Here is a 224,686-nt window from a genome sequence, read left to right as displayed (position 1 = left end):
CACAAAATTCAAAGGTCGCGGCAAACGCACGGCTTTCAGCCAGTCAAAAGCATGCGCTGCCGTGATGCAGGCGGAGGCCGACCCACACTCGGCTTCCGCTTATGCTCTATTTTGAGCGTCAGTCGATAACCGGGCAGCCGCGTCGATTACCGAAAACCATGCGGTCTGGGCCGCCATCGTTCCAGCCGCGAACGACGATGCGCCGTCCGTTGCTGTCGATCGAATCGATGCGACGGAAGCCTTCCGCCCGCGCGGCGCGCATGAGATCGCGTCTGTCACAGCCGCGATCACGATCCCAGCCCCTGTCGCGGTCACGGTCACGATCCCAGCCACGCGGCGGACCTCTCCAGTCCCGACCCTGATCACGCTGCCAGGGCGGCGGTGCATAACCGTCATCGCCGCCATAATATTGCGCCGAAGCGACAGACGTCATCAGTTGCAACGCGGCCAATCCGACCACGGCGACACGCGAAATCCGTACCAAACCTTCAAGCATTTCCCTTACCCCCATTTCCTGTCTTGTGGACGAGGATAGAGATACGCCGATTCGCATGAACTCTGCCTGAACGCAGCCAGAGCCGAATTATGTGCCGCGCTGCCGCGCGATCGCAATGTTTTGCGCGACATGTCTCAGCTGAAGGGAAAGGCGCGAAACTCTTCGCTCTCCTCGGCACGTACTGACAGCACGTGAAGGCGTGGGCAAGCCTTCACATCGAGGGCATCGGGCAGCATCTCGCGCGTGAAGCGAAGCGCGACAGCACTGGTGATATCCGCCTGGAGCGGCCGTACACCAAAAAGCCAGGGATCGGCGGCCTGCGGCATCTCCACCTCCAGCAGATGATATGCCGCCGCGAGCTGACCATGAACCCGATCGAGCCAGGGTTGATGCTGCTTTTCCATAGGGCGCAGCTTATGCTCGTAGACAATCTGCACCGTCTTTTCACACGCCGCCAGTGCAAGACCGATGATGCGCAGAGACCGGGCATGAGCCTGCGGATCTAGGGGTATGAGGCTGCGCCCTGGTGCTGCGATGCGTTCGGCATGCTCGAGTATCAGGCTCGAATCCATCAAGACGGTTCCATCATCCGTGACGAGCGACGGCGCTTTCACGACGGGGTTGATATCGGCGAAAGCTTCGAAAGCACTGAAAACAGAAAGCGGCTCATGCACGAACGCTATATCGAGTGCGCGCAGCGAGATCGCCACGCGCCTGACAAACGGCGAATCCAGCATTCCGATCAGTCTCATATCCACCACCATCTCTTTCCCTGGGCAGGCGCAAGAACCGCGCCGCGATCCGATGAGGAATAGTAGTCGCGGGCGGACGGCTATTGCCAGTGGCCGAAAAAGCCATTACCGCAAGGATCATGCCAAAGAACGCCAATCCGCTTGTCGTCATCGCCGCCTATGACCAGCTCTGCACGTTCGAATTCGGATGCGCCTTCGAAGTGTTCGGATTATCGCGACCGGAAATGGGGCCGGGCTGGTATCGCTGCATGACCGCGGCAGTAGAGCCCGGACCCATTCGAGGTGCCGGCGGCCTTACCGTCAATTCGGACGGCTGCCTTGAACTGTTCGATCAGGCGGATACGATCGTCATACCGGGTTGGCGGGGGCCGGACGCCGCGGCGCCCGAGCCACTTCTCGAAGCGCTGCGGAAAGCTCACGCCAGAGGTGTCAGGCTGGTGTCGATCTGCGGAGGCGCCTTCGTGCTGGCTCAAACCGGCCTGTTATCTGGCAGACGCGCCACGACCCACTGGCATCATGCCGGAAGGCTTGCTGTCGCCTATCCGGAAATCGATGTCGAGCCGCATTCCCTCTATGTCGACGAAGGCGACATATTGACATCGGCCGGCAGTGCGGCCGGGCTCGACCTTTGCATTCATGTCGTACGCAAGGATTTCGGCGCCAAGGCTGCCAACAGCGTGGCCCGGCGCCTTGTCGTCGCCGCCCATCGCGAAGGCGGCCAAATGCAGTTCATCGAGCGCCCGGTCGCAGGACGTGGTGCCACACGGCTATCTGCTCTGCTGGATGTGATCCGGAGAGACCTCGCACAACAATGGAGCGTCCAGCGCATGGCGGAGGAAGCCTGCGTAAGCGTGCGAAGCCTGCACCGCCACATTCGCGAGGCGATAGGGATCGCACCGGGGGAATGGCTTCAAAACGAGCGCCTCGCCCGATCGCGCGAGCTTCTGGAAGAAACAAGCCTTCCCGTTTCGGTCATTGCGATGCATGTCGGCCTGGGGAGCGCTGCGAACTTCCGTCATCATTTTCGCGCAAGCGTCGGATTGTCACCGACGGCCTATCGATCGCGATTCCGCAGTGCCGATAGCCAGCAACAATCCCGTGCGTCCGACTGAACAAATCCTATCGCGATTTGGAGCCTTTGGAGATGTAGGATCTGCCCCCGGCTGTACGGCGAGGACGCGGCGTCGCCCGCGAAAGCCGGTCTCCGCGGTGCCAATCCGTGATTGCCGAATGGACGGATTGGGATAGAAGCATCGCCCCCGCCAGGCAATAGAGCAGGACGATGATGGCTGCCTCGACGATCAGAGGCAGAAATGCAAAGCGAGCGCCCGGACTTTCTTCCTCTTCAGGAAGCAGATCGGGCAGTCCGAGGATCATCGCCGTCAACGGCGAGGCAAGGATAGCGACGAAAGCGACACCATGAATCCAGAGGCGAAACCGAGGCAATTTCCCCGCCACCCAAAAGGCCAGAAGCGGAGCGCCGATATTGCATATCAAACCAAGTAAAACAGCGATCTCTGTCGGCAGGATCGAATCGTCGTGCATGAATTCCCAATCCCTCAATGCTACTCAGATTAGTGCCATGCATCCTAAAAAACAACTTGCTCGCCTGTGCCATCGCCCGGCAGAGACGAGGCTTTCACTGCCGCAAACGATCGGAAATCATTGCCACCACGGCTCGCGGCGATGCCATTTGAGATCGCGCCGACGGCTCCTTCCGTCAGCCTTCCTGTCGCCCTTCAAATGATCCAGATAGCCGCCCAAGACGCTGTTGATGAAGACATGGGTTTTCGTCAGGCTCGAGCCGAGCCGCCTGAATCTGGCCTCCCTGTCCCGTTCCATCTGCTGGAGTACTTTCCAGAAGACGAAGCTGTCATGGCTTTCCTTCATCGTCAGGAAATAGCCGGAGGAATAAGCCCCTTCGAAACGGTCGGTGAAGGTCAATATCGCCGGATGACGCAGATTGTATCCCACCCATCCGCATTCGGGATAGATTCTTCTGTTCAGATAGGCGGCAAGCTGATTTCCACGCGGCGCGATCCCATCGAGAAAGCTCTTCGGAATGGGCCGATGGGTCACTGTATCGGCATCAAGCCATATCAGCTGATCGACCGTGTTATGATAGCGCCTGACGGCATCGGCGACAGCAAAGACCTTGTTGGAAAAGCGCACGGCGTCCCACCGGAAATCACGCACCAGCCCGTTGCGTGACGAGATATATCCATTTGCCTGCGGCTTGCTGCCATAAGCATCGCGAAAGCCGCGCAGCCGGGGCAATGTCTCGCAATGGTCGAACACCAGAAGACGGCGATCCTTCTCCTCGATTTCGACATCCTCGGCATAGACGACCAAACACACTTCCTTCGGCCAGCAGGCAAGGAAGGTCTCGATACATTTCTTGCCGTAGTCACGATAACCCTTTTCATGAAAGGTGGTGACAACGATATGGCTCAACTCTCCCCGTTGCCACGGATTGGTCAGGAACATCGGCAATCGGACTCCGCAATAGGGTAACTCCCTATGCGTCTATCCGATCGTCTCGGCCTGGCGGTTTCCCAATATTTCCGAACTGTGGATTTTCCAGGAAATCTTGTTGCAAAGCTTAGGCTTATAAAGGCCGGAACCCACATGCAGGCATCACGGCTCATATGGTTGAAACGGACCCGTCGCTGACATCAACCCGGGCATGCGGTCTACTTGACGGTGAAATCGGTCGTTTCCATCACTTTGCCGTTGACGGAAAATTCGATCTCGTAGCTCCCGACGGGCCAACCATTGTTTGGTTTCGTCATCGCGGATTTCACGTGATTGGTCAGGGAGCCGATATGCAGATCGACACTGTCGATCTTGTAATTCGGCGGTGCCGCGCCGCCGGTGTCGACGGCAATCCATGCAATGTTGACATCACTCCCCGATGGTACCTCCTTCGTCAGATGGGCTGAAACAAAAATCTTCGGCGTATCGGGAGCAAAGCTGCTTTGAGCAGCATCTGAATCCTCCTTGGTCGAAACGACGATATCTTTAAAGCCGGCAGCCCATGCTCCCGCAGAAATCGCGGATATGGCACTGGCGGCAAAAGCGAAAATCACAGCCTGGGGGAATCGCATTCTCGAAGATCCTTTGCTTGAGAAGAGCACATCGTGCCGGACGAAAGAGACGGTCACAGCGCGCCGCTGTGACCGAATTCAAGCAATCAACGAAAGGGATATTGGCCTCCATCGCGCGCTGGCAAGGCTTGGACTTTCATCGCGCCGTCGGAAGGGAGGAATTATGAAGAGATATCAGGAAGCGCCGTCAGCCGCTCCATAGCCATCGATTCCCACGATTGTCGGTTTGAACACTATGGTTTTCCGCATCGCATCCCCGTTGGTCACGACCGCGTGGCGCACCAATTGCGCCGCAGCCTCGCCAATAGCGCGCCGGGGCGAGCGGGATGTTGCGATCGGCGCGGGCAGCGAACCGACCAGATCCAGCCCATTGAAGCCGGCAATCAGGATCTTCTCAGGAACCGCAATGCCCAGCTCCATGCAGGAAAACAGCCCGCCACTCGCCATGTCGTCATTGGAGTAATAAATGCAATCGAGATCCGGCACCGCCGCAAGCATGGCCGTCGTCAGCTGTTTTCCAAGCGCGATCGAGGAAAAGGCATCATCGATCCGCTGCTCGGCAAACCCTAGACCATGGGCATGCAGGACGCGTTCGAAGCCGGCCTTGCGCTTGGCGGCGCGCAGATCCCTTGTCAGAGCGCTACCGACATAACCGAACCGTCTTCGCCCCGACGCAATCAGCGCTTCGGCCATATCCTCTCCCGCCGCGCCATGGGATAACCCGACATTGAAATCGATTGGCGTGCCGTCGAGATCCATAAGCTGGATGACCGGAATATTGGCGTGGCGGAGCAGGTCCACCGTCTCTTCCGGCTGATCGAGCCCGGTGACGATGATGGCGCAGGGCTGCCAGGAGAGCATGTCGCGGATGATCTCACGCTCCTTGGCGATATCATAATCGGATATGCCAAAGACGGCTTGCATACCGGAACCGTCAAGCCCGGCGGAAATGCCGGCAAGCACTTCCGGAAAGACGATGTTCGACATACTGGGAACGACGACGGCTACCAGATTGGTGCGCTGCGTGGACAAGGACAGCGCCAGCCTGTTGCCGACATAGTTCATCCGCGTCGCTGCTTCGATCACCCTGTCACGCGTCTCGCTGGAAACGTCGGCAACGCCGCGAAGCGCACGCGATGCCGTCATCTTGCTGACGCCCGCTTCGATCGCGACTTCTTCCAGAGTGGGTTTGCGCATCCCCAAGCAACCCTCGATGAACCATGGCGGCAGGCACGATGCCGCCCCTCTTCATAGAATGTTTCCTGGAAAAGGCAAACATCCAGCTATTGACAAATACCGGGAAAATGAGGCTTGTTATCGATACCGGTACCGGTAACATAGCCAAAGATCACAGAGGTAACGCCGTGCAGAACACGAAGAAGGCCGCCGTCATCGGCCTGGGGTCCATGGGTTGGGGTGCTGCCCTATCGCTTCTGAAAGCGGGTTTTGCCGTCTGCGGCTGCGATGTCCGCAGCGAGGTCCTCGCCCGTTTCGCCGAAAGCGGCGGCACTCCCTGCACGACGCCTGCATCTGCCGCCAAAGACGCTGACGTGATCCTTGTCTATGTCGTCAACAGCAAGCAGGTAGAAGACGTGCTTTTCGGGCAGAACGGTGCGCTTAAAACCGCTCGTCCCTCGACCACATTCCTGCTCTGCACCACCATGGCGCCGAGTGCGACGACAGCCATTGCCGAAAGGCTTGAGGCGGCAGGCATGTTCGTCATCGACGCCCCCGTTTCCGGCGGTCACGTGCGCGCCCTTGCGGGCGAAATCACCGTCATGGCGTCCGGCACGCCCGAGGCCTTCGATAAGGCATCCGCCGCGCTCGATGCCATCTCGGCCAAGGTATTCCGGCTGGGGGATCGCCCTGGCGTCGGCTCGCAGGTCAAGATGATCAACCAGCTTCTCGCCGGTGTGCATATCGCCGCGACAGCCGAAGCCATGACGCTTGCTGCCAAGGCAGGCATCGATTTGAAGACACTGTATGATGTGATCTGCGTTTCCGCCGGCTCATCCTGGATGTTCGAAAATCGCGGCGAGCATATTGTATCCGGCGATTATACGCCGCGCTCTGCGGTCAACATCTTCGTCAAAGATCTTGGGATCGTGACATCCGAGGCCGATAAAGCCGGCGCCGTCACCCCGCTCGCCGCAACCGCGCTTGATCTATTCGTTGAAGCATCGCAAGCGGGTCTCGGCCTTGAGGATGACGCAGCCGTCGCAAAAATCCTGGCCGCCAAGAGCGGCGCCAGCCTGCCGGGCGTAGGGGACTAGGTCATGACGCTCCTGCTTGGCTGCATCGCGGATGACTTTACGGGGGCGACCGATCTTGCCGCGCTGCTGGCACGCAGCGGACTGCCCGTTTCGCTGCGGATCGGCATTCCGCAAGACAAACGCGACCCGAACGAGACGGCGGCCTTCGAAGTCATCGCCCTCAAATGCCGGACATCGCCCGTCGATATCGCGGTTAAGCAGGCACGTCAGGCGCTGGCATGGCTGAAGGAGGCTGGAGCGAGCCGCTTCTTCTGGAAATATTGCTCGACATTCGACAGCACCGCCGAAGGCAATATCGGTCCGATCGCGGATATGCTGATGGCCGAGACCGGCGCAGCGCAGACGATCTATTGCCCCGCCTTTCCGGAGAACGGGCGCAGTGTCTTCATGGGTCATCTTTTCGTCGGCGAGCAGCTTCTGTCGGAAAGTCCGATGAAGGACCATCCGCTGACGCCGATGCGCGATTCCAGCCTCGTGCGGCTTCTGACGCCGCAGGTGAATGGAGCTGTCGGCCTCGCCCACCGCAATATCGTCTCAAAGGGTGCGGCAGCGCTGAAAGCGCGGCTGGAGCAATTGAGCAGCGATGGCATTCGACATGTGATCGTCGATGCTGTGTCCGACGATGATCTCCATACGATCGCCGCGGCATCCTTCGACATGCCGCTGTTGACGGGTGGCAGCGCGATTGCCGGCCAGCTTCCGCGATTTTACATGGAACAGGGTCTCGTCAGCCTCTCCCAACATCGGCAGCCGCTACCAAGGGTCGCCGGCGGTTCGATCGTCCTATCCGGCAGCTGCTCCGCCATGACGCGCCGGCAGGTCGCCAATTATGCCGGCAAAGCTGCCAGCCTGCGGCTCGATCCGATCGCGCTTGCACAGGAGGGCGCCGGCACCGCTCTGGAGTGGCTGCGTCAGCAATCTCCCGACGCGCCGAAGCTTATCTATGCCACCGCCGATCCTGACGAGGTACGGCAAGCTCAGGAGCGGCTAGGCAGGGACAAAGCGGGGCAGGTCGTCGAGGATGCTCTTTCGGAGATCGCCCGCGCCGCCTTCGATTGCGGAACGCGCCGCTTCGTCGTTGCCGGTGGAGAAACCTCCGGCGCGATCACGCAGGCGCTCGGCGTCAAGCATCTGGCAATCGGCCCAGAGATAGCGCCGGGCGTTCCCTGGACATTCGCGATTGCGGACGGCGAAGCGATCGCGCTTGCGCTGAAATCTGGCAATTTCGGCAGCGAAACCTTCTTCACCGATGCCTTCGCCCGGTTGGAGGCCGCATGAGCGAAGAAGCCACACTGCGCGAACAGATCTGCATGATGGCCAAATCGCTTTACGATCGCGGCCTGACCGCCGGCTCCTCCGGCAATATTTCCGCACGCCTCAGCGATGGTAGACTTTTGGTGACGCCGACGGGCAGTTCCTTCGGGCGCCTCGATCCCGCACGCCTCTCGCTCTTCGACGGCGGCGGGCGCCTGATCGGTGGCGACAAGCCGACCAAGGAGATGCCGCTGCATGCGGCCTTTTATGAGACGCGGCCGAAAAAGACCGGCGCCGTGGTACATCTTCATTCCAGCCATTCGGTTGCGCTCTCGATCCTGCCCGGCGTCGATGCCGACAACATGCTGCCGCCATTGACGGCCTATTCGATCATGAAGCTCGGCAAAGTAAAACTCCTGCCCTATTTCATGCCTGGCGATCCGGCCATGGGCGATGCCATTCGCGGTCTTGCCGGCAAGCGCAGCGCCGTGATGCTGGCAGCCCACGGACCTGTCGTCTCGGCGAAAGATCTGGAAGCGGCGGTTTATGCGATAGAAGAGTTGGAAGAGACTGCAAAGCTTGCCATGCTGACGCGAGGAGCCAATCCCTCGCTGCTGACGAATGCGCAGATCGCCGAACTCGTTCGCACCTATGACGTGGAGTGGGACTGAACATGACGCGCTTTTCCGCCAATCTGGGATTCCTGTGGCAGGAGCTTTCCCTTCCCGATGCGATTCGTGCCGCCAAGGCTGCCGGTTTCGATGCGGTGGAATGCCATTATCCCTACGACACGCCCGCTGAAGCTGCGCGTCAGGCATTGAAGGAAACCGGCCTTCCCATGCTCGGCCTCAATACGGCCCGCGGCAATGTCGCGGCTGGCGACAACGGCCTCGCGGCCATTCCAGGGCGTGAGGAAGAAGCTCTCCTGCTCATCAACCAGGCGATCGACTATGCAGCCGCCATCGGAGCGCAAAATGTGCATGTGATGGCTGGCAAGGCTGGTGGCGCCGAGGCGCGTGCCACCTTCATCGCCAATTTGCGCTATGCCTGCGAAAACGCCGATAAGGTCGGCGTGACCGTGCTGATCGAACCGCTGAACCATCGTGATGCACCAAGCTATTTCCTGCAGACGGCCGATCAGGCGCTCGACATCATAGCTGCGGTCGGCGACGCGAACCTCAAACTGATGTTCGACTGCTATCACATCCAGATCATGCAGGGTGACCTCACGCACAGGCTGCAGGCCCACTTGCCTGCAATCGGCCATATCCAGATCGCCGCCGTTCCGGACCGGCGCGAGCCGGATCACGGAGAGATCGACTACCGCCACATTCTCCGCTTTCTGGAAAGCCTCGGCTATGACAAGCCGATCGGCGCGGAATATCGGCCGGCGACTACGACGGACGCAGGGCTTGCCTGGCTGCAGGCATACAGATGAAAAGGTGACCGGCATCCCCGATGCCGGACGGCCATCGAAGACATTCGCTCGGGAATGATCCCGAAGACCGATATCAGCCTGGAGCGGTTCAGCTTTTCACTGAATCCGTGAACCGCCTCGTCTGTTTGTTTCTCGCAATTCCGGACGGAAAACCGCTACGCACTTTTCCTGGAATTGCTCTATTGGGAGGAAAATCCGATATGCATGTTTTGATCCTGGGTGCTGCGGGCATGGTCGGCCGCAAGCTTGTCAACCGCATCGCCGCCGAGCCGAAAGTTTTCGGCAAGACCATCGATCGCCTGACGCTGGTCGATGCCTTCCAGCCGTCGGCACCGGAGGCGCTGGCATCCATATCGAACACCCTGACGGTCGACCTTGCGACATCAGGCGCTGCCGAGAAGCTCATCGAAGACCGGCCGGATATGATCTTTCATCTCGCGGCCATCGTCTCCGGCGAAGCCGAGGCCGATTTCGACAAGGGGTATTCCGTCAATCTCGACGGCACGCGGGCGCTCTTCGAGGCCATTCGCCAGCAAGGCCTGAAATCCGCTTATACCCCACGCGTCATCTTCGCCTCCTCCATCGCCGTGTTCGGCACTCCCTTTCCCGAGGTCATCGGCGACGAATTCCTGACCGCGCCGCTGACGAGCTACGGCACGCAGAAGGCGATTGCAGAACTCCTGCTTGCCGATTATTCGCGTCGCGGCATTTTCGATGGCATCGGCATCAGATTGCCGACCATCTGCGTGCGCCCCGGCGCCCCGAACAAAGCGGCTTCCGGCTTCTTCTCCAACATCCTGCGCGAACCGCTTGTCGGCAGGCAAGCCATCCTGCCCGTTAGCGATACGGTGCGTCACTGGTTTGCGAGTCCGCGCTCGGCGGTTGGCTTCTTCGTGCATGCTGCAACGCTCGATACGGCGAAGGTCGGGCCGCGACGCAATCTCACCATGCCCGGGCTCTCGGCACTCGTTTCCGATGAGATCGATGCACTCCGCCGCGTCGGCGGCGACAAGGCAGTTGCGCTGATCCGCCGCGAACCCGATCCGGTGATCGAGGGCATCGTTTCCGGTTGGGCGACGCAATTCGACGCCAAGCGGGCGAGCGATCTCGGCTTCAAGGCAGAACAGAGCTTCGACGAAATCCTGCAAGCACATATCGAAGACGAACTTGACGGGAGGGTTGCATGACGGAGGTGTCATCGAACGCACAAGACGCAATCGCGCTGGTGACCGGCGGCGGCACGGGCATCGGCCGCGCCATCGCCAAGGCGCTCGGCTCGGCGGGCTTCAAGGTCGTCATCTCGGGGCGCAGGGTTGACGTTCTCGAAAAAGCTGCCCGTGAGCTTTCGGAGGAGACCGGGGCGGAATTTCTTGCGGCTGCGGCCGATGTCAGCGATCCCATTTCGGTTCGCAGCCTCTTCGATGCCATCGCCGGTCGATATGGCCGCCTCGACCTTCTGGTCAACAATGCCGGCATGGGCCTGCCGGCCGTGCCGATGGAGGAGTTGAGCTTCGAGCAATGGAACGCCATTCTCGGTGCGAACCTGACGGGCGCGTTCCTCTGCACGCAGCAGGCCTTCCGCCTGATGAAATCCCAGGTGCCGCAAGGCGGCCGCATCATCAATAACGGCTCGATCTCGGCAACGACGCCGCGACCGCATTCCGCACCCTATACGGCCACGAAGCACGCCATTACAGGCCTGACGAAATCGACGGCGCTCGACGGCCGTCCCTTCGATATCGCCTGCGGCCAGATCGATATCGGCAATGCCGCCACCGATATGACGGCGCGGATGAGCGCCGGCGTGCTGCAGGCGAATGGTGAGACCGCCGCCGAACCGACGATCTCGGCCGAGCATGTCGCCCGCGCCGTCGTCTACATGGCGACGCTGCCGCTCGATGCCAATGTGCTCTCAATGACCGTCATGGCAACGAAGATGCCGCTCGTCGGCAGGGGGTAAACAAACAATCGGCAGCGTCGTGAATACGGCGCTGCCGACATTATACGTTCGCGTCTTCGCTTAGATGGCCGGCCGTGCCGACGGTTTCACCTGCCTGCGCTCGATCAGACCACCGACACTGAAGATCAAGACCTCGATCTCGGTGTCGATCTTGTCGCCATCGAGCAGACGGACGACGTCGTCTATGCCGGATACGGCATGGCCGTCGATGGCAAGCAGATAGTCACCCTCCTGCAGCCCGCCCTTTTCGGCGGGACTATCCTTTTCGACACGACGCAAACGCACCGCCGTCGAATGGGTGACGCCAGCTTCCAGCGCGATCCGCCGATGCAGCTCAACCGTATCGGCGGCGATGCCGATATAGGCGCGCCTGACATGGCCGAAACGCAAGATTTCGGACACCACATGCTTGGCCGTGTTGGAGGCGACCGAGAATGCGATGCTCTGCGCGCCCTGGATGACGGCGGTATTGACGCCGATCACCTCGCCCGCGGACGAAACCAGCGGACCGCCGGAATTTCCGGGGTTGAGCGCCGCATCCGTCTGGATGATGTCCTCCATCAGCCGCCCGCTCGCTGCACGCATGGAGCGGCCAAGCGCCGAGACGATGCCGGCGGTGACGGTCCATTCGAAACCAAGCGGATTGCCGATGGCGATCGCGATGTGACCGCGCTTCAGCGATTTGGAATCCCCGAGTCTCGCCCAATTGCCCGGCCAGTCATTGGCGCGAATGAGCGCAAGATCAGTATCCGGATCGCGTCCGAGCACCCTTCCCTCGACGGTCGCCCCTTCCGGGGTCTTGATGCGCACGGCCTTGGCGTCGTCGACAACGTGATTGTTTGTCACGACCAGGCCATCCGGCGAAATGGCGAAGCCGGAACCATGTCCGGCGCGGCCGCCCAAACGCTCGATCCGGCTGACGGCCGGCCCGACGAGATCGACGGCACTCGATACCGATTGAGAATAGGCATCCAGCAGCCCGGCATCGGATGACGGCTGGATGTCACGATCAATGAAGCCCATGAAAACTCCTAGGACGCAAACGCGTCACATAGAGGAACGGCAGCAACTGTTGGAAGGCAGGAGGCTGTCAGTTCGACAGATTGAAGTGGTGACTATTCAAATGAGATGTCACCCTATCGAGTTCAAGAGCCGACCGAACACCCACCTTTCGTCGACCGAAATCAGCTTTTGTCTTGCCGCAGCAGCCGCTCGAGTTCCCGCTCCTGCATCTCGATGGCTTGCGTGACGAAGCGCAAGACCACCTGCTTTTCCGCCTCGGAAAACTGTTTGAGCATCTGCGCGCCGGCCTGCGCGATTGGGCCATAGGCTTCGCGTCCCAGCCTGATCGCCTTCTCGGAGGGCGCCACCAGCACGCGACGCCGGTCATTCGGATCGGGAACGCGGTGGAGAAGGTCGCGCGCCGAAAGGCGATCGATCAAGGCCGTAACCGACGGAGGCGCAAGGCCGATAGCTTTGGCGACGGCGTTCGCAGGTTGCGGCGCGCGCATGATCACGCTGAGGCAGCGCCGCTCGGCGCTATTGAGCCCATGCAGCTTGCCGAAGGTTTCGTCGAAACTCTCTGTCGCCTCCTGCCAGCGCATGCAGGCATGGCTGATGGCTTCCACGAGACGATGCTCATCTTCATTTGACTTTTCTTCGATCATCGAATAATTCATTTATTAAACTATTAGAAGGAAGAAACAATGTGCCCCATTGAAGACCGCGCTGCAACCATTAAACGAGCAGCAAACCCAGAGGTGACGATCGGCATATGCGGCGCCGGCATTGGTGGACTTGTGCTTGCGCTGCGGCTGGCAAGGCTCGGCTTTCGTCCGATACTGTTCGAAGCCCGCTCCAGAGAGGCCGCCTTGTCCGAAGGAGAATTTCTGACGCTCGCTTCCAACGGCATGAACGGGCTGCGAGCAGTGGACTGCTACGAAGAAGTATTGCGCCAGGGATTGGAGACCCGCGCCATCGAGCTCTGCAATGCGCGCGGCAAAAGGCTTGCACTCGTCGACCAGAGCGACCATTTGGCGACATTCGGCACGCCCGCCGTTACCATCAAGCGCGGCGTTCTCACAGGCATCCTGATCGAGAAGTGCCAGGCTGAGGGCATCGTCGTGCAATTTGGCCGGCGCTTGACCAAGGTCGACAATCATGCGCATGCGGTAACGCTCAACTTCTCCGAAGGGACCGGTCTTGCTGTTGACCTGCTCGTCGCCGCCGACGGACTGCGATCCTTCGTCCGCACGCAAATATTTCCGGATTATCCCCTGCCGCAATTTACCGGCCTGATCGGCACAGGCGGCATTATTGACGCCGATATACCGGATACGGATGGCGTGATGCGCATGACATTCGGCGAGCAAGCCTTCTTCGGCTATATCAAAACCGCATCGCATCCCGTCTACTGGTTCGATTCCTTCCCCGCCGATACGCCCGATGCGGTACGCGCACTGGAACCGACAGCACTGGCCGCTCATGTTCGCCAGATGCATGCCGACGATCCCGAACCCAACAGATCGATCCTTCAGGCGATCGGTCAGATCGAACGCAGCTATCCCATCTTCGACATGCCGCAGCTTCCGGTCTGGTCGAGCGGACGGGTGGTGTTGCTCGGCGACGCCGCGCATGCCATCGGCCCGCATGCCGGCCAGGGTGCCTCGATGGCCATAGAGGATGCCGTGGTCCTTTCATCCTGTCTGGCGGATACGCTCGACTACGGCGCTGCCTTTGCCCGTTATGAGACCTTGCGGCGCCCACGCATTGCCCGCGTGGTGAAGCTCACCCGGCAAAATGCTTCCAGGAAACGAAAAAACAGTCGGCTCAGCCTGTTTCTGAGAGATCTGCTTCTGCCTCTGTTCATTCCAATGAGTGTCAGAGCCAACCGCAAATTGTTCGCATATCGGGTCGATCTCGATCCGTTGGAGGCAAATCACTCGGTCGAAGGCGGTCGCAGGCAAGCCGCCTGACGCATGGTTCGGCCCGGCGGAGACCAAAGACCGACCGCGGAAGAGCTGGGTTGGCCGGGTGGGAAATGCCGCTTAATCCCGCGACCTGCCGGGGGAACGGGGCTATTTGCGCGGCCAAGCCAGCCTGCTCCGGTTCGCAATGTAGAACACCACCGCGATGAACATTCCCGATCCGATCAGATCGAGCCGGTGACGCCCGAAGAGGAAGAGGCCGAGAAGTGCGAGCCCGATCGAGGACAGGATCAAGAAAAGCGAGGGCGCGACGCTCGTGATGCGCGTTCTCGTCTCGCCTTCGGCCTCGACGCCATCGCCGGTAATGTGACCGCTGGAGCCGGCCAGCTTGTTGCCGAGACTGATCGTCACCTGCCCCCTCCTCGTACCGACCTTGCCTTTGGTGGTGTTTCTCGAGGTCAGCAGCACGAGTGCCATCGATATGACCATGCTGGCGAACGCCCAGGAGAAAACCGTGCATGCCGCCATGGCGGTCGCATTGGCATAGATTCGGTAGAGGTAAAGGGCCAAAGCTCCCATCCCGATAGCGATGGCAAGAAACAAGGAACCGACAATCAGGAATGTGATCCTGCCGGACAGTTGCGTTTCGCCTTCCACGTGGCCTCCCCATCGACATCCATCTGCTCAGACTGTGCAAATTAGGAGGATACCCACGATCTTCAAATGCCGGCGCGATATTCGGCCCAGTTTGGCTGCACGCCGGCATGATCTTTACGAAGCCGCGAGCAGCCATAGTTAGCTGATGTGTCGTGTGATGGAGGTACTCATGAAGATAGCAATATCCGTTTCGGCGATGATCATCATCGGCCTTTCTGCCATACCTGTCGAAGCTGCAGGGATCGATTGCGCAAAGCCGGGCTCGCCAAGCGACCATATGATCTGTCAGGATAAATCGCTGCTTGCCCGCGATGCGATTGTGGGGGATCTCTATGCCGCCGCACTGAAACGCGATGATGCCGACAAGATCCGGGAACGGCAACGGCGCTGGATTACCAAAGTGCAGTCCTGCGGCGATGCGGCATGCGCCCGGCAGGCTTATGACGACCAGATTGCGTCTCTCTTGAGGACCAAGGGCGGGCAAAGCGCTTCGACGGATTTCCAGTCGAACAGCGCCGACGGCAATGAGGGCCACCTTGCCATCTTCGGACCGGTCGATGGTCTCCTCGCAGTTTCACTCTCCTCGACCTTCGTCGGCCCTGGCGGAGCAGATGCCGGCGATGTCAATGCCGACGGTCTCGACGGTGTCGTACCCCTGGCGAAAGAACATGCTGAACTCTCCAGAGACGCGTGCAAGATCGACCTCGATCGCCTCAACACAAAGACCTGGCACGTGTCGCAGGCGGGTGTGTGCGATTTCGCCGCCGGTGTAACCCTGCAGGGTACCTATCGCAAACAGTGACATGGTTGATGCGAAGCGAGGATGCGCTATCCTCGCCCGCAATTATAGGCCTCACTAGTCCTGAGCATTTCCTCTTATATCGCTGACATCGCCCGCACTGACGGGGGCTGCCGCATTGCCCCAGCTGTTGCGGACATAGGTCAGCACGTCGCTAACCTGCTGATCATTGAGTCTCCAGGCAAAGGACGGCATGGCCGGGGTTGTTTGCTTGGACGAGGTATGAACAGCCTGGCTTCCCGCCAGAACGACATGGGCAAGCGTTTCCGCACTTGACTGCAGGACAAGACTGTTGCCAGCCAGCGCCGGAAACAGCGGCATGGCACCCTTTCCATCCATGCCGTGGCACGCGGAACAGGTGTCGTGATAGATTGCGGCGCCCGCCACCATGCGTCCGTCATCCGCCTTCAGCGGCGCGGGCTTATCCGAGGAACCCGCTGAAAGGCTCTTCAGATAGACCGCAATCGCCTTCAGGTCGGCATCCTTCATCTGCGAGGTCGACTGCGCGATGGCCTCCGCCATCGGCCCCGAGGCAATGGTCTTATCCGTCGAGCCCGTTTTCAGATAGGTGACGATGTCGTCCTCGCTCCAGGCGCCAATGCCGATATGCGGGTCGCCGGTGATGTTCGGAGCATACCAGCCCTGCAGCGAAGCGCCCTGCAGGAATTGAGAGTCCTTGTCGGCCCCGAGGAAGGATTTGGGCGAATGGCACGTCGCGCAATGCCCTGGCCCCTGGACGAGATAGGCACCCCTATTCCATTCGGCCGTCTGCGTCTCGTCCGGCACGAAAGGCGCGGGATCGAAATTGAGGAGATTCCATCCCCACATGGATAGCCGGATATTGAGCGGAAACGGCAGTTGATTGGCGACGACCTTGTTCTTCACCGGTTGCAGCGTGGTCAGATAGGCCCACATCTCGGAGAGATCTTTGTCCGACATCTTGCTATAGGCCGGATAGGGCATGGCCGGATAGAGCCGGATGCCATCATGGCCGGTACCGGTCTTCATCATGCGGATGAAATCGGCCTCACTCCAGTTGCCGATGCCGGTTTCCCTGTCCGGTGTGATGTTCGGCGGCACCAGGGCGCCGAATGGCGTCTGCAAGGGCTCGCCGCCGGCAAAAGGCTGTCCGCCCTGCTTCGTGTGACAGGCCGAACAGTCGCCGAGAACGGCCTGATAGCGGCCATTGATAACGCGATCCGCGAGATCCGTGGAATCTGCAAAAGCGGTACTGGCGGATGCCGAGAGGGCACCGAATGCGATCAGAATGGAGAGCTTCTTCATCATGCTGACACCAGGGGAGCACCGGGGTTGCGGAGATATTTGTTGCGGATCGCATCGGCTGCGACAAAGGCCAGGGCACCGACCGTTCCCGTCGGGTTCTTGCCGGCATTGTGCGCAAAGGCGGAGGCACCGATGACGAACAGGTTCGGCACATCCCAGTTCTGCAGGTAACGGTTGACCGCACTGGTTTTCGGATCGCCCCCCATGATCGCGCCGCCGGTATTGTGCGTGCTCTGATAGGGCACCGAATCCCAGCCCTTCTTGCGCCGGGCGGCGTTGTACTGGCGCGCACCCAGCGTCCTGGCGATATCCTCCATCCGATCGGAAACATAATTGGACATCTTCAGATCATTGTCTGGAAAATCGAAGGTGATGCGCAGCAATGGCCGTCCAAAACGATCCTTATAGGTCGGATCGAGATCGAGATAATTGCCCTGCGTCGGATAGCTCGAACCCTGTGAGCTGTAGGTCATGGTGCTCTTGTAGGCTTGGGTGGTCGCAGCTTTCCATTTCGATCCCCAACGCGGCGTACCGGGAGGCACAGGGCGCATGGCGATCGGCCTGCCGTTTGTGGGAATGCAGTTGATCCCGGCCCCGCCGACGAAATCGACAGACCCATGATCGAAGGCATCGCCATTGAAATCATCGACGGTCTGGCCGAGCGCGCCGGAAGCGATGAAGGGATTGAAATTCTTGTCGTCGAAGAAAACCTGCATGCCTGCATTGGTCTGGTAACAGTAATTGCGCCCCACCACGCCCTCGCCGCTATTCGGATCATAGGGCTTGCCGATGCCCGACAGCAGCATCAGACGCACATTGTGAAGACCGTAGGCGCATAGCAGCACCAAATCGGCGGGCTGGAAGAACTCTTCGTCGGACGTATCGACATAGGTGACACCCTTGGCCATCTTGCCTGAGCCGTCGAGATCGATGCGCAACACTTCGCTGTCCGTACGCAGCTCGAAATTCCTCTTCTTCATCAAGACGGGCAGGATCGTCGTCTGCGCGCTGGCCTTGGAATAGTTGGCGCAGCCGAAGCGTTCGCAGAAGCCGCAGAGGGTACATTCGCCCATCGCGATTCCAAGTGGATTGATGTAGGCCTTCGACAAGTTCGCCGACGGGGTCGGGAACGGGTGATAACCGAGCTTGCGCGCTGCGTCGGCAAAAAGGCTTGGCGCATAACTCATCTGCATCGGCGGCAACGGATAATCCCGTGCACGCGGATCCTCGAAGGGATTGCCGCCCTCCTGAATTTGTCCCTTGATGTTCCCGGCCTTGCCCGAAATACCGGCCAGATATTCGAACTTGTCGTAGTAGGGCTCCATCTCCTCGCCCGTTACGCCCCAATCCTGAAGCTGAAGGCCGTCGGACTTCGACGCACCATAACGCTCGGTCAGGTGGGATTTGATGCGAAAATCGCTGTCCCAGAAGCGCCAGGTATGGCCGTTCCAATGAACACCCGCCCCGCCGACGCCATTGCCGGGCAGAAAGGAGCCGTAGTCGCGCATCGGCAAGGCCGTCTGCGAGAGATTGTTGCGCATCGTCATCGCCTCGACGCGCGGCTGCAGGAAAAGGTCGCGCCGGATGCCGTAGCGCAGCTCGTCCTGCACATAGCCGATGTTGAAATCCGTTGCCGTGTCTCGCCAGGGACCACGCTCGATCGCGAGAACATCCAGTCCCTGTTCGGTCAACTCATGCGCGAGAATGGCACCGGTCCAGCCGAGACCGACGATAACGACATCTTTACGGGGAAGAATTTTTGTCATGGTTGGCCTCCTATTTTTCCGCCCAGAACGGCTGGCTTGCAATGGAAATCGGCGGATGCGGATAGGGCTCGTTGAACTTGCTGACATGGTCGCGATAATCGTATCGAGCGCCGGGAAAGCCCAGCATCTTCCACGAGGCCATATCCTTGTTGCCGCCATAGACCGGATCGGCGAAAAATCCCTCCATGACATTGCCGAGGATAACATTGAACAGGGCCTTGCCGTCGACATTGCCGTCGAGCTTGACCTTGCCTGCCTCCAGTTCCGTCAGGAAACCGTCCTGCTCTTCCGGGGGGAGGTCGGCGAAGGCCTTGCCGCCCTTGTTCTGCTTCAAATAGGCATCGACCGCCGCCAGACCCTTTCGATAGATCTGCGCCGGGTTATCCGCACCTTGATAGCCTTGCGTTGGCAAGCCGGGCAGGAACGGCCCCTGCGTATAGAGCCGGCTGGAATTGCCATAAGCCCCCGCCAACTGACGATCGAGATAAACGGCGCAGCCCGCTTCCTTGCCGCCGATGCTGAGATTGTCGGCAGGGATCATGCGATCCGCGATTGCCTCGATGGTGCGCCCCTCCTGTTCGCTAAAGAATTTCCAGCCACCCGGCATCACCTGCCTTGGCGGATCGGCTGCATAGGAGGTCCAGGGAAGATTGCCGCCCTGATATGATCGCGCCAATACCGGGCCGGCGCTTCCGGCAAGGACGGTCAAGGCAACAGACGAAAGGAAATGGCGCCGCGACAGGCGCTTTGGACAGAGTTCAGACACTGGGGGCCCCGATTGGCAAGATGATGCAAGCTATCTTCGATCGAACATCGCAAACGTCACCGGCCGCCATCGCAGTCATCCAGCGCGGGGCGTCCGGCAGGAATGCACGGCATCGGCAGAGCGCCGATTCCACCCTCAGTATACATCCCTACGTGACGAATCCCATACATAATATGAATCAAAATTCGACAAAACGACCCTCAAAACTTGAGATTACCCATTGATTTTTCAAGGAAAACAGGTTGACGTCGACATCCCCAGCGCCGCCTTGCCGACGCTGGAAAGATCAACGATGGTTAACCGGGCTTTACTTATCCGTTGGTTGCGACCAACGGCGCTGTCGGCTCAGCGCAGCGTAAGTTTGAAATGACGATCAGGAAAAATCAGCCGGGCCGATCGGGTCATGCAAATGACGGGAAGGCGGACTTCACAGCATCGCAATACAGTTGCATGCCAGGTCATCGCAGTGATGACCAACCTGTTCGATCCGGCCGCCAGCGACGGCCGGACTGCTTTGAGAAATCCTGAAATCGGGCGATCAGCCGCCGACCGCGTCGGAGGTGCACTTCTTGACGAAGCTCGTCTTGGCGGCACCGGCAAGCTTCTTCGATGCGGCCTGAGTATCGCAGGCGCTTGCGGCATCCTTCTCGCATTTCTTGGTAAAACTCGTCAAAGCGGCGCCTGCCAGCTTCTTGTCGGCGGCCTGTGCTTTACATGTCGCATCCGCTGCCATCGCACCGCCGGCGATGCAGGTCGAGACAATGGCTATTCCGAGCAGTCTGATCATCGAATTCCTCCGCGCTATCCCGGCAAAAGACCGGGTTAGCGGAGTCTAACGGAATGCCCGCCGGAGTAAAGATATGCGCCAATCATCCACGCAAAAGAAAAAGCGTTCTGTATTATCCCTCAAACGGCGCGGACCTGGCCCGCCCCGTCTTGAATCGATCGACAAAAGAATAGAAACTGCGCACAAAGGGGCAAGCAATGTCATGCGGCCACCCTCACCTCACGCACTGGCGAAGCGCGACAAGCAGCAACACGAACTGAGTGCTCCACTATCCTCTCATGAAGACTATTTCAGGCACGAATCTCGAACAGGCCAAATCTCACAACCGGCGCGTCGTGATCGAAGCCATTCGCACCAATGGCCCGATGTCGCGGGCCGCCATTGCCCGCGTGACGGCGCTGACCACGCAGACGGTTTCGAATATCGTGGAGGAACTCGCGCGTTCACATCTCCTGATCGCGACGGAGGCGCAGAAGATCGCCCGCGGTCAGCCGATTACGCCCTATATGATCAATCCGGCTGGCGCCTACTCCATCGGTTTGGAACTCGGGCGTCAGCGTGCGGCCGGCGTACTCACCGATCTGTCCGGCACGGTCTGCGCCCGCGTCGAATGCCATGTCGACAGGCCGGGACCGACCGAGGCAATGCCGGTCCTTGCCGAGATCGTCAGGGATCTGCAGGAAGCCTTCTCCTTTGATCGCGACCGGCTGCTCGGCGTCGGTATCGCCTTGCCCGGACGCTACGCCGATGGCGGCGTAACCTCGCTCAGCCCGCTCAACCTGCCGGGCTGGCAGGATTTCCCCGTTGCCAGCGAACTCGAACGCCTGATCGGCCTGCCCGTACTTGTCGAAAACGACGCCACGGCAGCAGCGATCGGCGAGCGGCTCTATGGCGTTGCCCGCGGCCTTGGCAGCTTCGTCTATCTCTTTCTTGCCGGTGACGGCGGCATTGGCGCCGGGATGTTTCTGGACGGCCATCTCTACAAGGGCAGCCGCGCCAATGCCGGCGAAATCGGCCATATCATCGTCGAACCGCATGGTAGGCTTTGCACCTGCGGCAAGCGCGGCTGCCTCGATCGCTATGTCTCGCCATCCGTCGCCTACGAGTGCCTGGGCATCGAGAATGCGCAGGAGCTCGACCCCGACGATCTGGATGCGCTGATCGCGGCAAACGGCCATGGCCTGACGACGTGGCTGGAACAAGCGGTACAGCCGCTGCGCCAGACGATCGACTTTCTCGAGCTTGCCTTCGATCCGCAGACGATCGTGCTTGGAGGCAGCGCGCCCACGTCCCTGATGACAGGGCTGGCCGAAAGCGTCGAACCGCTCCACATCCCAGTCAACCCAACGGAAGAGCGCACCATTCCGCGTCTGATGATCGGCGCCAGCGGCAAGGACACCGCTATTTTAGGTGCGGCCGCTCTACCCATCTTTTCAGAAACCAATCCGCAGTTCGATGTCCTGCAGAAGCCATTGACGCATCGCGCCGTTACTCAGTCTTGAAAGACCGAGGAACGGTCTGCCGTGCGGTTCCACTTGCTTCACTCAGGCGCGACCACAAGGGTCGCGCCTGAGGGCCATGCATCAAGCTGTCAGAATTGATGCAGGCCGTATAGCAGCGGCATCGTGCCGACAAGCGCCTTGAACCGCTCCCAGGACTTTGCGGAGGGCTTCGTCCAGCCGGTTTCCGCCAGTGCCGAAAGACGCGGGAAGACCAGACGGTCGAAGATGGCGCGGTCGGTCATCGACTCCGACCAGATGCAGGCCTGAATACCGCGAAGCTTTTCTTTCTGGACATCCGTCCAGCCACCGATGGGATCGAAGTTGTAGAGCTTCTCCGGATCGGAATGGCCTGCCCAGCTTGCGCCAGGCTCGTCCCAATCCGGGCGCATCGCCATGTCGAGATAATAGACCTGGCCCGGGCAGACGACGATCTCATATCCGCGACCGGCAAGTTCCGCCGCCACTTCGACATTGCGCCAGCTGCAGAGATAGCTCTTGTCCTTGTTGATCCGGTCACCATGGGCAGCCTCTTCCCAGCCGCCCGTCACACAGCCCTTCGAGGCAAGAAATGTCTGGACGCGCTCCAGGAATTCCGCCTGCAGGAAGGCCGCGCCCGAGCCGTGAATATCGTCAGCTCCATGCGTATTGGTAATAACGTTCAGGCGCTTGGCATGGGCATCAGCAACGTCATCACCAGCGAGTTCTCGCAGCCGTGCCAGTGCCTCCGGCGAACCAGACCAGGCACCGAGTGGCACCTCGTCGGCGCCGATATGGATCGTTTTGAACGGGAAAAGCTCGATCAGCTCCGAGAGGATCGTCTCGATGACCTCATAGGTCTTTTCACGCGCCGGGTTGATACAGTTATCCGGGAAACCTTGAACCGAATAATAGCTGCCCGCCTCATTCGGATCGCGAAGCTCGGGGATTGCCTGCAGCATGGCGTAGCAATGACCGGGTATGTCGATCTCCGGCAGAACCTCGATGCCGAGACCCTTGGCATAGGAGACGATATCGCGCACGACGGCCTTGGTATAATAGCCGCCGGTGCGGGTTGGGCTGGAGCCGAGAAGCGGCGGCACCGGCAAGCCATGGCCGCGCCATGCGCCAATCTCGGTCAAAGCTGGATAGGCATCGATCTCGACACGCCAGGCTTCGTCATCCGACAGATGCCAATGGAAGCGGTTTAGCTTGTTCCAAGCCAGCACCGCCATCAGCTTCTTGATTTCAGCCGAACCGTAGAATTGCCGTGCGACATCGAGGTGCAGGCCGCGCCAGCCCATGGCAGGCTCGTCGACGATCTCGCCGGCCGCGGGGAAATGGAATGCCTGCGGATGCAGACGCGCACCGCGCCAGATCTGGCCGATGGTGACGAGGCCATAGACGAAGCCGGTCTGCGCGCTCGCTTCGACCGCTATGGTTTCGGGCGAAAAGGCAATCCTATAGGCCTCGGCACCCAAGCCCTCGACATGGAGCAACTCCACCGGCACGGCACCTTCCGCCTCGGAACGGATCAGCCCTTCGGCTGAAAAGAGATGCTCGACAAGGGCCGTGAAGCTCTGAGCGGCAGCCTGTGCCTCCGGCCCCGCAACTTTCAAGACAAAGCCTGCGGGGAGCGGGCGCCGGGCGGAGACAGCGACGTGGTTCGGCCAGGGAATGATCGACAACGGTACCGGCGGATTGGACGGCACCGGGTACACCTCCGCGCCGCGCTTCAGCGGCGCATTGCTTGACGACGTGCGCGTCGGCTCCGTGCCGAGTGAAACCGTGGTGCCATCGGCAAATGCGAGATAGGCGCTGTTGGCGCCATCGTTCCAGTGGCGGAACTGCCAGCTCAGCGCACGAACGGTGATGGTCCACGTCTCGCCACCGGCGAGCACGAAACCTTCCGGCGGTTGAAATTCCGTGAAGTTGGAAAGCCGCTTGGTAACGGTAGCCCCTTCGACAATGCCGGCGGGATCGACACGGCCGGGGCCGCTAACGCAGAGCGTAAAGCCCGAAAGCGGCTCCGTCGACAGGTTCTTCAGCCGCAGCACATAGGAAAAATCCTTGTCGCCGACGGGTGGGTTCCAGGTGGTTTCAAGCCGCAGAGCCAGGGATCGCGGTGTGGACATGAGCATTCTTTCTTCCTGAAGATATCGTTCAAAGCTTGAGCATGCCGGCATAGATACCGGGTGCGGAATTGGGGATCTGGATCGCCCCGACCGTCTTCTCATAGAATTCCGAAGGGCCGACATCGCCGATGACGGTGTAGCCATAGCCTATGGCCTTTGCGTCATTGAGGCAGGCAAAGAGCAGCGCGCGGCCGATGCCGAGGCCGCGAACGCTTTCGTCGACGCCGGTCGGGCCGAAGAAGCCGCGCGCCGTCGCCTCATGGCAGGCAAAGCCGACAAGCTCGCGATTGCGTGTGGCGATGAAGCATGTCGGCGGCTGGCGGGTCATCGCGACCGTCGTCTCGCTCGCCCAGCCCTCGCTGAAATGCTTGCCGACCCAGCCGGTGATAACACGCAGTTCCGGCGGCAGAGCGCGCCGGATGGTGACATCAGCCTTCGCCATGCGCTCGGGCGACTGCGTGTCGACCGGTAAGGTCGATAGATTGACCAGATAATCCACAATGAGATCCTTTTAGTTCGATGCGACGAGCGCACGTATGAAATGATTGGGGCCGATCTGTTCGACGGCAGTCGAGATCGGCCGGCTGAGCGCGCGGATCTTTTCCGCCTGCTCGAGAAAGCGGGCGCTGCCACCGGTCACGAACCTGCGGCCGCCATCCGGCACAGCCGAAAGCAGAAGCTGCGTATAAGGGTGCCTGGGATTGGCGAGGACGGCATTGCTTTCGCCCCATTCCACCATCTGGCCGGCAAACATCACCACGACTTCTTCGGCGACATGGGCCGCCGTTGCGATATCGTGGGTGATGTAGAGCATGGCGAGATCGTTCTCCCGCTTTACCCGCGCCAGCAGGTCGAGGATGTCCTTACGGATCGAGACGTCGAGCATCGACGTCGGCTCGTCCGCGACAAGCACGCTCGGCGCGACCGCGAGCGCACGGGCGATGTTGACGCGCTGGCGTTGACCGCCGGACAGTTCGTGCGGAAACTTCTGGCGCGTGATCGAGGGATCGAGCCCGACGCTTTCCAGCAGCTTCGCTATATCCTGGTCCCGCTCGGCCTTCGGCTTGTCCCCGCCATGCAGCTGCAACGGTCTTGCAATGTGATGATTGATGGTGAAGGCCGGATTGAGCGAGGAGAATGGGTCCTGAAAGACCATCTGGACGTCCTTGCGGTACATCCGCTCGTCCTTGCCGGAACCCCGTGCGGTGCGGTCCTGGCCACGGAAGAGCAGCCTTCCGGCGGTCGGTTTGTCGAGCCGGGCGATGATGCGGGCGCATGTCGTCTTGCCGCAGCCGGATTCGCCGACCAGTGCCAGCGCCTTTCCGGCAAACAGCGAGAAGGAGACGCTCTTCAAGGCATGGACGGAGCCGAAATGGCGCTGGATATCATCGAGCCGGATGACGGGTTCTGCAGTTACGGCCTGTATCTGCGGTTTCATGCGAAAACTCCGGAAGAGTGAGCGCTGACTGGAAGCTGCGGAATGGCGTTCCAGAGCTTGCGCGTGTAGTCGTGAACGGGCGCCTGGCTGACCTGCGCGACATCGCCGACCTCGACCAGCTCGCCCTTCAGCATGACGCCGATACGGTGACAAAGCTGCGCCATCAGGTGCAGGTCGTGGGTGATGAACAGCACCGAGAAGCCATAGGTCTGCTGCAGGTCGAGAACCTGCTCCAGAATTTCCCTCTGCACGACAACATCGAGAGCCGTCGTCGGTTCGTCCATGATGATGAGTTCGGGACGCAGCGCCAGGCAGATGGCGATGACGATGCGCTGGCGCATGCCGCCGGAAAACTGGTGCGGGTAATCGCTGACGCGATGCGGGGGAATACCGACCAGCTTGAACATCTCTTCGGCACGCGCACGCGATTTCTGCCGTGAGCAACCGGTATGGCGATGCAGGACGTCATGGAACTGCGCCTCCACCCGCATCAGCGGATTGAGCGAATTCATGGCGCTCTGAAACACCATGCCGATACGCTTCCAGCGAATCCTCTGCAGCTCGCCTTCCGGCATTTTCAGCAGATCCTGACCATCAAGGCGGATGCTGCCGCCGCTGATCCAGGCCGGCGCCTTCGATAGCCTTGTGATCGCATAGGCGATCGTGCTCTTGCCGCAGCCGGATTCGCCGGCAAGGCCGAAGATCTCGCCGCGGCCGATGTTGAAGGATACATCCTTCACCGCTCGGAAATCGCCCTTGTCGAGCAGATAGTCGATGTTGAGGTGCTCGATTTCAAGCAGGTTGTCGCTCATTGCTCGCTCCTCATCATGCGATTGCGGGCACGCGTCAGGCGGAACCAGCGGGTCAGGGCCGGGCCGGAACGCAATTGCGGATTGGCGATTTCATCGAAGGTGAAGTTGATCAGCGCGAGACCGAGACCCGTGAGCGCGATGCCGATGGCCGGCACGCCGATATCCCACCAGGCGCCGACCATGATGGCCGAGGCATTCTGGGCGTTGTAGAGCATAGTGCCCCAAGTGACCTTCAGCGGATCGCCGAAGCCGAGATATTCGAGCGTCGTCTGCGCGACGATTGCATAGATGATGCTGCCGACCAGGTTGATGCCGATGAGCGGCGTCAGATTGGGCAGGATCTCGACGAAGATGATGCGCCAGGCCGGCTCGCCGATCATCTTGGCGGCGATGACGAAATCGCGATTGCGCAATGCCATCGTCTGCGAGCGGGTCATGCGCGCACCCCATGGCCAGGACGTCATGGCGATGATGATCATGATCGTCATCGGGCCGACCGTGCCCGCGAAGGAGGCAAGCAGGATGAGGAGCGGCATGTTCGGGATGACCAGCACGGCATTGGTGGCGAGGTCGAGTGCGGCGTCGGTCTTGCCGCCGGTATAGCCGGCGATGAGGCCGATGGCCGTGCCGATTATCGTAATGGCGATACCGGTAGCGAAGCCGACGGATAGCGAACTTCTGGCCCCCCAGACGAATTGCTTGTAGACGTCGCGGCCCATCTTGGTGGTGCCGAAGACGTGCTCGACGGATGGCGGCTGATGCGAGCGGCCGACGCGAGCGCCCGGCTCGCCGGGTGCGATGATCGGCGCAAAAATCGCCATCAGGCATAGTGCGGCGACGATGACGAAGCCGACAAGCGCCTTCTTCTGGCTGAAGATGGCTCGGAAGGAAAAGCTCATCGGCTGCCCTCCCGCAAACGCGGATCGACAAGACCGTAGAGGATGTCGACCAGGAAATTGGCGCCGAGGGTCGCGAGCGTCATCAGCAGCAATTGCCCCTGAATGACGGGATAGTCTCGCGCCACGCTAGCGGTAAACAATGTCAGGCCGAGACCGGGATAGTTGAAGACGATCTCGGTGACGATCGAACCGCCGAAGACGGCGCCGAGTATCAGCGCAAGATTGGTGAGGACAGGCAGCAGCGCATTGCGCGCACCATAGCCGAACATGACGGCGAGATTGCTGAGGCCCTTGGCCCGCCCCATCGTCACGTAATCCTCGCCAAGCACGACGATCATCGCCGAGCGCATGGTGGTCTGGAACTCGCCGATCAGGAATGGCGACAGCGTCAGCACCGGCAGGATGGCATGCACGAAAACGCTGCCGAAGAAGGTGAAATTGAAACCCGGATCGAGATTGGGATCATAGGCATATCCCACCGGGAACCAGCGCAGCGACACGGCAAAGACGAACAGCGTCGTGAGCGCAACAATGACGGGCGGTATCGAGAACAGGATCACGGCGAAGGGCGATACGACCGTATCGAACCGCCCGCCGCGCCTCCAGGCGGCCACAGCGCCGAGAATGACGCCAACGCACAGCGAAAAGATGATCGCCGTTACTACCAGGAAGATGGTCCACAGAGTGGCCCGGCTCAGCACCTGGACCACCGTCTGCGGGTAATATTTGACCGAAACGCCAAGGTCGAAGGTGGCAAGGCCTTTGAGATAGTCGAGGAACTGCATCATGATCGGCTGATCGATCTCGCCGAAACGGGCCTTGATCGCCTCCACGGCCGCGGGTGTGGCCCGCGGCCCGAGCTGGGCAACCATGGCGTCGACGGGACTCCCCGGCATAAGCCGGGGAAGAATGAAGTTCACGACGATCGCGAAGGCCAAGGCCACCGCATAGACGCCGAGGCGCCGGCTTGAAACACGCATGTCTGCTTCCTTCGCTGTGGTCTTATTGGACCGGCTTGAGACGCAGCAGATGCATGAGACGCATGCGGTTGTTGTCGTGATTTTCCGGGTTCATCACCGGCTCCTTGTCGGTGACCCAACCGGTGAAACGCTTGCTGGAATACTGATACCAGGTCGGGCCGTTGAAGACGGGAACGACCGGGAAATCATCGGCGATCAGAACCTGAATGTCGTTGAAGATCTTCTTATGATCACCATCGGAAGACGACTTCAGATATTGATCGAAGAGTGCATCGAGCTTCGGGTTGGAATAGCGCGGCGCGGAGACCGTGAGCTTGCCGGCATAGGCCGTCGACAGGCTCTGGTAATAGCCCTGGAACGGGGTGGCGCTATCGGCGCGCGAGTTCATGACGACATCGAAGCTGCCATCAAGAAGCTGCTTGCGCCACTGCTCGTATTCGGGCGTGGCGACGGAGGCATTGATGCCTGCCGCACGCAAGCCTTCGACGGCGATCTGCACGGCATCGATCCAGTCGGTCCAGCCGTTCGGCACGATGATCGGGAAGGTGATCGGCTTGCCACTCGGCGTGGTGCGGAAGCCATCGGCGCCCTTCTTGTAGCCGGCATCGTCGAGGATCTTGTTCGCCTTGTCGGTGTCGAAGCCCATGAAGGCGTCCTTGTCGCCTTCAGCAGCCTTGTTGCGCCAGCTTTCGAAGCGCGGTGGCAGGCCACTCGCATGCAGGTTGACGACCGGATAGCCGAAGCCGGCAATATCGACCATCGACTTGCGGTCCATCGCCAGGCTGAAGGCGTGGCGGAAATTGATATCCTTGAAGGCCTCGAGATTGCCGGCATTGCTCGACTTGAAGTTCATCTGGAAGGCGACGGTTTCCGCCGGCGGCTGCCAGTAGCCATTGTGCTGCGGGTCGAGCGCGACGAAAGTCTTGTCGATCTGCGGCAGGAATGAGCCGATCCAGTCGACAGTGCCTTCCGGAAGCAGCGCCAGCATCTGGTCGTTACCCGAAATCTGCGGCAGACGCAGGCAATCCACATGAAGCGACGCAGCATCCCAGTAGTTCGGGTTGCGGCACTGTTCGTAGACCTGCGGCGTGAAGCGGCGAACTTCGGTCATCGGGCCGGAGCCGACGGGCTTTTCATTCTTGAAGGCGACGGGATCGGCAACGCCCTTCCAGATATGCTCGGGCACGACCGCGAGATCGGCAAGCGATTCCGGGAATTCCGAATTCACGGCCTTGAGCTTGATCGTCACCTCTGTCGGCGACGGTGCTTCGACGGAGGCGACGGTCTGGCCAACGCCGACGGTATCGACGGCCGAGTTCTTCAGCATCAGGTCGATCGTGTACTTCACGTCGGCCGAGGTCAGCGGCTGGCCATCCGACCATTTCACGCCGGGGCGCAGCTCATAGGTGATCGACAGCAGATCATCGGAGAATTTGTAGCTGGTCGCCAGCCGCCAGACCGGCTTGCCGCCGTCATTGGCGTTGAAGATGACCAGTGGCTCGTAGATGAAATCCATCGTGCTCTGGCGGCGACCGGCCAGATCGAAGGGATTGAAGTTGCTGACCCAGCTGGTCTGCTCTTCGATGTGCATCGTCAACACGGATTCAGCCGCAGACACGATGCCAGCGCCGAATGCCAGCGAAGCGCCAAACGCCACTGCTGCCAATGATGTCCGTTGAAATAGATTGCGCAATGACTTTTTCCTCATTCCCATTTTCAGCCCCTCTTGCTGTTTTGGAGTAGTCAATCAAATTGATTTAATCGTGAGTTTTGAGACTCGTCAATCGCTGATTGGAAATCAACAGGCATTGATTTGGAGCTTCACGGGAATGTCTGAGACGTGCGAGAAGCGACCTCTCGCCACCGGTAATTGCGTGGAGATATCGAGGCTATGGCCTAGTGGCAGCAGAAAGCGAGCCGCGGTCACGCGGATCTGCGGCGTAGCGAAAAGTCGAGAAAATGGGATAGGATCCGGCGATGCCGAAACAGACATGCCGGCGGCATCGGGATTTGTAACTCAGATGCTCGGGAGAGAAATCATCCCATCTGCCGCGCGACGGATCGAGCAGAATGATGGGAATCGGGATTGCGATGCAGCAAGGGCCGCACCGCAATCAAAACCGTAAACTGTGCTCGCTCAGTCCAGCGGCTTGTAGGCGATGACGTCCATTTCGACCTTCACGTCGACCATCATCGGCGATTGCACGGTCGAGCGTGCGGGCGGATGATCGATGAAATGCTTCTCGAAGACGGCGTTGAAGCTCGAGAAATCGCGAGCATCATCCAGCCACACGTTGACCTTTACCACGTGCTCGAGCGTGCAATCGGCAAGAGCAAGAACATCCTTGATATTGGCGATGACCTGCTCGGTCTGCGTGACGATGTTGCCCGTGATGATTTCACCGTTGATCGTCGGAACCTGGCCCGAGACATAGACGAAGTCACCTGCCCTGACGGCCTTTGCGAAGGGGCGACGCTGGCCGCCGGCCTGGCTGTCGGCGACATCGAAACGGATCAGCTTGTTCTTGCTCATGATATGTTCGGTCTCTCTCTGTTGTCGAAAGCCGCGTCGCCATCGCCCCATCGTGAAGGGGCACAAACGCCGGCTTTCCTTGCGTCCTCCTTATCTGCCGCAACGCTGCCACGCTAGATCGTTTCGTGTCATTCCTCGCGTAGTTTCGTACACGGCAGATACGGCTCACCCGAAACAAGAGGTTTAGCTTCCCGGGAAGTGACGCTGATTCAAGGTGTTATGGCAGAATCTTCCAACAAGCTTAAACCGACCATTGAGATGCGGCGACTGGAAGGTCTCGCTTATGCCGGCAGCTAAGCAACGGCTTTCAGCTCAGCTTTCCCTCTCATCCGATAGTGGAAGCCAGTGATACAAGGCTGCCGTCGTCATCGCTGCGGTTGAAACCGCATCTCGATATTTCTGCTTCGCAATATCTCGGACATGAAGGGGTCGGCTTCTCAAGCATTCGCCAGCAAGAGCTATAATTCCCGCCCGGCAATTCCCGGGCGCCCTTCCGCTATCTGCCGTGTAAGGCTGCTGTCAGCTGTATTGGTCATGTTCGCTTCCGGAAAGTGGCGCTGCTGCTTCGATCTTGAAGTGGATGAAGGCATGAATGATGCAAGACTGACCGCGGATTCGCTGAGAGTATTTTTGATCAACCTGGACCGCGCGGATGATCGTTTGACCGCTATGCGTGCAAAGCTGGAGCAAGTCGGCCTTCGGTTCGAACGCGTGGCCGCGGTCGATGGGAGCTCGATCGATTTTCCGACGCCGGAGTTCAGCGAGTTCTCGTTTCGCTTCATGCACGGTCGCCGGCGCAACCCCGGAGAGGTCGGCTGCTATCTGAGCCATGTGGAATGTGCTCGGCGGTTGCTTGCCTCGCAAGGCGAGTTCGCTCTGGTCCTTGAGGACGATCTCGAATTCCCATCTGATATCGTCGATATTATCGAGGCAGCACTGAGGCGGAGAGCACAGTGGGATATTCTGCGCCTGTCGACCGTGAGCAGCGGCAGGAAGTTCGGCGTCTGCAAGCTCACCGAGAGCCGCAGCCTGGCGATCGCCTTGACCCGGGAAAAGGGATCGGGCGCCTACCTCATCAACCGGCGGGCCGCCCGATGGTTCGTCGAAAAGCTCCTGCCGATGCGACTGCCGTTCGATCTCGCCTTCGATCTCGAATTCTTCCAGGGTCTTACGTCAGCTTTCGTGACCCCCGTTCCCATCAATCAGCAACTCGATCTGCCGTCGCAAATCCAGGGCATACTGCCGCTGAGGCGCTACCATCGATCCCGCGCGCATTATCTGACCGTGATGCCCTTTCGGGTCTTCGTCGAAACTAGCCGGCTGTTCTTTCGGCTATCCCGATTGACGGGCCTCCTCTTGCGAGACCGCGTCAGCGCCATGAGAAGCGAACACCGCACAATCAATGCAGGAGCCATCAATTTGCTCAACACGACACGTCTCCGCGATCCGCATTAAAGCGCGCCTATCATTGCTGAATCCAGCCTCGCGCCATCATCTCAGCCAGTCTGCCGGCAGACATCGCGTCCTTTTGTCGACCCCGGCATGATTGCCTTTCGCCCCCCGAGCCTGATATGACGGAGCATATTTCGTCATATGATTGATTGACGTTCAGGAGGAGTCGTCATGGCAGAACTCGCGCAATCGCTTGCGTCCATTCGCATTCCCGATCTTGCCGGCAAAAGAGTATTGATAACGGGCGCTTCAACCGGCATCGGCGCTGCCGTGGCACGCGCCTTTGCCGCACAGGGCATGAAGATCGGCCTGCACTTCAATGCGAGCCGCGAGCCGGCGGAAAAGCTGGCCGAGGAAATCAAGGCTGGCGGAGGAACAGTGCATCTCATCCAGGGCGACGTCTCCCGAGATGGCGAGACCGAACGTGTGGTCAAGGACGCAGCCGAAGCTTTGGGCGGCCTGGACGGCCTGGTCAACAATGCCGGCGGCATGCTGGGACGGCTTCCTACCGCCGATATGACGGATGCGCATTACGAGCGGGTGATGAACCTCAACGCCCGCTCCGTGCTTGCGGCGACCCGTGCCGCTCATCCTCATCTCAAGAAGCAGGGCGGCTTCGTCATCAACACGACCTCGATCGCCGCGCGCAATGGCGGCGGCAACGGTGCGATCCTCTATGCGGCTTCCAAAGGCTTCGTCTCGACCATTACCCATGGCCACGCCAAGGAATTCGTCAACGACAAGATCCGCGTCAACGCGGTAGCACCCGGTGTTATCGCGACGCCATTCCACGAGCGCTACACCAACGACGAGCAGATGGAGCTGCAGCGCAAAACGATCCCCATGGGCTTTGTCGGCACGTCGGAAGATTGTGTCGGCGCCTACCTCTTCCTCGCCTCTCCGACGCTGTCCGGCTACATCACCGGCCAGATCATCGAGGTCAATGGCGGTCAGCTCATGCCGTAAGACACGGCCATCGGTCGCTTTGTGTGCCGGGCAATGCTAGTCTTGCCCGGCACGACGCCTTCGCGTCGCAGAAGATGGAGCGCATGCAGATGGCAAGGACGCCCATTCCCGACGGCATCACGACGTCAGTCGAATTGACCCATCCGGAACGAATCTACTGGCCCGGCGATGAGATCAGCAAGCAGGACCTTCTTGATTACTACGCCCTGGCCTGGCGGCGAATGACGCCTTTCGTCGTCAACCGTCCCCTCGCCCTCCTGCGGTGTCCGGATGGTATCGATGGACCGCGCTTCTTCCAGAAACATGCCTGGAAAGGCATCAACCCGCATATAGAGGAGATTGCCGACCCAGAAGACAAAGACGCTGCAAAGCTCCTGAAGATTGGGGATTTCGATGGTCTGGCAGCCCTTGTCCAATCTGCCGCGCTGGAAATTCACCCCTGGGGCACGACGACGGATCATTGGGAAAAGCCCGACATGATCGTCATGGACCTCGACCCCGGCGAGGATGTCGTCTGGAGCAAGGTCGTGACCGCGGCGAAAGAGATCAGGGAGCGCTTTTCGACCCTGGGGCTCAACTCCTTCGTCAAGACTTCCGGCGGCAAGGGCTTGCATGTGGTCGCATCCGTCAAGCCGCAGGCGACCTGGCCGCAGGTCAAGGATGCTGCCGAAGCAATCGCCCATGCAATGAGTGCCGATAGCCCGGAAACATATTTGTCTGTCGCCAGCAAAGCGAAGCGGGCGGGCCATATCTTCATCGATTATCTGCGCAACGGTCGCGGCAATACTGCCGTGGCCCCCTATTCGACACGCGCAAGAAAGGGCGCCGCCATTTCGATGCCGGTCAATTGGGAGGAGCTGGACGACAGGATCGGGCCGTCATCCTTTACCGTCAGGAATGCAGCATCGTGTCTCGGCCAATCGAGCACGGATCCCTGGGCCGATTTTTTCAAGGCGGCATCGCCGCTCAAGGTTTGACGCTACGCCAGAAACGGGATCAGCGCCGGCGTGCTGGCCTTATAGTCGGCATAGGCCGAGCCGAACGTCTCATTCATCCAGCTTTCCTCGATTTGCACGCGGCGCAATACGGCATAGAGCACCGCGATGATCGCAAGGACGGCCGCGATGTCACCACGCGCAATTGCCGAGCCGATAATGGCTAGCATCAGACCGGAATAGATCGGGTGCCGCACAAGCGCATAGGGACCGGAGCGAATGAGCGCGTGATCCTCCTTGAGAGTGATCACGCCACTCCAGTTGCGCCCGATGTGATAGCGAGCCCAGACAGCGAAACCGAGACCGATGAAGGTCAGAGCCGCGCCAATCGTGTAGGATGTGAGATCCTGTGGGATGAGGCGAAACCGCAAGGGACCCAGCCAGGATGGATTGACCGCAAGAAGGAAAGCGCCGATCCAGATCGGCACGGTATTGCCGAGCCGCGACAGCGGGTCCTCCCGTCGCACGCTCCTCTTGACGCTGAATGAAGCGAAAAGCCAGATCAGCAACCAGACGATCCAGCATGCGGGAATGAATAGATAGATGAGCATCACTCACGCCATATCTCTGTCCAGTTCCGGATAGCGCCGGAAAATGCCGTTCTCATTGAAGGGAATGCGGCGATCGGACTGAAGATAGCGAGCAATGTTGGGCCGTTTCATGACAGCTCCATGCAGCGCAGTCAGATGCGGATATCGGCGATCCAGATGTACCGTCGCGCGGGGGAAGGCATAGCACAGCCCCTCATAGACCTGAAACAGCGAGAGATCGACATAGGTCAATTCACCGCCGAAGATATGGCTCGGCCCATCGGGGTTCTGCTGAAGCACTTTCTCGAAATAGCCGAAGAACTTGGGAATGCGGTTCTCGATGAATTCTGCAGCGCGCGCCTTGGCCTCTTGCTTCTGATCCTCGTAATATTTCGATGTCGCGATCGGGTGGTGCGTATCGTGTACCTCGGCGACGAGATCGGTGATCGTCAATTGCAGGCCGTTCAACACATGGCGCTTTCCTTCGTCCCTCGGCGCCAGACCGAGCTTCGGCCCGAGATACATCAGGATATTCGCCACATGCGGGATAATCAGATCACCGTCCTTCAGAAACGGCGGGGCAAATGGGAGGTCGAACTCGGACTTACCATCCATGATGGCGAACATGGCGGGCATCCCCTGCCCCTTGCTTGCCGGGCCACGACAAACATCGACATAGCCTGCGCCGGCTTCCTCCAGCGCCAGCCGGACGAATTCGCCGCGCCCCTGAATGCCATCCCAATAATAGAGTTCATAGGCCATTCGGTTTTCCCTCCCCGGAATTGAGAGCAATCAGCTGCAATGATCACCGCAGGACTGCAATTTAGCGTCGACATCGTGAAAGATAAGAGGCAATCGACGATTACAGGCGGAGGGATATGTACCGGAAGCCCTATGAACTTCATAGCGACCGCCCGATGGATCTCAACGATCGCATCCGGTTCTCACTAATGACTAGGAATGCGTATTGTGCTCGTGGCGTTTACGTGTCGCAGCCGCCTTCTTTGCAGAGGCGGAGCGCGCCGCGGCGGGTCGGCTTGCAGCGGCGCGTCCGCCGATCCTGCCGCCCTTTTCGGACGATTCGTGATTTTCGGAATGGCCGCGACCGGAGCCGGACTTCTTGCCACCGCCGCTTTCCTTGTTCACAGTCGCCCAGGCACGCCGCTCCGCCTCTTCCCGCGAAACGCCGCGGTCTTCATAGCCTTCCTCGATATGTTCGGCCTTACGCTTCTGCTTGTCGGTATAGGCGGATTTGTCTCCTCGGGGCATGATCTTTCTCCTTGCTGGGAAGAAAGACCAACCCGTCGTCAGGGAAAAGGTTCCGAGATTTGGCCGGAAGAATGGCGATTGCCGGATAGCAGATTGCTCGGCAGTATCCAGAAGCGCCGATCATGCCGTACAGCGACACGTTGCTTGGCGGAAGCGGGGAAAAAGACGCCGACCGAACGATCGATGATCAGAATGAGGACCAAAGCCGCCAGAAGATAGAGCGCAGCAAGCACGAGGAGAGATGTCATCGTACCACCTCCAAGCCGGCGGCAAGACACAAAGGCCCGTGCGCTGCAACGATCGCCGTAACAGTCATTTCCGGATCATCGACATAGCTACGACACATTGCTGAGCTCCCTTCGCAATCCGTAGCATCGATGTGTGACAACTATTTCGCGGATGAGAGCCAAATCACCGAAATTATTGCGAATATTCCGCCAGCTGCCATCTCGAAAAAGAGAGACGGCCCGATGTTGCCATCGAGCCGCTCCCATCTCCGCCACACCCCTATAGCTGACACATTCTATGCCTTTGCGGCTGCAGTCTTCTTCGATACCTTCTTTGCTGGCTTGGCCAACTTTTCCTCGGCGATAGCCGCCGCGGCGACTGCCGTCTTGCGTTTCGCCTTGGGCTTGACCTCGATCGTACCGCCGTTTGCTGCGGTTTCCTCAAGCACAATGCGCTCGCTGTTCGCCCGCGCCCAGTGCTCGACGTCGCGTCCGGAAGGATGGCCTTCTTCTTCCCATATGGCGTATGCGCGCTTCTTGATCCATTCGTCCCGAGATTCCAACATCTGCTGTTCTCCGTTCGCATCATTGAACAAGGTTTTGATGAACGACGCCCGTTCTTGAAACGCGGGCTTTGACGCCTCCCCCGAGCAGCCAAGACGCTATGGCTAGCGTTCTTCGGTCTCGACTCTCGAACCGCAGTGGCGCTTCAAACAAGAAACAGAAGTTACCGTGGGGGACGGTAGCGAAGCAGCCGAAGCACCCTAAGTATGATGCTGGTCAGAACGGGGTTCAATTAAAATTATCTAATAAGATGAGGTTTCGCACCGCTATTGATGACATCTTGACGATCGCCGACCCACTCATTGCAGCTTTTGCGGGCAAGGATATACTTGCATCATGATCGACCTCGTGGCTGCCCATTGGGGCCAAATTCTCGCCGTCCTGTCCATCGTGATGGGGGCGGCCGCTGCAATCCATGCAGCCATGACCAAAGAGGATGTCCGCGCCGCGATCGGCTGGGTCGGCGTCATCATCCTGTCGCCCATCATCGGTGCCATGCTCTATGCTGTCGCCGGCATCAATCGCATCCGCCGGGCCTCCCTCAGCTCGCAGCGCGACGCGCTCTTTCGCAAGGATGCGAATGGCGAGCTCTCCAGCTTCGACGCCGATGACGGCGAGGTGCGGCGGCGGTTCGGCGATCGCTTCGGCTCGATGAAGACGCTCGGCGACCGCGTCGTCCGCTACACGATGAGTACCGGCAATACGATCGAGATGCTGACGAATGGCGACGTTGCCTATGCCGCGATGAAAGCTGCAATCAACGGCGCCGAGCGCGGCATCCTGATGGAAACCTATATCTTCGATCGCGACCCGATCGGCCTCCGCATCGCCGATTCCCTGATTGCCGCGACCAAACGCGGTGTCAGCGTCCGCGTACTCATCGACGCCGTCGGCGCCCGCTATTCCGTGCCGAGCATCATGGGCTATCTGCGTGAAGGCGGCGTACAGGTCGACGTCTTCAATGGCAACGTCATCATCGGCCTCCGATTGCCCTATGCCAATCTGCGTACCCACCGAAAGATCCTCAGCATCGACGGGCGAATTGCCTTTACTGGTGGCATGAATATCCGCCAGGGCTTCACCCGCGAATTTGCCCACGAGCACAGCGCTCGCGACATGCATTTCTGCGTGACAGGTCCTGCAGTCGCCGATCTCTTCAATACGGCGGCCGAGGATTGGCGCTTCACCACGGGCGAGGTCCTGAACGGCGAGGAATGGCGGATTGCCGCGCCCTCCAACGAGCCTGGAGCGCCCGTTTTCATGCGGGTCGTTGCCTCTGGCCCGGATCGCAGCGTTGAGACCAATCACAAGATGCTGATAGGAGCGCTGTCGGTGGCGCATAAGTCCATCCGCATCATGTCGCCCTATTTCCTGCCGGATCGCGAGTTGATCAGCGCGCTGGTAACGGCGGCCCGGCGCGGCGTCGAGGTCGATATCGTCGTGCCGACGGCCAACAATCTCGTACTTGTCGACCGCGCCATGACGGCGCAATTCGACCAGATGCTGAAGAACTATTGCCGCATCTGGCGCGCCGAAGGCGCCTTCAACCATTCCAAGCTTTTGTCCATCGACGGTATCTGGGCCTATGTCGGCTCTTCCAATCTCGATCCACGGTCCCTGCGGCTTAATTTCGAGGTGGATCTCGAGGTACTCGATCGTGGCTTTGCCAGCACGATCGACGACCATATCGGCACGATCCTGGAAACGGCACATCCGGTAGACCTCGAAAAGCTGAGGGCGCGGCCGTTTGTCGTACGGCTTATCGAAAAGGTGCTCTGGCTTGGCTCACCCTATCTCTGACGACCGCACCGAGAGACTATCTGCCCTTGTCGCAGCCTTTTTACATGACAAGGCCAACGATCGCTTCTTATACTCTCTCCCACGTGCCCGACATGATCTGATCAAGGAACGGTCGACGGATAGATGCGAAAGAAGAAAGAAAGTCTCCGTGCGAGCATTCTGGAAAGCCTGAAGAACCGAAAGAAATCGCGCCCCAAACCGGCCGGCAGCAAGCCGGACCGCCCCGAAGGCACGTTGATCGCCTCCTACAATGTCCACAAATGCGTTGGCGCCGACCGCCGCTTCGATCCGGAACGAACTAGCCGCGTCATCCATGAAATCGATGCCGATGTCATCGGTCTGCAGGAAGCCGATACGCGTTTTGGAGAACGCACGGGCATCCTCGATCTGCGCCGGCTCGAACGCGAGACAGGCCTCATCCCCGTGCCGATCGCCGGCGTAACCAAGGCGCATGGCTGGCACGGCAATGTGGTTCTTTTCAAACAGGGCACGGTTCGTGATGTCCACCAGATCAATCTGCCGGGGCTCGAGCCGCGCGGCGCCTTGATCGCCGAACTGGAATTGGCTCGTGGCGGGAGCCTCAGGATCATCGCGGCGCATCTCGGCCTGCTGCATCGCTCGCGTGCGCAGCAGACGCGTCTGATCGTCGACCTCATGAACGACGGCAGCGAGACGCCGACCATCCTGCTGGGCGATCTCAACGAATGGCGCCTTGGCGACCGCTCGTCCCTCAATACCATCCAGAACGCGTTCGGGCCGCTACCGCCCGCCGTACCGAGCTTTCCCTCGTCACTTCCGCTTCTGGCTCTCGATCGCATCATGGCAAACCGCCGCGGCATGATCTCCGCAGTCGAAGTGCATGACTCGCCGCTGGCGCGCGTGGCATCGGATCACCTGCCCATCAAGGCCGTGGTCAGTCTGGAAGCGCTCGACATCGACGCCCGCCTGCATTCACAGACTGCCTAGACATGATCGACATGCTTCATGTTGATCCCACCGATATATGTGATGACGGGCGAAGGGCCATCTTATAGGCTGCCCGCCGAAATGACCGATCCGGGAGACAATCATGCTGAAAACTCTGTTGCTGACCGGCGCCGCCGGCGGTGTTGGCCAGGCAATCCGGCCGCTTCTGTCGCAGATCGCCGAGAATGTCCTTTTGTCCGACCTCGCGCCGATAAGCGACCTGCGCCCGAATGAGCGTTTCGTTGCCTGCGATCTCGCCGACCGCAGCGGCGTCGACGCGATGGTGAAGGGTGTGGACGGCATCATCCATCTCGGCGGCATATCGGTGGAAAAGCCCTTCGATCAGATCATGCAGGGCAATATCCTCGGCCTCTATAATCTCTATGAGGCAGCGCGCGCCGCCGGCAAGCCGCGCATCGTCTTTGCAAGCTCCAATCACACGATCGGCTTCTATCGCCGCGACGAGCGGATCGACAACAAGGTGCCGACACGGCCGGATTCGCTCTATGGTGTCTCGAAAGTGTTCGGCGAGGCCGTCGCCAGCCTCTACTTCGACAAGTTCGGCCAGGAAACGCTTTCGGTACGCATCGGCTCGTGCTTCCCCGAGCCGCGCAATACACGCATGCTCGCCACCTGGTTCAGCGTCCGGGATTTCCTCTCCCTCTGCGGCTGCGCTTTCGACGCACCCAGGCTCGGGCACACGATCGTCTACGGTGCCTCCGACAATGACGAGCAGTGGTGGGACAACAGCAATGCCGCTTTCCTCGGCTGGAAGCCGCGCGACAGTGCTGCTCCATGGCGGGCGGAAATCCTGTCGAGAACGCCGTCGGAAGATCCCAGCGATCCGGCCGTCATCTTCCAAGGGGGCGGCTTCGCCTCGTCCGGCCATCCCGAGGATTGATCGTCAAACACCGTCGCGGAACAGCTTCCAGCGCGTCGGCCTGAAGGCGATGCGATTGCGATCCAGCGCATCGGCCTTGTTAGGCGGCAGCTCGATCTCGATGCCTTCATGCCCGGCGCCGATATTGATCTCGAGATGGCGGGTGCCCGCGACGCGGCGGCTCGCGACGAGCAGGCCGGCAATCGCGCCGGCATCGCCATCGCACAGCTCGATATCATGCGGCCGAAAATAGAGATAGGCTTCGCCATCCAGCTCGTGCGGCGTGCTGAGCCCCAGCGGCTTGTCATCGAACCAGATTTCGCCGCTGGCGATGCGCACCTTGACGCGATTGGACTGGCCGATGAATCCATAGACGAAGGGCGAATTCGGCGTGTCGTAGATCTCGTCCGGCGTGCCCACCTGCTCGATTGCACCCTTGTTGAGCACGACGACGCGGTCGGCAAGCTCCAGCGCCTCTTCCTGGTCGTGGGTGACGAAAACGGTGGTATGGCCGGTGCGATCATGAATCTCCCGCAACCATTTGCGCAAGTCCTTGCGCACCTGCGCATCAAGAGCGCCGAAGGGCTCGTCGAGAAGCAGAACATTCGGCTCCACTGCCATGGCGCGTGCCAGCGCCACGCGCTGCCGCTGGCCGCCCGAAAGCTGCGTCGGATAGCGCTTCTCCAGGCCGTTCAGTTGCACAAGCTCCAGTAGCTCCACGGCACGCCGGCGAATTTCATCGCGTGGCGGACGACGCGATGCCGAGCGAACTTTCAGGCCAAAGGAGATGTTGTCGAGCACCGTCATATGCCGGAACAGCGCATAATGCTGAAACACGAAGCCGATATTGCGCTGCTGCACGGTCTTCGACGAGGCATCATCCTCACCGAAGAAGATCTTGCCTTCGGTCGGAGTTTCCAACCCGGCAATCAGGCGCAGCAGCGTCGTCTTGCCAGAGCCGGATGGGCCGAGAAGCGCAATCAACTCGCTCGAGCGAATGTCCAGAGAAACATCGTGCAGAGCGGGAAAGCGACCGAATTCCTTGCGCAGATTTTGAACGCGAACTTCCATCAAGAATTCCTTCAGTGACGCCGGCTGGCTGCGATCTCTTCGCTATAGCGCATTTCCAGCAACGTCTTCAGTATCAGTGTGATCAGGGCAAGCAGAGCCAGCAGCGTGGCAACGGCAAAGGCCCCGGAGAAATTATATTCGTTATAGAGAATCTCGACTTGCAGCGGCATGGTGTTTGTTTCGCCGCGAATGTGCCCAGAAACCACCGAAACGGCGCCGAATTCGCCCATGGCGCGGGCATTGCAGAGCAGTACGCCGTAAAGCAGGCCCCATTTGATATTCGGCAGCGTAACATACCAGAAGGTCTGCCAGCCATTCGCTCCCAGCGAGAGCGCAGCTTCTTCGTCCGCACTGCCCTGTTCCTGCATCAGCGGGATCAATTCGCGCGCGACGAAGGGAAAGGTGACGAACATCGTCGCCAGAACCAGTCCCGGAACCGCAAACAGGATCTGAAGCCCGTGACTCTGCAACCAGGGTCCGAGCACGCTGTTGGAGCTGAACAGCAGCACGAAGACCAGACCGGATATGACCGGGGAAACCGAGAACGGCAGATCGATCAACGTCGTCAGGAAGGCCTTGCCTTTGAATTCGAACTTCGCGATCGCCCACGCCGCGGCGACGCCGCAGACGAGGTTCAGCGGCACGCTGATGCCGGCAACGATCAATGTCAGCCGGATGGCCGCAAAGGTTTCCTCGTCGACCAGCGCATCGAAGAAAGTCTCGATCCCCTTGCGGAACGCCTCGACGAAAACGGCTGCGAGAGGCAGAAGCACCATCAGCGTCAGGAATGTGAGCGAGATCAGTATGAAGACGATGCGCGCAAGCCGGCTTTCGGTGATGACGGAATGGCCGGTTTCAGCTGATGCAGAAAGATCATGCGCCATAGCCATATCTCCTTCTGCTCCACGACTGGATGAGATTGATGATCAAAAGCATGGTGAAGGAAATGAACAGCATCACCGTCGCGATCGCCGTTGCCGCGGCATAATTGTATTCTTCGAGGCGAATGACGATCAGCAGCGGCGCGATTTCCGAGACATAGGGCTTGTTGCCCGCAATGAAGATGACCGATCCGTATTCGCCGGCAGCGCGTGCGAATGCCAGTGCGAACCCCGTCAACGCCGCAGGCGCCAGCCCTGGCAGCAGCACGCGGGTTATCGTCTGGAAACGCGATGCCCCAAGCGTTGCCGCCGCCTCTTCGACTTCGCGGTCGATCTCCTCCATGACCGGCTGCGCGGTGCGCACCACGAAAGGCAGGCCGACGAAGATCAACGCAATGACGATGCCGACGGGCGTAAACGCGATCTTGATGCCGAGCGGCGTCAGGAACTGACCGATCCAGCCATTCGGCGCGTAGAGCGTCGTCAACGCGATGCCGGCAACCGCCGTCGGCAGCGCGAACGGCAGGTCGACCATCGCATCGAGAATGCGCTTGCCCGGAAAGCGATAGCGCACCAGGACCCAGGCCAGGATAAGCCCGAGCACGGCATTGACGAGAGCGGCGATGAAGGCGCCGCCGAAGCTCATGCGCAGCGCGTAGAGCGTGCGCACATCAAGCGCCAGAGCCCAGAATTTCTCCCAGCCAAGCGCGCTGCTTTTCCAGAGAAGCCCCGAAAGCGGGATGAGAACAATGAAGATGAGCCAAGCCAAGGTAACGCCGAGCGCCAATCCGAATCCCGGAATGACGCTCGGCTGCCGTAACCGCCACCGTTTGCGGGTTATAGAATGCATTCAGTCTTATTGCCCCGGCTTGTAGACCTGATCGAAGATGCCACCATCGTTGAAGAACTTCGGCTGAGCTTGAGACCAACCGCCGAAATCGTCAATGGTTGCGAGTTTCAGGCTGGGGAAGCGGGCGATATCCTTGGGATCGGCCACTTCCGGCTTGATCGGCCGGTAGTAATGCTTGGCCGCAATCTTCTGGCCTTCATCCGAGTAGAGATAATTCAAATAGGCTTCTGCGACCTTGCGCGTACCCTTGGTGTCGACATTGCCATCGACGACGGCAACCGGCGGATCCGCACGGATCGAGAAGGACGGGGTCACGACTTCGAACTTATCGGGACCGAGCTCATCGAGCGAGAGATAAGCTTCGTTTTCCCAGGCGAGCAGAACGTCGCCGAGGCCGCGCTGAACGAAGGTCGTCGTTGCGCCGCGCGCACCGGTATCGAGAACCGGCACATGCTTCAGAAGCTGGGTCAGGTATTCCTGCGCCTTGGCATCGTCGCCGCCATTGGCCTGCTTGGCCCAAGCCCAGGCTGCGAGGATGTTCCAGCGGGCACCACCCGAGGTCTTCGGGTTCGGCGTGATGACTTCGACGCCGTCCTTGATCAGGTCAGGCCAGTCCTTGATGCCCTTGGGATTGCCCTTGCGCACCAGGAAGACGATGGTCGAGGTATAGGGAACGGAATTGTTCGGGAATTTGGTTTTCCAGTCGGCCGGGATCTTGTGCGTCGCCTTGGCGATCGCGTCGATATCGCCTTCGAGGGCGAGCGTCACGACATCGGCATCGAGACCGTCGATGACCGAGCGGGCCTGCGCGCCGGAACCGCCATGCGAAGCCTTGATATTGATGGTTTCGCCGGTGTCCTTCTTCCACTTGGCAGCAAAGGCCGTGTTGAAGTCCTTATACAATTCACGGGTCGGATCGTAGGAAACATTGAGTAGCGTCTTATCCGCCGCAAAAGTCGGCGCGACGGCCGCGATCGAGAAACTGCCGATCAGAACTGCGGTGGCGAGAAGCCGAGAAAGCTTTATCGTCTGCATGGATGCACCCCCTTCGTTTGTCCTTAAACCCTATCAACTTGGTCGTATAAAGTAACGAAGACAGTTCCCGTTTTGGGTAACTGCGGAGAACAGCATCCCATAGAATCCGGAAAAGTGAAATCACATTCCGGAATGACGCCAAGCGGATGATAGGCGCGTCGTCACCGAATGGTGTCGGACATAAAGACGGAATAGAGTTCGTCGGCACTCTTTGTCTGCCGCATCGCCGTTAAGACACCCTCCGTGCGCAAACGCCGTGCAATCGCGGCAAGCACGTTCAGATAATCGCCCCGGCCACCCTCTCCGAACAGCAGCACGAAGGCCCATTCCGTCGGCACGTCGTCGATGGCTTCGAAGTCGACAGCATGGGAAAAATGTACCATCAGTCCCCGCGGCCTTGTCATGCCGGAGATAGCGGCATGCGGAACGGCAACGCCGTTGCCGATCCCGGTCGTGCCCAATCTTTCGCGTGTCTCCAGCGCGCGCAGAACCAATGCCTCGTCCAGGCCAAAGCAATTGGCCGCCTTCGAGGACAGCATCTGCAATGCCCGCCATTTCGTCGGAGCGGAGACGCCGACAAAGACGTGTTCGGGAAGAATGATCGTGGAAAGGTCCATGGTCGCACTCAATGTCCGGCAATAAATTCTGAAATGGCACTCATGGCCACATGATCGAGGCCAGATTGCCCTCGATCATGGGTTCGAAATCTCCGTGGCTCAATCAGGCTCGCGCAGCCGGTAGCCGACGCCCGTTTCTGTTGTGATGTACTTCGGCTGATCCGGAATTTCCTCGATCTTCTGGCGAAGCTGACGCACATAGACACGCAGATACTGCACATCGGCAGCCGGCCCCCAGATCTGCTTCAGGAGGAACTGGTGCGTCAGCACCTTGCCGGCGTGCTGGGCAAGCACGCGCAGAATGTCATACTCCTTCGGCGACAGCTTGATCTCCTTGCCGTCGACCTTGACGATACGCTTGACGAGATCGATGGAAAGATCGCCGGTCTGGAAAATCGCCTTTTCGCCCTGCTGCTGCAGGCGGTGGCGCAGCGCCACGCGGATGCGCGCCGCAAGTTCGTTGACGCCGAAGGGCTTGGTCACATAATCGTCGGCGCCGCTTTCTAGCGCCTTGACGATGCCGGCCTCATCGGTGCGGCTTGAGAGGATGACGACCGGGATCTGCACCCCATCCTCGCGCCAACCGAGCAGCAGATCCTGGCCTGATTTATCCGGCAGGCCGAGATCGAGCACGATCAGATCGGGCTGATCTTCGTCGATCGACGCCTGGGCCGCTGCGGCACTCTGCGCCTCGTTGACGACGTAGCCCTGAGCACCAAGGCCCACGCGCAGCAATTTGCGGATCGGCGGCTCATCATCGACAACGAGAATCTTGACGGCAGTGGTGTTCATTTCAGTTCATCCAGCTTCGGGACATCTGTTGGTTTCGGCAGGCGGATGGTGAAAACTGCCCCCTGCCGATCCGTTCTGTTACCGGCGGCGATCGTGCCGCCCATCGCCTCGATGAAGCCGCGGCAGATGGAAAGGCCAAGGCCGGTTCCGGCGCGCACCTGGTCGCCCTTGCGCACGCGATAGAAGGTATCGAAGACGCGTTCGAGATCGGCCGGCGGAATGCCCGGCCCCTCATCCATCACACGGAAGACGATGTTATCTATATCTGCCCAGGCTTCGAGGCGAATAGCCGATCCTTCCGGCGCATATTTGGCGGCATTGTCGAGCAGGTTGAACAGCACCTGCTCGAACAGGACAGGATCGACCTTCACCATCGGCAGTTCGACCGGCATCTGCACCTCGACACGATGATGGGCCAAGATCTTCTCCGCCCGCCGCAGCGCGCTGCCGACGATATCGCCGCCATAATGCAGGGCATAGTTCGGCTCCATCGCGCCGGACTCGATCTTGGTCATGTCGAGCAGGTTGGCGATGAAGCGGTTGAGCCGCTCCGATTCGTCGATGACGGTCGACAGGAGATCGACGCGATCCTCGTGCGGCAGGGTTTCCAGATAGTCGCGCAGTGTTCCCGCTGCACCGAGGATAGCCGCAAGCGGCGTCTTCAGATCATGCGAGATGGAGGTCAGCAGCGCCGAGCGCAGCCGGTCCGCCTCGACGGCGAGTTTCGCCCGGTCGACATCGGCAACCAGCTGCACGCGCTCGATCGCAAGTGCCGCCTGGTCGGCAAGAGCATCGAGCAGCCGCTGCTGCTCCGGCGTCAGAAGCGGCCCGTCGCGACGGTCGTTATCGAGGCCGATCACGCCGACGGCGGTACGGCCGGTGCGCAAGGGAACGTAGAGACGCTTGGCGCCCGGTAGCGTATCGGCGCCGCGGCCGGCCGCATGATTGTGCTCCCAGGCCCAGCGGGCGGCGGCAATATCAGCATCATCAAGCGTGTCATCGGGCGGATAGCCGGCCTTGACGGCGATCGTGCCATGCTCCGGCAGAAGCAACACGACCCGCAGCTTCAGCATAGAGGCTAATTGAAAGGCGGTTGCCCACAATACGTCGTCGAGCGTACCGGTGCCGGCAAGCTTCTTGGAGAAAAGATAGAGATCCTCGGTTGTTCTCGCTCGCTGCCGCGCGGCCGCCGCCTGCCGCTGCACCGTCGCCGTCAGGTTACTCGCAATGACCGCGACGCCGAGGAAGAAGAAGAAGGCAAGCACACTTTCGGGATCGCTGATCGTCAACGTATAGCGCGGCGGCAGGAAGAAGAAATTGAAGGCGAGCGCGCCGAGAATGCAGGAATAAAGTGCCGGGCGCAGCCCTTGTGTCACCGCACTGGCCAAAACCGCCATCAGGAAGACGAGCGCCAGATTTCGCACATCCAGAACCTGGTCGAGGATGACGCAGAAGCCGAGCGCGATGGCAACATAGAGTGTTGCCAGAACATAGCCGCGAAGCTGGAAGGGCGGCGGCGAAGGCGCCACTTTGACACCACGCCTCGCAGCCTCGCCATCCGCTTCGCTACCGGAAATGACATGGACGCTGATATCTCCGGCCTTGCGGATGAGATCATAGGAAACCGAACGACGAGACCAATCGCGCCAGGAGCCGATTTTCGGCGAACCGATGACGATATGGGTCACGTTGTTGCTCGCCGAATGACGAAGCAGTTCCTCCGCAACCTCGCGACCCGGAAGGGTGATGGCCTCGCCGCCAAGCTGCTCGGCAAGCCGGAGCGTTGCGGCAATCGTGTCGCGCTGCGCCTCCGTCAGACTGATCGAGCGGTTGGTCTCGACATAGACGGCGGCCCAGGGCGCGCGCAGGCGCGACGCCATGCGCGCAGCATAGCGGACAAGCGCGGCCGAACGCGGGTGATGATCGATGGAAACGAGCACGCGCTCGCCGGCAGCCCACGGCCCCTGGATCGCATGCGCCTGCATATGGGTCAGGAGCTGGTCGTCGACCCGCTGCGCCGTACGCCGCAGCGCCAGCTCGCGCAGTGCCGTCAGGTTGCCGGGGGTAAAATAGTTGGTCAGTGCCCGCTCGGCCGTCTTCGAGACATAGACCTTGCCGTCATGCAGGCGCTTGATGAGATCATCAGGCGTCAGATCGATGATCTCGACATCATCGGCCATGTCGATGATGGAATCCGGCACCGTCTCGCGCACACGGATGCGGGTAATCTGCGAGACGACGTCATTCAGGCTTTCGACATGCTGGATATTCAGCGTCGTATAGACGTCGATCCCGCGTTCGAGCAGCTCCTTGACATCGAGATAGCGTTTCGGATGCCGGCTGCCATGCGCGTTGGTGTGAGCAAGCTCGTCGACCAGCACCAGTTCGGGACGGCGCTTCAGGATGGCATCGAGATCCATCTCTTCGAGCGCCCTGCCCTTGTAATCGACATTGACGCGCGGAACGATCTCGAACCCTTCAAGCAGGGCCTGCGTCTCCCGACGGCCATGGGTCTCGACGACGCCGACGACGACATCGACACCGTCGGCGATCTTCGCCCTGCCGGACATCAGCATCTCATAAGTCTTGCCGACGCCCGGTGCCGCTCCCAGGAATATCTTCAGCCGCCCGCGTGTCTCGGCCCGCGCCTTTTCGAGAAGCGCATCGGGAGAAGGCCTGCTCAGCATATCGCGGCTATCGTCTGCCATTCGCTGGTCGTCTTTCCTGATAAGGTTGAGACGGCGCTAACCGTCTCAACCTCTTCAACTTATTGAGTCATAGAAGCATCGAGCGCCCGGTTCAATGCCAGCACATTGACCACAGGTTCGCCGAAAATACCGAGCTCCCGCGGCTCTATGGCTTCCTCGACGAGCGACTTGACCTTGGCCTCATCCATGTTGCGCGCCTTGGCGACGCGCGGCACCTGGAAATAGGCGGCTTCGGGCGAGATGTCTGGGTCGAGACCGCTGCCCGATGTGGTGAGCAGATCGATCGGAACCGGCGTATTCGGGTTCTGCGCCTGCAATGTCGCCGCATCCCCCTTGATACGCGTGATCAGGCTCGAATTGGTCGGACCGAGATTGGAACCACCGGAATTGGCGGCATTATAGGGTGCGGAAACCGATTTAGTCGGGTCGTTCGGGTCGGTGCCAGTCGTGGCCGACGGGCGGCCGTGAAAATACTTGTCCGCCGTGAAATTCTGGCCGATGAGCGTAGAGCCGATCACCTTGCCGTCCTTCTCCACCAGGCTGCCATTGGCCTGGTGGGGGAAGAGCGCCTGGGCGACACCCGTCATGGCAAGCGGATAGGCAAGGCCGGTCAGAACGGTCGTGGCAACGATCATGACGATGGCGGGTCTGATTTGTTTCAACATGAGAGAAACTCCTTAGGCGAGGCCGATGGCAGTAATCGCCATGTCGATGGCCTTGATGCCGATGAAGGGAACGATGATGCCGCCGAGGCCATAGATCAGCAGGTTGCGGCTGAGGAGCGCACCAGCACCGATCGGGCGATAGCGGACCCCCTTCAACGACAGCGGGATCAGCGCGACGATGATGAGCGCGTTGAAGACGATCGCTGAGAGAATGGCGCTTTGCGGCGTTGCCAGCCCCATGATGTTCAGCATCTTCAGCTGCGGATAGAAGGCGATGAACATGGCCGGGATGATGGCGAAATACTTGGCGATATCGTTCGCGATGGAGAAGGTGGTCAGCGCACCGCGCGTCATCAGCAGCTGCTTGCCGATCTCGACGATCTCGATCAGCTTCGTCGGGTCGCTGTCGAGGTCGACCATGTTGCCGGCCTCGCGGGCGGCGACCGTCCCAGTGTTCATGGCCACGCCGACATCGGCCTGGGCGAGCGCCGGCGCATCGTTCGTGCCGTCGCCGCACATGGCGACCAGTTTGCCCTTGGACTGCTCCTCACGCATCAGCGCCAGCTTCATCTCAGGCGTCGCCTGGGCAAGGAAGTCGTCGACGCCGGCCTCGGCCGCAATGGCTGCGGCCGTCAGCGGGTTGTCACCCGTGATCATGACCGTGCGGATGCCCATGCGGCGCAACTCTGCGAAGCGCTCGCGAATGCCGCCCTTGATGATGTCCTTGAGATGGATGACGCCAAGCAGACGTCCATCACGGGCAACCGCAAGCGGTGTGCCGCCGGCCTTGGCGATCTCGTCAGCGATCGACTGCAGCTCGCGCAGCGTTTCGCTCGAGGTGCGGGATATGACGGCAGTGCCTTCATGTGCGCCATTGGCGGCACCTTCGACATAGGCAAGCACCGCGTCGACGGCACCCTTGCGGATCGAAGAACCTTCGAGATCGACACCGCTCATGCGGGTCTGCGCCGTGAAGGGCACGAAGGTTGCCTTCAGGCTTGTCATGTCGCGGCCACGGATCGCATATTTCTCCTTGGCGAGCACGACGATCGAGCGTCCCTCGGGCGTTTCGTCGGCAAGCGAGGCGAGCTGCGCGGCATCGGCGAGATCCTGCTCGCTGATCCCCCGGACCGGACGGAAAGCGGTCGCCTGGCGGTTGCCGAGGGTGATCGTACCGGTCTTGTCGAGAAGCAGCGTGTCGACATCGCCGGCGGCCTCGACGGCGCGGCCGGACATGGCGAGCACGTTGAAGCGCACCAGGCGGTCCATGCCGGCAATACCGATTGCAGACAGCAGAGCGCCGATGGTGGTGGGGATCAGCGTCACGAAGAGGGCAACGAGCACGACCGTCTGGATCGAGCCGCCGGCATAGGCGGCAAAGCTCGGGATCGTCACGGTCGCGAGCACAAAGATCAGCGTCATGCCGGCCAGCAGGATGTTGAGGGCGATTTCGTTCGGCGTCTTCTGCCGCTCGGCGCCTTCGACCAGCGCGATCATGCGGTCGATGAAGGTTGAGCCGGCTGCCGCCGTGATGCGCACGCGGATCTCGTCCGACAGAACCTGGGTGCCGCCTGTCACGGCCGAGCGGTCGCCGCCAGATTCACGGATGACAGGCGCGGATTCGCCGGTGATCGCAGCCTCATTGACCGAAGCGACACCTTCTATGACTTCACCGTCCGACGGGATGATGTCGCCGGCTTCGACCAGAACGACATCGCCGACCTTGAGGCTGGTGCCGGGCACCATCTTGTAATCCGTGCGGCTGTTACCGACGAGCAGCTTTGCCTGGGTTTCGGTGCGCGACTTGCGCAGCGAATCCGCCTGCGCCTTGCCGCGGCCTTCGGCAACAGCCTCGGCGAAATTGGCAAACAACACCGTGAACCAAAGCCAGATATTGATCTGCAGCGAGAAGGCGAGATTGCCGCCGCCGGTGACGAGGTCGCGCAGGAAGAGGACAGTCGTCAGCATCGAAACGACGGCGACTACGAACATGACTGGGTTCTTGGCGAGGGTGCGCGGGTTCAGCTTCTTGAACGAAGCGCCGATCGCCGGAACGAGGATGCGAGAATCCAGAATACTCGCTGATTTTAACTGGCTCATAAGAGGCTCCAGCGTGAAGAGGAAAACGTCAGATCGGAACGCAGCCGATCAGCCGATTAATAATCCGAAGACGACAAGGCCGAGGAACAGGGCAACCATCGCCAGCAAAATGGCGTCGGAAGCGCAGGTTATTCCGGCCGGGCCACGCCCCCTGTCGAAGGGGCGTGGATCGATGACTTTTCTAAGCTTGCCTAGAAGCGGTTGGCTCATGGCCGTCATTCCTTAAAAGGTCTGGCCTGCGATCATCGACAGATGTTCGACGATCGGTCCAAGCGCCAGCGCCGGGAAGAAGGTCAGGCCGCCGACAATCAGGATCGTGCCGACCAGCAGACCGACGAAGAGCGGGCCATCCGTCGGGAAGGTGCCAGCCGAGGCAGGAACAGTCTTCTTGGTGATCAGCGAGCCGGCAATCGCCAGTGCCGGAACGATGACCAGGAAACGGCCGATCAACATGACGATACCGAGCGTGATATTGTACCAGGGGGTATTGCCGGACAGGCCACCGAAGGCCGAGCCGTTGTTTGCCGCCGCCGAGCTGTAGGCATACAGGATTTCAGAGAAGCCATGCGGGCCGGCATTGGCGATCGAGGCAACGGCGGAGGGCAATACCACGGAGATTGCCGTGAAGATCAGCATGCCGGCAGGCAGGCAAAGCACGGCAAGCATTGCCATCTTCACTTCCTTGGCCTCGATCTTCTTGCCGAGATACTCCGGCGTGCGCCCGACCATCAGGCCCGCAACGAAGATGGCGATGATGACGAACATCAGGATGCCGTAGAAACCGGCGCCGACGCCGCCGACGATGACTTCGCCGAGCTGCAGGTTGATGAGGGGGATCAGGCCGCCGATCGCGGTGAAGCTGTCGAGCATGCCGTTGACCGCGCCGCACGATGCGGCCGTGGTGATGACGGCGAAGAGCGAGGAGGCAACAATGCCGAAGCGGACTTCCTTGCCTTCCATATTGCCGCCCTGGATGCCGAGCGCATGAACAAGCGGATTGCCTGCCGCTTCAGCCCAGTAGGTGACGATCACGCCGGCGATGAACAGCGTGCCCATCGCTGCCAGGATCGCCCAGCCCTGCCGCTGGCTGCCGACCATGCGGCCGAAGACGTTGGTAAGCGCCGCACCGATGGCGAAGATCGCCAGCATCTGCAGGAGGTTGGAGATGGCATCGGGGTTTTCGAATGGATGCGCCGAGTTGGCATTGAAGAAGCCGCCGCCATTCGTGCCGAGCATCTTGATGGCAAGCTGCGAAGCTACGGGGCCGACGGCGATCGTCTGCTGCGCACCTTCGAGGGTGGTGGCATTGACATAGGGACCGAGCGTCTGCGGCACACCGAGATAGACGAAAGCAATCGTCAGCACGATGCAGATCGGCAGAAGGACGTAGAGCGTCGCGCGGACCATATCGACCCAGAAATTGCCGATCGCCTTGCCGGAGGCACGTGCGAAAGCACGGATCAGCGCAATGGCGATGGCGATGCCGGTTGCCGCGGAAACGAAGTTCTGCACCGTCAGGCCGGCCATCTGCACGAGGTAGGACATCGTGCTTTCGCCGCCGTAATTCTGCCAATTGGTATTGGTGACGAAGCTCGTTGCCGTGTTGAAAGACAATTCCGGGCCGACTGCAGTCATGGCGGCCGGATTATACGGCAAGCTGCCTTGCAGTCGCTGCAGTGCGTAAAGAACGATGAAGCCAGCAAGGCTGAACAGCAACATGGAAACCGAATAGGTCGTCCAGTGCTGCTCTTCGCGCTCATCCGTGCCGGCCAAACGATAAAGCCCCCGTTCCACAGGACGGAGGATGAAGGAAAGGAAGGTGCGCTCGCCGGTAAAGACGCGTGTCATGTAACCGCCGAGCGGTTTGACGAGCAGGAGAAGGATCCCGATGTAAATGAGGATCTGAAGCCATCCGTTGAAGGTCATGGAGGTAACTTTCCCTATCCAGCGCTATCAGAAGCGCTCGGGGCGAATAAGAGCGTAGACCAGGTAGACGGTGAGAAAGATCGTCACGCCGCCACCGAGAATGTAATCGAGAAGCATTGCCGTCTCTCCGACTAGAGGCTGTCGCAGGCCTTGGTATAGGCGACACAGAGGAGGAAGAATAAAACGCCGATCCCGACAAGAAGAATGTCCATCATCGATCGCGAGTCCTTGATTGTTATTGTTGAATGCAGAAATGATGGAGAGCGCCCTTGCTCGGAGCGCCTCTTTTTCCTGCCGACCAGGAAGATCACTTGGGGTGCATCTTCCAGACGCAATATGCGACCGAACCGCATTAAGGTTCGAGACGGCGGAAAAGCGGAAGATATAAAAATCTTATAAATGCCGGGGCGGATGATGACGGTCTGCGCGTATGCTCATACGCGCCCCCGATACCTGCCTGCGTTGCCGAACTCGTTCGAAAAATCAGGCATATTCCGTAGGTATGTAGCCGCTATTTCATTGAATTTCTTGAATTACCCGCACCATGTGCTTAAGCTGGCTCAATGATATCAACCACCCTCCATGATTGCATCATAGCATATGCGAAAAGCCTAACGTAGCTGAGATTGGCACCGCGAGATATTAAGACAGCATGTATGGCGCTTGATGCAGCATTCTGCCGGTGATTAAGTCCGGGGACGAGTTGGCCTGCACTCCGACAGTCTCGCTCCCGACGATTCGACCGCAAGCCAAAGAAACGCGAGCAAGTGACGACCAGCATCAGACATATCGCCAAACTTGCGGGAACATCGGTCTCGTCGGTCTCGCGCGTACTGAACAACAGCGGCTACGCCTCTCCGGAACTCCGGGAGCGCGTGGAAGCTGCCATCCGCACGCTCAACTACACACCGAGCAAAGGCGCCCGCATGCTGCGCGGCGCGCCGAGCCGGATGATAGGGTTGATGCTGCCGTCGATCGATGTACCCTTCTTCGGCATCCTTGCCCACGCAATCGAGCAGGAATTGTTCCAGCGCGGCTATCAGACCTTGATCTGCAGCACCGCCGAAAACATCGAACACGAAGCGCGCTATATTTCCATGCTGCTGTCGCAACGCGTCGATGGCGTCATCGTCGCAAGCGCCTTCGGCAGCACGGAGCATTTCGAAGCGCTGCGCGAGGCCCATATCCCGATCGTCGCCATCGACCGCGAGCTTCCAGGCATCGCTGATAACGCCGTCATGGCCGACCATGAGGAAGGTGGGCGTCTGATGGCCCGTCATCTGATCGAACTGGGTCATCGCGCAATCGGCATTGTCGGCGCCCCTGCCCATAGTCAACCGGTCCAGCTTCGGCTTCGCGGCATCAAAGAGGAAATGGCCGAGCGTGGCATCTCACCCGCTGCCATCTCCATGGCAGAGGAGCATAGTTTCACCGCCGCCTATCCGCTCGCAAAGCAATTGGTCGCCTCTCAGCCTGAAATGACTGGTATCATCGGCACGACCGACATATCGGCGATTGCTACGATCCATGCCGTCCAGGATCACGGCTTTTCCGTGCCTCGCGACTATTCGGTGATCGGTTTCGACGATCTGCCGGAGGCGGCTTATGTCTTTCCGCGGCTGACGACCATCGCCCAACCGATCCGCGGCGTCGGCCAGCAGGCAGTCCGGCGACTGGAGGCCCTGATCGATGAAGACCAGGTCGATGGCAAGCCGTGGATGGACACCCTTATCAAAGTGTCTGTCACCTTGATCCGGCGCGACTCTACCGGCCCCGTTCGCCCATAAATGCAAGCAGTGCTCAGGGTCGGACTATGACCTTGATTTCGCCGGCCAGCGGCGCGCTGCCAACCACGCCCGCAACATCTTCAAGGCCGATCGTCTTCGTAACAAGCGAATCCAGTTCCAGAATCCCGCTTGCCACCATGGCAGCGGCGCGAGCGTGGGTGAAGGGATTGAGATAGGCCGGTCTGATCTCGACCTCATTGACGAGCAGATCGAATGGCAGCATGGGCACTTCCAGACCGGCCGGCGTCACGCCGAACAATATGAAAGCACCACCGCGCCGCGCCATCCGAACGCCGGTCTGCAGCGTTTCGGGAACGCCGGCGCATTCTATGACGACATCCACGCCGCCGCCGGTCGTATCCCGGACGGCGGCAACAGCATCGGTCGCCGTCGGATCGAGGGCCTGTGTCGCACCCAGGCGCAAAGCTGCCTCCCGTCGCGATAGCTGCCTCGTGATCAGGATGATCTGGTCGGCGCCTGCGAGGCGGGCCAATTGCACCATGAGAAGGCCGATGACGCCACCACCCAATATGGCGACGCTGTCACCCGGACGGATTTGTGCCTTGTCGATGGCATGGATGCAGCAGGCCAGTGGCTCGCAAAAGGCACCATGGACGGGATCGAGATCCGGAGGCAGCGCGAACGCCTGGCCGCAGGGAACCGCAACATAATCAGCAAAGCCGCCATCGCGCGTCACGCCGATGGCTTTCAGATTGGCGCATAGATTCGGCCGCCCGCGTCTGCAGGCAGGGCATGTACCGCAAGCGATGTTCGGGTCGACCGTCACGAGTTCTCCGCCAACGAACGACGAAACACCCTCGCCCACCTCTTCCACGAGACCGCAAAATTCGTGACCCAAGGTCACCGGGATCGCCGTCGGATACTCGCCCTTATACATGTGCCGGTCGGACCCGCAGATACCGGCGGCAAGAACCCGGACGATGATCTCTCCCGGCCCAGCGCTCGGCTTCTCGACCATGCGCATGGTCATATCGCCGATCGCTTCCAAACGGACTGCCCTCATTCGCCTCCTCCAAGCATAGGGTTCAATTCCTTGATGCTATCGCGCCGCTCTCATCGACACCAGAACATCCGATGATAGGCGGTAGCCGCTCTGCAGCCAGCGCTAAGCACAGGCATGCGTCCTCTTCACATCCTCCAGAAGTACCGCCATGTCGGGGATGCCATCCGTCGCAGTCGCTCCTCCAAGGCAACGGGCGGCGGCGGCATGCGCAACAACGCAGATGCGCTCGACAGGCCAATCCTCATGCAGACCGTAAAGCACAGCGGCGCAGAAAGCATCGCCCGCGCCGACAGTGCTGACGATATCGGCCGGCTCGACCGGCCGAGAGCGTGAGATAATCGGCTTTGCGCCCGGCGCAAACCAGAAGCAGATTTCCGGGGCGTGAATGATTGCACCCTTTGCGACGCCTGCCGCCAGCAACCGTTCGCCAGCCGTCAGAAGTGCGGCCTCGTTCAGCTCCCCTTCCGTGTCCCGTACGGTCACGCCGGTTGCCCGCCCTGCCTCGATCTCATTGATGATAAGGAAATCGCAATATGGCAGCGCCGCGCCGACCTTGGCCGCAAACTCCGGATCCTCGCTGGAGACGAAATCGACGCAGGTGGTCAGGCCAGCGTCGCGTGCGGCTTCCAACAGTCGAGATGCCCCCGACCGCCCCTCCGTATCGATCCCGTCGAGACCAGGCAAAAGCATCAGATAGCCGAGGTAGAACAGCCGGTAACCGGTATCTGCAAAGACGGCAGGCGAAACCAGCGCGTCCGTCACCGCATCATTGGCACCGCCGTGATAGAAGAACGTGCGGTTCTGTCCCGGCACATTCATGACATGCGTATGCGCCGTCGCGCGATCGGAAAGCTCCCGCAAACCGCTGACATCGATGCCGGCATTTTGAAGCCGCGTCTTGACGATCCCGCCATCGATATCCGTGCCGATGCAGCCTGCCGCTGCGAGCTTTGCGGGAAAGCCGAGCGAGGCGAGATCGGTGACAACATTGGCGGCCCCGCCGCCAACACCCACATCCTGATGCTGGATATAGGCAAGATCACCCTGCTCGGGCCAGTAGGACAGCGTATGGACACGGTCGACGATGAAGTTTCCCGCACAGACGATGCCTCCCTTGTCCTTCTTTTCGCTGTCGCGAACCTCCTCCCCGGTCCGCATCAGCCACCTGCCTCGTTCCATAGGGGCCTGAGAGGCGGCTCATCCTCCTCGATCGCGGCGAAGCGCCCGATCGGCTCCAGAAAGTAGTTATCGCTGTTGTCGTCGTTGACCTGACTGACTTCGCCGACGAAGACCGGACCGCTGCCCTTGCGGCCGTAGAAGCGATGATAGAGCCCGGTGTGGATCGTCACACTCTGGCCAGGGGAAAGAACCAGCGGCTCCCATGCGGCAAGTGTTTTCGGCAAGCCATCCACCGGAACGGTCACGTCATCCTGCAGCACATTGCCTTCAGCGTCGGTCGCGGCGAATTCGATGACGAGATCGCCGCCGGCCCTGTTGATGATGTCCTCCATCTTTGCTTGATGGCGATGGGTCGGCGTGACCTGCCCTTCCTCGACGAAAAGCAGCTTTTCGGCATAGGTGCGCTCGCCTTCGACACCGACGATGCCGTTGCGCAGGCAAAACAGCACAAGGCCGCATTCGGCAAAGCGGCCGGAGCCGAAGTCCGTGACATCCCATCCCAGCTGATGGGTGCGTAGATATCGCGCCGCTTCCGGGTTGGCGGCGAAGTCCGCCGCGGTCCAATAACCCCATTCGGGCAGCGACCAGCGCCAATGGTCCAGGGTTTTGCTTGCGCGCCGCAGCGCTTCGTTGATTTCGGAGCGCTTCATCGGGCGGTCGCTCCTTCATAATCGACCGGTACGACGATATTCTCGCGGCCGGATTTCAGCGCCGCCGTCAGTACCGCGTGATGAGCCTGCGCTTCTTCCGGCGTGGCGCAGGTAAAACCGTTGGCGTTTCCACCTGCCAATTCATCGACGAAGGCCGCCCACATTTGCTGAATGGCATCGGCGAAGCCGAATTCGAAGATCTTGCCTGTTATCGCCGGGAAGAGCGAACCATATCCCAGATCTTCGGTGCTCCAGGCTTGCGCTCCGCCATTATAGTCCATCCACTGCCACTGCCGCGGCGACTTGGTGGTGAAGGAGGCGCTCTTCTTCATACCGAGGATACGAATATACCAGGTATTGGCCTCGCCCGGCGCAATGCGCCAGGTCTTCAGCACCATCGGAAAATCCTGATCGCCAGCGCTGACCCGGGTGCTGATCGTCGCATTGTCCCAGGTCGTGCATGGCACCATGCCGCCCTTGCCGTCCGGACGCTCGGTGATCCTCTTGACCAGCTGCGCATGCAGGGTTTGCGGGCGCCAGCCGAGCCGCAAGGGCACGTGCAGCACATGCATGCCGAGATCCCCCATGCAGCCATAGTCGCCATTGATCTCAGCCATGCGCTTCCAGTTGATCGGCTTTTGCCTGTCGATGTCGGAGGAATGCAGGAAGCCGGCTTCGACTTCGAGAATATCGCCCATCTCGCCGCTTTCGGCGAGCGAGATGACCTTCTGCGCTCCCGGGAAGAACGGCATTTCCGACGAGCAGCGAACCAGAAGTTTGGGGTTTTCGGCAAGCACCGCCATGATCTCGCGGTTCTGTGCCGCATCCATGCCGAACGGCTTTTCGCCGAGCAGATGTTTTCCCGCCTTCAGGATATCGATATAGAATTGCTGATGCAGCACATGCGGCACGGCGCAATAAACGGCGTCGACATCTGGGTTGGCCAGCAGCTCCTTGTAGTCGCCGGTGAACTGCCTGACCGATGGCACATTATCTTTGAACCAGTCGAGAAGTGCCGGATTGGTGTCGCAGGCGGCAACGATTTCCGGCCGTGCCCTCGTGTCGGCAAGATGCAGCCAGCGCGCCGCAGCGCTTGCGAATTCGCGCCCCATCAAGCCGCAGCCGATCACGCCGAAGCGGAATACCTTCTTCATGTCTCCTCCTCCCAGGATGCGTCAGGCAAGATGCCGCGAGGCGTCTCCGACGGAAGCCTCGTCATGGACGATCGCCATCAGTGCACGCGTCATGCCCGCCGGATTGCTGTGCTGAATGACGTTGCGACCATAGACGATGCCGCGAGCGCCCTGCTCCATCAACTGTTTCGTACGTGAAAGGATTTCCTGATCCGAGACGCGGCCGCCACCGCGAACGAGCACGGGAAGCCCTTGCGCGATCTCGATGACGCGGTGGTATTCCTGAACATTGTCGCAGGGGTCGGCCTTGATGATGTCAGCGCCGAGTTCGGCGGCCTGGCGCACCAGCGGCAGGATCTTGTCGATCGCGCCATCGACCATATAGGCGCCCTTGGAATTATCCTGCATGACCAACGGCTCGACCATCAACGGCATGCCGTAAATCTCACATTCACGCTTCAGGCTATTCACGTTGCGCACGCAGGCGCGATAAACTTCCGGCTCATCCGGCAACATCAGCAGATTGACGACGACGCAGGCAGCATCGAGCGCCACCGCCTGCTCCACGCCCCTGTCGATCATTTCGGAAAACAGCGCCGAGGGCAGCGGATTGCCGTAGATATTGGCGATATCCGTCCGCAGCACCAAGGCCGGACGATGTTTGCCGGGAATTGCCTGCAGAATGGGCGCAGTGCCCGGCGGAAGCTGGATGGCATCGGGCGCAGCATCGGCAATCACGTTGATCGCTGTCCGCATATCCTCGATACCGGCAAGAAAGGTCCGTTCATTGAACATGCCATGATCGACGGCGACGTCGAAGCAATTTCCGGACACGCCGAACAGGCGGTTGAGCCGCGCGGATTTCATCTATTTCCTCCCGATGTGGTAACGTTTCCACATCGGCACATTAGAGGACAGATTTGGCGAGTCAAGGCGGATGCCGCGTCGTCTTCGACACCCGCTCGACTTCTTCAGGTTTAAAGGATGAGAACAATCAGTTTCTGGATAGAACCAGCCGCCTCCGATCCCTCGTGAGGCGGCTCTCTGCGGAAGCCGCGCAGATCAGTGCAGATCCGTTCCCTGGATCGCGGAAAGCGTCCAGTCGGAGCCCGGCTTGCGCACGAAGGTCCAGAGTTCTGTCGTTTCCGAAGGGTTGCGATCATCGCCGTCGACGAGTTTCCCGGTCGCGCGATCGACCATCGCGTCGATGCTCGAATAGCGCATGGCAAGCGTCGCATATTCGGCATTGTCCTCGCGCCAGGCCTCGGCGATATCGCCTTGCAGCAAACGGACGTCGGAAACGCTGTTGCGCACGCCGCTGGTGGCATTTTCCCCAAGCTCTTCGGCGAGGTAGGACATCGCCTCCGGCGTGGTCAGCCGGCGCAGCGTGGCGTAGTCTTCCTTGCCATAGGCCGACTGGATTTCCGTCAGGAGGTGCTCGAAGCGATCGAGATCGGCCTGCTGCAACCCGATCTCGTCATTGGCTTGACGCGCCGTCGGCGCAGCCGTCGCTCCACCGCCGATGGACGGGATGGAGAAGGAAGGACGCGGCGAAGCACCCGCGTTGTTCATGGCGTTCATATTGTAGGACGAGCCAGATCCGGGTGCCGCATACTGCGTACGCTGACGGTTTGCGAAGAACCGCATGGCAAAGCTGATGAGCAGCACGATCAGGCCGATCTGCAGCAGCATGCCGAGGAAACCGACACCGCCGCCGAAACCATGACCAAGCATCATGCCGAGCAGACCGCCAGCGATCAGGCCGCCGATCATCGATCCACCGAAGCCGCCGAAAAGGCCCGGACGCTGTGGTGCGCCGAGCGGCGGCTGGGTCGTTGTCTGCTGCTGCGGTCGCTGCGTCATCGACCGATCGATCGGGGCCGCCTGCGTAGGTGCCGTCCTCGTTACAGCCGGAGCATCGAAGGTGCGCGTCCCGCGGCTTCCGAAGCCGCTGGATCCAGCCCGACGCGCATCGGCAGCGTCAAAGGTCGCTAAAGACGAAGCGGCGGCAAGGACGACGATGGCTGCGATCTTGGCAAAACGCGGTACTGCACTGAACATTTGCTCTCCTGTCATAGGGCAGAAAGACTAACCCGCCCCTATATGGGGATGCCTGTTCGTGATTGTAAGGCTGCGATTTTAAGTTGGTGCAAGTTTCAGATTTCAATCCAGAGCAAGCCGGCCGCGCGAGCATGCGGATGATGGGCTACAGCCTTCGAAGACGATCCTAATCTTCATCCGCTCCCTCGATCAAACCATCATAGACTTGCATCATCGCATTGGTGATCGCCTGGCCAAGTGCATTACCGGCGGCGCGGACATCATCGTCCGTACCGTCCCGTGCGGCTCTCGCCAGTTCAAAGCCCTCATCGCTGATGATCTGCTTTGCGACCTCGATGGCCCAAAGCCCGAAATCGCCGCGGTTGTCTATCTTGATCTCGTGTTCCATTGTCCGTCCCATTCATCTATCACAGCCAAGCCTCTATAGACCTGTCAGGCGAAAGGCCAGTTTGAATGACTCCGTTACCGCTCGTATCCGGATGGCGAAGAGGGTATCGGAGCTCCGATTCCGGCTCTATCAGCAGATTCGCAGGCGTCTACCGATAGCACTGACCACTCTCCTATCGGCCGCTCGGCCAAGCCCTTTGACCGGAAAATCGCTTGCGGAAAGCGTTCGAAATGGCCCCGATGCGTCGGAACCTGTGGAAATACAGGCATTCTCGCCCTTTCCGGCCCGGACTCCAGGTGACAATGGACATCGGCAATGGAAATGATTCCAGCGTCATCAATGCGGGGGAAGCCTCATGACCACCACCAATGAAATTGCAGACAAGATCGCTGCAGACCACAAGCTTACCAAAGTCCAGAGCAAGGCGATTGTCGAAGCCGTCTTTGCAGCCATTACCGGAGCCGCAACAGCCGGCGCCGAAACCTCGATCCCGGGCTTTGGCAAGTTCAAAGTCAAGGATACGCCGGCACGCGAAGCACGCAATCCGGGAACGGGCGCAACCATCAAGGTTGCCGCATCGAAGAAGCTCGCCTTCACGCCCGCCAAGGCGCTGAAGGATGCGCTCAACAAGTAATCCGGATCGTTAAGCTCCGATGGTTCAATGGCCGGCTCTATCCGTTGGGGCCGGCCGTTTGCGTTTTCAAACGAAGGCGAACACCGCTGGCTGATCGCATCGAAGGGCTGGTTAACGCGTCTTCAGATAGGCCCTCAGCGCCTCAGCCTCGTCCGTTTGGATGGCGGAGACGCCGGCATCGATAAGCCTGCCCCAAATCGCCGCAGGGTCCTGCAGGGCGGCAGTATCCGTGAAGCCGGCGCAGGAAACGGAATCGAGGGTATTGACCCACAGGCGCATACCCGCATCCGCAAAAAGCGCCTTGCGGGCCGCGAGCTGGTCAAGACTGTCGAAGGAGATTTCACAGAGCAGCGGGTTGAGCTGACGCAGAAGATCAAGCTGGCTCTCGGCATCCACAGAACCGAGGCGTGTCTTCGCCATGAGGAGAACCATCTCCGGCGACACGTTGTTCCGGATCCAGGCGAGATCGTCCGAGGTTTTCAGATCGCTCCAGAAATCGACCTGCCGATCGACGCCCATCGCCCGGGCGCAGGCGATCACGCCGGGGATCTTGTCTCTGCGCTTGACATCGAGATGCAGGAAAATGCGGCCGCGCGTGAGATCGAAGACGTCCTTCAGGCTCGGCAGCTTTTCATCGGTCATCCGGTTCGTCTCGCCGCCATCGCGATCGCGCAGGTTCAGGCTCGACAATTGCTGCAGCGTCAACCCCTCCGCCTCTCGGGCGAGGCCAGCCGTTCGATCGAGCGTATCGTCATGCAGAAGAAAGAACTCGCCATCGCTGCTGCATCGCACATCGATCTCGACCACATCGTAGCCGGCTGAAATTGCCCGCTCGATCGCAAGCAGGCTGTTTTCCGGCGCAGCGCGCCAGATCCCGCGATGAACGACGATCGCACAATCGCGCGAGGGATCGGCGATATAGTCGGCATAGTCCATGATAGGTCCTCATCTCGCGGAAATACGCGCGAATCGCCCAGAACCGCACGTCTTCAGCGGCGCGTATCATGGGATTTTGACAGATCTGCAAAGCGCGATGCCGATCGCTGCCGCCAACATCCTAGAACAGCGATCGCAGCCGAATGGCTGCGATTGGAAATGATGGATAAATTATCCAGGCGGCGGGAGATGCAATCTCAGAAATTCCAGTCCTCGTCTTCAGTCGCAACCGCCTTGCCAATGACATAGGACGAGCCGGAGCCTGAGAAAAAATCGTGGTTCTCATCCGCATTCGGCGACAGGGCCGAGAGGATGGCCGGATTGACCTTGCAGGCTTCGGCGGGGAAAAGCGCTTCATAGCCGAGGTTCATCAATGCCTTGTTGGCGTTGTAGTGGAGGAACTTCTTGACGTCTTCCGTCAAGCCGACGCCGTCATAGAGCGCTTCGGTGTACTTGGCTTCGTTGTCATAAAGCTCCAGCAGAAGATCGAAGGCGAAGTCCTTGATCGCCTGGCGCTGCCCGTCCGAAAGCCGCTCGAGCCCGCGCTGGAACTTGTAGCCGATGTAGTAGCCATGCACGGCTTCATCGCGGATGATGAGGCGGATCATGTCGGCCGTGTTGGTGAGCTTGGCGCGGCTCGACCAGAACATCGGCAGATAAAAGCCCGAATAGAACAGGAAGCTTTCGAGGAAGACGCTCGCGACCTTCTTCTTCAAGGGATCGCCCGAAGAATATTGCTCCATGATCAGCGCAGACTTCTTCTGCAGAAACTCGTTTTCCTCCGACCAGCGATAGGCGTCATCGACGTCGGGTGTCAGGCAGAGCGTCGAAAAGATCGACGAGTAAGAGCGTGCATGCACGGCCTCCATGAACGAGATGTTCGACAGCACCGCCTCTTCATGCTGAGTGGCGGTATCGGCCATCAGCTTGACCGCGCCGACACCGTTCTGGATCGTGTCGAGCAGCGTCAGGCCGGTGAAGACGCGGATGGTGAGCTGCTGCTCCTCCGGCTTCAGCGTCGCCCAGGACTGAATGTCGTTGGAGAGCGGCACCTTTTCCGGTAGCCAGAAATTGCCCGTCAGGCGGTTCCAGACCTCGAGATCCTTGTCGTCCTCGATGCGGTTCCAGTTGATGGCGCGAACGCGGCTTGCCGGCTTGAATTGCATGTTCATTTTCATCGTTCCTCAAAGGTTCAGAGCGTGCAGGAAACGCAGCCCTGAACCTGCGTGCCTTCGAGCGCCATCTGGCGGAGCCGGATGTAGTAGATGGTCTTGATGCCCTTCTTCCAGGCATAGATCTGCGCCTTGTTGATATCGCGCGTGGTTGCGGTATCGCGGAAGAACAGCGTCAGCGACAGGCCCTGGTCGACATGCTGGGTGGCCGCAGCATAGGTGTCGATGATCTTTTCCGGCCCGATCTCGTAAGCATCCTGATAGTAATCGAGATTGTCGTTGGTCATGAAGGCCGCCGGATAATAGACGCGACCGATCTTGCCTTCCTTGCGGATCTCGATCTTGGAGACAATCGGATGGATCGAAGAGGTCGAGTGGTTGATGTAGGAAATCGATCCGGTCGGCGGCACGGCCTGCAGGTTCTGGTTATAGAGCCCGCCCTCCATGACAGCTCTTTTCAACGCGAGCCAATCTTCCTGCGTCGGGACGGCAATGCCGGCGGTTTCGAAGATTTCCGCGACGCGCTTGGTCGCCGGCTTCCATTCCTGGTTCGTGTATTTGTCGAAATATTCACCGGAAGCGTATTTCGAATTCTCGAAGCCCTTGAAGCTTTGGCCGCGCTCGACAGCAAGCAGGTTCGAGGCGCGAATGGCGTGGTAGGTCACCGTGTAGAAATAGATGTTGGTGAAGTCGACGCCTTCTTCCGAACCGTAGAAAATGCGCTCGCGGGCGAGATAGCCGTGCAGGTTCATCTGGCCGAGGCCGATCGCATGGCTTTCGTCATTGCCCTTCTCGATCGAGGGTACGGAGGAGATATGGCTCATGTTCGAGACGGCCGTCAGCGCACGGATCGACATCTCGATCGTCTTGCCGAAATCCGGGCTGTCCATCGCGGCAGCAATATTCAGAGAACCGAGATTGCAGGAGATGTCCTTGCCCATATGCTTGTAGGACAGGTCGTCGTTGTATTCGCTGGCTTCGCTCACCTGCAGGATTTCCGAGCAGAGATTGCTCATGGTGATGCGGCCTGCAACCGGATTGGCGCGGTTCACCGTGTCTTCGAACATGATGTAGGGATAGCCGCTTTCGAACTGGATTTCGGCGATCACCTGGAAGAATTCACGCGCCTTGATCTTCTTCTTGCGGATACGGCTGTCGGCCACCATTTCGCGATACTTTTCCGTGACCGAAATCTCGGTGAACGGCACGCCATAGACGCGTTCCACATCGTAGGGTGAGAAGAGATACATATCCTCGTTGTTCTTCGCGAGCTCGAAGGTGATGTCGGGAATGACAACGCCGAGTGACAGCGTCTTGATGCGGATCTTCTCGTCGGCATTTTCGCGTTTGGTATCGAGGAAGCGCATGATGTCGGGATGGTGAGCGTTCAGGTAGACGGCGCCTGCCCCCTGCCTCGCGCCAAGCTGGTTGGCGTAGGAAAAGGAGTCTTCAAGCAGCTTCATCACCGGGATGATGCCGGAGGACTGGTTCTCGATGTGCTTGATCGGCGCACCCGCCTCGCGGATGTTGGTCAGCGACAAGGCAACGCCACCGCCGCGCTTCGAGAGTTGCAGCGCGGAATTGATGGCACGGCCGATCGATTCCATATTGTCTTCGACACGCAGCAGGAAGCAGGAGACCAACTCGCCGCGCTGTTTCTTGCCGGCATTGAGGAAGGTCGGCGTTGCCGGCTGGAAGCGGCCTGCGATGATTTCGTCCACCATATCGCGGGCAATCTGTTCGCTGCCCTGCGCCAACGTCAGCGCAACCATGCAGATGCGGTCTTCGTAACGCTCGAGGTAACGCTTTCCATCGAAGGTTTTTAGCGTGTAGCTGGTGTAATATTTGAAGGCACCGAGGAAGGTCGGGAAGCGGAACTTCTTCGCATAGGCGTGGTCGAAGAGATCGCGCACGAAATTGAAGGAGTACTGATCCAGCACCTCCTGCTCGTAATAGCCCTCCGTCACGAGATAATCGAGCTTCTCCCTGAGGTTATGGAAGAAGACCGTGTTCTGGTTGACGTGCTGGAGGAAGTATTGCTTGGCCGCCATGCGATCCTTGTCGAGCTGGATCTTCCCTTGCTCGTCATAAAGGTTCAGCATGGCGTTGAGGGCGTGATAATCCAAAGCCGGTTCCGCAGCCTTGGCTGGCCGGTCATTCGCGGGGTGAGAAAAAGTGCTCTGCGGTTTTTCGCCCGCATCCCGCGACAAAGAAGAGCTTAGCGTGTCCAAAATCGTTCCAATCCGTGTCTGACATTGGCGACATCCTCATCCGTGCCCAGAAGTTCGAACCGATAGAGATACGGCACCTGGCATTTGGTGGAGATGATGTCGCCGGCGATCCCGTAGGTCGCGCCGAAGTTGCTGTTGCCCGCGGCGATGACCCCGCGGATGTTCGAACGGTTACCCGCATCATTGAGGAAGCGGATTACCTGCTTAGGTACGGCACCCTTGCCACCCTCGCCGCAATAGGTCGGGACGATCAGCACATAGGGCGAGGTCGCGCGGAACTCGCCTCCTGCAGCAAGCGGGATACGAGCAGCCGGCAATGCAAGCTTGGCGACGAAGCGATGGGTATTTTCCGATCGGCTGGAGAAATAGACGATCTCGCCCACCGCCCGGCTCCTTAAGCGAGAGCGCTGATCATGTCGGGACGGAAGCCGGCCCAATGCAGTTCGCCGGCGACAACAACCGGAACCTGGCGGTAGCCGAGACCTTGCACCAGCTCATAGGCGGCGGCATCGGTCGATACGTCGATGATGGTGTAGTCGATGCCTTGCCGATCAAGTGCGCGGGTCGTTGCTGTGCATTGGACGCAGGCGGGCTTGCTGTAGACGGTGATGCTCATGAGATATCCTCGTATGGATGGGCATGGAAAATCGCTCGGGCATCGGATGATGCCCGCTCGGCGGAGTGAAAAATGGAGGCAAGCCTAGCCGGCGGCCGGACGCATTTAAGCGGCCGTCACTCGCGCGGGCGACTATGGATACTCAGGAACATGCACTTCACCCCGAAGTTATTCAGCGGGGCCTTCGAGGAAGCGACGCCGGCTATCATGCCGCATGGACCATCGCTCGCCAGCCGGACACCCCGCCCGTGGACGTCAATGCTCAAGGCAGGTCTCCTGGCTCGCGGGTCATAACATTCGTCTCGCCTTCCCAAGACACAAGGCCTCAGTGACTTCATCGAACGAATGCTCACCGCTCACAGTTGCGGGGGCAGCTCCGGCTTAGCGATCATCATGCTCGCCGACCGAATTCCCGTCTTAGCCTCCAATCCTTGCGAATCAGAAGAACCTCGAACACTATATATAGTATCTTCAGTTAAAATTGCGTCAACTGCTTCGATGGCCTCAAGCCAATTTCGATGTTGATGAACTCCGACGATCTCGCCTGACGCGTGCATAGGGGCTGGACAGATGCAGTGTTACTTCATTACGTTGCTCATGTAATGTTATTACATAAAGGACCCTTCATGCCAAACACAAGCTCTGGTATCCTCCTTGCAGCCTCATCCTTGGCTTGCGCCTTGCTGCTTCCCTTTCCGTCGTTTGCCGATGACGAAAAGGAGACGGAAAGCTGGCGACTATTCGTCACCGATCACAGCCTGCCGATCGTCCGCGCGATCGATGCCTCAAGTGGCAAGGAAATCGGCTTATTCGATCTTGACGGCTATGCCTCGCTGTCTCTCAGTCAATCCGGCCGCACCATATTTGCCGTGCAAGGCGAAAAGAACGTGGTCCAAGCGATTGCGACCGGCATATCCCTCTCCGATCATGGCGAACATCGCGACATCGAGCTTTCCGATCCGAAACTGCTTCCAGCATCGATCAAGGGCGAAAAGCCCGGGCATGTGGTGACGCACGGCAACGATGTCGCGATCTTCTATGACCGCGACGACAAGTTCGACCTCCTGTCCGAAAGTGGCCTTATCGAAGGCAAACCTGACATTCGTTCATTCCGGACCATCGCCGCCCACCACGGCGTTGCCGTTCCGATGGGCAACCATCTTCTCGTGTCGGCACCGAACATGGAGGCACCTGTCAAGGAAGGTGAATTGCCCCCGCGCCTCGGCTTGCGCGTGTTGGACCGAAAGGGAGAGCAGGTCGGCGATATCAAGCGCTGCACGGGGCTTCATGGGGAAGCGACCTCCGCCCGGCTGATTGCCTTCGGCTGCGAGGAAGGTGTCCTGATCGCTCGCCCTGGCGGTATCGACGGCCCAAAGGTCGAGATGCTCGCCTATGGCTCCTCCCTGCCAAAGGGCAAGGTCTCGACACTACTCGGCGGCACGTCCATGCAATTCTTCCTCGGCAATTACGGCGAGCAGAACGTCGTATTGATCGATCCGGACAATTCTGACCAACCCTACAAGCTGATCGAACTGCCGACACGGCGGGTCGATTTCGTGCTCGATCCGGCAAAGCCACAGATCGCCTACATTCTCACCGAGGACGGCAATCTGCATCTTCTGGATGTCGTGAAAGGCGCAATCGTGAAATCCGAGACAGTTACCGAAGCTTACAGCAAGGACGGTCACTGGCGCGATCCGCGGCCTCGCCTGGCGGTCGCCGGCAACCTCATCGCCATTACCGATCCGCGCCACAGCCTCGTGCGTATGGTCGATAACCAATCGCTGAAGGAAGTCCGCAACATCCCCGTCGAGGGGCAGCCCTTTGCTATCGTTGCGGCCGGCGGATCGGGAGCAGTGCATTGAGACGCTAAAATACGAGAAACAACTCGAAGGGAGCGCGGCGCGCTGCAGGTATAGATGATTGCAACGAGAGCCTGTTGTTCGACCGGCTCTCGAACATGGAGATCGGCGAGAACACAGCCCCGACTCACCTGTCCGCGCTGTCAGGCAGCATGCGGGTGAAGCATGGCTTTCGCAATGATTTCCAGACGAATCTTGAGCTCATAGAGCACAGCACAGATCGCCAACGTGGCGACTGCAATCGGGATAAAGGCTGCGGCAGACAAAAAACCCGTACGGTTCAGTTCGTAAGCGATCAGCAGCATGACTGTCTGGTGAAGAACGTAATAGGTAAGAACCGCCCGGTTGAGATAGCGGATCACCGCGTTTTCCGATCGGCAGCAAATCCTTGCATAACCGAGAACGGCAACGATCGCGCACCATTGGAACGTCCCGCCAAGCATTCTCCCAGCATAGAGCCGCCACATTTCTGGGTCGCTGGATGGCAGGCTGGGAAACAGGCACACCAAGGCCAGCGCGCAAGCGACGGCCAAGATGAGCGCCAGCTTCCGCATGTTGACGATCGCATCCCAGCAACCGTCGCGCGTTGCCATCACGACACCCATCAGGAATGCAGCCATATAGGCGGTGTGGCTGTACCAATCGGTCAAAAGGTTCTGCGTCGGGGGGAAAACCGGTCTCAATATCAGCCGCAGTCCGATGAACAATAAAGCCGGAGCTATCAGCACCCATTTGCCTGTAAGCCAGGGCACCAGCCGATCTCCCACATAAGGCAATAGCCGCGGCCATACAGTCAAGGCAAGCGTGACGATCACGGTATAACTCCAGAGGTAGGCGAGATACCAAAGATGCTGCATGCCGGCAAACAGCGTCTCTTTGCCGTCCGGCAGGGAAACCGGAGTCAAAGTTACATAGTGCAAAAAGACCTCAGAGAGGCTGATCTGCACTCCCATCTTGGCATTCAGGAATACATAGATCTGAGGCGGAATCAGAAACAGCATACCTATCAGAAAGGGTACCAGTAATTGTCTTGTCCGTGCATTTCTCAAGGCACCGGGGGGATACTTAACGAGCAGTATGCCCGTCACGGCTCCCGAAATAAAAAACAAGAGCGTCATCCGCCATGGATGTGTCAGCAAATGGATTATATCGAAGGCGGGGGAGCTGTCCGGCGCCTTCAGCACGAAGTTTTTCGAATTATAAATCAGGCTGACGTGGTAGACGATCAGCAGCATAAATGCTGCCACCCTGACAAAATCCAGATCATGCCGACGTGATGGTCTCTCCATATTTCCGTATTTTAAATTTCAGCCATTAATTGATTATGTAGCGAACTGCTCAAAATTTCGCTTGGGGTAAGTCTCTCTGAAGCTTGGCCGAGCCGGCCAAAGCGCCTGGAGCGAACGCCCATATCGACTAACGACAACTCTTCGAGGCACCAGAGCCTTTCAGCCAAAGCATGGACAGAGCCCGATGGGGGTGCGCTTGACACTTGGTTAGCGAGCTTTTATTAATACGTATAACTAATACGTATAAGCAAAGCGAGCGATGACAAACGGACGAGCAACGCAAAAGGATGTCGCAAGGGCTGCGGGGGTCTCGCAAGCAACCGTTTCCATGGTGCTGAGCGGCGGTGGGGCATCCATCCCTGCGGAAACGTGGGAGCGCATCACAAAGGCGGCAAAGGACCTCGGCTACGTACCCAACCGTTTTGCGCAGGCCCTCAAGACGAGCCGCTCGATGACCATCGCCTGCATCGTGCCCGACATCACCAATCCGTTCTATCCGTCTTTGATACGCGGCATTCAGTCTATCGCCGATGGCCTGAACTACGATGTGATCACGGTCAATACGGACGGCACTCCGGAGCGCGAACGCCATTTTCTCGATTGGGCTCGGCAGGGGCGCGTCGATGGCGTGATCGGCGTCTTCTTCACGCTGAAAGCCAAGGATTTCAATCCCTTGATCGAGGCCGGCGTTCCCATAGTGAGAATTGAATCATCCAGGAAGAGCGGCGGCGAAATCCCTATCGACGATATCTATGTCGACAGCAAGGCGGCGGCGCAGACGGTGACGGAATACCTGCTGGGCCTCGGCCATAAGCGCATCGCGCTCGTTGCCGGTCGCGGCGGTCCGCAGGCTCACCGTATCGAGGGCTACCGTAAGGCGCTCGCAGAGTTCGGCCATCCCGATCACGTCGTCATCGACGACGAATTTTCCGAGATGGGCGGGATTCGCGCGGCCGAGAGCATTCTTAGCGGCGATTTTCGGCCGACGGCCATCTTCGCCGCAAACGACCTGATGGCGATCGGGGTGATGCAGTCACTGCGCGAACGCGGCATCCGCATTCCCGAGGATATCGCCGTCGTCGGTTTCGACGATATTTCCGCCGCCAAGCTCGTGACCCCGACACTGACGACGGTCGCGCAGTTTCAATGGAAAATGGGAGAACGTGCCGCGCAGACGCTGATGGAGCGCCTGCGCGGGGAGAAGACCGGTGTTGGAACCGCCGTCGAAATGCCCTTCGATCTCATCGTCAGAGGTTCGACGAGCAACAAATAAAATCAAATCGGGAGGAGAAAACCGATGCACAGACGTACAGTTTTGAAAGCCGGCTTCGGCCTGGCCGCCCTGCCGCTTATGTCCCGCTTCACCTTCGCGGCGGATCAGAAGCCCATATCCTTCTGGTACGAATCCGCTTCGCCGGAGAACCAGGATAACCTCAAGAACATTCTGATCGACCCGTTCAATGCGGCACATCCTGAAGACCTCCTTAGCATCGACTTCCGCGGCTCGGATCTCGACAAGCAGCTGCGCGTCGCGATGCTGGCCGGCACCGGCCCCGATGTCGTCTTCACGGCCGGCCCGAGTTATGTCGCGGCAATGGCACAGGCCGGTCAGCTTATGCCGCTTGACGACTACGCCAAGAAATACGGATGGGACGAGCGTCTGCTGCCGCTCTTCCTCGATCTCGGCCGCTACAACGGCAAGCTCTACGCGCTCGCGAAGACATACGAAACGCTCGGCCTCTTCTACAACAAGACCTTGTTTGACCAGAACAAATGGAAGGTGCCAACGACGATATCGGATTTCGAGGCGCTTGCCGACGAGATGAAAGCCAAGGGCCTGACCCCGTTCGGTGCCGGCAATGCCGACTGGCGCCCGGCCAACGAGCATTATGTCTCGATCGCCATCAACTCGATTGCGGGACCCGAGAATGTCTACAAAGCGCTAACGGGCGCCATCCCATGGACAGACCCTGCCTTCGTCCACTCGATCGACAAGCTCGCCGAATGGTGGGACAAGGGCTATTTCGGCGACAATTATTTCTCGCTGACGCTGGAGCAGGCCTTCGCACAGATCGCCAGCGGCCAGGCCGGCATGGCGCCGACCGGTACATGGAATTTCACCAACGTCCAGACCTATTTCCCGCAAAATAACGCGGAACCCGGCTTCGTCGGCTTCCCGAGCGAGAAAGGCGATCCGATTTTCGCGCTCGGCATCGGCTCGACACTCTCGATCAACGCCAAGTCAGGCAATGCGGATGGCGCCGCTGCCGTTCTCGACTACATGTTCACGGACGACTACTACAGCAAGATGAATTCGGTCTGGCAGGGCGAATGGAACCTGCCCCTGGCCGATCTCTCCAAGGTCAAGCTTTCCGACAAGGTACTGCCTCTTTACGAGACGGCGATGAAGGAACTCGCCACCGCGGTCGCTGCAGGCAAATACGGCTACACCACCTGGACCTTCCTGCCACCTGCCACGGACACTTATCTGGTCAGCGGCATGGAAGAGGTCTGGCTAAAGAAAACCACGTCCGCCGACTTCCTGAAGAAGCTCGACGAGACCTTCAAGCAGGAACGCGATGCCGGCAAGGCACCAGCCGTTCCGGCCCGCACCTGATCTGGCCGCAGGGCGGCGCATAAGGCGCCGCCCTCTCCGGAGGACAACATGCACCGACTTTATCTCGTTCCGACGATGCTCATCAACATCGTCATCGTTCTCGTGCCCGCTCTGCTGACGGTCGCGCTTGCCTTCTGCAACTGGGATGGCATTTCGCCGCCCACCTTTGCGGGCCTCGACAATTTTCGCACGCTTGCTGCCGATCGCGTCTTCTGGCTGGCGCTCGGCAACAACATCATCTGGACGCTGGTCTTCCTGATCGTACCGATCCTCATGGGTTTGCTGGCCGCCTCGATGCTATTGATCGTGCGCCGTGGCAGCAATTTCTTTCAAGTCATCTACTTCCTGCCCGTCGTCATCGCCACCGCGATCACGGCCCGCATCTGGCAGGGCATGATCTATAGCCCGGTGACCGGCGTCTTCGGTCTCCTCAAGAAGTACGGGTTGCCGATCCCCAATCCGCTGACGCAGCCGCCGATCGCGCTGTTCGGCGTTGCAACGGTTGACCTCTGGCACTGGTGGGGCTTTCTCAGCGTCATCTTCTTTGCCGCACTCCGCCAGGTGCCGCAGGAACAAATCGAGGCCGCCCGCATCGAAGGCGCGACCTATTTCCAGATGATGCGTTATGTGCTGCTTCCCGGCATCCGGCCGACGATCACGCTGATGATGATCATGACCGTCATCTGGTCGTTCCTTGCCTTCGATTTCGTCTACATCCTGACCCAAGGCGGCCCAGCTTTCTCCAGCGAGCTGTTGTCGACGCTGGCCTATCGCAAGGCATTCTACGACCTCAATGTCGGCCAAGCAGCGGCCGCGGCCCTCGTCATCAGCCTATTCGGACTGATCGGCACTTTCTTTTACGTGCGTATTCAAACCAAGGAGGGCGAACAATGAGGCTCGTGGAAAGCCGTCTGACCCTTTGGGTCTGCTATATTCTTCTGGCCATTTTTGCCTTCCTTGCGCTTTTTCCGATCGCGCTGCTGGTGCTGAATTCGCTAAAGCCTGCGGCTCAGATCGTGCAGAACCCGCTCGGACTGCCGCAGCCGATCCGCTGGCAGAATTTCGCCAATGCCTGGAACCACGCGAAATTTTCGCAGACCTTCATCAACTCGCTGATCGTCTCCGGCACGACGATTGCGCTCGTCTGCACGACATCGTCGCTGACGGCCTATGTGATCGCGCGCCGCAAGATCAAAAGCTGGAAGATCTTCACCTTCTACCTGCTCGCAACGACGACCGCGCCAATCCAGCTCTACATCTTCCCGCTCTATTTCGGCTTCGCCAAGCTCGGGCTCATCAACAACATCTTCGGCGTGGCGCTGATCTATACCGCGCTTTACAGCCCCTTCGCCGTGATGCTGCTCAGAACCTATTTCCTTGCGGTTCCGAAAGAGCTCGAGGAGGCAGCGATCGTCGACGGCGCCACGCATTGGCAGGTTTTCTGGCGGGTGATGCTGCCGATCGTCTCGCCGGGCATCCTGACCGTCGCGCTGATCATCGGTCTGAATTCGTGGAACGAGTTCCTGATCGCGACGACCTTCCTGCAGAAGCAACAGAACATGACGGCCGTCATCGCCTTCTTCCTGCTGTCCGGCCAGTACAGCTCCGACTGGGGCGAGATCATGGCCGCAGCCCTCATCATCGTCGTGCCTGTCGTGGTGCTTTTTGTCTTCATGCAGAAGCGCTTCATCGAAGGCATGGCCGGCGGCTCGGTCAAAGGCTGAGCGATTTTTCCAAACAATCTATGGAGTGAGCAATGCAGCTTCCGAACGATTATCTCGAACGTGTCTATGCTGGCGTCCTGGGCAAGCTCGTCGGCGTCTATCTGGGCCGTCCTTTCGAGGGATGGACCTACCAGAGGATCATGGAAGAGCTCGGGCCTATCGAATATTACGTGCATGAGCGCCTGAACCAGCCACTCGTCGTCACCGACGACGATGTCGCCGGCACCTTCACCTTCATCCGCGCTTTGGAGGACTATGGTATCAAGCCGAACCTCTCGGCCGAAGAAATCGGCAAGGCCTGGCTCAACTACATCGTCGAGGAACGCGCCATCCTCTGGTGGGGTGGCAATGGCAATTCCACCGAACACACCGCCTGGCTGAATCTGAAGAAGGGCGTGCCCGCACCGCATTCCGGTTCGATCGCCACCAATGGCCAGGGGGTCGCCGAACAGATCGGCGCGCAGATCTTCATCGACGGATGGGCGATGGTGGCGCCCGGCCAGCCGGAACTCGCGGCCAAGCTTGCAGAACAGGCCGGCAAGGTCAGCCACGACGGCGAATCCGTTTATGCCGCCATGCTGTGGGCTGCGATGGAGGCCGAGGCTTTCACCTCCTCCGACATCGACCATCTGATCGATACCGGCCTGAAGCAGATCCCGAGCGACAGCCAGATCGCCAAACTGATTGCCGACATCAGGGCCTGGCACAAGGCTCATCCCGATTGGCGCGATACCCGCCAGAAGATCCAGGACCATTACGGCTACGACAAATATCCCGGCAATTGCCATATCATGCCCAATCACGCGCTGATGATCATGACGGTGCTTTATGCACCGCACGATTTCCAGAAGGCGCAGATGATCGTCAATACGTCGGGCTGGGATACCGATTGCAATGCCGGCAATGTCGGCTGCCTGCTCGGCATCATGAACGGCCTCGACGGGCTGGCGGAAGGGCCGGACTTCCGTGGCCCCATCGCCGACCGCATGCTGATCTCTTCGGCCGACGGCGGCAATTCCATCAACGATGCCGTGCGGCAGGCTTATTTCCTGACCAATCTCGGTCTCCAGCTTGCCGGCCATCAGTCGCTCGATGCCCCGAAGGATGGTGCGCAGTTTCATTTCTCGCTTCCGGGCAGCCAACAGGGCTTCCGCCCATTGACGGGTCTCGACGCGGCAAGCGGCGTGCGGGTCGGCAATACCGAATTCGAAAGCGGCCGCGCGCTGACGATCGATTACGAAGCCCTCGGGCCAGCACAAAGCGCCGTAGTGACGACGCCGACCTTCTCGCCACGCGAAATGCTCGACATGCGCACCTACGACCTGATGGCGACACCACTTGTCTATCCCGGTCAGACGCTGAAGGCACGTATCAAGGCCGACGCGCAGAACCGCGGTACAATCGAAGCGCGCTTGCGTGTCCGCGTTTATGACGGGCGCGACCAGCTAAAGGACATTGACTCTGCTCCGCTCGTCCTCGAGCCAGGCTCCGAGGCCGTTCTCGAATGGGTCCTTCCCGAGACCGACGGCCAGCCGATCGCCGAAATCGGCGTCGCCATGAGCGGCACCGGCAAGCGTGCCGATGGCCGCCTGCTCGTCGATTATCTCCGCTGGGACGGCGCGCCCAAGCTGACATTGAAGCGTCCCGCCGGCGATGGTGACTTCTGGCGCATGGCCTGGGTGAATGGCGCAAGCTTCTTCTCCAAGCGCTTCCCTGCCGCCTTCCGCATCGCGCAGAACCGCGGCGAAGGCATCATCATCCATGGCACGCGCCAATGGACCGACTACCAGGCCTCGGGTCAGGTGATGATCCACCTCGGCAATTACGGCGGCCTTGCCATCCGCGCCCAGGGCCTGCGCCGCTACTATGGCGCCCGCGTGACGCGCGACGGCAAGATGCAGATCGTCAAGGTGCGCGACGAGGACACCAAGGTTCTTGCCGAAACTGCCTTCAAGACCGAGTTCGACAAGCATATCGCCATGAAGGTTTCGGCGCAGGGCGCGCGCATCACCTTCGAGGCTGACGGCGTGTCGGTGACGGCGGAAGATACCGCTGCCGATGCCTTCCGTGACGGCGGCGTCGGCCTGCTCGTCCATGAAGGCGCCCTGTCGTCGAACGAGATCCGGATCGGAGGGGTATGATGGCGACAGTCACCATCGATACGGCACGCAAGGCCTATGGCGCCGTGGAAATTCTCCACGGTGTCTCTGCCGACATTGCCGACGGCGAATTCGTCGTTCTCGTTGGGCCATCAGGCTGCGGGAAATCCACGCTGCTCAGAATGATTGCCGGCCTTGAAGACATTACCGGCGGCACGATCAGCATCGGCGGGCGCGTCGTCAACAATCTGCCGCCCAAGGAACGCGACATCTCCATGGTCTTCCAGAATTATGCGCTCTACCCGCATATGACGGTGGCCGAAAACATGGCCTTTTCGCTGACGCTTGCCGGCGCATCCAAGGACGAGAAGCAGAAGCGCGTGGCGCATGCCGCGCAGATCCTCGGCCTCACCGACCTGCTCGGGCGCTATCCCCGCCAACTCTCCGGCGGCCAGCGCCAGCGCGTCGCCATGGGCCGCTCGATCGTCCGCAACCCGCAGGTCTTCCTGTTCGACGAGCCCCTGTCCAATCTCGATGCGAAGCTGCGCGTCGCCATGCGCGCCGAGATCAAGAGTCTGCATCGGCGTCTGGCGACGACGACCATCTACGTCACCCACGACCAGGTCGAGGCGATGACCATGGCGGATCGCATCGTCGTCATGAACGGTGGCCATATCGAGCAGATCGGGCGACCACTCGAACTTTACGACAATCCGCAAAGCACCTTCGTCGCCGCCTTCATCGGCTCGCCGGCCATGAACCTCCTGAATGGGCGCTTCGACACTGACGGTGGAAGGCCTGTCTTCAAGACCAATGAAGGCGTGCTTTTGCCCCTACCCGACCATGCTCCCAGGATTTCCGGCACCGAAGGCGTATACGGCATCCGGCCGGAATATTTCACGCTTGCGCCTGAAAATGCCGGCATTCCCGCCCGCGTGATCGTCGTCGAGCCACTCGGTTCCGAAACGCATATAACGGCGACGGTGGGCGGGCAGACGATCGTTACCGTCTTCCATGATCGGCTCGATATCGAACCGGAGGAGACGATCTGGCTGCAGCCGCGCACGGAACGGATCTGCCTTTTCGATGCCGGTGGGCGCCGGCTGACCGACAAAGCCACCGAACGAAGCCTGCAACATTCGTGACGCCAAAGCGCCGCCGCAAGGCGGCGCATTGGCCCGGCGCCCATGTCGAATTTGCCGGTATACCTGCTCGATCAGTTGATCGGGCCGGCAACGCCAGTTCTTACGGCCATATCAGCCAGACTAACATCGAGTGTTGCCGGATCGATCGACTGACGCACCTTCAACAACATATTGCCCAGGTCTTCCATCATCTCGCGCACAAACTTCTCCGTGCGGACGCAGTCTCCCGAAACGATGAAGCGCAGCAGTGATATATGGCTCTCGACAGTCGTCTCCATCGGAGCGCCAGGGCCGAGATAGGTATGATAGATCCATCCGGTGCGGCGATAGAGCGTCTGGAGTGGAATGAGGGTGTTTGCCAGCAACGGCTCTCCGGATGCCGTCAAGATTGCCCTGTTCAATAGCCGATCGGTGACATTGAACCGCTCAAGGCTGAGTTCCGCCTTGGAAGCCTCCAGATCGGCAATGAAGATTCTGAGGATCTTGTGATCCTGAGGCGTCGCCCGCTCCGTCGCAAGCCCGCAGGCAATCGCCTCCATTTCCGTACGCAAGGGAAGCAATGTCCGCTCCTGCGCCAGATTGACCGGCGCGATCCGCAGGCCAGAGCGCGGGCTGACATGGATGAGCTGGTTGGCGGAAAGGCGCTTGACCGCGTCGTGAACCGGTGTACGGCCAAGGCCGGATTGCTGCTGCAATTGCTGGATCGTATAGCGCGCACCCGGCAACAGTTCGGTGGAAACGATCATGCTTTCGAGGCGATCGTAAGCCTCCTCCGACAGGCTTCGAGACTGCTTTTCCTTCTTCATCATCGCGCTGTCGATCTTTTCCCGCTCGAATTCACCACTGTCTCTCCCGCCCGATTCACAGAGAGCGGCATTGACTTTTGGCTGCTTATATCAAAATCATTGCCTCATGTGAAATTTCAGATTACTAGCGTGATATTTCTTTGAGGGAGGGATTTATGACAATCGAACACACATCGACCGTTGGCGCCATGCGCCGGCCATCCACCAATCGACGCTGGTGGATCGGTGCGCTTCTCGCGCTCGGCGTTCTCGTCAATTATTTCGACCGGGTGAACCTGACGGTCGCTTCGCCGCTCATTCAGGACGATTTTCACATCGGCCCGGCAGAGATGGGCATCCTGTTCAGCGCCTTCGGCTGGACCTACGGATTCCTGCAAATCCCCGTCGGCATGCTGCTTGACCGCTTCGGCGTGACACGCGTCATGCGTTGGAGCACCTTCTCCTGGGGTGTCGCCTCCATCATCACGGCTTTCTCGACAGGCATGCAGACGCTCTTTCTCTCGCGCATGCTCCTCGGCGTGGCCGAAACTCCTGGCTTCCCGGCCAATTCGAAGGCTACGGGCTACTGGTTTCCGCGCCATGAGCGGGGCCTGGCCACCGCGCTCTTCGATGCGGCCGCGAAATTCTCCAACGTCATCGCCATTCCGTTGGTCGCTTTCCTGATGCTGCATTTCGGCTGGCGCGGCGGTTTCATCGCGACAGCGATCATCAGCTTCGTCTTCTTCGCGCTATTCTGGCTGTTTTACCGCGACCCGAGCGCCGACAGAAACCTTTCCGACGAGGAGCGGGCCTATATTAAGGCGGGCGGCGCGGCCCAGGAAGGCGAAGCCTCCGCCAACGCCGTGGGCATGCTCGGCTATCTCCTGCGCAATCGCAAAGTCTGGGGCCTTTCGATCGGCTTTGCCGCCTATGGCTATGCCTTCGCCCTCTTCATCTTCTGGCTGCCGAATTATCTGGTCTCAGAGATGCACATGGACATCCTGAAATCGGCAAGTTTCACGACGATCCCCTGGATCTTCGCGACGATGTCGGATCTTCTGATCGGCGGCTGGCTGATCGATCATCTCATCCGCAAGGGCCACGACGAATCCAAGGTTCGCAAGACGATCATCGTCTTCGGCATGCTGATGGGCCTTGCTGTCGTCGGTGCCGGCCTCACCGCCGATCCCTATTGGGCCATCCTCTGGATCACCATTTCACTGAGCGGCCTTGCCGCGGCGGCACCGGCCGGATGGTCGATTCCTGCGCTGATCGCCCCGAAGGGCGGCGCTGCCACGGTCGGCGGCATCATGAACTTCCTGAACAGCGTCACCGGCATCGCCGCACCGATCATCACCGGCTTCATCGTCGGCGCAACACAGTCCTTCAGCCGCGCCTTCCTTCTAGCCGGCGTGATGCTGGCGATCGGCATCGTCTCCTATGTCTTCGTCCTCGGCCGCATCGAGCAGATTCCCGATCCGAAGGCCTGATTTCGTTTTTAAGACCAAGAAAGGTTTCCCATGAAAATCACCAATGCGAAGGTCATCGTCTGCTCGCCCGGACGCAACTTCGTCACGCTCAAGATCGAGACGGACGAAGGGATTTACGGCATCGGCGACGCCACGGTGAATGGCCGCGAACTGGCCGTTACCTCCTATCTTCAGGATCACCTCGTCCCCTGCCTCATCGGTCGCGATGCATCGCAGATCGAGGACATCTGGCAGTATTTCTACAAGGGCGCCTATTGGCGCCGCGGCCCGATCACCATGGCGGCGATCGCCGCTATCGACGTCGCGCTGTGGGACATCAAGGCCAAGGCAGCCAACATGCCGCTTTACCAGCTGCTCGGCGGCGCCAGCCGCACGCATATGCTGACCTATACGCATGCCAACGGCGAGACGATCGAAGAGACCGGTGACAAGGTTGCCGCCTTCAAGGAACAGGGCTGGAAGGCGATCCGCGTGCAGAGCGCAGTTCCCGGCCTGCCGGTCACTTACGGCGTCGAAAAGGTCGGCTCGCTGGCCCAGGCGGAAGACAAGCCGCGCGAAACGCTGTGGGATACGCCGACCTATCTGCGGTTCCTGCCGAAGCTTCTCGACCATCTGCGCGATCGCTTCGGCTATGATCTCCACCTGCTGCACGACGTTCACCACCGCCTGACGCCGCAGGAAGCGGCAGGGCTTGCGAAGGAGGTGGAACGCCACCGACTCTTCTGGCTCGAGGACGCCGTTCCGGCCGAAAATCAGGAATCCTTCCGCCTCATCCGCCAGCACTCCACCACGCCGCTCGCGCTCGGCGAGGTCTTCAACTCGATCCACGATTGCCGGCAGCTGATCCAGGAACAGCTGATCGACTATATCCGTACGACGCCGCTGCATGCCGGCGGCATCACCCATGTGCGGCGCATCGCCGATCTCGCCGGCCTCTATCATATCCGCACCGCCTGCCATGGTGCTGCCGATATGTCGCCGATCACCATGGGGGCAGCACTGCATTTCGATCGCTGGGTGCCGAATTTCGGAATTCAGGAATATGCCTTCCATCCCGACGAGGCGAAGAATGTCTTCCCGCACGAATGGCATCTGAAGGACGGCCATCTCTATAGCGGCGAAAAGCCGGGTCACGGCGTCGACATCGACGAGAAGGCTGCCGAGAAATATCCGTATCGGCAGGCCTATCTGGACGTTGCGCGACTTTCGGACGGAACCATGTGGAGCTGGTGATTGTTTTGAAGATCGACCGGCTTTTCCAAGCCGGCTGATCCCTTCAATTGACATCGCTTTCGCGGATGCGGTCGGCAAGATCCAAAAAATTCTGCCGCATCCGGCGCAAGGTGAAATCAAGGCCAAACAGACGGCCGGTTTCGCTGAAGCCCATCGACTGGGCCTCCGTAGAATTCCGCAAGGCACTGAAAGCGGCTTCGAAAGCCGCGTCTCCGGTGGAGAGCACCTCGGCGTCGATCTCCGCGCCGGTGCGCAGTGCCCGGCCGCATGCCTCGGCGAAACGGGCCTGCGCCTCGAGCACTCCTGCCGCCTGCGGCCCGATCGCTTCGACGATAGCCGGTGGGAAGGGCGTCTCGATGATATGGCTGACATAGGTCATGTCGTTGCGAATGCGCCAGAGCGAACGAGGGATGGCTTCCGAAATCCCATGCTTCGTCAACCAGAAGGCGCGCTCGCGCTGGGCGTCGGTCAAAAGCGTTTCCGTTGCCATCAGCGATTGACGCAGCGCGATATTGGCTTCCGTTGCCGAGACGGCTTCACCCTTTTCGACTGCGGTTGCCAGAGTGCGCAATATCTGCGCCGCAACATCAAGGGCCGATCCGAAACGATCGAGCACCATGGTCCGCGAACGCGTCGGCAGGATGAAGAGACTGGCGAGCACGCCGACGACACCGCCCAACGTGATCTCGGCGATGCGGTCGATCACGAAAATCTCGACAGGAACGGCGGCGGAATGGGTCAGCATGACGATCGCCGCCGTCAACCCGGCATTGCGCAAGCGAGGCACGCGTGCCGCCACAAAGCTCGAAAAGCCGACGACACAGATAAGCGCGATCCCGATAGCGAGCGGCTCGTGCGGTGTGACGAACACTGCCGCCCCTCCAAGCACGGCCCCTGCGACGGTGGCCACCAGACGGTCGACAGCCATGCCAGCCGTGGCGCCGACGGATGCCTGCATGACGATCAGCACGGTGAAGACGGCCCAATAGCCTTGCTGAAGATGCAGAAGCTGGGAGACGGCGTAGGTGATCGTGCAGGCGATCATGACCCGCAATGCCTGCACAGCAGCGCGCTTGGTCTGGATCAGCGATGTCCTGGGCTTTGGCGGGGGCTGGCTTTGAGACGATACGGGCTCGGTCATCGCGCAACTTTTGGTCTGAAAACGTATGCTGACAATGGCCGTTAGGGTCTTGCCCCTCCCCCTGCTGCTACGCCAATCGCGGGATGAACCCGCGATTTACAATGGCAGTATTCGGCCTGATATGGAAGGAGAGCGAATAACGGCAAATGACCCAGTGTCTCGCCGTGCCCCTCTTCGGAAGCACGGCTTTGACTGATGGTTACGGATCGGATTTTACGCTCAAACCGTGGCGGACGTCGGCGAGGTCTCCTCAACGAGAACCTGACGCAGCCGTGCTTCCTGATCCGGTGAAAGCGAGGTGCGCAACAGCCGTGCATGCTCGCCCTTGAATTCGGCAAGCACCTTCTCGGGCTGAACCTTGCGGATCAGCAGGAAGAGCGCGGAGCTATGCACCGGAATGGTTTCGGCGAGCTTCTCGATGAGGCCGTCATCGATGCCGTAATCGGCCATCGATCCGGCGAGAGCACCGGATCCGGCACCGATCGCACCGCCGACGACCAGGCCAGCAAGAGGATTGAGGAAGATCAGGCCAACGAGTGAACCCCATAGCGCACCCGAAAGGCCGCCGCTTGCGGCACCGGCCGCTGTCAGATTGACACTCTGCTTGAGACGGACCTTGCCGGACTCGTCGCGAACGGCGATGACGGCATCTTCCAGATCGATCAGATATTCCTTTTCGAGCTGAACAAGACGATTGAGAACAGCATCCGCCTTATCGGCATCATCGAAACCAAGCACTATGAGTTCTGACATCGAAATCCTCCAGGTCGTGTTGTCGGGACAAGAAGTAGGGCATCGGGCCGGTCAGTGGACAGCCGTGCTGATCAACCGGTAAGGATGAGTAGCATTGAACTGCGAGATCATTGCGACAGCCTGCTGCAGCAACTCTTCCGCCTGTTCGGGATCGTCGCGGGCCAGTTCGTCAGCATAGATGCGGATCGCTTCCGCCATATTGGTGGAAAGCGCCGCAATTTGCTGATTGCCTTCGACGAGAGCCTCGCGTGCGTTGCCCTCCAGCGTCCGTGCGGCGTCGATGAGGATTTCCTCGCGCTCTTCGACGCTGAGGTCTTCGATGGTTCTGGTTCTATCTTCCATTTTGGTCACTCCTAACAGACGTGATTGCAGCCGATCTCATGAAGCCTCGACTGCTACTCACGTAGGAAGACGCAAATTCGGGTTCAAGGTTCCCTTCTTGCCCAACCTGCCGGCCGCGACATCGTAAAATCAGCTCGCATATCGCGCCTCCAGCAAGTCCAGTTCCCGCACGAGCTTTGCAGCAACTTCGTTGCCGAGCTGCCTGGCCCGCAGCTTGCGGAAGATTTCCGTTCGCTCGGCACGAACGGCCGCCAGCCTCAGCTCCAATTCGATGCGCATGGTCCGCTTGGAGAGCGCCACCTCCTCGCCGCCGCCGGTCTGGTTGCGGATGCGCTCGCGATAAAGCTCCATGACACGTGAAGCGGCTTCCACATAAAGATCCGCATCCTCCTGTCCCTTGGAGAGCGAGTGCTGCAGGCGCGCGATTTCGGTGATCGCGGCCCTTGCCGCGTCGACCCGTGCGGCCACTTCGTCCTCCTCATGTTTGGTATCTTGCGGGAGTTCGAGATTTTTCAGAAGCGGCGGCAGGAAAAGCGTCGCCAGGATCAGCGACATGATGATGACGCCCATCGCCAGGCAGATCGCAAGATCGCGGGCAGGAAAAGGCGAGCCGTCATTCAGGGTGAATGGCAAGGTGAGCACACCGGCAAGCGTGATTGCGCCGCGCACGCCGGCAAAGGAGAATGCCGCCAGGATGCGCCAGTTTGGCGAGGTCGGACGCTGCCGCCTCTGTCGAAACAGCGTCAGATGAAGCGACAACCAGACCCAGGTGAACCGCAAGGCGGCGAGGCCGAAGGCGAGACCGACGACATAGATAGCAAGCCACCACAGTCCCTGATGCCCGGTTACCTCAACCGTCGCGGACGCCTTTTCCACGATCGACGGAAGCTGTTCCCCAAGAAGGACGAAGATGGTGCCATTCGCCGCGAACTGGATCATATCCCACACCGAGTTTCTGCGCACCCGGGTCGCCGCCATGGCATGACCCGAGCTTTCGGCGACGCTCATGGTCACTCCCGCCGAAACCGCCGCAAGAATGCCGGAGCAATGCAGCTGCTCGGCGATGAGATAGGCTGCAAATGGGATGAGGATGCTGACCAGAATTTCCGAACCGCTCTCCTCGCCATAGCGTCGCGATATGCGTGTGGTCAGCCAGGTGATGCTCCATGTCACACCGACGCCGATCGCAAGACCGCCGAATGCCGTCCATAGAAAGCTGAGCGCGGCGTCGTAGAGCGAAAAACTGCCCGTCAGAGCCGCGGCGATTGCAAATCGCAGGCAAACGAGGCCGGATGCGTCATTCAGCAGGGCCTCGCCTTCAAGTATGTGCATCATGCGCGGCGGGATCGGCACCCGCTGCGCGATCGCGGATACCGCAATCGGATCTGTCGGCGAAATGACGGCCGCGAGCGCGAAGGCGACGGCAAGCGGCATTGCCGGGATCATCCAGTGAATGAGCAGACCGGCGCCAAGAACGGTGAAGACGACAAGCCCCAGGGCCAGTTCCACCACGATATTCATGTCCTGCTTCAGCTCGTCGGCGGCGATACGCCATCCGTCGAGGAAGAGCAGCGGCGGCAGGAACAGCAGAAAGAAAATCTCGGGATCGAGCCTCACGCTGAGATCGGCCGACAGGCCGATAATGGCCCCCAGAGCTATCTGTATGAGGGGCAAAGGCAGGATGATGGGTATTGCTCGGGAAATCGCACCGCTGACGACGATCGCCAGCAGAAGGACGAGTGTCGTGGTGATTATTTCCATTACCCTGCCCTTCGCTTGACACACCCATGCAGTATCAAGGCTTCCGATGATCGCCATCGGCGTGCCTCAGCCTCTGCGTTCTTTAAAACAAACTCAGCCGGAAATGAGAAGTACAGCATTGCTCCGGCTGGGCCGGCGCAGCTTTATAAAGCAAACCGCGCTATGCCCGATCGCTCTTCTATTCCTCCCATTCTTCGTCGTCGGCCGAAAGCAGATCCACCAGGGTTGCGACGGTTCCTGCAGGCAGGTGTCGCCCCTCGCCGATCAATGCCTCATCGCTATTGACCCAGGCCCAAGCTTCCGAAAGCTCTGTCGGCGTAGCGCCCGTCGCAACGATCTCTGCGATCAGCGTCTCGTCCACAGGGCCGAGTACGGAGGTGACGTCTTGCGAGGTCAATGTCATATCCCGCTCCTCTTCCTGTTCGTCAGACCATGAACATCTGAGAATATAGAAAGCGACAACGGCACTTCCACCAGCATCGATAGGATGAACGTCCACGCCTGCCTGCATAAGTGATTGATATATTTTTGTTCTGGTTCAGCGTGATCGGGAGAAAACCTTTCGTGATTTGATGTGGCGCGCCCACAAGCGGCTGATGCCGGGCGCCATCGCGAATGGCACCCGGCTCCGGAAACGTCGATCGAGCAGCGCCCGAAATGATCTAAAGAGAATTATTCCGCCGCTACGGCAACAGCATCCCGAGTTTCCTCGAGCGCACGCACCAGCGGAATGACGTGTTTGCCGAAATACTCGACCTCTTCCTGGAAATGCAGGAAGCCGAGAAGGATCAGATCGGCGCCGGCCTGCTTCAGAGCGATAATGCGCTCGGCAACCTGCTGCGGCGTGCCGATCAGGTTGGAGCGGAAACCGTCATTGTATTGGACGAGGTCGTCGAAGGAGGATTTCGCCCAGTTGCCCTCGCCTTCCGGCGAGGCCTTGCCGGCGTTCTTCACCTCATGGCCGAATGCCTTGACGGCTTCAGGATTGGCTTTCTCGACGATCTCGGCAAGAACCGCCTTGGCTTCCTCTTCCGTCTCGCGCACGATCGCGAAGGCGTTGACGCCGATGCGCACATGATGGCCGTTCGCTTTCGCCTTGGATTGGATGTCGTCCACCTGCCTGGCAATCTCCGCGGGCGTATTGCCATTGGTGAAATACCAGTCGGATACGCGCGCGGCCATGTCGCGGGCCGCGCGCGACGAGCCACCCTGAAAGATTTCTGGCTGCGGATCGATCGGCTTCGGCTTCAGAGAATAGTCAGTGAACCGATAGAAATCGCCGCGGAAGGTGAAGCTGTCCTCCGTCCAGATGCCACGCAGCGCACGAATAAACTCTTCCGAGCGGCGATAGCGCTCGTCGTGATCGAGCCATGGCTCGCCAATGGCTTGGAATTCACCGCGGAACCAGCCGCTGACGATGTTGACCGCGACGCGGCCATTGGTCAGGTGGTTGATCGTGGCGATCTGCTTGGCCGCCAGCGCCGGCGTCCATGGGCCGGGCAAGATCGCCGCAATGACTTTCAGCTTGGTTGTCGACTCCAGCAGAGCATGGCTGAAGGAGACGGATTCATGCTGATATTCGGCACCATAGCCGGCGGTGAAACGGATCTGGCTCAGCGCATAGTCGAAACCACTCGCCTCGGCGATCTGTGCAAGCTTTCTGTTGTAGTCGATCGTCCAGCTGGTGCGCTGCTCGATGTTCGAAATGACCAGCCCGCCTGACACGTTCGGCACCCAATAGGCAAATTTCAAAGCGTCTCTGTTCGCATCGCTCATTGATATCTCCCGGTTTGAATTGTCCTCTGCCGAGCACAAGGATGAAGATCCCAACCCATCACGATTATACTCTGTAGATTTTATAGATTATCGAACAAACCCATCCCAAGTTTCAGCTGTTTTGCGAAAAAGCTGCGTTGCGAACCTCGCTCGATGGGGGACGATGACATGAGAAGGAAGCTTGGGGCCTAAAAGTGGAACGGTCGCCAAAGGCCATAATGCGGCCGTAAAACGGGCAAATCAAAGCACCCGCCGTCCCGATACCTGACGAGGCAATCGACTCAAGATCGCATAGATCGCGAGCTGATTAGAATGTTGGGCCGGCTGCGCCGCTCTTCAGCGTGAAATAAGCAAAGGCTGCTACGAAAAATGCAATGACGGCCAGGATCGCCAACAAACGCTTGAGCCAGGGAGGCGTTTGTCTCGGCGGTTTCGGCTTCGGACGACGTTCAAACTTGATGACATTATCGGACATGACAATCGATTAGCGAAGATCAAACGGTTTGCCAATCCGGTACGGACGTCGCCCGTGCGACGTTTCCAAAATTGGCCAGATTAAATGCTCCATTCCTCCAAACTCTCAATCTTGTCCGCAACGCTTCGGGGTGGCGGATATTCGATTGAAGCTCACAAACCCCGAAGGTGCCTTCTTGAATATCCTCAATAAAATTCGTCCCTGGAGCCCGCAGCAGCGTGCATTGATTGTCCCATTCCCAGCGGCACAGGATCTGCCCGAACGCAAATCCCAGGCAACGACCGCCGATGGCCCGATTGTGGCGTTTTTTACCGAGGGCAGTTTTTACGAGCAGGAAAAGGAGCGTATGGCCCATTCCGCGGAGCGGATCGGGCTGAAGGTATATGCAACGGCAGTGCCCAGCGCCGGCAGCTGGGTACTGAATGCCGGGCTGAAACCCGGCTTCCTGCTGCAGGAAAGGGCGAGGCTGCGCGGGCCTATGCTTTATGTCGACGTCGATGCCGTCTTCCATCGCAATCCCTGGCCGGAGCTTCGTAAACTCGAATGCGACATTGCAGTCTATTATGAAGCCGATGAGCGCCTCATCAGCGCGACCATTCTCGTCAACGATACGCCTGGCGCGGCGCAACTCATCGAGCGCTGGCGGGAAGGATGCCTTGCCAAGCCTGACGTGTGGGACCAGGTCGTTCTGGAGGAAATCATCGCCGAGGATGCCGCAAGCGCGAAACCGCAATTCAAGGTGGCTAAATTGCCTGCCTCCTTCTGCTGGATATTCGATCGGGTCGAAAATGGGTCTGTCGGCGAAGTCTTCATCGAGCAGCTGCAGGCGAGCCGCGAGGCGACCAAGCGCAAACGCTGGTTTGGTCGCATCGGCAAACGCCTGAAGCGCCGCCGCGATCGGGTCGAGGAAATCGAGCGCGTCCTAAACGGTGACAATTGGGGCGCGCTTCGAACGAGCCTGCAACAGGATCAAACCTGAATCACAGCATGTCGCCGAGCGTCCAATGGTTGTTCCACCTGGCATCGATCTCGTCCTCGACGTTCTGATAGCGAATATCGGTGGAGAGGCGTAGGCGCTGCTGCCCGTCCTGGTTGGTGGTCGAGGCGTGGATCATGAAGGGTGAATGGAGCATGACGTCGCCTGCCTCATAGTCGGCGACCAGCCAGCGCGTATCGAAGCGTTCCGCCATGTCGGGCAGATCCTTCGAAACCCAGCCACCCTCCGTCATATTGCGGTTGAACGCGCTGACGCGCTCTTCGGGGCTAAGATCCCTGTTCTTTTCGCCAAACTCCCGCTCCATGTCGAGGCCGATCGCGTGCGATCCCTCCAGATAGGTCAGCCCGCCCATTTCGATCGGGATATCGCCGATCGGTATCCATGCCGTGACGATTCGGCTGGTGCCGCCGCGAAGATAAACCAGATCATAGTGCGCTGGCGTCGCCGTCGTCGTTCCCGGGCGGACATGGCGCATGATCTTGCGCTTGTGCAGATAAGAGATGCCCGACAGGAATTCGTCCATGAAGCGCGAAAGGCGCGGTTGCGCGCAAAAGCCCTCGTAGGCGACCGAGCGCACGAGCGACATCAGACAACGGTCGACGTCCCGGCTTTCCGGCGCCGAAGCAAACGATATTCCATCCCTCGGGTCCGTTCCCTCCTCAATCAGCCCTGTCTTCGCCATATGGCCGAAGACCCAGCCGCGAAACTCGATCACATCGCTGCGCGGCAGAAATCCCTTGAGCCATACATAGCCGTTCTGTTCGTAAAGGCGGCGGATTGCCTCGACACCGATGCCCGGATCGGTCGGGGTGAGATAACCGAGCCGATGGGGCGCAGTGGAGAGAACCTTTCCATTGGCCACAAGGTTGAGTGCGCTCTCGCCGGAGAGCATGGTCTGCATGGGAATCGACATTTCACTCGCCTATGGTTTGAATTGATTGCCCATTGAATCTAGCAGTCAGCGATGTTTCACTACATGGGCGAAAATGATACTGGACTTTTCGCTCATCATGAAACCGACAACACATGCCATCTACCGCTCGCCACTTGCCGCTGCCGGAGGACTGGCGGTCACCGGCAGCGGCAGGCAGCATGCCATGCATGCCGTCAGGGCACGAAAGTTGCCGAGTTATGCGGTGGTTCTGGTCGAAAACGGCCAGGGCTTTCTCGAAACGGATGCCGGCGGCCGCAGAAGCGTGAAAGGCCCAGCGCTCTTCTGGCTCTTCCCGAACCGCCAGCATTCGTACGGCCCCGACGCGGGAGGCTGGAGCGAGCGATGGGCGCTTTTCGAAGGCTCTCTCGTGCGTGACTTCCTGCGCCTGCGCCTCATCAGCGAGCAGAATCCGATCACCATCCTTCGCAATCTCGATAGTGTGCAGCGTCTCTTTGGCACGATCCAAGGCGATCTCATCGAAGATACCAATCTGTCGAGGGCCGCTGCCGCAGCCGCTCTTCATCAGATCGTCATTCTGGCAGCGCGGCAGGCGAGCCAGGCGGTTCCCTCCCGCCAGCAAGGCTCGGATATCGGCGAAATCATCGAAGCGCTTCGCCAAAGAGCAACACAATCCCTCGATATGGCGGCTTTTGCCGCTGAACATGGCATGTCACCCGCAACGCTGCGCCGAAAAGTCACGACGGAAGTCGGGCTGCCGCCGAAGGGCTTTCAGCTTCGCATGCGCATGGACCGTGCCAAGGAGCTGCTGGCGATGACGGACGACAAGATCGAGATCATAGCCTCAAAAGTCGGATTCGATGATCCGTTCTACTTCTCCCGGCTATTCCACGAGCGCGAAAACTGCACACCGCGCGAATTCCGTGCCCGCTACCGGAGAAGCTGATGGATCAAGATATGTCGAACATGTCGCAACGACCGGCCCTTATTATGCCGCATCATTACCCGATGGCTCCCGCTCCAGATTCCGGCGCCGCCACGCCGCCGGCGCTTCGCCCACCCGCTTGCGGAAAAAGCGCGAGAAATAGGCCGGATCTTCAAAGCCCACCTCGCGGCCAATGTCCTCGACGGAGCGGATGGTGAACATCAGCAGGCGCTTGGCTTCCAGCAGCCGCCGGTCCAAAAGCATTTCCTTGACGCTGTGGCCGAACACCTCGCGCGCCGCCTTATCGAGCAGATGTGGCGTCGTGGCGAGCAGGTCGACATAGTTGGATACGGGCCAATCGCTCTTGTAATGCCGATCGACGGCGCTGCGCAGCGCGAGTGCGAGCGCCACGGTCGGCGAGGCCGAGGGCAGCGCGGCGCTGCCGCCGAGGCGGTTCATCAGCGACAGCACGACGCCGATCAGCCCCAGCATGACCTTTTCGCTTTGGCCGCCGCGCTCGCGATACTCGACGCTGACCATTTGCAGCAGCGCATCGACCCTCTGCCAGGAAGGGTCGCGTGGATGAGCTGACAGAAAAGTCGGCACGTCGAGGCTGAGATCCACCTGGGGTGCCAGCGCCTTCAACGTGTCGTCCGAGATCGAGACGACGATGGCATCGGACTGATCGTCGACTTCGAATCCATGAATGATGTTGCTTGGCACGAAGCTGATCGTTGGAGCCGAAAAATTCCAAGTCCGATCCTCAATCCGGTAGCGACCACCGCCCTTGTACCAATAGGTGATCTGGCCCATCAGCGGGTGTTTATGAGACGCGACGTGCCCGAAATGCAGCGTTTTCCGGTCCATGACCGTTTCCACATGCAGGAATCCGACGTCGAGCGCCCGGCTCGGCACGCCATAGACAAAGAAGTTCGGAATCTCGTGCTTCTGCGACATACCCGAAAAAGTACCAGCGAATTGCCTCCTTTGTCCATGGCCGCAACGAAGCGTCGGACGTAGCATTCGTCATGATCTCAAGGGAGGAATACGAGATGCGAGCTGAAGATCACCGCAGCGACAAGACCCGTCCGTTTACCGGCGCCGAATATCTGGAAAGCCTGCGCGACGGCCGCGAAGTCTACATCAATGGCGAGCGCATCGCCGATGTGACGGCGCATCCCTCGATGCGCAATTCCGTCCGCTCGCTGGCTCGCATGTATGATGCGCTACACGACGAAAAGACCAAGGACCGCCTGACCTCGCCGACCGACACCGGCTCTGGCGGCTACACCCATAAATACTTCCGGGTTGCGAAATCCTCCGCCGAGCTTGTGGCACAGCAAGGCGCCATCGCCGATTGGGCACGCATGTCCTATGGCTGGATGGGCCGCACCGCCGATTACAAGGCGGCCCTCATGAACACACTCGGCGCCAATGCCGATTGGTACGGTCCGTTCAAGGACAACGCGCTTTCCTGGCACAAGCGCGCGCAGGAATCCGTGCTGTTCATGAACCACGCGATCGTCAATCCACCGATCGACCGCCACAAGCCCGCCGATGCCGTCAAGGACGTCTTCGTCCACATCACCAAGGAAACGGACGCAGGCATCTACGTCTCCGGCGCCAAGGTTGTGGCGACATCTTCGGCGCTGACCCACTATAATTTCCTTGCCCAGAGCTCGGCAACGGTGACGGAAGACCCGTCGCTCTCGGTCATGTTCATCGTTCCGATGAATGCGCCAGGGATCAAGATGTTCTGCCGCGTCTCCTATGAGCAGACCGCCAATACCGTCGGCCATCCCTTCGACTATCCGCTGTCGTCACGCTTCGACGAGAACGATGCGATCCTGGTGCTCGACAATGTCTTCGTGCCCTGGGAAGACGTGCTGGTGTTGCGCGACGCTGCCAAGATCCTATCCTTCCATCCGGCCTCCGGCTTCATGCACGGCTATTGCTTCCAGGGTTGCACGCGCTTCGCCGTGAAGCTCGACTTCATCGCAGGGTTGCTGGCAAAGGCGCTGCGCGCCACCGGCGGCGACGCCTTCCGCGGCAATCAGGCAGCACTTGGCGAGATCATTGCGCTTCGCCACATGTTCTGGTCCTTCTCCAACGCCATGGCCTACAATCCGCAGCCCTGGGCGAATGGCGCTGTGCTGCCGAACATGGAAGCTGCCCTTTCCTACCGCACCTTCATGTCGGAAGCCTATCCGCGCGTCATCGAAACCGTGCGCAGGGTCATCGCCTCCGGCCTCATCTACCTGCCCTCCTCCGCCAAGGATTTCGGCAATCCGGAGATCGATCGCTACCTCGCCCAATATGTGCGCGGCTCCAACGACATGGGCCATATCGAGCGCATCAAGATCATGAAGCTGCTGTGGGACGCTACAGGCACCGAATTCGGCGGACGCCATGCCCTTTATGAACTTAACTATGCCGGTGCACCGGAGGAAGTCCGCCTGCAGGTGCTGAAGGGTGCCGAGCGCGGCGGCCGGCTGAAGGAGATGGAAGCGCTCGTCGATCGCTGCATGAGCGACTACGACGAAAACGGCTGGACCGGAGACACATGGCTGCCGCCGCTGGGTGACACCTCCTCCGTCCGCAACGCCGCCGAATGAGGATGCTGCCATGGAGGAGCAACTCTCGAAAACCGAATTTCGCAACGCCATGGCCAGGGTCTGCGCGCCGGTCAACGTTATCACCACCAATGGCCCGGCCGGCCGAGGCGGCTTCACCGCCACGGCCATGTGCAGCGTCACGGACGAGCCGCCGACACTGCTGGTCTGCATGAACAGCCGCTCGGCGCAAACAAGCCTCTTCCTTGATAACCGCCGCTTCTGCGTCAATGTCCTGACGCAGGAACATAAGGAACTGGCCGGCTATTTCGCCGGCCAACGCGCCGACATGGAGGATCGCTACGCTGCGGCGGAATGGATCAACTTCCGCTCCGGCAGCCAGGCGCTTTCCGACGCGATCGTCTCCTTCGATTGCCGCCTGACGGAAGCGCGCCTCGTCGGCACGCACCATATCTTCATCGGCGAGGTGATGGATATCCGCAGCCGCAAGGATGGGCATGCGCTGCTCTATTTCGACCGCAACTATGTGCATGTGCCGACCCAGACGGGTAGCTTCGGCGGCTAGTGGCCGCATGGATGGCTGGCGATTGCAAGAAACAAAAGCAGGGTGCCGATGACAACGCGGCACCCTGTTCGCATGAGAGGAAGACTGTCCAACGACCTGCCCGTTGCTCAGGCAAGAGTGAAATGATGCAGGCGCATCGGATCACGCCGGTCATGACCGAACCGGCTGTACCTAGTCAGAGCTGAATCCAGGCCGTCTTCAGATCGACATACTTGTCGAGCGCGTGCAGCGATTTGTCATGACCATTGCCGGATTGCTTGACGCCGCCGAGCGGCACGCTGTTATCGGCGCCGCCATAGGTGTTGACATGCACCACGCCGGCGCGGATGCCCCGCACCATCTGGTGAGCACGTGAAAGGTTCGATGTCCAGACGGCCGAGGCAAGGCCATATTCCGTGGCATTGGCGATCTCAAGTGCTTCCGCTTCCGTCTCGAAGGGAATGATCGACAGGATCGGCCCGAAGACCTCCTCCCGCGCCAGGGTCATGGATGGCGTCACATCGAACACGGCGGGCCGCATATAGTAACCACCCGTCTCTTCCAGTATCCGCGAGCCGCCGGTGCGCAAAGACGCCCCCTCCGACACCGCCTGCGAGACATAGCCGAGATCCTTCTTCAGCTGGACCTCGCTGGAAATGGCGCCCGCTTCCGTCCCCAATTGCAGGGGATCACCGACTTTCATGCTCTCGGCGATACGAGCGACCTTTTCCGAGAAAGCCATATGGATCGACTTCTCCACAAGCAGCCGCGAGCCGGCGACACAGACCTGTCCGGAATTGCGGAAGATGCCATAGGCGGAAACCTTGGCCGCCTGATCAAGATCGGGCGCATCGGCAAAGACGATATTCGGCGACTTGCCGCCAAGCTCCAGATAGACGCGCTTCAGGTTCGAGCGCGCCGAATATTCCAGGAGCCGCCGGCCGATGGGGCCGGAGCCGGTAAAGGCGAGCACATCGATATCCATGTGCAACCCCAGCGCCTCGCCACAGACGGCGCCACGGCCAGTGACCACATTGAACACGCCTTCGGGTAAGCCGGCTTCGGCACAAATTTCGGCAAGCTTCAGCAGCGTCAGCGACGCGCCTTCAGCGGGCTTCAGCACCACGGAATTGCCCGCTGCAAGCGCCGGCGCAATCTTCCAGGCGCCGATCATCATCGGGAAATTCCACGGCACGACGGCAGCGACGACGCCGATCGGCTCGCGATGGACGAGACCAAGAATATTCTCGGCCGTCGGCGCAATCTCGCCATAGACCTTGTCGATCGCCTCGGCGTAATAGCGGAACGTGCCGGCGGCGCTGCCGGGCTCGGCCTTCAGCGCCATCGAGATTTCCGTGCCGTTGTCGCGCACGCCGAGCACGGCAAGCTCGAGCGCGTTCCTTTCGATCAATTCGGCAATTTTCAGCAGCACCTTCTTGCGTTCGGCCGGTGCCGCTTTCGACCAACTGCCCTTTTCAAAAGCGTACCGCGCGGCCTTGACCGCGAGATCGACATCCTCCGTGCCGGCATCGGCAATCGTGGTCAGCTTTGTCCCGTCGATCGGCGAAATGACGTCCATCGCGGCACCGCTGACCGGCTGGCGCCAGGCGCCGCCGATAAATAATGCCTGCGGCGAAACGGATAACGTCCGGAGCTGGTCGATCTTGTTCTGCATCTCATTCTCTCACGAAGAGGGTGGCGGGTCTTCCCCGCCACCGCGATTGGAACTCAGGCTTCCTGGCCGGCACCGAGACGAGCATAACTTGCCGCATCCGACGACTTCAGGCGAGCCGCCGCGATGAACCCGATGATCCCTGCGATCAGCACCAGGCCCGGCAAGACCACCGCGAGCACGCCATTGGCGCCGGCAATCGCGCCGAAATTCGCCGAGATATAATAGACAAGTGCCAGGAGGATCAGGCCGGTGACAACAGGCAATATCTTGACCGCCAGCACGTTACGCTCAAGCCCCGGATTGCGGCTGAAGAACACCACGATCGAGAAGGCGGTGAACGCCATCAGCAGGATAATTGCCAGCGTCGCGACATTGGTGAGCCAGGAGAAGAGCGCCAGCACCGGATCCTGACCCGTCACCGCAAAGAGCGCGACGACGAGAACGGCGATGACGGTCTGGATGATCGAGCCGACATGCGGGCTTTGGAAGACCGGATGCGTGACGCCAACCGATTTCGGCAGCAGACCTTCGCGGCCGGCGACATACATGTAGCGTGCCACACCGTTATGGAAGGCGAGGATGCCGGCAAACAGGCTGGTGATGAAAAGAACGCTCATGACGACGGTAATCCAGTGGCCGACATAGCGTTCGGCAAGGCCGAAGAGGAAGGTCGTGGGATCGGCAAGACCCTGCAGCGTCGGGACGAGCTTGTCGACACCGGCACCGGTGACCATCAGCCAGGACGTCAGCATGTAGAAGAGGCCGATGATAAGAACGGAGATATAGGTCGCGCGCGGCACGGTCTTCTCTGGTTCACGGGCTTCTTCGCTATAGATGGTCGTCGCTTCGAAGCCGATGAAGGCGGCAAAGCAGAACAAAAGACCCACGGCCGGCGTTCCGCTCCAGAATGCGGTCGGCGTAAACGGTGCGGCCGTCAAACCGGCGTCGCCACCCTTGACGAAGATCGCGGCGTCGATGACGAGCACGACGAGATATTCGAGAATGACGAGCACTGTCAGCACCTTTGCCGATAGATCGACGCGACGGTAGCCGAAAACAGCAACGAAGGCGATGCCGACGAAACTCCAGACCCACCAGGGAAGATCGAGGCCGAGCTGCTCGGCAAAGAAGCCCTTGGTGGCTGCGCCGAAAAGCCCGAGAACGCCGACCTGCATGGCATTATAGGCAAGAATGGCGATCAGTGCCGCGGCACCACCCATGAGGCCGCCAAGGCCCTGGGCCGTATAGGCATAGAAGGCACCGGCATTGCGTATATGACGCGCCATGGCGACGTATCCGACTGCAAACAGCAGCAGAATACCCGTCACCAGCAGAAAGGTGAGCGGAATGCCCGGCCCGTTGCCGAGCATCATCGAAAGCGGAACGCCGCCGGCAACCGCCGTCAGCGGCGCTGCGGCCGACACCACCAAGAAGGTCACGGCACCGACGCCGAGACTGTTTTTGCGCAGCTGGTTTTCAGCCGCCCCTTGCGAATTTTGCGTGTTCATCTGCGTTCGTTCCCCTTGTTTAAGAACATCCGATCATCGCCGCGATTGCACGCGTGCGACCTCCACCAAAAACCGGACTGACGAGCGGGGCTTATGCTTTTGTTGATTTTACCGCCGTCAGCGCTTATGGTTCACTATTTGAACCATAGCTTCAAATATAGACTTGCAAACATTGCCGGCCTCTGTCAAGTTATTTCGCATGTTAAGTATCTTGGGTCGCTGCCATCGTGCCGTGGCGCAGGGTCAGCAAGCTGATTTGACGGAAAGCCCCGGCTGGACGCACAAAATTACAAGCTGACCAACCCAAGAGGAGGAATAATGAGCACGATCGGAAAGGCGCTGGCATTGCTGGATACCCTGTCACGGCTGGACAAGGAGGCGGGTCTGACCGACATCGCTCGCCTGTGCGCGCTGGACAAGGCGACGGCGCGACGCTTTCTGGTGGAGCTGGAAAAGCACGGCTTCGTGGAGCAGGATCAGGATACGCGCCGCTACCGCATCGGCTCGGCACCGGTTCGCCTCGCCCGCATCCGCGAGGCACGCTTCCCCTTCCTGCGGGTTGCCATTCCTTTCATCAAGACACTCGCCGAATCGTCGACCGAGACCGTGCATCTTTCGGAATTCTCTGGCGGGCAGCTTTCGACCATTCACGTGGAGGATTCGCCGCGCGCGCACCGCATCATCGTCGATGTCGGCAGCTTGCTGCCCTTCCACGCCACGGCATCGGGCGTCGCATTCCTCGCCTTCTGCCCGCGCGCAGAGATCGACGAGGCTCTTAAAAAGCCGCTCGAGAAATTCACCGATCATACCGTCACCGACCCGCAGCTGGTGCGCACCATGCTCGACGAGACGGCGACACGCGGCTTTTCGATCAGCCATCAGGGTCTTGAGGCCGGCGTCATCAGCACGGCGGCGCCGGTGCGCACGCCGAGCGGCCGCCCGATCGGTTGCGTGGCAATCGCCGCCCCGCTCTCTCGCACGACGAAGGCTGCCATCCAGGAATTCGGCACGCAGGCCGTCGCCACGGCCAATGCGATCTCAGAAAAATACTACGGGTCGGAAAGGCCCACGGGAACCATTGCGAAACTCAGGAGGACGGATTGATGAGCCCGGAGGCTCCCTCACCACGGATACTCGTCATCGGAACCGGTGACACCAAGTGCGACGAACTGCAATTCATGACGTCCGTCATTAAGGATGCCGGCGGCCAGCCTGTTATGATGGATGTCAGCATTCTCGGCGATCCGCCTTACAGCCCCGATTATTCCAAGCATGACATTGCGAAGGCCGCCGCAACGACGATCGCGGCCATTGCCGAAAGCGGCGATGAAAACAGCGCCATGGCCGCGATGGCAAGGGGCGCGTCGGCCCTGACCCGGCGCCTATACGATGATGGATTGGTCGACGGCGTCATCGTGCTCGGCGGCTCCATGGGCACGGATCTGGCACTTGATGTTGCTGCCGTCCTGCCACTCGGCGTCCCGAAATTCGTGGTCTCGACCATCGCTTACTCCCATCTTATCCCGCCCGAACGCATTGCGCCCGACCTGATGATGATCCTGTGGGCCGGCGGTCTCTACGGCCTCAACAGCATCTGCCAGTCGGTCCTTTCCCAGGCCTGCGGCGCGGTGGTCGGGGCTGCAAAGCACGGCACCAAACCCAGCCGCGAACGGCCGCTCGTCGGCATGACCTCGCTCGGCTCCTCCTGCCTGAAATATATGAAGTATCTGCGGCCCGAGCTCGAAAGGCGCGGCTACGACGTCGCCGTATTCCATTCCACCGGCATGGGCGGTCGCGCCTATGAAGCGATCGCCGCGAAGGGCGATTTCGCCGCCGTCTTCGATTTCTGCATCCAGGAAGTCAGCAATCATCATTATAGCAGCGTCGTCACGTCCGGGCCGGATAGGCTCGAGAACGCCGGACGCGCCGGCATCCCGCAGATCGTCGCACCGGGCGCCGTCGACATGGTCGATCTTCAGGCGTGGCAAGCCCTGCCGGACGTCTTTGTGGATCGTCCCTACCACGCCCATAACAGGCTGATCGGCTCGGTAACGACATCGCCGGAAGGGCGGCGAGAGGTCGCTCGTTTGATTGGCGAGAAACTGCAGCGCGCCGATGCGAAAGTTGCCTTCCTGCTGCCGACTGAAGGGCTGCAGGAATGGGACAAGCCGGATGAGCCCTTGCATGATCCGGCAGGCCTCGACGCCTTCCTTGACGAAATGCGCCGCGCCATTCCGCCCTCTGTCATGCTTCACGAGGTCGACGCCCATATCAATGCACCCGCCTTCTCCGCCGCCGCCATTGCCATCTTCGATCGATGGGTGGCCGAAGGCGTCATTCCGGAGGGTCGTCCATGACGCAGGATCGCGCACTTATCCTCGACTTTGGCGGCGTCGTCACCCGCACCCTGTTCGAAACGCATGACATTACCGAGCGCACGCTCGGCCTCCCAAAGGGGTCGCTGACCTGGCTCGGACCGTTCGACACGGCCACCGACCCGCTTTGGGTGTCGATGCAGAACCGCGAGATCACCGAACGCGACTATTGGCTGAAGCGCACGAACGAAGTCGGCCAGCTGGTCGGCGAAAACTGGACCGATATGCAGACCTTCGTGCGCCGGGCGCGGGGCGCCGAGCCGGAGCTGGTTCTCCGTCCGGAAGCACGTGACGCCATTTTGCGTGCGAAGGAGGCCGGGCTCAAGCTGGCGATCCTGTCGAACGAGCTCGACCTTTTCTACGGCGTCGAATTCCGCCAGCGCTTTCCGCTGATCGAGCTTTTCGACGTCATCGTCGATGCCACCTACACGAAGATCCTGAAGCCCGATCCCCGCGCCTATGAGCTCGTTCTTGCCGAGCTCAATTTGCCGCGCGAGGCCTGCGTCTTCGTCGACGACCAGAAGAAGAACATCGAGGGCGCCGAAGCCGTGAGCTTGCCTCATGTGCATTTCGACGTGACCCGCCCTGCCGAAAGCTATGCCCGCGCACTTGCGATGCTGGGGCTCTGAACCAAGAGGAATTTGACATGCGTGAGACCAATTTCATCATCGAAAACAACGCACGCCACCTGTGGCATCCGATGGCCCATCCCGCTGAGATGCAGGCCAATCCGCCGCGCATCATCAACTCAGGCGAAGGCGTCGAGATCGTCGATATCCAGGGCAAGAAAGTGCTCGATGCCGTCGGCGGCCTCTGGAACGTCAATCTCGGCTATTCCTGCGAGCCGGTGAAGAAGGCGATCCGCGACCAGCTCGACGACCTGCCCTATTATTCGACCTTCCGCGGCACGACCAACTCGCCTTTGATCGAGCTCTCCTACGAGCTTGCCGAATGGTTCAAGCCGGATGGACTGAGCCGCTCCTTCTTTACCTCCGGCGGGTCGGATTCGGTCGAGACCTGCCTGCGGCTGGCGCGCCAGTATCACAAGATCAACGGCCAGCCGGAACGCACCAAGTTCGTCGCGTTGAAGAAGGGCTATCATGGCACGCATTTCGGCGGCGCCTCGATCAACGGCAACCAGAACTTCCGCCGCAACTACGAGCCGCTGCTGCCGGGCGTCTTCCACCTGCCTGCTCCCTTCACCTACCGCAACCCGTTCAACACGACCGATGGTGCCGAGATTGCGGCTGCCATCGGCCGACTCTTCGAGGATGAGATCGCCTTCCAGGGCGCCGACACCATTGCGGCCCTGATTGTCGAACCGGTGCTCGGCGCCGGCGGCGTCATCGTCCCGCACGAGACCTTCCTGCCGCTGATGCGCGAAATCTGCGATCGGCACGGCATCCTGCTGATCGCGGACGAGGTGATCACTGCCTTCGGCCGCACCGGCGCCTGGACCGGATCGCGTCTCTGGGGCGTGCAGCCGGACATGATGTCGACGGCGAAGGCGATCACCAACGGCTACTTCCCCTTCGGCGCGGTGATGATCGCCGACAAGGTGGCGCAGGTCTTCGAAAGCAACAAGGGCGCCGTCGGCAGCATCGGCCACGGCTACACCTATTCCGGCCATCCGGTCGGTGCCGCAGCAGCCCTTGCGACCTTGAAGGAAACCAAGCGGCTCAACGTCGCCGACAATGCCGCGGCTCGCGGCGAAGAATTGCTCGCCGGCCTGAAAAAGCTGCAGGACAAGCATGAGCTGGTCGGCGATGTGCGCGGCAAGGGCCTGATGTGCGCCCTCGAACTCGTCAGCGACCGCGCCAAGAAAAGCGGTGCTGCCAAGGACGTCATCCAGAAGGTTCAGGACGCGACCTATGATGCCGGCGTACTGGTCCGCACCTCCGGCGCCAATGTCATCATGTCACCACCGCTGATCGTGACGGTAGGAGATGTCCAGACGATCCTGACCGCGCTCGATGCCGGCCTTGCCGCAGCGGGAGCCTGATCATGTCCGATAACGCAGCCCTTATCGCGCGTCGCGACCGGCTCCTCGGCCGGAACATGTCGCTGTTCTACGACGACCCGGTGCATCTGGTGCGCGGCGAAGGCGTCTGGCTCTGGGATGCCGACGGACGCAAATATCTCGATTGCTACAACAATGTGCCGCATGTCGGCCATTGCCATCCGCGCGTGGTGGAAGCCATCACGCGGCAAGCCTCGACGCTGAATACGCATACCCGCTACCTGCACGAAGGCATTCTCGACTATGTCGAGCGGCTGACGACGACGTTCGATAAGAGCTTGAATGCAGCGATCCTGACCTGCACGGGCAGCGAAGCCAATGACGTGGCGCTGCGCATGGCGCAGGCCATGACTGGCAAGACTGGCGTCATCGCCACCAATCACACCTATCACGGCAACACGACCGCCGTGTCGCAGCTCTCTACCCGCATGCCACCGGTCGGCGGCTTTGGCGGCCATGTTCGCCACGTGCCGGCGCCGGACAGCTATCGTCCGCTCGGCGGTGAAGGCGGAGATGCCTTTGCCACGGCTTTTGCGGCCGAAGTCGAGAAGGCGATCGCCTCGCTTCAGGAGAGCCCGCACGGCTTTTCGGCCATCATCATCGATCCGTTCTTCGCCAATGAAGGCTTTCCGGATCTGCCGCCGGGCTTTCTCGACAAGGCGGTCGCCGCCGTGCGCAAGGCCGGCGGTCTCGTGATTACCGACGAAGTCCAGCCGGGTTTCGGCCGGACCGGCGCGCATATGTGGGGTCACCAGCACGCCGGCATCGTTCCCGATATCGTGACGCTCGGCAAACCGATGGCGAACGGCCATCCGGTCGGCGGCGTCATTGCCAATGTTGACACGATCAATGCCTTCCGCAAGGCGTTCCGCTACTTCAACACCTTCGGCGGCAATCCGGTCTCCTGCGCAGCGGCCATGGCCGTGCTCAACGTGATCGAGGATGAGAACCTCGTCGAGAATGCCCGCAATGTCGGCGAGTACACGAGTAGCGCCTTCAAGCAGCTTGCCGAGAAACATTCGATCATAGGCGATGTGCGCGGCAGCGGTCTCTTCATGGGCACCGAATTCGTGCTGGACAGGCGGACGAAAGAGCCAGCGACAGCGCAGGCGACCCGGATCGTCAACGAAATGCGCGAACGCGGCGTGCTGATGGGCAAGATCGGCATTCACCAATGCGCGACGAAGATTCGTCCGCCGATGCCGTTCACCCGGGACAATGCCGACTTCATGTTGTCGATCTTCGACGACGTCCTGTCCGGCCTGTGAGGCGATATGGCTGACCGACTGCCGCAGACCATCCGCGACGCCTTGCAGAAGCGTGCGCTAGAGGCGCTCGACCATTGGCCTGTGCGAGCGCACGAACCGGTTCTGATGAAATATCGGGAGAATGCCGTCTTCCGCATTATGCTTGAGGGCGGGCAGTTCGCCGCACTCCGGCTGCATCGGCCAGGCTATCACGACGAGACAAGCCTGCGTTCGGAACTGCACTTCATGGCGGCCCTCAAGCTCGGCGGCATGGATGTGCCTAGCCCTGTTCCGACAAAGAGAAAGCGGAGCCTCGTCCGACTGCCGGCAAACAGGCATTTTGCCGAACAACACGCCGACGTGGTGAGCTGGATCGACGGTGTTCCTCTTGGCCAAAGCAGCGTGCCGTTATCGCATTCGGCCGAGATGCAGGCGGACATCTTCTTTCGCATCGGCCAGGGCATGGCTACCATGCACCAGCTTGCCGATGCGTGGGAGTCACCGGAGCGTTTTCGCCGCCCGGCCTGGGATGCCGAAGGCCTCATCGGAGAAAAGCCGCTTTGGGGCCGCTTCTGGGATTGTCACGGCCTTTCACCCGAGAGCGCGGCCGCACTCTCGGTATTGCGCGATGAACTGCGCCGCGCCCTTGCGAATGTAGAAGGTCAAGACCTCGATTACGGGCTGATCCATGCCGATCTGGTGCGGGAAAACATCTTTCTGACGGGAACCGAAAACAACGTCGCCTTCATCGATTTCGACGATGCGGGATATGGTTTCCGACTCTTCGATCTTGCAACCACCCTGCTCAAGAATCGCAACGAGCCTGCCTATCCGGCAATCGAGCAAGCGCTGATATCAGGCTATCGCAGCCGGCGGGTCCTCTCCGACGCCGCCCTCGCAAGCCTGCCTCTATTCATGCTGCTGCGAAACCTTACATATATCGGATGGCTTGCCGAGCGTCCCGAAATTCCCGACGCCGCCGAGCGACTGTCGCGTTACGTCAATGAAAGTCTGGAGATGGCGAGAAAGCTCAATACCGCCGCTTGACATCTTCTGCATAATTGTTAACGTGTTAAGTAAATAAGAGATCGGGAGGACTCAATGCCACATCTCGCCATCGAATACTCGGCCAACCTGGATGGCCGCGCCGATATCGGCGCGCTCTGCGAACGGCTGCTGAAGACGGTCCTGGAGACCGGCCTTTTCGAGGTCGGCGCCGTGCGCGTGCGCGCCTTTCGCGCCGAGCACTATGCCATCGCCGACAGGCTGCCCGAAAACGCCTTCGTCGATCTGAACTTCCGCATCGGCAAGGGCCGCACGGAGGAAGAGAAAAAGCGTACCGGCGAGGCAATTTTTGCCGCGGCGATCGACGTTCTCGGCCCTCTTTTCGAGACACCGCATTTCGCCCTTTCGCTTGAGATCCGCGAGATCGATGCGGAGCTGAGCTGGAAGAAGAACGCTATCCACCCGCGGCTACGCGGCAAGTGACATTCCCTTCGTGGGACGACATAACACCAAAGGAATAGACGATGTCCAAACTGCAGGAAAACATCGCAAAGGCCGAAAGCTTTCTGGCTCGGTTCAAGGATCGCGGCGTTCTCAACCGCATCAACGGCGAGGACGTGCCGGCCGATGATGGCTCTACCTTCGAGACGATCTCGCCCGTCGATCTGAAGCCGCTCGCCACCGTCGCCCGAGGCAAGGCCGCTGATATCGACCGTGCTGCGAAGGCAGCGAAAGCCGCTTTCGCCGAATGGGCCGCCATGCCCGGCGAAGCCCGCAAGAAGCTTCTGCACAAGATCGCCGATGCGATCGTTGCCCGTGCCGAAGAGATCGCCTTCGTCGAATGCATGGATACCGGACAGTCCTTAAAGTTCATGGCGAAGGCCGCTCTGCGTGGCGCGGAGAACTTCCGCTTCTTCGCCGACCGGGCACCGGAAGCGCGCGACGGCAAGACGCTGCGCGCCGAAGGCCAGGTCAATCTGACGACGCGCGTGCCGATCGGCCCGGTCGGTATCATCACGCCCTGGAACACGCCCTTCATGCTGTCGACCTGGAAGATCGCGCCGGCTCTGGCCGCCGGCTGCACCATCGTCCACAAGCCGGCGGAATTTTCACCGCTGACCGCGCGTCTGCTGGTCGAGATCGCCGAGGAAGCGGGCCTGCCGAAGGGCGTCTGGAATCTCGTCAACGGTTTTGGCGAGGATGCCGGCAAGGCTCTGACGGAACATCCGCTGATCAAGGCGATCGGCTTCGTCGGCGAAAGCCGCACCGGCTCGATGATCATGAAGCAAGGTGCCGACACGCTGAAGCGCGTGCATTTCGAGCTTGGCGGCAAGAACCCGGTCATCGTCTTCGCCGATGCCGATCTGGAGCGCGCTGCCGATGCTGCCGTCTTCATGATCTATTCGCTGAACGGCGAACGCTGCACCTCGTCCTCGCGCCTGCTGGTCGAGGAAAGCGTCTACGACAAATTTACTGCGATCGTCGCCGAGAAGGCGAAGCGCATCAAGGTCGGGCATCCGCTTGACCCGGAAACCGTCGTCGGCCCGCTCGTGCATCCGGTGCATGAAAAGAAGGTGCTGGAATATATCCAGATCGGCCGTTCGGAAGGCGCGACGCTTGCCGCCGGCGGCGAGAAGGTCAACGGCCCCGGCGGCGGTTGCTATGTCTCCCCCACGCTGTTTACCGGTGCCAACAACCAGATGCGCATCGCCCAGGAGGAAATCTTCGGGCCGGTGCTGACGGCCATCCCCTTCAAGGACGAAGCCGATGCGCTCGCCCTTGCCAATGATGTTCAGTACGGCCTGACGGGCTATCTCTGGACCTCCGACGTCACCCGCGCCTTCCGTTTCACCGATCATCTCGAAGCCGGCATGATCTGGGTAAACTCAGAAAATGTGCGCCACCTGCCGACCCCCTTCGGTGGCGTCAAGAGCTCCGGTATCGGCCGTGACGGCGGCGACTGGTCTTTCGATTTCTACATGGAAACCAAGAACGTCGCCTTCGCCACCAAGCCGCACGCCATTCAGAAACTCGGCGGCTGAGCCGCAATACGCATAAGAGCGGTTCAGCTTTTCGAGGAAGCGCGGAACCGCTCGAACTTTTCGTTTAACGCAATTCCGGACGGAAAACCGCTTCGCACTTTTCCTGGAAATTGCTCCAAGAGGAGGAACAAATGCCCCTGCCGAAACCCAATCTCTATCCGCCTTTCAACATCGTGCGCCTCAGTCACATCGAATTCGGCGTCACCGACCTTGCCAAGTCGCGTGCCTTCTATGTCGACACACTCGGCCTGCAGGTGACGGACGAAACCGCGGATACGATCTATCTCCGGGCGATGGAGGAACGCGGTCATCACTGCATCGTGCTCAAGAAATCCGACAAGGCCGAAGCCCGCGATCTCGGCTTCAAGGTGTTCAGCGACGAAGACCTCGACAAGGCAGCGCATTTCTTCAAGGGCAAGGACCTGCCGGTCGAATGGGTCGAGCGCCCCTACCAGGCGCGCACATTCCGCACTCGCGATCCGCACGGCATTCCCCTCGAATTCTATTCGAAGATGGACCGTCTGCCGCCGATCCATCAGAAATACGCCCTCTACAAGGGTGTGAAGCCGCTGCGCATCGACCACTTCAACTGCTTCTCGACCAATGTCGATGAAAGCGTCGCCTTTTACAACGAACTCGGCTTCCGCGTGACCGAATATACGGCGGATGAAGAAACCGGCCGCCTCTGGGCTGCCTGGACCCACCGCAAGGGCGGCGTCCACGATATCGCCTTCACCAATGGTCGCGGCCCGCGCCTGCACCACACCGCCTTCTGGGTGCCGACGCCGCTCAACATCATCGACCTCCTCGACCTGATGGCAACCACCGGCTGGGTCGCCAATATCGAGCGCGGTCCCGGACGTCACGGCATTTCCAACGCCTTCTTCCTCTACATCCTCGATCCGGACGGCCATCGCATCGAGATCTATTGCTCTGACTACCAGACAGTCGATCCAGATCTTGAGCCGATCAAGTGGGATCTGAAGGACCCGCAGCGTCAGACGCTTTGGGGCGCACCGGCTCCCAAATCCTGGTTCGAACATGGTAGCCTGTTTGCCGGTGCGGAAGTGGCCGAGCCTGACCTGAAGGCACAGCCGATTATCGCGCCTTAAGCGTTACCCTTGAGAGCGGGCGAAAATCACCGCTCTCATCAACGTTCGAAAGCGCGAGGAGGCAATCATGAATTTGAAAGACGTAACATTGTTCCGGCAGGCGGCATTGGTCGGCGGCGAGTGGATCGAGGCCGATCCATCCAATGCGATCAAGGTCGACAATCCGGCGACCGGCGAGATCATCGGGCTCGTTCCCAATCTTGGCGCTGCCGAGACCAAGAAGGCGATTGCCGCAGCCGAAGCCGCCCAGAAGGAATGGGCTGCCCGCACCGCCAAGGAACGCTCCGGCATTCTTCGCCGCTGGTTCGAGCTGATGATGGAAAATCAGGACGATCTTGGACGTATCCTGACGGCCGAACAGGGCAAGCCACTGCCGGAAGCCAAGGGCGAGATCGCCTATGGCGCCAGCTTCGTCGAATGGTTTGCCGAAGAGGCTCGCCGCGTCTATGGCGACATCATTCCCGGGCACCAGAAGGACAAGCGCATTCTGGTCATGAAGCAGCCGATCGGCGTCGTCGCGGCGATCACCCCCTGGAATTTCCCCAATGCCATGATCACCCGCAAGGCAGGACCTGCGTTTGCCGCCGGCTGCGCTATGGTGTTGAAGCCCGCCTCGCAGACGCCGTTTTCGGCAATCGCGATTGCGATCCTGGCTGAGCGCGCCGGGCTGCCCAAGGGCCTCTTCAGTGTGCTGACAGGCTCGGCCCGCGCCATTGGCGCGGAAATGACCGCAAGCCCAGTCGTGCGTAAACTCACCTTCACCGGCTCGACCGAAGTCGGCGCCGAGCTCTACAAGCAGAGCGCGCCGACCATCAAGAAACTCGGGCTGGAGCTTGGTGGCAACGCACCCTTCATCGTCTTCGACGATGCCGATCTCGATGCCGCCGTCGAAGGCGCGCTGATCGCCAAATTCCGCAACAACGGCCAGACCTGTGTCTGCGCCAACCGTCTCTACGTGCAGGATGGCGTCTATGATGCCTTTGCCGAGAAGCTTGCCAAGGCGGTTGGGTCGCTTAAAACAGGCGACGGTTTCGACGAAGGCATCAACCTTGGACCGCTGATCGATGAGGCAGCTCTTGCCAAGGTCGAGGAGCATGTCGCCGATGCCCTTTCCAAGGGTGGACGCGTCGTTGCTGGCGGTCACCGCCATCAGCTTGGTGGACGCTTTTATGAGGCGACGGTGCTTGCCGACGTCACGCCATCAATGGCGGTTGCAAAGGAAGAAACCTTCGGTCCCGTGGCTCCCCTCTTCCGCTTCAAGGACGAGGCCGATGTCATTACCCAGGCCAATGACACCGAGTTCGGCCTTGCCTCCTATTTCTACGCCAAGGATCTCGCTCGCGTCTTCCGCGTCGCCGAAGCGCTCGAATATGGCATGGTCGGCGTCAACACCGGCCTCATCTCGACGGCAGAAGCCCCGTTCGGCGGCGTCAAGCTCTCCGGCCTTGGCCGCGAGGGTTCGCGCTACGGCATCGAGGAATTCACCGAAATCAAATATGTCTGCCTCGGCGGGATAGCCTGAGGTCAAGAGAAGGCCATGAAAGCATGACCCATCCAAGATTCCTGTCTTTTTCCAGAAACGGCCGTCATGGCTACGGGCTTGCGGTCGACGGCGGTGTCGTCGACCTTTCGGGCCGCCATGGCGCGACATGGCTGACGCTGCGCGAAGTGATCGAGGCCGGTCGCCTCGTTCAGCTCGCAGAGGAAGCCAAGACTTTGAAGCCGGATTTCGCGCTCGACGACATCCGCTTCGAAATTCCCATTCCGTCGCCGGAAAAGATCATTTGCGTCGGGGTCAATTTCCCCGACCGCAACGAGGAATACAAGGATGGGCAGGCCGCTCCCTCCAACCCCTCGCTTTTCATCCGCTTTCCACGGTCGTTCACAGGGCATGAACAGCCCTTGATCCGGCCGCCGGAAAGCCCGCAGCTCGACTACGAAGGCGAGGTTGTCATCGTCATTGGCAAGGGCGGTCGACGGATCACAGAGGCCGACGCCTTCTCGCATATCGCAGCCCTGTCGCTCTGCAACGAAGGCACGATCCGCGACTGGGTGCGGCATGCGAAGTTCAACGTCACCCAGGGCAAGAACTTCGACAATACCGGCTCGATCGGCCCCTGGCTGATCCCGTTCACCGATGCGGCGCAACTCGAAGACATTGCGCTCACAACCCGCGTCAATGGCGAGGTACGCCAAAGCGACCGCAGCAGCCGGATGATCTTCTCCTTTCGCAAGATCATCAACTACATCTCGACCTTCACCACGCTCGTTCCCGGCGACGTCATCGTCACGGGCACGCCGACCGGCGCCGGCGCCCGCTTCGATCCACCGATCTGGCTGAAACCAGGCGATGTCGTCGAAGTCGAGGCCGATGGCCTCGGCATCCTGAAAAACACCATCGCCGACGAGGTGCGCTGATGCTGTCGCATGACGAAATCCAGGCCGCCGCCGAAAGCCTTGATCAGGCTGAGCGGACGCGCGTCCAGACCGGGCTCCTGTCGCTCAAATATCCCCAGATGACGATGGACGATTCCTATGCCGTGCAGAGCGCCTGGGTGAAGAAGAAGATCGCCGAGGGACGCAAGCCGATCGGCTGGAAGATCGGGCTGACGTCGAAGGCGATGCAATATGCCCTCAACATCAACATTCCGGATTCCGGCGTGCTCTTCGACGACATGGTCTTCGAGGACGGCGCCACCGTGCCGGCCGACCGCTTCATCCAGCCGCGCATCGAGGCCGAGATCGCCTTTGTGATGAAGGCGCCGCTCAAGGGACCGAACGTCTCGATTTTCGATGTGCTGAACGCCACCGATTATGTCACCCCGGCGCTTGAAATCCTCGACACGCGCATCCTTCGCATCGATCCCGATACCAAGAAAGCGCGCACCATTGTCGACACCATCTCCGACAATGCCGCCAATGCCGGCATCGTCACCGGCGGCCGCGCCGTAAGGCCGGACCAGATCGACATGCGCTGGATGGGCGCGATCGTCAGCCGCAATGCGGAAGTCGAAGAGACCGGCCTTGGTGCGGGCGTGCTCAATCAGCCGGCACGCGGCATCGCCTGGCTTGCCAATCGGTTGTCTCAGTATGGCGATGGCATCGAAGCCGGCCAGATCGTCCTTGCCGGTTCGTTCATCCGCCCGATCGAGGCGCGGCACGGCGATACGATCAATGCCGATTTCGGTCCCTACGGATCGGTCAGCCTGTTCTTTGCATGAAGGAGTGAACCATGCCTGCGCCCAAGAACCTCTTCAAGCAGGCCCTGAAGGAAGGGCGGGCGCAGATCGGCCTCTGGCAGGCGCTCGCCAATGCCTACACGGTCGAAATCTCCGCCGGCGCCGGCTATGACTGGCTGCTGCTCGATGCCGAGCATGCGCCGAATGACGTGCCGCTTCTCGTCTCGCAACTGCAGGCGATGAAGGGCGCGGCAAGCCATGCGGTGATCCGTCCGCCGATCGGCGAGACCTGGATCATCAAGCAGATGCTCGATATCGGTGCCCAAACCCTGCTGATCCCGATGGTCGACAGCAAGGAGATGGCCGAGACCATGGTGAAGGCGGTTCGCTACCCGCCGCATGGCGTGCGCGGCGTCGGTGCGGCCCTTGCCCGTGCCTCCGCCTTCAACCGCATTCCGGATTACCTTTCGACAGCCAATGACGAGATCTGCCTGCTCCTGCAGGTGGAAAGCCGGGCTGGGCTTGCGGCACTCGACGACATCGCCTCTACCGAAGGCGTCGACGGCGTCTTCATCGGCCCCGCCGATCTCGCCGCCGACATGGGCTATCTCGGCAAGCCGGGTGCGCCGGAAGTACAAGCCGAGGTGGAAAAAGCGCTTGCGAAAATCCGGTCGCATGGCAAGGCGGCCGGCATCCTCATCGGCGATCTCTCGCTTGCGAAACGCTATCTCGAGCTTGGCGCGACCTTCGTCGCCATCGGCAACGACGTCACCCTGCTGGCCAATGCCACGACCAAGCTGCTGGACGACTTCAAGAAGGCGGAGGCCGCCAAGCCGGCGGCGGAGGCCAAAGTCTACTGATCATGGACGCCGCCCTCCCCGGCATCGCATAATCCCGCGCTTCGTCACGCAAATCTCGGCATCAGGCACGCGTTGTGCACGCTCAGTCAAAACCGACTGCACAGCTGGACGCGACGCCTCTGCAAGCATCGGTCATGATGAACCCGAAAGCCAAGAGGAGGAAACATGCGTTTCAAGAACAAGACCGCCCTGATCACCGGCGGCGGTACGGGCATCGGCGCAGCGGTTGCGCGCCGCATCCGGCAAGAGGGCGGCAATGTCGCGCTCGTCGGGCGCCGTCCCGAGCCGCTGAGAAGTGTTGCCGATGAGATCGGCGCGACCATCGTCGCGGCCGATGCCGCCGATGGCGCCGCGATGAAGGCTGCCGTCGAGAAGGTCGTCGAGACCCATGGCGGCCTCGATATCCTGATCGCCAATGCCGGCGGCCATGGCGTCGGGCCGACGGTCAGCATGTCGGATGAGACCTGGGATCTCGCCGTCCGCCTGAACCTCAACACCGCCTTCGTCAGCGCCCGTGAATCCCTGCCGCATCTCATCAAGAACCAGGGCAACATCGTCGTCCTCGCCTCGATCGCCGGGCTCTTTGCCGGGCCGGACGCGGCAGGCTACGTCACCATGAAGCATGGCTGCATCGGCCTCGCGAAATCGCTGGCTCGTGACTATGGCCGCAAGGGCGTGCGCACCAATACCGTCTGCCCCGGCTGGGTCACGACCGCCATGGCCGACGAGCAGATGGAATTCATCGTCGAGAAATACAAGCTGAACAGAATCGAGGAAGCCTATGCGCTCGTCACCAAGGACGTGCCGCTCGGCCGCCCGGCAACCGCCGAAGACGTCGCAAATGCCGTCTGCTTCCTCGCTTCGGGCGAGGCATCGATGATCAATGGCGCGGTGCTTACCGTCGACGGCGGCGCCGGTACCGTCGACCTGCCGACGCTGGCTTTTGTAGAATAAGGGAGAGGAAATACCGATGAACCAGAATCCCAAGGACTGGAAAACCTACGACGAATTCGCCTATGGCATCGACACCAACCGTCTGCCCGCCACGGAGGCCCTGACCGGCTCGTCGCATAAGATCTCGTTCGATGATGGTCGCACGTTGGAGCTTGCCTTCGCCAAGGGCGAGGTCAAATGGTCCGACGGCAAGGACAGCGGCACTGACTTGTCCGAGGTGATCGAGGTCGCGCCAAAGACCTATTTCGTCGAGATCATCTTTGCCGGTCGGCCCAAGGAAGCCGAAACGCTGATCCTCAACACCGAAACGCGCCGCGTGCTTTCCATCTACTCGGTCGTTCGCGAGGTCAAGGATTCCGTCGGCGAGCCCCAGGTCGCGCAGATCTTCCGGCCGGGTGTTATCGAAGGCAGCGCCGCAAGCGGGCCGGTGCCGCATGAGAGCCGCGATCTGATCGGCCTCAGAGCGCACTTCACCTACAGCCCTAACCACGTCTACGAGCACACCTATCTTTCGTCGCAGCGCTATGCCTGGCAGTGCCTCGTCGGCGTACAGCGCGGCCACGGCGACGTCGACCTGACCACGACCTACAAGTTCGACGACAACCTCTATATCTTCACCTTCCGCGAGTTCAAAATCGCGGTCGCATCCACATTCTTCTACAATTTCAACGACATGCGCTCGACAGGCAAGTTCCTGGGCATCACAGGTGACGGGCGCATCCAGAACAGTCCGGCCGGCGCCTTCATCCGTAAGGCGTCGATGACCTATTACCTGCCCGGCCAGGAACCAGTGTGAGGACGCCATGCGTAGAGCATTCGATATCGTAAAGGCGCATTACGACGCCAATGATCGCCGCGACATGGATGGCATGCTTGCCGACATCGCTTCCGATTGCCGCTGGACCGAGATGGATGGCTTTCCCTGCGCCGGCACCTATGTCGGCCCGCAGGAAATCGTCAAGAACGTTTTCCAGGCGCTCGGGCAAGCTTTCGACGGCTATACCTTCAAGCTCGAACGCCTGCTCGACGCCGGTGACGAGGTCGTTGGCGTCGGCGACTATAGCGGCACCAACAAACAGACCGGCAAGGCGTTCAAGGCTCGCGTCGTTCACGTCTGGGGCGTGGCGGGAGACAAGATCCGGCGTTTCGAGCAGTTCACGGACACGCTGAGAGTGGCTGAATCCATGAAGTGAGAAACGAGGCGGCCCGGCTCCGGCGTGGCCGCTTCATCAACTAAGACATATTGGCCTTGCGCCATTGCGATGGTGAAACGCCATAGCGATGGCGGAAGGCGCGCGAGAAATGCGCGCTGGAGGAAAAACCGAGCGCAAAGGCGATCTCGGATATTTCTCCGGCGTAGCCGCCAGCATCTCGCAGCTTTTCCGCGGCCTTGTGCACGCGCAGATCCCAGATGTAATCTGAAGGCGTCAGGCACTCGGCTTCGAATGCGCAATAGACGTAACGCACCGAGCAGCCCATGCGGCGCGCGATCATGGTAACAGTCAGATCCGGCCGGTCGAGATTGAGATCGATGAAATCCCTGATCCGCTGCAGCAATGTGTGAAGCGGGTTTGCGACCGGCATTGCCTGCTGCAGGTCTGCGCCGATCATGGTGCGCACGAGCTCGATCATGGTCTGGCCGACACTTGCGCGTCTGGCCTCGTCAAGATGATCGACCTCATGAATGGTGGAATCCATAAGCGACAGAAGGATCCGGCACATGCCATCTCTGTCGGCGTGCGCCGTGAAGGGCTGCGACAACCGTTCCACGGCCGTCGCAGGTAGCGCATGACGCGGCAATTGCAGCAGCAATTGGCGAACCTGCGTGCTGTTCGTCAGCATGTAAGGGTGGCTGGGATCGTAGACGACGAGCGCATTTCGCGAGACGGGCGCATGCAATCCGCCCTGCATGAGCGAGGCGCTGCCCTCAGTCTGCACGATCAGCTTGATCGCGTCCGGATCATCCGGCGCCGCCATCACATGATCACCAAAGACGACGTGTCGATCCGCCTCCAGCCGCGTCAGCCGGCAAGTGCCCAGTACGGCAGAGGTCATCCGGCTCTTTTCTTTATCCGCGGTGCCGAAATCGAGCCGGACGTTGCCGAAGAGATTGCGCGCCAGCCCTGCGAACGCCCGGCCGCTGGCGCTGTCGACATGCCGGTAAAGTGCTGCAGCCATGATCGATACCCTCAGGAGGTGAGATAACCGCCATCGACCGGCAGGCACGCACCGGTGATATAGCGCGCTGCGTCGGACGACAGAAAGACGATCGCATCGGCGACTTCCTCCGACGCACCCCAGCGGCCGGCAGGGATGCGCCGCAAGATCGGCGTCGAAGCGTGCTCGTCTGCAAACAGGGCGCGGCTCAACGGCGTGACGATCCAGCCGGGCGCCACCGCATTCACGCGTATATCGGCTTGTGCATATTCCTGGGCGAGCGATTTCGTGAGCTGCACGATCGCGCCCTTGCTGGCCGCATAGGCCGGACGATCGGCGGCGCCGAAGGTCGAATACATCGAAGCTATGTTGACGATCGCGGAACCCGCCCGCATGCGCGGGCGCGCCAGCCGGCAGCAATCCATGACCGATCTCAGATTGATCGCCATCACCTCATCGAATGCAGTCTTTTCCCATTCGCCTCGATCACGACTGACACCGGTGCAATTGACGAGAATGTCGATCGCCTCGACAGAGGGGAAGAAGGCTTCCAGCGTACCGGGCTTCATTACGTCGAGTTCGCGATACTCGATCCGCCGGCTTGCCGGCGCCTTCGAAGCACCAAGCCCGAAACTCAGCACACGGGCGCCGAGATCGGCAAAGCGCTGCCCGGTCGCAGCCCCTATGCCGGATGTACCGCCAGCAATGACGACCGTTCGCCCAGCAAAAAGATCGGCAGAAAATGTCATGAGGGCTCCTTCGCTTCAGCTTGCCAGATAGGCGCCGTGCAAGATGTCGGGTTGCGCCTTGAGGGTCGCTGCGGCGCCCGAAAAGACGAGACGCCCGCGCTCCAGCACGAGAGCCTGGTCGGCAAGATCGAGCGCGAGATTGGCGAACTGCTCGATCAGCAGGACGCCGATGCCGCGCGCTGCGGCAATTTTCAACGCCTCGGCCAGGCGCTTGACGACGGCCGGCGCCAGACCGAGCGACAGTTCGTCGACGATCATGAAGCGGGGCTTGGCGACGAAGGCCTGCGCCATCGCCACCATCTGCTTCTGGCCGCCGGAAAGATTCGATGCCGCTTGGCGTCTTCGCTCGGCGAGTTCGGGAAAGATCTCATAGGCGTGCGCAAGATTTTCCCGGCGCGCGGCCACCGATCCATCAAGCGATGCGACGAGAATATTGTCTTCGACAGAAAGCTGCCCGAGCACGCGATGTCCTTCCGGCACGAGCGCAAGACCGGCGCGACGAATGCGGTCGGGCGAAAACCCTTCGAGGCCGGTACCGCCGAGACGTACCGAACCGCCGCGCGGCAGAACGCCAGCCATGGCCATGACCGTGCTCGACTTTCCCGCCCCGTTGGCGCCGAGCAATGTCGTGATCTTGCCGGCCGCGACCGAAAAGCAAACGTCATGAATGACGCGCTTGCCGCCGCGCTCGACGACGAGATTTTCGACGCGGACTTCGGACGTCTCGCTCATATCAAAACTCCCCTAGATAAGCGCGCCGCACATTGGGGTCGGCGAGCACGGTCTGCGTCGGGCCGAGTGCCAGCAGCTTGCCGTAGTCGAGCACCATGGTTTCGCTGCACATGGAGCGGATGAGATCGACATCATGGTCGATGACCAGAACCTGTGCCCGGAACTCTACCGGGATGCGCAGCACCAGTTCGCGAAAGGCCTTGCCTTCCTCTTCCGTCAGGCCCGCGGCCGGTTCATCGAGCAGAATAAGCTTCGGCTCGCCGATCACGCATTTTGCCAGTTCAACAAGGCGGCGCTGGAAGAGATTGAGGGATTGGCCGAGACGATCGGCAATATCTGTCAGGCCGACGAATGAAAGAGCCTGCTCGACCGCACGGGCATGATGCCCAGCAGCGGCGACATGATCGGCGATGGCCGCGATGTTACCGGCAACCGTCAGATCCTCCACCACCTGCTCGGTCTGAAACGAGCGTCGCAGGCCGGCACGCACCCGCTGCAGCGGCGTCAAAGGCAAAAGTGGTCGCTCGCCGAGCGCAACCGAACCCTGTATCGGCTTCACGAAGCCGGAGAGCACGTTGAGCAATGTTGTCTTGCCCGCACCGTTCGGCCCGATGAGACCGGCGACCGGCGCTGTCAGCACCGCGCTCAGCTCATTGATCGGTCGGACACCACCGAATTGAACGATGAGATTGTCGATCTTGATCATCGCGTCCTCCCCCGGGAAAGAAGGGCGTTCAGCCTGATGATGAGAGCCGATATCTGGCCGGCAATGCCCGTCGGCGCGGTCGCCAGCGCATGGAACAAGGCAACGCCGAAAATCCCGATCGTGACATAGCCATCGATGCCGAGATCAGTGAGCAGTGCCGGCACGGCGCGCAGCAGCAGGCCGGCGATGACGGCGCCGTACCAGTTGAAGACGCCGCCGACGATGGCGAGCGCGAAGAGATTGAGGCTCTCGAAGGCACCGAAGGCGCGTCCGTCGAGCTGGCCGACATTGCCCGCGAGCAAGCCGCCGGCAAGACCGGCGAGAAAGCCACTCAACGCGAAGGCCCAGGCCTTGTAGATCAGCACATTGACGCCGCTTGCAACCGCAACCGTCTCGCCCTTGCGGATCAGCGCCCATGCCCGACCAGGGCGAGCGAGCTTGTGCCACTGCGCGATCAAGAGGCCGATTGCCGCCACTGCGCAAACATAGAGGAAATAGGAGACTTCCCCATCCGCGATCAGCGGCCTTGCGAGCATTGCGCGGCCGGAACCATCGGCACGCCCGAGGAACCCCGGACCACCATCCGGGAAGCCCCAGGCGCTGATGACGATCTGGAAGGCCCCGGCCAGCATCAGCGTCACCAGCGCGAGATAGAGTCCGCGCAGGCGTAATGCCGGCAAGCCGAATGCCAGCCCGACAATCGAGGCGACAATACCGCCCGCAAGCAAGCTCAATTCAAAAGGCGGATGAAAGGCATGCCCGACACGCAGCGTCACCCAGCCGCCAACGCCGACAAGCGCGAACTGGCAAAGCGAGACGAGACCGAGCTGACCATAGAGGATGGCAAGCCCCGTAACGGAGAGCGACAGCGCGACGGCGGATGTGGCAGCCGATAGCCAGAAGGAATTGGCGATCAAGGCAACGACGAGCGCGAAGATCACCATCGTTAAGGGCACATGAAGAAGCTCCTTGGGCAGACGCACCATCGATATGCCTTCGGCTGTTGGGGCGATTGTTTGCTCCTGAATGGTCATCGGTCCTTCAACGCGGCCTTGGCCGTGCCTCCCAGAATGCTGACTGCAACGAGCGCGATGATGAAGGGTGCCGCCGCGCGATAGGGCGAGATCCAGGCGATCGGCGTCAGCACGGCTTCGGCAATGCCGATCAGAATGCCGGCGACGGCCGTTTGCCATAGCGACTGCAACTGTCCGAGGATGGCGGCGGCGATCGCGGGGATCACCAGCAGGGTCAGGAAAGTCCCCTGCAGCCGGACGAGATCGGCGAGCAGCAGGCCGGCAAAGCCGGAGAAGATGCCGGTCATGATCCAGGCGGCGGTTTCCGTGTAGAGAATGCGCACACCGAGGATGGCGCTGAGATCGCGATCATTGGCAAGGGCGCGCATGTCGAGACCGAGGCGGGTGCGGGTGAGCAGCAACGTAATGGCAACGACCATGACGACGGCGAGGATGATGGCGATGATGCGCGTGAAGGTCAGGCGAACCGCGAAGAGAGAGACGAACATCTGGTCGGTCGGAAACTGCAGGCGACGCGGCAGCTCGCCCCAGATGACACCCATGATCGCGATCAGGATCAGTGCCGGCGCAAGGGTCCCGACGGCGCGCACGACGATATCGCGATGCGACAGCAAGGGTGCGAAGACCCGGCCATAGAGAAAGCTGATCGCCGTCGAGACGGCAACGGCGGCAAGAACGGCAACGGCGAGCGGCATCTTCCAATCCAGCAGTTGCCAAGCGCAATGCGCGCCGATCGCGCCGAAGGCACCGAAGGCGAAATTGAGAACGCCGGTCGCTCGAAACAGGACGACAAGGCCGACGCCGGAGAGCGCATAGACGGCGCCGATGCCCAGGCCGGAGATGACGAAGGGTAGAAAACTCATCAATCGATCCTCTACGGCGCAGCGCGTCTTTCGGACGCGCAGAGGACGCCGTAACACTTTAGATCAACGCATCGTGCTTTCCGAAAATCGATCCCGATTTTCGGGCCGATGCGTGGGGTCGTTCGGTCCCGCGGATTTGCCGCGGAACCGATGGCAAGGGTCTGGGCTCAGTTGATGCCGGCGGATTTTTCGAAAGCGCGGATGTCCTTCAGCTCCGGATCAGGCGACGGGGCGCAATCGGAAACGACCTTCCACTTTCCACCCTCGGCAACGGCCATGCGCGTCGTCGAATTGGCATTGTGCCGCGGCTGTCCATCGCCGAAGTACCAGGGGGCGCAGAAGATATCGCTCTTGAAGTCCTTGATCTCGCGTACGGCGGCAGAGGCTGTCTCGCGGTTGATCTTGGCAGGATCAAGCGTCATCAGCGCCTTCTCGGCGATGCGAGCTGCGAGATAGCCGGCCTGAGCAAAGGTATCGCGCGGATCGGATTTCTGGCCGTACTGGTCCATGACGGCCAGCCAATTCTGATTGTCTGGTGTCGTTGCCTCGAGATCATTGAACTCCATGTTGACATAGAATTTACCGTCCCAACCGGAGCCGATGGTTGCGGGAACCGAGAGATCGTAGGCCGAGGCGGCGCTCAGGAAGGTGATCGTCTGGTTGAGGCCCTGCTCTTCGGCAGCCGTCAACAGCGGCACCGCAACGCCCTTCGACAGGCCGAGTACGATGACATCGGGCTTGCTTGCGGCGGCCTGCAGGATGATCGATGTGGCATCGGCAGAGCCAGGATCCATCAGGATCGTCTGCGCGGCAAAGCCCTTTTCCTTGGCGAGCAGCATCACGCCATCGCAGGACCAGGTGCCGACATTCGGGATGTTCGGGCCGATGCAGACGACGGACTTCGCATTCAGCTTGTCGAGCGCATACCCCATTGCGCCAAGCATCGAGACACGCGGCCCGGCGTTGGTCGGCGCATAATTCTCCGCGAAATAGCATTCACGCGGCACGCCGACGCCGGCGACGACCAAAATGCCCGACTTCTTGTAGAAATCGGCATTCGCCCCGCATTCGACATAGCTGGAATTGCCGACCATCAACACGGCCTTCTCGTCGTTGACGAGCTTTGCGGCGAGCTGCGCAGCGATTTCGGGATTCCACTGATCGTCCTCGACCAGATATTTGACCGGCCGGCCCTTAATGCCGCCGTTGGCGTTCAGGCAATCGAAATAAGCCTTCGCCGCCTTGGTGGAATTGGAAAAGTCGTCCGGCCCGGTCTTGCCGGTGATGGCGCCGATCATGATCGGCTCGCCGGTTGCCGGCTTGCCGCTATTGTCGCCGCAGGATGCGGCCGCATGCGCGCTGAATGCCGATGCGAGCGTCAGCAAAAGGCCGATTGCCAGCCCTCTCAGATTGATAGGCATTGTCTCCTCCAGTGTGTTGTCCCGCTCCCCACGGGCTCTTTGCTTTCCCGATGTCCGGCTCAGCCGGAAATCGTCTTTCCAGTCATGAAGGCAGCGGCTTTTGCCGCAATCATCATTGTCGGCGCATTGGTGTTGCCCGACACCAGGGTCGGCATCACCGAAGCATCGCAAACGCGCAGCCCCTCGATCCCGCGCACCTTCAGATCCGGCCCGACGACCGCCATACGATCATCGGCGCGACCCATGCGCGCCGTTCCCGCCGGGTGGAACACCGTCTTGCAGGATTGGCGGATGTAATCGCGGAGCGCTTCGGGATCTTTCTCGACGCCGGGCTTCGGCAACACGCGGCGCTTGACCAGCTTGGCAAGCGCCGGCGCATCAAGGATGCGGATCGCCGTTTCCACACCACGCACCAGAGTTTCAACATCTGCGGGATCGGAAAGCAGGTTGGCATTGAAATCCGTCTGCTCTGTCGGATTTTTGCTTTTGAGCTTTATCCAGCCGCGCGAACGCGGCCGCAGATAGCATGGGCCGATGCTGAGACCGTGACCGGGTTCCGGATCGCGATCGACAAAGCCGATCAGGACGGGCAGGACGTGGAACTGCACATCCGGCTGGCCGGTACCAGCCGTATCAATGAAACCGCCACACTCGACGACGTTGGACGTCAAGAGGCCGCGATGCGAGGTCAGATAGCGCAGCATATGACCGGCAGCCCGCAACCCCTTGTCATGACCGAGGATAGAGATCGGCTCGCGCGTCTCGCCCTGCACCGGCACTTCCAGATGATCCTGGTAGTTGCTGCCAACCCCAGGCAGGTCGGCAACGACCTTGATGCCGAGCGAAGAGAGATGCTCGCCGTCGCCAATACCGGAGAGCTGCAGGATCTTCGGTGTCGCGATGGCGCCGGCGGTCAGCGCGATCTCACGGGATGCCTTGAATGTCGTCCCGTCGAGCAGTTCGACACCAACGGCCTTCTGCCCCTCGAACAGGATGCGGGCGACCTTGCGCTCCGTCAGCACGGTCAGGTTCGGTCGCCTCTCCGCCTCGCGCAGGAAGGCCTGGGCCGAACTCCAGCGACGGCCGCCATAGGTCGTGCTTTGATAGAAGCCGACGCCGGCCTGGTCGGCACCGTTGAAATCGTCATTATGGGGAATGCCGATTTCGGTCGCCGCCTTGATGAAGGCCTCGCTCAATGGATGGCGATGGCGCGGATCGGAAACGCGCAACCCGCCCTTTGTGCCATGGTACTGACCGTTCAGCCGTTCATTGTTTTCCAGAGAGCGGAAGGCCGGCAGCACATCCTCGTAGGACCAGCCCTGGCAGCCCATCTGCGACCAGGTATCGTAGTCGTTGCGATGACCGCGAATATAGATCATCGCATTCACGGAACTGCCACCGCCGAGCACATTGCCCTGTGGCACGATGCTCGGCCGCCCGTTCAGGCCCTTATCAGGGTTCGAGGCATAGGGATGAATATCAATGCCCTTGCCGAGCACCTTGAAGAAAGTTGCGGGAATGTGGATCCACGGGTCGGAATCCCGTCGGCCGGACTCGATCAGCAGCACCTTGTGCGCCGGATTTTCCGAAAGTCGGTTTGCCAGCACGCAGCCCGAGGAGCCGCCACCGACGATGATATAGTCGTAACTCGTCATGCTCAGCTCAATACGGTCTGAATTGTGGTGAATTCCTTCAGCCCTTCCGCGCCGAATTCGACGCCGATGCCGGACTGTTTCACGCCGCCGAAGGGCGCATTCGGCTGGATCGTGCCGTGCTTGTTGATCCAGACCGAGCCGCATTCTAGCTGCATCGCATAGCGCTTCGCCTTCTCAACATCGGAGGACCAGACGGACCCGCCAAGGCCGGCCGGGTTTTGGTTGGCGCGCGCAACCACTTCGTCGATGTCGCTGTAGCGGATGATCGGCAAGGCCGGACCGAACTGCTCCTCATCAACCAGGCGCACGCCATGATCCACATCGGCGACGAGCGTGATCGGATAGAAATAGCCTGGGCGATCCATCGGCGCGCCACCAGTCAGAATACGACCGCCATTGGCGCGCGCATCCTCGACAAGTTCACGCACCTTGTTGAACTGCATCTCGTTCTGCACCGGACCGAGGATGCTCGTATTGTCCAGACCATCACCGACCACGATCTTGGAAGCGTAGTCCGCAAGACCGCGGCACACCTCCTCATAGATGCTGTCATGCACATAGAGACGCTTCAGCGCCGCGCAGGTCTGGCCGTTGTTGATGAAGGCACCCCAGAACAGGCCCTCGATGATGGCCTTCGGATCGGCATCCGGCAGCACGATACCGGCATCATTGCCGCCAAGCTCCAGCGTCAGCCGCTTCAGGGTGGCAACGGCAGAGGCCATGACCTTCTTGCCGGTTTCGGTCGAGCCTGTGAAGGTCATCTTTGCAATGCCCGGATGCGCAGAGAGCGCCGCACCGATGCTGTTTTCGCCGGTGACGACATTGACGACGCCGGGCGGCAGAACCTCGTTCATGATCTCGACAAGGCGGATGGTAGAAAGCGGCGTCAGAGGCGACGGTTTGATGACGACGGTATTGCCGGCACGAACGGCCGGAACGATGTGCCAGCAGGCGATCATCACCGGCCAGTTCCAGGGCGTGATCGATCCAACGACGCCGATCGGCTTGCGATGCAGCTCGACGCGACCTTCATTGTCGTCTTGCAGGATCTCGACGGGCAGGTCGAGTTCGGCTGTGTGGCGCGTCCAGGCGAGCGCGGCACCGATCTCGAAGCGCGAGCCGAGCCCATTCAGCGGCTTGCCCTGCTCGCGCGTGAGGAGCTGAGCCAGTTCTTCGGCATGCTCGTTGATCTTTTCCGCGACTGCGCGGCAAGCGTTGGCACGATCCTCGTTCGATACCTGCGACCAGTTCTTGAAGGCAGCCGCCGCCGCGGCTACGGCCTGGTCGAGATCGGCTTCGCTGGCGAGCGGCATGAAGCCGACGACGTCGCCATTCGAGGGATTTGTGACCGGTGCATGATGGGACGTGGCAACAGGCTCGCCACCGATAAGCAGGGTATACTGCTTCACGACATTTTCCTCCCGTAACTTTCGAGAGGACTATGGCCCTTGCCCTGAAACCCGTCTTGGGGAGAAACGCGCCTCGTCTTGGACTGGAGCGCAGTCTCGCGCTTCAGTCCAATCTATGCGCCGACTCGGCGGCGCGCAGCAGCTCGCTCGGCGCGCAATCGAACAGTTCCTTGAAGCTGCGATTGAAATAGGAAATGTCATTGAACCCGGCCGAATAGGCGACTTCGGCTATCGTCGTCGGGTTGCGCTGCTCCTTGAGCTGCTCGATCTTTTCACGCGCAAAGCGCAGCCGCTTGTCGCGAATAACTGTCGTGCAGGTCATGCCCATGCCCTGGAAATCCTGCTGCAGGGTACGGATCGAAATGCCGAGCCGTGTCGCCAGCCATTTAGCGCTGAGGTCGCTATCGGTCAGATGCTTGTCGATGAGGATATCGACCATCTGCATGCGCTTGCTGGCACTTTCATGCAGGGAATTCAGGCTCGCCGTCTGGGCACCTGTGGAGAGGAATGCCTGGCGGGTCGTGTCGAACATCAGCTGGCGAAGATAGGGCGAAGCTGCTTCATTATCCGGCGTGGTCATCATCTTGGCGATCAATGCACGTAGCATCATAGCCATCGGGTCGCTCGCCTCAAGTTTGCGCGCAATATCAAAATCGATCTTGCTGTTCGAATACATTAGCTGCCGGGGCAGATGCAGCGACAGGTGATTGGAGAAGTGCCCGCGGAAATAGAAGGTCGTCGGACGCGTCGAGTCGACAAGAATGCATTCGCCGACATCGAGGATGTTCTGCTGGCCGGAATGTTCCACCCCGCAGACACCCTCCAGCTGCAGGATCAGGAACAGGTGCTCGTTGGCGTCGCGACGAATGTCGTCCCAGTCGCGGTGGACGTAATCGAGATCGTTGGAGACATGGGCGAACTCCATGCCGCAGACGTCGATGCGGCTGGCCGTGCCGATGACGCTATCGCCGCGCTGCACCGTGTGCGGATTGAAGTTGCCGCAAATGCTCTGAAGATCGTCAACCCACTGGTCGTAGGGCGTCGGCGACCAGGTCCGGTCAACCAGGCTGCGATTTTGCAACAGGTCCAACTCCGCCTCCCAACAGTGTCAGCACTGCGGAAGACTGCTACAGATCCCCTGACGCGTCAATCAAATACTTAACATATTAATGAAATCAAGAAGAGGTCTCATTCCTCGCCGATCGACCCGTTCTCCAGTTTCAGCGACGCAAGTTCATCCAACATGTCTAGGAGCTTTTCGACGCGCTCCACGCCGAAGCGGGCATCGATATCGGCATAGACTTTCTGGCTCTCCGGCATGACGTCCTCGACGATCGCCTGCCCTGCCGGGGTGATCTGCAGCAACACCCTGCGGCCATCGGCGTTATCCTTGTGCTTGGTGATGAAGCCGCGCTCCTCGAGCGAGCGGATCATGCGCGTCAGGCTCGGCGCCAGAATGGATGCCTTGTCGGCCAATTCGGTCGCGTCAAGTTTGCCGCCTTCATAGAGGACGCGAATGACACGCCACTGCTGCTCGGTCACGTCATGCGCCGCGAGGATCGGCCGGAAATGACTCATGACCGCTTCACGGGCGCGCAAAAGTCCGATTGCAAGGGAACGGCGGCGGTCGCGCAGCGGTCGCTTGGCTTGTGTCGCTGCGGTTTCAGGTTCTAGGCGCGGCCTCACGTCACTGTCTGTTCTGTTTTGCATCTTTTGCATGTTCGCTTCGATTATGGCCCTCACTGATTAACATGAGAATCATTCAAAGCAAGGCGATCGCATGATATCGATCAAAGCCGACGGGAAAGATCGCCGCCGCGCGGCGCGCTGTCTCGCGATGGATTATGGCACCTGTACCAGGCGGCCGCTGCCTCTGATCTCGGAACGCCGCAGCACCGGATGTCCGTAGAGTTCGATATTGCCGCTTCCGCTGATCGAGATGTCTGCATCCGCCGCAGCAGCGACTTCCGCATCGCCGCTGCCGTGAATTCTGATCTTCACGGATTGAGCGGCCAGGTCCTTGAGACGCGCAGTGCCCGAACCGGATACCTCCAGATCGACCGAGCGTGCGCTTCCCGTGGCCGTGACGCTGCCGCTTCCGGATATCCTCAGGCGCAGATCCGCTTGATCGAGCTGCAACAGAGCAAGATCGCCGCTGCCCCGCACCCTCCAATCGGTGACGAGCGGTCCTGACAGGCTGACGTCGAATTTGGAGTCAGACCAACCCGAATTGCAATCCATGCTCAGCCTTCCGGCCTCAAGCCGCACATGATCGACAAGCGCGGGATCGCCGGTGATGACGGCCTCCGCCCTTCCGCCCGGCTGATAGTGAACAGAGGCCGGGATATCGATCGTCAGGCTGCCATTGGAGCTGAAAGGCAGGGTAACCTGCTGTCCGCCGGATGCGGCAGATCCGCAACCGGATCGCATGCCACCCCACCAATGCCCTGCATTTGCCCAGTCCGGCCCGGAAAGTCCGATGCCGAGCGCAAGAAAGACGAATGCACAAATCAGTCCGGTCGTCGCGACAGTCGCCAATTTCCCGTTCATTGTCCATTTCCTCCAACGATGTGCAGTCCGGCGCTCAAGCTCGACCTACGTCTACTTGCGCCAAGCGGAAATGCAGGCGGGCATATTGCCCAAGCATGCGGATGCCCAAACTCAGACCCATCAGCAGCAAAGCACCGCCGCCCACGGAGCAGCTCACAAGCCCGGCACCGATAAGCAGGCGGGCCAGCATGCCGACGGAGGGCAAGCCGATATGGAACAGCACGGTCGTGACGATGATCTTCAGGCCGACGGCGCCGACGGCCACCAATGCGATCGCAAGGCCGAGCGTGACGAACATCGCCGCAAACAGCAAAGGCAGCAGGAAGAAGATATCGACGATGGCAAGGCCGGCCAGCGCCATCATGGCAGCCAGCAGGTTCGACACGCTCCAATGCGCCTCGAAGCGGCGCAGTCCGACATCCGCGCGCAGCTCTCGTGCAATCCTGGCGGGATCGCCCAGAGCGGCGGAAACCTCCTCCTCGCTTCGGCCGGAGGCCTCGGACTCGGCAAAATGGGCGGCATAGTCGGCCACGATATCGTCAACCTCGTGAGGAGGCAGGCCTGCAAGTCCCAATCTCAGTGTGCGCAAAAAGGCTTCCCTGGTCATGGCAAATCCTCGAGTAGCTTGTCGACGGAGCCTGCTAGCGAGCGCCAGTCGCGGCGATGCGCTTCGAAAATCGAACGCCCCAGCGGCGTGAGCCGATAATATTTGCGCGGCGGCCCGTTGCTCGACTCGACGATGCGGGTCGCAACCAGTCCGTCATTCTGCATCCTGCGCATCAGCGGGTAGATCGTTCCTTCGCCCATGCCGACCGCCGCAACCAGCGTGCTGGCAATTTCATAGCCGTAGCTTTCGCCCCGCGAGAGCACGGCCAGGACGCAAAGATCGAGCACGCCCTTCCGCAATTGAACTTGGATCGAGTCAGTCATGAACGCCTCAGCTTTACAGAACGAATATAACAAGCTATCTGTTTATGCAAGATAGCTCGATGGCTTTCATAGCCGGCATACGCCGCCTTCGCGCCAACTGACCTACGGACCGGCACGCCTTGCCATCACGACCCATCGCGCAGCGTATATTTCTGGTTAAATGGAGCAGTTGTCATGATCCGCTTTAGCCTTGCCCTCGCGGCCGCGCTCTCTCTTGTCGCGTCATCGGGATATGCGGCAGGTTTGAAATTCATTCGCATCTCAGGTGATGCGGATAATCCGGCGATCGACGCCGCTATGTGGTCTCCTTGCACAACCCCTCCCACCGAAGTGAAGATCGGAGCTCTGGCAATACCGGCAACGCCGGATTGTCCGATTGCAGGCGGGGAACTGCCACTTATCATCATCTCGCACGGCTATGGCGGCTGGTATCTCGGCCATCACGATACCGCCGAAGCGCTTGCCGACGCTGGCTTCATCGTCGTTGCCATCAATCATCCGCACGCCAATCATGCCGACATGAGCCGAGCAAATGGTCTTGGCGTATTGATCGAGCGCCCTGCCGACATCAAACGCACTGTCGACTTCATGCTTGATGCGTCTCCCGATGCCGGAAAGATCAACCCGCAGCGGATCGGCTTCTACGGATTTTCCCAGGGCGGATATACCGGTCTCGTCGTTGCGGGAGCCAATCCGGATTTCACCAAACTACCGCCACGCTGCTCGGATCCGAAAGCAGCCGGCTGCCCGCCAGCGGGCCATGCTCAGCCTCCCCGGCGACAACCGCCACAGCAATCACTGACCCACGATCCTCGCATCAAGGCGGTCGTTGTAGCCGACCCGTTGAGCATCGTCTTCCCGACCGCGGACAGTGTGAAAGATGTCAAGGTTCCGCTTCAGCTTTGGGGCTCAGAACTTGGAGGTGGTGGGGGAGCATCTCCCGAAAATGTTGCAACGCTTGCACGCCTATTGCCGGAGAAGCCTGATTTTCAAGTCGTCCCCAATGCCGTGCATTTGTCGTTCCTGACGCCTTGCCCGGAAATACGCCCATCGTCCGACGCCTGCATCGACGCGCCGGGGTTCGATCGCACCGCGTTTCACAGGCAATTCAATACCGCAGTCGTCGCATTTTTCCGCCAGCACCTGAAGAAGCCGTAACAGCGAAGATGCCTGCGCGTGAAACGCGCATATGACGTGAAAATATACCCAGACATTATCAGTGTTGAAACTCGCCCGCGAATCCGATCAGATCATGGCATGACGAATACGATACGCATTGCGGCGGCTCTGGTGTTGCGCCCGGACGGGAAGACATTGCTCGTGCGCAAACGCGGCACTACCGCCTTCATGCAGCCCGGCGGCAAGGTAGAACCGCAGGAGACGCCAGAGACGGCGCTGATCAGGGAACTCTCCGAAGAGCTAGGTCTTACGGCAGAGGCTAAGGATCTGACTTTCCTTGGCGGTTTCCAGGCGCCGGCTGCCAACGAACCGGACCATACTGTCGTTGCGGACATATTCCGGCTGCATGTCGGCGATACGGCAATCACCGCAGCAGCAGAGATCGAAGAAATCCGCTGGGTATCACCACAAGATCCGGGAGATATCACCATGGCGCCGCTTACCGAACATCATGTCCTGCCATTCCACCGGCAACAGGGCACATCCGCGATGTGACTGACATCCCAACCCCGGCGAAGCGAAAGCCGGCAGGGCCTGCACCGTCCTTGGCAAACGAATATTCGAACGCCGACGCCACGCATCTCCCACAGGCGCGATTTGAATATTGTGGTAAAATGAGAATATAACAGTTCTAAACTTCCAACGCCTGATATTTACTATGAAAATAAACCAATGACAAAGAATATCCAAAGTCACGTCAATTTTTATTGAAAGCAAAAACAACATTGGTTACATAAATAAAAAACATTGCGTGAGGCCGAAAATGAAAAGGGAAAACACTGCCAGCCATGAAAGGTATATTGAGCTCACGAGCAAGATTGTCTCTGCCTACGTACTTCGCAATGCGACCATGCCGGAAGATTTACCGAGGCTCATCGTAGAGACTTATTCTGCACTGACAGGCTCTCAGCAGGTCGTCTCGTCAACGGCGGCAGTGGAAAAACTGTTGAAGCCGGCCGTACCGATCAAGAAGTCCATAACTGACGATTATCTGATCTGCCTCGAAGACGGCGGAAAATACAAGTCGCTCAAGCGGCATCTGAACAGCAAATACGGTCTGACACCCGAAGAATATCGAAGGAAGTGGGGCTTGCCCGCAGATTATCCGATGGTCTCGGCCTCCTATGCGGCCACAAGATCGACATTGGCAAAGAAGGCTCTCCTGGGCCATACGAAAAACCTGACCGACATTCCTCCGGCGGCCGAACCACCGCGGCGCCAGCGGAAGGCCAGTTAATCCGGATCGTTTCGTCATACACCATGATCATGCGACCCGTTCTTTGAACGGGCGGTTTGCCTTTTGCATGAACAAAATTGATCGCAGGCTTGGGAGCATGAATTCAAGACCGCCCTCTGGCGGTGGGCCGGCGCCTCATGATTTTGCTCGCCAGCCCGGATGCGACCGGTATTGCACCCGTTAGAACGTTTCGATCGTCCTGGCATTGACCGTGATCGCACGACCGGCAAACCAACCGTTGATCGCGGCACCGAGACCAAGCAGCAGGAATAGGACGGAGCTCCAGGCAAAGCTTCCAGTCCAACCATGGATCATGCCGACGACGAGTGGGCCAATCGCGGCAAGCAAGTAACCCACGAATTGCGCCATGCCGGAGAGATGCGCGGCGACATGCGCATCGGGCGAACGCAACACGATGACGGTCAGCGCCACCGCGATCAATCCGCCCTGGCCGATGCCCTGGAGTACGGCCCAGAACCAGACAGTCCAGAGCGGAGCAAAAAGCAGACCCAGCAAGGCGACGACGGCAATTATGCAGAGGATGACATTGATCGCGCGCTGATCCCTACCCTTGACGGCGAGATGAGGCGCCACCAGGCAGGCGGCCGCCTGCACCATGACCGAGGCAGATACGATGACGCCAGCCGTCACGCCGTCGAGACCACGTTCACGCAGAATGGGCACCAGCCAGCCGAAGACGCAATAGGCAAGCGCCGATTGCAGCCCCATGAAAAGCGTTACCTGCCAGGCGATGCGGTCTCTCCACAAACCAGTAACACGAAAGCCGGTACGCCGCGCCTGGCTGCGCGCACCGATTACCTGCGGTAGCCAGAGAAGCCCGACTGCAAAGGCAGGCAAGGCCCAGACGGCAAGCGCACCGCCGAGCGAGTCACCGAGAGCATGTTCGACAGGAAGCGTGAAGCCGGCCGCACTCGCAGCTCCCGCGCATAGCGCCATCGTATAGCAACCCGTCATGAGCGCCGCCTTATCGGGAAAATCGCGCTTGACCACGCCCGGCAACAGGACATTGCCGATAGCAATGCAGGCGCCGGCCAATGCGGTGCCCAAGAACAGCAGCGAAATCGAGGAAAAGCCCCGCAATGCCGTGCCCAGCGCAAGCAGGAAAATGACGCCGAGCAGGACACGCTCGGTTCCCACGCGCTGCGCGAGCCTTGGGGCGAGCGGCGAGAACAATCCCATGCAGATGACGGGCAAGGTTGTCAGGATACTGGTGCCGAAGGCGGAAACGCCAAGTCCGGTCCGTATCTCCGGCAAGAGCGCCGATGCGCTTGAAAAAACCGGCCGCAGATTGAAAGCGATGAGCACAAGGCTTGCACCCAGCAGAAACCTGCCGATCGGCGATTTGCCTCCATGCGGCAGCGGTGCCGGAATCTCATCGGCCTCGGCATCGATCAATTCGATGGAAGCGGGATTTTGCGAGGGCATGGTCATGACATAAGCAACCGATCAAGAGTAACAACGATGGGGGCCATGAAGCGGCGCACGGCTCTATCGGCCGCTTCGGGATTGCCGGCTTCGATGGCATCGACAATGGCGATATGCGCCTGCATATCCGGCTCGGGAATGTCCTCGCCGAGCGTCGCTTCGATGGTTTCGGCAATCGAGAGAGAGAAGAACTCGTAGATTTCGATCATGGCCCTGTTCTGCGAAGCCGCGACGACAGCCTTGTGGAAGGCAAGGTCACGCTCGATGAACGCGGCCTTGTCGCCGCCGGCGTAGTTGCCACGGGCAACCAACAAGGCGCGCAATTGCGAAACGGCTTCAGGGGAGTGACGTAGGGCAGCGAGCCGTGCAGCCTCAACCTCCAGGGCAAGCCGGGCCTCGAACTGGTCCCTCAATCCGGCACGGCGCGCCATGTCCAGCGGCCGACCGACATCCGTGTTCGACCGGACATAGGTCCCGGACCCTTGCCGCGTCTCGAGATAGCCCTGCGACACCAGGACCCTCACCGCTTCACGAACCGTGCCACGGCTGACGGACAGCATCGACGAGAGGGAAGCCTCGTTGGGCAGCTTTTCGCCGACGAGCCAGCGACGGCTGGTAATCTCGCTGCGAATTGCCTCCACGGCCGTATCCGCAAGCGTCGTTTTGGTCAGAGCGCGCATGATTGGATTTCATAAAGTCATCGGATGACTTTATCACTTAGTCAATCGACAACCCTCAGTCAATCTTATTTTCAGCGAGACGAACGATCGGCTAGCTAGGGCGATGTGGGGGCACCGGCGAAACCGAAGGCGAAGATGGGTCACTGACGGATCTGGGATCTGGCAAATCACCCGAAATCAGGGCGAAGGGATTGCTGCAGATTTGACGCTGGTCGGAACCTATCGGAATCAAATAATGCCTGTCCTATGGCGTTAAATCGCTATCTGATGGCGCCCGAACGGGCCATGGCCGCCAGGCCGATCGCTGCTGCCAGAGAGAATGCCGCCGGGATATAGAAAACATTCGGAAGCCCGAGATAGGCAACACCGACACCTCCAACGCCGCCGCCAAGCGCACTGGCAAGTGCGGACGAACTCATGAAGATCGCCGAAGCCGTCGCAACCGCGTTCGGAAGCAGTCTCTGGGCAACGATCAGTCCGAGGACCATATAGAGACCCCAGACTCCTCCCATCAGGATCTGGCCGGCAAACATGCCCGCTGCCGTCGGCCAAGCCGCAAAACAGAGGTTGGCCGTGACGCCGCAAACCGCAGCGATGCACATCATCCATAAAATACCGATCCGTCGCGCCAGCATGACACTGAACGGCATGAGGATGAGTTCGATGAATGGCTGGGTTCCGATTACCGCCCCCTGAATGGAGGGGTCAAGCTTGAGCTGGTCCTGCATATAGAGCAGCAGGAATCCATATTTGATCGGCTCGCCGGCATAGACGAGGACGTAGAGACCGGTAAAAGCCAGAAGCGGCAGCATTTCAGACCAGCGGGCGCGACCAGCGGCATCGGTCTTCTTATCGGCTCGCTGCCTCGGACCAACAAGCGCTTGTTGCGCTCCGAGCGGAATAATCTGCGCGAAGAAGCAAATTGCCGTTCCCCAAAGCATGGCACGAAGCCCGATTTCGACAGCAAACCAGGCACCAAGAAACGGCCCGATGACCCAGCCCGCGGTCAAAGCCATGCGGATGATGGCGACGACGCTGTCATTCGCACCGGCACCCTTCGCCTTGAGATCGTCATGGATGGCGGTGAAGAGCTGCGAGGTGGCAGATCCGGAAAAACCGAGAATGATGGCGCCGATCACGAACGGCATCCATGGCTTCGTGGAAAGGGCGATCCCCGCCCAACCGACGGCGCCGGCAACGGCGCAAAGCCGGAAAAGACTGAGACGCCTTCCAGTTCTGTCGGAATAGCTGCCGACGAGATAGCCGGCAATCGGCGCGGTGAGGCCAGTCAGATAGTAGAGCCCTGCAACCGGCAAGGACGTCCCAAGTTCCTTGACGAGGAACAGAACGATCTGCGGCAGCGAGGCGGATGTCGCAAGTCCGGAGAGAAACAGCGCAAGCGTCGCGCCGCGATACAGCGGCGAAGCCCATACCTGCTGGATCGCCGTAGCCCTGCTGGAGGTCGTCGGGGATTGCGCGTCCATAGCTCTGCCATCCGTCTTAACCGGTTGTCGAAACGAAATTTCCGACTGATCGGTGCGAAGTCGCCCTGATCGATTGCAGCAGAATGCGAATTCTGCTGTCCGATGGACCTCGCGCCTACGTCCGGGGTGCTGCATATCCTTCGGTCAAAGCAGATCGGGACGCAAATGGTTACATCGAGCTTGAACCCATCCAGCGGGGATTGTCCACATCATTCATCACATCAATGGCGGCTGTCGAACTTCAACCGGGCATCGCCCGGGAATAGGCCGCCAGAATGAAGCGTTCGGCCTGGAACAGATATTTCTCCAGCGCGTCGGCGGCACTCGCCGGCGCCCCTTCCTCCAGATGCGCAAGAATGGTCGCATTCTGGCCGACATAAGGGGCATGCAGATATTCGGGATCGCGGATCAGCCCGAAGACGAGGCGCAGTTCAAGCGAGATCTGCGCATAGAAGGCGGAAAGGCGTGGACTGTCAGCAAGCTCGACAATCGCGGCATGAAAGGCGATATCGGCGCTGCCGACCTCCAGCCATTCGCCACGGTCGCGATGCTGCACGGCAGCCTCGATGGCAGCCCGCATCTTGTCGACGCTCGGATGGCGGTGGTGCGCATTGGCAAGCGCCGAACATTCGATCAGGCGGCGAATATGGAAGATATCCATGATCGTCGAAATGCTCGGCGTGGAAACGAAGACACCGCGATTGGCTTCGTGACGCAGCACGCCCTCTTTCGTCAGCAGCCGGAAGACTTCGCGCAGAGTGTTGCGGGAGACCTGCAGTTCCTCGCAAAGAGCCGCTTCGGACAGGTGGCTGCCTGGCGATAGCGTACCGCTGATCACGCGCTCGCGGATGCGGGCAGCCGTCAGTTCCGCCAGCGTCTGCCCCGCCTCTGCGACCGATGTCGGCTCGATGCTCGCAAGATTTGTCTGCTTCATTTGCTCTCCCGGCGCCTGCATTCAAACGTCTTCGATGCCTGCCTATATCAAGCATTTACGGGAAAGCGGGCGGCGTTCCCATGCTTGTCTGCGGCAGTCACATCGCCTCAACGGCGCGGTCCGTTGGACGATTTCTTGCAGGTTTGTCCCCATTTTTAATTGGCAATACGAAAATTGTTGAACAATATAGACCAGATTGTTGTTTGATGCTATCTCATGCCCTAACAAATATAATGGGAACGCAGATACAGATGTTCTTAAGACGCCTGTTTTGTAGAAAAACATCGCCAGCCCTTGCCAGGCCGCAACGGGTGTCCGCATGAGCATACTACTATCCGGCCATGGCGGTGATCTCGGCGAGCGCATCTGCATCATCGACGCAAAGTGTGACACGCCAATCGTCCCGGATGCCATGAACGACCTGCCCAATACCGAGGTAAACGCATGACGACTGCTACAGGCGAAAACAAGCCGCTTCTGTCTGTAGCGGATCTGACCGTGCGGTTCGGTGAAAATCGCGTCGTGGAGGGGCTTTCCTTCTCGGTCGAACCAGGGAGAACGCTCGCGGTGGTCGGCGAATCCGGCTCCGGTAAATCGGTGACCTCGCTTTCCGTCATGCGCCTCGCCGATATGATGGGCGCGCGCTTCGAGACCGGCAGCATCCTCTTCAACGGCAAGGACCTGCTCAAGCTCCCACAGAAAGACATGCGCACGGTTCGCGGCAAGGAGATCGCCATGATCTTCCAGGAGCCGATGACTTCGCTCAATCCGGTCTTCACCATCGGCGACCAGATCTGCGAAGTCCTTCTTCTTCATGAAAACGTCGGCAAAGCCGCCGCCATGGCGGAAGCCCGCCGCCTTCTCGAAATGGTACGCCTGCCGGATGCGGCGGCTCTGCTGAAGCGCTATCCGCACCAGCTGTCCGGCGGCATGCGCCAGCGCGTGATGATCGCCATGGCGCTCGCCTGCCGCCCGAAACTGTTGATTGCCGACGAGCCGACGACAGCGCTCGACGTGACGATCCAGGCGCAGATCCTCAATATCATGCGGGACCTGCAAAAAGATCTCGGAATGGGCATGATCTTCATCACCCATGACATGGGCGTGGTCGCTGAGATGGCCGACGATGTTGTGGTCATGTGGAAGGGCAAGAAGGTCGAGGAAGGCCCGGTTCGCGAGATATTCGCCAATCCCAAGCATCCCTATACGAAGGCACTCCTCGCCGCCGTGCCGAAGCTTGGCAGCATGACCGGTCAGGATTTTCCGAAGCGCATGCCGCTGACCGTGCTCGATGGCGGCGAACCGAAGATCGTCGGCGAGGAGCGAGTGCAGAATACTGCCCGCTACGACCAGCCGCCGCTGCTGTCGGTTCGGGATCTCTTCGTGCGCTTCGATATCAAGAAGAACATATTCGGCCAGGTCACGCATCGCTGCAGTGCCGTCCAGAAGGTCGCTTTCGACATTCACCCGGGCGAAACCCTGGCTCTCGTCGGCGAATCCGGCTCCGGCAAATCGACGATCGGCCGCACGATCCAGCAATTGCAGAAAGCGCGCTCCGGCGAAATCACCTTCAATGGCAAGAGCTTCGCCGCCATGTCGGCACTGGAGCGCTTCCGCCTGCGGCGCGATGTGCAGTATATTTTCCAGGATCCCTTCGCCTCGCTCGACCCGCGCAAGACGGTCGGCTTCTCGATTGCGGAGCCGATCAACACCCATGGCATCATCTCCGGATCGAAAGAGGTTCGCCACAGGGTGGACGAACTTCTCGAGCGCGTCGGCCTGACATCGGCCCATGCCGATCGCTATCCGCACGAGTTTTCCGGCGGCCAGCGTCAGCGCGTCTGTATCGCTCGCGCGCTTGCCTCCGATCCCAAGCTGATCATCGCCGACGAAGCGCTTTCCGCCCTCGACGTATCGATCCAGGCCCAGATCATCAATCTGCTGATGGATCTGCAGGCCGAACGCGGCCTCGCCTATCTGTTCATCAGCCATGACATGGCCGTGGTCGAAAAGATCAGCCATCGCGTGGCCGTGCTCTATCTCGGCCAGATCATGGAAATCGGCAGCCGTCGCCAGGTGTTCGAGACGCCGATGCACACCTATACGCAGCGCCTGCTCTCGGCCGTGCCGATCGCCGATCCGACGCAGGAGCGGAAAACCGCCCTGCTGGACGGCGAGATTCCCAATCCCGTCCGCCGTGTCGGCGACGAGCCACCGATCCTGGCGCACGAGGAAATTACCTCGGGCCACTTCATTGCCAAGAGCGCCTGAACGACCACCAACCACCGCATCGATCTGAAGAGGAAACAGGTTCAATGAAAACAATAAAATGGGGATTGAAGACCGCTCTGACAGCACTTGTCATGTCAGGCGTCGCGATCAGCGCCACTCCGGCCTTCGCGGCTGGAAAGCTGACGGTTTCGTCGTCGCAGGATCCCGGCAGCTGGGACCCGATCGACACCTTCCTGGTGGCATGGGCCGCCGTCTCGACCAACATCTTCGACGGCCTCACCTATCGTGGCCCCGATCTCAAGCTCGTGCCGGGTCTTGCCGAATCCTGGGAAGAACTGGATCAGGGCAAGCGCATCCGCTTCAAGCTGCGCCATAACGTCAAGTTCCATGACGGCGAGCCCTTCAATGCCGAAGCGGTAAAGTTCACCTTCGACCGCCTGCTCGGCGAACAGGGCGCCAAGGGACCGCAGCGTTCCAACTACACCGCGATCGAAAGCGTTGATATCATCGACGACTACACGGTCGACATGAAGCTGAAGACACCCGATCCGGTACTGTTGACGAAGCTTGCCGGCTATGGCGCGATGATCGTTCCGCCGAAATACATCAAGGAAAAGGGCGAGGACTTCTTCAACCTCAACCCGGTCGGCACCGGCGCCTTCAAATTCGTCTCCTATACGCCGAAGGTGAACATCAAGCTCGAAGCCAATCCGGATTACTGGGGCGGTGCACCAAAACTCTCCGAGCTGGAATATCGCTTTATCAGCGAGCCGGCGACAGCCGTTGCCGAGCTTCAGGCCGGCCGCGTCGATATCGTCATTCCGCCAACCATTCCGATCGGCATGCTTCCGGTCATCCAGGGCGATTCCAAGCTCGAAATCGCCAGCGTTCCCGGCCCGACCGTGGACTCCTTGCGCTTCAACACCCGCGACGGCATCACGGCCGATCCGCGCGTGCGCAAGGCGATCATCATGGCCGTCGACCGCGACACGATCGTCAAGTCGATCCTCGCAGGCCAGGGTACCGAGATCGTCAGCTTCCAGAATTCCCTGTCTTTCGGCTATGATCCTGACCTGAAGCCAATCCCATTTGATCAGGCAGGCGCCAAGAAGCTGCTCGCCGAAGCCGGCGTTAAGCCTGGCGCCCCCATCCAGATCGACATTCGCGGCAATGACGCGACGATGAACGAAGTGGCGCAGGTCGTGGCAAGCTACCTGCAGATGGTCGGCCTTACCGCCACCATAAAGCCTTATGAAACCAACGTTCTGCTGAACGACATCATCCCGCAGGGCAAGACCGGCGCGATGTTCCAGCAGAAGTGGGGCGGCTGGACCTTCGACTACGACAACACTGCCTATTCGATGTATCACTCCGGCGAAAAGTGGAACCCTTATGAAAAGGATGCCACGCTCGACAAGCTCCTGGAATCGCAACGTCCACTCACCGATCGCGCCGAGCGCGAGAAGGTGCTCAAGGACATCGGCAAATACGTCGCCGACAAGGCGCTCGAACTGCCGCTTTACAACAGCAACGCGATCTACGGCGTCAGCAAGCGGGTCAAGGGCTTCGTGCCCGCACCCGATACCCGTATCAAGCTGAACGAAGTCACCGTCGACTAAACATCCAGAAAGACGCCGCCGGCTCGGTCGGCGGCGTCGTCCGAAAGCTCTCGGGGTAAGAACGTGGCCGGTTTTCTCATCAAGCGATTGCTGCAGGCGATTTTCGTCGTGATCGCCATCACTCTTCTCGTCTCCTTCGCCATCCGGCTGACGGGCGACCCCGCCGTGACGATGTTCCAGGGCGGCGGCAGCATGACCGAAGCTGATCTTGAGCGCATTCGAGCAGCCCTCGGCACGGACCAGCCTTTTCTCGTGCAATATTTCACCTTCCTGAAAGGGCTGCTGACACTGGACTTCGGCCGCAGCTTCACCGGCGGCACACCGGTCTCGCAACTGATCGCCAATGCCCTGCCCGCCACGCTGCTGCTTGCCTTCATCTCCATGGTGGTCTCGATCGCGCTCTCCATTCCGCTCGGGATCAAGGCGGCGACGGCGCGTGGCAAGACGGCCGACCAGATCATCCGCGTTCTCTCGCTCCTCGGCCTTTCCTTTCCGAACTTCTGGCTGGCGCTGATGATGGTGCTGTTGTTTTCCATCACGCTCGGCTGGCTGCCGCCGAGCGGCATGGTCGGGATTTCGAGCTATGTCATGCCGGCTGTGACGATGGGTGTGATCCTGACGGCAACCAATGTGCGACTGGTGCGCACCGCCATGCTGGAAACGCTGCAATCGCAATACATCATGGTCGCACGCGCCAAGGGTCTGAGCGAAAGCAAGGTGCTCTACAAGCACGCGCTGCGCAATTGCGCCATTCCGCTCATCACCTATTTCGGCATCCAGTTCGGCGGGCTGCTCGGCGGCATCGTCGTCATCGAGCGCGTCTTCAACTGGCCAGGCCTCGGCACCCTGGCATTCGACGCCGTCGGCGCCCGCGACTACCCGGTCTTGCAGGGCGTGATTACCGTGCTGGCGCTGTTCATCGTCGGCGTCAATCTTCTCGTCGACATCGCCTATGGCCTCGTCGACCCACGTATCCGCACGGAGTAACGCTCATGGCCGCCACGATCTCACGCCGTTCGCGTTTCTACAGCTTCGAATTCATCGTCGGTGCCTTTATCACCGTCGTCATCTGCCTTGCCGTGCTCTTCTCCGATGTCCTCTTTCCCGGCGGCGCCGAAAAGATCGATCTGATGGCGCGGCTTGCAAAGCCTTTCGCCAGCCTTGCCCATCCTTTCGGTACCGATCCCCTTGGCCGCGATGTGCTTGCCCGCGTCGTTGCAGGCGGCAAGATTTCGCTGACCGTCGGCCTGACTTCGGTCATTGGCGGCGTGGTACTGGGCGTGCTTGTCGGCCTTGCTGCCGGCTATTATCGCGGTATATGGGACATGCTGCTGATGCGCTTTGCCGACATCCAGCTTGCCATGCCCTTCATTCTGCTGGCGATCACCTTCATCGCCATCGTCGGCGGCAGCCTCACCAATACGATCATCCTGCTCATCGTATCGCAATGGGTGCAATATGCGCGCCTCGTGCGCGGCTCCGTGCTCAGCCTGCGCGAGCGGGAATTCATCCTCTCGGCACGCGCCATTGGCGTTAGGGATTGGCGCATCATCTTCCAGCATCTGCTGCCGAACCTCATCGGACCGGTGATCGTGCTGATGACGTTGAACATCGCCAACAACATTCTCCTCGAAAGCAGCCTTACCTTCCTCGGATTGGGCGTCGACCCGACAATTCCGAGCTGGGGCGGCATGCTTGCCGACGGGCGCACCTATCTGCAGACGGCGTGGTGGGTGAGCCTCTTCCCCGGCGTCGCAATCCTTTTGACTGTGCTCGGCCTCAATCTTCTCGGCGACTGGCTGCGCGACAGCCTCGACCCGACAGGCAGAACGACAAGGTAAGACATCATGACCGTGATTTTCGAGAGAAGTTTTGAGCGCACGCTGTCGCGCCTCGTCGCCGATGCCAAGCCCGGTCAGAATTTCGAGGCGTGGACCTTTGATGACAGAGAAAGCCGCGAGCAGGCGGAACGCGCACTCAAGGAAAAGGGCGTACAGGCCCGCATTCGCAGCGCCTACAAGCCGCTGGTGAATGCCTTCATCGAGGAAATAGACCTGCAAGACGTGGATGCGATCGAGATCCGCTATCCGGTTCATCCCAATGCACCGGAGAACCGCTTCCGGCTGGAGGCCTATCCGCTTGCGGCGATGGTCGGTGATCGGGAGATCAGCTTTGCCGCGCGTGCCGACAGCGACTTTCACTACGATGTTCTGCTGAAGACCAAGGCGGGCGGCGAGCGGCGCTTGAAGGTGCTGGTGCCCAACCGCGTCCATATCGATGCCGCCGGCGAGACTAGCGTTTCCCCGACCGGCTGGCTCATGCGAGACGGCGATCCGACGGGCGAGCGGCTCGCCACGGACTACGAACAGCTGTTCGAAGAAACCATCAATGCGGTCACACACTTCGACTGGGGTGCAAGCGAACCCTATTTCGAGGAACTGAACATTCGTGTTGCCCTAGCGGTGCTCGACGAGGCCTTGCCTGTCGGCGACGAAGTCATGAGCCTCCACGAAGCGCTGCATGAGGATTTCTATTTTTCCCTGCTCGAATTCTTCCAGAAAAAGTCCGGCCGCCCGCTCGGCGATCGTGGCCTGAAGCCGGGGCAGATCGTTCCGCAGATCCTGCAATCCACAGGCGAAATCTCTGTCAAAGTCGAAACGCAGCCGCTATCCTCACGCTACTGGGATGGCCCGGAGCAGCCGATCGAGACGGCATTGGAACCTCTGGCCGTGCTGCAGATCGAGGCCGAGCTTAACAAGATCGGCGGCAAGGCGTTTGAAGCTGCGACCCGCTCCGGCCGCACCGTTCGAGCGCGCTACATCAAGGGCAGCGACGCGGCCGTGATGATCAGCGGCGGCCAGCACGCCAACGAAACGACCGGCGGCGCGGGCGCGCTGCGGGCAGCGCGGCGGCTGGCAGGGGTCGAAGGCACGCATTTCACGATCTCGCCGCTGGAAAATCCGGATGGCTACGCGCTGCATCAGCGGCTGCGCCAGGACAGCCCGCGCCACATGTATCATGCCGCCCGCTATACCGCGCTTGGCGACGACCTCGAATATCGGACCGAGGAGACTGCCGGCCCCTATCTCTTTGAAAAGACAATCCGCTTCCAGGCGGAAAGGCTGAGCGGTGCGCGGCTCCACGTCAACCTCCATGGCTATCCGGCGCATGAATGGACGCGCCCACTCTCCGGCTATGTCCCGCGCAATTTTGCCATGTGGACGCTGCCGAAAGGCTTTTTCCTGATTGCCCGCTATCATTCCGGCTGGGCAGCTCAAGCCGAGCAGCTTCTGGACAAGGTTACCAAGCACCTCGGCGCCATCCCCGGTCTGCTGGATTATAACGATCGTCAGATCGCGCTCTACGAAACCCATGCCGGCGAAACAGGCTTCCGCATCATCAACGGTTTCCCCTGCCTCGCCGATATCGACGATCGCCATAGCGTGCCGATGACGCTGATTACCGAATATCCGGACGAGACCATCTACGGCAACGCGTTTATCGCCGGTCACACCGCCCAGATGGAAACGGTGCTTTCGGCCTATCGCGCCTGGCAGGAGATTATGGCTTCAAGCTAAGCCGCCAGCCCAATCTGATCGCGCTGAACGAGCCATATCGAGCAGTGCGGTCATAGCACTGGACACATAGGCGTCCGAACGGCGCACGAAGAGCGTATCCACCAGCGATCGCTCCGGCGGAAGTTCGTGGATCGCGACCTTGTCGTCCCGCGCAGCCGCAGCAACCACGCCTTTCGGCAACAGAGTGATGCCAATGCCCGCCGATACGCAGCTGATGATGGTGTCGAGAGACCCGAACTCCAACGGCTTCGACGTGACGATGCCCATATCGGCCAGAAGCGCCTCCAGCCGTTGCCGATAGGAACATCCGATTTGGAAGACAATGGTCTTCAGATCGGCGATCCCGGCTAAATCCTCCATTGCTTGAATGGCGGGCGATGTCACCAGGACCAATTCCTCGCGAAAGATCACCTCGTGGTCGAGATCGGGATGGTTGACGGGGCCTGCCACGAATGCTCCCTCGATCCTGCAGTTGACGACATCATCGATGAGCCTGCGGGTCGTGCCTGTCGAAACGACGAGACGCACCTGCGGATAGGTCTTGGCAAACTGGCCCAAGAGCGGTGACAGACGCAGCGCCGTGGTCGTCTCGAGGCTGCCGAGTGCCAATGTCCCTCCCGGAGAGCCATCGTCCTTGGCGGCGGTGCGGGCATCGACCATGAGTTTGGTGATGCGCCCGACAAAGGGCAGCATGCGCTCTCCCGCCGGCGTGGTCGACACGCCCCTTGCATGCCGCTGGAAGAGGCTGACGCCCAGCTCTTCTTCCAATGCCCGGATCCGCGCCGTCACATTCGATTGAACAGTGTGCAGCTCCTGCGCCGCCCGGTTCATGCTGCCGTGCCGCGATACCGCTTCGAAAACCTTGAGATCGGATACGTCCATACTCTTCCTATCTCCAATAGAGATAACTGCTCTCATAATAATTCAGTTTTTATGATATAGCGCGCAGCCTATTCTCTCAAGCACAGATAGCTGAGAGAGACGCCATGACCGATGCTGCCGCACACGAAACCGACCGGAACCATCATGATGCCCGTACTGCATGGCGTGCCATCCTGTCAGCCTTCTGCGCCTGCCTGATCGGTATCGGGCTTGCCCGTTTCGCTTATACGCCGCTTCTGCCAGCCATCGTCGATGCGCATTGGTTCGATGCCTCGGCAGCCGCCTATCTCGGCGCTGCAAATCTTTCCGGCTATCTGATCGGCGCATTGCTCGGGCGACCACTCGCCGCGCGTATTTCGACCATCTTGACGCTCAGGATCATGATGCTTGCCGCAACGGCGGCCTTCTTTGCCTGCGCCTTCCCTATCAGCTTTCCGTGGTTCTTTGCGTGGCGTTTTGCAGCCGGCCTTGCCGGTGGCGCCTTGATGGTACTCGCAGCGCCGAGCGTCCTGCCGCTGATCACACCGTCTCGCCGAGGGCTTGCCAGCGGTATAATCTTCATGGGCATCGGCGCCGGCGTTGCACTATCGGGCACATTGGTTCCCCTGCTGCTGCAACAGGGCTTGCGCGAAACCTGGCTCGGCCTCGGCGCCCTGTCGCTACTTCTGACGATCATTGCCTGGGCCGGATGGCCGCGCGATGTCGTCGGCCACACCGCCGCAAGCCGTCATACCACGCATGTCCCGAAACGCTGGACGCTGCGTGCGCTCTATATCGAATATGCGCTGAATGCCGCAGGCTGGGTTCCGCATATGATCTTCCTCGTGGATTTCGTCGCCCGCGGATTGGGAGAAGGCTTGCAGGTCGGCGCGGAATACTGGGTGCTGTTCGGCCTCGGCGCCACTATCGGCCCGATCCTTGCCGGCCATCTCGCGGATCGCACGGGTTTTGCCGCAGCACTGCGGTTTGCCTTTCTTCTCGAGGCTGTCGCAGTCGCCATTCCCGCCTTTGGCCACGGGCAGGCTTGGCTCATCGCCTCGAGCCTGATCGTCGGCGCATTCGTAACCGGCACGGTTCCCCTGATGCTCGGCAGGATCGCGGAGCTGCTGCCGCATCACCCGGCGCAACAGAAAGGCGCCTGGAGCCTGGCAACCGTATTCTTCGCACTGTTCCAGGCGGCAGCCGCCTATGGACTTTCCTTCGTCTTCGCCCGAACCAGCGGAAACTACTACCTGCTCTTCTTCATCGGAGCCGGCGCCATGGTTCTCGCTCTGGCGATCGATCTCTCCGTCGCGATGCTTATCCGCACTCCGCAGGAGCACGCCGAGGATCATGATTCATAACACCAGGAGAATTGGACATGTCAGAACTTTTGATTGAAATTGCCGGCAGCGAAAGCGTGATGGGCGATGGCGGCGCGCTCGATGCACTCATCGGCTTCTATCGCGCCTTCAATGCCGGCGACCTGGATGCGCTCGCCGCAAACTGGGCCGATGGCGACAGGCCAAGCATGGACAATCCGATCGGAGGCATCCGACGCGGATGGCCGTCGATCCGTGAGGGCTATGCGAAGCTGTTTGGTGGAAAGGCGAAAATCCAAGTCGCATTCCACGATTTCACCAGCCAGGGCGGCGATGACTGGCATCTGTTCGTTGGTCGAGAGAAAGGAAGTTGCGTTGCGGCAGGCAGAAGCATCGAGCTTCGCATTCGAACGACACGCTGGTTCATCAAGATCGACGGTGTCTGGCGTCAGCTTCATCACCACGGCTCCATCGAAGAACCCGCTCTGCTTGCCGCCTATCAGGAGATTATCTTCGGTGCGCCGCTGGATCGACCGGCGTAGATAGTGTCACGAGATTTTGGTCCTCTGCGCGCTACCTTGCCCACATGGCGCCAAAGTTTCACGCGAGTTGGGATTCATGAGGCATTTTCTGCTGTTGCTCGCCAGCCTGTCCATTCTCTGCCTGGGGTCATTTGCACCGCCGGCACAGGCCGAGGGATTCGTTCGCGCCGATCATCAGCGGATCGTCGACGGCAAGGGCAATCCCCTCATCCTGCGCGGTCTCGGCCTCGGCGGCTGGATGGTGCAGGAGGGTTACATGATGGGCCTTGCCAATCTCAAGGCGCAGCACATCATTCGCCGCCGCATCTCCGAAGTCATCGGCGAGAAAAGGACCGAGCAATTCTATCGATCCTGGCGCGAGAATGCGGTAACGAAAGCCGATATCGACGCGATGGCCAAATGGGGCTTCAACAGCGTGCGCCTGCCGATGCACTGGAACCTTTTCATCGAGGACAAGCACGGCAAGAACACCTCCAGGAACATTGTCTGGAACGAAGAGGGCTTTCGGCGAGTCGACCTTTTGATCCGCTGGCTGAAAGCCAACGACATGTATTTGATCCTCGACCTGCATGCGGCGCCAGGCGGCCAGGGTCATGACATCGCCATTTCCGACCGCAATCCGAACAAGCCGTCGCTCTGGCACAGCGATGAGAACCAGGCAATGATGATCGCGCTGTGGAGCGAGATCGCCCGTCGCTACAGGGACGAGCCGACGATCGCTGGTTACGATCTGCTCAACGAACCGAATTGGGGTTTTCAGGACAAGAAAGACAAGGGCGGCTGCCGCGAGACTGAAAACCGGCCGCTGCGTGACATCTATCAGCGCACCATCCGCGCCATCCGCGCGATCGACACCAACCATATGCTTGTTATCGAGGGCAATTGCTGGGGCAATAATTATGCTGGCGTACTGCCAATCGACGACCGCAATACGGCGCTCAGCTTCCACAAATACTGGACACCGACGACGCAGGAATCGATCGAACCCTTCCTGAAGCTACGCGAGCAATATGACATGCCGCTCTGGAACGGCGAATCCGGCGAGAACAACAATGAGTGGTATGCGCGCGCCGTAGAATTGCAGGAAAAGAACGGCATCGGCTGGTCATGGTGGCCATTGAAGAAAATGGGCGCCGGCAATCCGCTGGAGATCAAGACGAATGCAAATTATCGCCGCCTGACTGCCTATCTCCGCGGCGAGGGCAAGAAACCTCTCGCCAAGAGCGCCTTTGCCGGGCTGATGCAGCTTGCAACCGACAGCCGCTATGACAGGAATATCCATCATCAAGCGGTGGTCGACGCCTTGATGGGACCTTCGCGCAAATCAGACGCGGCCGAATAGGATCACCGTTAATCCATTGGCGCGGGACACTCCATGTTTCCTGCAATCCAGCTATTCCATCGCATGCCTGATGGTCTTCGAGAGACGCAGGAGAAACGGAGGCCGGGACGAGGCCACAAGCTTCCACGAGAGGATGGTCTTTGCCATATCTCGAGGCAGGACGCCGATGGAAAGAAACCATCCGGCCAGCATCAGGCGACGCTTTCGCGACGCGTTCATCTTGAGACTGGCAACCGCGCCGGCCGCGGCAAGAGAGAGCCTGGAATCATTCGCGACAGGATGTTGGTCCCTGTCGATGCAAAGCGATGCCAACCGCTCCTCCAGATGGACGGGATCGCGCAGGCCGGCATCATCAGGCATGTCCAGTCCGATCTCCATTGCCTGATCCGACAGGGCCGCCAGCCGACGGAAATCATGCGCTATGCGCCAGCGCGCGCGCTGGCCGAGCCTCTCGGCGAAGACGGAATGATTGGCGCCATGGATACGATAGGCACCGAGGCAATCTTCGATTGACGTCACCTCGCCGTGGAGCGGTGCAACCGTGGCAAGATATCCATCGGCGCCCTGGCGAAACTCCGGCTCCGGGACCGGCATGACCTTGTCCAGCACCGAACGCTTGAATGCCAGACCGCTGGTGACCGTCGTCTGATAGCGGCCTTTCCGCAGCAAGTCCGGAGTGACGTCGCCGGAATCGAAGGGCAATTCTACGGGTGGGAATACATCCTTTACATGCATCTGTTCGTCAACGATATGCAGCCTGAACTGCACCTGGGCTGTCTTCTCCTCCCAGGCTTCGACAACCTCTGACACCGCATTCGGATAGAGATAATCATCCGCATCGAGAAACAGCACAATCTCGCCGTGGCTGGATGCGAAGCCTGTGTTGAATGCTGCAGCATGTCCACCGTTCACCTCGCGCAGACATGTCTTTATTCGAGAACCATAGGAGGCAATGACATCTGCTGTCGCGTCGGTCGATGCATCATCGACGACGATGACCTCGGCATCGTCGTAATCCTGATCCAATGCGCTGTCGATGCTGCGTCTCAGAAAATGCGCGTAGTTGTAGTTCGCAATGACGATGGAAACGGGAGTGCGGTCTTGGATGGAATACATCGCATTGAACCTCGCAGATCTGCTTTGGTCGCGGCGAACCTTCTCATTCAGGTCCTGATGGATGACGTCGATACTGGCTGGGATATATCCCGACGCATAAGTGGTATTACATGATATGCCATGCAGCCGATGCCTGGATCATGTCGATCCGTCTTGCCTTTCCGAACCTCACCAGTTTTATGGCTTTTGAATGGCCGGCCGGCATGATGTGAATGCCGGCCACCCTGTTCATTCGACAGATTCTTACTTCACTTGATAACGTCGAGCTGCAGTAGACCGCGACAGATTGGGCTTCAAAGCCTGCCGCGCATCTTCATAAACCCTCTGCAGATCGACATCTTCGAGAGCGGGAATCGTCGCCAGCTCGTCCTGATCAAAGCCAACCAGCGCGGCATCGACCATATCCTCGGTCGACATGACGATCTCAGATGGCAGATGTTCGACGGGGACGCCGGCGACCGCCCAGAATTCCGTTGCGGTCGCGCCGGGCAGAACTGCCTGTACGCGAATATTCTTGTCCGCCAGCTCATGCTTCAGGGACTGGCTGAAGGCAAGGACGAAGGCTTTCGTACCGCCATAAACGCCATTCAGCAATTCCGGTGCGATTGCGACGATCGACGCGATATTGATGACGGAGCCGCCACCACGCTGAACAAAGCCTGGCACGGCTGCATAGGTCAGCCGCATGAGCGCAGTGACATTCAGATCGATCATCTGCTGCATCTTGTCGACATCTGCCTCCAGCAGGGGTGCCGCCCCGCCAAAGCCGGCATTGTTGACGAGAAGCGTGATCGCTTCATCCGTCTTCAGCACATGTTCCACACGACGCAGCCCGCTCGCGGAGCCGAGATCTGCGGCAATCACTTCGATCTTGCGTCCCGTCTCGGTGCGCAGCCGATCCGCAATCGCCGAAAGCCGCTCTTCATTGCGCGCCACCAGAATGAGATCGAAGCCCCGATGGGCGAGCCGGTGCGCATAGACGGCGCCGATGCCCGAAGAAGCGCCCGTTACCAATGCCTTGCCCGATGAATTTGTCATTGTTTCCATTCCTTGTCCTGCGGCGTCACTATCCCGCATGCAATAACAATACGCGCGAATGCGGATGACCCAAATGTCATATTCACAACGTTTTCAGACATTCAAAACAGTAAACAATGGCCGGAATCGTAGAAAGTTGATGCCGTTTGCGACCGATAAATGCTATAAACACCTTTTCCAGCCGTGAGCTTTGCCATGCATTCCATTGGATTTCTCGTCTTCCCGGGCTTTCAGGTCATGGGATTTACCGCAGTGACCGCCTTCGAGGTCGCAAATCTGGCGAGCGGGAGGGAGCTCTACCGTGTAACGCTGCTATCGGAGACAGGAGGACATGTACGCTCGTCGGCGGGGTTCAGCGTCGAAACGGAAGCATTTGGCGACGCTGCTTTCGATTCTCTTTTCATTGGTGCGGCGACGGAAGTTTCATCCACATCTCCCGCGATCCTCGACTATATCCGTCGGGCCGCAAAATCCGCCCGGCGCGTTGCGGCTCCGTGTACCGGCGCCTTCGCTTTGGCGGAAGCCGGCCTGCTCGATGGCCGCCGCGCAACGACACATTGGGTCTTTGCGCGCGAGCTGCGGGATCGTTTCCCTGCGCTGAAGGTCGATGAAGACAAGATCTTCATCATCGATGGGGCCATCTGGACATCGGCGGGCATGACCGCCACCATCGACCTCGCCCTTGCGATGATCGAGAAGGATCACGGCGAGGAACTGGCACGAACCGTGGCCCGAAAGCTCGTCGTCTATCATCGTCGCGCCGGCGGCCAGTCGCAATTTTCGACGCTTCTCGAGCTGGAGCCGAAATCCGACCGTGTTCAACGCGCGCTCGACTTTGCCGGACGAAACCTGCGCAAGATCGTATCGGTCGAGGAGCTGGCGGAGGCGGCAAGCCTCAGCCCGCGCCAGTTCAACCGTGTCTTTCGCAGCGAAACCGGCCAATCCCCCGCCAAGGCGATCGAGAACATGCGGGTGGAGGCTGCAAGACTGATGATCGAAGACGGCCGCCATTCGATGGACGAAATCGCCACCGAAGTCGGCTTTGCCGATCGCGAGCGCATGCGCCGCGCTTTCCTGCGCGTGCTCGGCCAACCGCCGCAGACGATCCGCCGCAATGTTCGCACATTCGGGTAGAGGCTGAATCACGACCACTTAGCTGTGCATTCGCCGATCTATGTCACAAGCCCGTAACAACCCCTGATTAGGGCGATAGCGTTCAACCTTAACGCGGGGGCGTATATGAAAAAGCTTATCTCCGTCATTGCAATGACGATCCTTTCCAGCGGTGTTGCTTCGGCTGCCGACTACGTGTCCTATATCGACTATCCTCAGCCGAAGGACGAAAGCCAGGAATTCTACACCGCTATCGAAATTCCTGCCGGCAGCTTCACCAAATATGAAATCGATGCCAAGACCGGCCACATCGTCGTTGACCGCTTCCAGTCCATGCCGGTCGCCTACCCGGCAAACTATGGTTCCATCACCAGCTCGCTCGGTGGCGACGGTGATCCGCTCGACGCCATCGTTTATACGCGCGAACCGATCGTTCCCGGCGCCATCGTCCGCGTGCGTGCAATCGGCGTGCTGAAGATGATCGACGGTGGCGACGTCGACAACAAGATCGTTGCCGTACCGACGACAAAGATCGATCCGACCTATGACGGCATCAAGGAAATCTCCGATCTTCCGAAGCTGGAACAGGACCGGCTGCAGGCATTCTTCCGCGTCTACAAACAGCTTCCGGATGCCCGCAAGGTCGTCGAAGTCGGTGGCTTCGACAATGCGGAAGCGGCGAAGAACGAAGTCGCCGCCGCCATCAAGGCCTATAGCGAGAAGAAGTGAAATCGACCGGAAGGGGCGGCATATGCCGCTCCTTCCGGATTGCTGCACGGTATGGAATGAACCTTCTTAGAGCCGAGCGTCATTGCGCCCCCACGATCGCTCAGCTCAAGGAGAAGTCTCGCTCAGCATGTCTGCCTGTTGCAGTCTCATGCCGCTGCCTCGAAGCACCCACTACAACGATTGCTGCATGGTTTGTCGGCCGTATCAATCGACTATCCGCAGGTTTGATCCGATGCGGTAGGAGCTCCGACCAATACGTCAGCACCGATAGCCGCATAGCCACCTTATTGGGCTAGTATCTCTCTTCCGGCTCAGTTCAACTCTTGGGACCGGCAACATCGAAGATATATCCGCCATGATGCTTGCTCGATGGCGCAGCCATACATCTACGATGACTTGAGCATGTTTCAAGCCAAGAAAAAGCCCGCATGAAGCGGGCTTCTTGGACTTATTCTGCTGCGCCTGCAGCCTTCGTTTTGCGCGTGCGCTTCGGCTTTGCTGCCTCTGCAGCAGCCGGTGCAGGAGCAGCTACGGAAGCAGCCTTTGTCCGAGCAGCTTTCGGTGCTGCCGCTTTCGGTGCTGCCTTGGTAGCAGCGGGCTTGACGGTGGCCGACTTTGCCGCTGCCGCGGGCTTGGTAGCCTTCGCCTTGGCCTTCGACGTCGCTGCCTTGCCTCCAGTCTTCGCCGCATTCAGAAGTGCGACGCGACGCTGGCGGTTCTGCTCTAGAGCCTGCCGGAAGCCGGCATCATGCTCTGCATGATAGGCGAGATCATCGAGAAACTCAGCCACGTCCTTGATCGCGTCGACAACAACATAGCTCAATCCACGACCGGCGTTGACGGAGTCACGACCGACCGTCACGCCAAAGCCACCGGGAACACGCTGGAACCAAGTGGAGCGCCACTTCTTGAAGCCTGCCGCGTCTCGCTCGTACTCCTCCAGATATGCCTTCTGTTCCGCTACTCGAGCACGAAATGTATCGACAACATTGCGTGCGCCAGCCTTCGGCTTGTCAGCCTTTTTTGAAGTCCATTTCTCAAGAAAGTTTGCCATTGATCCGATCTCTTCAGGTTAGCGTTCTTTGTCAAGCCGCCGTTGCTTAGGAAGCGATGACGAAGCTCCTCCGCATGGATGCCCGCATATATGTAAAGGATAGATGTATAATGGCAACATAATACGTCATTATTGTCGATAATTGGGCTTTACAGCCGCCTTTTGGAGACCATGGATGCTCGATTTTCGCGGATTTCGCGACCTGACTAAGCATTTCCGAACATGATCTGAAACTTCGGCAAGGCTTGCTGCGGCGCATACTTGCTTGAAATACCCTATGGCGGTGCACAAACCTGGGAGATGTATCGACAGGTAGTTGATGCCGTCTCTGGCTCTTGCCGCCATTTTGTTGTCCGGCAAACTCATATGCGTTCGTCTTTACGAGACCGAGGGCGGAGGTAGCAACCTCCGCCCTCGGTCTATCTTCACCTTGGGATCATGCCGTGATCCTGTGCGTTCTTCTTCTCTACGCCGCCTTCGTCAACTCGCCATGCGGATCGAGCACGAACTTCGTTGCGGCACCTTGATCGAAACTCTCATATCCTTGTGCCGCATCTTCGAGCGAGATGATCCTTGCGTTGACAATGTCGGCAATCGGCAGCCTGTCGTGCAGGATCGCCTGCATGAGCTGGCGATTGTACTTCAGCACCGGCGTCTGTCCCGTATGGAAGGATTGTGCCTTCGCCCAGCCGAGGCCGAAGCGCAGAGACAGGCTGCCCTGCTTGGCGGCACTGTCCACGGCACCAGGATCTTCCGTCACATACAGTCCGGGAATGCCGATCGAACCGGCGGCTCGTGTAATCTCCATCATTTGATTGAGCACGATAGCCGGCTGCTCGCCGCCCGCATGACCACGCGCCTCGAAACCGACTGCATCGATCGCACTATCCACTTCATTGGTACCGACGACTTCCGCGATCATGTCGCCCAGACGATCGCTCTTGGAAAGATCGATGGGCTCGAAGCCGACCTTGGCTGCATGCGCAAGGCGATCCTTGTTGAAGTCACCGATCATGACGACGGCAGCGCCCAGGATACGAGCGGAAGCGGCAGCAGCCAGACCAACCGGTCCCGCACCTGCGACATAGACGGTAGAACCCACTCCGACGCCCGCACGAACGGCACCGTGAAAGCCGGTCGGCAGGATGTCGGACAGCATGGTCAGATCGCGGATCTTCGCCATCGCCTTGTCACGGTCGGGAAACTTCAGCAAGTTGAAATCCGCGTAGGGCACCGTGACATAGCGCGCCTGACCACCGATCCAGCCGCCCATATCGACATAGCCATAGGCGCCGCCGGCGCGCGAGGGATTGACCGTCAGGCAGACGCCGGTGTCCTGCGACTTGCAGCAGCGGCAGCGGCCGCAGGCAACATTGAACGGCACCGAGACGATGTCGCCGACATCGAGCATCTCGACATCGATGCCCTTTTCGATGATCTGCCCGGTGATCTCATGTCCAAGCACGAGGCCGGGCATCGCAGTCGTGCGGCCACGGACCATATGCTGATCGGAGCCGCAGATATTCGTGGAGATCACCTTCAGGATCACGCCATGTTCGATGCGTCGACCATCCGGCGCCTCCAGCTTCGGATCGTCGATATCGCGCACCTCGACCTTGCCCGGCCGCATATAGACGACGCCTCTGTTCCCAGTCATGCGATCTCCTCCTTGATTGAATGCTTGATGATTGCCCGAAATGTCGGACTTCTTCGGATCGGCCCGCTCCTCAACGGGCTGAACGGCAGCAAAATCGGTCTCGGGAGCGACAGCTTGCGGCATCCCGGCCGGCGCATGCGTGACTGATAGGAAGCTGTACGAGATTGGAACGGGGTGACCTCGGAGAACCCCCATTCGCCTCTCGATCGCCCACCGCGATCAGTCAAGCCTGCCGTCAAGGCTGGTTTCCGGGCTTGGGACCTGTCCATTCGGACATCCCGACACCTTCCCGGCACTTCTGCCAGTGGCATCAATCGGGACATTCGGTCCGCTACCGTTGCGGGGGCAGCACCGGCCTTTGACCGGTTTCCCAATTCTCCATCGGGACGCTTCCCGATGGCACCTTGAACATGTCCAGAAGATCACGCGCAGCGGCGCGGTGCACACGGGAAAACGACATCGTCGCTCTGCTGGGCGACATGAGGCGCTTTCATTCCATATGACAAGCCGTTGCCAGCGATCATGTCGCGGCAAAGGGCGGAAGCGGGCGCAGCGCTTCACGGAAATCGAGCCTGACCGATGCTGTCCCGCGCCGGTCAGGCTCAGAGATTATCAGGCCGCCCGCTTCAACGCATCGCCGAGCATGGAGACGATCGTTTCGATCTCAGCGCGCTCGATGATGAGCGGAGGAGAGAGAGCGATAATGTCGCCGGTTACGCGGATCAACAGGCCCTTCTGGAAACAATCGACAAAGACGTCGTAGGCACGCGTGCCCGGCGCGCCGTCACGGGGCGCGAGTTCTATGGCGCCGACGAGGCCGAGATTGCGGATATCGACCACATGCGGCAGACCCTTCAGCGAATGCAGCGCATTCTGCCAGTCCTCGGCCAGTTCGGCTGCACGCGTCAGCAGGCCTTCTTCCTCGTAGATTTCCATGGTCGCAAGTCCGGCGGCGCAGGCGACCGGATGGCCGGAATAGGTATAGCCATGGAAGAGCTCGATCTGGTTTTCCGGGCCGATCATCAGGCCGTCATAGACCTTGCGGCTGGCAAAGACGGCGCCCATCGGTATCGTGCCGTTGGTGATGCCTTTTGCTGTCGTGACGAGATCGGGAACGACACCGAAATATTCCGTTGCAAACGGGGTGCCCAAGCGGCCGAAGCCGGTGATCACTTCATCGAAAATCAGCAGGATGCCATATTTGTCGGCGATGGCGCGCAGCCGCTCCAGATAGCCTTTCGGCGGCAGGACGACGCCGGCAGAGCCGGACATCGGCTCGACGATGACGGCTGCGATCGTTTCAGCACCGTGCAACGCGACCAGCCGTTCCAGATCCTCCGCAAGCTCGATGCCATGGGCGGGAAGGCCCTTGCTGAAGGCGTTGCGCTCGATATCAAGCGTATGGCGCATGTGATCGGCAGGAATCTGCGGAAAGACGCGGCGGTTGTTGACGAGACCGCCGACGGAAATGCCACCGAAACCGACGCCGTGATAGCCCTTTTCCCGGCCGATGATGCGGGTGCGCGTACCTTGCCCGATCGCGCGCTGATAAGCGATGGCGATCTTCAGTGCGGTATCGACCGACTCGGAGCCGGAGCCTGTGAAGAAAACGCGGTCGAGCCCGGCTTCCGGACCGCCCGGCGCATGTGCTGCAAGCTTTGCAGCGAAGTCGAAGGCAATCGGATGGCCCATCTGAAAAGTCGGCGCGTAGTCCATGGTGGAGAGCTGACGCTCGACGGCCTGTGCGATCTTCCTGCGACCATGGCCGGCGTTGACGCACCAGAGGCCCGCCGTCCCATCGAGCACCTTCTTGCCGTCGACATCGGTGTAATACATGCCGTCGGCGGCAGCGAGCAGGCGCGGAGCCGCCTTGAACTGCCGGTTTGCCGTGAACGGCATCCAGAAATTGTCGAGAACAGGAGTGTTGGGGTGGGTGATCTTGTCCATGGTCGCCTCCATTGCGCTATCCCTGACATCAGCGATTTTCCTGTTCCGAACAAGTCCTTTTCTTGCCGAATTTAACCCATTGATTTTACTTATATCACATGAGATGTTTTCGATATTTCGAACATCTGAAACCCGAGACCGTAATGTCCGTCGATATCGGCAATCGCCTGCGTCATCTGCGCCTGGCGCGCAACCTCTCCCAACGTGAACTCGCCAAGCGGGCGGGCGTCACCAATTCGACGATTTCGCTGATCGAATCCAATTCGGCCAATCCATCCGTCGGTGCGCTGAAACGCATTCTCGACGGCATCCCGATCGGCCTTGCCGAATTCTTCGCCTTCGAACCGGAAGCGCCGAAAAAGGCCTTCTATGCGGCCGAGGAATTGGTCGAAATCGGCAAAGGCCCGATTTCCTATCGCCAGATCGGCGAAAACCTCTTCGGCCGCAGCCTTCAGATCTTGAAGGAGTGCTATCAGCCGGGCGCCGATACCGGCAAGGTGCCGCTGGTGCATGAGGGAGAGGAAGGCGGCATCGTGCTCACCGGCCGCCTGGAGGTGACAGTGGATGACGAACGCCGCATTCTCGGCCCGGGTGACGCCTACTACTTCGAAAGCCGCCGCCCGCATCGCTTCCGCTGTGTCGGGCCATATCCCTGCGAGGTCATCAGCGCCTGCACGCCGCCGAGCTTCTAGTGGACGGTGAAACCGGACGGCCTGCGCGCACGATTGGCATCACGCCATGAAACCCTTGCCGTCACGAGTTAATCTCGATTTCGATATATCGGACCAATAACCTCCATCATGCCGTCTGAGAAAGATGCCGCAGCGGTGAGCTTTCTTCCGTCGGATCCGGCAGGCCTAGATTGGAGCGCAGGGTTGCAGCGGCATATTCCCTGCGATAGACGCCTCGCTCCTGTAAAACCGGCACAACCTTCTCGACGAATTCGTCGAAGCCGCCTGGAGTCAGGTGCGGCGCGAAGACGAAACCGTCCGCAGCGTCAGCCTGCACATAGCGATTGATCTCGTCGGCGATGCTTTCCGGCGTTCCGACGAACTGCTTTCGAGCAGTAACGCGAATGGCCAGTTCGCGGATGCTAAGGCGATCCCGCTCGGCAATCTCACGCCACGACCGCGCCGTCTCCAGCCGCCGTTTGATATCCTGATTGCTGGCACGGCCCTGAACCAGGCTCTCTCCGGAAACATCCGGTTCGACATCCGGCAGCGGCCCATCCGGATCGTAGCTCGAAAGATCCCTGTTCCAAACCTGCTCGAGAAACACGATCGCGCTCTTTGGACTGACCTGCTGCAGGCGTATCGCTTTCTGCTTCTCGTCGGCATCCTCCTGCGTGTCACCTATGACGAAATTGGCTCCAGGCAGGATTTTCAAAGCATCGGGGCTGCGATCATATTTCGCCAAACGCTTCTTCACATCCGCATAGAAGGCTTGCCCCGCCTCAAGGGAGCCATGGCGGGAGTAGATCAAGTCGGCGTGGCGAGCCGCAAATTCCCTTCCCTCGTCGGAATCTCCGGCCTGGGCTATGACAGGGGCGCCTTGTGGCGACCGCTCAAGCGCGGACCGTCCGGCAATCTCGAAATATTTGGACCGGATCGAAAAATCGCCGCTGCTCCAAATGCCTTGTGCGGCTTCGATGAACGCGCGGGCGCGCTCGTAGCGCTGCTCATGGGGAAGATGGTCCGCGCGGCGAAAATTCGCGCCGGTAAAGGCGTCGGGCGAAGTGACGACATTCCAGCCGGCACGTCCGCCGGACAGGATATCCAGCGTCGCCAATTGCCGGGCCAATACATACGGTTCGTTAAAGGTGGTCGTCAGGGTGCCGATCAGGCCGACATGTTCGGTAATCGCAGCGAGCGCCGTCAGAATGGCAAGCGTGTTCGGCCGGCCTGCAACATCCAGCTCGTGAAAGCGTCCCTTCTGCTCGCGGATGCGCAAGCCTTCCGCCAGAAATATGAAATCGAACTTTCCTCGCTCCACCGTTTCGGCAAAATGGCGGAAGGACGAAAACTCGATCTGGCTTCCTGCGGCCGGATCGCTCCAGACCGTGAAATTATTGACGCCCGGAAATTGGGCTCCAAGAATGACCTGCTTCGTCGTCATGGGGCTCTCCTTGGAAATTCAGGCTGCATTGGTGTAGCGATTACCGGCTGCCGGCAGGCCAAAACGACCTCTCAGCGGACCCGTAGCGACCGGGCCAACAGACGACCGGCTCCTCAGCACGGGAATAAGCTCGTCGATCACATATGTCGCCTGCGCCGCGGGATCGCTGAGAATAAGGCGAATGCCAGCGATACCCGACCTGGTGAGTTCGCGAAGTTGCTCCACATAGTCGTCAACCGGTTTCGGCGTGGCGTCGATTACGACGTCGGCGATAAACGCCCGCGCCCTGCCTTCGTCCGCGGCACGGATAGTGCCAATGACGGCAACGATGTCCAGGCGGTCCGGATGAAGGAAGACGATATCGGCAGCCAAGGCTACGGATGGGTCCTCACCATGACGATAGGCAGCTGCGACCACCGGCTGCCCCTGTGGCGGGCGCGGCGTGATCGAAGGTCCGAGAACCTGAAAGCCGCTGCCCTTGAAATTGATGTAATGCAGCTTCGAGCCATCCAGAAAACGCTGGCTTTCCCTGTCTCGAATGACCGCTCCATCTTCCCAGCTGTCCCATAATCCGCGAACGACATCGACAACATCCAACGCGTCCTGACGCAAGGCGGAGCTTTCCGTTGCGGGAAAACCATTGAGGGCGCCGATGGCTTGCCGGGCATGCACGGCTCTCGATCCATCATAATGCTGAACCAGGAGACCTGCCCTGCCCTCGCTTACGAAATCCAGCGTCGCGATGGCGGTCGAGACATGAAACGGCTCGAGGAAATTGACCGCCGCGCCGGGAATGATCCCGATATTGCTGCTGCTCGCCGCAAGCCAGTTCGCAAGCAGCACGGCATCCAGCCCGTCGCCGTCGGGACGGGCAAAACCATCTTCCAGCGTCATGAAATCGACCACCGTGTCGAAACGCGCAACTAACGCCCGCCAGAAATTTTTCTGAGCTTCGCGCAGATTGTGGGGTTGCGCAGCAACATCTAACCCGATGCCGACCCTGAGACCATTTGGATGCGTCATGTGAAATCCTGTTTCGTGATGATTATGAGCCCCGAAGGCAGACCCCACTGCTCGTCGGGATTTACCGATAGCCATCGGGACGCCATGCCTGTCAGGCAGCGGAGGTTTCGTGGGCCACCAAGCGGGCGATGATCAGTTGCTCCTGCCCGGCCTTCAGCGCAGTCACGCGCGCCGTGGCCTCCTCAAAGGAGGCGGCGGGCGGATAGATCGGTGTCAGACCAGGTGCTCCCGCCTTTTTGCCGATATGCTTCTCGAAAGGCAGGGAGCGATAGAAGCTCGGGTCGACGGTCGGGTCGAAAAGGGGGCGATAGCCGAGCGACAGATAGAAAGCCACGGCCTCCGGTTGGCGAAAGCCGGTGCTAAGATAGGCCCTGTTATAGCCGAGTTGCCCGGCACTCTCCTCGAGCGCGATCATGATGCGGCGCGCCAGTCCCTGACGCCGGAGATCAGGATGCGCCCATATCCGCTTGAACTCAGCGGTTTCGTCGTCGTGGCTCATGAAGGCGCCGCCGGCAATGGTTTGACCGTCGCGCTGCAGCAGGAGAAAATCGCCAAGCGGCGGGGCGAACAGGGCACTCGGATAACGCATGATTTCCGCTCGCGCGCCGCCTGGGCGGCTAGCCGCGCCATATCTGCCATCATACTCGCTGGCAAGACCATCGATCAGCGGTTCCGCCGCCGGGTCCAGCAATGACGACCGGACGATGATATCGTTCATGCATATGCCTCCAAACAATGTTCTGAAGGCTGCCCGGTGGACGGTCGTCAGGATCGCCGGTCCTGACGACCACTCTGCAAACTCCGCTCAGCGCTTCGCAGGCCGAGCATGCATGATCGATGGTGTGCTTCGCACGGCACGATCTTTCATTGTGCGGTCGATGATTAAAACATCATTGCCCGATTCTTTTGTCTATTAAAATTATAGATTATATCATCCAATTTGCGCAACCAAAGGGTCCCACAAGCGCACCAGCTCGCCACCCTGTTTCGGGGGATACGAGAGCATCGGGAGATCGAGCGCACAAACGCCTGGATATGCGCGACCCGTTTATTCGCACCAAACCTAGTCAGCAGAAGATTGCTCCGCACCTCGAAAATGAAGTAACCGATGAAGAATAGCGATGCCCGGCACGTAGGCATATTCGCTCTGAATGAAATGAATTAGTGGCTCTCGCGCGGGACCTTGGCGCCGCGTCCTCCGACCAGGAAATCGAGGTCGGCGCCGGTATCGGCCTGCATGACCGTTCGAACGTAAAGGCCTTGGTATCCTGAGGTCATTTGCGGCGCTGGCTCCTTCCAGGCCGCGCGCCGCCTTGCAAGCTCGTCGTCCGGCACGTCGAGAACCAATGTGCGAGCCTCAACGTCAAGTACGATGAAATCTCCTTGTTCGACGAGCGCCAGCGGACCGCCGGCGGCAGCTTCCGGCGAGACATGCAGCACCACCGTTCCATAGGCGGTGCCGCTCATGCGGCCATCGGAAACGCGCACCATGTCGCGCACGCCCTTCTCCAGCAGTTTGCTTGGCAAGGCCATGTTGCCGACCTCGGCCATGCCGGGATAGCCGCGCGGACCGGCACCCTTCAGCACGAGAACGGAATTCTCATCGACATCGAGGTTCGGATCATCGATCCTCGCATGGAAATCCTCGATAGTCTCGAAGACGACGGCGCGGCCGCGATGACGCATCAGATGAGGCGATGCAGCCGATGGTTTGAGCACGGCTCCATTCGGCGCAAGATTGCCCTTGAGGACGGCAATTCCCCCGCTGTCGACGAGCGGATTTGCCCGGCTGCGAATGACGTCCGGATTGTGGTTGACGACATCGGCAATGTTCTCGCCGACGCTCATCCCCGACACGGTGATCGCGTCGAGATGCAGAAGATCGGCGATCTCCTTCATCACGGCGGGAATGCCGCCGGCATAACAGAAATCCTCCATGAGGTATTTGCCCGACGGCATGAGGTCGACGATCGTCGGCACATCGCGCCCGAGCCTGTCCCAATCCTCCAGAGACAGGTCGACGCCGATACGCCCGGCGATGGCAAGCAGATGAACGACGGCATTGGTCGATCCGCCGATCGCGCCATTGATCTTGATGGCGTTCTCGAACGCCTGCCTTGTGAGAATCTTCGAAAGCCGCATATCTTCCTTGACCATCGCGACGGCTTGGCGCCCGGTCATGCGGGCGAGCCGCGCACGGCGCGCATCGACGGCGGGCCATGCCGCATTTGTGGGAAGGGCAACGCCAAGCGCTTCCACCATCGACGCCATGGTCGAGGCCGTTCCCATGGTCATACAGTGGCCGGGCGAGCGCGACATGGCGCTTTCCGCATCCATGAATTCCTGCCGGCTCATGGTGCCTGCCCTTACCTCCTCGGAGAATTTCCAGACATCCGTACCGGAGCCGATCGGCTTGCCGCGGAAATTGCCGTTCAGCATCGGCCCGCCGGAAATGACGATCGTCGGCAGATCGCAGCTTGCCGCACCCATCAGCAGCGACGGCGTGGTCTTGTCGCAGCCGGCCATCAGGATGACGCCGTCCATGGGATTGCCGCGGATTGCCTCTTCGACATCCATGGAAGCGAGGTTCCTGAAGAGCATCGCAGTCGGCCGCAGGTTGGACTCGCCGCAGGAGAAGACCGGAAATTCGAGCGGCAATCCGCCGGCTTCCAGAACACCCGCTTTGATATGTGTGACCAGCTCGCGGAAATGCGCGTTACACGGCGTAAATTCCGAAAACGTATTGCAGATGCCGATGACGGGGCGACCATCGAACACGTCATCAGGCAGACCGCCATTCTTCATCCACGAGCGATGGATGAAGCCATCCTTGTCCACTCCGCCGAACCACGCCTGCGACCGCCGCTTTGAATCCTTGGTCATGATTGCCTCTTTTGTATTATGATTTATATTTTTGTTATACAAATAGCCGGAGACCGTCAAGCGCGGTTGCGCTTGTGACCACAGGCCGAAGACGCTAGACATGTCTCGATTTTGGGGAAAAGCAGATGGCCGGGATGACTTCGGATGCCGACGACGTGAGCCTCGGCACGAACAAGAGATACCACGACGCGATCGTGCACGCGCTGGGTGAGCGGATCGTCGGCGGCGCGCTTGCGGCGGGAGCCTCCATCGGAACGGAGCAGGAGCTCTGCGACCATTTCGGGACGTCGCGTACCGTCATCCGGGAAGCCATCAAGATCCTATCGGCCAAGGGCCTTCTCGAAAGCCGCCCGAGAAGCGGCACCAGAGTGACTGATCATTCGGAATGGCTTCTGCTTGATCCGCAGGTCCTCGCATGGAGGCTCGGCGCGGAAAACGGCAGCGAGCGGGCACGTATCGACCTCTATGAGCTGCGGCAATCCTTCGAGCCGGCCGCGGCAGAGCTTGCCGCCGCGCGCGCGACGCCGCAGACGCTACAGAAAATGAAACATGCCCTGCTCGGCATGACCCTCGCCTCGACCGCGGAAGAAAAGATCGAGCACGATCTCGCATTTCACACCGCCATTTTGGCCGCGACCGGCAACGCCTTCTATCTAGCATTGGGGTCGCTGATCTCAGCGGGGCTGAAACATGTGTTCAAGGCGGGACTGCAACGAACGGCGAAGGAAGACGAACGCTGGATACGCCGTCATCAGAATGTTTATGAAGCCATTGCTGGCGCCGACGGCCCCGGCGCGGCAGAGCAGATGAAAAACCTCCTGCGCGAGGCACTGGAGGTCCAGAAGCTGAAATTGCCGCAATCCGAAAATTAGACGCAGATCGGCTTCAGAAAGATCCGAGCCTCCTTGCATGCAAGGCGACGAGTTCCTCGCCGAACGGCGTTGGACGCATCGCTGGCGCCCGATCCCGAACCGTAAGCCCTGCTCGCTCCGCGAACAGCCGCTTGCCGTAGCACATCAGGTGCTCGATCCCCTGCATGACGGCAACGGCGGATGGGAGCATGGCACGATAGATGTCCTCGGCACGGACCTCATCTCCGGCGTGAAAGGCGGTGTATGCGTCGACTGCATAGTCGATGAGATCGGGAGCGAGAATATAGCCGGCACAGCCAGCCCGCAGCCCATCAAGCAATTCCAGGCCACCTCGGCCGTTGAAAACAGGCACGCCGTTGCCGATCGCCTCCATCAGCGCCTTGACCTCGACGGCCGATCCCTCCGCCTTCAGCACCCTTACATTGGGATGGGCAGCGCGCAATGCCGCAAGATCCGGGCCTGTCAGGCCGCGCCCGAGAAAGGCGGGGGCATTCTGGATTGCCACCGGCAGGTTCGTCGCATCCGCGACGCGACCGAAAAAACCAATATATTCGCCTGCGCCAAAGGTGCCGACCGGTGGCGGCTGGAGTATCACCCAGTCGGCACCAACGGCTTCGGCGTGCCGCACCTGCTCGACCTGCTCGGCAACCGAAGTCCCGAAGATGGTAAAGGCGAGCGGAAGACGGCCGGCATTGTCCTCGGCAAGCCATTCCATAACGGTCTGGCGCTCGGCAGCCGTCAATTTGGAAACCTCCGTGGCAAGGCCGAGCGCGGCAAGCCCGTGCACGCCTGCCGCCACGCAAATCTCGGCCTGCCGCTTCATCGCAGACCTGTCGAGCTTTTCCTCCTTATCGAAGAGCGCGTAGAGGATCGCGTGGATGCCGTGCAGTTTCTCAGGTTCGAATGCCATCTTGAATGCCTTATTGTTTTGAAAGCCGAAGGGCCGGCGCACCCGTGCGGACGATTGCGATGCCAAGGAGGCCACCCGCGATCAACGCGGCAGCCACCAGCGTCAGCGCCACATCATAGCTCCCGGTCGAATCCTTGATCCAGCCGATCACCGGCGGCAGGGCGAGGCCTGCGACATTCGCCAGCGCATTGATGAGTGCGATCGATACGGCAGCCGCAATCCCCGAGACGAACTCGGTGGTGACAGCCCAGAAGATCGGAATAACTGCCCAGTTGAGTGCCACCGAAAGGACGAGCAGCAAGTAGGCCAGGTGTGGATCGCCGGCATAGGTCGCGCCGAGAAGGCAGACACCGGCGAAAGTGAGCGGCAGCCCGAGATGAAGCGCGCGCTCGCCGGTTCGATCGGAATGCCTGCCATTGAAGAACATGAAGATGCTGGCGGCCAGAAACGGCACCGCTGAAAGTAGGCTTACCGCCAGATTGCCGCCGCCGGACAGGCTCTTGACGATCAGCGGCATGAAAAGCGTGATGCCGATCGTCCCGAAGGCCTGAAGCAGCCAGAAGAAGGCAAGCATCCAGACGCGAGCGTTGGAAAAGGCGGCACTCCAGGATGCATGATGCGAGATAGGCGCCTTCTCCTCTTCGGCTGCAATCGTGCGCTCGAGGCCATCCTGCTGCTCGGCAGTGAGCCAGGCCGCATCTCGTGGACGATCGGGCAGAAACTTCCACACGACGAAGCCCAACAGGATGGCGGGAATGCCTTCGATCAGAAATACCCAGCGCCATCCCGATAGGCCGAGAATGCCGTGCGCATTGAGCAGCAGGCCTGAGAGCGGTAAGCCGATGACCGATGCGAGCGCTGCGCCGATATAGAAGAAGGACATGGCGTTCGCCCTGTCGCGCGACGGATACCATTTCGCGAGATAGAAGATGATGCCCGGCGTGAAGCCCGCCTCGGCCGCCCCGAGAAGGAGGCGCATTCCATAGAGCTGATAGGCGCTGGATATGAATGCCATGCCGGCAGCAATGATGCCCCAGCTGATCATGATGCGGGCAATCCAGCGACGTGCGCCGAAGCGGGCCAGCAGCATGTTGCTCGGTATTTCGAAGACGATATAGGTCGCGAAGAATATGCCGGCCGCCAGCCCATACATCTGGCTTGTCAGGCCCAACTCCTCATTCATTCCGAGCGCGGCGACGGAGATATTGGACCGGTCGATGTAAGCGACGAGATAAAGCAGCATCAGGAACGGCAGGATGCGCAGATTGATGCGGCGGACCGCCTCCCCATTGGTGTCGAATTTCATTTCCCCCTCCACGGCACTCATCGGCGTCTTACAAACATCATACCTTTAACATATGATGTTTGTAAGGCAACAAGCTATTTGCTTTTGTCACCGCATTCTGATTGGTCTCGTTGGCAATGGCGGTGAAGGACAGAGGCATGACGAAGACAAAGCCGAACAGGACGACGGCCCTTGTGGAAGCTCTCGGCATCCGCATCGCCTCCGGACAAATACCGCCCGGCGCCTATCTTCCCTCGGAAGGCGAGCTGGAACAGGAATTCGGCGTCAGCCGTACGGTCGTACGTGAAGCGGCGAAGATATTGTCGGCCAAGGGTCTCGTGACCGTCAGGCAACGCACGGGCACGCGAGTAGAGCCGCGAGAGCGATGGCAATGGCTCGATGGGGAACTGATCGCATGGCTGTCGCGCGGACGGATCTCGCACGATGAGCTTATGGCTTTTGCAGAAGCCCGCCAGATCATCGAGCCCGGAGCCGCCGCACTGGCGGCATTGCGGGCAACCGACCTGGAACGTCAGGCGATCCTCGACATCTATCGCCGCATGGAACGGGACCAGAAGAACCCGATCGCAGCCGTCGCCGCCGACAAGGCCTTTCACATGGCGATCCTTGCTGCAACGCATAATCCGGTGCTGCAAAGCCTGCGCCAGGCGATCGAATCCATTCTCGATGCCGTTTTCCCGCATACGGTCGGTGCGTTTGCGGCCAATCTCGAAAACCACGCCGCAGTTGCCGAGGCAATCGCCGCAGGCGACAGTATCGCCGCCAGACACGCGATGGAGGCTGTTCTCGACCAGACGTCAGGCTTCCTTGGACACGCGCGGGAGCAGGCGACTTCATAGCCATCAAGACTTGCTCGCCAAAGCGAGGACTATGAGGACATGGATTGACGGGGAAGGACCGGACCGCGAAAGGGGGTTCGCCCCTCGTAAACGGAACGCTCTCACGGCCGGTCCCATATTTCCTGCAGGCTAGGCCCGCAAGAGGCGGCGCTTTTGCGCGCCCATTGCGGCAATATATTGTCTAACGCTAAAAAATGGAGACCAGACAAAATCGGGCGATATCGGTTCCCATTATCACCTCGTGCGTAGATAGTGGCCTCGGGCGCCGCCCCTCGATATCCCTCATTCGGCAAGAGCCCTCATATGATGACCGCAAGATTGATCCATCGCTCATCCATCGAGACAGCACGCCTCCGCCTGCGTCCGACATCGGCCACCGATACCAAACGCGCATCCGAAATTCAGAGCGATTGGGCTGTGACGCGCATGCTGAGCAACGCCTCATACCCGCCGAACGAAAACAATATCAAAGATTGGTTTTCCAACCATGAGCGCGAATGGGCCGAAGGCTCCGCCTATCGCTTCGCCATCGAACAAGAGGAAAGAATGATCGGTATCGTCGATGTTGATGGCATTGTCGGCAACGCAGGCAGCCTTGGCTATTGGCTGGAGAAGCAAGCCTGGGGAAAGGGCTATGCCTTCGAGGCAGCGCAAGCGTTGATCGGCTTCGTCTTCCACGAAGTCGGCCTCTCCAGCCTCGAATCCGGTCACGCGTCCGACAACCCGGCCTCTGGACGGGTGCTGACTAAACTGGGCTTCCGCCAAGTCGGCAGCAGGGAACTTTTCTCGCGGGCGCGCCACGAAACCATCGTTCAGTGCTGCTATGTACTTGAGTGCCAAACGCCGTGAATCCACAGGGTAGTGCCGAGCCATAGCTTCGTTCAGCCGCAGCCCGGTTACAGCTCGATTTCGTAGACGCGCTCATGCGTCGCGACGAAACCCTTGCCTTCCGGCGTCACCCAGCCACGAAACATTCCCGGCGTATTGTAGGGCGCAACGGCAATACCCTGAGCATCTATCGCCACCAGCCCGGCGCCGATCTGATATGGCGCCAGATCCTGGTTGATCAACCCGTCTGTCGCCGTCGCTATATCCTGCTTCAGATAGGCCATACGGGATGCGATCTCGTGCCCAACCACATAGCGGATGAAGAACTCGCCCTTGCCTGTTCCAGACACCGCACAGACGCCGTCGCGTGCATAGGTGCCCGCACCGATGACCGGGCTGTCGCCCACGCGCCCGTCAGGCTTGTTGTTGTAGCCGCCTGTCGAGGTGGCGGCGGCAAGATGGCCGGCGGCATCGAGCGCAACGGCCCCGACCGTGCCATGCTTTTCGTTCTCGGTCCCTTCGGTGCCGGCAGCGGCATGGCGCTTCATGGCCTCAAGCGCCTCGACCCGCTTCGGTGTGGTAAAATAGGATTGCGGCTCGACCTGCAATCCCTTGGCCTCGGCAAACCGGTCGGCAGCAGGCCCGGTCATGTAGACGGCACGGCCATCTTCCATCAATGCGCGGGCGGCCTTGATCGGGTTGCGGATTGCACGAGAGGCGCTGATTGCACCCGCCTCCAGCGCCGTCCCATCCATGATCGAGGCATCAAGCTCGTGCACGCCGTTTTCGTTGAGCGCAGCGCCATGGCCCGCGTTGAAATGCGGGCTGTCCTCCATGACCACGACGGCGGCCTCGACGGCATCGACCGCGCTGTCACCGGCCTGCAGCCGCGCATAGCCTGCACGCAAAGCGGCAGCCAGGTCGCGGCGCGCGCCCTCCCATTCCTCCGGCGTCATGCTGTCTTCCGGCATAACACCGCAACCACCGTGAATAGCCAGCGCAATCTTCGTCATTTTCCACTCCGATCCGCCGTCGGCGCAACCTGTCTGCCGAACACCGCTCTCCTCAACAACGCCCGATCAGCCTGACCGGACACGCCATTTCAGTTGAAGGCGATATCGCCGATGACCCTTACTCTTACACGGCGCGCTCCGCCGGGCAGATAGGCAATCGGAATATCCTCGACTTCGAGCGTCTTCACGCTTTCGCGGCTCGCACCAGAGGCAACAGCGGCATCCTGCGCCTCCGCTTCTGCCTTGGCGATGGCTTCGTCGCGGCTCAACCCCGAAAACACCTGGTCGACCTCGCCCGAGACCTGCGCCATCGCGGCACCGAGTGCATTGGCAACGCCGGCATTCGCGACGCGAAGGACCTCCGAAGCTCCCGCAATCTTTTCCGGGATCAGGAAAGCGGCGCCGCCGACGGCGATCAAGGGCACATCCTCTGCCGACGTCTTCATCTGGTCGAAGCTGTCTGTCACCATATCGCGGATGCGTTCAAGGCTTGCCTTTACGAAGGCCGGGTCGAGATTCCGAACGCGATCCTTGTCCCCCATCTCGACCAGACCGGCGGCGACGGCGATGTCCGAGGTGGTCAGCGTCTTGCCGCCAAAAACGCGAGCCTCCGTCAGGATGCGATAGCCGACCGAACGCGGGCCGATCTTACCCGTTTCCGGATCGATGATCGTGCCACCGCCAAGCGCGATCGGCAGAAGATCGGGCATGCGGAACAGCGTGCGCACGCCGCCGATATGGACGATGTTGTTGGCCTCGCGCGGGAAGCCGCCGACGAGGCAGCCGATATCCGAGGTCGTACCGCCGACATCGACCACCATGGCGTCGCTCAGGCCAGTCAGAAAAGCCGCACCGCGCATCGAATTCGTCGGACCGGAGGCAAAGCTGTGAACCGGATTGGCCGCGGCAACATCCGCCAGCGCGACCGTACCGTCATTCTGCGTCAGGTAAAAGGGTGCGGCAACGCCTGCTTCGCGCAGCGCATCCGAGAAGGCCTGCACCGTCGTCCTGCCCAGCGACTGCAGCGCCGCATTGAGAAGCGCGACATTCTCGCGTTCGAGCAATCCGATCCGCCCGAGCGTGTGTGACAGCGTGATCCGCGCATCCGGGATTACAGAACGGACGATTTCGGCGGCCTTGACTTCGCATTCGGTCGTCAGCGGCGAGAATGTTGCCGATATCGCGATCGAGGTGATGCCGGCATCAAGGATCTTCATCGCGGCTTCGCGGATTTCGTCGGGGATCATCGGCACGAGCGGGCTGCCATCATACTCGTGGCCGCCATGAACCATGAAAATGAGCGGATCGACCGCCGCGCGCAGGTCGTCCGGCCAATCGCACATCGGCGGCAGGGACGCGCCCGTCGGCAGCGCGATGCGGATCGCAGCCACCCTTTCCAGCCGCGCCCGCTCGACGACGGCATTGGTAAAATGCGTGGTGCCGATCATGACGGCATCGATCGGCCGGCTGGATGAGCCGGCATGGCCGGCGACATGGCTCAAGGCCGACTTCACGCCGGACATCACGTCCTGCGTGGTGGGAACCTTGATGGAAGCGATGATCTTCTCACCATCGATGAGAACGGCATCCGTATTGGTGCCGCCAACGTCAATACCGATGCGTTTCATGCGAATACCGATCTGAAATCAATGTCATAGCCAAAGGCACGGGGACCAACCGCTGCGATCCCCGCAGGCGAGGTCAAAAGCTCAGGTGCCGGCAGTGCAATAACGGTTACACGCTGGCCATAACGCACGGATTCCGTGCCGATGGCGCTGCCGGAAATCGTATCGAGCAGGCAAAGAAGATCCGGCGTCATTCCCACCGGCTCGCCATCGCGGAAGGCGACGGCCCACTCGTTCTGGAACGCCAGTTCCATCCGCGAACCCTTGTCGGCATCGATACCTTCGATCACGGTCCGCCCGCGAAGGAAACCGCCGGTGGTTTCGCGCGCCACATCGATCACCTTGCCGCGAAACAGTTGCTTCCCGCCCTCGTGATCGAGAACCGCCTTCACCGGATCGTCGTGACGCGCGCGCGCCTCGATGACGGTTCGGCCAAGCTCCGTCGCCTTGGTGATGGTGTAGTGAATGCCCCAGTCCTTCACCTCGCGGCCCGTGCGCGGCGCCTTGCAGGTTGCCGCCGTCGAACCGACTTCGGTGCAGACCTTGCGCGAGATGCGCTCCATCCACTTCCAGGATGCAGCCTTGGTGACGATGACCTCATTGTCGCGCACATCCACGAGGGACAGCGGATACATCGGCAGATTGCCGATGGCAAAGGAGGTCATCTGTGCCTCGGGATAGGCACGTCCCATGGCATCGGCATTAACAACAGGCCGGCCGAGCATCGCGGCGGTAAGGAAGGAGGACAGCGCATTCGAGCCGCCGATCTCGACGCTCATGATCGCGCGGAAGGGCTTGCCGAGATAATCCTCCATGACCTCGACCGCCCGCGCCAGATGCACGGGATCGCTCAAGCGCTCCTGCCCGACCAGCGGCGCACCCATTTTCGAGACGACGGCGACCATATCGTCATCGTCGAGCGCCATCGGATCCATCACCTGCACGCGACGGCCTTCGGCATAGAGCCTGCGAAGATTGAGGGTCGAGATATAGGGATTGCCGCCACCGCCGGTGCCCAGGATCCAGGCTCCCGTTGCGAGCGGCTCGATATTTTCTTCGGAAAATTCCTGAAGCATGTTTCACCTTCGGCAATAGAACGCTTCAGCTTTTCACGGAAACTCTGAGCCGCTCTATCTCTTTGTTTTCTCGCAATTCCGGACGGAAAACCGCTCCGCTTTTTTCCTGGAATTGCTCTAGCTGTCCCGACCCCGAATAGGGGCCGGGTCTGTTCGATGTGCAAGCGAAGATCAGTTCGCCTTGCAGTCCCAATGGAAATTCGAGAAGTTCAGGTCCCAGCTCTGCATCGGGATGAACTCATAGCCCTGAAGGCACTTGTTCGCCGCATAGCGCCGGTTCGGCGATACCGCCCAGACATCTGGCTGCAGCTCGGCAAGCTTTGCCTGCAGCTCCTTGTAGGTCGCGTTCTGCTCCTTGACGTCTGTGGTCGCCCTCGCCTTGTCGATGAGCGCATCGACCTCGGGATTCTGCAGCCATTCCATCGACATCCAGGTGCCGGAAGCCTTGGAGTGGTACTGATTATAGAAAATCGCATCAGGCGATGGATAGTTGGGCGAGATGTTGACCTGGGTCGAGGCGGGCGTGGTCTCGGGCTTGGAGGAGAGCTCGACGATGCGGTTCCAGGGCTCGGGCTTGATGTCGAGCGTGATGCCGATCTGTTCCAGATTGGCCTGCATCAGCAGCGCCACTTCGGATTCGAAGGCGAGCGAGGCGACATAGCTGTTGACCAGCGTGATCTTCTGGCCGGCATATTTCGACTTTGCGAGCTCTTCCTTCGCCTTTTCGAGGTCGAAGACACCGGGCTGAATATCGCCGTTATGCGCATCCTTGAACACAGTCGAGAGCGTACCGGTCATGTCAGAGCCCGGATAGATCGCTTCCTGGATGGTCTTGTAGTCGGTCGCATAGGCGATCGCTCGGCGCACATGCACGTCGTCGGTCGGATAGACCTTGCTGTTCAGCTTGATGACGAAGCCGCCGGCAGTGTCGGACTGCAGCAGCTTGTAACCCGGCATCTTACCAAGGGTTTCATAGGTATCGTTGCCAAGCCCATGCGAGGAGAGCCCGAGCTCGCCCTTTTCGGCAAGCGCCTTAACGGTGGCGTCGTCGCTCGTCTGGACGAAGCGCACCTCGTCGATCGGCGTTCCCTTGGTCCAGCCGAGGAAATAGTCGGGATTGCGTGCGATCACCATATCGGCGGAGCGATTGTAGCTGACCAGCTTGTAAGGACCCGAGCCGGCCGAATGCTCGCCAACATAGGCTTCGCCCCACTTGTCATCAGGCTTGGCATTCGCCTCGATGAGCTTCTCGTTCAGCGCCATCATCAGCGGCGTGACAGCCATGAACGGCGAGAACTGCCGGTCGAGCTTGACGACGACGGTCTTCTCGTCGGGCGCGGTGACGTTGTCGGGCTGGACGAGGCCGACGATAAGGTTGGAGGGACCCTTGTTGATACCGATCAGGCGCTGGATCGACCAGACGAAATCGGAGGCCTTGACGGGCGTACCATCCTGGAACTTCGCATCATCGCGAAGATGGAAGGTGTAGGTCAGACCATCCGGGGAAATATCCCAGGACTTTGCCAGATGGGGCACGATCTCACCCGAAGGGCTGACGGTCGTCAGCGCATCATACATGTTCACGATCGCCATGTAGCCGGTATAGTCGGTGACCTTCGCCGGATCGAGCGAACTGAAAATCTGCATCGTGTTGACGGCGATCGACACCTTGTCGGTGGCCGATGCGGCAACCGATGTCAGCGGCAACGCCATGGCGCTCGCAAGCAGAAGCGCCGAGAGACGCAGATTTCTGGAACCCATCTTCATTCAAGTTCTCCTCTTTGATGCGGGAACTGCCCCGCTTATGGTTATGCTGCCTTTCGTTCGGGCGCAGGCAGCGGCGAATAGGTGATGTCCGGGTAGCCGAAGGCCGCAGGACCGACGACTTCGAGCGCACGCGCACTGCGAAGCAGCTCGTGGCAGGGAATGGCGACGATCGCGACCCGCTGGCCGTAGCGCAGCATTTCGGTGGTGATCGGATAGCCGGTATCGACGTCGAGAAGCACGATCAGATCCGGCACGCAGACCTCGATCACGCCATCGCGGCGGAAGACCAGGAATTCGTTCTGGATCGCCACGCTCGCCGTTTGGCCGTTGCAATCATCGAAGCCGGCGAGTTCCATGTCACCGACGACGAAGCCGCCGCGCAGATGGCGCTTGAGATCGGTGATCTTGCCGTTGAAAACACGCCGTCCGCCCTCCAGCGCACAAACCGCCGCAATCGGATCTTCCTGCGCCTTGCGCGCACGGATCACCGCTTCGCCGAGGGCGATCGCCTTGGTGTAGCTCTTCGGGATACCGTATTGATGAACATAATGCGCCTGCATCGGCGCCGTCGCCAGCATGGCGGCGCCACCTTGCGCGACCACGCAGGCGCGTGCCATGCGCTCATGCCAGACTTCCGATACGGCATGGCTGAAGATCACCGCATTGCCATGCAGGTCGCACATGACGGAAGGCGTCGAGCTGTGACCATAGATCGAGAAGGTCGTCATCTGCATTTCGGGAAAGGCCCGCCCCATGCCGTCGCAATCGAGGATGGGAAGACCGCCGAGCGCCGCCGTTACCAGCGGGTTCATCGCGTTCGCGCCACCGATCTCTTCGCAGACGATCGCGTCGATCGGCGTGCGGATGAGCTCTTCCATAGCGCGCAGGCAGCGCAGCCCCTCACGCCCCTCGCGGATACGCTCGACGCCGACGACCGGTGCGCCGATGCCACCGATGGACATGCAGAGCGCGTCCGCTTCGATGGCGTCGGTCGCCAGAACCTTCATCTCGTAGCCGGCCTTCATCGCCTCGAGGGCCAGAAGCTTGCCCTGATAGGGATTGCCGCCGCCGCCGGTGCCGAGAATGCCCGCGCCGATTTCCAATGCATCGAGATCCTCTGATGTCAGCCGGCGCAAGGCGGCATCATCATATTTCTGCTTGCGCGTCTCAGGCATGATGGCCTCCCATTTCACCGACGACTTTGACGTGAATGCGCGTGGCGTTGCCTGGCAGGTAGGCAAGCGGCGTGTCCTCGCGCTCGATAACTTCAAGGGTTTCCGCAAGCGCGCCCGCTGCGATCGCTTTTTCGCGCGCTTCCGCTTCGGCTTCTGCAAGCGCACTCTCGCGGGTGCGGCCATCGACGAGCGAGAAGACGCGATCCGTCTCGCCACTGATCTGGGCGATGGCGGCGCCGACCGCATTTGCCACGGCGAAATTCTCGGGCATGATCACTTCGAGATCACCGATGCGATCCGGCATCAGAATCGAGCCGCCGCCAACGGCGATCACCGGCACCGGCGTCGAGGAAATGCGGCTGCGTTCAACGCAAGCCTCAAGCATGGCGTTGATCTTTGCCACGGCCGCATCGACCAGACCTTTGTCGAGATTGGCAACCAAAGCGCTGTCGCCGACTTCGGCCTTGCCGGCTGCAACCGCGATATCGGTGGCGGTCAACGTCGATCCGCCGAAGCAAAGCGCTTGCTTGCGGACGCGATAGCCGACTGACTTCGGCCCGACCGACATACCCGCATCACTCTTGACGACAAGCGAGCCGCCACCGAGGCCGATGGAAAAGACGTCGGGCATGCGGAAATTCGTGCGGACTCCGCCAATATCGACAGTCGTGGACGCTTGGCGCGGAAAGCCGTGCGACAGAGAGCCTACATCCGAAGTCGTGCCGCCGACATCGACGACGACGGCATCCTTCAGCCCGGTCAGGAATGCCGCACCACGCATGGAATTCGTCGGACCCGATGCAAAGGTCAAAACCGGAAAGGCACGCACGACATCGGCTGCCATCAGCGTACCGTCGTTCTGGGTAATATAGAACGGGCATGGGATGCCGGCTGCCGCAAGCGCCTTGCCGAAAGCTGCCACGGTGCGATCCGCCAGCGACAGCAGGCTCGCATTCATGATCGCAGCACTTTCACGCGCCAACAGGCCATGACGACCGATGTCCTTCGACATGACGACAGGCAGGCCTGGGCAATGCTGCTGCAGGATCTCCTTGGCCCGCAACTCCATGGCATCGTTGATGCCACTGAAGACGCAGGTCACGGCAGCAGCCTTTAAGCCCTTCGCACGGATTTCACCGGCGATGCGCACGATGGCATCTTCATCGAGCGGTGAAAGCTCGCGTCCGTCGAATTCGTAGCCGCCTTTGACCTGATAGCCATGATTGCCGACGATCTCACGCAGGTCATCGGGCCAATCGACCATCGGCGGCAGGCCGGCGCCTGAGGGCAGGCTCAGCCGGATGGCCGCAACTTCATCCATGTGACGGCGCTCGATCACCGCATTGGTGAAATGCGTCGTGCCGATCATCACGGCCGCGATGCTTGTCCTGTCAATGCCGGAGGCCTCGATGACCTTCTCCAGCGCCTCGATCACGCCCGAAGTCACATCCTCGGTCGTCGAGGCCTTGACCCCGGCCAGAACGGTCTTTCCCTCCAGGACGACAGCATCCGTATTGGTGCCGCCGACGTCAATTCCAACGCGATACACGTCAGGCTCCTCTTCGATCAGTCTGTGGTTTTGACGAGGAAGCGCGTGCGCTCTTCCTCGGTCACGACGGGTTTCTGACGCTCTTCCTCATCGGTGACGACGGGGATCGCGGCAATCAACGCGCGTGTGTAGGGGTGATTAGGGGCGGCAAAGACCTCCGGGGTCGGCCCTTCCTCGACGATCTCGCCGCGCAGCATGATGGCAATGCGCGAACAGAAGTTGCGCATCAACGACAGGTCATGCGAGATCATCAGATAAGTGAGGCCAAGTTCCTCGCGCAGCTGCAACAGTAGTTCGATCACGGTTTTCTGCACCGACACATCAAGTGCCGCAGTCGGCTCGTCGAGGATCAGGATCTTCGGCTCGGCGGCAAGCGCGCGGGCAATCGCCACGCGCTGTTTCTGGCCGCCCGAAAGCTCATGCGGATATTTTGCCAGATAGGATTGCGGCAGCCGCACGAGCTCCATCAGTTGCTTCATCCGTGCCTCGCGAGCCGGCCCATCCATGCCTATTGATTTCAGGGGCAATGCGAGAGTTTGCTGGACATTGCGCTTCGGATTGAGCGACGTGCCGGGATTCTGGTAGACGATCTGCGTCAACCGCTTGCCACGCCCCGGAGCAGGCGCATCGATGGTGACGCTGCCCGAGGTCGGGCGCGACAATTCCATGATGATACGTGCGACCGATGTCTTACCCGAGCCGGACTCGCCGGCAAGTCCGAAGATCTCACCCTGACGCAGCGTCAGGTTCACATCGCGAACGGCATGGAAACCTGGCTTCCGGCCATAGACCTTGTTCAGGCCCTCCACCTTGATGATGGGCGCACGATCGCTCTGCGGCAGATCGGTGACACGCTCGCCGTAGAGCGGCGGCACAGCATCGAGGAGCGCCTTCGTGTAGGGCTGATGCGGGGCGGTGAGTATCTGACGGCAAGCCCCCGCCTCGACGATATCGCCGTAATGCATGACCACCACCCGGTCGGCAACTTTGCGCACGACGCCGAGATTATGAGTGATCATGAGGAGCGCCATGTTCTCCTCGACCACCAGCTGGTTGATCAGGTTCAGGATCTCGTCCTGCGTCGTCACGTCGAGCGCAGTGCCTGGCTCGTCGGCGATCAAAAGCTTCGGCTGATGCAGCAGCGCAAGCCCGATCAGGACGCGCTGACGCATGCCGCCCGAAAGCTCGGAGGGGTAGGCATTCATCACCCGCTCGGCATCGGCAAGCTGCACGCGCCGCAGCACGGCGGCAATCCGCGCGCGACGCTCCGCCTTCGACGAGCGAACACCATCGCGCTTGTCGGCAAAGCGCATGACGTCATCGAGATGCGTGCCGATCTTGAAGACCGGATTGAAGGACGAGAGCGGGTCCTGCATGATCAGGGAAAATGCGGTGCCTTTCAGCGCCTCCCGCTCGCTCCGCTGCATTTTCAGAACGTCACGTCCTGCGACAGAAATAACGCCGGCGCCGATGGTGGCATTTTTCGGCAACGTACCGATGATTGCCTTTGCCGTTACGGACTTGCCCGATCCCGTCTCGCCGATCAGCGCGACCCGCTCGCCGGCGGCGACGGTGAAGGAAATGTCCCGCAGTACCTGCCGAGTGCGGCCGTAAGTGGTGAATGAGACGTTGAGGGCCTCGATCTTCAGAAGCGGCTCGGTCATGGCTCAGCTCTCCACATCAAACATGTCGCGCAAGCCATCGCCCAGAAGATTGAAGCCGAGCGTCACATAGAAGACCGCCGCACCGGGGCAGACGACTTCCCACCAATAGTTAGGCATGAACTGGCGGCCATCGGCGACCATGGAGCCGAGGTCCGGAATGGGTGGTTTTACACCGAAGCCGAGAAAGCTGAGGGTCGCACCGAACAGGATGACGAAGGCCGCATCCAGCGTCGTCTTGACGGAGATGACCGCCACGCAATTCGGCAGGATTTCGCGGAACAGGATGTGCATCGGCCCGGCGCCGGCAAGGCGGGCTGCCTCGATGTAGTCCTCGGATGCGATGGACTTGGAAACGGAGTAGATCAGCCGCGCATGCCATGTCCACCAAAGCAGCGTGATGGCGATCATCGCGTTCATCAGGTTCGGCTCGAGCAGGTTCGACACGGCAAGCGCCATGACGAGCGGCGGCATCGCCAGCATGACGTTTGTGAGACCCGTGATGATCTTTTCAACCCAGCCGCCAAAGTAGCCGGCGATAAGGCCGAGCACGGTGCCGATCGGTACTGAAATGCCAAGAACGCCGATGACCAGTAGCAGCGAGACGCGCATGCCGAAGACGGTGCGGGAAAAGATATCCCGGCCCACTTTGTCGGTTCCGAACCAATGGGTGGCATCCGGCGACACGTGCCGAGCACGGAAATCGACCACGGCACCGACATGTTTCGGATAGGGCGTCAGCCACGGCGCGAACACAGCCAGCACGACGACGGAAATCAGGATCAGCGTGCCGATCACCGCAGCCGGATTGCGGCTGAAGCGATACCACATCATGTAACCGGTGCTCAGCGCGCGGTCGGAGGCATCGAGCATCTTCATATCGGCCATCAGCGTGCCTCCTTGCGGCGTTGGCGCGGGTCGATGATCGAGATCAGGACATCCACCACCAGGTTCGCAACGATGAAAAACAGGCCGGCGACCAGCACGACGGCGGTCACGGCATTGAGGTCCTTTTGCAGGATGGCATTCAGCCCATAGGAGGCAAAACCGCCCCAGGCGAAGACCATCTCGATGACGAAGGCATTGCCGATCAGCGACGCGAATTCGAGGCCCATGATCGTCAACGGCGCGATCGACGACAGCTTGAGAAGATAGCGGAAGATGATGACCCGCTCCGGCACGCCAAAGCTCTGCAGGGTCAGAATGTGATCCTTGCGCTGGTTCTCCAGCATGGAGGAACGAGTGATGCGGGTAATCTGGCCGATGCCGGCCATGGCAAGCGCGAAGGCCGGCAGCACAAGATGCTGAAGCGCATCGACGAACACATCCAGACGTCCCGCCAGCAGGCCGTCGATCAATAGAAATCCGGTCGGTCCGGGCTGAAAACTCAGAGAATGATCAAGCCGGCCGATGATCGGCCAGTTCGGTAGACAGCGTGCGGCAAGCAGTTGCAGACTGATCGCAAACAGAAAGCTCGGAATGGTGACGCCCGTCAAGGACAGGATGCGGCCGATATGGTCCAGCGCACGATCCCTGAAATGTGCGGTGATGACACCGAGCGGAATGGCCACCACAAACATGAAGATCACGGAAACGAGCACCAGCTCCACCGTGGCGGGCACGGTCTGCTCCAGATCGGTCGTGACGGGGCGCTGCGAGACCAGCGACATGCCGAGATCACCTTGCAGCGCCTTGCCGACATAGTCGACGTACTGCACCAGAAGCGGCTTATCCAGCCCCATCTGCACGCGCAGCGCATCGACCTGTTCCTGCGTTGCCGCCGGGCCAAGGGCCATGCGCGCGGGATCTCCCGGCACGACCCGCGCCAGCGCGAAAATCATGATAGAAAGCGCGATCATGACCAGAACGAAGGTGCCAAGCCGCGTCAGGATCGCGACCAACGGATGTTGCTGCATCGACGGGAGTTTCCTTGTTCGTCAGCTAACTGACAGACAACAATCCTCATCTGCGACCGATGGACAACTGGCTGGAGGTATAGTTTTTCAGCCTTATGGTATAGGTTATTTTTCAATATGCGCTTACAAACCCCGCATGCACAGACTGATTGCCCGACCCCATCTTTGCCATCGCATCGCGACGGAGCGCGCCGGCGTCATCTTCCTGCGTGCCCCCGCGGGAGCCGGAAAGAGCACGGTCCTGTCCATGGCTGCAAAGGCGATGGGCAAGGAGATTTGCAACCTGCAGCAACCGCGCATGAGCGACGTGAGAGATGGGTGGCTCTTCTGGGACGTACCGGTTTCCGCTCGATCGGCTCGTCTTTCTACTCAGCTCATGGAGACCGTCGACGTTCTGGTCATTGCCTGCCGCCCCGACCAGCGCATCAGCGGGCTGGCGCGGTTCATCCTGCACCGGGGTTCGGTCACGCTCGACGCAGGCGATCTGACATTTTCCGTTGAGGAATTGGGGGAGCTACCAGTCGAAGAAGCCAACCAGTTGATCAGGGATTATGCCGGCTGGCCGGTTTTCCTGCCGCTGACACGCCAAAAGGACCCTCGCCTATCCATCGACTATCTGCGCGAGAATTTCCTTGGCCACCTTTCGCCGGGACAGACCGCGCTGCTTTCCATCTGGCTCGAAACACGATCTCCTGTCACCGTCGAGGAGTGGACGGGTCTTTTGCCACCACGCCTGGTCGAGGCGCCTGACGAACACCGGGAATTGCTGACACTCCTGACAGACGCCGTCAGCAAACGCTTGGCAACCTTCGAAACCACCGTCGCCGTCATCGAAGTCGCCTCCGCCTTCGAGCAGGCAGGGCGAGCGCTGGACGCCATGTCGCTGCTCCTCGATCATGGGCACGAGGCCCATGCGGCCCAGATTCTGGAGCGCGCCCGCGGCCTCGAGTTGATCTATCGAAACAGTCTCCGAACCTTTCGCGATATCATCATGCGTTTTTCCCACGAGATGATCGCGACCAACGAAGTCGTGCTTTTCGCCATGGCACGCACGCTCCTGAAGCTCGGAGAATTGCAGCGCGTGCGCCACCTCGTCGGCAAACATCTGGGTTCGGACTATCTCGATCCGTTGAAGGTCTTGTTGCGCGGATCGCGTTTTTCCTTCGCGGCGCGAACCTTCCGCCTCAACCTCATGATCTCCGAAGATCTGATGCCGACCGACGCCATGATCACCCGCCTCGGCGAGTTCATGGCGGATTATCCGATGGGCGATTACGGCAAGTGGGCAGCTTACTATAATGCGCTGCTGGAATTCGAGATTCGCCGCCGGAATTTCCGTGAGGCGGAAGCTGCCGCAGCGCGAGCCCTGATCTACCTCGGCCATATGGGCGGCCAGCCACTGCTGGAATTCTTCATTCATCTGCATCAAACGGTGCTTCGCCTGATGAGCGGCGATGCCCTCTTCGCACGCCGTGCCGCCCAGGAAGCACGGCAGAAACTGGAACAGGTGCCGCACGCAGCGGAGGCGGAATTCCGCATGCTGCGGCTCGCCGAAGCCTGTATCTCCTACGAAGCCGGCCAGCCGCGCGATCTCCTCCAATTCGTCCAGAACGAATTCGATGATTTTGCCGCTGCAGAAATCTGGCCGAGCCTGATGCAGTTCGCTCTTCACTATGCATCGCAGGTGCTGGCCGATCACTTTCCGATGGTGATCAGGCCCGGCTTTCTCGACGGGCTCTGGATCCATCTGTCCGAGGGCTTGCAGTTTCACGCCATGATGGAGATCCGCACTGCCGTCGCCTACCAGAATGCCAATCGCTGGAGCGATGCGGCAGCAACGCTGTCCGCCGTCCGAATGCGTATCGGCCGCAACTGGGTCGAAAGCGCTAACGAGGAGCTGACCCGCCTGACCCGTCGGGACGAAATTTCCTATGCCATGGCATGGCTGCGCGACAGCGTGCGCCTCTCGACACCGCGGCCCTATCTGTCGCGCCAGATCGACGCGCTGATCGCAAACCCGAAAGTCACCAACCGCGAGAAAGTCGCCTTGCAGCTATGGCAAAGCTATGCCGCCTACCAGCGTCGCGACAATGCCGCGACGCGCGCGCATCTGCTATCGGCACTTGAAGGCGCAACGCGCCTCGGCTGCAACGGCGTGCTCTCCGAGGAGCGGATCTTTCTCTCGCCACTTCTCAAGAACCAGCGCATTCGCAGCTTCATCGAAACCTCGTCCGATGTCCGCACCGCGCTTTCGCTCTTTGCAAGCTCCGTGAACTCGCCACAGGCGAAAGCCCTCCAGGGTGGTCTTTCCCAGCGTGAGGTCCAGATGATTCAGCTGATCGCCAGCGGCATGTCGAACAAACGCATTGCTCATACTCTCAATGTCTCCGAGGTCACGGTGAAGTTTCACCTCGGAAATCTGTTCCGCAAGCTGGGCTGTCATCGCCGCGCCGAAGCAATCCGGGCGGCAACCGCACTCGGCTGGCTGTGAGCCTCGAACGGGCGAGTTGAACGTTACTAAGGGTGCCCTTCGACCGATGTCTCCTCGGGCGATTGCTTGGGCGGAACGTTGCCGTTCTGCTCGGCGCGATCGCGATGCAGCGCCGCGCGGGCGAGCAGCATAAAGGTGATCGGCGTCGTCACGGTGATGAAAATGCCGATCAGCAGTTCATGAACGACGAGTGTCCGCGTTGCGATCGAAAAGAAGATCATCGACGCGATCATGATCGCGCCGATGCCGCCACTCGTTCCCAATGTCGGCGCATGGATGCGCTCGTAGAATGTTCCAAGTCTCAGAAAACCGATGGCGCCGAGGAGCGTCAGGAAAGCGCCGATCACGAGAAGTCCGCCGACGGGGATCGCAGCCCACAGAGGTATGTTTTCAAACAGGGTGCTCATTCGATCACCTCTCCGCGCATCAGGAATTTCGCCAATGCAACGGTTGCAACGAAGCCCAGCATGCCGATGACGAGCGCCGCCTCGAAATAGACGACACGACCGGTGCCTATGCCGAAGGTCAACAACAACAGCATTGCATTCACATAGAGCGTGTCGAGCGCGATGATGCGATCCTGCGCGCGCGGGCCGCGAAACATGCGAATGGAAGCGATCGCCATGGCGGCTACGATCATCAGCTGTGCAGCGGCCACGGATATCTGGATGATCATGGCACTCATGCGAATATCTCCATCAGCAGGCTCTCATAGCGATTGGCGACCGTATCACGCCATTGCGCCTCGTTTTCGAGATCGAGGACATGCAGCAGCACGGTGTTGTCGTTGGAATCATATTCCAGCCAGGCGGATCCCGGAGTGCTGGTCAGGATGACGGCCAGCAGCGCCAGCGGGATCTGATCCCGCACCTTAAGCTCAAGGACAACGAAGCCCGGCGTCGTCTTGTGCGAGCGCCCCCTCAGGATGATCCAGGCCACCTGGGCATTCGATTTCAAGACGTCGAAAACGACCCGGAGGAAGAGCTTGGGCAGCAAATACCATTTCCGCAGCCGCGGCTTTTCGGGCCGCAGCGATGCCATGCCCCAGGAGGCAAAGACCGCGACGATGATGCCGAGGATGAGCTGGCCGAGCGTGAAGCCGTTCAGCAGCAGCCACATCAGGATCAGGCTTAGCGCCAGGAGCGGATAGGGCAGCATCACGGACCTCCCGCTTTTGCGGGCGCAACTACCGCATTGCGAACCGCATCGACATAGACATTCGGGTCGCTGAGCGTGCGGATGGTCGCATCCATATATTGCATGACGGGGCCAGCCCAGATGGTCAGCGCCAGCGTCAATGCGAGCAGGCCCATGACCGGGAATATCTCGATGACAAGCACACGGGGAACCGTGCCCTCCAGCGAACTCCAGAATGTACGTATGCCAGCGCGTGTCATGGCAATCAGGGCGGCAATGCCAGAGAGAATGACCAGCAGGATCAGCACCCATACCGCAGCGCTCGGCGGAATGCCGATCGCGCCGGTTCCCATCATGGCCGAGAGCATGGCGAACTTGGAGACGAAGCCGGAAAGAGGCGGCAGGCCGGCGAGCAGGATGCCGCAGGCGGCAAAGCAGATGCCGAGCATTGCCATGGTGCCGGGCATGGTCACGCCATCGCCTTCCGCCGGCTCCTTCTCCTCGGCATCGCCATAGGCCTCCATCGTGACGGCAAGAACGCTGGCGCCGGCATCCTGCCCGCGCTCGACGAGCTCGATCAGCATGAAGAAGGCGCTGATCGTCAGTGTCGAACTGACGAGATACATCAGCGCGCCGGACGAGATGGAGCCATCATTGATGCCGATTACCATCAACAGCGTGCCGGAGGAAACCAGCACCGAGAAGCCGGCAAGCCGACCAAGCGCCTGCGACGCCAGCACACCGACCGTTCCGAAGATCAACGTCGCCATGCCGCCATAGAGAAGCACGGTCGCGCCGAAACCGGCGGAGGGGCCGGCGCTGAACAGCAGCATGGTCAGCCGCAGGATGACGTAGATGCCGAGCTTGCTGAGGATCGCGAATACGCCCGCAACCGGCGCGGAAGCCGCGCTATAAGCCGTCGGCAACCAGAAGCAGAGCGGCCACATGCCGGCCTTGATGAGGAATGCGATGCCGAGCACGCCGGCGCCCGCCTGCATCAGCATGCGGCGATCGGCCGACATTTCCGGGATGCGCACGGCAAGATCCGCCATGTTCAGCGTTCCTGCCGTGCCATAGATCAGGCTGACACCGATCAGGAAGAGCAGTGCCGCCGCCAGATTGACAGCTATGTAGTGCATGCCCGCCTTGACGCGCAGCGGCCCGGAGCCGTGCAGCAGAAGGCCGTAGGATGCCGCCAGCATGACCTCGAAGAAGACGAAGAGGTTGAAGAGGTCGCCGGTCAGGAACGCGCCGTTGACGCCCATCAGCAGCAGCTGGAACATGGTGTGGAAATGCGCGCCGACCGCGTGCCAGCGCGCCAGCGAGAATATCAACGCGGCGACGGCAACGATGGATGTCAGCAGCAGCATGAGTGCCGATAATCCGTCAAGCACCAACACGATTCCGAAAGGCGCGCTCCAGTTTCCAAGAAGATAGGCGCGCTCCAGCCCAGGCGATCCGCCCTCCGCACGGAAGAGCGCAAGCGCGATGCCTACCAGCAGGAGCGTTGCCGCCAGACCGATGAGTGCCTTCAGCGTGCGCGAACGCTCGTCGATGAACACGAGCAGCGCGCCCGCAATCAGCGGAACGAGGATCGGCGCGATGATGAGATGATGCGACCAGCCTGTCATTTGCGGTCACTCCGTCCGTCGACGTGGTCCGTACCGGTCAGGCCGCGCGAGGCAAGCAGCACGACGAGGAACAAGGCCGTCGTCGCAAAGCCGATAACGATTGCCGTCAGCACCAGGGCCTGCGGCACCGGATCGGCCAAGACGCGCGTTGCCGTACCATCGCCGAGCAGCGGCGGCACATTTGTCTTCACGCCGCCGACGCCGAAGATGAAGAGATTGACGGCATAGGAGAGCAGCGACAGCCCGATGATGACCTGGTAGGTGCGCGGGCGCAGGATCAGCCAGACGCCGCAAGCCGTCATCACACCGATCGCAATGGACAAGATGAGTTCCATCAATCCCCCTTTGCCTTGTCGGCATCGAGCGCCCGCAGGCGATTGATACGGATCGACTGGTGCGCAAGCGCGACGAGGATCAGAACCGTGGATCCCACGACGAGCAGGAAAACGCCTAGATCGAAGAGCAGCGCGCTTGCCGCCGGCACCTTGCCGATCAACGGTAGGTCCAGATACTGGAAATGCGAGGTGAGGAACGGATAGCCGAAGAACCAGGCACCGATACCCGTCGCCGTCGCGATTAAGAGCCCCGCTCCCATCCACCGCAGCGGCAGAATGCGGATGCGATCCTCCGCCCAGCGTGTGCCGCCGGCCAGATATTGCAGCAGGAAGGCGATCGAGAGTGTCAAGCCGGCGGAGAAGCCACCGCCCGGCGCGTCATGCCCCCGCATGAAGATATAGACCGACAGGGCGATCACGAAAGGGAACATCCACTGCATGATCACGGACGGCACGAGCAGATAGTCGCGCACGGTATCGCCGGCCGAACGCTCCGGCCGTTCTTCGTCGAAACGGTTCTGGATCCGCTGCTGCTCCGGCATCTCCATGCTGTCGGGCGCGGGGCGGAAACGACGCAGCAGCGCATAGACGGTCAAGGCGACGACGCCGAGGACGGCGATCTCGCCCAACGTATCGAAGCCACGGAAATCGACCAGGATGACGTTGACGACGTTGCGGCCGCCGCCCTTCGAATAGGCGTTTTCGAGGAAATAATTCGCGATGGCGTCCGGCACCGGCATGGTCATGACAGCATAGGAAATGAACATCATGCCGACGCCGCAGATGACGGCCAGGGCCAGATCGCGGAAGCGGCGGAAGCGGGCGCGCAGATCGACCGTATCGTCGATCCCCTCCGTTCGCTTCGGCAGCCAGCGCAAGCCCAGCAGGATGAGAACCGTCGTGACGATCTCGACGAGAAGCTGAGTAATCGCGAGATCCGGCGCCGACAGCCAGATGAAGGTCATGCAGACGATTAACCCGACCCCGCCCAGCATCACCAAGGCAGCAAGCCGGTGATATTTGGCAAAGAAGGCGGTACCGATCGCAAGGCAAATGCCGATCGCCCAGACCGCGGCGAAGACCGGATCGGCGCCCAGGAAGGAAAAATGCTTCGCTTCGAAACCGGACAGGTAAAGCGGCAGCAGGCCGGCAGCAAACCCTGTCACGACGACCCAGCGAAGCTGCGGCTGCAGCTTGCGCGTGCCGATCCGTTTTTCGGCGGTTCTCGCCCAATGCCAGGAAACCTCGACCAGCACTCGCTCGAAGATTCGCTGCCCTTTCAGGCGGCGGAAGATGGGCGGGCCGTCGTCACATCGCGACAGGTAATCCTTGCAGGCGAAATAGAACACCGTCCCGCCGACCAATGCGATGATGCTCATGATAACAGGCAGATTGAAGCCGTGCCAGAGCGAGAGGCTGTATTGTGGCGTATCGGCATTGAGGACGCTGACAACGGCCGCATGCAGGAAGGGTGCTACCGAAAGCGCCGGAACGATGCCGACGACCAGGCACACGACGACTAGCAGTTCGATCGGGAAGCGCATCCAGCGCGGCGGCTCATGCGGCTTGGCAATCGGCAGATCGGTCGGCGCTGGCCCGAAGAATACCGTCTGGATGAAGCGCAGCGAATAGGCAACGCTGAAGGCGCTTGCGAGCGTCGCGACATAGGGAAGCATGCGATCGAGGATGGAATCGGCATGGGTTTCGATCGCTTCGGCGAAGAACATTTCCTTCGACAGGAAGCCATTGAGCAGCGGAACACCTGCCATGGCGGCACTCGCAACGATCGCCAGCGCCCCGGTGAACGGCATATAGCGGAACAGGCCGCTCAGACGGCGCATGTCACGCGTGCCGGTCTCGTGATCGATGATGCCGGCCGCCATGAACAGCGACGCCTTGAAGGTCGCATGGTTCACCATATGGAAGATGGCGGCAACCGTCGCAAGCGGGCTGCCGAGGCTGAGCAAGGTGGTGATAAGACCGAGATGGCTGATCGTCGAATAGGCGAGCAGCCCTTTGAGATCCTGCTGGAACATTGCGAAATAGGCGCCGAGCAGCAGCGTTATGATGCCGGCGACCCCGACGATGTAGAACCACTCGTTGGTGCCGGCGAGAACCGGCCAGAAGCGCGCCAGCAGGAAAACGCCTGCCTTCACCAGTGTCGCCGAATGCAGATAGGCAGAAACCGGCGTCGGCGCCGCCATCGCGTTCGGAAGCCAGAAATGGAAGGGGAACTGCGCGCTCTTCGTCAGCGCGCCGAGCAGGATGAGTATCAGCGCAGGCAGATAGAGTGGATGGTTACGGATGATATCGCCCGAGGCCAGGATCTTATCCAGATCGTAGCTCCCGACGATATGGCCGAGCAGGATCAGCCCGATCAGCAGGCAGAACCCACCGATCCCCGTGATCGTCAGCGCCATGCGGGCGCCGTCGCGGGCGGCGGCGGTGTTGTGCCAATAGCTGATCAGCAGGAAGGAGAAGATGCTGGTCAGCTCCCAGAATATCGAAAGCAGAATGACATTGCCCGACAGCACGATGCCGAGCATCGCCCCCATGAAAGCGAGCAGGAAGGAGAAGAAGCGGGGGACCGGGTCCTCTTCCGACATGTAGTAGCGGGCATAGACGATGACGAGGAAGCCGATGGCGGTGATGACGAGCGAAAACAGCCAGGCAAAGCCATCTAGTCTGAGGCTGAAATCAAGCCCAAGCTGCGGCAGCCATTCTATGCTATAGCGGACGACGCCACCGTCCTTGACGGCAGGATAGAAGCTTGCGGAAATCAACAGCGCCAGAAATGTGACAGCCCCGGCGATCCAGGCTGGGCCACGCCGCGACTGCGTGCGCAAGAGACATACGGAAAGAAGACTTCCGATAAACGGCAGAGCCAAAAGTGCTAGAATAAAGATAGGCTCGCCAGTTATCCCAAAACGTCATTCCTTCGCTTGGCCGGATCACGCCAGACTGCCACGGCGGCAAAACCCCTAGAAATCCGGTATATTATGTCCTATATGATAGATATCGCCCAATATGGGCAGCTTCAAACCCTGCGTCAAGGTAAGATGGCGATGATTTTGACACCAGCGCTCTGCCGGGCAGCCCGCGGCTTCCTCGATTGGACGCAGATGGACCTTGCCGATCGCTCCGGCGTATCGCGCAGCACGATCCGCGACTATGAAGGCAACCGCCATAGCCTGCATCGGGCGACAGAGGCGCAGTTGCGCCTGGCGCTCGAGACGGGAGGAATCGCCTTCTTCCGGATCGAAGGACATGAGATCGGCATTTGTACGAAGGCCCTTGCCGCCGAAACGCCAGCGCAGACCCATACGGAAAGCTGCGAGATCCTTTCCAGCGCCGGCGAAAGAAACCGGACGCCGCCTAAGCCGGAACAATAGTGCCGGATAGAGCTGGGCGCGGCCGATACAACTTCCGACCATAAAGTCGCTTTTGCAAACCGGAATGAAGCCTCTGGCTGGCACCCTGCGTCACATCGCCGGCGGTCGATAAATATCCGCTCGCGAGAAGGTGAACGGAAAGGCCCTCAATTCAGCCATATTCCGACTGATTACCGCATCCGCGCCGTACCCCCAAGACGACCGGAGAAACCCATGTCCGATACTACAGCAATCACAGCAGACCCGCCCACCACCCGCTACCGATCGTCGCAACGGCTCCTGCATTGGCTCATGGCCATTGTCATCATTTCAGCGCTCGTCATCGGCCTTTATTGTTCCTACCTCACACCGGGCTTACCGCTGCGTCGCGCCCTCCTCGACGTACACAAGTCCCTCGGCATGACGGCGCTTTTCCTCATCGCCATCCGCCTGCCGCTCAGGCTTTCGCTGGGTGAACCTGCCTATCAACGGCCGCTTGGCATCTTCAATCACCTTGCCGCCCGCGGCGCGCATATCCTGCTCTATGCCTTGATGATCCTGATGCCGCTTGCAGGCTACACTACATCCGCTGCCGGCGGCCATGACCTGCCATGGTTCGGCCTCTTCCAATGGCCCAACCTGCTGCCGCTCGACAAGGGCGTGGAGAGAGCCGCCGCAGAGATCCACGGATATGGCGCCTACTGCCTGTATGCTATCGTCAGCCTGCATATCCTGGCAGCCTTCTGGCACCATTTCGTCCGCAAGGATGAGGTCCTGAAGAGAATGTTGTTCTGATTCAACTCTTTGTGACGCAAACAATGCGCCACCATTGCAGAGGCGGCTCAGATCTTCGCCGCCTCCAGATTGCCACATATCTCGAACAACAGCGCGCGCACCCAACGATGGCCGGGATCGCGGTGGGTGCGTTCGTGCCAGACGGCGAGCTTGGTGAAACCCGGTATATCGACGGGAGGCTCACGCAGGGCGAGACCTTTTGCGTTTTGAGCCAGCCGCCTGGGAACGGTGGCCACCAGATCGGTCGTGCGCAAAATCTCGGCAAGAACGAGGAAGCTCGTAACCGTCAGCGCAACGTGACGCCGACGACCGATCTTGGCCAGGGCATCATCCGTCACGCCCCAAAAGCGCTCGCCGGCATAGGAGACCAGCACATGCTCAAGAGCACAGAAGCGATCAATGGAAAGCCGCTCCTTCCGCGCATCGGGGTGATTGCTCCGCAGTGCACAGACATAGGTCTCATCGAATAGCCGCCGCGCATGAAGCTCCGGTAGGGCAGTCTCCGGGGTCATCAATGCGAGATCGAGATCGCCGCTTTCGAACTGCGTCTGCACGCGATCGTCCTCGACCGGACGAATGGCAACGCGAATACCGGGCGCTGACGGTCTCATCTTCGCCAGGAACGGCACGACGACGGCTTGGAGGGCATAGTCGGTCGCTGCAATCGAGAGCGTGAACCTGGCAGTGGCAGGATCGAACGCTGTAGGCTGCAGAAGAGCCCCGACATCGGCAAGGATCTGTTTGAGCGGTCCTGCGAGTTCCGTTGCACGCAGCGTCGGCACAATCCCGCGCCGGGTACGGACGAACAGAGGGTCGTCGAAGCTCTCGCGCAGGCGCGTCAGCATGCCGCTCACGGCAGGCTGAGTGAAGCCAAGGCGCTCGGCCGCACGCGTGACGCTGCGCTCATCCAGCAGGGCATCGAGCGTGCGCAGGAGATTGAGGTCGAGAGCTCTGATATCTTTCATCGTTATAGGTGTGATCATGCATCGCTATTTGCGTTATGTCTGCAGATTTCCCATCATCAAGCAAGTTGAAAACTGCAATTTCCCGGCATGCGCCGGCCCATACTCAGGAGAGCATCATGAACGAAATCATCTGGCCGAAGGGCTATATTCCGGGCTTTACGGAGAACTTCGTATCGAATGAAGTCATCGTGGCGGGCCTTTCCGCGGAAGAAATCTGGCCCTTTCTCGCCTATGCTCCGCGCTGGCCGAGCTATTATGCCAATTCCGCCAACATCCGTTTCCATGACGGCGGGGGACCGGAGCTCCAGGAAGGCGTCCGCTTCTACTTCGAGACATTCGGCTTCCCGGTCGAAGCGCAGTGCGCCGAATATGTTCCACCAGCCAATGGTCAGCCCGGCCGCGTCGCCTGGCATGGCTGGGCCGGAGAGGAAGGCAGCGAAAGCCGCCTGGACGTCCACCACGCATGGCTGGTTGAAGATCTGTCCGAGGGCCGGGTGCGCATCCTCACCCAGGAAACTCAGAAAGGTAAGCCGGCCGCCGAGCTCGCCCGCGCCAAGCCCAATCCGATGATCAACGGTCATCAGGATTGGCTGGATGGCCTGGTTGGCGCTGCACGTGATGCAAAAGAACAGAAGTGATGAGGGCCACCCCCGTCATATGCCGCTTTCACCCAATTTCCATGGCCTTCGGGTTGTCAGCGATGGCATTCCGGCGGCCGACGCTCGCATGATCCGCCGATCTGTTTAAGAGGCAGCTCCAAGCAGCAGGGACGAAGGCTGCCGTTCCCTCGCTTCAGCTTGATGGCTCCGGAGCCTGCCCGCAACATATTGTAATATTTTCTAACACGTCGCTATAATTCGTTCTGCTATGGACGGCCGAGGATATGATCTGCGAGATTTTCCTTCGAAAGTCATCGATCGCTGGTTGCTCTCGGCCCATCTCCCAGCCCTTTCAGGCAGCGTAAGGTTTGCTCCGGCACGCGGATAACGGGCGAAGGATCGAGATCTACAAACATGGTTGCGCGCATGAGGACTGTTGAGCCTTCACATCATATTCTCGTCGTCGAAGACGATGACGAGATTGCAGTCATGTTGGTCGAGCTAATCAAGGATCATGGCTTGCGCGCTTCGCCCGTGCGAAGCGGCACGGAGATGGACAAGATGCTGCAAAGGCATCCGTTCGATCTCGTGATCCTCGACGCCATGCTGCCCGGAGAGGATGGTTTCAGCATCTGCCGGCGCCTGAGGTCGGCCGGAACGATCCCGATCCTGATGCTGACCGCGCTCACGGAGGATATCGATCGCATCATCGGCCTTGAGCTTGGAGCGGACGACTATGTCACCAAGCCGTTCAACCCGCGGGAGCTCGTCGCCAGGATCAAGGCGCTTCTTCGCAGAGCTTCGTATGGTGCAGAAACTTCGGAGCGAAAGCTGCTCACGAAGATGACCTTTGCAGGCTGGGCGCTCGATCCAAGAAGCAGGCGGATCGTGGACCCGGAGGGCGCCGAGGTGCTGATGACGACATCCGAATTCGATCTGCTGCTCGCCTTCTGTCACAATCCAAACCAGATCCTGACCCGTGAACAGCTGCTGTCGATGACACATGCCGGAACGGCCGGGCCGGTCGAGCGCAGCGTCGACGCGCAAATCAGTCGTCTTCGGCAAAAGATAGAACCAAATCTGAAGGAGCCGATCTTCATCAAGACCGTGCGGCTTGGGGGCTATCTTTTTGCCGCGAATGTCGAGTACCTGCCGTGAAGTGGCTATCCCGATCATCCGTCCGCACCCAGATCGCCATTCTCACCATTTTGCTTGCTACCATCGTCACGACCATAACGGCCGGCACCGAACCATTCGTTCGCAGCCGGTTCGACAAAGGCGTCGAAGTCGGACTTTTTGCAGGCCGCATCGAAACCATCGCCAAGGAGTTCGCGCTTTCGGCAGATGACGCTCAAAGAGACGCAATCCTTTCAAGGTTCAGGGCACAAGGCGTCAATGTCTGGAGAGTGACGGGTGAACAGGCAGCCGGTTCATCGATCACTATACAGGACATTCCCACCGCCGTGCGTCGGCTGCTCGATTACAATCTCTTTCTCGATCCTTACGGCTTCATGGGCTGGAACAATCCGAAGACCTTGACGGTCAAGGCCGGAGACAGCAGCCTGGTATTTGCCTTGCCCGAGTTTTCCACGACACGATGGGTTCTCCCGGCCGTCGTCGGCAATCTCGTCCTGATTGTCATACCTGCGGCTATTCTGGCAGTCCTGACCGCGTGGCTGATAGGAAGACCGATCGTCAATCTGGCAAAGGCAGCCGAAGGTGTGCGCTCCGATGACGAGCTTGACGAACCTTTCGACGTTCGTGGCTCGGCCGAGCTGCGGAGCCTCGCAACATCGCTCAACCTCATGCGCAAACGCATCCGTGAGCTGGTGGCCGGACGCACCCGCATGTTGACATCCATCAGCCATGACCTGCGCACACCCTTGACGCGGCTCAGAATGCGCACCGAGCGTTGCGAGCAGGCGGAATTGCGGCAACAAATGCTGAGGGACATTGATGTGCTTTCCAGCATGATCAACGAAAGCCTCGCCTATCTCGGCGGCGAGGTCGAGGCGTTGAAGAAAGTCGAGCTGTCCAGCCTTCTGCAAACCGTAACCGATGACTTTGCCGATACCGGCATTGAGGTTACGTTCGCTGGACCGCGGCGCTTGCCCTATGTTTGCCGCCCGCGCGCGCTATCAAGAGCCATATCGAACCTGATCGACAACGCCTCTCGCCATGCCGGCCGCATCGATCTCACACTTGCTCAGGAAGAGGACGGCTCGGTCATCATCACGGTTGCCGATGACGGTCCCGGCATCGCCGACGACTTGAAGCCAAAGGTCATGGAGCCCTTCTTCAAGGCCGACAAGGCGCGTTCGCCGAGCAGGAATGGCGGCGGTTTCGGCCTCGGGCTTTCCATTGCACATGGAATCATCACCGTCGGCCATCGAGGCAGCTTTGAATTGCGCGACAGCAAGCCGAGCGGCTTGGCCGTTGTGATACGCCTGCCTGCCAATTCCGGCATCGGCAATGCAGCAACATTTTCATAAAAATCCGAACACAATGCAACGAGGGCAAACTTTACAAGGAGATCGCAAAAACACTCCAGGAGCTCTCCATGAAGTCCCTTCCCGCATGCCTTGCGTTGGCGGCCATTTCCCTTGCCGCAGCAGGCTGCGCCACTTCCGAACCGATGGTCTATCAGGGCCTCGCATCCGCGGCGCAACTGAGACCTGATCCGGGCGACAGTTCCGGACGGGCACCGTTCAGCTACAAGGTGGTCGTGAACTGGAACCAGTATGACAAGATCATCGTCGAGCCTGTCAGCATCTATCGAGGCAAGGACAGCCAGTTCGCAAACATGTCCGAAGACGACAAACAGAAACTCGCCCGCTATATGCACGACAAGTTCAGCAGTGTGCTCGCCCAACGCTACTCGATGGTGGCCACGCCAGGCCCCAGCACGTTGCGCCTGCGCTTGACGCTTGCCGGCGCGGAAACAACCAATCCGGTGCTCGGTCCGGTCTCACATGTCGATATCGCCGGCGGCGTCTACAATACCGTCCAGGCGGCGCGCGGAAAACAGGGATCGATGACCGGCTCTGCGACCTATGCGATCGAGATCTATGATTCAACATCCAACCGCCTCCTGCTTGCCTATGTCGCCAAGCAATATCCGGGCGCACTCAATCTTGGAGCGTCATTCGGAAGTCTGAAGGCCTCCTATGTCGCAATAGACAAGGGCGCTGCCGATCTTCTGACCCGAACGAGGTAGATGACTGCAGGGTCGCAGGATGTGTATGACCCAACGAGACAGGAGCGAAAGGCAATGTATATGCACTGCCTTTCACCCGTCATAGACGTTCTCAGCCGCGGTCGTGAACCACGCCGACGATCTCGCCAGAACGCGAAACGCTCACCAGCAAGTCGTCTCCGTCTCTCCATGCTCGGACCAGATAGCGTGGTCCGACATCCTGCACATCCTTGACCCGATATCCCCGACGCACCAGGAGACGGATGACATCAGACGGGCCGAAATCGTCGGAGTTCTGACCCCATTCGCGACGTTCTTCGTGGCGGCGGTTCCATCGCTGGAGAAAATCAGCTTCCGGCTGACCTTCTCCCGGAGAATAAGTTGGCGATTGGTCTTCATAGAATACGACCTGGGCATAACAGGAGCTAACAGTGCCAATGGCAGCCGCCGTTGCCGCCATCATCGTCAGTGCCACGTAGTAGATCTTCATTGCTTGATCCTCTTGCTTCGCCGCCGCAAGCGCAACGCGATGCAAGTTGCCTGCGAGCGACCTCGCCAGTATGGCCAGTTCCGTTTTCGGCGGTGCATTTTTTTGTTGAGAAATATTGCGACCGGCCAAACAGGCCATCGCATCGCTTGGCCAACCGGCCGCCGCGCCATCGAAATACAAGGGAGCGGCGGCCGAGGGAGATGAGATCAACCGCAGAAAGGTTCGGTGCTTGGCGGATCAGGCACGAAGATCATAGGAACACGCATGATCCAACCCGTGTCTACCTGCCGCGCGAGATATGTGCTGCCAGGTCAAGGCAACGGCAGGCGTAACCCCATTCGTTGTCGTACCAGGCAACGAGCTTCGTCATCCCGCCCTCGATCTGCATGCCGGCAAGCCCATCGACGATCGAAGAATGAGGATTGCCGCGCATGTCGGTCGAGACGACGGGCTCGTCGCAATAGGCCAGAATGCCCTTCATCGCGCTCGCCGCCTTCTCACGGATCATGGCGCAGATGTCCTTGTAGGAGACTTTTTCCCTGAGCCGGCAGGTAAGATCGATCATCGATACGTCCGATACCGGCACGCGCACCGCCATGCCGTTGATCCGCCCATTCAGTTCGGGCACCACCTTGCCGACCATGCGCGCCGCACCCGTCGTTGCCGGGATGATATTCTCAAGGATGCCGCGCCCGAAGCGCCAGTCCTTGCGCGCCACACCATCGACCGTGTTCTGGCTCGATGTCGTGGCGTGAACCGTCAGCATCAGCGCTTCTTCGAGGCCGAAAGCGTCGTTCAACGCCTTGGCGAGCGGGGCGACGCAATTGGTCGTGCAGGAGGCGTTCGAAACGATGCTTTCGCCGGCATAATTGTTCACGTTGACGCCCATCACAAAGACCGGTGTGCCGTCCTCGGGCGGCGCCGAGAGCAGTACCTTGCCGGCGCCGGCGGCAAGGTGCCCTTCCGCAACCTTGCTTGTCAGGAACAGGCCGGTCGATTCGATGACGACATCGACGCCCACCTCACCCCACCCGATCGCACCCGGCTCCCTTTCGCTGAAAGCCCTGACCTTGGCGCCATTGATATCGAGCGCACTGTCGGCAGCAACTATGCTGCCCCCGAAACCACCATGTACGCTGTCATACTTGAGGAGATAAGCGAGATGATCGATTGGCAACAGGTCATTGATCGCGACGATTTCGATGTCGTCGCGCACCATCGCAGCCCGCAGAACGGTCCGGCCGGTGCGGCCGAAGCCGTTAATGCCCACGCGGATTTTGTCAGTCATCGATTGTCCCTTTTATCGAGGTGGAGAGGAGGCGCGCTTCCGCTCGCCTCAGAGCGCTGCAGGACGTGCACGCCTATCCATTACCCATTGACTGGAGAGGGATTGCTTTCCGTGCCGCTGATTTTTAGACTACTTCGCACAAAAATAATCCGCAACGAATTTATTGCGATACGGTACAAAAATGAAAGAGAAGTCCGCCCGCGGGCGCCCACGTCAATATGATGCCAAGGCTGCGCTCGGCGCCGCATTGCTCGAATTCCGGCGTCGCGGCTACACCGGCACATCGCTCGACCACCTCTCGGAAGCGACGAAGATGGCTCGGCCGAGCCTTTATGCCGCCTTCGGCAACAAGCGTGCCATTTATCTCAGGGCAGTCGCGCAATATGTCGAGGACAGTGCTGAACGCCGAGACGGTGCCCTCTTCGACGAACCCTTGCTCGCAACGGCGCTCGATCGCTACTTCGTGGAACTCGTCGCCATCTATTCGGAGGGTGACGATCGCCCACTCGGCTGCCCCATGCTCAGCGTCATCACCGGCGAGGCGACAGCCGATCCTGTGATCGGCGCGGAACTATTTGCCGCACTCGGACGCACGGACGCACGGTTCCGTGATCGGATTGTGGCGGCGCGCGATGACGCCCAGTTGCCGCCCGCAACCGATATCGATGCCGTCGCCGAAATGCTCTCCGCCCTGCAGCACAGCCTTGCGCAGCGCGCTCGCGCCGGCACAACCCGGCTGGAACTCGAACGCATCGCGCGCAACAGCGTTGCATTGATCCTCAAAGCCGCAGGCGCCACCACGGCGCCATAGGCACCCGGGGACTACTCTATTTCGGTCTCGAAAGGATGAAATCGCTCCGAGCGAACGGCAGCAAGGATCAACCGGCCATCAGGTCCAGTTGCGGTTCACCGATCTCCACCGCATGACCGTCAGGATCATAGAAGCGGAACACGCGCTGCCCCCATTCCTGTTTTTCGACGGGATGAATGAGATTGACATGCGGCGCTATCGCCTGGAACGCCGCATCCACGTCCTCATGTTCGAAATAGAGAAGGATGTTTCGCCGCCCATAGGGTTCGGATGCTTCGCTGCTTTTCCTCCAGACCGTTTGCTCCAGCGATTTTCCATCATGAATCGCAAAGCCTGTTTCAAACAGCACGAAGTTGCCGAAGTCATTCAAGATCTTGAGGCCCAACAGGTCACCGTAGAACGCCTTCGAACGCTCGATATCGCTGACGAAGGGGATTGGATTTACGAAACGCATTGCCCAGACCTGTTCGATTTTAGGGGAAACGAAGCAAACGAAAAACAACCTTCAAACTGCTTCACTATATCTGAGAACCGGATGCTGGTATCTGGCAAATGATTTTCATCTCGTCTCGCAATCGGAGGGCTGTCCATGACAGAAACCGCACGAACCATGATCGTCATGGACTCGGGAGTATCCCGCTTTCAATTGCGCGCCGGCGCATTGATCCGCCACGGCGATCATATCCTCATTCACCGCGCGCTCACAGATAACTTCTGGTCTTTGCCCGGCGGCAGGGTGGAGTTTCATGAGGCGGGCGCCGAGACGCTTGCCCGCGAGATCGAAGAGGAAATCGGCTGTAAGGCCACGGTTGGCCCCCTGCGCTTCATCATCGAGAATTTCTTCGAGTATGCCGGACGACGAGTTCACGAACTCGGCTTCTACTATGAGGCGGAGCTACTGCAGCCATTTCCATTTCACGAAACCGAAGTCGTGCATCGGGTGAAGGACGGCAGTGCCGACCTCGAATTTCGCTGGGCACCTTCCACGCTGGTCGGGCTCGACCGGTTCGACCTGGTGCCAGCTCCCATACGCAACCTCATCGCCACCAATCCCGCCGGCATTCAGCATTTCGTGCGGCGCGACGCAGCCTGACTCCCGATCGTCTGCATCAATTGCAACAGCAATGGAATAGCTTCATAAGAACTCCGGCATCCTTGCTGGGTTTCCGACGGGCTCGAATTGTCAGGTTATCATCCAATGTCGCGCATCGCCATTTTGGGAAATGCAGGCGGTGGGAAATCCACCCTCGCCCGCAAATTGGGCGAGCGCCATGCGATCCCTCATTTCGAGATCGACCGGCTGCTCTGGCAGGAAGGCTGGGTTCCGGCACCACTTGAAGCCTATGTCGAGCAGCATGGACGGATCCTATCAGGTGAGAATTGGGTCATCGATGGCCTGGGGCACAAGAATTCGATCCCGGCACGGATAGATCGCGCGACCGAAATCATCCTCATCGATATGCCGCTCTGGATGCATTTCTGGCTTGCGGCAGAGCGGCAGATCGCCTGGCAGTCAGGCAAGCTCGAAAACACGCCCGGTGGACTTTCCGCCATGCCACCGACGCGAGATTTGTTCCGGACCATATGGGAGATCGAGCAAGACTGGATGCCCGGTATTCGCCGCCTGTGCGCGGAAGCCAAAAATGCCGGCAAAGCGCTGACACGGCTCGGCAGTGCCGATGAGCTGGATGCGTTTACGCAGGAATTGAAGTGAACTGCGAACTCAATGACTATTCAGGTAAGCGGCAGTCGCGAGAACGACGACCGTAAAACCATTCCAAAAGATCAGCGATCTTTGAGATTATCTTCTTTGCTTTGATAACCAAGGGCTTTTAGCCTTGCCTCAACCCATAAGAGCCATTTGCATCACCAAGGCTCGGACACGGCAGGCAACGGCATTGCGGTCCGAAAACAAAGACGAGCTTCGAAGAGGAAACCTCATTGCCCCGCCATACCACGCCGACTGGCTCCGACGCATCGCTTCCAACGCTTGATCTGTCGCGCCTTTACGCTTCGCCGGCAGAGCATCGGGCCTTTATCGCGGAGCTTCGCGCGGTGCTTTACGATCACGGCTTCTTCTATCTGACGGGGCACGGCGTCGATCCCAAGCTGATTGCCGACGTGGTAGCCACGGCCAAGCGTTTCTTCGCGCTGCCGATGGAAGAAAAGCTCAAGATCGAGATGGTCAAGTCGCCGCATTTCCGTGGCTACAATCGCGCCGGCCAGGAGCGTACCCGCGGCGAACAGGATTGGCGCGAGCAGCTCGACATCAACACCGAAAGCACACCCTTCGAGATCGGCCCGGATACGCCGACCTGGCGGCGCCTGCAGGGACCGAACCAATGGCCGGAGGCATTGCCCGAACTCAAGCCTCTGCTGCTTGCCTATCAAGCCGAGGTGACGCGCATCGGTATCGATGTGCTGAAGGCAATCGCCGCGGCTCTCGGCCAGCAGGAAAACGTCTTCGCCGATATCTACGAGCCGCAGGCCTCGCAGCTTCTGAAGATCATCCGCTATCCGGGCCGCGACGTTGCCGAAACGGACCAGGGCGTCGGCGCTCACAAGGATGGCGGCTTCGTCACCGTGCTGCTGCAGGACACCACGCCCGGCCTGCGCGTGCGCACGGAAGACGGCGTCTGGATCGACGCACCGCCTGTGCCGGGCACCTTCGTCATCAATACCGGCGAATTGCTTGAGCTTGCGACGAACGGCTTCGTCCGCGCCGACGTGCATGACGTCATCGCACCGCCTGCCGGCGTCGAGCGCTTCTCCGTCGCCTTCTTCCTGGGATCCCGGCCAGATGCGACGATCCCCGTCATCGAGCTGCCGGAGGAGCTGAAGCGATCGGAGCGCGGCATCTCGGTCGACCCTTTGAACCCGATCTTCCGTGAAGTCGGCCAGAACCAGCTGAAGAGCCGGCTGCGCTCCCACCCGGATGTTGCCCGTGCTCACTATGCCGATCTCCTGGCATCGGAACAATCGGTTTAGGCCGGATCCCGTCAAGATTTAGGCGAGATCGCTACATCGGTCGCCTCGTCTTGAGGCTAGCCCCTAGTGCTGGCTATCCGGCACGACGACACGCATGCCGTCGACGACGTTGCTTGCAAGGATCTGACAGCTCAAGCGGCTGTTCGGCGCCGGCTCCATCACGAATTCGATCATCGTCGCCTCTTCTTCGGAAGGCGGCGGCAGGAGGTCGAGATGAGGTTGTTCGATGTAGCAATGACAGGTACCACAGGCCAGGGCGCCGCCGCATTGCGCCACGATGCCGTCGATGCCGCTCCTGACGGCCACAGCCATCAGAGTCTCGCCCTCCTGCGCCTCAACGCGCGTCTCGCGACCAGCGGAATCGATGAACACGATTTCACACATTGCATTCTCCATGTTTTCGGCAAATCCGCTCAAGCGGCGACGAGTTTGATGTCGAGGCGTTCCGGGCCGCGCACCGACAACCCGCGTTTGTAGGCGGGATTGTCATCCAACAGCTCGATGGCGCGGGTACGGCGCAGGAGCGTCGAAAAAATGATCTCCATGTCCAGCCGCGCGAGATGATTGCCGAGACAGAAATGCGCGCCGCCGCCGAAAGCCAGATGGCGGTTGGGGGTACGCTCGACATTGAACACATCGGGTGAGCCAAATTGCTCCGGATCACGATTGGCCGCGCCATAGAGCAGGCCGATCTTCGTGCCCTTCGGGAGTGGCGTGCCCGCAATCGTCTTTTCTTCCGTCAGATAACGATGGAAGAACGGCAACGGCGACTCGAAGCGGAACATTTCCTGGATGGCAGTCGGCATCACCGCCGGAGTTTCGCGTAGCTTGTGCAGAGCATCGGGATATTGCATCAAAGCATGCATGCCGCTACCCAGCACATCGATGGTCGAGCCGTGTCCGGCCATGAGGATCAGCATGCAGGTGGAGACGAGCTCGTCTTCGGTCAGCTCGCCTGCAACATGCGCCTCGGTCAGCCGACAGAGAAGATCGTCGCGCGGATTGCGCACGCGTTCGGCGATGAGTTCCTTGAGGAGTTCGTAGAATTCCGTCGTCGCGCGTTCGGCGATTGCCTTGCGCTCGGCGCTGCGATCGACATCGAAATATTGCACGACCTCTTCCGACCACTTGCGCAACTGCCCGGCATATTCCTCCGGCACGCCGAGAACCGCGCCGATGATGTGGCCCGGAACTTGCGAGGCGAGATCTTCGACAAAATCGATCGTGCCCGCTTGCAGGAGACGGTCGAGCAGGCGGTCGACGAAATCCTGTATCATGCCGCGCTGGCGCGCAACGAGTGCCGGGGTAAATTCGCGGAACACCTTGCGGCGCAGCCGGTCATGGATTTCGCCATCGGAATCCAGGAGGCTGAATTGCACGAAGCGCGAATGGTTCGGCATGTCGTGCCAATTCTGCCGAACCTTCTGCTCCTGTATCTCCTCCGGGGAAAGAAAGAATTCGAGCGAGCGCACGAGCGTCTTGTCACCGGCGGCAACGGCCACATCCTGATAGCGCGACAGCAGCCATATGTCGAAATGCTCGTAATAGACCGGACCGGGAGTGGCACGCAGCTCACGGTAGGCGGCATAGGGATCGTCAGTGAACGCTTGCGAGAGCGGATCGAATGCTGGGGTTGCCGTCGGCATGATCAGGACCTTTGTCCATTCTGGTTTATCGCCTTAGAATACAGCGGCGCGGGATGAAAAGACATGGATGCCAACCGCAGCCATATGGATAAAACTCTCATTCCCCAATAGGGTTAGGTCGCCATGACCGATCAAGCGACTTCACCAGAACCCCTCCCCCTCGACGACGTCTTCTTTCAGACTCCGGGCAAGTTGTCTCGTGCCTTTCCTTACACGCTTCTCGCCGCCGGGCGCCGGATCTGCATGCCAGCGGAAATGCCGATCGCCCACCGCTTCAATCATCACACCCTGATCCTTACTCTCAGCGGAAAAGGCCTGTTGCAGGTCAACGGGGTCTCCAGCCTGCTGCATGAGGGGACGATCGCCTGGCTGGACTCCTCGATGTTGTATTCGCATCGGTGCGAGCCGCGGCATGCGCACTGGTCCTATCTGTGGGTGGGGTTTGTCGGACATGGGCTCGACACCCTGTTTGACAGCCTTGGCGTGGTCGCCAATCCGGTTTTCGACATGAAGGCCGTGCACAATCTACAAGGCTTATTCGAGGGAATCCTCGGTGAAGTGGAAGGAAGAGGCTTCTTTGCCGACAGCCAGTGCTTCGCCTTGCTCGCCCAGTTGATCTCTTCATTGGTATCGGAGCAGGCCCACAATGGCGATGCAGGCGGCGCCGTTCAGCGCCTGCAGCGGGTCATGGAGGCAGTTCGAGCCGATCTGGCGCACGCCTGGACGGTGGCGGAGCTCGCGCCGGCCGCCAATCTCAGCCAGGCACAACTGTTCCGACGCTTCCGTCAGAGAACGGGAACGACGCCTATGGACTGGCTGCGGCACGAGCGCGTAAATACCGCCAAGCGGCTGCTGGTGGTAACGGATGAGCAGATCGGCAAGATCGCCGCCAGATGCGGCTACCCCGATCCATTCCATTTTGCCCGTGACTTCAAGAAGCTCGTGGGCGTCACGCCGAGCGAGTTTCGACGGCAGGGCGAGAACGAGAGACCACGCCGATCCTGAGGTGATTGAGTGCCTCTCAGCTTACGCTTGAAGAGGTATTTCATGACAGAACCATCTCGATTGGCTTGGGACATATGACGCGATAGAAGTCTGGCGTGCATGCCAGATTATCCGAAGCGCATGCCGCACTCTGGCAGGGGATTAAGAAGTGACGACCGAACAAAGCGTCCTGCGCATTTCCATCATCGTGACCTTCGTTCTGGCCGTCGCCGGTATCGTCTTCGGCATTCTCTCCGGCTCCTATGCGATCGTCTTTGACGGCGTCTACGCGCTCACCGATGCAAGCATGACGATCGTTGCATTGATCGTTTCCAATCTGATCATATCGTCAGCGACGAACACGACACCCGCCGGCAAATTCGCCAAGCATTTCACCATGGGCTTCTGGCACCTCGAGCCCATGGTGCTTGGCCTCAATGGCGTTCTCCTGACGGGAGCCGCGATCTATGCCCTGATCAACGCCATCGGCAGCATCATGGCCGGCGGCCGTCCTCTCTCTTTCGATCAAGCCATCATCTACGCGGTGCTGACCATGATCATCGCCGTCCTGATGGCGGCCTATGGCAACCGCGCAAACAAGATGCTCAGATCCAATTTCATCGCACTGGACGCCAAGGCCTGGATCATGACAGGCTGCCTGAGCGGCGCACTGCTACTCGCCTTCATCTTCGGCTTTTTCATTCAGGGAACAAGCCTGCAATGGATGTCGCCCTATGTCGATCCGGTCGCTCTGGCTCTCGTCTGCCTCATCGTCATTCCCATGCCGATCGGAACGATCAAGCAGGCATTCGCCGACATCCTGCTCGTGACACCTGCGGATCTTCGGGAACATGTTGATCGCGTCGCGACCGACATAGTTCGACGCTACGATTTCTTATCCTACCGCTCCTATGTCGCGCGGGTCGGCCGCGGCAAGCAGATCGAGCTCTACTTCATTGTTCCACCGGATGGACCGGCGAAGAAGCTGGAGGAATGGGACCATATCCGCGACCAGATCGGCGAAGCGATCGGCGACGAAGGGCCGGACCGCTGGCTGACGATCGCTTTTACGACGGACCCGGAATGGGCCGATTGAGCGGCCGCTACCCCCGCCAATCCTTGAACACCTCGGCGAGAAAATCGACGAAACTGCGCACCTTGCGATCCGACGTGGCACGTCTTGGAAAGAGCGCATTGAGCTCGATATCATCGGCACGCTGCCATTGTGGGAGAACCGCTTCGAGTTCGCCGCGCGCAAAGTGCTGCGCAGCGAGTTGAGGCGATACCAGCGCTATGCCTGCGCCGGCGACGGCCTGGCGGATGATGGTCGTTACCTCGTTCGACATCAGGATCGGCTTGACGACGACCTCGGCCACATTGCTGGCCTCATCGAGCAAGCGCACCGTCGCCAAAGATGTCCCGGCACCCATGATCATGATGGCATGCTCTCTGAGATCCTGTGGACGTTCCGGGCGGCCGAACCTGTCGAGATAGGCGGGGCTTGCGGCAAGATGAGCGCGAGACCGTCCGAGCGTGCGCACAGAATAGCCGGAATCGGTGAGCGGTCCGGTTCGCAGCGCCACGTCGAAGCCATGCTCGATCAGGTCGAGGGGATAGTTGTCGTAAGTCAGGGCCAGCTGCACCTTTTGATAGTGCTGGCGAAACTCGCCCAGCCTTGGCTCCACGACGCTCAGGCCGAGCGTATAAGGCATGAGGACGCGCAGCATTCCCTGCGGCTCGATGCGCACCGCGCGTGCAGTCTGATCCGCCTCCTCCAGGATCTCTTCCGCCCTGATGCAGCGCTCGTAATAGTCGCGCCCGGCATCCGTGACCGATACGCGCCGGGTCGTGCGGTACAACAATTGAACGCCGAGATCGTCCTCCAGCTGTTTCACGCGGCGGCTGACGCTCGTCAAAGGCAGCCGCATCTGCGTCGCAGCGGCCGTGAAACTGCCGCGTTCCACGACGCGCAGAAAAATCCGAATGCTCTCGAGGTCCATGACCATATTCTACCGTTTTCAGCAACAATATATCTTGAATTTACGCCATTCTCCTTATTCGTCCATATCGTTATGGCTACGCACATGACCGTGGCACCTCTTAATTCAACAAGACTATTCAGCTCTGTGGCACATGGGCTTGCGCTGCCGCCATGGCTGACGTGGCCGGCAGTGGGTTTCGCGCTACGAACGACAGCGGCGTCGCTCGTCGCGCTCTACATCGCCTTCCTGCTCAATCTCGACGATCCGAAATGGGCGCCGATGACGGTCTGGATCGTTGCTCAATCCAACCGTGGCATGAGCCTTTCAAAAGGCCAGTACAGAATTTTGGGCACGATCATCGGAGCCGTCGCCGCAGTAACGATGGTGGCGCTTTTCGCGCAGGTGCCGGAGCTGTTCATTCTATTCCTCGCCCTATGGCTTGGAGTGTGCACCGCGCTCGCCACCGGCTTGCGCAATTTCCGCTCCTACGGTGCCGTGTTGGCAGGATACACCGCGGCTATCATCGCCTTCGATTCCATCAGCTCACCGCTGGAGGTCTTCGACATTGCGGTGGCACGGGTGATCTACATCGCCCTCGGGATCATGACGGAAGCGGTTTTTACCACCGTCTTCGCGCCCGGCACGCCGCTGCAGGAGACCCAGAACCGTCTGGCGTCATATCTCCGCCAGGTCTCCGATCTCTGCGCGCGCGCATTGCGCGGCCAGGTCAACACTTCGGGTTTCCAGCGGCTGCTGACGGGCGCGTTGGAACTGGATGTCGCGGCAGAATATGCCGCGGCAAGCTCCCGTTCCGTGCGTAGCCGTTTTGGCCATTTGCGCGGTGCCACAGTCGCGATGCTGACCCAAATGGCGATCGCCCAATCTCTGCGCGAACATCTCGCAACGAGACGGGATCTCGATGAACCTCTCGTCGAGAAAACAGCTATGACGCTCGACACCATCTGCTCCGCATCATCGGTCGATCCTAATACTATTGCCGCATTGCGGGCAGATGTGCGGATTGCACTCTCCGAAACTGTCGTCACCTCCGGCCATGCGATCCCGCCTCGGCTTCTGATCCTGGATCACCTCGACAGGCTGCTCGAAGCCGTCCATGGCGCACTCACGCGCCAGGCCCTGTTCTCGGACGAGAAGGCCCCGTCCTCAAGGCTCAGGCTCTCCTTCCACGTCGATCATCGCGACGCTGTCCAAAACGGTATCCGCACCTTCGTCGCCATCCTCATCGGATCGTGGTTCTGGATCGCAACCGCCTGGCCATCCGGTCCGAGCTTCATTGTCATCCTCGGTGTCATCTGTGCCCTGTTTGCCACCCGGCCCAATCCGGTGGTCGGTGGGATGGGTTTCCTCAAAGGCGGACTCGTCGCGGTGATTGCGGCAGCGATCTGCAATTTCGCCGTCCTGCCGATGCTGTCAGATTTTACCGAGCTGGCCATCGTCATCGGCATCATCATGTTTGCAACGGGGCTCGCCATGCGCAACGTCCGCACTGCCGCCGTGGCAACGAGCTTTGCCTTCCTGTTTCTGGATCTGGTCGGCCCGGATAATACCAGCCGCGTCGATGCGGCTTCTTTCATGAACGGTGCCCTGGCGCTGATCCTCGGCGTCGGAGCGGGCGTGCTCGTCTTCACGCTTCTCTTTCCATCCAACCTGCCGGCAAAGAGACGACGCCTGCAGCGTGCCGCGCTGCGCGACCTGGCGGATATCGGCCAGTCTCCGGCCCATTGGACGAGAGAGCATTGGCTGAGCAGGACGGCCGACCGCCTGGCAGGCCAGGCCGCGACGAATGCTGGTGTCTCGCAAATACAGGCCGAGGAGGATCTGCGCGGAATGCTTGCCGCACTTACGATCGGCGAGGCTACGATCACGCTCGCCGAACTGGGAAGAGAACATCCTCTTCTGGCCAAACCACTGGATATCGTGCTGCGCCAGCTCGGCCGCGGCGATCCGGCCCGTCTCGCAAAAGTCTCGCGCGCCGCCGCCCGCCATCTGTCGTACCGGATCGATCAACCCGAGGCGCCCGCACGTCACACCGTGATCCGCGCCGCAACGCAGCTGGATGCCATAGCCTCGGCGGCAGCGAACCATGCCGATTACCTTCGTGGAAGGCGAGTTGCCTGAGCGTCAAGCCTTCTCGGTATCAGCAGCTGGGAGAGCCCCGTCCGATGGGCGCTTCCGCTGCCCTTGCCGGAGCACGAGGCTCTGAACGCTGGATGTAAGCGGCTTCTCCACATATCGGAATAGCATCAGCGCAAATAGAGCGGCGACAAGCGAAGCGAAGACGACGAATAGCCCAAGCGGCAGAGCCCCACCGATCAGCTTCGCCCAAACGGCCCGCATTGGCCTGAGGATAAAAGGATGCGCGAGGTAGAGACTATAGGAGGCGTCGCCCAAAGCGACGCCCCATAGGACAATCCGCTTGCGCGGCAGGACGGGACCAATTGCGGCCACCAGAACGAACAGGGCTGCGGGCAAGCCGCTCCGCAGAAATTGCGGCAAGGCCGCGTCGTCCCAAGGTGCGGAGACGTGTACGAAGCCGATGAGCCCGATGGCGATCAGCCCGAGTGCCGCCGCAGCACCGATCCTGACGCCGCGCCGAAAGATCAGGGCAACATAGACGCCGAACAGGAACTCCAGAATGATCGGGCTCGTCCAGAAAGCGATCTGAATATGGTTCGGATCAACGAGCCTCCCGACCAGCGCCATGCCGATCATCAGTACCGATAGCCAAACGACACCCGGCCTTATCGGCAACAGCAGCGCGGCGGCAAAGAACACATAGAACAGCATCTCGTAGTTCAGCGTCCAGGCCAGGGCGAGCACCGGCCTGATCTCATCCATCCCACGCCCGGAGGGAATGAAGAAATAGGATGCCAGGACATGCTGCAGAGAGCCGATGGGCACGGCGAGCAGCGAGGGCGCCACCAACGCGCCGAGCAGCAGGGTACTCGTCAGCAGCCAGTAAAGCGGGATCACGCGTGCGCAGCGCCGCAGGAAGAAGCGCAATGAAGCGCCGCTTTTGCCGAATTCGGCAGCAGCCGTATGCATCATGATGAAGCCGGAGAGGACGAAGAAAATATCGACTCCGAAACCAAGATTCCACGCGGAACCATCGACCGCCGCGCGCCCCGTCTCTGCGGCCAACGGCCCAGTCTCGTGCAGAGCGTGGGCGATGACGACGGAGGAGGCTGCGAGCGCGCGCAACACCTGAAGATTCTGGAGCATGTGAGCGGATTTGCCGGCATTGCTGCCCGCATCCCGTCCCTCAGGTATTTCCTTATAAAACCTCACCAGAAAGCTCAGCGAATATTGCCTTGGATCTCCATTTGGTATCCAAGACAATATAACAACTCGTCGCCGCATGCATAAATATGCATAAATCGGCAATCCTGCTTTAGATTATAGTTATTCTTCAGTTAATCTTTCAGACTTTAGGCAGGATAGGCCGTCGCCAGAATGATATGTGCCTGAATTTTGGCAGCAACGTCACCGCTACCGTGTCTGGCTTCGATCGCGGCGGCGGCATAGTCCGTTGCAGCCTGCAGCTTCCCCGCATCTCTGGCCTCGATTTCGTTGCGAAGCAGAGTCCCCTGACAATAAGCGACGGCCGGAAGACGCGGTGAGGATGCCCGGCTTTGTTCGGCTCTCGTTTCGATCACGATTTCGGAGAAACCCGCGCTCTCGAGATCGCCGCGAATCCGATCCACATCGTGGTAGCCGTGCGGAGTGCGCGCCAGAAAGCGTGGCGGATCGTTCGGAAAAATCCGTGCAAGCGCGTTCGTGACGTCATCCGCGAATATGTTCTCCTCGATGCGATCCCAGACGTTGAACAGGAAATATCCGCCGGGCTTCAGAACACGGTTTGCCTCGCGATAGGCCGAGATGCGGTCCGGAAAAAACATGGCGCCGAACTGGCAAAAGACGAGATCGAAGGACGCATTTTCGAAGGGCAGCGACTGAGCATCCGCCTGCCGCCAAGTGATGCGGCTGTCGGGAGCCTGCCGCGAAGCGGCGTAATCGAGCATCGGCTGGTTGAGGTCGGTGACGACATAGCTTGCGCCGGAGGATAGCTTCGGCGCCAATGCGCGGGTGACAGCGCCGGTGCCTGCAGCGATTTCCAACACCGCGCCAGGCCGTAAGGACGCTGCTCGTCGGGCGATATCTGCCGCGTAAGGCTCGAATATCAACGGCACCATATGGCGGTCGTAATTTTCCGGAATCGAGCCAGCGAATACCTTGTCTGCCTCCAACATCGCATCACCCGCTGCGCGCCTGATAAAGCGCAATATTAGCATAGCGCGGCAGACACGTCATTCAGGCTCTGAAGAGACCCAGTCGCACGGAACCGATCTGTTCAGCCCGCGTCGCCGCGCGCAAGCACGTCCAGAAGCTGGCTGGTATTATCGATCGAGAACTGCACACGCTCGCCTGGCCAGACCGACTCCGAATAGGAAATCGGCGTGCCCTTGAGATCGACGTCCACCTTTCTCGACACAGCCACCGGCTGAGACATGGACTGGCAGAGCTGCTTCGCCTCTTCGCTCGTCGGCAGACGGACGACGATATCGGTGCGCAGGCGGATATAGTCTGGGATGCCGTACTCGGCCAGAATGACGGTCACGCTTCGCCCGCTGCGCCGCGCCTCGTCAAAGCCCGGAAAGCGACGCACGGGATAATAGGCATGCGAATAGTTGATCGGCTCCTCGTCGGCAAAACCCCGGCGGACGATATGGTAGACGGGTTCGCCATAGGGAAGCCGCAAAGCCTCCGCGATCATCTCGGAGGCAGGAACCACCTCTTCATGAATGGCCTGGCCGAGCGGCTCCCTGCCCTGATCGAGCAGATTTTGGGAGAAGCGCGTGCGTTCGGACAGGCGGTAATCAAGGCGACTATCCCTGACAAAGGTTCCGCGCCCCTGCTCGACCAGCACGAGCCCCCGGCTTTCGAGACGGGAAATGGCGCGCCTAATGGTGTGTCGTCCGACGCCGAACCGCTCCATCAGGTCGGCTTCCGTCGGAAGCTGCGCCTTTGGTGACAGGCGACCGGTCAGGATATCCTCCGCAATATCGCTTTCGACCTGTTGCCATTGCCCGTGCAGCAATTTCTTCTCCATGCCTGCCTTCCGAATTCAACCATGTCATTCGAATGTCATATATCGGCTACAGCATCGATTTTCAATCTGTGCCCGATATCGGAAATCCAACAAACAGCAGTCAAAGTCAATTTCGCCATCGAGCTTTGGCGCTTAGCCACATTTCCCTTCATATGGGTGTCACTCGCCATCGTTAGGTAAATATCCGAATGTTTTATTAATCATTCGGATATTGAGGATAAGATGGTAGGACTTAATCGTCGTCAATTTATCGCGGGCACGACCGCAGTCATCGGCACATCAATCGCTATGACCGGCAAGGCCCAGTCCGCCGATGCGGCTATCGAGATTTCGAGCACCTGGGGCTCCGACAAGCCGTTCCAGAAGGTTGTCGACGCTTTCAACGCCAAGCAGCTCGGCATAACCGTTACCAACCGTTTCGACGGCGACTATGAGGCCGTGACCGCCAAGGCCGTCGCAAGCGTCGCCGCCGGCCGTCCGCCAGCCATGATGATCACCGGCTGGAAGTTCGGCTATTTCGCCAAGCGCACGCTCGGCGCCCGCGACCTGCGCGAAATCAACGCCGCAAAGGCAGAGGCGATCCTCGCCAATTTCCGCCCGTCGGTGCTGCCGCTGGTGACCATCGACGGCGCAGTCATCGGCCTTCCCTGGGCGATGTCGACGCCGATCACCTATATCAACAGCGACATGTGGAAGGCTGCCGGCCTCGATTCCAATCTGCCGGAAACGCCTGATACCAAGTGGCTCTATGAGAGCGCGCGCAAGCTCGATGCGGCCCTCAAGGGCAAGCATCCGACCTATCGTTCGCCGATCTCGCTTTCGAATAACGAGTGGACGAGCCAGTCTTTCATCCAGAACGCCGGCGGCTTCATCATCGATCCCGATGGCAAGCTGGCACTCAACAGCCCGGAAGCCATCACCGGCATGAGCGAATATTGCGCCCCGGCCCATGAAGGCCTCTGGCTGCCGGTCAGCGACAAGGAGCAGACGGCTGCATTCCAGTCCGGCGCGCTTGCGATCTGCACGACCAGCTCGACGGCTGCCGTCACTTTCCCATTCGGCGCCGCAAAAGCTGTCACGACCAAGTTCCCCGGGCTCACAGGACATCAGCGCAAGATGAACAGCGGCGGCAATTTCCTCGCCATCTACACGCGCAACAAGGAACAGGCGGAAGCCTCGCTTGCGTTCCTCGAATTCTGCGCCTCGAAGGAAGGCCAGACGCTCTGGTCCCAGACCGGCTACCTCAATACCTCGACACACGACATTCCGCTCATCAACGAGTTCATGAAGCCGGCGGCCGCTCAGCTCAGCGATGGCCTGACTGCGGAGACCATCTGGCCAGGCAAGCGCGGCCTCGAGGGCCAGGCCGTGTGGCGCAAGTGGGTCTCGCGCATGCTGCTGAAGGAAACGACGGTTGCCGACGGCATCAAGGGCGCTCATGACGAACTTGCTGGGCTGATTTCGGCATAGGCTTAGCATCATGCCATTTCGTCTTCGATCGCTGGCCCCCTATCTGTTCGTGGGGCCAGCTGTTTTGTCCGTCGCGATATTCCTCTACGGCCCACTGATCGCATCGATGCTGCTCTCGGTGGTCGACTGGAATCTGCTGTCGGCCGACATCCGCTTTGTCGGCGTCGACAACTATGCGTCGATTTTCGACAATCCCGACTTTCGCATGGCGGCCTGGAATACGCTGCTTTACTGCGCCGTCCTCATCCCGGCCGAGATCGTCATCCCTTTGATCTTCGCGGTGATGCTGCACGCGGTACGCAAGAATCCGCTACAGGGGCTTTATCGCGGCAGCCTGTTTCTGCCGACGATCGTCGCTTATTCGGTCGCAGGCGTTGCCTGGTCCTGGCTCTTCAATCCGGTCAATGGCCTCTTCAACGAAGTGCTCGGCCATTTCGGCTTTCCACCGTCGCGCTGGCATACGGACCCGAACCTTGCGCTGCTCTGTGTCAGCCTCGTCACCTTCTGGAAGACTTTCGGGCTGAACATGTTGCTGTGGCTGGCGGCGCTTGCAAACCTGCCGCATCAGCTGCGTGAGGCATCTGAGCTCGATGGCGCGGGCTCGACGCGGCATTTCTTCGATATCAGCCTGCCGCTGATGACACCGACGGCCTTCTTCATCAGCGTCACGACCTTCTTCCATGTGCTTGACGATATTGTCGGCGTCATCGACGTGCTGACCCATGGCGGACCGGCCGGCAGAAGCTCGAGCCTCCTCTATTTCCTGTGGCAACAGGGTCTGTTGTTCTTCCAGTTCGGGCCGGCAAGCGCAGTTGCCGTCATCATCATCGTTCTCGTGCTCGCCATCACCTGGCTGCAGTTCCGCGTCAGCGAGAAGCGGGTGCACTACAGATGAGCGATATTGGTTACAAGCTTCATAGATTGCTGCTGCACATCGTGCTGATGGCAATCTGCATCGTCACCGTGTTTCCCCTCGTCTGGATGGTGACGGCGGCCTTCACGCCCAATGACATGATCATGGCGAGAGCCTTCCGCCTTTGGCCTGAGAACCCGACGCTATCGAATTTCACGACAGCCGCAAGCCGCCATCCGATCTGGATGTGGCTGTGGAATTCCATGCTGACCGCCACCCTCATCACCGTCGGAAAGCTCGTTCTCTCCGTACCCGCAGGCTTCGCCTTCGGTCGACTGGAGTTCAAGGGGAAGCGGGCGCTGTTCTGGTTCGTCATCGCCACCATGTCTTTCCCGAACGTTCTGGCGATCATTCCGACCTATATCGCCGTGGTGAAGCTCCAGGCCTTCAACACCTACGGCGCGATGATCATCCCATCGATCCCCTATATCGGCTTCTATGTCTTCTACATGCGCCAGGCTTTCCGGTCGCTTCCCGCTTCGATGTTCGAGGCGGCGCGCATGGACGGAAGCGGGTTGTGGCGGCAATTTACCGAGATCGGCATCCCCAATGTCATTCCGGCTATCGCAGCCCTTTCGGTGATTTCCTTCATGGGCGCCTGGAACATCTATCTCTGGGGTCAGCTCGTGCTCGACGATGCCTTCAAGAAGACGCTGACGACGGGCATCGCCGCCTTCGCCGATTTGGAGGGAGCAGAGCGGGCCTGGGGGCCGCTGATGGCAACAAGCCTGTTGTCGATCGTCCCCGTTCTCTTGATCTTCCTGCTGGCACAGCGTTTCATCGTCGATGCGCTAGCACCCGGCATAGACGACAGATAGGCAAGGCATGCCCCGAGTAATCGTAATCGGATCGGTAAACCACGATCGCATTTGGCAACTGGACGCGCCGCTCGTTCCAGGCGGACGGATCCAATTTTCATCCCGCACGACCCGACTCGGCGGCGGCGCCTTCTATACCGGCCTGCAATTGCTGGAATTGGGCGCCGACGTCGCCATCGTTTCCAGGCTGATGCAGGATGAACAAGGACAAACCGCACTCCGATCGCTTTCCACGGCCGGGTTCGATACCGAATACATCGTGATAGCGCCCGGAGAGACGGCGCCACTGGAAATTTTCCTCGAGCCGAGTGGAGAGCGGACGATCCTCGCGCCGACCGGACGGTCCCAATCCCTCACGGTCGCCGACAAGCTGTCCGGCGCGGGCGTCTACATCAATGCCCTTGCGCTCGACGAAAGCCTTGTCGCGCAGATCGATGCCCAGCCGCTCGTTCTCTCGCAATTTCCGTTGCGGCCTGCAACGCCGCGCCCGGCCGATTATGTCATCTCCTCGCGCGACGATGTTCCGGATGATCTTAACCTCGCCTGGCAGCGCGTCGGCCAGATCGCCGGTTCGCGCCTGAAGATGCTGGTGCTCACCAATGGCATCCGCCCCATCACCCTGTTTGACGGCTCACAGGCAGTAGAGGTCGAACCGGCTGCGAAGGTCGACACGACCGATACCATTGGTGCCGGCGACCGGTTCGCCGGCTCTTTCCTGTTTGCCTTGCTGCAGGGTCAGGCACCGGCAGCAGCTGCGCGCGAAGCAAGCCGCATCACGGCGGAATGGCTGCGCCGGCGCAACGCCTAGGGAAAATTCGCGCCACCGCGGAAATCTCGTCGGGCAAGACAAAACACCGTGGACAATTCATTCGAATGAATATACTTATCATTCGAATATTTGAAAGCCCCACTCCCTAAAACAAATCCTGATGCCCGAGGAAACGATGATGACTGAGGAGAAGACTGGCAGTCCGGTCTGCGCATCCTATACCCATGCGCAAGCGCTGGAAATTCTCGCCGCCGGCCGGCCTGGTAACGTCAAGGCAGCGGCCGAGAAGGTGCTCGACACGCTCGGCGAAGTCGACGTCGTCGTCAACCGCACCGGCCTTGCCATGCTGCCGCTGATCGATACCGTTCGCAGCACCGCCTTCCATCTCGGCGAAGTTCTGGTGTCCGAGGCACACATCCGCGTGCCGGATCGCGCCGTGGAAGGCTATGGCGCAATCGTCGGCCGGGATCTCGAACATGCCATGGGAATGGCGGTCATCGATGCCGCGATCGCCGCTGGTCATCAGGCCGAACTCATCCGTGAGCTTCTCGATGCCGAACGGCGCCATCAGGAAGAAGAAGACCGACAGCTGCTACAAAAAGTCGAGGCGACCCGCGTGCAGATGGAGACCTTCTGACCATGGCCAGCAACCTCCTGCCCACCCTCGACGATACCCGCACCAACGCCACCTTCGAGGAACTCATGTGGGCGCTGAGCCGCCCCGGCCAGCCGCGTGAATTGCCTGCCGAGGGCTTCTGGCCGCTGGCCGAAAGCCTGCTCGATCGCGAATGCAGCTTCCATGTGACAAGCGATCCCACGCTGGACCTGAAGATGGCCGCAACCGGCGCAAGGCGGATGCCGCTTGCGGACGCGGATTATGTCTTCGCTGCCCTCGACTCCGCTGAGGACGTCGAAGCCTTGTCGACATTGCGCATCGGCAGTCTGCTGTATCCGGATGACGCCGCAACGCTGTTTGCGCCTGCACGATTTGGTTCCGGACAGCGGCTACGCCTGACCGGCCCCGGCATCAAGGACAGCGTGACGATCGAGGTCGATGGCATCGATCCTGCGTTCTGGTCGATGCGTGCCAGGGCAATCCGCTATCCGCTCGGCTGGGATCTCTATCTCGTCGACGGCAAACGCCTGCTTGGCATTCCCCGTTCCACGACAATCGAGGTGCTCTGATGGCCTATGTAGCAACCCGCGGCGGCGAATACGCCATCGAACAGGCCGAACGGCTTTTCCGCGCCGATCTCGGCCCGATCACACAAGAGCGCGTCGAGGCCGTGCGAACCGGCCTTCCCTATCTCATCGACAGGCTGATGGGCGAAGCTTCGCTTTACGAGCCGGATCTCGCTGCGCTGGCGCTCGCCCAGGCAGGCGGCGATCTCTACGAAGCGATCCTGCTGCTGCGCGCCTACCGCACGACGCAGCCGCGCGTTGCCGTCGCCGAACCCGTCGACCAGCCGGATCTTCTGACGGTCCGGCGCATCTCGGCCGCTTTCAAGGATATTCCCGGAGGCCAGATCCTTGGGCCGACGCTGGATTACTCCCACCGTCTGCTTCAGGTCGACGTGCTGCAAGGCAAGGACTATGTGCCGGAGCCCGTGATCCCTGCTGCCAAGCCCGCGCCGGCGACGCAACCGTCTCTCACCAGTTGGCAGAAAGCGCAAGGACTCATTCCGGATCATCCGGTCGAAGCCGTGGCACCCGAGGAAATCCCCGATCTGACGCGCGAACCGTTGCTGTTTCCGGCCGCACGCGCCCACAAGCTGCAGAGCCTGGCGCGCGCCGATACAGGAGGCACGCTGGCGCTCGGCTATGCGACCATGCGCGGCTATAGCGCCGTGCATCCGACCGTCAACGAACTGCGCCTGGCCCATGCGCCGGTCCGCCTGCGCCATCCCTCCGGTACGGTTTTCAGCGCCGGCCGCGTTCGTGTCAGCCAGACCGAGGTCATTTCCAAGGCGAAGGAATTGCAGTTGGGCTTCTCGGCGACCTTCGGCTGGAACGAGGTGAAGGTGATCGCGGCGGCAACGCTCGACCTTGCCTCCAACCAGCCCGATCCGCATCCGGCCGCCAATGAGGAATTCGTCCTCTATCACACCGAGCCGGTCGAAAGCTCCGGCTTCTGCATCCACTTCAAGCTTCCGCATTACGTGACGTTCCAGTCGACCCTCGATGCGCTGCGCCGCGTCAAGACCGACAAGGACGCTGCCGCCGCAAAGCCCGCCGTCACCGAAGAGCTTGCCCCGCAACAGGAGGAGGTCGCGCTATGAAACTTCAGGAATTGACCAAGCCCTGGATGGCCTTCAACTACGGTTTCCTCGATGAATCCGCCAAGCGCGAAATGCGCCGCCGCATCCTGAAGGCGATTGCCGTTCCCGGTTACCAGGTGCCCTATGCCAGCCGCGAAGTGCCGATTGCGCGCGGCTGGGGAACAGGCGGACTACAGGTGACACTGACGCTGCTCAAACCCACGTCCGTCGTCAAGGTCATCGACCAGGGATCAGACGACTCCGTCAATGCGAGCAGTATCCGCAAGTTCGTCGCGCGGGTTGGCGGCGCCGTCGAGACGGAGGACACGATGACTGCCTCCATCATCCAGTCCCGTCACCGCATTCCGGAGGAAAAACTGCGCGAAGATCAGGTGTTGGTCTTGCAGGTTCCGAACCCTGAGCCGCTTCGCCCGGTGCAGCCGGATATGTCCGTCGCCCGCGAAATGCATGGCGATGCCGATTACGGGCAGCTGTGGCTGGTGCTCTACGAACAGCTCGTCAAGTCGGGCCGGATCATGCAGGGATCGAGCTATCCGAGCATGGTCAACGGGCGGCATGTCATGACACCGTCGCCCATTCCGCGCTGGGATGTGCCGAAGCTCAATCAGGCCGATCACCTGACGATCCTGTCTGCCGGCCGCGAGAAGCGCATTTTCGCCGTGCCGCCCTATACGCGCGTCGAACCGCTTGTTTTCGACGACGTACCCTACCGCGTCGAGGATCATCAGGACAAGACCTGCTACCGCAGCGATGTCACTGGCTTCTTCATGAACGAGCTGCCGCAGGAAGACGGTTCCTCGCAATACGAGCTGTCCGACAGCCATTTCGGCGTGAAGCACATCCGCAAATCTGAATCCGAAGCGGTCGAGATCGGCGATACCTGGTACAAGAATGGAAGGATGGACTGATGGCCGCGCTCGATCCAACTCAATCGGCAGAGCTGACCCGCCAGCCGCCGCGGCTGATGCTGGCCGAACCCATCCTGACCATGCGTGGCATTGCGCGCAATTATGGTGACGTCACGGCCCTCGGCGGCGTCGATGTGACGGTCTATCCGGGCGAAGTCCTCGGCATTGTCGGCGAATCCGGCTCCGGCAAGTCGACGCTTCTCAGAATGATGAATCTCGAGGATACGCCCGACACCGGCAGCTATAATCTGGCCCTGCCGGGACACGAAGGCCGCAATCTCTTCACGCTCGATCGCTTTGAGCGGCGGATGCTGAGGGCGCATCATATCGGCATCGTTTACCAGAACCCACATCTCGGCCTGTTGATGAACCACACCAGCAGCGGCAACGTCGCCGAGCGACTGCTGATTGCCGGTAATCGCAATTTCGCCGAGCTTCGCGAACGGGCGCGCCAATCGCTCGATGCCTCGGAATTCCCGATCGAACGCATGGACGCCAGGCCGAACGAGCTCTCCGGCGGCATGCAGCAGCGCGTGCAGCTTGCCAAGGCAATCGCGCTCGAGCCTGCCGTCCTGCTGCTCGACGAGCCGACGACCGGCCTCGACGTCAGTGTTCAGGCGCTGGTTCTCGATACGTTGAAGCGGCTGCAGCGCGAGCGTTCCATCACCATGGTTCTGGTCTCACATGATCTCGGCGTCATCCGCACGATGGCAGATCGGGTTATGGTGATGCGGCGCGGCAAGGTCGTGGAACAGGGCCTGGCCGACCAGATCTTCCAGGACCCGCAGCACGCCTACACACAGCAACTCGTTCACGCCAAGCTTTGAGGGAAACGCGAGAGATGAACATTCAGGTTTCCGCCCGGCAGGCCACGCCACCGGTGCTGCGCGTCCAAGGTCTTTCGAAGCAATTCGAGATGCATCACCTCAAGCGCACGCTGTTTGCCTTCGAGAATATCGATTTCGAACTGAATGCAGGTGAGTTCATCCTGCTCAAAGGCGAGAACGGCGCGGGCAAATCGACGCTGCTGCGCACGCTCTACCGCTCCTACCTGCCGCGCGCCGGCCACGTCTTTTATCACACGCAGGAAGGGATCATCGATCTCGCGACGGCGGCGGATGTGGATATCGCTGTGCTGCGCCGCCGGGAAATCGGCTTCGTCACCCAGTTTCTCAATGCCCGTCCGCGCGTCGCGGCCGAAGAGATCGTTGCCGAGCCGCTTAGGCTTGCCGGCACGTCACATGCCGAAGCCTTGGCCGAGGCACGGCGCTGGCTCGATGCCTTCGGCGTGAAGAAGCAGCTCTGGTCGGCCTATCCCTCCACCTTCTCCGGCGGCGAGCAGCAGAAGGTCAATCTGGCTCGCGCGCTCATCCTGCCGCAGCGCCTCCTGCTGCTCGACGAGCCGACTGCCTCGCTCGATCATGCGGCACGCAAGGCACTGGTCGAGAGATTGGCGCAACTCAAAACGTCTGGCGTTGCAATGATCGGTGTCTTTCATCATCCCGAAGATGTAAGGGCATTGATCGACCGGGAACTTCATCTGGAAGCCATCAAGATCGAGGACGAGCAAGACGATGTGGTTGAGTAATTTCGAAATTGTATTGCAGGACCGGGTGATCGAACGCGGCGCCATCAGGATCGAAGATGGGCTGATCGCCGATATCAGCGAACGGCCGGTTGAGGGGGCGGAAATAGATGGCCACGGCCGGTTCCTGTTGCCCGGCTTTGTCGACATGCATGGCGACATGATCGAAAAATGCATCGAGCCACGCGTCAATGTCCGCATGCCGCTCGAACTCGGCGTCTACGATCTCGACAAGATGCTCGCCGCCAACGGTGTGACGACGGCCTATGCGGCCGTCGCCTTCACGCCGGCAACTTACGGCCATGTCCGCTCCATCGAGCACACCCACGCGATGATCGAAAAGCTCGCATCGATGCGCGAGGAGCTTTTGATCGACCATCGCATCCATGGCCGCTTCGAGGTGACCTTCCTGCCCGCGATCAAAGAAGCAAAGACCTTGATCGACGCCGGCGCGCTTCACCTGATTTCGCTGATGGATCACACGCCGGGCCAGGGGCAATATCGCGATATAGAGCTTCATATCGCCAACACGGCGAAGGCGAAAAAGATCAGCGAGACCCAGGCGGCGGAGCTGGTAAAACAGCGCATGGCCGCCCGTTCCGAGCATGGCGACAGCACGGACATCATCAGCGGCTTGGCGGAACTGGCCCGCGAGCACGGCGTCGTCCTTGCCTCTCACGATGACGACACCATCGAGAAGGCAGCGCTGCTGCACAGCCTCGGCGCGGCGATCAGCGAATTTCCGATCAATATCGCAACCGCGACCGAAGCGCGGCGTTTGGGGTTGGCAACAGCCATGGGCGCACCGAATGCGCTGCGCGGCCTTTCCTATTCCGGCAATCTTTCCGCGCGCGAAGCCTATGAAGCCGGCGTGCTGGATATCCTTGCGAGCGACTATCACCCATCGGCCATCCTGCCGGCTGTGATCGCGCTTGCGGAAATCGGCAAGGGCGGCTTACCCGCCTCGGTCGCGCTGGCAAGCGCCAATCCGGCAAAAGCGCTCGGGCTCAATGACCGAGGCCGTATCGCAGAAGGCCTGCGCGCCGATCTTCTGATCGCAGAACGCGGCCGAGTGCCGCGGGTTCGAAGCACGATCCGCGGCGGCAAAATGGTCTGGTCCGACGGTAGCATCAAGGGCTTCTGAGCCATTGATCAAGCCAGTTGACGTTTCGTGCCAACACGCAGCCTGCCCATCGGCGGGAGGATTTTCCCTCCCGCCGGTCTTCATGGCTTACATCGCTTTCTCCGGATGTGGCGACCCCTCGTAAGCACCCCAGATCGATTGATCGAAATTGATCGTGGCGCCCGTCATCAGGCCGGATTCCTCCGATGACAGGAAGGCGACAGCGCGCGCGACCTCGGCGGGATCGACCAGCCGGCCGAACGGCTGCTCGGCTGCGGCTTTTGCCAGCCAGTCTTCCGCAGCACCGTGATATTCACGCTGGATGCGATCTTCGCCATCGCTCGACATCCAGCCGATATTCAGCGCATTGACCCTGATGCGGTTTCTAAGAAGCGAGAAGGCCGTGTTGCGGGTCAGCGTATCCAGCGCGCCTTTGGAAGAACAATAGGCGCTGATGAAAGGCTGGCCGGCCATCGCCGACATCGAGGAGATATTGACGATCGTGCCTTCGATGCCATGGGCAATCATGTTCTTGATCGCGTCCTGCATCAGGAAGAAGGGTGCCCGCACATTGACGGCGAACATCCGGTCGAACAGATCCGGATCGGTGTCGAGAATGGTGCCGCGGTCGGTGATGGCGGCGACATTGACGAGCGCATCGATGCGGCCGAATTTTTCCACCGCGGTCGCGATGACCTTGCGGCAATCCTCGACCTTACCGAGATCGGCTGAAACGAAAGCGACCGGTATTTTATAGCGGTCGCTTATCTCCCGCGCCTTGGCTTCACCCTTGGCGGTACTGCGGCCGCAGAGCGTCAGGCCCGCGGCACCGCGCTCGGCAAAAAGCCGGGCGACTTCCACGCCCAGCCCCTGCGTTCCGCCGGTGACGACGGCAAATTTTCCATCCAGTCGGCTCATCTAATCTCAAGCCTCCCTGCGCGCGGCGTGGGCGGCGATGAGCTCGGCAAACCGACCAGCATCGGTTCCGGCATCGATCGCCTCGGCCATGATTGTCGCTTGCGTTTTCGGCGCCAAACCGCCAACAGGCGGATCACTGTCGAGATTGGTCGGGAAGGCATAGCCCTCGGCGGTCGATGCGATCACGTTGGCAGCCTCCGCACGGCTCATCGAGCCGGCATCGAGAGCGGCGACCAGAGCGGGATAAACGGCGACCGACATGCGGCTGCGGTTGACGCTCTCCATCGCCCGCCCAAAGGCTGAGGAGACCTGCAGGAGATTGGCCATGCGGTAGATGTCTTTCGAGACATTGTTGCCGGCGCCGTGCATGACGGCCGGATTGAAGAAGACGGCATCGCCCTTCTTCAGCGGCAATTGCACATGATGCCGGGCGAAATAGGCCTGGAACTCCGGCCGACCGAAGGCGATATAGCCTTCGAAGAAGGTCTGCGAATAGGGCAGGAACAGCGTCGGCCCGCTTTCGAGCGGCATGTCGCAATGCGCGACCGCACCCTGCAGCGTCAACAGCGGCGAAACCGCGTGAATATGGCCGGGATAGGCCTGCATCTGCTGCGGCGACATGAAGCCGAGGTGATAGTCGCGATGCGGCTTCTGCGCGGTGCCGCCCGGATTGACCCGGTTCATCTGCGCGGTCATCTGATAGCCGACGCCGAGCCACGCCTCCGACACCAAGGCGACGGCGGTCGAGGCATAGTAGCCGGCAAAATTCTCCGGGTCTGCCAGGCAATGTTTCTCCAGCGCGTTCCAGATGCGGTCATTGGCGCCGGGCTTGGCAAAATGATCGCCGGCGCCCTTGCCCTTCTCCTTTTCGTCGCGAACGATGGCTTCGAATACGGCAGTCGCGCGATCGACGACTGCCGTATCCGGCATGGCATTCTTGATCACGATGATGCCTGGGCCTGAGGTGAAGGCCTCGACCCACTCGGCCATGAGGGCGCGGCGTGCATCTTCATCCCCGGCAGCACTGCGAACCTGGTCGCCATCATAGATCAGGATGTTTTTCTCAATCCCTGCCGCCAGCGGCCAATCCGCTGGATTGGCGGTCTTTTCGACCAGACTTTTGAAACTATCGAAATTGCCGCAATCGGCCGAAAGCCAAACCTTCTGGCTGCGCCGGCTAGCGAGCGTCTGAGCGTCCATGGTGATCTCCTCCCAAAGTGACGTTGGACTTATGAGATTGATCCTAGTCTCGGCCCGGCCTATGAAAAAGATAGGAAACACCTCAAAAACACCTCAGGACATATCGCCTTGAAATCGCGCTTCCCCTTGAAAGACATCGCGCTACAGGCCGGACTCAGCCTCGCAACCGTCGACCGGGTGATGCATGAGCGTGATGGTGTTCGCGCCGTTACCCGCGCGCGGGTCGCAGCGGCTATTGCCGAACTGGAACGGCAATATGTGCAATCGGGCTTGGCTGGTAGGCGCCTCGTGATCGATGTCGTCATGGACACGCCGCTGCGTTTCTCGTCGGCCGTCCGCGAGGCCTTCGAGGCGGAATTGCCGGGCATGCGGCCGGCGTCATTTTCCGCACGCTTTCATGTAGCCGAGACGATGGCTGAAGCGGAGCTTCTATCGATCCTGCGCGCAATACGTCGTCGCGGCAGCCATGGTGTCGTGCTCAAAGCCCAGTCGACACCAGCGATTGCCGATTTCGCTTCACAACTCATGGCAGCAAAGATCCCGGTCGTTACGCTGGTGACCGACCTGCCGGAAGATTCCCGTATCGGCTATGTCGGAATGGACAATCGAGTAGCCGGCGCAACCGCCGCCTATCTGCTCGGCCGCATGGCCGGCGAACGGACCGGCAAGGTGCTGGTGACGCTATCGAGCAGCCTTTTTGCCGGCGAAGACGAGCGCGAACGGGGATTTCGCGATGTGCTTGCGGCGCGCTTCCCCCATCTTTCAGTCGTCCGGATTTCCGAAGGCTTCGGCGTCGACCGCACGACGGAACTGCTTGTTCGCGATGCGCTGGAACGCGAGCCGGACATCCGCTCCGTCTATTCGGCCGGCGGTGGCAATCGTGCCATCTTGAAAGCCTTTACCGAGGCCCGGCGCGAGTGTGTGGTCTTTGCAGCGCATGATCTCGATCAGGACAACGTCAGGCTGCTCGCCACCAGCGAGATCACCTTCGTCATTCATCACGATCTGCGCCATGACGCTCGCAGCGCCTGCCAGCTCATGCTTGCCTATCACCGAATGCTGCCGGCGGACTTTCAGGTGGCACCGTCGAGGGTCGCGATCGCAACACCGTTCGAGCCCGCGCATTGATCGAAAATTGCAGGCGTGCGCAGAAAGAGGCCACACGGGAAACCGCTATTCGATCGCCGTGATCTCCAGCTCCTCCTTGCCAAGGGTCAGGACATCGCCAACCGTCTTTCCCATCAGCAACCTTGCGACGGGCGAGACGTAGGAAATCGATCCCGCCTTGGGATCGGCCTCGTCCTCCCCGACAATGCGATATTTCTGCACGCGGCCATCCTCACGGCTGTAGGTGACCGTGCTTCCAAAAGCGACGACCTCAGAGGAGGCCGGCGCCGGCATGACTTCGGCGGTGCGAACCCTTTCCGCGAAATAGCGCGCATCGCGCAATGGAATAGCTGTCTGCCGCCGGCGTTCGTTGATATCCTCGATTGCACTTGCTGCTTCATAGGCTTTGCGCGCGTCCTGAAGCTGCGATTCCAGAGCCTTCAGGCCCGCCTCGGTAACGCGATTAGGATGCGAAGAAATCGGCCGATCGGGTAACACGGTTTCCGCGGCCGTTTCAGCGCTTTCTTCCTTCATGAACGCAGTGCTCAATTTTCAAACTCCAGTCCCACCGGCAAATCAGCCTGATACTATAGACCAGATGGCACGCCGGGAGAAATGCGGACAGCCGATCATCGCAACCCCACGAATATGTTCCGGGAGATCTCCTTGGCATTCTGGACGCCATTGCGTAGCATCGCACGAAGCTGCAACACGTCCTGCGGGCAATCCTGGCCCGTGCCAAAGCTACGATGAAGGATCGCCATGCGTCGTCTGGATCAGGAGATGTTCCGCTCCCTCTCTCTCCTCGGCATGGTTCTGGGCCTGATCTTCTTTGCGGCCTCGCTCACCCCCAGCCTGATGCCGCGCTCCTATCTGGTGCAGGGCATACTCTCCGGCATCAGCGCTGGCGTCGGTTACATGATAGGCACGACGCTGACCTGGCTCTGGATCTATTTGCAGCTGCCGGTTCCCCAGCGGTCGCTGAGACTGGCGCGCTGGTCGATCGGCATTGCCTGCCTGATCCTGTGCCTTGCCGCGCTTTGGCATGCGACCTTCTGGCAGAATTCGATCCGCATTTTGTGGAAGATGCCGCCGATCGCCACTGCCGACCCCTATTGGCTCGCGGCCGTGGCAGCGGCGACCTTTCTCATTGCGCTCATTGTCGGGCGTCTTTTTCGCGTCGCGAGCCTGCTGTTTTCGCAATGGCTGGCACGCGTCGTGCCGAGCCGGCTTTCAAAGGTAGTCGGCGCCTTGCTTGCCGTCGCATTGTTCTGGTCGATCGGCCAGGGCATATTGCTGCGGCTTGCGCTCGACGCTGCCGATGCTTCGTTCAAGCAGGCAGACGCGCTGATCGAAGACGATCAACCCATGCCGCAGGCGGACATGAAGACCGGCAGCTCCGCCTCGCTGGTTGCCTGGCAAGGGCTAGGACGCCAAGGCCGGTATTTTGTGACGTCCGGGCCTGGCGCCGGCAATATCTCAAGCTTCTGGAACGCACCGGCAAAGCAACCACTTCGCATCTATGTCGGCTTGAACAATGCCGAAAGCAGCAAGGAACGCGCAGCCCTGGCCTTACAGGAGATGATCCGGCAGGGCGTCTTCGATCGCTCCATGCTGGTCGTGATCGTGCCGACCGGAACGGGTTGGATAGACCCGGCCGCCATGGACACGCTCGAATATCTGCAGCATGGCGATGTCGCCAGCGTTGCGGTGCAATACTCCTATCTGACAAGCTGGATGTCATTGCTGTTCGAGCCGCAGCAGGGCGAGGAAACGGCCGTTGATCTCTTCGATGCCGTTTACGGCTATTGGTCGAAACTGCCTCGTGACAAGCGACCGAAGCTCTATCTTCATGGCCTGAGCCTTGGCGCGATGAACTCGCAGCTATCCCTGGATATCTACAATATCATTGGCGATCCGGTGAACGGCGCGCTCTGGAGCGGCCCTCCCTTCCGCAGTGCCAGATGGAAAGCCGCAACTGCGGCGCGAAGCCCCGGCACGCCGGAATGGCTACCTAGATTTCGGGACGGATCGGTCATCCGCTTCGCAAATCAGCAGCACGCGCCGGACCAATTCGCCGCCCCCTGGGGGCCGCTGCGGGTGATCTATCTGCAATATGCGAGCGACCCGGTCGTGTTCTTCGATGCCGCCTCGGCCTTTCGCGAGCCGGAGTGGATGAAAGCACCCCGCGGGCCTGACGTCTCGCCGGAACTCACCTGGATACCGGTCGTCACCATGCTCCAGCTGCTCTTCGATATGATGATCGCAACGACATCGCCGATCGGCTACGGCCATATCTATGCACCCCAGCATTATATCGATTGCTGGGTCTCGCTGACCGGTGCTCAAATCTCCCCGGAGGATCTCGCGCGCCTGAAATCGCTCTTTGCCACCCGCTTCGGGATGACGAACTAGAGCCTGAACAAGCGGACATAAGTGATGGCATGACGATGATCACGCCGCGCCTGGAAACTCCACAAACAAGACACGGACGCTCCTCAGACGCGAACACTCGTCGAAACCGTGCCGAAGACGCGTTGGGCAGCTCTAGCGGATGACTGGATCGCGAATTATGGATTTCCGGCGACCGTTGGTCGCGCCTTGGCGAGCTACCGGCCCAAACCCAACACGGTTGTTGCAACGATCTCTAAAACGATTAGTCTTCAAGCCAGCTAACAACGACGGATACAAAGTTTCCATGTTGCGGGGACTTTGCAACGGCACTCAACTTCAGAGAGATCGATGGTCAGCCTCGGTGTTTTGACGACTTATATATTGGTGGTGCTCGGCCTGATGGTCATTCCAGGGCCTGCCACGTTGCTCACGCTTGCGAGAGCGGTCAGTGGCGGCAAACGCGTGGGATTGGCAACCGGCGTTGGAATCGCTGCCGGCGATCTCTTCCACACGATGATGGCGACCTTCGGATTGTCGGCATTGCTGGCCACATCCGCGCTGGCCTTCGAGATCGTCAAATATGCCGGCGTCATCTATCTGATCTATCTGGGTTTCAAGGCTTTTGTCGAGAAAAGCGGTAGCATCGATCTGCCGACTGCACAGGCTATCACCCCCATGCGCGCGTTCCGGCAGGGTTTCTTCACGGAGATACTCAACCCGAAGACTGCCCTTTTCTTCCTAGCCTTCCTGCCGCAGTTCATCCATCCGGAAAGCGGATCCGTCATTGCCCAATTCGCGCTTCTGGGAGCCATCTTCGTGACCCTCAGCATCGGCGTGACCTCGCTTCTGGCGGTCGGTGCAGGCTCGATCGGAGGCTGGCTGCGCCGCAACCGCACCATCGGCCGATGGCAGGGAAAGGTCATCGGCACGATCTATATGGCATTGGGCCTGAGGCTCGCGCTGCAGCAGCAGTGACCCGCCTTTACGGCAACAAAGGGAAAATCAAACCGGCTGCCGTTTGACGACACAGAAGTTCATCTCCGCGCGGATGTGAAAGCCCATCGCTTCATAGAGCGCAATAGCCGGAGCGTTCGTGGTGTAGGCGTGCAGATAGGCGGTTTCGCCTCGAGCTGCGATCTCACCAGCCACGAAACGGAAGAGCAAGGTGCCGAGGCCGCGCCCCTGAAAATCAGGATGGGTGCAGAGGCCGCTAAGCTCGGCAAATCCCGTCTGGCGCATGCGCTGGCCCGCCATGGCAACGAGGCGCCCATCGATTTTCACACCCCAGAAGGAGCCGAGGCTCTGCGCGCGCAGCGTAAAGGGGCCAGGCTTCGTGATCGTGGCAAGCGCCAGCATATCGGCGGCATCGGCCTCTGTCAGCGGCACGACCCGGCGATCCGAGATACGTTCGGAAGGGCGCTGCGCCAGCATCTGCACGAGCCTGGCATTGGAAAGGGTCACCAACCCCTTGGGAACGATGATGGGTTCGGCTTCAACGGTCGCCATGACCTCTTCTCCCGAAGGCAGGTTTGCCAGGGCTTCGAGACTTTCGGGTGAATTGTCCGCGGACGCCGCAAAGGGCACGATGGAAGGCGGGTAGCGGCGCGCATGCGCGTTGCCTTCAGCCAGTGACGCGTGGGCGGTTTCAAGGGCGCTCCAGATCGGGCGATCGAGAATGTGGCTCATTATTGCTGCTCCTTGCCGAAGTCGCCGCGTCGCTTGAGCGGAGCTTCGGCCAACCCGTCTTCGATTGCGGCCAGTTGTTGCAATATCGGTCCGGAAAGGTCGCCACAGAGCTCACGGACCGCCTGCTCTATACGCGGCCAGACGAATTTTTTCGAATAAGCGATGAGCTCCTGTCCCTTCGAAGTCAGCGAGATCAGACGGCGGCGCTGGTCTTCGGTCGAGGCCTGCATGTCGACATAGCCCAATTCCAGAAGCTGCGAGACGGTGCGCGTCGCGCCCGGCTGGGTGATGCCGACAGCCAGGGCAAGTTCGCCGATCGTCAGCGGACCGGCGCGATCGATGGCTGCGAGAAACGGATACTGGGCGGACTGCAAAGAGACGTCCAGCTCCTCCATGATCTGCTGCGTGTCGGCCTGCAGACGCTCGCCGATCCGGCGAAACCGGCTGCCGAGACAGAGGAAACCCATCGCCCTCACAATATCTTCAGTCAAATCGGCCTCCGTTTCTCAAATTGCATAAATAGTTATATAACTCGTTATGCAATTGCGATCAAGTGCCGATGTTCATTTGGAAGATACGGACATACAATCTCAATGATTGCATTCACCGGCAGTCCCGGCTTTTACCGATCACTACCGTCCAAAGGCGGACTAACGCTAAGGTCGTATACTGTCTGAATCTGGAACGTGCGGCGGAGCCGCTTTGAGGAAAGGAATAGCTAACGCGCTCCTCCACATATGAGCCAGATGCTACGATACTTCCGATTTTCTCGCGCGAACGGAATTATTCACTAACTACTTAAACCACTGAAATAGTTTTCATAATTTTCTCCATCTTGCCAGCGATTCAACTTCGCATGAAGTTCAGTTCATGCGCATATTATTTCTTTAGAAATTTACATATTAACTGAATACTAATAAACGCCTTAACTTTCCGAGTCATATTAGCTAACCATTACGCAAGCGGAGGTAATGGTTGTGCAAGATATTGGTACAGACTCTCAAAGACATTCAGGAAGAGCTTACTCAATCACGAATGGCGCTCAAAAATCCGGCCACAACGCGTCGGAGGCCGCCGGTGCGTATCTTGTTTCCGAAGAGCAGATTTCAAATCAGGAGAGCCAAATGCAGCCGGCAGACGCGCCCGAACACGGAGCCGCCATTCTTGCTCAAGACCATCCGCTTACGCTTCCGAGCGTGTTGATCGGTGGTTTACCTATCACTGTCGTCAATCGACGCAACGCTGCTTCCTTCATGATCGATGTCGCGCGGAGACGCCGCCGCGACAGCCGGCCCTATTATTTTACGTCGGCCAACGGCGAGGTCGTCGCACGCGTTCATGCCGATGCCAATATCGCCAGACTGTTCCAGGAAGCGGATCAGATCCTGGCCGACGGCCAACCTCTCGTCATGGCGTCACGCTTGCTTTGCAGAGTGCAGCTTCCCGAGCGCGTGGCAACAACGGATCTCTTTCACGATGTCGCCGAACTGGCCGAAAGGGAAGGCATAAGCTTCTATCTGCTCGGAGCGACCGAGACGGCAAACCGCGAAGCCGTCGCCGCCGTGCAAACCCGCTATCCCGGCCTGCGCATCGTGGGCCATTGCCACGGTTACCTTGCCGGAGAAGCCCTGGAACGGAAGCTCGACGAGATCAACACGCTCGCCCCCGACATATTGTGGATCGGCCTTGGCGTGCCGCGCGAGCAGATCTTCGTGCATGATTTTGCCGCGCGCCTTGCCAATGTCGGCATCATCAAGACATCAGGCGGACTCTTCGACCATCTGGCGGAGAGAACGAAGAGGGCGCCAATCTGGGTCCAAAGAGCCGGTTTCGAATGGTTCTGGCGGATGCTGATGGAGCCTCGCCGTCTGTTCTGGCGCTACCTGACGACCAATCCCTACGCCATCTACGCGATCCTGAGGTATTCGAAATGATGAATAGGCGATATCCCGAACTGCCGACGAGCGAAACGGACACCGACATAGCCATTGTCGGCGGTGGGCTTTCCGGCACGCTTGCAGCCTGCCTGCTCGGCCGAGCAGGGTATCGGGTGACGCTCATCGATCGTCATCGCGTCTTTCCCCAGGAATTCCGCGTTGAAAGAATAGGCGGCGAGGCGATCGAAAAACTTCAGCGACTTCAGCTATTTGCACCTCTGTCGACTGCCGCCGTACCCTTCGATGAAATCGTCAACATGCACAAGGGGCACGTGGTGGACCGGACATACGGCCAGCACTATGGATTTTTCTACAACAGGCTCGTCGCGGCGATGCGGAGCGCGCTGCCTGAAACGGTGAATTTCGTCGTCGGCCAAGTCCGCGGCTTGCGGATCGGAGCTGCACACCAACGGATATCGATCCTTGGCCAGGACGAAATCACCGCGCGATTGCTGGTCATCGCGACCGGTATGGGCGATACCCTGCGCCGGGATCTCGGGATTCTGCATCGACAGATCAGCGATAGGCGCCCGCTGGCATTCGGTTTCAACATTCGTCCGCTGCGATCCAATAGATTTCGCCACACGGCCCTGACATATCATGGCGACGGCGATGGAATAGATCATCTCAATCTGTTTCCGGTCCCTGGAACGACACGAGCCAACCTCTTTCTGTTCCGAGATCCGCGAGATCCGTGGGTCAGGTCGCTGCATGACGATCTGAAACAGATGCTTACGGCTGCCTTCCCGTCACTTGTCGACACTTTTGGCGACTTTGAAATCGGCAGCCGGATCGATAGCTGGCTCACCGATATCACAG

At 60.0% G+C, this 224,686-nt stretch carries 218 protein-coding genes, 1 pseudogene and 2 riboswitches (1 of these 221 only partly in view); of the genes and pseudogenes, 95 read left to right on the top strand and 124 right to left on the bottom strand.

Annotated elements, in window-relative coordinates:
- Window positions 1-118: 118 nt before the first annotated feature.
- Window positions 119-496, bottom strand: coding sequence for a hypothetical protein (locus GA0061103_RS06030; RefSeq protein ID WP_167376525.1), 378 nt, complete (start codon window positions 494-496; stop codon window positions 119-121).
- A gap of 134 nt (window positions 497-630) precedes the next feature.
- Complete coding sequence (locus GA0061103_RS06025) at window positions 631-1,248, bottom strand: glutathione S-transferase family protein (protein WP_092708736.1); 618 nt, start codon at window positions 1,246-1,248, stop codon at window positions 631-633.
- 119 nt (window positions 1,249-1,367) lie between these two features.
- Between GA0061103_RS06025 and ftrA the strand changes: the two genes are divergently transcribed.
- On the top strand, window positions 1,368-2,360 hold the full coding sequence (gene ftrA / locus GA0061103_RS06020; RefSeq protein ID WP_092708733.1) for a transcriptional regulator FtrA: 993 nt from the start codon (window positions 1,368-1,370) through the stop codon (window positions 2,358-2,360).
- A gap of 7 nt (window positions 2,361-2,367) precedes the next feature.
- Here ftrA and GA0061103_RS35345 read toward each other — a convergent pair whose 3' ends face one another.
- From GA0061103_RS35345 to GA0061103_RS06000, 4 genes are all read right to left on the bottom strand, one after another.
- On the bottom strand, window positions 2,368-2,793 hold the full coding sequence (locus tag GA0061103_RS35345; protein ID WP_245304672.1) for a hypothetical protein: 426 nt from the start codon (window positions 2,791-2,793) through the stop codon (window positions 2,368-2,370).
- A gap of 117 nt (window positions 2,794-2,910) precedes the next feature.
- The gene (locus GA0061103_RS06010) at window positions 2,911-3,735 is read right to left on the bottom strand and encodes a hypothetical protein (protein WP_092708013.1); all 825 of its coding nucleotides are present in this window, start codon (window positions 3,733-3,735) and stop codon (window positions 2,911-2,913) included.
- A 206-nt stretch (window positions 3,736-3,941) separates the two neighbouring features.
- Entirely contained in the window at window positions 3,942-4,355 is a 414-nt protein-coding gene (locus GA0061103_RS06005) for a hypothetical protein (protein ID WP_092708010.1), read from the bottom strand.
- A 174-nt stretch (window positions 4,356-4,529) separates the two neighbouring features.
- Window positions 4,530-5,552, bottom strand: coding sequence for a LacI family DNA-binding transcriptional regulator (locus tag GA0061103_RS06000; protein ID WP_092708007.1), 1,023 nt, complete (start codon window positions 5,550-5,552; stop codon window positions 4,530-4,532).
- Between the two features lie 167 nt (window positions 5,553-5,719).
- Here GA0061103_RS06000 and ltnD point away from each other — a divergent pair, with 167 nt between their 5' ends.
- The 6 genes from ltnD to GA0061103_RS05970 all read left to right on the top strand — a co-directional run bounded on the left by ltnD (window position 5,720) and on the right by GA0061103_RS05970 (window position 11,280).
- Window positions 5,720-6,628, top strand: a complete 909-nt coding sequence (gene ltnD, locus GA0061103_RS05995; protein ID WP_245304671.1) for an L-threonate dehydrogenase — start codon at window positions 5,720-5,722, stop codon at window positions 6,626-6,628.
- A 3-nt stretch (window positions 6,629-6,631) separates the two neighbouring features.
- Window positions 6,632-7,906 (top strand): 3-oxo-tetronate kinase, encoded by a 1,275-nt coding sequence (gene otnK, locus GA0061103_RS05990; protein WP_092708004.1) that lies wholly within the window; start codon window positions 6,632-6,634, stop codon window positions 7,904-7,906.
- Window positions 7,903-8,553 (top strand): 3-oxo-tetronate 4-phosphate decarboxylase, encoded by a 651-nt coding sequence (gene otnC / locus GA0061103_RS05985; protein ID WP_092708001.1) that lies wholly within the window; start codon window positions 7,903-7,905, stop codon window positions 8,551-8,553. The genes otnK and otnC overlap by 4 nt, the downstream gene beginning before the upstream one ends.
- 2 nt (window positions 8,554-8,555) lie before the next feature.
- A complete protein-coding gene (locus tag GA0061103_RS05980) occupies window positions 8,556-9,320 on the top strand; it encodes a hydroxypyruvate isomerase family protein (protein ID WP_092707998.1) in 765 nt (254 codons plus the stop codon).
- A 200-nt stretch (window positions 9,321-9,520) separates the two neighbouring features.
- Window positions 9,521-10,507 carry a D-erythronate dehydrogenase gene (gene denD / locus GA0061103_RS05975; RefSeq protein ID WP_092707995.1) on the top strand — a complete coding sequence of 329 codons (987 nt, stop codon included), beginning with the start codon at window positions 9,521-9,523 and terminating at the stop codon, window positions 10,505-10,507.
- Entirely contained in the window at window positions 10,504-11,280 is a 777-nt protein-coding gene (locus tag GA0061103_RS05970) for an SDR family oxidoreductase (protein WP_092707992.1), read from the top strand. Before denD ends, GA0061103_RS05970 begins: the two co-directional genes overlap by 4 nt.
- 60 nt (window positions 11,281-11,340) lie before the next feature.
- Here the strand turns inward: GA0061103_RS05970 and GA0061103_RS05965 are convergent, their stop codons facing one another.
- Together GA0061103_RS05965 and GA0061103_RS05960 are read right to left on the bottom strand one after the other, a co-directional pair.
- Window positions 11,341-12,303, bottom strand: a complete 963-nt coding sequence (locus tag GA0061103_RS05965; RefSeq protein WP_092707989.1) for a S1C family serine protease — start codon at window positions 12,301-12,303, stop codon at window positions 11,341-11,343.
- 161 nt (window positions 12,304-12,464) lie between these two features.
- The gene (locus tag GA0061103_RS05960) at window positions 12,465-12,947 is read right to left on the bottom strand and encodes a MarR family winged helix-turn-helix transcriptional regulator (RefSeq protein WP_245304670.1); all 483 of its coding nucleotides are present in this window, start codon (window positions 12,945-12,947) and stop codon (window positions 12,465-12,467) included.
- A 39-nt stretch (window positions 12,948-12,986) separates the two neighbouring features.
- On the opposite strand from GA0061103_RS05960, the gene GA0061103_RS05955 reads away from it, so the two are divergent.
- Window positions 12,987-14,255, top strand: coding sequence for an FAD-dependent monooxygenase (locus GA0061103_RS05955; RefSeq protein ID WP_092707984.1), 1,269 nt, complete (start codon window positions 12,987-12,989; stop codon window positions 14,253-14,255).
- Window positions 14,256-14,357: 102 nt separating this feature from the next.
- On the opposite strand, the gene GA0061103_RS05950 is transcribed toward GA0061103_RS05955, so the two are convergent.
- The gene (locus GA0061103_RS05950) at window positions 14,358-14,864 is read right to left on the bottom strand and encodes a hypothetical protein (RefSeq protein ID WP_092707981.1); all 507 of its coding nucleotides are present in this window, start codon (window positions 14,862-14,864) and stop codon (window positions 14,358-14,360) included.
- 169 nt (window positions 14,865-15,033) lie between these two features.
- Between GA0061103_RS05950 and GA0061103_RS05945 the strand changes: the two genes are divergently transcribed.
- Window positions 15,034-15,666, top strand: a complete 633-nt coding sequence (locus tag GA0061103_RS05945) for a lysozyme inhibitor LprI family protein (protein WP_092707978.1) — start codon at window positions 15,034-15,036, stop codon at window positions 15,664-15,666.
- Window positions 15,667-15,720: 54 nt separating this feature from the next.
- Here the strand turns inward: GA0061103_RS05945 and GA0061103_RS05940 are convergent, their stop codons facing one another.
- The 4 genes from GA0061103_RS05940 to GA0061103_RS05925 all read right to left on the bottom strand — a co-directional run bounded on the left by GA0061103_RS05940 (window position 15,721) and on the right by GA0061103_RS05925 (window position 20,266).
- Window positions 15,721-16,950: a c-type cytochrome gene (locus GA0061103_RS05940; protein ID WP_245304669.1), complete on the bottom strand. Its 1,230-nt coding sequence runs from the start codon at window positions 16,948-16,950 to the stop codon at window positions 15,721-15,723.
- On the bottom strand, window positions 16,947-18,713 hold the full coding sequence (locus tag GA0061103_RS05935; protein ID WP_092707975.1) for a GMC family oxidoreductase: 1,767 nt from the start codon (window positions 18,711-18,713) through the stop codon (window positions 16,947-16,949). Before GA0061103_RS05935 ends, GA0061103_RS05940 begins: the two co-directional genes overlap by 4 nt.
- 10 nt (window positions 18,714-18,723) lie before the next feature.
- Window positions 18,724-19,479, bottom strand: a complete 756-nt coding sequence (locus GA0061103_RS05930) for a gluconate 2-dehydrogenase subunit 3 family protein (RefSeq protein ID WP_245304668.1) — start codon at window positions 19,477-19,479, stop codon at window positions 18,724-18,726.
- Window positions 19,480-20,017: 538 nt separating this feature from the next.
- The gene (locus GA0061103_RS05925; RefSeq protein WP_092707972.1) at window positions 20,018-20,266 is read right to left on the bottom strand and encodes a hypothetical protein; all 249 of its coding nucleotides are present in this window, start codon (window positions 20,264-20,266) and stop codon (window positions 20,018-20,020) included.
- A 278-nt stretch (window positions 20,267-20,544) separates the two neighbouring features.
- Between GA0061103_RS05925 and GA0061103_RS05920 the strand changes: the two genes are divergently transcribed.
- Window positions 20,545-21,768, top strand: coding sequence for an ROK family transcriptional regulator (locus tag GA0061103_RS05920; RefSeq protein WP_092707969.1), 1,224 nt, complete (start codon window positions 20,545-20,547; stop codon window positions 21,766-21,768).
- A gap of 89 nt (window positions 21,769-21,857) precedes the next feature.
- Here GA0061103_RS05920 and GA0061103_RS05915 read toward each other — a convergent pair whose 3' ends face one another.
- The 8 genes from GA0061103_RS05915 to GA0061103_RS05880 all read right to left on the bottom strand — a co-directional run bounded on the left by GA0061103_RS05915 (window position 21,858) and on the right by GA0061103_RS05880 (window position 30,541).
- Entirely contained in the window at window positions 21,858-23,885 is a 2,028-nt protein-coding gene (locus GA0061103_RS05915) for a beta-N-acetylhexosaminidase (RefSeq protein ID WP_208603482.1), read from the bottom strand.
- A 22-nt stretch (window positions 23,886-23,907) separates the two neighbouring features.
- A complete protein-coding gene (locus GA0061103_RS05910; protein WP_092707966.1) occupies window positions 23,908-24,378 on the bottom strand; it encodes a GNAT family N-acetyltransferase in 471 nt (156 codons plus the stop codon).
- A 12-nt stretch (window positions 24,379-24,390) separates the two neighbouring features.
- On the bottom strand, window positions 24,391-25,317 hold the full coding sequence (locus GA0061103_RS05905; protein ID WP_092707964.1) for an ABC transporter ATP-binding protein: 927 nt from the start codon (window positions 25,315-25,317) through the stop codon (window positions 24,391-24,393).
- Window positions 25,314-26,129, bottom strand: coding sequence for an ABC transporter ATP-binding protein (locus tag GA0061103_RS05900; protein ID WP_092707961.1), 816 nt, complete (start codon window positions 26,127-26,129; stop codon window positions 25,314-25,316). The genes GA0061103_RS05905 and GA0061103_RS05900 overlap by 4 nt, the downstream gene beginning before the upstream one ends.
- Window positions 26,126-27,028 (bottom strand): ABC transporter permease, encoded by a 903-nt coding sequence (locus tag GA0061103_RS05895; protein ID WP_092707958.1) that lies wholly within the window; start codon window positions 27,026-27,028, stop codon window positions 26,126-26,128. The genes GA0061103_RS05900 and GA0061103_RS05895 overlap by 4 nt, the downstream gene beginning before the upstream one ends.
- Window positions 27,025-28,008 carry an ABC transporter permease gene (locus tag GA0061103_RS05890; RefSeq protein ID WP_092707956.1) on the bottom strand — a complete coding sequence of 328 codons (984 nt, stop codon included), beginning with the start codon at window positions 28,006-28,008 and terminating at the stop codon, window positions 27,025-27,027. Before GA0061103_RS05890 ends, GA0061103_RS05895 begins: the two co-directional genes overlap by 4 nt.
- A 22-nt stretch (window positions 28,009-28,030) precedes the next feature.
- Window positions 28,031-29,722 (bottom strand): ABC transporter substrate-binding protein, encoded by a 1,692-nt coding sequence (locus GA0061103_RS05885; protein ID WP_092707953.1) that lies wholly within the window; start codon window positions 29,720-29,722, stop codon window positions 28,031-28,033.
- 423 nt (window positions 29,723-30,145) lie between these two features.
- Entirely contained in the window at window positions 30,146-30,541 is a 396-nt protein-coding gene (locus GA0061103_RS05880) for a RidA family protein (RefSeq protein WP_092708713.1), read from the bottom strand.
- 588 nt (window positions 30,542-31,129) lie between these two features.
- Between GA0061103_RS05880 and GA0061103_RS05875 the strand changes: the two genes are divergently transcribed.
- The 3 genes from GA0061103_RS05875 (at window position 31,130) to ligD (ending at window position 33,936) form a co-directional block, all read left to right on the top strand.
- Entirely contained in the window at window positions 31,130-31,996 is an 867-nt protein-coding gene (locus GA0061103_RS05875; protein WP_092708711.1) for a glycosyltransferase family 25 protein, read from the top strand.
- A gap of 168 nt (window positions 31,997-32,164) precedes the next feature.
- Window positions 32,165-32,959 carry an SDR family NAD(P)-dependent oxidoreductase gene (locus GA0061103_RS05870; RefSeq protein ID WP_092707950.1) on the top strand — a complete coding sequence of 265 codons (795 nt, stop codon included), beginning with the start codon at window positions 32,165-32,167 and terminating at the stop codon, window positions 32,957-32,959.
- An 83-nt stretch (window positions 32,960-33,042) separates the two neighbouring features.
- The gene (ligD, locus tag GA0061103_RS05865) at window positions 33,043-33,936 is read left to right on the top strand and encodes a non-homologous end-joining DNA ligase (RefSeq protein ID WP_425349470.1); all 894 of its coding nucleotides are present in this window, start codon (window positions 33,043-33,045) and stop codon (window positions 33,934-33,936) included.
- Between the two features lie 2 nt (window positions 33,937-33,938).
- Here ligD and GA0061103_RS05860 read toward each other — a convergent pair whose 3' ends face one another.
- The 5 genes from GA0061103_RS05860 to GA0061103_RS05840 all read right to left on the bottom strand — a co-directional run bounded on the left by GA0061103_RS05860 (window position 33,939) and on the right by GA0061103_RS05840 (window position 36,546).
- The gene (locus GA0061103_RS05860) at window positions 33,939-34,505 is read right to left on the bottom strand and encodes a methyltransferase family protein (RefSeq protein ID WP_092707947.1); all 567 of its coding nucleotides are present in this window, start codon (window positions 34,503-34,505) and stop codon (window positions 33,939-33,941) included.
- A 3-nt stretch (window positions 34,506-34,508) separates the two neighbouring features.
- Window positions 34,509-35,246 (bottom strand): glutathione S-transferase, encoded by a 738-nt coding sequence (locus GA0061103_RS05855; protein WP_092707944.1) that lies wholly within the window; start codon window positions 35,244-35,246, stop codon window positions 34,509-34,511.
- A 192-nt stretch (window positions 35,247-35,438) separates the two neighbouring features.
- Entirely contained in the window at window positions 35,439-35,753 is a 315-nt protein-coding gene (locus GA0061103_RS05850; RefSeq protein ID WP_092707941.1) for a plasmid stabilization protein, read from the bottom strand.
- 38 nt (window positions 35,754-35,791) lie between these two features.
- Window positions 35,792-36,001 (bottom strand): hypothetical protein, encoded by a 210-nt coding sequence (locus GA0061103_RS05845; protein ID WP_092707938.1) that lies wholly within the window; start codon window positions 35,999-36,001, stop codon window positions 35,792-35,794.
- Window positions 36,002-36,276: 275 nt separating this feature from the next.
- On the bottom strand, window positions 36,277-36,546 hold the full coding sequence (locus GA0061103_RS05840; RefSeq protein ID WP_092707935.1) for a DUF2934 domain-containing protein: 270 nt from the start codon (window positions 36,544-36,546) through the stop codon (window positions 36,277-36,279).
- Between the two features lie 334 nt (window positions 36,547-36,880).
- On the opposite strand from GA0061103_RS05840, the gene GA0061103_RS05830 reads away from it, so the two are divergent.
- From GA0061103_RS05830 to GA0061103_RS05820, 3 genes are all read left to right on the top strand, one after another.
- A complete protein-coding gene (locus tag GA0061103_RS05830; protein ID WP_092707929.1) occupies window positions 36,881-38,344 on the top strand; it encodes a phospholipase D-like domain-containing protein in 1,464 nt (487 codons plus the stop codon).
- Between the two features lie 123 nt (window positions 38,345-38,467).
- Window positions 38,468-39,310, top strand: coding sequence for an endonuclease/exonuclease/phosphatase family protein (locus GA0061103_RS05825; RefSeq protein WP_092707926.1), 843 nt, complete (start codon window positions 38,468-38,470; stop codon window positions 39,308-39,310).
- 103 nt (window positions 39,311-39,413) lie between these two features.
- On the top strand, window positions 39,414-40,211 hold the full coding sequence (locus GA0061103_RS05820) for an NAD-dependent epimerase/dehydratase family protein (RefSeq protein ID WP_092707923.1): 798 nt from the start codon (window positions 39,414-39,416) through the stop codon (window positions 40,209-40,211).
- A gap of 3 nt (window positions 40,212-40,214) precedes the next feature.
- Here the strand turns inward: GA0061103_RS05820 and GA0061103_RS05815 are convergent, their stop codons facing one another.
- The 12 genes from GA0061103_RS05815 to kdpF form a co-directional block, all read right to left on the bottom strand.
- Complete coding sequence (locus tag GA0061103_RS05815) at window positions 40,215-41,261, bottom strand: sulfate/molybdate ABC transporter ATP-binding protein (protein ID WP_092707920.1); 1,047 nt, start codon at window positions 41,259-41,261, stop codon at window positions 40,215-40,217.
- 11 nt (window positions 41,262-41,272) lie between these two features.
- Window positions 41,273-42,145 carry a sulfate ABC transporter permease subunit CysW gene (gene cysW / locus GA0061103_RS05810; protein WP_092707917.1) on the bottom strand — a complete coding sequence of 291 codons (873 nt, stop codon included), beginning with the start codon at window positions 42,143-42,145 and terminating at the stop codon, window positions 41,273-41,275.
- On the bottom strand, window positions 42,135-42,992 hold the full coding sequence (cysT, locus tag GA0061103_RS05805; protein WP_092707915.1) for a sulfate ABC transporter permease subunit CysT: 858 nt from the start codon (window positions 42,990-42,992) through the stop codon (window positions 42,135-42,137). The genes cysW and cysT overlap by 11 nt, the downstream gene beginning before the upstream one ends.
- A 6-nt stretch (window positions 42,993-42,998) precedes the next feature.
- On the bottom strand, window positions 42,999-44,027 hold the full coding sequence (locus tag GA0061103_RS05800; RefSeq protein ID WP_092707912.1) for a sulfate ABC transporter substrate-binding protein: 1,029 nt from the start codon (window positions 44,025-44,027) through the stop codon (window positions 42,999-43,001).
- A gap of 161 nt (window positions 44,028-44,188) precedes the next feature.
- Window positions 44,189-44,644, bottom strand: coding sequence for a PTS sugar transporter subunit IIA (locus tag GA0061103_RS05795; protein ID WP_092707910.1), 456 nt, complete (start codon window positions 44,642-44,644; stop codon window positions 44,189-44,191).
- 99 nt (window positions 44,645-44,743) lie between these two features.
- Window positions 44,744-45,436, bottom strand: a complete 693-nt coding sequence (locus tag GA0061103_RS05790) for a response regulator (RefSeq protein WP_092707908.1) — start codon at window positions 45,434-45,436, stop codon at window positions 44,744-44,746.
- Window positions 45,433-48,144 carry a sensor histidine kinase gene (locus GA0061103_RS05785; protein ID WP_092707906.1) on the bottom strand — a complete coding sequence of 904 codons (2,712 nt, stop codon included), beginning with the start codon at window positions 48,142-48,144 and terminating at the stop codon, window positions 45,433-45,435. Before GA0061103_RS05785 ends, GA0061103_RS05790 begins: the two co-directional genes overlap by 4 nt.
- A gap of 59 nt (window positions 48,145-48,203) precedes the next feature.
- The gene (locus GA0061103_RS05780) at window positions 48,204-48,809 is read right to left on the bottom strand and encodes a K(+)-transporting ATPase subunit C (RefSeq protein WP_092707904.1); all 606 of its coding nucleotides are present in this window, start codon (window positions 48,807-48,809) and stop codon (window positions 48,204-48,206) included.
- 12 nt (window positions 48,810-48,821) lie between these two features.
- Window positions 48,822-50,909, bottom strand: coding sequence for a potassium-transporting ATPase subunit KdpB (gene kdpB, locus GA0061103_RS05775; protein ID WP_092707902.1), 2,088 nt, complete (start codon window positions 50,907-50,909; stop codon window positions 48,822-48,824).
- Between the two features lie 48 nt (window positions 50,910-50,957).
- Entirely contained in the window at window positions 50,958-51,119 is a 162-nt protein-coding gene (locus GA0061103_RS34970) for a hypothetical protein (protein WP_167376524.1), read from the bottom strand.
- A gap of 12 nt (window positions 51,120-51,131) precedes the next feature.
- Entirely contained in the window at window positions 51,132-52,835 is a 1,704-nt protein-coding gene (kdpA, locus tag GA0061103_RS05770) for a potassium-transporting ATPase subunit KdpA (protein WP_092707900.1), read from the bottom strand.
- A 27-nt stretch (window positions 52,836-52,862) separates the two neighbouring features.
- Window positions 52,863-52,952 carry a K(+)-transporting ATPase subunit F gene (gene kdpF, locus GA0061103_RS05765; RefSeq protein WP_041678183.1) on the bottom strand — a complete coding sequence of 30 codons (90 nt, stop codon included), beginning with the start codon at window positions 52,950-52,952 and terminating at the stop codon, window positions 52,863-52,865.
- Window positions 52,953-53,602: 650 nt separating this feature from the next.
- Between kdpF and GA0061103_RS05755 the strand changes: the two genes are divergently transcribed.
- Window positions 53,603-54,622: a LacI family DNA-binding transcriptional regulator gene (locus tag GA0061103_RS05755; protein WP_092707896.1), complete on the top strand. Its 1,020-nt coding sequence runs from the start codon at window positions 53,603-53,605 to the stop codon at window positions 54,620-54,622.
- 13 nt (window positions 54,623-54,635) lie between these two features.
- On the opposite strand, the gene GA0061103_RS05750 is transcribed toward GA0061103_RS05755, so the two are convergent.
- The 7 genes from GA0061103_RS05750 to GA0061103_RS05720 form a co-directional block, all read right to left on the bottom strand.
- On the bottom strand, window positions 54,636-55,646 hold the full coding sequence (locus tag GA0061103_RS05750) for a zinc-dependent alcohol dehydrogenase family protein (RefSeq protein WP_092707894.1): 1,011 nt from the start codon (window positions 55,644-55,646) through the stop codon (window positions 54,636-54,638).
- 102 nt (window positions 55,647-55,748) lie between these two features.
- Window positions 55,749-56,804, bottom strand: coding sequence for a carbohydrate kinase family protein (locus tag GA0061103_RS05745; protein ID WP_092707892.1), 1,056 nt, complete (start codon window positions 56,802-56,804; stop codon window positions 55,749-55,751).
- Window positions 56,804-57,475, bottom strand: coding sequence for a D-lyxose/D-mannose family sugar isomerase (locus GA0061103_RS05740; RefSeq protein ID WP_092707890.1), 672 nt, complete (start codon window positions 57,473-57,475; stop codon window positions 56,804-56,806). Before GA0061103_RS05740 ends, GA0061103_RS05745 begins: the two co-directional genes overlap by 1 nt.
- On the bottom strand, window positions 57,472-58,629 hold the full coding sequence (locus GA0061103_RS05735) for a Gfo/Idh/MocA family protein (RefSeq protein ID WP_092707888.1): 1,158 nt from the start codon (window positions 58,627-58,629) through the stop codon (window positions 57,472-57,474). Before GA0061103_RS05735 ends, GA0061103_RS05740 begins: the two co-directional genes overlap by 4 nt.
- 21 nt (window positions 58,630-58,650) lie before the next feature.
- Window positions 58,651-59,475 carry a class I fructose-bisphosphate aldolase gene (locus GA0061103_RS05730; RefSeq protein WP_092707886.1) on the bottom strand — a complete coding sequence of 275 codons (825 nt, stop codon included), beginning with the start codon at window positions 59,473-59,475 and terminating at the stop codon, window positions 58,651-58,653.
- A gap of 195 nt (window positions 59,476-59,670) precedes the next feature.
- Window positions 59,671-60,669, bottom strand: coding sequence for a Tim44 domain-containing protein (locus GA0061103_RS05725; RefSeq protein WP_092707884.1), 999 nt, complete (start codon window positions 60,667-60,669; stop codon window positions 59,671-59,673).
- A 166-nt stretch (window positions 60,670-60,835) separates the two neighbouring features.
- Window positions 60,836-61,057, bottom strand: coding sequence for a hypothetical protein (locus GA0061103_RS05720; protein WP_092707882.1), 222 nt, complete (start codon window positions 61,055-61,057; stop codon window positions 60,836-60,838).
- Window positions 61,058-61,412: 355 nt separating this feature from the next.
- Here GA0061103_RS05720 and GA0061103_RS05715 point away from each other — a divergent pair, with 355 nt between their 5' ends.
- Window positions 61,413-61,691, top strand: a complete 279-nt coding sequence (locus tag GA0061103_RS05715) for an HU family DNA-binding protein (protein WP_092707880.1) — start codon at window positions 61,413-61,415, stop codon at window positions 61,689-61,691.
- A 111-nt stretch (window positions 61,692-61,802) separates the two neighbouring features.
- Here the strand turns inward: GA0061103_RS05715 and GA0061103_RS05710 are convergent, their stop codons facing one another.
- From GA0061103_RS05710 to nrdH, 5 genes are all read right to left on the bottom strand, one after another.
- Window positions 61,803-62,627, bottom strand: a complete 825-nt coding sequence (locus GA0061103_RS05710) for a glycerophosphodiester phosphodiesterase family protein (protein ID WP_092707878.1) — start codon at window positions 62,625-62,627, stop codon at window positions 61,803-61,805.
- 197 nt (window positions 62,628-62,824) lie between these two features.
- Complete coding sequence (nrdF, locus tag GA0061103_RS05705; RefSeq protein WP_092707876.1) at window positions 62,825-63,799, bottom strand: class 1b ribonucleoside-diphosphate reductase subunit beta; 975 nt, start codon at window positions 63,797-63,799, stop codon at window positions 62,825-62,827.
- 20 nt (window positions 63,800-63,819) lie between these two features.
- A complete protein-coding gene (gene nrdE / locus GA0061103_RS05700) occupies window positions 63,820-66,030 on the bottom strand; it encodes a class 1b ribonucleoside-diphosphate reductase subunit alpha (RefSeq protein ID WP_092707874.1) in 2,211 nt (736 codons plus the stop codon).
- Window positions 66,018-66,413, bottom strand: a complete 396-nt coding sequence (gene nrdI / locus GA0061103_RS05695) for a class Ib ribonucleoside-diphosphate reductase assembly flavoprotein NrdI (protein WP_092707872.1) — start codon at window positions 66,411-66,413, stop codon at window positions 66,018-66,020. The genes nrdE and nrdI overlap by 13 nt, the downstream gene beginning before the upstream one ends.
- 11 nt (window positions 66,414-66,424) lie before the next feature.
- Window positions 66,425-66,646, bottom strand: a complete 222-nt coding sequence (gene nrdH, locus GA0061103_RS05690) for a glutaredoxin-like protein NrdH (protein ID WP_092707870.1) — start codon at window positions 66,644-66,646, stop codon at window positions 66,425-66,427.
- 249 nt (window positions 66,647-66,895) lie between these two features.
- Window positions 66,896-67,113, bottom strand: a riboswitch (cobalamin riboswitch).
- 159 nt (window positions 67,114-67,272) lie between these two features.
- Here nrdH and GA0061103_RS05685 point away from each other — a divergent pair.
- The gene (locus GA0061103_RS05685; RefSeq protein WP_092707868.1) at window positions 67,273-68,511 is read left to right on the top strand and encodes a metallochaperone AztD; all 1,239 of its coding nucleotides are present in this window, start codon (window positions 67,273-67,275) and stop codon (window positions 68,509-68,511) included.
- Window positions 68,512-68,651: 140 nt separating this feature from the next.
- On the opposite strand, the gene GA0061103_RS05680 is transcribed toward GA0061103_RS05685, so the two are convergent.
- Window positions 68,652-69,797 (bottom strand): acyltransferase family protein, encoded by a 1,146-nt coding sequence (locus GA0061103_RS05680; protein ID WP_092707866.1) that lies wholly within the window; start codon window positions 69,795-69,797, stop codon window positions 68,652-68,654.
- Between the two features lie 259 nt (window positions 69,798-70,056).
- On the opposite strand from GA0061103_RS05680, the gene GA0061103_RS05675 reads away from it, so the two are divergent.
- Genes GA0061103_RS05675 through GA0061103_RS05650 form a run of 6 tightly spaced genes read left to right on the top strand, consistent with a single transcriptional unit; the run spans window position 70,057 to window position 77,382 of the window.
- On the top strand, window positions 70,057-71,070 hold the full coding sequence (locus GA0061103_RS05675; protein WP_092707864.1) for a LacI family DNA-binding transcriptional regulator: 1,014 nt from the start codon (window positions 70,057-70,059) through the stop codon (window positions 71,068-71,070).
- Between the two features lie 24 nt (window positions 71,071-71,094).
- Entirely contained in the window at window positions 71,095-72,414 is a 1,320-nt protein-coding gene (locus GA0061103_RS05670; protein WP_092707862.1) for an ABC transporter substrate-binding protein, read from the top strand.
- Between the two features lie 48 nt (window positions 72,415-72,462).
- The gene (locus GA0061103_RS05665) at window positions 72,463-73,308 is read left to right on the top strand and encodes a carbohydrate ABC transporter permease (RefSeq protein WP_092707860.1); all 846 of its coding nucleotides are present in this window, start codon (window positions 72,463-72,465) and stop codon (window positions 73,306-73,308) included.
- Entirely contained in the window at window positions 73,305-74,138 is an 834-nt protein-coding gene (locus GA0061103_RS05660) for a carbohydrate ABC transporter permease (RefSeq protein WP_092707858.1), read from the top strand. Before GA0061103_RS05665 ends, GA0061103_RS05660 begins: the two co-directional genes overlap by 4 nt.
- A gap of 32 nt (window positions 74,139-74,170) precedes the next feature.
- Window positions 74,171-76,279, top strand: a complete 2,109-nt coding sequence (locus GA0061103_RS05655) for an ADP-ribosylglycohydrolase family protein (RefSeq protein ID WP_092707856.1) — start codon at window positions 74,171-74,173, stop codon at window positions 76,277-76,279.
- Window positions 76,279-77,382 (top strand): ABC transporter ATP-binding protein, encoded by a 1,104-nt coding sequence (locus tag GA0061103_RS05650; RefSeq protein WP_092707854.1) that lies wholly within the window; start codon window positions 76,279-76,281, stop codon window positions 77,380-77,382. Before GA0061103_RS05655 ends, GA0061103_RS05650 begins: the two co-directional genes overlap by 1 nt.
- 71 nt (window positions 77,383-77,453) lie before the next feature.
- Here GA0061103_RS05650 and GA0061103_RS05645 read toward each other — a convergent pair whose 3' ends face one another.
- Entirely contained in the window at window positions 77,454-78,191 is a 738-nt protein-coding gene (locus GA0061103_RS05645; protein ID WP_092707852.1) for a GntR family transcriptional regulator, read from the bottom strand.
- A gap of 152 nt (window positions 78,192-78,343) precedes the next feature.
- Here GA0061103_RS05645 and GA0061103_RS05640 point away from each other — a divergent pair, with 152 nt between their 5' ends.
- A complete protein-coding gene (locus GA0061103_RS05640; RefSeq protein ID WP_092707850.1) occupies window positions 78,344-79,657 on the top strand; it encodes an MFS transporter in 1,314 nt (437 codons plus the stop codon).
- A 30-nt stretch (window positions 79,658-79,687) separates the two neighbouring features.
- A complete protein-coding gene (manD, locus tag GA0061103_RS05635) occupies window positions 79,688-80,890 on the top strand; it encodes a D-mannonate dehydratase ManD (protein ID WP_092707848.1) in 1,203 nt (400 codons plus the stop codon).
- A 43-nt stretch (window positions 80,891-80,933) separates the two neighbouring features.
- On the opposite strand, the gene GA0061103_RS05630 is transcribed toward manD, so the two are convergent.
- From GA0061103_RS05630 to GA0061103_RS35340, 8 genes are all read right to left on the bottom strand, one after another.
- On the bottom strand, window positions 80,934-82,031 hold the full coding sequence (locus tag GA0061103_RS05630; protein ID WP_092707846.1) for an FUSC family protein: 1,098 nt from the start codon (window positions 82,029-82,031) through the stop codon (window positions 80,934-80,936).
- A 219-nt stretch (window positions 82,032-82,250) separates the two neighbouring features.
- Window positions 82,251-82,784, bottom strand: a complete 534-nt coding sequence (locus GA0061103_RS05625; protein ID WP_092707844.1) for a DUF1269 domain-containing protein — start codon at window positions 82,782-82,784, stop codon at window positions 82,251-82,253.
- A 51-nt stretch (window positions 82,785-82,835) separates the two neighbouring features.
- The gene (locus tag GA0061103_RS05620; RefSeq protein WP_092707842.1) at window positions 82,836-83,126 is read right to left on the bottom strand and encodes a hypothetical protein; all 291 of its coding nucleotides are present in this window, start codon (window positions 83,124-83,126) and stop codon (window positions 82,836-82,838) included.
- A 129-nt stretch (window positions 83,127-83,255) separates the two neighbouring features.
- Entirely contained in the window at window positions 83,256-84,887 is a 1,632-nt protein-coding gene (locus tag GA0061103_RS05615) for a Na+/H+ antiporter (RefSeq protein ID WP_092707840.1), read from the bottom strand.
- A 178-nt stretch (window positions 84,888-85,065) separates the two neighbouring features.
- The gene (locus tag GA0061103_RS05610) at window positions 85,066-85,290 is read right to left on the bottom strand and encodes a hypothetical protein (protein WP_092708705.1); all 225 of its coding nucleotides are present in this window, start codon (window positions 85,288-85,290) and stop codon (window positions 85,066-85,068) included.
- Between the two features lie 269 nt (window positions 85,291-85,559).
- The gene (sfnG, locus tag GA0061103_RS05605; RefSeq protein ID WP_092707838.1) at window positions 85,560-86,663 is read right to left on the bottom strand and encodes a dimethylsulfone monooxygenase SfnG; all 1,104 of its coding nucleotides are present in this window, start codon (window positions 86,661-86,663) and stop codon (window positions 85,560-85,562) included.
- A gap of 307 nt (window positions 86,664-86,970) precedes the next feature.
- Complete coding sequence (locus GA0061103_RS34965; protein WP_015342811.1) at window positions 86,971-87,138, bottom strand: hypothetical protein; 168 nt, start codon at window positions 87,136-87,138, stop codon at window positions 86,971-86,973.
- Between the two features lie 19 nt (window positions 87,139-87,157).
- A complete protein-coding gene (locus GA0061103_RS35340; RefSeq protein ID WP_245304666.1) occupies window positions 87,158-87,493 on the bottom strand; it encodes a hypothetical protein in 336 nt (111 codons plus the stop codon).
- On the opposite strand from GA0061103_RS35340, the gene GA0061103_RS05595 reads away from it, so the two are divergent.
- Window positions 87,485-88,117: a putative nucleotide-diphospho-sugar transferase gene (locus GA0061103_RS05595; RefSeq protein ID WP_245304665.1), complete on the top strand. Its 633-nt coding sequence runs from the start codon at window positions 87,485-87,487 to the stop codon at window positions 88,115-88,117. The two genes, GA0061103_RS35340 and GA0061103_RS05595, sit on opposite strands and share 9 nt — an antisense overlap.
- A 1-nt stretch (window position 88,118) precedes the next feature.
- Here GA0061103_RS05595 and GA0061103_RS05590 read toward each other — a convergent pair whose 3' ends face one another.
- Window positions 88,119-89,048, bottom strand: a complete 930-nt coding sequence (locus tag GA0061103_RS05590) for a phytanoyl-CoA dioxygenase family protein (RefSeq protein WP_245304664.1) — start codon at window positions 89,046-89,048, stop codon at window positions 88,119-88,121.
- 97 nt (window positions 89,049-89,145) lie between these two features.
- Here GA0061103_RS05590 and GA0061103_RS05585 point away from each other — a divergent pair, with 97 nt between their 5' ends.
- On the top strand, window positions 89,146-89,973 hold the full coding sequence (locus GA0061103_RS05585) for a helix-turn-helix domain-containing protein (protein WP_092708702.1): 828 nt from the start codon (window positions 89,146-89,148) through the stop codon (window positions 89,971-89,973).
- A 42-nt stretch (window positions 89,974-90,015) separates the two neighbouring features.
- Here the strand turns inward: GA0061103_RS05585 and GA0061103_RS05580 are convergent, their stop codons facing one another.
- Window positions 90,016-90,909 carry a helix-turn-helix domain-containing protein gene (locus GA0061103_RS05580; RefSeq protein ID WP_092707832.1) on the bottom strand — a complete coding sequence of 298 codons (894 nt, stop codon included), beginning with the start codon at window positions 90,907-90,909 and terminating at the stop codon, window positions 90,016-90,018.
- A 95-nt stretch (window positions 90,910-91,004) separates the two neighbouring features.
- Between GA0061103_RS05580 and GA0061103_RS05575 the strand changes: the two genes are divergently transcribed.
- Together GA0061103_RS05575 and GA0061103_RS05570 are read left to right on the top strand one after the other, a co-directional pair.
- Entirely contained in the window at window positions 91,005-92,567 is a 1,563-nt protein-coding gene (locus GA0061103_RS05575) for a 4-hydroxyphenylacetate 3-hydroxylase N-terminal domain-containing protein (RefSeq protein ID WP_092707830.1), read from the top strand.
- Between the two features lie 10 nt (window positions 92,568-92,577).
- Window positions 92,578-93,090: a flavin reductase gene (locus GA0061103_RS05570; RefSeq protein WP_092707828.1), complete on the top strand. Its 513-nt coding sequence runs from the start codon at window positions 92,578-92,580 to the stop codon at window positions 93,088-93,090.
- Window positions 93,091-93,265: 175 nt separating this feature from the next.
- Here GA0061103_RS05570 and GA0061103_RS05565 read toward each other — a convergent pair whose 3' ends face one another.
- Window positions 93,266-94,744: an aldehyde dehydrogenase gene (locus GA0061103_RS05565; protein ID WP_092707826.1), complete on the bottom strand. Its 1,479-nt coding sequence runs from the start codon at window positions 94,742-94,744 to the stop codon at window positions 93,266-93,268.
- A gap of 53 nt (window positions 94,745-94,797) precedes the next feature.
- Window positions 94,798-96,252 (bottom strand): APC family permease, encoded by a 1,455-nt coding sequence (locus GA0061103_RS05560; protein ID WP_092707824.1) that lies wholly within the window; start codon window positions 96,250-96,252, stop codon window positions 94,798-94,800.
- A gap of 318 nt (window positions 96,253-96,570) precedes the next feature.
- Here GA0061103_RS05560 and GA0061103_RS05555 point away from each other — a divergent pair, with 318 nt between their 5' ends.
- The 16 genes from GA0061103_RS05555 (at window position 96,571) to GA0061103_RS05480 (ending at window position 112,239) form a co-directional block, all read left to right on the top strand.
- The gene (locus GA0061103_RS05555) at window positions 96,571-97,356 is read left to right on the top strand and encodes an IclR family transcriptional regulator (RefSeq protein ID WP_092707822.1); all 786 of its coding nucleotides are present in this window, start codon (window positions 96,571-96,573) and stop codon (window positions 97,354-97,356) included.
- A complete protein-coding gene (locus GA0061103_RS05550) occupies window positions 97,356-98,609 on the top strand; it encodes a Tm-1-like ATP-binding domain-containing protein (RefSeq protein WP_092707820.1) in 1,254 nt (417 codons plus the stop codon). Before GA0061103_RS05555 ends, GA0061103_RS05550 begins: the two co-directional genes overlap by 1 nt.
- Window positions 98,606-99,256 (top strand): HAD-IA family hydrolase, encoded by a 651-nt coding sequence (locus tag GA0061103_RS05545; protein WP_092707818.1) that lies wholly within the window; start codon window positions 98,606-98,608, stop codon window positions 99,254-99,256. The genes GA0061103_RS05550 and GA0061103_RS05545 overlap by 4 nt, the downstream gene beginning before the upstream one ends.
- Before the next feature lie 17 nt (window positions 99,257-99,273).
- Complete coding sequence (locus tag GA0061103_RS05540) at window positions 99,274-100,629, top strand: aspartate aminotransferase family protein (protein WP_092707816.1); 1,356 nt, start codon at window positions 99,274-99,276, stop codon at window positions 100,627-100,629.
- Window positions 100,630-100,631: 2 nt separating this feature from the next.
- Window positions 100,632-101,915, top strand: coding sequence for an aspartate aminotransferase family protein (locus GA0061103_RS05535; protein ID WP_092707814.1), 1,284 nt, complete (start codon window positions 100,632-100,634; stop codon window positions 101,913-101,915).
- A gap of 6 nt (window positions 101,916-101,921) precedes the next feature.
- Window positions 101,922-102,941: a homoserine kinase gene (locus GA0061103_RS05530; RefSeq protein ID WP_092707812.1), complete on the top strand. Its 1,020-nt coding sequence runs from the start codon at window positions 101,922-101,924 to the stop codon at window positions 102,939-102,941.
- Window positions 102,942-102,995: 54 nt separating this feature from the next.
- Entirely contained in the window at window positions 102,996-103,382 is a 387-nt protein-coding gene (locus GA0061103_RS05525; RefSeq protein ID WP_092707810.1) for a 5-carboxymethyl-2-hydroxymuconate Delta-isomerase, read from the top strand.
- Window positions 103,383-103,423: 41 nt separating this feature from the next.
- Entirely contained in the window at window positions 103,424-104,941 is a 1,518-nt protein-coding gene (gene hpaE / locus GA0061103_RS05520) for a 5-carboxymethyl-2-hydroxymuconate semialdehyde dehydrogenase (RefSeq protein WP_092707808.1), read from the top strand.
- A gap of 131 nt (window positions 104,942-105,072) precedes the next feature.
- Window positions 105,073-106,053, top strand: coding sequence for a 3,4-dihydroxyphenylacetate 2,3-dioxygenase (gene hpaD / locus GA0061103_RS05515; protein WP_092707806.1), 981 nt, complete (start codon window positions 105,073-105,075; stop codon window positions 106,051-106,053).
- A 67-nt stretch (window positions 106,054-106,120) separates the two neighbouring features.
- Complete coding sequence (gene gabD, locus GA0061103_RS05510; protein WP_092707804.1) at window positions 106,121-107,575, top strand: NADP-dependent succinate-semialdehyde dehydrogenase; 1,455 nt, start codon at window positions 106,121-106,123, stop codon at window positions 107,573-107,575.
- Between the two features lie 23 nt (window positions 107,576-107,598).
- Window positions 107,599-108,471: a fumarylacetoacetate hydrolase family protein gene (locus GA0061103_RS05505; protein ID WP_092707802.1), complete on the top strand. Its 873-nt coding sequence runs from the start codon at window positions 107,599-107,601 to the stop codon at window positions 108,469-108,471.
- Window positions 108,471-109,274, top strand: a complete 804-nt coding sequence (gene hpaH / locus GA0061103_RS05500) for a 2-oxo-hept-4-ene-1,7-dioate hydratase (protein ID WP_092707800.1) — start codon at window positions 108,471-108,473, stop codon at window positions 109,272-109,274. The genes GA0061103_RS05505 and hpaH overlap by 1 nt, the downstream gene beginning before the upstream one ends.
- A gap of 11 nt (window positions 109,275-109,285) precedes the next feature.
- Window positions 109,286-110,092: a 4-hydroxy-2-oxoheptanedioate aldolase gene (gene hpaI / locus GA0061103_RS05495; protein WP_092707798.1), complete on the top strand. Its 807-nt coding sequence runs from the start codon at window positions 109,286-109,288 to the stop codon at window positions 110,090-110,092.
- Between the two features lie 165 nt (window positions 110,093-110,257).
- Window positions 110,258-111,046: an SDR family NAD(P)-dependent oxidoreductase gene (locus tag GA0061103_RS05490; RefSeq protein WP_092707796.1), complete on the top strand. Its 789-nt coding sequence runs from the start codon at window positions 110,258-110,260 to the stop codon at window positions 111,044-111,046.
- A 16-nt stretch (window positions 111,047-111,062) separates the two neighbouring features.
- Window positions 111,063-111,842 carry a MoaF C-terminal domain-containing protein gene (locus tag GA0061103_RS05485; RefSeq protein WP_092707794.1) on the top strand — a complete coding sequence of 260 codons (780 nt, stop codon included), beginning with the start codon at window positions 111,063-111,065 and terminating at the stop codon, window positions 111,840-111,842.
- A gap of 7 nt (window positions 111,843-111,849) precedes the next feature.
- Entirely contained in the window at window positions 111,850-112,239 is a 390-nt protein-coding gene (locus GA0061103_RS05480) for a nuclear transport factor 2 family protein (RefSeq protein WP_092707792.1), read from the top strand.
- Window positions 112,240-112,279: 40 nt separating this feature from the next.
- Here the strand turns inward: GA0061103_RS05480 and GA0061103_RS05475 are convergent, their stop codons facing one another.
- The 14 genes from GA0061103_RS05475 to GA0061103_RS05410 form a co-directional block, all read right to left on the bottom strand.
- The gene (locus GA0061103_RS05475; RefSeq protein ID WP_092707790.1) at window positions 112,280-113,224 is read right to left on the bottom strand and encodes an AraC-like ligand-binding domain-containing protein; all 945 of its coding nucleotides are present in this window, start codon (window positions 113,222-113,224) and stop codon (window positions 112,280-112,282) included.
- Between the two features lie 11 nt (window positions 113,225-113,235).
- A complete protein-coding gene (locus GA0061103_RS05470; RefSeq protein WP_092707788.1) occupies window positions 113,236-113,952 on the bottom strand; it encodes an SDR family NAD(P)-dependent oxidoreductase in 717 nt (238 codons plus the stop codon).
- 15 nt (window positions 113,953-113,967) lie between these two features.
- Entirely contained in the window at window positions 113,968-114,684 is a 717-nt protein-coding gene (locus tag GA0061103_RS05465) for an ABC transporter ATP-binding protein (protein WP_092707786.1), read from the bottom strand.
- A gap of 1 nt (window position 114,685) precedes the next feature.
- Complete coding sequence (locus GA0061103_RS05460) at window positions 114,686-115,390, bottom strand: ABC transporter ATP-binding protein (protein ID WP_092707784.1); 705 nt, start codon at window positions 115,388-115,390, stop codon at window positions 114,686-114,688.
- Window positions 115,387-116,424: a branched-chain amino acid ABC transporter permease gene (locus tag GA0061103_RS05455; protein WP_092707782.1), complete on the bottom strand. Its 1,038-nt coding sequence runs from the start codon at window positions 116,422-116,424 to the stop codon at window positions 115,387-115,389. The genes GA0061103_RS05460 and GA0061103_RS05455 overlap by 4 nt, the downstream gene beginning before the upstream one ends.
- The gene (locus tag GA0061103_RS05450; protein WP_092707781.1) at window positions 116,421-117,287 is read right to left on the bottom strand and encodes a branched-chain amino acid ABC transporter permease; all 867 of its coding nucleotides are present in this window, start codon (window positions 117,285-117,287) and stop codon (window positions 116,421-116,423) included. The genes GA0061103_RS05455 and GA0061103_RS05450 overlap by 4 nt, the downstream gene beginning before the upstream one ends.
- A gap of 167 nt (window positions 117,288-117,454) precedes the next feature.
- Window positions 117,455-118,708, bottom strand: coding sequence for an ABC transporter substrate-binding protein (locus tag GA0061103_RS05445; protein ID WP_092707780.1), 1,254 nt, complete (start codon window positions 118,706-118,708; stop codon window positions 117,455-117,457).
- A gap of 59 nt (window positions 118,709-118,767) precedes the next feature.
- On the bottom strand, window positions 118,768-120,363 hold the full coding sequence (locus GA0061103_RS05440; RefSeq protein WP_092707778.1) for a GMC family oxidoreductase: 1,596 nt from the start codon (window positions 120,361-120,363) through the stop codon (window positions 118,768-118,770).
- Window positions 120,364-120,365: 2 nt separating this feature from the next.
- Window positions 120,366-121,772: an aldehyde dehydrogenase family protein gene (locus tag GA0061103_RS05435; RefSeq protein WP_092707776.1), complete on the bottom strand. Its 1,407-nt coding sequence runs from the start codon at window positions 121,770-121,772 to the stop codon at window positions 120,366-120,368.
- A 103-nt stretch (window positions 121,773-121,875) separates the two neighbouring features.
- The gene (locus GA0061103_RS05430) at window positions 121,876-122,862 is read right to left on the bottom strand and encodes a helix-turn-helix domain-containing protein (protein WP_092707774.1); all 987 of its coding nucleotides are present in this window, start codon (window positions 122,860-122,862) and stop codon (window positions 121,876-121,878) included.
- A gap of 98 nt (window positions 122,863-122,960) precedes the next feature.
- Window positions 122,961-123,482 carry a homoprotocatechuate degradation operon regulator HpaR gene (gene hpaR, locus GA0061103_RS05425; RefSeq protein ID WP_092708699.1) on the bottom strand — a complete coding sequence of 174 codons (522 nt, stop codon included), beginning with the start codon at window positions 123,480-123,482 and terminating at the stop codon, window positions 122,961-122,963.
- Window positions 123,483-123,614: 132 nt separating this feature from the next.
- Window positions 123,615-124,322, bottom strand: a complete 708-nt coding sequence (locus GA0061103_RS05420) for a GIN domain-containing protein (RefSeq protein ID WP_092707772.1) — start codon at window positions 124,320-124,322, stop codon at window positions 123,615-123,617.
- Window positions 124,323-124,356: 34 nt separating this feature from the next.
- Window positions 124,357-124,929: a DUF1700 domain-containing protein gene (locus tag GA0061103_RS05415; protein WP_092707770.1), complete on the bottom strand. Its 573-nt coding sequence runs from the start codon at window positions 124,927-124,929 to the stop codon at window positions 124,357-124,359.
- On the bottom strand, window positions 124,926-125,252 hold the full coding sequence (locus tag GA0061103_RS05410; RefSeq protein WP_092707768.1) for a PadR family transcriptional regulator: 327 nt from the start codon (window positions 125,250-125,252) through the stop codon (window positions 124,926-124,928). Before GA0061103_RS05410 ends, GA0061103_RS05415 begins: the two co-directional genes overlap by 4 nt.
- 174 nt (window positions 125,253-125,426) lie before the next feature.
- Here GA0061103_RS05410 and GA0061103_RS05405 point away from each other — a divergent pair, with 174 nt between their 5' ends.
- From GA0061103_RS05405 to GA0061103_RS05395, 3 genes are all read left to right on the top strand, one after another.
- Window positions 125,427-126,410: an alpha/beta hydrolase family protein gene (locus GA0061103_RS05405; RefSeq protein ID WP_092707766.1), complete on the top strand. Its 984-nt coding sequence runs from the start codon at window positions 125,427-125,429 to the stop codon at window positions 126,408-126,410.
- A 99-nt stretch (window positions 126,411-126,509) separates the two neighbouring features.
- On the top strand, window positions 126,510-126,926 hold the full coding sequence (locus GA0061103_RS05400; RefSeq protein WP_092707764.1) for an NUDIX hydrolase: 417 nt from the start codon (window positions 126,510-126,512) through the stop codon (window positions 126,924-126,926).
- 268 nt (window positions 126,927-127,194) lie between these two features.
- Window positions 127,195-127,668: a Ros/MucR family transcriptional regulator gene (locus GA0061103_RS05395; RefSeq protein WP_092707762.1), complete on the top strand. Its 474-nt coding sequence runs from the start codon at window positions 127,195-127,197 to the stop codon at window positions 127,666-127,668.
- Window positions 127,669-127,848: 180 nt separating this feature from the next.
- On the opposite strand, the gene GA0061103_RS05390 is transcribed toward GA0061103_RS05395, so the two are convergent.
- The 4 genes from GA0061103_RS05390 to GA0061103_RS05375 all read right to left on the bottom strand — a co-directional run bounded on the left by GA0061103_RS05390 (window position 127,849) and on the right by GA0061103_RS05375 (window position 132,212).
- Window positions 127,849-129,120, bottom strand: coding sequence for a CynX/NimT family MFS transporter (locus GA0061103_RS05390; protein ID WP_092707760.1), 1,272 nt, complete (start codon window positions 129,118-129,120; stop codon window positions 127,849-127,851).
- Entirely contained in the window at window positions 129,117-129,794 is a 678-nt protein-coding gene (locus tag GA0061103_RS05385) for a FadR/GntR family transcriptional regulator (RefSeq protein ID WP_092707758.1), read from the bottom strand. The genes GA0061103_RS05390 and GA0061103_RS05385 overlap by 4 nt, the downstream gene beginning before the upstream one ends.
- 260 nt (window positions 129,795-130,054) lie before the next feature.
- On the bottom strand, window positions 130,055-131,278 hold the full coding sequence (locus tag GA0061103_RS05380) for an MFS transporter (protein ID WP_092707756.1): 1,224 nt from the start codon (window positions 131,276-131,278) through the stop codon (window positions 130,055-130,057).
- Window positions 131,279-131,519: 241 nt separating this feature from the next.
- Window positions 131,520-132,212 (bottom strand): GntR family transcriptional regulator, encoded by a 693-nt coding sequence (locus GA0061103_RS05375; protein ID WP_092707754.1) that lies wholly within the window; start codon window positions 132,210-132,212, stop codon window positions 131,520-131,522.
- A gap of 319 nt (window positions 132,213-132,531) precedes the next feature.
- Here GA0061103_RS05375 and GA0061103_RS35550 point away from each other — a divergent pair, with 319 nt between their 5' ends.
- From GA0061103_RS35550 to GA0061103_RS05350, 6 genes are all read left to right on the top strand, one after another.
- Window positions 132,532-132,660, top strand: coding sequence for a hypothetical protein (locus GA0061103_RS35550; RefSeq protein ID WP_280949792.1), 129 nt, complete (start codon window positions 132,532-132,534; stop codon window positions 132,658-132,660).
- On the top strand, window positions 132,657-134,483 hold the full coding sequence (locus GA0061103_RS05370; protein WP_092707753.1) for an ABC transporter ATP-binding protein: 1,827 nt from the start codon (window positions 132,657-132,659) through the stop codon (window positions 134,481-134,483). Before GA0061103_RS35550 ends, GA0061103_RS05370 begins: the two co-directional genes overlap by 4 nt.
- A 44-nt stretch (window positions 134,484-134,527) precedes the next feature.
- Window positions 134,528-136,063 (top strand): ABC transporter substrate-binding protein, encoded by a 1,536-nt coding sequence (locus GA0061103_RS05365; RefSeq protein ID WP_092707751.1) that lies wholly within the window; start codon window positions 134,528-134,530, stop codon window positions 136,061-136,063.
- 63 nt (window positions 136,064-136,126) lie between these two features.
- A complete protein-coding gene (locus tag GA0061103_RS05360; RefSeq protein ID WP_092707749.1) occupies window positions 136,127-137,050 on the top strand; it encodes an ABC transporter permease in 924 nt (307 codons plus the stop codon).
- Window positions 137,051-137,055: 5 nt separating this feature from the next.
- Entirely contained in the window at window positions 137,056-137,904 is an 849-nt protein-coding gene (locus GA0061103_RS05355) for an ABC transporter permease (RefSeq protein ID WP_092707747.1), read from the top strand.
- 6 nt (window positions 137,905-137,910) lie between these two features.
- Window positions 137,911-139,641 carry a M14 family metallopeptidase gene (locus GA0061103_RS05350; RefSeq protein WP_092707745.1) on the top strand — a complete coding sequence of 577 codons (1,731 nt, stop codon included), beginning with the start codon at window positions 137,911-137,913 and terminating at the stop codon, window positions 139,639-139,641.
- Here GA0061103_RS05350 and GA0061103_RS05345 read toward each other — a convergent pair.
- On the bottom strand, window positions 139,633-140,523 hold the full coding sequence (locus GA0061103_RS05345; protein ID WP_092707743.1) for a LysR family transcriptional regulator: 891 nt from the start codon (window positions 140,521-140,523) through the stop codon (window positions 139,633-139,635). The two genes, GA0061103_RS05350 and GA0061103_RS05345, sit on opposite strands and share 9 nt — an antisense overlap.
- Window positions 140,524-140,627: 104 nt before the next feature.
- On the opposite strand from GA0061103_RS05345, the gene GA0061103_RS05340 reads away from it, so the two are divergent.
- From GA0061103_RS05340 to GA0061103_RS05330, 3 genes are all read left to right on the top strand, one after another.
- Complete coding sequence (locus GA0061103_RS05340) at window positions 140,628-141,866, top strand: YbfB/YjiJ family MFS transporter (protein WP_092707741.1); 1,239 nt, start codon at window positions 140,628-140,630, stop codon at window positions 141,864-141,866.
- 17 nt (window positions 141,867-141,883) lie between these two features.
- Entirely contained in the window at window positions 141,884-142,366 is a 483-nt protein-coding gene (locus GA0061103_RS05335) for a YybH family protein (RefSeq protein WP_092707739.1), read from the top strand.
- A gap of 76 nt (window positions 142,367-142,442) precedes the next feature.
- The gene (locus GA0061103_RS05330) at window positions 142,443-143,708 is read left to right on the top strand and encodes a glycoside hydrolase family 5 protein (protein ID WP_092707737.1); all 1,266 of its coding nucleotides are present in this window, start codon (window positions 142,443-142,445) and stop codon (window positions 143,706-143,708) included.
- A gap of 51 nt (window positions 143,709-143,759) precedes the next feature.
- Here GA0061103_RS05330 and GA0061103_RS05325 read toward each other — a convergent pair whose 3' ends face one another.
- Complete coding sequence (locus GA0061103_RS05325; protein ID WP_092707735.1) at window positions 143,760-144,824, bottom strand: glycosyltransferase family 2 protein; 1,065 nt, start codon at window positions 144,822-144,824, stop codon at window positions 143,760-143,762.
- A gap of 243 nt (window positions 144,825-145,067) precedes the next feature.
- A complete protein-coding gene (locus GA0061103_RS05320) occupies window positions 145,068-145,862 on the bottom strand; it encodes an SDR family NAD(P)-dependent oxidoreductase (RefSeq protein WP_092707733.1) in 795 nt (264 codons plus the stop codon).
- A gap of 195 nt (window positions 145,863-146,057) precedes the next feature.
- Here GA0061103_RS05320 and GA0061103_RS05315 point away from each other — a divergent pair, with 195 nt between their 5' ends.
- A complete protein-coding gene (locus GA0061103_RS05315) occupies window positions 146,058-146,996 on the top strand; it encodes a GlxA family transcriptional regulator (protein WP_092707731.1) in 939 nt (312 codons plus the stop codon).
- Window positions 146,997-147,101: 105 nt separating this feature from the next.
- Window positions 147,102-147,704, top strand: coding sequence for an inorganic diphosphatase (locus GA0061103_RS05310; protein WP_092707729.1), 603 nt, complete (start codon window positions 147,102-147,104; stop codon window positions 147,702-147,704).
- A gap of 448 nt (window positions 147,705-148,152) precedes the next feature.
- Here the strand turns inward: GA0061103_RS05310 and GA0061103_RS05305 are convergent, their stop codons facing one another.
- From GA0061103_RS05305 to aptA, 3 genes are all read right to left on the bottom strand, one after another.
- Window positions 148,153-148,758, bottom strand: a complete 606-nt coding sequence (locus GA0061103_RS05305) for a hypothetical protein (RefSeq protein WP_092707727.1) — start codon at window positions 148,756-148,758, stop codon at window positions 148,153-148,155.
- 466 nt (window positions 148,759-149,224) lie between these two features.
- A complete protein-coding gene (fdhA, locus tag GA0061103_RS05300) occupies window positions 149,225-150,415 on the bottom strand; it encodes a formaldehyde dehydrogenase, glutathione-independent (RefSeq protein ID WP_092708697.1) in 1,191 nt (396 codons plus the stop codon).
- Window positions 150,416-150,637: 222 nt separating this feature from the next.
- Window positions 150,638-150,837: riboswitch (cobalamin riboswitch) on the bottom strand.
- A gap of 190 nt (window positions 150,838-151,027) precedes the next feature.
- Window positions 151,028-152,362 carry an omega-aminotransferase AptA gene (gene aptA / locus GA0061103_RS05295; protein ID WP_092708694.1) on the bottom strand — a complete coding sequence of 445 codons (1,335 nt, stop codon included), beginning with the start codon at window positions 152,360-152,362 and terminating at the stop codon, window positions 151,028-151,030.
- Window positions 152,363-152,505: 143 nt separating this feature from the next.
- On the opposite strand from aptA, the gene GA0061103_RS05290 reads away from it, so the two are divergent.
- Window positions 152,506-153,054 (top strand): cupin domain-containing protein, encoded by a 549-nt coding sequence (locus GA0061103_RS05290; RefSeq protein WP_092707725.1) that lies wholly within the window; start codon window positions 152,506-152,508, stop codon window positions 153,052-153,054.
- Between the two features lie 106 nt (window positions 153,055-153,160).
- Here GA0061103_RS05290 and GA0061103_RS05285 read toward each other — a convergent pair whose 3' ends face one another.
- The 4 genes from GA0061103_RS05285 to GA0061103_RS05270 form a co-directional block, all read right to left on the bottom strand.
- Entirely contained in the window at window positions 153,161-154,477 is a 1,317-nt protein-coding gene (locus tag GA0061103_RS05285) for an LLM class flavin-dependent oxidoreductase (RefSeq protein WP_092707723.1), read from the bottom strand.
- An 18-nt stretch (window positions 154,478-154,495) separates the two neighbouring features.
- On the bottom strand, window positions 154,496-155,500 hold the full coding sequence (locus GA0061103_RS05280) for an LLM class flavin-dependent oxidoreductase (RefSeq protein ID WP_092707721.1): 1,005 nt from the start codon (window positions 155,498-155,500) through the stop codon (window positions 154,496-154,498).
- A gap of 91 nt (window positions 155,501-155,591) precedes the next feature.
- A complete protein-coding gene (locus tag GA0061103_RS05275) occupies window positions 155,592-156,218 on the bottom strand; it encodes a GNAT family N-acetyltransferase (protein WP_092707719.1) in 627 nt (208 codons plus the stop codon).
- 443 nt (window positions 156,219-156,661) lie between these two features.
- Entirely contained in the window at window positions 156,662-158,383 is a 1,722-nt protein-coding gene (locus GA0061103_RS05270; RefSeq protein ID WP_092708691.1) for an IlvD/Edd family dehydratase, read from the bottom strand.
- A gap of 125 nt (window positions 158,384-158,508) precedes the next feature.
- On the opposite strand from GA0061103_RS05270, the gene GA0061103_RS05265 reads away from it, so the two are divergent.
- Complete coding sequence (locus GA0061103_RS05265; RefSeq protein WP_092707717.1) at window positions 158,509-159,255, top strand: FadR/GntR family transcriptional regulator; 747 nt, start codon at window positions 158,509-158,511, stop codon at window positions 159,253-159,255.
- Window positions 159,256-159,268: 13 nt separating this feature from the next.
- Here the strand turns inward: GA0061103_RS05265 and GA0061103_RS05260 are convergent, their stop codons facing one another.
- Together GA0061103_RS05260 and GA0061103_RS05255 are read right to left on the bottom strand one after the other, a co-directional pair.
- Window positions 159,269-160,165, bottom strand: coding sequence for a dihydrodipicolinate synthase family protein (locus GA0061103_RS05260; RefSeq protein ID WP_092708688.1), 897 nt, complete (start codon window positions 160,163-160,165; stop codon window positions 159,269-159,271).
- Between the two features lie 10 nt (window positions 160,166-160,175).
- Complete coding sequence (locus GA0061103_RS05255; protein ID WP_092707715.1) at window positions 160,176-161,471, bottom strand: MFS transporter; 1,296 nt, start codon at window positions 161,469-161,471, stop codon at window positions 160,176-160,178.
- Between the two features lie 137 nt (window positions 161,472-161,608).
- Here GA0061103_RS05255 and GA0061103_RS05250 point away from each other — a divergent pair, with 137 nt between their 5' ends.
- Together GA0061103_RS05250 and GA0061103_RS05245 are read left to right on the top strand one after the other, a co-directional pair.
- Window positions 161,609-162,310, top strand: coding sequence for a FadR/GntR family transcriptional regulator (locus GA0061103_RS05250; RefSeq protein ID WP_092707713.1), 702 nt, complete (start codon window positions 161,609-161,611; stop codon window positions 162,308-162,310).
- 303 nt (window positions 162,311-162,613) lie between these two features.
- On the top strand, window positions 162,614-163,159 hold the full coding sequence (locus tag GA0061103_RS05245) for a GNAT family N-acetyltransferase (protein WP_092707711.1): 546 nt from the start codon (window positions 162,614-162,616) through the stop codon (window positions 163,157-163,159).
- A 47-nt stretch (window positions 163,160-163,206) separates the two neighbouring features.
- Here the strand turns inward: GA0061103_RS05245 and GA0061103_RS05240 are convergent, their stop codons facing one another.
- The 9 genes from GA0061103_RS05240 to GA0061103_RS05200 all read right to left on the bottom strand — a co-directional run bounded on the left by GA0061103_RS05240 (window position 163,207) and on the right by GA0061103_RS05200 (window position 174,920).
- Complete coding sequence (locus GA0061103_RS05240; RefSeq protein ID WP_092707709.1) at window positions 163,207-164,151, bottom strand: isoaspartyl peptidase/L-asparaginase family protein; 945 nt, start codon at window positions 164,149-164,151, stop codon at window positions 163,207-163,209.
- A gap of 89 nt (window positions 164,152-164,240) precedes the next feature.
- Window positions 164,241-165,779 carry a hydantoinase/oxoprolinase N-terminal domain-containing protein gene (locus GA0061103_RS05235; RefSeq protein WP_092707707.1) on the bottom strand — a complete coding sequence of 513 codons (1,539 nt, stop codon included), beginning with the start codon at window positions 165,777-165,779 and terminating at the stop codon, window positions 164,241-164,243.
- Complete coding sequence (locus GA0061103_RS05230) at window positions 165,776-166,852, bottom strand: S-methyl thiohydantoin desulfurase family protein (RefSeq protein WP_092707705.1); 1,077 nt, start codon at window positions 166,850-166,852, stop codon at window positions 165,776-165,778. Before GA0061103_RS05230 ends, GA0061103_RS05235 begins: the two co-directional genes overlap by 4 nt.
- 171 nt (window positions 166,853-167,023) lie before the next feature.
- On the bottom strand, window positions 167,024-168,619 hold the full coding sequence (locus GA0061103_RS05225; RefSeq protein ID WP_092707704.1) for an ABC transporter substrate-binding protein: 1,596 nt from the start codon (window positions 168,617-168,619) through the stop codon (window positions 167,024-167,026).
- 41 nt (window positions 168,620-168,660) lie between these two features.
- Window positions 168,661-169,794 carry an S-methyl thiohydantoin desulfurase family protein gene (locus GA0061103_RS05220; RefSeq protein ID WP_092707702.1) on the bottom strand — a complete coding sequence of 378 codons (1,134 nt, stop codon included), beginning with the start codon at window positions 169,792-169,794 and terminating at the stop codon, window positions 168,661-168,663.
- Window positions 169,787-171,343: a hydantoinase/oxoprolinase N-terminal domain-containing protein gene (locus tag GA0061103_RS05215; RefSeq protein WP_092707700.1), complete on the bottom strand. Its 1,557-nt coding sequence runs from the start codon at window positions 171,341-171,343 to the stop codon at window positions 169,787-169,789. The genes GA0061103_RS05220 and GA0061103_RS05215 overlap by 8 nt, the downstream gene beginning before the upstream one ends.
- Before the next feature lie 17 nt (window positions 171,344-171,360).
- Window positions 171,361-173,007: an ATP-binding cassette domain-containing protein gene (locus GA0061103_RS05210; RefSeq protein WP_092707698.1), complete on the bottom strand. Its 1,647-nt coding sequence runs from the start codon at window positions 173,005-173,007 to the stop codon at window positions 171,361-171,363.
- Between the two features lie 3 nt (window positions 173,008-173,010).
- Window positions 173,011-173,892: an ABC transporter permease gene (locus GA0061103_RS05205; RefSeq protein ID WP_092707696.1), complete on the bottom strand. Its 882-nt coding sequence runs from the start codon at window positions 173,890-173,892 to the stop codon at window positions 173,011-173,013.
- Window positions 173,892-174,920: an ABC transporter permease gene (locus GA0061103_RS05200; protein WP_092707694.1), complete on the bottom strand. Its 1,029-nt coding sequence runs from the start codon at window positions 174,918-174,920 to the stop codon at window positions 173,892-173,894. The genes GA0061103_RS05205 and GA0061103_RS05200 overlap by 1 nt, the downstream gene beginning before the upstream one ends.
- Window positions 174,921-175,056: 136 nt before the next feature.
- Here GA0061103_RS05200 and GA0061103_RS05195 point away from each other — a divergent pair, with 136 nt between their 5' ends.
- A complete protein-coding gene (locus tag GA0061103_RS05195; RefSeq protein WP_092707692.1) occupies window positions 175,057-177,411 on the top strand; it encodes a helix-turn-helix transcriptional regulator in 2,355 nt (784 codons plus the stop codon).
- A gap of 26 nt (window positions 177,412-177,437) precedes the next feature.
- Here GA0061103_RS05195 and mnhG read toward each other — a convergent pair whose 3' ends face one another.
- The 6 genes from mnhG to GA0061103_RS05165 are packed head-to-tail and all read right to left on the bottom strand — an operon-like array spanning window position 177,438 to window position 183,435.
- Window positions 177,438-177,818, bottom strand: a complete 381-nt coding sequence (gene mnhG, locus GA0061103_RS05190; protein ID WP_092707690.1) for a monovalent cation/H(+) antiporter subunit G — start codon at window positions 177,816-177,818, stop codon at window positions 177,438-177,440.
- Window positions 177,815-178,096: a K+/H+ antiporter subunit F gene (locus GA0061103_RS05185; RefSeq protein ID WP_068393522.1), complete on the bottom strand. Its 282-nt coding sequence runs from the start codon at window positions 178,094-178,096 to the stop codon at window positions 177,815-177,817. The genes mnhG and GA0061103_RS05185 overlap by 4 nt, the downstream gene beginning before the upstream one ends.
- A complete protein-coding gene (locus tag GA0061103_RS05180; protein WP_092707688.1) occupies window positions 178,093-178,569 on the bottom strand; it encodes a Na+/H+ antiporter subunit E in 477 nt (158 codons plus the stop codon). Before GA0061103_RS05180 ends, GA0061103_RS05185 begins: the two co-directional genes overlap by 4 nt.
- A complete protein-coding gene (locus tag GA0061103_RS05175; RefSeq protein ID WP_092707686.1) occupies window positions 178,569-180,179 on the bottom strand; it encodes a monovalent cation/H+ antiporter subunit D in 1,611 nt (536 codons plus the stop codon). Before GA0061103_RS05175 ends, GA0061103_RS05180 begins: the two co-directional genes overlap by 1 nt.
- Window positions 180,176-180,514: a Na+/H+ antiporter subunit C gene (locus GA0061103_RS05170; protein ID WP_092707685.1), complete on the bottom strand. Its 339-nt coding sequence runs from the start codon at window positions 180,512-180,514 to the stop codon at window positions 180,176-180,178. Before GA0061103_RS05170 ends, GA0061103_RS05175 begins: the two co-directional genes overlap by 4 nt.
- A complete protein-coding gene (locus tag GA0061103_RS05165) occupies window positions 180,514-183,435 on the bottom strand; it encodes a monovalent cation/H+ antiporter subunit A (protein ID WP_342587958.1) in 2,922 nt (973 codons plus the stop codon). The genes GA0061103_RS05170 and GA0061103_RS05165 overlap by 1 nt, the downstream gene beginning before the upstream one ends.
- A gap of 78 nt (window positions 183,436-183,513) precedes the next feature.
- Here GA0061103_RS05165 and GA0061103_RS05160 point away from each other — a divergent pair.
- Window positions 183,514-183,798 (top strand): annotated as a pseudogene (locus GA0061103_RS05160) (helix-turn-helix transcriptional regulator); the annotation flags it as partial.
- 321 nt (window positions 183,799-184,119) lie between these two features.
- Complete coding sequence (locus GA0061103_RS05155; protein WP_092707680.1) at window positions 184,120-184,680, top strand: cytochrome b; 561 nt, start codon at window positions 184,120-184,122, stop codon at window positions 184,678-184,680.
- A gap of 47 nt (window positions 184,681-184,727) precedes the next feature.
- Here the strand turns inward: GA0061103_RS05155 and GA0061103_RS05150 are convergent, their stop codons facing one another.
- Window positions 184,728-185,645 carry a LysR family transcriptional regulator gene (locus GA0061103_RS05150; protein WP_092707678.1) on the bottom strand — a complete coding sequence of 306 codons (918 nt, stop codon included), beginning with the start codon at window positions 185,643-185,645 and terminating at the stop codon, window positions 184,728-184,730.
- Between the two features lie 116 nt (window positions 185,646-185,761).
- Here GA0061103_RS05150 and GA0061103_RS05145 point away from each other — a divergent pair, with 116 nt between their 5' ends.
- The 4 genes from GA0061103_RS05145 (at window position 185,762) to GA0061103_RS05130 (ending at window position 189,461) form a co-directional block, all read left to right on the top strand.
- Complete coding sequence (locus GA0061103_RS05145; RefSeq protein ID WP_092707676.1) at window positions 185,762-186,283, top strand: SRPBCC family protein; 522 nt, start codon at window positions 185,762-185,764, stop codon at window positions 186,281-186,283.
- A gap of 387 nt (window positions 186,284-186,670) precedes the next feature.
- Window positions 186,671-187,402 carry a response regulator gene (locus GA0061103_RS05140; RefSeq protein ID WP_245304663.1) on the top strand — a complete coding sequence of 244 codons (732 nt, stop codon included), beginning with the start codon at window positions 186,671-186,673 and terminating at the stop codon, window positions 187,400-187,402.
- A complete protein-coding gene (locus tag GA0061103_RS05135; protein ID WP_092707672.1) occupies window positions 187,399-188,736 on the top strand; it encodes an ATP-binding protein in 1,338 nt (445 codons plus the stop codon). Before GA0061103_RS05140 ends, GA0061103_RS05135 begins: the two co-directional genes overlap by 4 nt.
- Before the next feature lie 68 nt (window positions 188,737-188,804).
- Window positions 188,805-189,461, top strand: a complete 657-nt coding sequence (locus GA0061103_RS05130) for a DUF3313 domain-containing protein (RefSeq protein WP_092707670.1) — start codon at window positions 188,805-188,807, stop codon at window positions 189,459-189,461.
- Window positions 189,462-189,552: 91 nt separating this feature from the next.
- On the opposite strand, the gene GA0061103_RS05125 is transcribed toward GA0061103_RS05130, so the two are convergent.
- Together GA0061103_RS05125 and gap are read right to left on the bottom strand one after the other, a co-directional pair.
- Window positions 189,553-190,110, bottom strand: a complete 558-nt coding sequence (locus tag GA0061103_RS05125) for a hypothetical protein (RefSeq protein ID WP_245304662.1) — start codon at window positions 190,108-190,110, stop codon at window positions 189,553-189,555.
- 100 nt (window positions 190,111-190,210) lie between these two features.
- A complete protein-coding gene (gene gap / locus GA0061103_RS05120) occupies window positions 190,211-191,218 on the bottom strand; it encodes a type I glyceraldehyde-3-phosphate dehydrogenase (protein ID WP_092707668.1) in 1,008 nt (335 codons plus the stop codon).
- Window positions 191,219-191,399: 181 nt separating this feature from the next.
- Here gap and GA0061103_RS05115 point away from each other — a divergent pair, with 181 nt between their 5' ends.
- Complete coding sequence (locus GA0061103_RS05115; protein WP_092707666.1) at window positions 191,400-192,029, top strand: TetR/AcrR family transcriptional regulator; 630 nt, start codon at window positions 191,400-191,402, stop codon at window positions 192,027-192,029.
- A gap of 67 nt (window positions 192,030-192,096) precedes the next feature.
- On the opposite strand, the gene GA0061103_RS05110 is transcribed toward GA0061103_RS05115, so the two are convergent.
- Window positions 192,097-192,483: a VOC family protein gene (locus GA0061103_RS05110; RefSeq protein WP_092707664.1), complete on the bottom strand. Its 387-nt coding sequence runs from the start codon at window positions 192,481-192,483 to the stop codon at window positions 192,097-192,099.
- A gap of 135 nt (window positions 192,484-192,618) precedes the next feature.
- Here GA0061103_RS05110 and GA0061103_RS05105 point away from each other — a divergent pair, with 135 nt between their 5' ends.
- The 3 genes from GA0061103_RS05105 (at window position 192,619) to GA0061103_RS05095 (ending at window position 195,017) form a co-directional block, all read left to right on the top strand.
- Window positions 192,619-193,122 (top strand): NUDIX hydrolase, encoded by a 504-nt coding sequence (locus tag GA0061103_RS05105; protein ID WP_092707662.1) that lies wholly within the window; start codon window positions 192,619-192,621, stop codon window positions 193,120-193,122.
- A 105-nt stretch (window positions 193,123-193,227) separates the two neighbouring features.
- The gene (locus GA0061103_RS05100; RefSeq protein ID WP_092707660.1) at window positions 193,228-193,743 is read left to right on the top strand and encodes a P-loop NTPase family protein; all 516 of its coding nucleotides are present in this window, start codon (window positions 193,228-193,230) and stop codon (window positions 193,741-193,743) included.
- A gap of 227 nt (window positions 193,744-193,970) precedes the next feature.
- The gene (locus GA0061103_RS05095; protein ID WP_092707658.1) at window positions 193,971-195,017 is read left to right on the top strand and encodes an isopenicillin N synthase family dioxygenase; all 1,047 of its coding nucleotides are present in this window, start codon (window positions 193,971-193,973) and stop codon (window positions 195,015-195,017) included.
- 63 nt (window positions 195,018-195,080) lie between these two features.
- Here the strand turns inward: GA0061103_RS05095 and GA0061103_RS05090 are convergent, their stop codons facing one another.
- A complete protein-coding gene (locus GA0061103_RS05090) occupies window positions 195,081-195,401 on the bottom strand; it encodes a 2Fe-2S iron-sulfur cluster-binding protein (protein WP_092707656.1) in 321 nt (106 codons plus the stop codon).
- Between the two features lie 29 nt (window positions 195,402-195,430).
- The gene (locus GA0061103_RS05085; protein WP_092707654.1) at window positions 195,431-196,663 is read right to left on the bottom strand and encodes a cytochrome P450; all 1,233 of its coding nucleotides are present in this window, start codon (window positions 196,661-196,663) and stop codon (window positions 195,431-195,433) included.
- A gap of 123 nt (window positions 196,664-196,786) precedes the next feature.
- Between GA0061103_RS05085 and GA0061103_RS05080 the strand changes: the two genes are divergently transcribed.
- Both GA0061103_RS05080 and GA0061103_RS05075 read left to right on the top strand, forming a co-directional pair.
- On the top strand, window positions 196,787-197,668 hold the full coding sequence (locus GA0061103_RS05080) for a helix-turn-helix transcriptional regulator (protein ID WP_245304661.1): 882 nt from the start codon (window positions 196,787-196,789) through the stop codon (window positions 197,666-197,668).
- Window positions 197,669-197,816: 148 nt separating this feature from the next.
- Window positions 197,817-198,743, top strand: coding sequence for a cation diffusion facilitator family transporter (locus GA0061103_RS05075; RefSeq protein WP_092707652.1), 927 nt, complete (start codon window positions 197,817-197,819; stop codon window positions 198,741-198,743).
- 7 nt (window positions 198,744-198,750) lie between these two features.
- Here GA0061103_RS05075 and GA0061103_RS05070 read toward each other — a convergent pair whose 3' ends face one another.
- Entirely contained in the window at window positions 198,751-199,647 is an 897-nt protein-coding gene (locus GA0061103_RS05070) for a LysR family transcriptional regulator (protein ID WP_092708679.1), read from the bottom strand.
- Window positions 199,648-199,731: 84 nt separating this feature from the next.
- On the opposite strand from GA0061103_RS05070, the gene GA0061103_RS05065 reads away from it, so the two are divergent.
- Window positions 199,732-201,768 (top strand): FUSC family protein, encoded by a 2,037-nt coding sequence (locus tag GA0061103_RS05065; protein WP_167376523.1) that lies wholly within the window; start codon window positions 199,732-199,734, stop codon window positions 201,766-201,768.
- A gap of 3 nt (window positions 201,769-201,771) precedes the next feature.
- On the opposite strand, the gene GA0061103_RS05060 is transcribed toward GA0061103_RS05065, so the two are convergent.
- From GA0061103_RS05060 to phnF, 3 genes are all read right to left on the bottom strand, one after another.
- Window positions 201,772-202,872 carry an acyltransferase family protein gene (locus tag GA0061103_RS05060; protein WP_245304660.1) on the bottom strand — a complete coding sequence of 367 codons (1,101 nt, stop codon included), beginning with the start codon at window positions 202,870-202,872 and terminating at the stop codon, window positions 201,772-201,774.
- Between the two features lie 206 nt (window positions 202,873-203,078).
- The gene (locus GA0061103_RS05055) at window positions 203,079-203,900 is read right to left on the bottom strand and encodes a class I SAM-dependent methyltransferase (RefSeq protein ID WP_092707646.1); all 822 of its coding nucleotides are present in this window, start codon (window positions 203,898-203,900) and stop codon (window positions 203,079-203,081) included.
- 101 nt (window positions 203,901-204,001) lie between these two features.
- Entirely contained in the window at window positions 204,002-204,760 is a 759-nt protein-coding gene (phnF, locus tag GA0061103_RS05050; protein ID WP_092707644.1) for a phosphonate metabolism transcriptional regulator PhnF, read from the bottom strand.
- 222 nt (window positions 204,761-204,982) lie between these two features.
- Between phnF and GA0061103_RS05045 the strand changes: the two genes are divergently transcribed.
- The 11 genes from GA0061103_RS05045 to GA0061103_RS04995 all read left to right on the top strand — a co-directional run bounded on the left by GA0061103_RS05045 (window position 204,983) and on the right by GA0061103_RS04995 (window position 214,646).
- Window positions 204,983-206,230: an extracellular solute-binding protein gene (locus GA0061103_RS05045; protein WP_092707642.1), complete on the top strand. Its 1,248-nt coding sequence runs from the start codon at window positions 204,983-204,985 to the stop codon at window positions 206,228-206,230.
- A 10-nt stretch (window positions 206,231-206,240) separates the two neighbouring features.
- Window positions 206,241-207,125 (top strand): carbohydrate ABC transporter permease, encoded by an 885-nt coding sequence (locus tag GA0061103_RS35335; RefSeq protein WP_092707640.1) that lies wholly within the window; start codon window positions 206,241-206,243, stop codon window positions 207,123-207,125.
- Entirely contained in the window at window positions 207,122-207,961 is an 840-nt protein-coding gene (locus tag GA0061103_RS05035) for a carbohydrate ABC transporter permease (protein ID WP_245304659.1), read from the top strand. The genes GA0061103_RS35335 and GA0061103_RS05035 overlap by 4 nt, the downstream gene beginning before the upstream one ends.
- Before the next feature lie 7 nt (window positions 207,962-207,968).
- Window positions 207,969-208,769 (top strand): PfkB family carbohydrate kinase, encoded by an 801-nt coding sequence (locus GA0061103_RS05030; protein ID WP_141694419.1) that lies wholly within the window; start codon window positions 207,969-207,971, stop codon window positions 208,767-208,769.
- A gap of 136 nt (window positions 208,770-208,905) precedes the next feature.
- Entirely contained in the window at window positions 208,906-209,367 is a 462-nt protein-coding gene (locus GA0061103_RS05025; RefSeq protein ID WP_245304658.1) for a phosphonate C-P lyase system protein PhnG, read from the top strand.
- Window positions 209,368-209,369: 2 nt separating this feature from the next.
- On the top strand, window positions 209,370-209,915 hold the full coding sequence (phnH, locus tag GA0061103_RS05020) for a phosphonate C-P lyase system protein PhnH (RefSeq protein WP_092707636.1): 546 nt from the start codon (window positions 209,370-209,372) through the stop codon (window positions 209,913-209,915).
- Window positions 209,915-211,009, top strand: a complete 1,095-nt coding sequence (locus tag GA0061103_RS05015) for a carbon-phosphorus lyase complex subunit PhnI (RefSeq protein ID WP_092707634.1) — start codon at window positions 209,915-209,917, stop codon at window positions 211,007-211,009. Before phnH ends, GA0061103_RS05015 begins: the two co-directional genes overlap by 1 nt.
- Window positions 211,006-211,917: an alpha-D-ribose 1-methylphosphonate 5-phosphate C-P-lyase PhnJ gene (locus tag GA0061103_RS05010; RefSeq protein ID WP_092707632.1), complete on the top strand. Its 912-nt coding sequence runs from the start codon at window positions 211,006-211,008 to the stop codon at window positions 211,915-211,917. Before GA0061103_RS05015 ends, GA0061103_RS05010 begins: the two co-directional genes overlap by 4 nt.
- A complete protein-coding gene (locus GA0061103_RS05005; RefSeq protein ID WP_092707630.1) occupies window positions 211,917-212,744 on the top strand; it encodes an ATP-binding cassette domain-containing protein in 828 nt (275 codons plus the stop codon). Before GA0061103_RS05010 ends, GA0061103_RS05005 begins: the two co-directional genes overlap by 1 nt.
- A 14-nt stretch (window positions 212,745-212,758) precedes the next feature.
- Window positions 212,759-213,505, top strand: a complete 747-nt coding sequence (locus GA0061103_RS05000) for a phosphonate C-P lyase system protein PhnL (protein ID WP_092707628.1) — start codon at window positions 212,759-212,761, stop codon at window positions 213,503-213,505.
- Complete coding sequence (locus GA0061103_RS04995; RefSeq protein WP_092707626.1) at window positions 213,492-214,646, top strand: alpha-D-ribose 1-methylphosphonate 5-triphosphate diphosphatase; 1,155 nt, start codon at window positions 213,492-213,494, stop codon at window positions 214,644-214,646. Before GA0061103_RS05000 ends, GA0061103_RS04995 begins: the two co-directional genes overlap by 14 nt.
- 87 nt (window positions 214,647-214,733) lie before the next feature.
- Here the strand turns inward: GA0061103_RS04995 and GA0061103_RS04990 are convergent, their stop codons facing one another.
- Both GA0061103_RS04990 and GA0061103_RS04985 read right to left on the bottom strand, forming a co-directional pair.
- On the bottom strand, window positions 214,734-215,543 hold the full coding sequence (locus GA0061103_RS04990) for an SDR family oxidoreductase (protein ID WP_092707624.1): 810 nt from the start codon (window positions 215,541-215,543) through the stop codon (window positions 214,734-214,736).
- Between the two features lie 6 nt (window positions 215,544-215,549).
- A complete protein-coding gene (locus GA0061103_RS04985; RefSeq protein WP_092707622.1) occupies window positions 215,550-216,743 on the bottom strand; it encodes a phytanoyl-CoA dioxygenase family protein in 1,194 nt (397 codons plus the stop codon).
- Window positions 216,744-216,851: 108 nt separating this feature from the next.
- Here GA0061103_RS04985 and GA0061103_RS04980 point away from each other — a divergent pair, with 108 nt between their 5' ends.
- Window positions 216,852-217,871: a substrate-binding domain-containing protein gene (locus tag GA0061103_RS04980; protein ID WP_092707620.1), complete on the top strand. Its 1,020-nt coding sequence runs from the start codon at window positions 216,852-216,854 to the stop codon at window positions 217,869-217,871.
- Between the two features lie 45 nt (window positions 217,872-217,916).
- On the opposite strand, the gene greA is transcribed toward GA0061103_RS04980, so the two are convergent.
- Window positions 217,917-218,399 carry a transcription elongation factor GreA gene (gene greA / locus GA0061103_RS04975; protein ID WP_092707618.1) on the bottom strand — a complete coding sequence of 161 codons (483 nt, stop codon included), beginning with the start codon at window positions 218,397-218,399 and terminating at the stop codon, window positions 217,917-217,919.
- Between the two features lie 213 nt (window positions 218,400-218,612).
- On the opposite strand from greA, the gene GA0061103_RS04970 reads away from it, so the two are divergent.
- The gene (locus GA0061103_RS04970) at window positions 218,613-220,265 is read left to right on the top strand and encodes an alpha/beta hydrolase (protein WP_092707616.1); all 1,653 of its coding nucleotides are present in this window, start codon (window positions 218,613-218,615) and stop codon (window positions 220,263-220,265) included.
- A gap of 327 nt (window positions 220,266-220,592) precedes the next feature.
- On the top strand, window positions 220,593-221,219 hold the full coding sequence (locus GA0061103_RS04965; RefSeq protein ID WP_075852990.1) for a LysE family translocator: 627 nt from the start codon (window positions 220,593-220,595) through the stop codon (window positions 221,217-221,219).
- Between the two features lie 27 nt (window positions 221,220-221,246).
- On the opposite strand, the gene GA0061103_RS04960 is transcribed toward GA0061103_RS04965, so the two are convergent.
- Together GA0061103_RS04960 and GA0061103_RS04955 are read right to left on the bottom strand one after the other, a co-directional pair.
- Complete coding sequence (locus tag GA0061103_RS04960) at window positions 221,247-221,930, bottom strand: GNAT family N-acetyltransferase (protein ID WP_092707614.1); 684 nt, start codon at window positions 221,928-221,930, stop codon at window positions 221,247-221,249.
- On the bottom strand, window positions 221,930-222,421 hold the full coding sequence (locus tag GA0061103_RS04955; protein WP_092707612.1) for a MarR family winged helix-turn-helix transcriptional regulator: 492 nt from the start codon (window positions 222,419-222,421) through the stop codon (window positions 221,930-221,932). Before GA0061103_RS04955 ends, GA0061103_RS04960 begins: the two co-directional genes overlap by 1 nt.
- A gap of 633 nt (window positions 222,422-223,054) precedes the next feature.
- Here GA0061103_RS04955 and GA0061103_RS04950 point away from each other — a divergent pair.
- Together GA0061103_RS04950 and GA0061103_RS04945 are read left to right on the top strand one after the other, a co-directional pair.
- A complete protein-coding gene (locus GA0061103_RS04950; RefSeq protein ID WP_092707610.1) occupies window positions 223,055-223,864 on the top strand; it encodes a WecB/TagA/CpsF family glycosyltransferase in 810 nt (269 codons plus the stop codon).
- Window positions 223,861-224,686 carry the 5' portion of an FAD-dependent oxidoreductase gene (locus GA0061103_RS04945; protein WP_092707608.1) on the top strand. 428 nt of this gene lie beyond the right edge of the window, so 826 of the gene's 1,254 nt are visible here — the first part of the coding sequence; its start codon is at window positions 223,861-223,863; its stop codon lies off the right edge, out of view. The genes GA0061103_RS04950 and GA0061103_RS04945 overlap by 4 nt, the downstream gene beginning before the upstream one ends.

The sequence above is a fragment of the Martinezella multihospitum genome (assembly GCF_900094585.1).
Classification (GTDB): Bacteria; Pseudomonadota; Alphaproteobacteria; order Rhizobiales; family Rhizobiaceae; genus Rhizobium; species Rhizobium multihospitium.
This window is presented reverse-complemented; position numbering and strand designations above follow the sequence as displayed.

What these genes read in the sequence shown, in the direction of transcription:
- GA0061103_RS05010 (WP_092707632.1), top strand. Translation starts at nt 211,006, where the DNA reads ATGAAACTTCAGGAATTGACCAAGCCCTGGATGGCCTTCAACTACGGT.
- GA0061103_RS05265 (WP_092707717.1), top strand. Translation starts at nt 158,509, where the DNA reads ATGGCCGGGATGACTTCGGATGCCGACGACGTGAGCCTCGGCACGAAC.
- GA0061103_RS04970 (WP_092707616.1), top strand. Translation starts at nt 218,613, where the DNA reads ATGCGTCGTCTGGATCAGGAGATGTTCCGCTCCCTCTCTCTCCTCGGC.
- hpaD (WP_092707806.1), top strand. Translation starts at nt 105,073, where the DNA reads ATGCCCCTGCCGAAACCCAATCTCTATCCGCCTTTCAACATCGTGCGC.
- otnC (WP_092708001.1), top strand. Translation starts at nt 7,903, where the DNA reads ATGAGCGAAGAAGCCACACTGCGCGAACAGATCTGCATGATGGCCAAA.
- GA0061103_RS05895 (WP_092707958.1), bottom strand. Translation starts at nt 27,028, where the DNA reads ATGAGCTTTTCCTTCCGAGCCATCTTCAGCCAGAAGAAGGCGCTTGTC.
- GA0061103_RS05090 (WP_092707656.1), bottom strand. Translation starts at nt 195,401, where the DNA reads ATGTGTGAAATCGTGTTCATCGATTCCGCTGGTCGCGAGACGCGCGTT.
- GA0061103_RS05290 (WP_092707725.1), top strand. Translation starts at nt 152,506, where the DNA reads ATGTCCGTCGATATCGGCAATCGCCTGCGTCATCTGCGCCTGGCGCGC.
- GA0061103_RS05650 (WP_092707854.1), top strand. Translation starts at nt 76,279, where the DNA reads ATGGCGACAGTCACCATCGATACGGCACGCAAGGCCTATGGCGCCGTG.
- GA0061103_RS05105 (WP_092707662.1), top strand. Translation starts at nt 192,619, where the DNA reads ATGACAGAAACCGCACGAACCATGATCGTCATGGACTCGGGAGTATCC.
- GA0061103_RS05115 (WP_092707666.1), top strand. Translation starts at nt 191,400, where the DNA reads ATGAAAGAGAAGTCCGCCCGCGGGCGCCCACGTCAATATGATGCCAAG.
- GA0061103_RS05025 (WP_245304658.1), top strand. Translation starts at nt 208,906, where the DNA reads ATGATGACTGAGGAGAAGACTGGCAGTCCGGTCTGCGCATCCTATACC.
- GA0061103_RS05735 (WP_092707888.1), bottom strand. Translation starts at nt 58,629, where the DNA reads ATGAAGAAGGTATTCCGCTTCGGCGTGATCGGCTGCGGCTTGATGGGG.
- GA0061103_RS05260 (WP_092708688.1), bottom strand. Translation starts at nt 160,165, where the DNA reads ATGGCATTCGAACCTGAGAAACTGCACGGCATCCACGCGATCCTCTAC.
- GA0061103_RS34970 (WP_167376524.1), bottom strand. Translation starts at nt 51,119, where the DNA reads ATGAGCCAACCGCTTCTAGGCAAGCTTAGAAAAGTCATCGATCCACGC.
- GA0061103_RS05155 (WP_092707680.1), top strand. Translation starts at nt 184,120, where the DNA reads ATGTCCGATACTACAGCAATCACAGCAGACCCGCCCACCACCCGCTAC.
- GA0061103_RS35550 (WP_280949792.1), top strand. Translation starts at nt 132,532, where the DNA reads ATGAGCATACTACTATCCGGCCATGGCGGTGATCTCGGCGAGCGCATC.
- GA0061103_RS05175 (WP_092707686.1), bottom strand. Translation starts at nt 180,179, where the DNA reads ATGACAGGCTGGTCGCATCATCTCATCATCGCGCCGATCCTCGTTCCG.
- GA0061103_RS05315 (WP_092707731.1), top strand. Translation starts at nt 146,058, where the DNA reads ATGCATTCCATTGGATTTCTCGTCTTCCCGGGCTTTCAGGTCATGGGA.
- GA0061103_RS05660 (WP_092707858.1), top strand. Translation starts at nt 73,305, where the DNA reads ATGAGGCTCGTGGAAAGCCGTCTGACCCTTTGGGTCTGCTATATTCTT.
- cysT (WP_092707915.1), bottom strand. Translation starts at nt 42,992, where the DNA reads ATGCATTCTATAACCCGCAAACGGTGGCGGTTACGGCAGCCGAGCGTC.
- GA0061103_RS05820 (WP_092707923.1), top strand. Translation starts at nt 39,414, where the DNA reads ATGCTGAAAACTCTGTTGCTGACCGGCGCCGCCGGCGGTGTTGGCCAG.
- GA0061103_RS05275 (WP_092707719.1), bottom strand. Translation starts at nt 156,218, where the DNA reads ATGAACGATATCATCGTCCGGTCGTCATTGCTGGACCCGGCGGCGGAA.
- GA0061103_RS05590 (WP_245304664.1), bottom strand. Translation starts at nt 89,048, where the DNA reads ATGTCGATTCCCATGCAGACCATGCTCTCCGGCGAGAGCGCACTCAAC.
- GA0061103_RS35335 (WP_092707640.1), top strand. Translation starts at nt 206,241, where the DNA reads ATGCCATTTCGTCTTCGATCGCTGGCCCCCTATCTGTTCGTGGGGCCA.
- kdpB (WP_092707902.1), bottom strand. Translation starts at nt 50,909, where the DNA reads ATGAGCCAGTTAAAATCAGCGAGTATTCTGGATTCTCGCATCCTCGTT.
- fdhA (WP_092708697.1), bottom strand. Translation starts at nt 150,415, where the DNA reads ATGACTGGGAACAGAGGCGTCGTCTATATGCGGCCGGGCAAGGTCGAG.
- GA0061103_RS05965 (WP_092707989.1), bottom strand. Translation starts at nt 12,303, where the DNA reads ATGGGCTTCATTGATCGTGACATCCAGCCGTCATCCGATGCCGGGCTG.
- GA0061103_RS05580 (WP_092707832.1), bottom strand. Translation starts at nt 90,909, where the DNA reads ATGTCGCAGAAGCACGAGATTCCGAACTTCTTTGTCTATGGCGTGCCG.
- GA0061103_RS05305 (WP_092707727.1), bottom strand. Translation starts at nt 148,758, where the DNA reads ATGGCAAACTTTCTTGAGAAATGGACTTCAAAAAAGGCTGACAAGCCG.
- GA0061103_RS05730 (WP_092707886.1), bottom strand. Translation starts at nt 59,475, where the DNA reads ATGAAATCCGCGCGGCTCAACCGCCTGTTCGGCGTGTCCGGAAATTGC.
- GA0061103_RS05400 (WP_092707764.1), top strand. Translation starts at nt 126,510, where the DNA reads ATGACGAATACGATACGCATTGCGGCGGCTCTGGTGTTGCGCCCGGAC.
- GA0061103_RS04985 (WP_092707622.1), bottom strand. Translation starts at nt 216,743, where the DNA reads ATGGACGCTCAGACGCTCGCTAGCCGGCGCAGCCAGAAGGTTTGGCTT.
- phnF (WP_092707644.1), bottom strand. Translation starts at nt 204,760, where the DNA reads ATGGAGAAGAAATTGCTGCACGGGCAATGGCAACAGGTCGAAAGCGAT.
- GA0061103_RS05575 (WP_092707830.1), top strand. Translation starts at nt 91,005, where the DNA reads ATGCGAGCTGAAGATCACCGCAGCGACAAGACCCGTCCGTTTACCGGC.
- GA0061103_RS05525 (WP_092707810.1), top strand. Translation starts at nt 102,996, where the DNA reads ATGCCACATCTCGCCATCGAATACTCGGCCAACCTGGATGGCCGCGCC.
- GA0061103_RS05670 (WP_092707862.1), top strand. Translation starts at nt 71,095, where the DNA reads ATGCACAGACGTACAGTTTTGAAAGCCGGCTTCGGCCTGGCCGCCCTG.
- GA0061103_RS05945 (WP_092707978.1), top strand. Translation starts at nt 15,034, where the DNA reads ATGAAGATAGCAATATCCGTTTCGGCGATGATCATCATCGGCCTTTCT.
- GA0061103_RS05385 (WP_092707758.1), bottom strand. Translation starts at nt 129,794, where the DNA reads ATGCGCGCTCTGACCAAAACGACGCTTGCGGATACGGCCGTGGAGGCA.
- GA0061103_RS05630 (WP_092707846.1), bottom strand. Translation starts at nt 82,031, where the DNA reads ATGACCGAGCCCGTATCGTCTCAAAGCCAGCCCCCGCCAAAGCCCAGG.
- ligD (WP_425349470.1), top strand. Translation starts at nt 33,043, where the DNA reads ATGCAGATGGCAAGGACGCCCATTCCCGACGGCATCACGACGTCAGTC.
- GA0061103_RS05795 (WP_092707910.1), bottom strand. Translation starts at nt 44,644, where the DNA reads ATGGACCTTTCCACGATCATTCTTCCCGAACACGTCTTTGTCGGCGTC.
- GA0061103_RS05345 (WP_092707743.1), bottom strand. Translation starts at nt 140,523, where the DNA reads ATGGACGTATCCGATCTCAAGGTTTTCGAAGCGGTATCGCGGCACGGC.
- cysW (WP_092707917.1), bottom strand. Translation starts at nt 42,145, where the DNA reads ATGGCGCATGATCTTTCTGCATCAGCTGAAACCGGCCATTCCGTCATC.
- GA0061103_RS05005 (WP_092707630.1), top strand. Translation starts at nt 211,917, where the DNA reads ATGGCCGCGCTCGATCCAACTCAATCGGCAGAGCTGACCCGCCAGCCG.
- GA0061103_RS05225 (WP_092707704.1), bottom strand. Translation starts at nt 168,619, where the DNA reads ATGAAGATGGGTTCCAGAAATCTGCGTCTCTCGGCGCTTCTGCTTGCG.
- GA0061103_RS05015 (WP_092707634.1), top strand. Translation starts at nt 209,915, where the DNA reads ATGGCCTATGTAGCAACCCGCGGCGGCGAATACGCCATCGAACAGGCC.
- GA0061103_RS05785 (WP_092707906.1), bottom strand. Translation starts at nt 48,144, where the DNA reads ATGGCAGACGATAGCCGCGATATGCTGAGCAGGCCTTCTCCCGATGCG.
- GA0061103_RS05480 (WP_092707792.1), top strand. Translation starts at nt 111,850, where the DNA reads ATGCGTAGAGCATTCGATATCGTAAAGGCGCATTACGACGCCAATGAT.
- GA0061103_RS05065 (WP_167376523.1), top strand. Translation starts at nt 199,732, where the DNA reads ATGACCGTGGCACCTCTTAATTCAACAAGACTATTCAGCTCTGTGGCA.
- GA0061103_RS05280 (WP_092707721.1), bottom strand. Translation starts at nt 155,500, where the DNA reads ATGACGCATCCAAATGGTCTCAGGGTCGGCATCGGGTTAGATGTTGCT.
- hpaH (WP_092707800.1), top strand. Translation starts at nt 108,471, where the DNA reads ATGCTGTCGCATGACGAAATCCAGGCCGCCGCCGAAAGCCTTGATCAG.
- GA0061103_RS05395 (WP_092707762.1), top strand. Translation starts at nt 127,195, where the DNA reads ATGAAAAGGGAAAACACTGCCAGCCATGAAAGGTATATTGAGCTCACG.
- GA0061103_RS04995 (WP_092707626.1), top strand. Translation starts at nt 213,492, where the DNA reads ATGTGGTTGAGTAATTTCGAAATTGTATTGCAGGACCGGGTGATCGAA.
- GA0061103_RS05335 (WP_092707739.1), top strand. Translation starts at nt 141,884, where the DNA reads ATGTCAGAACTTTTGATTGAAATTGCCGGCAGCGAAAGCGTGATGGGC.
- GA0061103_RS05170 (WP_092707685.1), bottom strand. Translation starts at nt 180,514, where the DNA reads ATGGAACTCATCTTGTCCATTGCGATCGGTGTGATGACGGCTTGCGGC.
- GA0061103_RS05940 (WP_245304669.1), bottom strand. Translation starts at nt 16,950, where the DNA reads ATGATGAAGAAGCTCTCCATTCTGATCGCATTCGGTGCCCTCTCGGCA.
- GA0061103_RS05905 (WP_092707964.1), bottom strand. Translation starts at nt 25,317, where the DNA reads ATGAAACCGCAGATACAGGCCGTAACTGCAGAACCCGTCATCCGGCTC.
- GA0061103_RS05415 (WP_092707770.1), bottom strand. Translation starts at nt 124,929, where the DNA reads ATGACCAGGGAAGCCTTTTTGCGCACACTGAGATTGGGACTTGCAGGC.
- GA0061103_RS05825 (WP_092707926.1), top strand. Translation starts at nt 38,468, where the DNA reads ATGCGAAAGAAGAAAGAAAGTCTCCGTGCGAGCATTCTGGAAAGCCTG.
- GA0061103_RS05035 (WP_245304659.1), top strand. Translation starts at nt 207,122, where the DNA reads ATGAGCGATATTGGTTACAAGCTTCATAGATTGCTGCTGCACATCGTG.
- gabD (WP_092707804.1), top strand. Translation starts at nt 106,121, where the DNA reads ATGAATTTGAAAGACGTAACATTGTTCCGGCAGGCGGCATTGGTCGGC.
- GA0061103_RS05045 (WP_092707642.1), top strand. Translation starts at nt 204,983, where the DNA reads ATGGTAGGACTTAATCGTCGTCAATTTATCGCGGGCACGACCGCAGTC.
- GA0061103_RS05655 (WP_092707856.1), top strand. Translation starts at nt 74,171, where the DNA reads ATGCAGCTTCCGAACGATTATCTCGAACGTGTCTATGCTGGCGTCCTG.
- GA0061103_RS05800 (WP_092707912.1), bottom strand. Translation starts at nt 44,027, where the DNA reads ATGCAGACGATAAAGCTTTCTCGGCTTCTCGCCACCGCAGTTCTGATC.
- GA0061103_RS05890 (WP_092707956.1), bottom strand. Translation starts at nt 28,008, where the DNA reads ATGCGTGTTTCAAGCCGGCGCCTCGGCGTCTATGCGGTGGCCTTGGCC.
- GA0061103_RS05855 (WP_092707944.1), bottom strand. Translation starts at nt 35,246, where the DNA reads ATGGCCTATGAACTCTATTATTGGGATGGCATTCAGGGGCGCGGCGAA.
- GA0061103_RS05080 (WP_245304661.1), top strand. Translation starts at nt 196,787, where the DNA reads ATGACCGATCAAGCGACTTCACCAGAACCCCTCCCCCTCGACGACGTC.
- GA0061103_RS05445 (WP_092707780.1), bottom strand. Translation starts at nt 118,708, where the DNA reads ATGCCTATCAATCTGAGAGGGCTGGCAATCGGCCTTTTGCTGACGCTC.
- otnK (WP_092708004.1), top strand. Translation starts at nt 6,632, where the DNA reads ATGACGCTCCTGCTTGGCTGCATCGCGGATGACTTTACGGGGGCGACC.
- GA0061103_RS05350 (WP_092707745.1), top strand. Translation starts at nt 137,911, where the DNA reads ATGACCGTGATTTTCGAGAGAAGTTTTGAGCGCACGCTGTCGCGCCTC.
- GA0061103_RS05780 (WP_092707904.1), bottom strand. Translation starts at nt 48,809, where the DNA reads ATGTTGAAACAAATCAGACCCGCCATCGTCATGATCGTTGCCACGACC.
- GA0061103_RS05610 (WP_092708705.1), bottom strand. Translation starts at nt 85,290, where the DNA reads ATGACATTGACCTCGCAAGACGTCACCTCCGTACTCGGCCCTGTGGAC.
- GA0061103_RS05595 (WP_245304665.1), top strand. Translation starts at nt 87,485, where the DNA reads ATGGCCCATTCCGCGGAGCGGATCGGGCTGAAGGTATATGCAACGGCA.
- GA0061103_RS05680 (WP_092707866.1), bottom strand. Translation starts at nt 69,797, where the DNA reads ATGGAGAGACCATCACGTCGGCATGATCTGGATTTTGTCAGGGTGGCA.
- GA0061103_RS05230 (WP_092707705.1), bottom strand. Translation starts at nt 166,852, where the DNA reads ATGCTTCAGGAATTTTCCGAAGAAAATATCGAGCCGCTCGCAACGGGA.
- GA0061103_RS05355 (WP_092707747.1), top strand. Translation starts at nt 137,056, where the DNA reads ATGGCCGCCACGATCTCACGCCGTTCGCGTTTCTACAGCTTCGAATTC.
- GA0061103_RS04950 (WP_092707610.1), top strand. Translation starts at nt 223,055, where the DNA reads ATGCAGCCGGCAGACGCGCCCGAACACGGAGCCGCCATTCTTGCTCAA.
- GA0061103_RS05560 (WP_092707824.1), bottom strand. Translation starts at nt 96,252, where the DNA reads ATGAACACGCAAAATTCGCAAGGGGCGGCTGAAAACCAGCTGCGCAAA.
- GA0061103_RS06000 (WP_092708007.1), bottom strand. Translation starts at nt 5,552, where the DNA reads ATGCGCAAACCCACTCTGGAAGAAGTCGCGATCGAAGCGGGCGTCAGC.
- GA0061103_RS34965 (WP_015342811.1), bottom strand. Translation starts at nt 87,138, where the DNA reads ATGTCCGATAATGTCATCAAGTTTGAACGTCGTCCGAAGCCGAAACCG.
- GA0061103_RS05205 (WP_092707696.1), bottom strand. Translation starts at nt 173,892, where the DNA reads ATGGCCGATATGAAGATGCTCGATGCCTCCGACCGCGCGCTGAGCACC.
- GA0061103_RS05235 (WP_092707707.1), bottom strand. Translation starts at nt 165,779, where the DNA reads ATGAAACGCATCGGTATTGACGTTGGCGGCACCAATACGGATGCCGTT.
- GA0061103_RS05920 (WP_092707969.1), top strand. Translation starts at nt 20,545, where the DNA reads ATGAAGACTATTTCAGGCACGAATCTCGAACAGGCCAAATCTCACAAC.
- mnhG (WP_092707690.1), bottom strand. Translation starts at nt 177,818, where the DNA reads ATGAGCACCCTGTTTGAAAACATACCTCTGTGGGCTGCGATCCCCGTC.
- GA0061103_RS05055 (WP_092707646.1), bottom strand. Translation starts at nt 203,900, where the DNA reads ATGTTGGAGGCAGACAAGGTATTCGCTGGCTCGATTCCGGAAAATTAC.
- GA0061103_RS05535 (WP_092707814.1), top strand. Translation starts at nt 100,632, where the DNA reads ATGTCCGATAACGCAGCCCTTATCGCGCGTCGCGACCGGCTCCTCGGC.
- GA0061103_RS05885 (WP_092707953.1), bottom strand. Translation starts at nt 29,722, where the DNA reads ATGGGAATGAGGAAAAAGTCATTGCGCAATCTATTTCAACGGACATCA.
- GA0061103_RS05470 (WP_092707788.1), bottom strand. Translation starts at nt 113,952, where the DNA reads ATGACATTTTCTGCCGATCTTTTTGCTGGGCGAACGGTCGTCATTGCT.
- nrdH (WP_092707870.1), bottom strand. Translation starts at nt 66,646, where the DNA reads ATGAGCATCACCGTCTACAGCAAGCCCGCCTGCGTCCAATGCACAGCA.
- GA0061103_RS05850 (WP_092707941.1), bottom strand. Translation starts at nt 35,753, where the DNA reads ATGCCCCGAGGAGACAAATCCGCCTATACCGACAAGCAGAAGCGTAAG.
- GA0061103_RS05640 (WP_092707850.1), top strand. Translation starts at nt 78,344, where the DNA reads ATGACAATCGAACACACATCGACCGTTGGCGCCATGCGCCGGCCATCC.
- GA0061103_RS05620 (WP_092707842.1), bottom strand. Translation starts at nt 83,126, where the DNA reads ATGGAAGATAGAACCAGAACCATCGAAGACCTCAGCGTCGAAGAGCGC.
- manD (WP_092707848.1), top strand. Translation starts at nt 79,688, where the DNA reads ATGAAAATCACCAATGCGAAGGTCATCGTCTGCTCGCCCGGACGCAAC.
- GA0061103_RS05550 (WP_092707820.1), top strand. Translation starts at nt 97,356, where the DNA reads ATGAGCCCGGAGGCTCCCTCACCACGGATACTCGTCATCGGAACCGGT.
- GA0061103_RS06005 (WP_092708010.1), bottom strand. Translation starts at nt 4,355, where the DNA reads ATGCGATTCCCCCAGGCTGTGATTTTCGCTTTTGCCGCCAGTGCCATA.
- hpaR (WP_092708699.1), bottom strand. Translation starts at nt 123,482, where the DNA reads ATGCAAAACAGAACAGACAGTGACGTGAGGCCGCGCCTAGAACCTGAA.
- gap (WP_092707668.1), bottom strand. Translation starts at nt 191,218, where the DNA reads ATGACTGACAAAATCCGCGTGGGCATTAACGGCTTCGGCCGCACCGGC.
- GA0061103_RS05375 (WP_092707754.1), bottom strand. Translation starts at nt 132,212, where the DNA reads ATGAAGCAGACAAATCTTGCGAGCATCGAGCCGACATCGGTCGCAGAG.
- GA0061103_RS05465 (WP_092707786.1), bottom strand. Translation starts at nt 114,684, where the DNA reads ATGAGCGAGACGTCCGAAGTCCGCGTCGAAAATCTCGTCGTCGAGCGC.
- GA0061103_RS05915 (WP_208603482.1), bottom strand. Translation starts at nt 23,885, where the DNA reads ATGCTCATGTCCACACCGCGATCCCTGGCTCTGCGGCTTGAAACCACC.
- GA0061103_RS05935 (WP_092707975.1), bottom strand. Translation starts at nt 18,713, where the DNA reads ATGACAAAAATTCTTCCCCGTAAAGATGTCGTTATCGTCGGTCTCGGC.
- phnH (WP_092707636.1), top strand. Translation starts at nt 209,370, where the DNA reads ATGGCCAGCAACCTCCTGCCCACCCTCGACGATACCCGCACCAACGCC.
- GA0061103_RS04960 (WP_092707614.1), bottom strand. Translation starts at nt 221,930, where the DNA reads ATGAGCCACATTCTCGATCGCCCGATCTGGAGCGCCCTTGAAACCGCC.
- GA0061103_RS05110 (WP_092707664.1), bottom strand. Translation starts at nt 192,483, where the DNA reads ATGCGTTTCGTAAATCCAATCCCCTTCGTCAGCGATATCGAGCGTTCG.
- GA0061103_RS05870 (WP_092707950.1), top strand. Translation starts at nt 32,165, where the DNA reads ATGGCAGAACTCGCGCAATCGCTTGCGTCCATTCGCATTCCCGATCTT.
- GA0061103_RS05880 (WP_092708713.1), bottom strand. Translation starts at nt 30,541, where the DNA reads ATGAGCAAGAACAAGCTGATCCGTTTCGATGTCGCCGACAGCCAGGCC.
- GA0061103_RS05420 (WP_092707772.1), bottom strand. Translation starts at nt 124,322, where the DNA reads ATGAACGGGAAATTGGCGACTGTCGCGACGACCGGACTGATTTGTGCA.
- GA0061103_RS05960 (WP_245304670.1), bottom strand. Translation starts at nt 12,947, where the DNA reads ATGATCGAAGAAAAGTCAAATGAAGATGAGCATCGTCTCGTGGAAGCC.
- GA0061103_RS05220 (WP_092707702.1), bottom strand. Translation starts at nt 169,794, where the DNA reads ATGCCTGAGACGCGCAAGCAGAAATATGATGATGCCGCCTTGCGCCGG.
- GA0061103_RS05585 (WP_092708702.1), top strand. Translation starts at nt 89,146, where the DNA reads ATGAAACCGACAACACATGCCATCTACCGCTCGCCACTTGCCGCTGCC.
- GA0061103_RS05200 (WP_092707694.1), bottom strand. Translation starts at nt 174,920, where the DNA reads ATGCAGCAACATCCGTTGGTCGCGATCCTGACGCGGCTTGGCACCTTC.
- GA0061103_RS05410 (WP_092707768.1), bottom strand. Translation starts at nt 125,252, where the DNA reads ATGACTGACTCGATCCAAGTTCAATTGCGGAAGGGCGTGCTCGATCTT.
- GA0061103_RS05570 (WP_092707828.1), top strand. Translation starts at nt 92,578, where the DNA reads ATGGAGGAGCAACTCTCGAAAACCGAATTTCGCAACGCCATGGCCAGG.
- GA0061103_RS05380 (WP_092707756.1), bottom strand. Translation starts at nt 131,278, where the DNA reads ATGGACGCGCAATCCCCGACGACCTCCAGCAGGGCTACGGCGATCCAG.
- GA0061103_RS06025 (WP_092708736.1), bottom strand. Translation starts at nt 1,248, where the DNA reads ATGAGACTGATCGGAATGCTGGATTCGCCGTTTGTCAGGCGCGTGGCG.
- GA0061103_RS05320 (WP_092707733.1), bottom strand. Translation starts at nt 145,862, where the DNA reads ATGACAAATTCATCGGGCAAGGCATTGGTAACGGGCGCTTCTTCGGGC.
- GA0061103_RS05000 (WP_092707628.1), top strand. Translation starts at nt 212,759, where the DNA reads ATGAACATTCAGGTTTCCGCCCGGCAGGCCACGCCACCGGTGCTGCGC.
- GA0061103_RS05925 (WP_092707972.1), bottom strand. Translation starts at nt 20,266, where the DNA reads ATGATCAGACTGCTCGGAATAGCCATTGTCTCGACCTGCATCGCCGGC.
- GA0061103_RS05140 (WP_245304663.1), top strand. Translation starts at nt 186,671, where the DNA reads ATGAGGACTGTTGAGCCTTCACATCATATTCTCGTCGTCGAAGACGAT.
- GA0061103_RS05830 (WP_092707929.1), top strand. Translation starts at nt 36,881, where the DNA reads ATGATCGACCTCGTGGCTGCCCATTGGGGCCAAATTCTCGCCGTCCTG.
- GA0061103_RS05390 (WP_092707760.1), bottom strand. Translation starts at nt 129,120, where the DNA reads ATGACCATGCCCTCGCAAAATCCCGCTTCCATCGAATTGATCGATGCC.
- GA0061103_RS04990 (WP_092707624.1), bottom strand. Translation starts at nt 215,543, where the DNA reads ATGAGCCGACTGGATGGAAAATTTGCCGTCGTCACCGGCGGAACGCAG.
- GA0061103_RS06010 (WP_092708013.1), bottom strand. Translation starts at nt 3,735, where the DNA reads ATGTTCCTGACCAATCCGTGGCAACGGGGAGAGTTGAGCCATATCGTT.
- GA0061103_RS05490 (WP_092707796.1), top strand. Translation starts at nt 110,258, where the DNA reads ATGCGTTTCAAGAACAAGACCGCCCTGATCACCGGCGGCGGTACGGGC.
- GA0061103_RS05900 (WP_092707961.1), bottom strand. Translation starts at nt 26,129, where the DNA reads ATGAGCGACAACCTGCTTGAAATCGAGCACCTCAACATCGACTATCTG.
- kdpF (WP_041678183.1), bottom strand. Translation starts at nt 52,952, where the DNA reads ATGCTTCTCGATTACATTCTCGGTGGCGGCGTGACGATCTTTCTCACC.
- GA0061103_RS05790 (WP_092707908.1), bottom strand. Translation starts at nt 45,436, where the DNA reads ATGAACACCACTGCCGTCAAGATTCTCGTTGTCGATGATGAGCCGCCG.
- GA0061103_RS05860 (WP_092707947.1), bottom strand. Translation starts at nt 34,505, where the DNA reads ATGCTCATCTATCTATTCATTCCCGCATGCTGGATCGTCTGGTTGCTG.
- GA0061103_RS05745 (WP_092707892.1), bottom strand. Translation starts at nt 56,804, where the DNA reads ATGCGGACCGGGGAGGAGGTTCGCGACAGCGAAAAGAAGGACAAGGGA.
- GA0061103_RS05555 (WP_092707822.1), top strand. Translation starts at nt 96,571, where the DNA reads ATGAGCACGATCGGAAAGGCGCTGGCATTGCTGGATACCCTGTCACGG.
- GA0061103_RS05545 (WP_092707818.1), top strand. Translation starts at nt 98,606, where the DNA reads ATGACGCAGGATCGCGCACTTATCCTCGACTTTGGCGGCGTCGTCACC.
- GA0061103_RS05325 (WP_092707735.1), bottom strand. Translation starts at nt 144,824, where the DNA reads ATGTATTCCATCCAAGACCGCACTCCCGTTTCCATCGTCATTGCGAAC.
- GA0061103_RS05195 (WP_092707692.1), top strand. Translation starts at nt 175,057, where the DNA reads ATGCACAGACTGATTGCCCGACCCCATCTTTGCCATCGCATCGCGACG.
- GA0061103_RS05845 (WP_092707938.1), bottom strand. Translation starts at nt 36,001, where the DNA reads ATGACATCTCTCCTCGTGCTTGCTGCGCTCTATCTTCTGGCGGCTTTG.
- GA0061103_RS05970 (WP_092707992.1), top strand. Translation starts at nt 10,504, where the DNA reads ATGACGGAGGTGTCATCGAACGCACAAGACGCAATCGCGCTGGTGACC.
- GA0061103_RS05710 (WP_092707878.1), bottom strand. Translation starts at nt 62,627, where the DNA reads ATGGACTATGCCGACTATATCGCCGATCCCTCGCGCGATTGTGCGATC.
- GA0061103_RS05370 (WP_092707753.1), top strand. Translation starts at nt 132,657, where the DNA reads ATGACGACTGCTACAGGCGAAAACAAGCCGCTTCTGTCTGTAGCGGAT.
- GA0061103_RS05540 (WP_092707816.1), top strand. Translation starts at nt 99,274, where the DNA reads ATGCGTGAGACCAATTTCATCATCGAAAACAACGCACGCCACCTGTGG.
- hpaE (WP_092707808.1), top strand. Translation starts at nt 103,424, where the DNA reads ATGTCCAAACTGCAGGAAAACATCGCAAAGGCCGAAAGCTTTCTGGCT.
- GA0061103_RS05740 (WP_092707890.1), bottom strand. Translation starts at nt 57,475, where the DNA reads ATGAAGCGCTCCGAAATCAACGAAGCGCTGCGGCGCGCAAGCAAAACC.
- GA0061103_RS05030 (WP_141694419.1), top strand. Translation starts at nt 207,969, where the DNA reads ATGCCCCGAGTAATCGTAATCGGATCGGTAAACCACGATCGCATTTGG.
- GA0061103_RS05955 (WP_092707984.1), top strand. Translation starts at nt 12,987, where the DNA reads ATGTGCCCCATTGAAGACCGCGCTGCAACCATTAAACGAGCAGCAAAC.
- GA0061103_RS05615 (WP_092707840.1), bottom strand. Translation starts at nt 84,887, where the DNA reads ATGGAAATAATCACCACGACACTCGTCCTTCTGCTGGCGATCGTCGTC.
- GA0061103_RS05665 (WP_092707860.1), top strand. Translation starts at nt 72,463, where the DNA reads ATGCACCGACTTTATCTCGTTCCGACGATGCTCATCAACATCGTCATC.
- GA0061103_RS05460 (WP_092707784.1), bottom strand. Translation starts at nt 115,390, where the DNA reads ATGATCAAGATCGACAATCTCATCGTTCAATTCGGTGGTGTCCGACCG.
- GA0061103_RS05455 (WP_092707782.1), bottom strand. Translation starts at nt 116,424, where the DNA reads ATGACCATTCAGGAGCAAACAATCGCCCCAACAGCCGAAGGCATATCG.
- denD (WP_092707995.1), top strand. Translation starts at nt 9,521, where the DNA reads ATGCATGTTTTGATCCTGGGTGCTGCGGGCATGGTCGGCCGCAAGCTT.
- nrdF (WP_092707876.1), bottom strand. Translation starts at nt 63,799, where the DNA reads ATGAACATGCAATTCAAGCCGGCAAGCCGCGTTCGCGCCATCAACTGG.
- ftrA (WP_092708733.1), top strand. Translation starts at nt 1,368, where the DNA reads ATGCCAAAGAACGCCAATCCGCTTGTCGTCATCGCCGCCTATGACCAG.
- GA0061103_RS35340 (WP_245304666.1), bottom strand. Translation starts at nt 87,493, where the DNA reads ATGGGCCATACGCTCCTTTTCCTGCTCGTAAAAACTGCCCTCGGTAAA.
- GA0061103_RS05725 (WP_092707884.1), bottom strand. Translation starts at nt 60,669, where the DNA reads ATGTTCAGTGCAGTACCGCGTTTTGCCAAGATCGCAGCCATCGTCGTC.
- GA0061103_RS05185 (WP_068393522.1), bottom strand. Translation starts at nt 178,096, where the DNA reads ATGAGTGCCATGATCATCCAGATATCCGTGGCCGCTGCACAGCTGATG.
- GA0061103_RS04965 (WP_075852990.1), top strand. Translation starts at nt 220,593, where the DNA reads ATGGTCAGCCTCGGTGTTTTGACGACTTATATATTGGTGGTGCTCGGC.
- GA0061103_RS05980 (WP_092707998.1), top strand. Translation starts at nt 8,556, where the DNA reads ATGACGCGCTTTTCCGCCAATCTGGGATTCCTGTGGCAGGAGCTTTCC.
- GA0061103_RS05450 (WP_092707781.1), bottom strand. Translation starts at nt 117,287, where the DNA reads ATGAGTTTTCTACCCTTCGTCATCTCCGGCCTGGGCATCGGCGCCGTC.
- GA0061103_RS05180 (WP_092707688.1), bottom strand. Translation starts at nt 178,569, where the DNA reads ATGCTGCCCTATCCGCTCCTGGCGCTAAGCCTGATCCTGATGTGGCTG.
- GA0061103_RS05070 (WP_092708679.1), bottom strand. Translation starts at nt 199,647, where the DNA reads ATGGACCTCGAGAGCATTCGGATTTTTCTGCGCGTCGTGGAACGCGGC.
- aptA (WP_092708694.1), bottom strand. Translation starts at nt 152,362, where the DNA reads ATGGACAAGATCACCCACCCCAACACTCCTGTTCTCGACAATTTCTGG.
- GA0061103_RS05505 (WP_092707802.1), top strand. Translation starts at nt 107,599, where the DNA reads ATGACCCATCCAAGATTCCTGTCTTTTTCCAGAAACGGCCGTCATGGC.
- GA0061103_RS05330 (WP_092707737.1), top strand. Translation starts at nt 142,443, where the DNA reads ATGAGGCATTTTCTGCTGTTGCTCGCCAGCCTGTCCATTCTCTGCCTG.
- GA0061103_RS05145 (WP_092707676.1), top strand. Translation starts at nt 185,762, where the DNA reads ATGAACGAAATCATCTGGCCGAAGGGCTATATTCCGGGCTTTACGGAG.
- GA0061103_RS05060 (WP_245304660.1), bottom strand. Translation starts at nt 202,872, where the DNA reads ATGCTCCAGAATCTTCAGGTGTTGCGCGCGCTCGCAGCCTCCTCCGTC.
- GA0061103_RS05565 (WP_092707826.1), bottom strand. Translation starts at nt 94,744, where the DNA reads ATGCAGAACAAGATCGACCAGCTCCGGACGTTATCCGTTTCGCCGCAG.
- GA0061103_RS05685 (WP_092707868.1), top strand. Translation starts at nt 67,273, where the DNA reads ATGCCAAACACAAGCTCTGGTATCCTCCTTGCAGCCTCATCCTTGGCT.
- GA0061103_RS05625 (WP_092707844.1), bottom strand. Translation starts at nt 82,784, where the DNA reads ATGTCAGAACTCATAGTGCTTGGTTTCGATGATGCCGATAAGGCGGAT.
- kdpA (WP_092707900.1), bottom strand. Translation starts at nt 52,835, where the DNA reads ATGACCTTCAACGGATGGCTTCAGATCCTCATTTACATCGGGATCCTT.
- GA0061103_RS05405 (WP_092707766.1), top strand. Translation starts at nt 125,427, where the DNA reads ATGATCCGCTTTAGCCTTGCCCTCGCGGCCGCGCTCTCTCTTGTCGCG.
- GA0061103_RS05750 (WP_092707894.1), bottom strand. Translation starts at nt 55,646, where the DNA reads ATGAGGGCAGTCCGTTTGGAAGCGATCGGCGATATGACCATGCGCATG.
- hpaI (WP_092707798.1), top strand. Translation starts at nt 109,286, where the DNA reads ATGCCTGCGCCCAAGAACCTCTTCAAGCAGGCCCTGAAGGAAGGGCGG.
- GA0061103_RS05130 (WP_092707670.1), top strand. Translation starts at nt 188,805, where the DNA reads ATGAAGTCCCTTCCCGCATGCCTTGCGTTGGCGGCCATTTCCCTTGCC.
- GA0061103_RS05475 (WP_092707790.1), bottom strand. Translation starts at nt 113,224, where the DNA reads ATGGCTGCAGCACTTTACCGGCATGTCGACAGCGCCAGCGGCCGGGCG.
- GA0061103_RS05270 (WP_092708691.1), bottom strand. Translation starts at nt 158,383, where the DNA reads ATGACCAAGGATTCAAAGCGGCGGTCGCAGGCGTGGTTCGGCGGAGTG.
- GA0061103_RS05720 (WP_092707882.1), bottom strand. Translation starts at nt 61,057, where the DNA reads ATGGAACACGAGATCAAGATAGACAACCGCGGCGATTTCGGGCTTTGG.
- GA0061103_RS05085 (WP_092707654.1), bottom strand. Translation starts at nt 196,663, where the DNA reads ATGCCGACGGCAACCCCAGCATTCGATCCGCTCTCGCAAGCGTTCACT.
- GA0061103_RS05440 (WP_092707778.1), bottom strand. Translation starts at nt 120,363, where the DNA reads ATGACGAGTTACGACTATATCATCGTCGGTGGCGGCTCCTCGGGCTGC.
- sfnG (WP_092707838.1), bottom strand. Translation starts at nt 86,663, where the DNA reads ATGAGCGATGCGAACAGAGACGCTTTGAAATTTGCCTATTGGGTGCCG.
- GA0061103_RS05675 (WP_092707864.1), top strand. Translation starts at nt 70,057, where the DNA reads ATGACAAACGGACGAGCAACGCAAAAGGATGTCGCAAGGGCTGCGGGG.
- GA0061103_RS05715 (WP_092707880.1), top strand. Translation starts at nt 61,413, where the DNA reads ATGACCACCACCAATGAAATTGCAGACAAGATCGCTGCAGACCACAAG.
- GA0061103_RS05875 (WP_092708711.1), top strand. Translation starts at nt 31,130, where the DNA reads ATGAATGATGCAAGACTGACCGCGGATTCGCTGAGAGTATTTTTGATC.
- GA0061103_RS05815 (WP_092707920.1), bottom strand. Translation starts at nt 41,261, where the DNA reads ATGGAAGTTCGCGTTCAAAATCTGCGCAAGGAATTCGGTCGCTTTCCC.
- GA0061103_RS05485 (WP_092707794.1), top strand. Translation starts at nt 111,063, where the DNA reads ATGAACCAGAATCCCAAGGACTGGAAAACCTACGACGAATTCGCCTAT.
- GA0061103_RS35345 (WP_245304672.1), bottom strand. Translation starts at nt 2,793, where the DNA reads ATGCACGACGATTCGATCCTGCCGACAGAGATCGCTGTTTTACTTGGT.
- GA0061103_RS05285 (WP_092707723.1), bottom strand. Translation starts at nt 154,477, where the DNA reads ATGACGACGAAGCAGGTCATTCTTGGAGCCCAATTTCCGGGCGTCAAT.
- GA0061103_RS05240 (WP_092707709.1), bottom strand. Translation starts at nt 164,151, where the DNA reads ATGACGAAGATTGCGCTGGCTATTCACGGTGGTTGCGGTGTTATGCCG.
- GA0061103_RS05365 (WP_092707751.1), top strand. Translation starts at nt 134,528, where the DNA reads ATGAAAACAATAAAATGGGGATTGAAGACCGCTCTGACAGCACTTGTC.
- GA0061103_RS05255 (WP_092707715.1), bottom strand. Translation starts at nt 161,471, where the DNA reads ATGAAATTCGACACCAATGGGGAGGCGGTCCGCCGCATCAATCTGCGC.
- GA0061103_RS05100 (WP_092707660.1), top strand. Translation starts at nt 193,228, where the DNA reads ATGTCGCGCATCGCCATTTTGGGAAATGCAGGCGGTGGGAAATCCACC.
- GA0061103_RS06030 (WP_167376525.1), bottom strand. Translation starts at nt 496, where the DNA reads ATGCTTGAAGGTTTGGTACGGATTTCGCGTGTCGCCGTGGTCGGATTG.
- GA0061103_RS05250 (WP_092707713.1), top strand. Translation starts at nt 161,609, where the DNA reads ATGACGAAGACAAAGCCGAACAGGACGACGGCCCTTGTGGAAGCTCTC.
- GA0061103_RS05210 (WP_092707698.1), bottom strand. Translation starts at nt 173,007, where the DNA reads ATGACCGAGCCGCTTCTGAAGATCGAGGCCCTCAACGTCTCATTCACC.
- GA0061103_RS05245 (WP_092707711.1), top strand. Translation starts at nt 162,614, where the DNA reads ATGATGACCGCAAGATTGATCCATCGCTCATCCATCGAGACAGCACGC.
- GA0061103_RS05150 (WP_092707678.1), bottom strand. Translation starts at nt 185,645, where the DNA reads ATGAAAGATATCAGAGCTCTCGACCTCAATCTCCTGCGCACGCTCGAT.
- GA0061103_RS05340 (WP_092707741.1), top strand. Translation starts at nt 140,628, where the DNA reads ATGACCGATGCTGCCGCACACGAAACCGACCGGAACCATCATGATGCC.
- GA0061103_RS05840 (WP_092707935.1), bottom strand. Translation starts at nt 36,546, where the DNA reads ATGTTGGAATCTCGGGACGAATGGATCAAGAAGCGCGCATACGCCATA.
- GA0061103_RS05530 (WP_092707812.1), top strand. Translation starts at nt 101,922, where the DNA reads ATGGCTGACCGACTGCCGCAGACCATCCGCGACGCCTTGCAGAAGCGT.
- GA0061103_RS05645 (WP_092707852.1), bottom strand. Translation starts at nt 78,191, where the DNA reads ATGATGAAGAAGGAAAAGCAGTCTCGAAGCCTGTCGGAGGAGGCTTAC.
- GA0061103_RS05310 (WP_092707729.1), top strand. Translation starts at nt 147,102, where the DNA reads ATGAAAAAGCTTATCTCCGTCATTGCAATGACGATCCTTTCCAGCGGT.